Source organism: Lacrimispora sp. (genome assembly GCF_031982545.1).
Classification (GTDB): Bacteria; Bacillota; Clostridia; order Lachnospirales; family Lachnospiraceae; genus Lacrimispora.
The window spans coordinates 1-230686 of record NZ_DALYXB010000002.1 but is presented as its reverse complement, the minus strand read 5'-3'; the positions used below and the strand labels follow the sequence as shown (position 1 = coordinate 230686).

The following is a 230686-nucleotide window of genomic DNA, read 5'->3' as shown; positions in this document are numbered from 1 at the left end:
CAGTCCCGGAGCAGATCACAGCCGGACTTCTGGCAGATGGGGCAGATGCCATCTTTGTTGACAGCGGACTGGGTGCCCATTCCATGTTAACGGAAATTCTTGGAGTGAAAGACGGAAAACTGACAAAAATCGGAGGTGACAACGACAGTACTCTGATGAAGGCATATCCTCTTACCAGCAGAGATATAAACGGAGACGGTGTGATTGAGGCAGGAGGAATGTATATACCAAACGGGTATGAAGATGCTGCTATGGCTGAGATTCCATTTATCCAGGTTTATTATGACTATAAGCTGGATGGATCGAAAACGGCTGTTGAGGAACGTTATGCAGAAGAAGGGCAGCATTTTTATATTACCATTCCTTCCGATTTATATGGTAAGATCACGGTAAAACGACTGGATCAGGGTGTACAGCTTGTAACCGTTTCAGGGGGAGAGACCGTGTTTGAAGTGAAATGGGCAAAAAAAGATGAGTCTGGTGAGCATGACACCATATTGGGTAAGACAAACGATACCGTCTATTATACTGAGTTAAAAGATGTACTGCCTATATCCAGAGACCAGTTTCACCTGGTGGTGGGGGAGGAAAATGAAAGCAATACTGGTAGTTGAGGATGAGCTTTCCATCAGAAGCTTCATCTGCCTGAATTTAAGAAGAAAGAATTATGGGGTTCTGGAAGCAGAAACCGGAGAGAAGGCTCTTGAACTGTTTGCTTCCAACCCGGTAGATGTAGTGCTGCTTGACCTCATGCTTCCAGGTATGGATGGATTTGCTGTCTGTGAGAAAATGAGAGATTTAAGTCCTCAGGCGGGCATTATTATGTTGACAGCACGTTCCCAGGAAGAGGATAAAATCAAGGGACTGATTCAGGGAGCTGATGATTATATCACTAAACCATTCAGTATGACAGAGCTGGAGGCCAGAATCATTTCTCTCCTTCGCCGTATGGATTTAAGATCCTCTGACCAGAATGGGACAAGGCTTTGTTCCGGGCCATTTGAGCTGGATTTTGAAAAGAACCGGTTATTACGAAAGGATGTTGCCGTGAAGGTGACGCCTACGGAGTTCAGCCTCATTCAATTCTTTATCAGAAACAAAAACAGGGTTTTCACCAGAAACCAGATTTTAGATCAGGTATGGGGAGAGAATTATGTGGGAGATCTAAAGGTGGTTGATGTAAACATCAGGCGGATCCGAAGAAAGATTGAAGATGACCCGGCAAGTCCGGCGTACCTGTGTACGGAATGGGGTTTTGGATATATATGGAAGGAGTGATTGATTGAAACGGAGAGTAATGGCCTATTTTATGATAATCATCCTTCTTACACTGGGACTTGTACTGGCAAGCTTTGGCATTGGAGTAAAAAAATATTTATATCAGCAGATATCAGATACCTTTGAACACTATGCCCAGGCGGTTGTTCCCGTTTGGGCTGGGCAGTCTGATTCCCGCTCGTTCCGGCTGTCGGATTACAGTGACCAGATCATTAAAAACTATACGTTTCAGGGTGCAGATTTAGAGCTGTTAAATAGGAACGGACAGATGATCCAGTCTTCAACCGGATTTTACAAAGACCGGAGTTACTGGGTAGATCCCCAGGTACCTGGCGGAAAAACTGTTTACAGGGTGGAAAAAAACGGTCAGACGAAAGAACGGATTATGGCTGTATACACGCCTTTTTTATATGAAGAACAGGTGGTGGGAATATTAAGATATACCACCTCCTTAAAGCCGGCAGACAGCACTATTTTAAGAATTTTCTCCTATGCACTGCTCACCTGTACTGCAATTGCAGCCATTACTTTTTTCGTGAGTCTTCATCTTGGAAATTCCATTGTAAAGCCGCTGGAGGATATTATCTCTTTAACAGGAAAAATGGCAGAGGGTAATTACCGGGAGAAAATTAAGAAGCAGTATCCTTATGAGGCTGGAGAGCTGGTAACCATATTAAATCATATGGGAGATGAAATTGGAAAAGCGGATCAGTTGAAAAATGATTTCATCTCTTCCATATCCCATGAGCTTCGCACTCCTCTGACAGGAATTAAGGGCTGGGTGGAAACCATGAGAGAGCCTGAGGGGCTACAGGAAGAGGAGATGGAGTTTGGTCTTAAGATTATTGAACATGAAACTGAGCGGTTGATCACCATGGTAGAAACCCTGCTTGACTTTTCCAGATACCAGTCAGACCGGGTGACTGTTTCATTTCAACCGGTTAATATAGAAAAACTGGTTTTGGAAGCAGTGTTTCAATTGCAGAAAAAAGCAGAAAAGAAGAATATACAGCTTGTGACCAGCACAGCTTTTTTAGAAGTTTACGGAGATGGCGATAAACTGAAACAGGTACTGCTGAATGTGATAGATAATAGTATTAAATTCTCAAACGAGCACAGTACCATTTTCGTGGATCAGGAAAAGGAATCGGATTGGGTTAAAATTACAATCTGTGATTCTGGAACAGGTATCAAGCCCGAAGATCTTTCCTATGTGACCAGATCCTTTTATAAAGGAGAGGATCAATCAGCTGGAGAAGGGATTGGTTTATCCATCTCACACAAAATAATGGAATTGCATGGAGGAAAGCTTGAAATAGAAAGTGAATATGGAACAGGGACGACGGTTACCATTCTCATTCCCGAAAATCATTCCGTCGACTACTCATAAAATAAGATACCGCAGACCTTTTTTTATTGGGCTGCGGTATCTTTTCAATTAATATTTATCTGTTAAATTGGGAGCTTCCATAACATCTGTCTCTTCTGTGGCATCCGGTATTTCTATTATTTCATTAACCGGTTCGCTGATTTTCTCTTTTTCAGAAACAGTATCACTCATCAGCTGAATCCAGCTGATCTCATCCTTCATTGCCTGTGCCTGTGCTGCTAACTCCTCGCTGGAAGCAGAGCTTTCTTCTGCAGTAGCTGCATTGGTCTGGACTACGGATGATACCTGGGTTAAGCCTGTGTTGATCTGTTGGATGGCATCTACCTGCTCTGCAGACGCACTGCGGATTTTTTCCATGGATTCCCCGAGGAAATCTGCTTTGTCAGCCAGACCTTTTAGTATTTCCACTGTTTCCCTGGATAAATTTTCTCCATTCTCAACAAGCGAAGAAGAGTGTGCCAGCAGGGAAGAGGTTTCTCCGGCTGCTGCCGTTACCTTTTCAGCCAGATTGCGGACTTCATCTGCAACTACAGCAAAGCCTTTTCCGGCTTCCCCGGCCCTTGCTGCTTCGATGGCTGCATTCAGTGCCAGAATGTTGGTCTGAAATGCAATGTCTTCAATCACTTTGGTGATATTTGTGATTTTTTTTGAAGCATCCCCGATCTCACTCATGGCCTGATTTAAATTCTGTATGTAAGAATTACCTTTTGTAAGCTCTATTCCTGTCTGTTTTACATACTCATTTACGGTTGAGACAGTAACAACATTTTCCTCGGAATGATGGGCTACACTGGAAATGGAAGCATTTAGTTCCTCAACAGTAGCTGCCTGCTGTGTCGTACCGGAAGCTAAAAGCTGGGCTCCGGAGGAGATCTGATCTGCTCCGCTTGAGATCTGATTAATGGAGCTTCTGAAATTACCGAAAATGGTATTTAAATTGGTGATAATTCCATTTATCGATGTTTTAAGCAGAATAAAATCTGCTTTGTATTCCGATTCAATGGTTAACGTACAGTTTCCTTTTTCTACACCGTCTAAAACAGTAGTGGCATCATTGATGATGGATCGGAGTGAAAAAACGGTATATTTTAAGGATTTGGAAAGAGTGCCGATCTCATCCTCGCTTACATACTCCGGAACTTCAGAGTGAAGATCTCCCTGAGAGAGGAGTTCCAGTCTGTCCACCATTTTAATGATGGGGTTAACGATAGGAGAGGCAATCCTTACTGCACTGATCAAAGCGATTATTAGAAATACAGCTACGAAAAGTACCATAACAATAATTGAGAGATAGAAACCTTCCATAAGCTCAGAGGTTTTCGCTGAAACGCCCAATGACCAGCCATCTGTATTAGGGATGGGGGCATAGCCAACAGTAAGGTGATTTCCTTTATATTGAATGGACTCAATACTGGATTTACCCGCTGTCATGTTCTGCACCATTTTCCCAGCCTGTGAAACGGATGAATCTGTTTTGGCAGCTTCGATGTAATTTAACTGCTGGTTCACATTCTCCTGATCCTTATGAGCCACGACGGTTCCTGTTTTATCTACGATAAATCCGTAGCCTGATTTACCAAGGGAAATGTCATTGATCATTTTACTGAAAGAATCACAGGAAAGTCTTGCAAATACGATGCCTTTGCTTCCATCGCCATTCACAGGCGCTGAGAGAATCATAATCATCGTATTGGTTGTCTTGCTTAAAAGGGGAGAGGAGATATAGGTTTCTCCGTTTGTGGATTTTTGAAAATATTCCCTGTCTTTGACATCGGTTCCGTCGGAGGTAATCCCCTGGGTGTTACAGACGACTATGGAATCGAATCCGTATTCCTTCGCCAGCTGGGTCAGGTTCTTCTGAAGCTGTTCCGATGAACCGGATGAGTTCCCAATTCTGTTATCTTTTGAGATTGATTCGATTTTAGTCTTATAGATAAGAATGGCATTCTCTACGGAGTGGCTGTATGCGTTGGTGTTTTCCTGGATTCTGAGCTGCATGTTATTTCTTGCATCCCGATAGATAATAATGGAATTGACGGTGCCGAAAAGTAATGTGATGACTGTTGACAATGCTGCGATACTGATTTGAAGCTTGCGTTTGATTGATTTTTTACTCATGATTTTACCCATCTGCTTTTTGGTGTCTTGGCTGGGCATTTGTTTTTCCTGCGACATTTTTTTCTCCTGGTTTGGTTTTATTCTTTTTGCTATTCTGCTAAAATTTCCTGTTATGTAATCAGAGCAATTATAAATCAACGGTATCGGGCTGTCAATTGTACAGGAGAAGAAAATAAAGATTAAACATTATGTAGGATTTTCCATGGGTTCATACCCGATTATTGTGAATAATGATCTGATTTCAGACAGAAAAACAGGAACTGGGACTGAATTTCAGTATCCTCAATTCCTGTTTTATTTGGATATGATTATTTTTTTAGTTCCTGCATCTTCATGGCACGAACCTTTAACGGAAGACCGAAAAGAGTGATGAAGCCTTCCGCGTCATGATGATCATAGAGATCACCAGTCGTGAAGGATGCAAGAGATTCGCTGTATAAGGAGTAAGGGGAAGAGGTTCCTGCTTTGATGATGTTGCCCTTATAAAGTTTGAACTTCACTTCTCCGGTTACATATTCCTGTGTGGAAGTAACAAATGCCTGAACTGCTTCACGAAGCGGTGTGAACCATTTACCTTCATATACAATCTGTGCAAATTTATTACCCATGTCTTTTTTTACTTCCATGGTAGCACGGTCTAATACCAGCTCTTCCAGCTGCTGATGTGCTTCTAAGAGAATAGTACCGCCTGGTGTTTCATAAACGCCTCTGGATTTCATGCCTACTACCCGGTTCTCCACGATATCCACAATGCCGATACCGTGCTTACCGCCAAGCTCATTTAACGTTGTGATAATATCGGAAACCTTCATGGCTTCTCCGTTTACGCTGACAGGAATGCCTTTTTCAAAGGTCATGGTTACGTATTCTCCTTCATCAGGAGCCTTTTCAGGAGAAACGCCAAGCACCAGAAGATGATCGTAATTTGGCTCATTTGCCGGATCTTCCAGCTCTAAGCCCTCATGGCTGATGTGCCATAAATTGCGGTCACGGCTGTAGCTGTTGTTTGCTGAGAACGGAAGGTCGATTCCGTGCTGTTTGCAGTATTCAATCTCATCTTCACGGGACTGCATGGTCCATACATCAGTCATACGCCAAGGCGCGATAATTTTTAAATCAGGAGCAAGGGCTTTGATACCAAGTTCGAAACGGATCTGGTCGTTGCCCTTACCGGTTGCTCCGTGGCAGATGGCAGTAGCGCCTTCCTTCCTTGCGATCTCAACCAGTCTTTTTGCAATGGCAGGACGTGCCATGGAAGTACCCAGAAGATACTTATTCTCATAAACGGCATTGGCCTGTACACATGGGATAATGTAGTTGTCGCAGAAGTCATCTACCAGATCTTCTATATATAATTTGGAAGCGCCGGATAATTTGGCTCTCTCCTCAAGACCATCAAGTTCATTGCCCTGTCCGCAGTCGATGCAGCAGCAAACTACATCATAATCAAAATTTTCCTTTAACCATGGAATAATGGCAGTGGTGTCAAGTCCGCCGGAATAGGCTAAAATTACTTTCTCTTTCATATATGATTCCTCCTCTATGGTTTTTGTGTATTTTCTTTTTGAACTTACATAAATATACAACAAAACTGGTGGAAATGCAAGGGTAAAATGAAAAATATAAAAACATCTTGCATAATATACAAAAGCGATGTATAATTATGAAAATCCTGGAGGGAATGATAAAACGCTCATGAATGGAGAGCGCAGGGCCGATACAAAATAGAGAATGCAAAGGAGCGATGACGATGATTAAAGCAGGAATTATAGGATCAACCGGATATGCAGGTGGTGAGCTGGCAAGACTTTTACTCCAGAGAGATGACGTGGAGATTAAGTGGTACGGATCGAAAAGCTATGTGGACCAGAAATACGCTTCCATTTATCAGAATATGTTTGAAATCGTCAGCGATTCCTGCATGGATGATAAGATAGAAGCACTGGCAGAGAAGGTGGACGTGATTTTCACAGCTACACCCCAGGGTTTTCTGGCATCTGCTTTAAATGACCGTATTTTATCACAGACTAAAGTCATTGATTTAAGTGCGGATTTCCGGATTCAGGATGTGAATATCTATGAAGAGTGGTATCAGATCCAGCATCAATCTCCTCAATATATAAAGGAAGCGGTATACGGACTTCCGGAAATCAACCGGGAAAAGATTAAAAATGCAAGGCTGATAGCCAATCCGGGCTGTTACCCCACCTGTTCGGAGCTTTCCATTTATCCTCTGGTAAAAGAAGGCCTGATTGATCCTGATACAATTATTATCGATGCAAAATCAGGAACGTCCGGAGCAGGAAGAGGAGCAAAGCTTGACAATCTTTACTGTGAAGTAAATGAGAACATCAAAGCTTACGGAGTCGGTGTACACAGACACACGCCTGAGATTGAAGAGCAGCTTTCCTACGGAGCAGGAAAACCGGTAACCATCAGTTTCACACCTCACCTGGTTCCCATGAACAGAGGTATTCTCATAACTGCCTATGCATCATTAACCAGCAAGGTTTCCTATGAAGAAGTAAAGTCCGTTTATGATAAATATTATGAAAAAGAATTTTTTGTCCGGGTTCTGGAAAAAGATGTGACACCTCAGACAAAATGGGTGGAAGGAAGCAATTTTGTTGATGTGAATTTCAAGATCGATCCAAGAACCAACCGCATTGTGATGATGGGAGCCATGGATAATCTGGTTAAGGGAGCCGCCGGGCAGGCAGTCCAGAACATGAATCTTTTATTCGGACTGGAGGAAAATAAAGGACTGAAGCTGATCCCCATGTTTCCGTAGATGTTTAAAAGAAAGAGTAATGATAAAGGAAGACATAATGATAATACGATCAATGATAATAGAAGATTATGACCAGGTGTTTGCACTTTGGTCCGGGATTAAGGGATTTGGTATCCGGGCTGTTGATGATTCAAAGGAAGGAATCGGACGGTTTCTCCTGAGAAATCCGGATTTAAGCGTGATTGCAGAAGACAAAGGGATCGTGATCGGTTCTATCTTAAGCGGTCATGACGGACGCAGAGGTACGTTATACCATGTGTGTGTGGCAGAGGAATACAGAAAGCATGGAGTTGGTCAGGCGATGGTTTTAGAAGCCGTCAGCAGACTGAGAAAAGAGGGAATTAATAAAGTCAATCTGATTGCTTTTCGTAACAACCTTTTGGGAAATAATTTCTGGCGGAAAGAAAAATTCACATTCCGAGATGATTTAAATTACTATGATTTGACCATCAGTGAGAAAAACCGCACTGATTTTGTAAGCTGACAGCATACCATAACCGATGACAGGGAGGAACTATATTTATGAAGCAGATAAGCGGAGGAGTAACAGCAGCAAAGGGATTTAAAGCTGCATCAACGGCAGCAGGCATTAAATATAAAAATAACAGAAAAGATATGGCGATGATTTACAGTGAGGTCCCCTGCAAAGCAGCTGGCACCTTTACAACGAACATCGTAAAAGCAGCTCCTGTCAAATGGGATAAGGAAATCGTGACCAGTTCTCCCTTTGCGCAGGCTGTTGTAGTGAATGCAGGAATCGCCAATGCATGTACTGGTGAAGAAGGATTCTCCTATTGCAGTCAGACGGCAAAGGCCGCTTCCCAGTGCCTTTCAATCCCGGAAGATTCCGTTCTGGTGGCTTCTACCGGTGTCATTGGAATGCAGCTTCCAATTGACCGTATCACAGCGGGAGTAAAAGCAATGTCTGTGATTCTGGACGGCAGTGAAGAGAGCGGAACCGCTGCAGCACAGGCGATTATGACGACCGATACCGTGAAAAAGGAAGTAGCCGTTCAGTTTGAGGCAGGCGGAGCTACCATCACCATCGGAGGTATGTGCAAGGGCTCCGGAATGATTCATCCGGACATGTGCACCATGTTAAGCTTTGTTACTACAGATGCTGCAATCTCAAAAGAGCTGCTGACAGAAGCATTAAAGGAAGATATCAAGGATACGTACAATATGATATCCGTTGACGGAGATACTTCCACCAACGATACCGTTCTTCTTCTGGCGAATGGTATGGCTGGAAATAAAGAAATTACGGAAAAAAATGAAGATTATCAGTTATTCATAAAAGCACTGAATTTCATCAATGAGACTCTGGCAAAGAAGATGGCTGGGGATGGGGAAGGCTGTACTGCATTATTTGAGGTGAAAATAATCGGCGCAGAGACAAAGGCGCAGGCTGTGACATTGTCAAAATCAGTGATCACTTCCAGTCTGACAAAAGCAGCCATATTCGGTCACGATGCCAACTGGGGACGCATTCTTTGCGCCATGGGATACTCAGGAGCCACCTTTGACCCGGAAAAAGTGGATCTGTATTTTGAAAGCGCAGCAGGAAAACTTCAGATCATTGAAAACGGCGTGGCACTTCCCTACAGTGAGGAAGAGGCGACTAAGATACTATCGGAGCCGGAAGTGACTGCGATTGCTGACATCAAGATGGGAAAAGCTTCTGCAACAGCCTGGGGATGTGATCTGACTTTTGACTATGTGAAAATCAACGCAGATTACCGCTCTTAACGATTGAAAGGCAGAACATGAGAAGGCAGATCAGAAGAAGGAGAGGAAACAGGAAATGATACTGGATCAGAGCATTATGCAAAAGGCTGAAGTGTTAATTGAGGCACTTCCTTATATACAGAGGTTTAACCGTAAAACGATTGTGGTAAAATACGGCGGAAGTGCCATGGTAGACGAAGAGCTGAAAAAACAGGTAATTCAGGATGTGGTACTTTTAAAGCTGGTAGGGTTCAAGCCCATTATCGTCCACGGCGGCGGAAAAGAGATCAGCAGATGGGTGGAGAAAACCGGTATGGAGCCACATTTTGTCAATGGTTTACGGGTAACGGATGAAGCCACTATGGAGATTGCGGAGATGGTATTAAACCGGGTGAACAAAAGTCTGGTCCAGCTTGTCAATGAGCTTGGAATCAAGGCTGTGGGAATCAGCGGAAAAGACGGCATGATGTTAAAATGCCAGAAGCGCTATTCAGACGGAGAAGACATCGGTTTTGTAGGTGACATCACGGAGGTAGATACCCAGATCATCAACGATCTTCTGGAAAAGGACTTTCTTCCCATTATCTGTCCCGTAGGTTTTGATGAGGACTTTAAGACCTATAACATCAACGCAGACGATGCAGCCTGTGCCATTGCAACAGCCATGGAGGCAGAGAAACTGGCTTTTTTGACTGATGTGGAGGGCGTTTACCGGGACTTTCAGGATAAGGATTCTCTGATTTCTGAAATGTCCATCGAAGAGGCCCAGAAGTTCGTAAGCGGAGGAACTCTTGGAGGCGGAATGCTCCCCAAACTTCAAAACTGCATCGATGCCATGAACCACGGGGTGTCCAGAGTACATATCATGGACGGAAGAATTCCCCACTGTCTGCTGCTTGAGATTTTCACCAACAAAGGAATCGGAACTGCAATCGTAAGCCCGGGAGAGGAGCGTTTTTACCATGCTGAATAAACAGGAATATATCGATAAGGCGGAATCAGAGATTTATAAGACCTATAACCGTTTTCCAGTTGTCTTTGACCATGGGGACGGAGTACGGCTTTATGATACAGACGGAAATGAGTACCTGGATTTCTATGCCGGAATTGCAGTAAATGGTCTGGGTTATAATGATGCGGAATTTAATGAGGCGGTAAAGGCTCAGGTAGATAAACTGCTTCACATTTCCAATCTCTATTATAATGTACCGTCTATAGAGGCGGCAGAACTGATTTTAAGGGCATCCCAGATGGATAAAGTGTTTTTCACCAACAGCGGAACGGAAGCCATTGAAGGAGCTTTAAAAATTGCCAGAAGATATGCTTATAATAAGGACGGCGGTCATGACCATGAAATCATTGCCATGAATCATTCTTTTCACGGAAGAAGCCTTGGGGCACTTTCTGTAACTGGAAATGATCATTATCAGGAGCCATTTAAACCCTTAATTCCCGGAATCAAGTTTGCTGATTTTAATAATCTGGAGAGTATAAAGGCTCTGGTGAATGAGAAAACCTGTGCTATTATCATGGAAACCGTTCAGGGAGAAGGCGGAATTTACCCTGCAACTCAGGAATTTTTGTCCGGTGTAAGAGAGCTTTGCGATAAAAATGACATTCTGTTAATCCTTGATGAAATTCAATGCGGAATGGGGCGCACAGGCTCTATGTTTGCATGGCAGCAGTACGGCGTGAAACCCGATGTGATGACGGTTGCAAAGGCGTTGGGCAACGGAGTTCCAATCGGCGCATTCCTGGCAGCAGGAAAAGCGGCTACGGCTATGGTGCCTGGCGATCACGGAACTACTTACGGCGGAAATCCGTTTGTGACAGCTGCAGCACGCAAAGTTCTGGAACTGTTTGAGAAGCGGGAAATTGTGAATCATGTAAAGGAAATTGGGGATTACCTGACCAAAAAGCTGGAAGAACTGAAAGATAAGTATGAGATTATTACAGCAAGAAGAGGGCTGGGCCTCATTCAGGGGTTGGAATTTACGGTTCCGGTCTCATCTATTATCAGTCAGGCGTTGATCGAGCAGAAATTGGTTATAATCAGTGCAGGTACCAATATAATACGGTTCGTCCCCCCTCTGGTGATTGAAAAAGAGCATGTAGACGAGATGGTGGAAAAACTGTCGGCAGTGTTGGATCAGCAAAAATAAAAATGCGGAGTGTCCGGTTGTAAAAATCGGATGCTCTTTTGGCTTTATATGAAAGTACTCCTTCCGTAAATTGCTTAATGAAACATGACACCGAAAAGTGGGCATTTTCAAGATGGTAAATTTTAATATTTGAGGCGGTCAACCCCGTCTCTTTTTGTTATAAAAATCAGCCAGATTGGAAAGAGGCTAAAGAACAGGGAACCCTGTTGATTCCTGTTCGATTTTTACGATAAAGAAATCATTTTTGGAACAGCAGTTTTCTATCTTTTCCGTTATAATGAAGCTACCACGTGGAAAAAAAGAAAGGAGGCAGACGAAAATGGAAGCCGATGACAGAATATCCATGGTTGCAGTTTTCATTGATGACCACATAAAAGAGGAGCTGACCATCCCCCAGCTATCTGCCTGGGCGGGTTATTCCCCCGGCTATTTTACCAGATGTTTCAAAAGAATATTTGGAGTTTCGCCCATGGAATATGTAAAGCAGAGGAAGCTTCTGACGGCTGCGAAGGAGATTGCAAAAGGGAGGCGGATTCTTGATGCAGCTCTGGACTATGGCTGGGAAACCCACAGCGGATTTACTAAATCTTTCACCTCTGTGTTTGGATACTCGCCTGTTTTACTGCGGGCCTTCTATGTTCGTGATGCCTCTGTGAAAGGAGACAGACAATTAATGGAAGCATATATAAAAACAACACAGGTATACAAACAGCCGGAGGAATTATGGCAGATTCTGTGCCTCACATTAAAAGAAAATAAAATAGAGTATGACGAAGAGAAATTAAAAAGGATTTACCAACTGGCAAAGACATTACATGAAGGAGAGAAGAGAAGATCCGGGGAGGAATATATCACCCATCCGCTAAATGTGGCAATCATCCTGGCAGACATGGGAACCGATGAAAACACTGTCTGTGCAGGACTGCTCCATGATGTGTGGCGGGGAGATTATAAGGAGAAAATCCTTCAGGAGGCTGGTCCTGCAATAGGTGAGATTCTTTTATCCTACGAAGAATTTGAGCGAACTCATGAAAGTGCGGATGACAGGGGAGCTTTGGTAGCACTTTCGGACCGTCTTCATAACATGAGAACAATCGAATTTGTGGATCCGGCAACATGGAAAAGAAGGGCAGAAGATACGTTACGGTTATTTTCTCCGATTGCTTCAAAATGTGCTGATTTCAGACTTCGCTCTGAGCTTGATGAACTTTCTATAAAATTTCTTTAAGGTTGACAGAACGGATCCGTGCTGATAGAATCTTTAAATTAAAAAGAGTGTATATTAATTCAATGAAAATGCATAGGACAGATGCTTTTTGACGAGAGGAGAAATAAGATGAAAATTGGTGCGATTACAGTGGGACAGAGTCCAAGAACAGATGTTACAGCCGATATTATGGGTATTTTTGAGGGGAGAGCAGAACTTTGCGAGAAAGGAGGGTTAGACGGGCTGACAAAAGAAGAAATTCAAAGATTTAAACCGGAGGAAGGCGATTACGTGCTGGTATCCCGATTAAACGACGGCTCCTCTGTAACGTTTGCAGAACGTTTTATTCTTCCCCGGCTTCAGACTGCAATCCACGAACTGGAGGCGGAGGGAGCAGAACTGATCATGATGTTTTGCACGGGTAAGTTTCCGGATACACTGAAATCCTCCGTTCCCCTGATTTATCCCTGTGATATTCTGGACAGAATGGTCCCTCTGTTTTCACCCAATTCATCCATTATAGTAGTAACCCCATCCCCTAAGCAGTTACAACAGAGTCTGGACAAATGGTCACAGATTGTAGCGGATGTAAATGTTTTCTCTGCTTCCCCTTATGGAGAATGGGAGGAAATTACAAAAGCGGCTGAGCAGATCAAGGGAGTAAATGCAGATGTGATCGTACTGGACTGCATTGGATACAGCCAGGATATGAAAAAGGTGTTTGCGAAAGAAACGAAAAAGCCGGTAATTCTTCCCAGGACGCTGCTTGCGCGTACGATCTCAGAATTAACAGACCGGTAAATGCGCCAATCCTCTGATTCCTGTGCACATTGCTTAATTTGTGCATAAATGAATGTGCACACAGCTATTTACAAAGAAGAACCCGCCTGATAGTATATTCATAATAATTTATAAATATAAGTCAGGAGGATTCTGATTATGAGTGATATCTTATTTAGAGCAAGAGAACTTGAGTCACATGGGATTGCTATAAGACGGCAGATTCATAAGAATCCTGAGCTTGGCTTTGAACTTCCAAAGACGATAGAACTTGTGGAAAAAGAACTGATTACACTGGGGTATGAGCCGGTTCGCTGCGGAAGGGCCGGGATCACGGTAACGGCAGGAAAGCCAGGCAGGACTTTTTTACTTCGGGCAGATATGGACGCTCTTCCAATGAAAGAGGAAACCGGTCTGGCGTTTGCATCAGAGAACGATTGCATGCATGCCTGCGGACATGACATCCATACCAGCGCCCTCCTTGTGGCGGCACGGATCTTAAAAGAAAGAGAAGAAGAATTACAGGGAACCGTGAAACTGATGTTTCAGCCCTGTGAAGAAGGCGTAGCAGGTGCACTTGACATGGTGAGGGCAGGGGTGCTTGAAAATCCCCATGCAGACGCAGCCATGGCGCTTCATGTAGTACATGCAGAAGCTGGAACGGTAGGATATTCCTGGACTACGGCATGTGCTTCCAGTGATGTATTTACCATAACTGTAAAGGGAAAGGGCGGTCACGGAGCAGCCCCTCACAACTGCGTGGATCCCATCAATACAGCAGTGCATATACATATGACCCTGCAGGGAGTGAACAGCAGAGAGGTTCACCCTGATGAGATGCTGGTGCTTAGTATCTGCGAGATCCATGGAGGAACCGCTTCCAATATATTTCCTGATACAGTGGTGATGAAGGGAACGATTCGGACTATGAATCCGGAAGTAAGAAGCTTTGCCAAAGAGCGGCTGGTTCAGATCGCAAAGCAGACGGCAGCTGCATTTCGGGCAGAAGCTGCGGTTGAGTTTCTTCACGAAGGTGTTCCTCCAATGAGAAATGATACCATTCTTTTACAGGAAACGACTAAATATATTAATCGTATTTTGGGAGAAGACGCCTGTTACGAACTTCCCCGCATGACGGGCTCAGAGGATTTCTCCGTTGTGTCCCAGCTGGTTCCCTCGGTACTCTATTGGGTAGGGACCGGGTCAGAGGAAGAAGGATATCCCTATGGTGTTCATGACCCAAGAGTTACATTTAATGAGGATAGTTTACATAAAATGGCAGCTATCTATGCGGGAACCGCCATGGATTGGCTGAGAGAGCATTCTTAAGTACAAGATTTATTTTATACTGGCATAATAAACGATAGTTAAAGGCGACTATGTCCTCTTTGGCTGTCGTTTTATTAAAATATAAAGAAAAGAGGAAGAATTATGAAAAAGAGAATCTTAGCAGCAATCGCCGCCCTGGCAGCTACTGCTGTCCTAAGTGCATGCGGCTCTGAGAAACCAGCCTCGACAGTAGCAGCCACGGAGAAGGCCAGCACAGCACAAGAGACGGCAAAAGAAGAAAAAACACCTGGGGAACCGGTATCCGGAGGCGTTTTAACCATCTCCCTTTCCTCCTCCCCTAAGAACCTGGATCCCGTTAAATATACGGGAACTTACGAATCTCAGATCATTGGAACTGTCTGCGATACGCTTGTAGAGTACAATACAGAACTGACAGAAATCCAGCCTGGTCTGGCAAAATCGTGGAAGGTCAGTGATGATGGACGGGCTTATACCTTTACACTTCGGGATGATGTTTATTTCCAGCCTGGTAAATTTCAGGAAGGAAGAAAGATGACAGCAGAAGATGTGAAGTATTCTCTGGAACGTTCCCGTAAGCTTTCCGCCATGAACCGCCTGGACATGCTTGATCACTGTGAGGCAGTCAGTGATACAGAACTGGTATGTTATTTAGCAGAGCCTAATGCGGTATTCTTAACAGCACTGACGGATGCAGGAAATGTAATTGTTCCGAAAGAAGAAGTGGAAGGCTGGGGAGATGATTTCGGTACCCACCTTGTGGGAACCGGCCCATTTGCTCTGGAGTCCTTTGAACTGGACCAGCAGGCAGTATTAAAACGCAACGACAAGTACTGGGCAGCAAAACCTTATCTGGATGGAGTTACATTTAAGCCGGTCAGCGACGGAAATCAGGCAGTTAACGCTCTGAGAACCGGAGAAATCAATCTGGCCACCAGCTTAAGCGGAGAAGCAGTCAAGATTGCGAGAGAAGATCAGTCCGTGAAATTGCTTGAGACACCCGGACTTCATGTTGCATACATCTACTTCAACCAGAAGAACGGTCCCACTGCTGATATCAAAGTAAGAGAAGCAATTATCAAAGCAGTCAATGTGGACGAGCTGACTGCCGGAGTATATCAGTACAATGAGGCAAAACCAGCCAGCCTTCCCCTGCCTCCAGGTTCCTGGGGATATGACTCCAGTCTTGAGGCTGAAAAACCGGCCTATGATCCGGAAGGAGCAAAGAAGCTTTTGGCAGAAGCAGGTTATCCTGATGGCTTTGATTTAAATATCTACATCTCCAACACAGAAGCAAGAATTAAAATGGCAACTTTGTTCCAGGCATATTTAAAGCAGAATTTAAATATTAACGTGAATATCAACACCAGTGAATGGGGAGCTTTTAGTGAAATTGCATCATCTGGCAAAGCTGATGTCTTCGCAATGTCCTGGACCTGGTATCCAGATCCTTACTTCTTCTTAAATAAACTGTTCCACTCCAGTTCCATCGGTTCCCTTGGAAATGGCCAGGGATTTGAAAATAAAGAGGTAGATCAGTATTTAGATGAGGCTCTTCTTACAACAGATCAGGCAAAACGTGCAGAACTCTATAAAAAAGCCCTTGCTGTTATTGTAAAACAGTATCCGGGAATCTTTTATGCCAATGAAAATGTAAACTGGGGCGTAAGCTCCAATGTTCAGGGTCTCACACAGAGAGCAGATGGAAAAGTTAAAATCTGTACACCTGATATCAATGTATGGTTATCAAAATAAGAAGCTGGAATGAGGGATATTGCGCAGGCAATATCCCCTGTTTCAAAAACACGAGAGGAGATCTATGTTTAAAACAATATTAATCAGATGCCTTCAGATCCTTCCATCTCTCTTTGTGGTTGTCACGCTGACATTTATCCTTACCAGAATGATTCCCGGTGACCCGGCAAGAGCGGTTTTAGGACCTCAGGCATCCGTTCAGGATGTACAGAAAATGCGTGAGACCATGGGGCTTGATCAGCCTCTTGTCAGCCAGTATAAAGATTATATGATCCAGATTGCAAAGGGAGACTTCGGTGTCTCCTATTCTTACAATCAGCCGGTTCTGGGTCTGATTGCAAAAAGAATACCCAATACCCTGCTTCTGGCATTGCCGTCAATATTGATCGCACTGATTGCAGGCCTGTTAATTGGTGTGACTTCAGCAGTCCGACAGGGGACTTTAGTTGATTATCTGTTCATGATACTGGCGCTGGTGGGAGTTTCCATGCCTATTTTCTGGCTTGGTCTGATGCTGGTGCTGGTTTTCAGCGTTCATTTAGGCTGGCTGCCTGTACTGGGAATGGGAAGCATGTCATCTGGAATCGGAGATGTGATCCGCCATATGGTGCTGCCCTGCTTCTGTCTGGCAACCATCCCCACTGCAACATTTTCCAGAATCACACGTTCCAGCATTCTGGAATCCATTCATGGGGATTCCATTCGTGCTCTCAGGGCCAGGGGAATCAGGGAATCAGTTGTGATTTGGAAATATGCATTAAAAAGCGCACTTCCGCCCGTCATTACGGTTTTGGGATTGCAGCTGGCAGGCTGTTTTGCAGGCGCAATTCTTACAGAAACCATTTTCGCCTGGCCAGGCATGGGAACCCTGATTGTAGGGGCAATTGATAACAGAGACTATGCTCTCATACAGGGAGCGGTTCTGGTGATTGCATTGGCATTTGTAATTATTAACATGCTTGTGGATGTGGTGTATATGATAATCAATCCCAATGTCAGCTACGAAGGAGGTTTCTAAATGGCAAAGGTGCTTTTACTGGACCAGCAGTCTCAGGAAGAGATTCTGAGAAAAGAGAGGAAAGCAAATAATGCATGGAATAAGCTGAAACGAAATAAGACAGCCGTGCTGGGACTTGCAGCTGTTTGCTTTATGATTGCCATTGCAGTATTTGCTCCACTTATAACTGACGGAAAACCAAATGAAATTCATCCAATTGATGCTTACCTGACCTTTTTTCAAAAAGGTCATCTGTTTGGAACTGATGAATTTGGAAGAGATTTATTTACCAGAATCTGCTATGGAGCCAGAGTTTCCCTTTTGGTTGCTGCAGGAGCTACCATAGTGGGTGGCATTGCCGGTGTTCTTTTGGGGCTGATTGCCGGATATATGGGAGGAATTGTGGATGCGGTTGTGATGCGGATTATGGATGGAGTTCTGGCATTTCCCTTCATACTGCTTTCCATTGTGCTTATGACTGTACTTGGTTCCGGAATGACCAATGTCATTCTGGCCATTGGAATTGCCGAGATTCCAAGATTTGCACGAGTCGTAAGAGGCCAGGTGCTGGTGGTGAAGAGGGAAGAGTACTGCAATGCAGGAAGAGTAATCGGAATCTCTCATTTTCGCATGCTGTTCCATCATATCCTTCCCAATACCATTTCGGAAGTAATCGTCTATGCGACGTTAAATATAGCTAGTGCCATTATTTCGGAATCAGCCTTAAGCTTTCTGGGACTTGGAATCGATCTGCCTACGGCTTCCTGGGGAAGCATTCTAAGGGCAGGAAGAAATTCACTGAATACAGCGCCTCACATAGCGGCCGTATCCGGCGTGTTTATCCTCATAACGGTAATTGGCTTTAATCTTCTTGGTGACGGGATCCGGGATGTGCTGGATCCGAAAATGAAAAAGTAGGGAAACGTATGGACATTAACAGAATAAAAGAAGTGGCAACACAGGTGATTGAGGAAAAATCGGATCAGCTTTGGGAACTGGCTCTCTATCTTTGGAACAACCCGGAATATAATTTCAACGAATATGCCTCCAGCAAAGCGGTGAGTGGATTGCTTGAGACCTTTGGTTTTCAAGTAGAACGGGGAATCTGCGGACTTGATACGGCATTTTGCGGGCGTTATGACAGCGGGAAGCCAGGACCTCATATTGGATTCCTTGCTGAGTATGATGCGGTTCCTGGTATGGGGCATTCCTGCGGGCATAATCTGATGGCGGCCATGGCTGTGGGAGCAGGTGCAGGTGTAAAATCTGTCATTGACCAGCTGGGCGGAACCATAACGGTTTACGGAACTCCGGCAGAAGAGGGCGGAGGCGGAAAAGTGATTATGCTTGAGCGGGGGGCCTTTCAGGAGCTGGACGCAGCCATGATTATCCACTCTGCAAATGAGACTGTAGTCAATGATATCTCCTATTCTGTAACCGATATCATTGTCACATATCATGGAAAAAAGGCTCATGGAGCAACCTGGCCGGAGGAAGGCGTCAGCGCACTGGAGCCCTTGCTTTTACTGTTTCAGTATATAAACGGACAGAGACTGTCATGGAATGGCAGAGGTACCATTCTGGGAGTGATCACCGACGGCGGCAGGGAGCCAATTACCATACCCGAAGTCACTCAGGCGAAGTTTACAGTCAGGTCCTTTGATCAGAAATTCAAAGAAAAAATACAAAAAGAATTTATGGAAGCCGGTGAATCCATTGCACGGATGACAAGGACAACCGTTCAGTTTGAGCAGGCAGGATACACATACGAGGATATCCGCAATAATCCCGGATTGGAAGCATTGCTTTTAAAGAACTTTACGGAACTTGGAGAAGTGGTAATGCCAAGAAGGAAAGAACTGGGAATCGGGTGCACCGATGTAGGAAATATCACGCATGTAATTCCTGCACTCCAGTCATACGTAAAGGTGGTGCCTGAACTGAGGGGGCATACCAGGGAGTTTGAAGAGGCATGCAAAAGCGAAGACGGGAAGAGGGCTGTATTAACAGGGGCGAAAGCACTTGCCCTTACCGCACTGGATCTTCTGTCATCTCCTGAGGAGATGGAGAAGGTGAAGAAAAGCTTTGAAGAAAGGAGGGAATGCTGTGAGTGAAGCATTATTAACCGTAAAGGATTTAAAAACCTATTTTTATACGTCAGGCGGTGTAAGCAAGGCGGTAGACGGAGTGAGTTTTCAGATTAACCGCGGAGAGATCATGGGAATTGTGGGCGAATCAGGATCTGGCAAAAGTGTCACTTCTTCCTCAATTATCCGTCTTTTACCGGCAGGTACTGGAAAGATTGTAAGCGGCAGCATTGATTTTGATGGGACAGATGTCCTGGCTCTTAATAAGAAAGAGCTACTGTCTTTTCGGGGAAAGGATGTTTCCATGATTTTTCAGAATCCCTTGACTTCCTTATCTCCTGTTTTTAAAGTCGGACACCAGATGACAGAGCTGATCCGGACCCAGCAGAAGGTAGACCGGCAGTCCGCCTATCGGTTGGCAGAAGAGGCATTAATGAAGGTTGGCATAACAGATGCCAGGCGACGTATGGATTCCTATCCCTATGAACTGTCAGGCGGTATGTGCCAGCGGGTGATCATTGCCATGTCCATTTTAAGCAGCCCCAAAATGATTATTGCCGATGAACCAACCACTGCCCTTGATGTGACCATTCAGGCTCAGGTGTTAGACTTATTGAAAGAGATGCGAGAGACCTATCAGACAGCCATTCTTTTAATTACCCACAATCTGGGGGTTGTCTGGAAAATGTGTGACAGTGTCATGGTGATGTATGCCGGCAAGACAGTGGAATACACCACATGCAGCAATCTATATCACAACCCGCTGCATCCGTATACGTGGGGGCTTTTAGATTCCATGCCAAGGCTTGGCAGTGAATCAGAAGAAGAATTGTCCACCATTCAGGGAACGCCTCCTGATTTAAGGCTGACTGGAACCTGCTGTAATTTTTCAAACCGGTGTCCCTATGCCAGTGAAATCTGCAAAAGCGTGGTACCGGAATTAAAAGAACTGGAACCGGGACATTTTGTCGCCTGTCACAGGCAGGGTGAAGAAGGCGGTCTTATGCGGGGAGGTGTGGATCAGATATGAGTGAAAATTCAATCATTTTGCAGATAAAAAATCTGTCTAAGGATTTTGAAGTAAAGGGCAAAGGCCTGGGAGGAAAAAAATCGGTTCTCCATGCGTTAAATGACATCAGCCTGGATATCAGACAAGGAGAGGTCCTTGGGATTATCGGTGAATCGGGGTGTGGAAAGTCAACTCTTGGGAGATGCATTGTGGGACTTCATAAACCCACTGGGGGAGATGTTCTGTTTGAAGGAAAGAGCATCTTAAAATTATCTTCCAGAGAACGGTTTGAACTATGCAAAAACATTCAGATGGTTTTTCAGGATCCATACTCATCTCTGGACCCAAGACATACAGCTGCCGATTCCGTATCTGAGCCAATGATCGTCCATAAAACGGTAAAGGGCCGGCAGGAGCTGGAAAAGAGAGTGTTAGAGCTATTTCAGCAGGTAGGTCTGGACATTCAGCATATGAACCGCTATCCCCACGAGTTTTCAGGCGGACAGAGACAGCGCTTAAATGTGGCAAGGGCTATTTCCATTCAGCCTAAGGTGGTTGTCTGTGATGAGCCGGTATCGGCTCTTGATGTTTCCATTCAGGCACAGGTAATCAATTTACTAAAAGGTCTGCAAAAAAAATATCATCTTACCTACGTGTTTATTTCCCATGATTTAAGCGTGGTGAAATACGTCAGTGACCGGATTGCAATCATGTATCTGGGACAGATTGTAGAACTGTGCAATGGAGGAGATATTTATAAAAATCCGCTTCACCCCTATACGAAGGCCCTTTTATCCGCCATTCCGCCGGAAAGTCCGGATGAGAATAAGGAGCGGATTACACTGGAGGGGGAGATATCAAGCCCCATTGGAGACAGGGAAGGCTGTCCTCTCGCCGGAAGGTGTCCTGAGTGTATGGAACGCTGTAAAAAAGAAGTTCCGTCGCTTTTATCGTATGGAGAAGAGGGACATCAGGTGGCCTGCTTTTTATATGAAAGCAAAATAGCACAGGGAGGAAATTGAGATGACAAAAAAAGAGCTGGTACAGTATGTGGAGGATCACCGTGATGAACTGATTACGCTGACATCTCAACTGATTCAGATAAAAAGTGAAAATCCAATCGGCACACAGAGAGATGTGGTTGATTTTGTGGAAATATTTTTAAAAAATGCCGGTATTGAATATAAGGAGACGGGCTGTAACCCGGATTATCCCTGCGTAGTAGCAGGCTACGGAAAAGACATGGGTTTTTCCCTGATCATAAATGGCCATGTAGATGTAGTGCCTGCGGGGGATTTAAATCAGTGGGAGTTTGATCCTTTTTCCGGCGAAATAACAGACACCCAGATCCTGGGAAGAGGGACCTCAGATATGAAGGCAGGGGTAGCCGGTGTTTTATTTGCGCTTTCTCTATTTGCCCAAAAGCAGGTTCCCTTAAACGGCAATATCCGTCTTCATATCGTCTCTGATGAAGAAAGCGGAGGACAGTTTGGATCCCAGTGGCTTTGTGCCAACGGATATGGGGAACATGCCGATGCATGCCTGGTAGCCGAGCCGACTTCCATGAATACCATAGAGATCGGGCAGAAGGGCGGCCTGCTTTTAAAGATAAAGTCGTTTGGTAAATCCGCACATGGAAGCCTTGGTGATTTTAAAGGAGAAAATGCGATTTTAAAGCTTTCTAAGGTTCTTTCCCATGTTTCCCTTCTCTCTAAAATAGAAGGACATTTTTCAGAACGTCAGGAAAAGCCGCTGATGGATTCCAAGCTTCTTGCTGAACGGGAAAATCACATTCCAGGGCTTGGCAGAGTGATTGACCATGTCAGCACCAATGTAGGTCTGATTCAGGGCGGAACCAGGCACAATATGGTTCCCGACTATTGCGAAGCGACAGTTGATGTCAGGCTCCCCATCGGAGTGAACAAAGAAGAAATTGATGAAACATTAAAACAGCTTCTTGAAATCAGTGGAGTCGAAGGGGTGGAGTTTGAGCTTCAGTACAAGAGTGATGCCAATTTCACAGACCATGAGGCCCCCATTGTGCTGGCGTTTAAAGAAAATGCGGAACGGCTTCTTGGAAAAGATGTGATTCCTGCGTACCAGTGGGCTTCCAGTGATGCCAGGGATTACCGTAAGCTTGGCATCCCCACCATTCAGTTTGGTCCCTCTAATACAGTGGGGATCCACTCTTATAATGAAACGGTACAGATCGAGGATGTGGTCGCAGCAGCTAAAATCTATGTAGCAGCTATTTGTGATTTAATGGAGATTAAGTAAAGAACATGGAGGATTTATCATGCTGATGAAACAATTGATCGAGGTATATGATCTGCTTGACAGCAGCTATGCCAGCGGAAAACAGGTGGAACAATATTTAAAAGGCATCCGCAGCGACGCTGATGTTGAAGTTTATACCCTGGAGGGGCCAAAAGGAAAAACCGACATGGTAAAAGTGAGGATTCCGGGAACAAAAGGGAAAAGCAAAGGCATGAATGCCCCGACCATTGGATTGCTTGGAAGACTTGGCGGCCTGGGAGCCAGACCTGAGAGGATTGGTTTTGTATCAGACGGAGACGGAGCTTTGGTTGCGATCTCTCTTGCATCAAAAATCCTGGACATGCAAAACAAAGGTGATTACCTGGACGGTGATGTATTTATCTCCACTCACGTCTGCCCGGATGCGCCCACCAGAGAACACCATCCGGTGCCCTTTATGGATTCTCCGGTCAATATGGCACAGGTAAACCGGGAAGAGGTGACAGAAGAGCTGGATGCCATACTATCCGTGGATACTACAAAAGGAAACCGGATTATCAACACCAGAGGCTTCGCCATTTCACCAACGGTAAAGGACGGGTATATACTGAAAGTTTCAGAGAGCATTCTGGATCTGATGCAGATGACCACAGGAAAGCAGCCATTTGTATATGCTCTTTCCCAACAGGACATTACTCCCTATGGTAACGGACTTTATCATTTAAACAGCATTCTTCAGCCTGCGACTGCCACCAAAGCACCTGTAATCGGAGTTGCTATTACGACGGAAGCTCCTGTGGCAGGCTGTGCAACCGGAGCCACACATATAACAGACTGTGAAGAATCTGCCAGATTTATGCTGGAGGTAGCCAAAGCCTATGGCCGTGGAGAGTGCAGCTTCTACGATGAAACAGAATATGAACGGATTCAATATCTCTACGGCAATATGGAGCACTTCCAGACTCTGGGAACAGGAAATGAATGCGACGATGATGCTTAATGTTACATAGTTTGAATGAGCTCCCAGGCACAAATCCCAAGGTAGAGGCGGAAAATATCTTCAACTGCCGACAGCTCGCAGCAAAGCAGCTTTTTAACCAGGGATAGCCGTGAGGTCAGGGTATTTCTGTGAATAAATAATTTCTGGGCTGTATCAGTTAAATTCATGGAGCTCTCCAGAAATGTTTTAAGAGTTAAAAGGAGTTCACTTTTGTTTTCCTGGTCATAGGAAACAAGCTCCTTTACCGTATCCGTATAAATCTTACTTATTTCATAAGTACTAAGCTGCGTCAGAATATGATAGGCGTATTGTGCAGAGTACGAGTTAACTAAAGATGCTTCCGCTAATGGGGTCTGCAGATGTAATGTCTGCAGGCTTTCCTCATATGCTTTTGCAATGGATGAGCTGGATAAATGACACCGGCTGATTCCAAGTCTGAAAAAGGTGTGATAGTCGCTCAGTGCTTCCATTAGCTGAGAGACTGCCTGATTAACAAGAGACAGTGCTTTTACATTAGAAACCTGTTTTGAATACAGAAAAAATATAACAATGCGGTTATCATGATTACATAAGAAGTATTTATAATCAAGACGGATCAATTCATGATTGATCCCATTGTAAAGACTTTTAAACATTCTGTTTTCCTTATCCAGACATTCAAATGTAACGCAAATTCTTTTTAGCTGATAAGGAAAAGAATAGGAATCGCAGATCAGCTGAATCTCTTCTACCGATTTTTTCTTCTTATCTGTCAGCATATAGAAAAAAGAATCAAAATAATTTTTCTGTGAAAATGTTCTGTTTTGAACCTGCATGGAGGAAAGCTCCAAAGCAATTACGGAAAAAATCTGCTTTAAAATCACTGCGGTTGTTTCATCAATATTCGTTTTTGTATGATCAATACACAGATAATGTCTGCTATCAGGAAGCAGAAAGGTCTGAAAGTGAAGGAGTGTATTGTTAAAATAAAACGATCGGTTACCAGAGGGATTTTTCTCGGTATCCTGCTGTGATTCATTATGGAGAGGCTGGGCATGAAGTTTATTAATTTTGTTAAATTCCTCCTGCTGTCTGAGGGGAACATAATAGTATAGCGGAAAATCGGAAATAGTAGTGATCATAACAATGGAATTGGTATAACGGGATATCTCTTCCAGCATTTTCATAATTCCTTCTTTATTGAAATAGAGCTGGTGAAATTTTTCTGTTTCCCGGAGAATAAACTGCTGCAGGGAAATCTTCTGATCAATTAAGTTCTGATTGATTACGCTGATGATATTAGAGTAGACGTGGTAATATGGTACGGAGACTAGTGGAACCCCGTATTTTTCAGCCTCTTTGATCAGGGAATCCGGTATCTGATCAAAGAAGCGTTTAACTTTTATACAAAAAGCAGTGCATTCAATAGCATGAAGATCGGCAATTACCTGCTTTTGCAGCTCCACATCATTGTAGAATATATATCCGGTTGTCAGAATAATCTCATGCTTCTTAATCCATCTTACACCGTCGGGATTATCAAGAACACTGATTCCGGTAATCGGTTTTTGAAGGTCTTCCTCCTTGCCGATAAATTCAAGGTTATCAATTGGCGTTTCATTTAGAAACCATCCAAGTGTTAAGGGCGGATACGTCATTCCATGCTCCTTTCTGAAAGGATCAAATGGTTACTGTCTGTTTTTTGTTAACGACAATGATAACATTGATTCTCTTTTATTACAAGGTTATGTTGTAAAAAAATGTCGAAAAAGAGCCTTGTGTTTTTTCCTTAAGGCCGATATAATGGTAAAAAATAAAGCCGAAAAGAGAGGAACATATCAATGATAAAGGATCTTACAGTTTCCACGTTTCTGGAAGAACTGTCCTCCAAAAAGCCCACACCAGGAGGCGGAGGTGCGGCAGCACTTGGAGGCGCTCAGGGCGTGGCGCTGGGTGAGATGGTAATAAATCTGACGCTGGGAAAAAAGAAGTATGCAGATGTAGAAGAGGAGATGCAGCTTCTTCTGGTCAGACTGGAGGAAATAAGAGCCGAATTTTTAAGACTGGCGGATGAAGATGCCAGGGTATTTGCACCTCTTGCGGCAGCCTATGGCCTCCCTTCAGGATCGGAAGAGGAAAAAAGACATAAGGACGAAGTTTTAGAAACTCATCTATTTGCAGCCAGTCTGGTTCCCAAAGCTGTGATGGAGCAGGCTGTGGAGGCAATTAAAATTATGGATATTCTGGCACACAAGGGCAGCCGGCTGGCTGTCAGTGATGTGGGCGTGGGTGTTTCCTTTTTACGGACAGCACTTTTAGGTGCAAAGATGAATGTTTCCATTAATACTAAATTTATGAAACAGAGAGAAACCGCGAAACAGCTGGATCAGGAAGCCAGTGTGCTTGCTGAAACAGGCAGGAAGATATCTGATGAGATCTATGCAAATGTGGAAGCTGGGTTAAAGTAAAGAAAAAGGAGTTTCGGTATCGTGATAACATTAAAAGGAGCAGCGGTGTCTGCGAAAATTAAAGAAGAGGTAACTGAGCTTTTACGTGAACGTGCGGGAGCAGTACCAAAACTGGCGATTGTAAGGGTAGGAGAACGGCCCGATGATATGTCATATGAGCGTGGAGCATTAAAGAAAATGGAAAACTTTGGTTTGCGGGCAGAAAGCTTTTCGTTTCCGGCGGATATATCAAATGAAGATTTTCAGGGGGAATTTAAAACCATTAACGAAAATCCGGACATAGACGGGATCCTCCTTCTTCGGCCATTGCCAAAGCATATCAATGAACGGGATATCGAGCACATGATTAACCCTGAGAAGGATCTGGATGGAATTTCACCTGAGAATATAGCACGGGTTTTTGCAGGTGAAAATGATGGTTTTGCGCCCTGCACTGCGGAAGCGGTCATTGAGGTGTTAAAAGCCAATGACATTTCCCTGTCAGGAAAGCGGGTATCTGTTGTTGGAAGAAGTATGGTAGTAGGCCGTCCCCTTTCCATGCTTTTATTAAAGGAGAATGCAACGGTTACTATTTGTCACACACGTACACAGGAACTTGAGAAGACCTGTCAGAAAGCAGAAATCTTAATAGCCGCTGCCGGACAGGCAAAGATGATAAATTCCTCTTATGTTGGTGCAGATGCGGTTGTGATTGACGTAGGAATTAATGTGGATCAGGATGGAAATCTTTGCGGAGATGTGGATTTTGAATCGTTAAACGGTGTTGCCGCCATGGCGACTCCCGTACCAGGCGGCGTGGGAGCAGTAACAACTGCAGTTCTGGCAAAGCATTTGGTGCTGGCAGCAAGAAAACACAGAGGCAGCAGGTAAACTATCAGGCAGTTATTGAAATACGTCAGGAACCAGTCCGTGCCGGGCTGGTTCCTGACGTATTTTTTATAAATCAGTTCTATTTCTTTGTAAGGTCCGAATGATGAATTTCCTCCGAGAATTCCGTTAATAAGCGGCGGCGTGCTGCTGTTTCCTCCTGTACTCCCTTTGGAGTTGAGGCCTTCCGCCTTGCCGAAGCACGTACAAACGGATAGCAGGCTGAGAAAAACGTAACGAGAGCAAGACCAGCGATAAAACCAAGGGTCTGTCCTTTTATAAATGGCATGCTGAACATGGCGATCACAAGACCTGCCAGAGTGAATAAGGAACTGTATGGGAAACCGCACAATCTGCAGTTTCCTTCCGGTTTTCCGTTCTTTTTCCGGAAACGGATATGAGTTGCCATAAGCATAATATAAGTGAAAAGAAGAGCAAAGCCTCCGGAGCTGATTAAGAATAAATAAACTTCAGGAAAAATCAGTCCGATATAAAGAAACAGCAGCATGGAGCAACCGGAAAAAAGGATGCCGCGGTAAGGAACATCGGTTCTGTCTCTTAGAATACCGGGTCCCAGACCATCCTCTACCAGAGAGCGGAGCATTCTTCCGATTCCAAACATGGCAGCTACCATTGTTGATAAAATGGCGCTGATTAAGATAATTGTCATGGCTGTACCCGCCCAGGACATCTTAAAACTGTTTAATGCCGTGACCATGGGACTTACTTCCTCACTTAAAGATGAGGTGGGAACCAGAAGCAGAAGGACGGATATACAGAGAATATAAAGTGTAACCAGCCATCCTACAGTCATATGAATTGCCCGAGGAACGTTTTTTTCTTTGTCCTTTGTTTCACTGGCTGCAAGTCCTATAATTTCAAAGCCTGCGTAGGTGAACAGGACTATCAGCATGCTGCCTGCCAGGCTTTTGATTCCTCCGGGCAGAAATGGTTCCGACCTTAACACCTGGAAGCCCAGTGGTGTATAACCAGGAATAAGTCCGAACACAAATAGAACACCAAAAAGAATAAACCCCAGAATGGCAACCACCTTCACTCCTGCCAGAAGGCTTTCCAGACTGCTGAGCTGGCTGGCCCCCAGAAGATTAATAAGGGTAACACCAAGAATCAGAATTGTTCCGAGAACAGGTATGGATACAGTGGGAAACCAGGTTCGAAACAGCAGGGAAACTGCGGTTGCCTCACTTGACATAGAGATTACCATACCGGTCCAGTAAACCCAGCCCACCACAAATCCGGCACCCTTGCTTAAATATTCTGCCGCAAATGTCCGGAAGGAACTGGAGGAAGGGTTGGAAACCGTCATTTCTGAAAGGGCAAACAAGATAAAATAAACCATGACTCCGCATATCAGGTAAGATAGTATAATCCCGGGTCCAGCGGCCTTAATGGCAACGGAAGACCCGAGGAAAAAGGAACCGCCGATTACAGTTCCTAATGCCATCATTGTTAAGTGGCCTGCAGTCAGACCATGTTCTTTCTGTTTCATAGGACTCCTCGCTTTTAGCTTTTTGTTTTATTATTTCTTTTATTGCAAAAGTTATTCGAAATAAAAAAACACAAAGCCTGCATAGATTCCTCCGTTCCTTTTTCCTGGCACTCTTTTTTTGCTGCCAGGTATCGATCCAGCTGCTTTTTTAAATTTTCCATTTCATGATCGTTAGCATGAATCATAGCCAGCCTGCAGCAATCCACTTCTATCAGCATACGCAGGGAATATATTACTAAGAATATTTCCATTCCCATAGCAAATGGAGAACGGATTTTCAGCCGCTGGCAGTATGCCCCGTATTTTGAGAAAAATCTGATTCAGCTGGTTCAGCCTGATATTGGAAACTGCGGAGGAATAACGGAGGTGAAAAAGATCTGTGATCTGGCATATATTTATGATGTAGCCGTCCAGGTACATGTGGCAGGCAGTCCCATTGCTACCAACGCAGCTCTCCACATGGAAGCAGCCATTCCCAATTTTACCATACATGAGCATCATGTCTGCAACCGGATGGATACCTCAAAAGGATTGACCAAATACAATCTTCAGCCGGTAAATGGTAGTTTTTCACTGCCCGAACTGCCGGGTCTTGGTAATGAATTTTTGGAATCAGCCATCAGCAGTGCACGTATGTTCCAATCATTTGAATAGAAACGAAAAGAGGTAAACTGTACCCTGATAGTAAGACACAGAAAAAGAGGCTGTGTTTAACTATTGGGGTACTTTTTGTTATATAATACTGTAAAAAGATTATGGAGGTTTTTATGGGAGGTAAGCGAATAACTCCAGCTCATCGTAACAAAGATTTTTCAAAAGAAGAAATTGAGATATTATCCCGAAATCCCAACGTTAAAAGTGTTACAGCTAAACAAATTAATTATACTGATGAATTTAAAATGCGTTTTTTAGAACAGTATCAGACTGGAAAAATGCCGTTAGATATTTTCATAGAGGCTGGTTTCGATCAAAAACTTATTGGTCAAGGGCGAATTGATAAGGCGGCAGGTCGATGGAAAAGAAAAGCTCTTCGTCCGGGTGGAGTTTATGATCAAAAGAAAGGACACTCGGGGAAAAAGCTCTCGGGTAACAAAGAGTTATCTTTGGATGAAGAAATCCAATACCTAAAACAGCAGAATGCCTACTTACGCCAAGAAAACTCATTCCTGCGGGAAATACAACGTTTAGAGAGGCAGGTGATGCCCAAGAAAAAATAAAATCTGTTATGAAATATCAGATTATTCATAATACTTTGACAAAAAGCAATTGTAAGCTTACTGTAAGCCAACTATGTATATTGGCAGGTGTTTCACGTTCTGGTTATTATGCCTGGATAAAAAATCTGGACAGGCGGCTATTTAAGGAGGAGCAGGACAAAAAGGATTTTGAATTAATATTACAGGCTTATACTTTCAAAAATAGATATAAAGGTGCACGTGGAATAAAAATGGTCTTATTCAGACAGTATGGAATACAGATGAATTTAAAGAAAATACGCCGTTTAATGAAAAAGTATCATTTATCATGTCCGATAAGAAGAGCAAATCCTTATCGAAAAATTGGGAAAGCCATAAAAAGCCATACTGTTAAAAATCTTTTGGAAAGAAACTTTGATCAGGGAATTCCAGGAAAGGTGCTGCTGACAGATATTACTTATATTTATTATGCATTAGGGAAGTGTGTCTATCTTTCTACAATTAAAGATGGCTGCACTCGTCAGATTTCTGCCTATCATTTAAGTCAGGAAATGACAACGGATTTAGTAACAGATACCATTCATATTCTTAAAAATAACCAGCTATATCAGATAAAGAAAGATGCATTATTCCATTCTGATCAAGGTTCACAATATACAAGCGATGCAGTAAGAAATCTCCTAAAGGATGAAAATATAACGCAATCTATGTCGAGACGAGGTAATTGTTGGGATAATGCTCCACAGGAATCATTCTATGGCCATATGAAAGATGAACTCCATTTAGAGCATTGTCAGACTTTCTGGGATTTAAAAGATCAGATTGATGAGTATATGGAATATTACAATAATTATCGCTATCAATGGGAACTCAAGCAAATGTCACCTGATGAGTATTATACCTATTTATTAACAGGGCTTATGCCATACTAAAAGGCGCTGATCACCAAAAAAGAATCAACGCCTTCTTTTATTATGTCCTTGACAAAGGGTACAGTTTACCTTACTTATTTTTTCCTTGCTCTGATTAAATACTGGTAAGTGGTAAATGCGTCCATACCGCTGGAACTGATGGAGCACAGCTGTTCAATGAGCTTTTGCTGCTCCGGAGTAATATAGATCCGGGTCACACCAATATCTTCAATCTGGTAACCAGTCTGGGAAAACATTCGTACAATCTCATTCTTGGTGAAGAAACGAAGATGGGTTTTATCCAGAATCCCGCTGTCTTCATAAGTCCAGTATCCGTTTAGCAGATTGCTGACAATTGAGATATGCATGATGTTTGGGATACTTGCAAGTATGGCGCCCCCCGGTTTTAAATACCGTTTCATATTCTCCAGCACAGCGGCAGGCTGATGAAGGTGCTCTAATACATCTCCAAAAATAATATAGTCAAAATATCCATCCTCATAATCCAGTGTTTCCTCCACATTTCCCTGGGTTACGGGAAAGATAAGGGAAGAAATATTCCAGGAACCTTCATCCAGTTCAATTCCATGAAGGGTTGATTTGGGGTATTTATTTTTTATGGCAAGCAGGGAGGCACCGCAGGCACAGCCCACATCTAATACATTTATGGGCGTATCAGCAGGATCTTTAATTAATGCCAGAATATCAGGACGTGGGAATAGGGAATAATTAAGCCGTACGTTCCATTTTTCATAGAAATGGTTGTAATCATACCAGCGGGCCTGATTGCTCTGCTCTAAACCAAAGGTATAAACATATCCATGATGACATAAATAGGTGATCTTTTTTAATTTAAGAAGCTGAAAAGAAAAATCTTTTTGTGATACTTCCTGGGTAAGATAATTTATATCAAACCCCTCCGTTTTATCAAATACATCTCTGCGTATAAGAACGGTGCAGCAGGAAGGGATCAGAACCGGATCCATTTGCTCGTCACCAGGAAGGTTATGCTCATCGGCATAAACGCTGGCCCGGTCAATGGGAGTTATAAAATCAGTCAGTCCAGAAACAACTCCATTGGTAACCCCATTGACTGCACCAATGGATTCATCCTTATAAAGAGACATACGCAGCTGGAACAGTGCATGGGGAAGCAAAACGGATCCTTTGCCAAGGGCTAATAAATCCTCTTGTTTTTCTGTTTGTTCACAGGCTTTATTAAATGCTGCCCCAGGTGTCATTCCCTTTACAGAAACGAGTTTAATATCCTCTTGCTCTTTCAGCCATTTAGTAACCTCCATAGATACTTCTTCATCTGAAACGATTATGGTTTTAACGTCTTCCCTGCTTAAGACACATGTTTGAATGATGGCTTTCATCATATTTAAATCAGGGACAGAGGGGATTATGAGAGCGGCTTTTGGCAACTCATTAAAATGTAACTCTTCCCAGTCTTTTATTACTTGTGTCAGCCGTTTCGTATCCTCTTCACTGTTACACAAGAACAGGCTGTGAGCGTAGCAGAGATAGGCTCGTTTCAGATTGCCATTTTGTTGATAATAATTTCCCATTTCTTCATAAGTTTTATAATTCCGGCTATTTTTTGCGGCCTCTAGGTGTAGATCCTGAATATTCATGAAGACTCCTTTCAAGAAATCCTGACTTGATCATATTAGCGCTCTATTATCAGTATATTCCGCTGGTACATGCCGGTGTGATGAATCCATATGGTGTTGCCTATTTATTATAAATAGTGTGAAAGAAAAACTAAAATTCCGATAACTTGTTAAGGAAAGCTTAAGTATTGTTGAATTGAAACAAAGTATATTGTTTGTTATAATAAATAAGACTGTATTTTATAAACAGTTTAAAATATTACACCAAAGAAGGGGGAAAGAATATGACGAATATGAGTTTATTTTCCACAATTATTGCAGTTATTCTGATAGCAGGCATCCTGGGGATCCTGATGTCCGGGTATGTAAAGGCTCCGCCAGATATGGCATTTATTATTTCCGGATTAAGAAGAAAGACGGTGATTGGAAAAGCCAGTATCAAGATTCCGTTTCTTGAGCGGCTGGACCGGTTGAGTTTAAAATTAATACCCATTGATGTTAAGACATCCAATGCGGTTCCTACCGCGGATTATATTAATATTCAGGTAGACGCTGCTGTCAATGTAAAAATCAGCAGTGATCCAAGCAGGCTTTCTTTAGCAGCACAGAACTTTTTAAATCAGGATACGGAATACATAGGCCGGATTGCGAGAGAGGTTTTAGAAGGAAACATGCGTGAGATTGTTGGACGCATGAGACTGGAAGAGATGGTCAGCGACCGTATAAAATTTGCGGAGCTGGTAAAGGAGAATGCCATGCCGGACCTTGCGGCTATGGGACTTGATATAGTCAGCTTTAATGTACAGAATTTCTCTGATGCCAATGGTGTCATTGATGACCTTGGTATTGACAATATCTCACAGATCAAGAAAAAGGCAGCCATTGCAAAAGCAGAAGCGGATAAAGAAATTGCCATTGCAAAAGCCGCCGCAGATAAGCAGGCCAATGATGCGAGAATTAATTCGGAGCGTGAAATTGCGATCAAAAATAATGAGCTTGATCTTCAGAAGTCTGACTTAAAGAAACATGCAGATGTTAAGAAAGCAGAGGCCGATGCGGCATACCAGATTCAGCAGGAAGAGCAGCGTAAAACCATTGAGGTCACATCTGCAGATGCAGATATTGCCAAGCAGGAAAAAGAAGTTCTGATTAAGCAGAAGGAAGCCGAGGTTATGGAAAAGGCTCTTGATGCAGAAATCAGAAAGAAGGCGGAAGCAGACAAATTCGCCAGACAGCAGAAGGCAGAAGCCGAGCTTTATGAGCGTCAGAAAAACGCGGAAGCGAAGCGGTTTGAAAAGGTTCAGGAGGCAGAAGCACAGAAGGCAAGTGCAGAAGCTGAGCGTTACTCAAAAGAGCAGGAAGCCCAGGGAATTCGTATGGTGGGTGAAGCGGAAGCGGAAGCCATCAAGGCAAAGGGACTTGCAGAAGCAGAAGCCATGGAAAAGAAAGCCCAGGCTTACCAGCAGTATAACAATGCGGCTGTAGCTGAGATGATCATTAAGGTATTACCGGAAGTAGCAGGAAAGATTGCAGAGCCCCTTTCCCAGATTGATAAGATCACCATCATCGGAGGCGGTGAAGGCGGCAGCCTTGATTCCGTATCCGGCAATGTTCCGGCTGTTATGGCAAAGCTGTTTGAATCCATGAAGGAAACCACGGGCATTGATTTGGGCGAGATTGTAAAAGCAGGAACCTATGATGCCAAGGTAAACCGGAATATTAATATTACCGGAGTGCCGGAGATTACCATTAAGCCGGAAGAGAAGACGGTGGTGCAGAAGACAGTTGAAGTAATAGATACAGAACCTATTATATAATGTAAATTGTGGTATCGGAGATAAGATCTCTGGTACCGCTTTTTTTTGCCCTCTTTACTCCTTTTGTGTCCAATATATTAAACAATACGACATAATTCTACCAAAAGTTACATGAATCGTGTTATTTATTACATTAAGCACGTTTTTGTTATTTTTTGTAGTATAGTATATTAAGCCTGTGATTACGCCATACAGGAAAATAAGCTATCTTACTTAAGAAAAAGGAGTGACTTAGAAAATGATTATTTGGGGATATGGAAAAGTTACAAGAGATAGAATTGGTGGAGTATTCAAAAAAAGATGTGAACATTGTAATGTGGATTTAGTATGGGAGTTGTGTAAAAGAACAACTTGGTTTACTATATTTTTCATACCAATTATTCCTTACCAAGTAGTATATTGTATTGAATGTCCTATTTGTGGCAGTTACATGGAAATTACAAAAGAAAGGTTTCTTATGATTAATGAGGAAATTACGAGAAAAAAGGAAAGCGGTTACGTTACGTATGATACGTATGATACGTATTATGCAAAATAAGGTGAGTTAGTTCACTTTACGTTGACAAGAGAATATGATAGTGATATATTTGTAACATAAAGTTATAAATATATCACTATTGGAGGTCTATCATGAAAGTCAACAAACTAGGTTTCTTATCTATTCTCGCGTTGCTGGGCTTTATGGGTTTTACTGTCAGTGCACCGTTTTTTGGCTTCTTCGGTTTTGCCCAATACGTACGATACTTTTTTGTAACACCAGATGAGATGTTCCAGCAAAATGTCACAAAAGCGGCTAGTTTTGGTTTCTTTTCTGGTGCAGGGGCTACCAGCCTTGCCATTGCCTTACACTTACTGTTTCCAGCCATTCTGCCTGTCAATATAGCGCTGGTCTCATGCTATGTTGTTTCAATGGTATGTTTTACAATCAGTCTGGTAGTACTGGAAATAAATGAACAGCGGGAGATGGAAACATGGCATTAGTTACTAAAATGAGAGAATACAGAGCAAAGCTGAATTTAACCCAGGATGAACTTGCTGCACTGGTTGGAGTGAGGCGGGAGACAATAATTAATCTGGAAAAAGGCAGGTATAATCCGTCACTAAAACTAGCCATGGATATAGCCAAAGTATTTTCTGCCACTGTGGAGGAACTATTTATCTTCCATGAAGAAGAATAAGTATGTATGAAACAGAATCTAAAAAGGATACTCACAGCGGATGAGCGTCCTTTTTTAGTTCAATCAATGAGATTTCTTATCAATTTCCATTTATGAAGCAAAACCGTATTTATTTAACAGTTTCTTTATACTCAAAAAATCCAGTCTCATCATTTATCCCGTATTAATAATCCGCATATATTTGCGTATAGTTGTTAAAAAAACGTAAAAGAATGTCGAAAAATAGTTAAAATTCTGCATGTTAAATATTTAACTTGTTCAAAAGAGAAAGTTTTCATATTCTTCTGGAATGGTTTTCCATATTTTGCTTTTATACGTTAAATCTGTACAAATTGTACACAAAACAAAACATTGACATCCCTTTTTCGTGTGATATAATGAGCACGAATTGATCAATTATGTAATTTGACATCTTAGGTTTCGACATTTTAAATAAATAAAAAATAATTTTTACGGGATTATTGACAGAAATTATAAAAAGTAAGGTGATGAATGTATGGGTGCGATTACGGTATTGGTATTATTTCCTCTTTTGGCAGCGCTCGCTGTGCTTTTGGTGAAAGAGGACGAAGTTAGAAACAAAATTGTCCGGGTGAGTGCAGGCATAACAGCTGCTTTAACGCTGATTGTAGTCTGCTTGTTTTTCCATAAAGGAATCGCTTATTCCTACCGCTGGGAAACTGTAATCGATTTAGTTATGGCAGTGGTGGAAGTGGTACTAGCCGCTTATATTATTACAATTGGTATCCGTTATAAAAATTATGCTATTTCAGTTCTTTCCTTTCTGCAGACTGCAGCCATACTCTGTTTTGAACTGACCGCAAAGAGGCAGATTGAAGTGGAGCATGCGATTGTCTTTGATAAACTTACTGCAATCATGGTAGTAATCGTGGGAGTGGTAGGCAGCCTGATCTGTATTTATGCTGTGGGTTATATGAAAACATATCATATACACCATACTGAATATGAGGATCGTAAGGGTTTCTTCTTTGCAGTTTTATTTCTATTCCTTTCCGCAATGTTTGGTATTGTACTGAGTAATCAGCTTACCTGGATGTATTTTTGCTGGGAGCTGACTACATTCTGCTCCTATTTACTGATCGGGTACACAAAAACGAAAGAGGCAAGAAACAATTCGTTTCGTGCACTTTTCATTAACCTCTTAGGAGGAGCAGCATTTGCTGCCGGCATCATTATTATCGGCATGGACAGACATACGCTGGAACTATCTGTATTTACAGCACAAAAGCCAGATGCATACCTTATGATTCCCGTATTTCTGCTGTCTCTGGCAGCACTTACCAAATCGGCACAGCTGCCGTTTTCTTCCTGGCTGCTTGGCGCCATGGTTGCACCTACCCCTACATCGGCTCTGCTCCATTCGGCTACCATGGTTAAGGCAGGCGTGTATTTAATTATCAGACTGGCTCCGCTTCTTGGTGCTTCGCCAGTGGGTAAAACTGTCACACTTGTAGGAGGAGTCACATTTTTGGCATGCTCTTTTATGGCGATTTCCCAAAGCGATGCCAAGAAGATTCTGGCCTATTCCACACTGGCAAACCTGGGACTTATCGTTATCTGTGCCAGCGTTGGAACGGAAGAATCCATCTGGGCAGCAATCCTTTTAATTATCTTTCATGCAGTGTCAAAGTCCCTGCTCTTTATATCTGTTGGTTCTGCGGAACATCAGATTGGAAACAGGAATGTGGAAAACATGGATCTCCTTCTTGGGATTTCAAGAAAACTGGCTCTGTGTATGATGATTGGTATTGCAGGTATGTTCCTTGCTCCCTTTGGCATGCTGATTTCTAAATGGGTGGCGATGAAAGCATTTATTGACTCCAATAATATTCTAATAGTCATTATCCTGGCTTATGGCAGCGCAGCGACTCTGTTTTACTGGACCAAATGGATGGGTAAGCTGGTGTCAAAAGTTAATATGAGGCAGCAAAGTGAAAACGAATTTCACTTAGATGAGGAGATTCCCATTACAATCCTTGCCTGTTTGGTGGTAGTATCCTGCTTCACTTTTCCAATCGTATCCAAATATGCCCTGATTCCTTATCTAAACGAAGTTTTTATACGTCAGGCTTTGATGCCCATCGGAGAGGGCGATATCAAGCTGATGCTTTACATGTTAAGTATGCTTATCATTCTGCCAATCAGCTTTATACCGGTCTATAAAAATGATAAACGAAGAAGAGTTCCCATTTATATGGCAGGAGAAAATACGGGAGACAATGAGACCTTTTACGGGGCCTGCGGTGCTAAGCGGCAGGTGGAACTTCATAACTGGTATATGGACAGCTATTTTGGAACGAAGAGGTTATCCTTCTTTAGTGACATTTTATCTTTTGTCATTCTCATTTGGGGAGTGATACTGCTGATCGGAGGGATTGCATCATGATGAGCGTTCTAAGAATTATCGGAATAATAATTCTCGCACCTGTGGTGGGCGGACTGCTGACCGGTATCGACCGCGTTATCACTGCCCGCATGCAGGGCAGGCAGGGTCCCCCTGTTTTACAGCCATTTTACGATGTGCTGAAGCTGATGCAGAAGGAATCCATTGAAGTCAATTCCATGCACCGTTTTTTCGTGTATGTATCAATGGTATTTGCTGTATTTACCACAGTCATCATGCTTTCAGGCGGCGACATTTTATTGGCAATCTTTGCACTGACACTTGGATCCGTATTCTTTGTTCTGGGAGGATATGCGTCAAATTCTCCATATAATACCATCGGATCGGAACGGGAGCTTTTACAGATTATGGCTTATGAGCCGATGGTGCTTCTTACCTGCATTGGTCTTTATTATGCGGAAAAAAGCTTTTTTATCAAAGATATTGTCATGACTGACAAGCCATCCATTCTTTATCTGCCCGGAGTTTTCATCGGACTGGTCTTTGTCCTGACATTTAAACTGAGAAAATCACCCTTTGATTTAAGCATGTCCCATCATGGACATCAGGAGATCGTTAAGGGTATTACCACCGAGTATTCCGGAAAGGATCTGGCTGTGATTGAGGTAACCCACTGGTATGAGGTGATCATATCGTTATCTCTTGTTTATGTATTTTTTGCCACCTCTGCACCCGTCAGCCGATTGGTTGCGGCAATTGTGTGTCTCGGCGTGTATCTGTTTGAGATAATTGTGGATAACTGTGCAGCGAGGCTGAAATGGCAGCATGCACTTAATTCTGCGTGGATTGTTACGGGAGTAATGGGTACGGTGAATCTGGTGATCCTTTCATTTTTTATGAAATGAAATCCCGGGAAAATTGAGGAGAGTGCGTATGAACTTGAATGTGGTTAAGAAATCACCCTGGATTCTGCATTATGACGGAACAAGCTGCAATGGCTGCGATATCGAAGTACTGGCGTGTCTGACACCATTATATGACGTGGAACGTTTCGGGATTATCAATACCGGGAATCCCAAGCATGCGGATATCTTACTTATCACCGGCAGCGTCAATGAACAGAATATTCCGGTTGTAAAGCAGCTTTATGAACAAATGCCGGAACCAAAAGCAGTGGTTGCCGTTGGAATCTGTGCAACCTCCGGCGGCATTTTTGCAGAATGCTATAATGTAGCAGGTGGAGTTGATAAGGTGATTCCAGTAGATGTTTATGTGCCAGGATGTGCGGCGCGTCCGGAATCAATTATTGATGGCGTAGTAAAAGCCCTTGATATTCTGGCTGAGAAGAAAAAAGCGATGCCGAAAAAGCGGATTGGAGAAAAATGAAAGAACAGATATTAAAAGAAATCTCTCCCAATGATCTGCTGGCGGAGATTATGAAAATAAAAAATGATGGTTACCGACTGGTAGCCATTACCTGCACCAATAAAAATGGAATGGAATTAACCTATTCCTTTGATAAGGATTATGAATTGCTGAATATCCGGCTGACCACAGATACAGAAACTGAACTGCCAAGTATCAGCATTCTTTATCCCTATTCGTTTCTCTATGAGAATGAGATAAAGGAATTGTTCGGAGTAAAAATAACAGGCATTATGCCGGATTTCAATGATAATCTTTATAAGATTCCGGTGAAGACACCATTTGGCGTGAACGAATAGCTGGCTGTGGCAGCCTGCATCAGTATGGAGGTTATTTATGGGAAATAGGACAATTATTCCGTTTGGTCCGCAGCACCCGGTTCTTCCGGAGCCGATCCATCTGGATCTGGTGCTGGAGGATGAAACGGTTGTAGAAGCAATTCCTAGAATTGGATACATTCACAGAGGCTTGGAAAAGCTGGTGGAAAAAAGAGATTATCAGCAGTATTGCTACGTGGCAGAACGAATCTGCGGAATCTGCTCGTTTATGCATGGAATGGGATATTGTATGTCCATTGAGCGTATTATGGATGTGGAGGTACCGGAGCGGGGTGAGTTTTTACGCACAATCTGGGCAGAGCTGTCAAGGCTTCACAGCCATCTGCTCTGGCTTGGACTTCTGGCTGATGCCTTTGGATTTGAAAGTCTGTTTATGCAGTCATGGAAGTTAAGGGAACAGGTTCTGGATATTTTTGAAGAGACTACGGGAGGACGTGTCATTTTTTCCGTATGCGATATCGGAGGAGTAAGAAAAGACATCAGTTCCGAGACTTTAATCAAGATTAAAACAGTTTTAACGGAGATGGAAAAGGAATTAAAAGAGACAAGCAGTGTCTTTATCAATGATACCACAGTGAAGTTGCGCACCAAAGGTGTGGGAGTTCTGACAAAACAGATGGCATTTGATTTAGGTGCAGTAGGTCCTATGGCAAGAGCAAGCGGAATCGAAATGGATATGAGAACACAGGGATACAGTGCATATGGCAAGCTGGATTTTAAACCCATTACCAATGATGGCGGGGACTGTTATGCCAGAACCAGGGTAAGAATTAAGGAAATGTTCCAGTCAATCGATTTAATCAGACAGTGTATTGATCTAATCCCTGGCGGTGATATCAATGTGAAAGTAAAAGGAACTCCAAACGGAGAACAGTTTATACGGCTGGAGCAGCCCCGCGGTGAAGTTGTTTATTATACAAAAGCAAACGGAACCAAGTTTTTAGACAGGGTAAGAGTGCGGACTCCTACCTTTGCCAATTTGCCTGCATTGCTTGAAACTCTAAAGAACTGCTCGCTGGCAGACGTACCCATATTGATTCTTACCATAGATCCCTGTATCAGCTGTACCGAGCGGTAACGTTAAAGTTGTACAGCCAAACAAGTAACAGGATAACATGTAAATGCTGTCATAGGCAGCAGAATCGAGGGTATTATGTCTGTATTTAAGATGTCAAAGACACTGTTAAAGAATATATTTCATGGTCCCTATACCGTGCCATACCCGGTAAAGAAGAAAGAAACCTACGAACGGACCAGAGGAAAAATTGGAATTTCCATTGATGACTGTATCTTCTGCGGGATGTGTGAACGAAGATGTCCTACCGGAGCGATTCAGACAGATAAGGCAAAGACGTCATGGAGCATTGAACGGCTGAAATGTATCCAGTGCGGTTACTGCAGTGAGGTCTGCCCGAAAAAATGTCTTACCATGGAAAATCAGTACACAGCTCCATCATATGGGAACGTAAGGGATGAATACGTAAAATGCACGAATATCCAATCACCAGGCGAATCATAGAAATCGCCGGAGAATATGCAAAGGACAATGGTGCATTTAAAGTAAAGGTGATCAATCTGGTTGTGGGAGATTACTGCGGTTATGTGGCCAGCTCCATTGAGCTGTATTTTGAGCTGATTGCGGAGGGAACTCCATGTGAGCACGCAAAGCTTCATATTGAGAGAGTGGTTCCAAAACTGCGGTGCACAGGCTGCGGTCAGCTGTTTGTCAGAAAGCCCTTTACGTTTGAATGCCCCCTTTGTAAGGGAGAAGGAACCCCCACTGAAATAGGACAGGAATTTTATATTAAATCCATTGAAGTACAGGATTTAAATGAGCCGTAAAGAGGCTTGTTTTACGAAAGGCAGGAAGGTTGTCATGTCAGAAAATAAAGAAATTGAAATTATGCAGTCTGTCTATGATAAAAATGACCAGGTTGCAGCTAAGATCCGGGATTCCCTGACAGAAAGCGGTATTTTTGCCGTCAATGTGATGGGAGCGCCGGGAGCGGGAAAAACCACCTCTCTGATTCAGCTGATCAAACGTCTGGAAGAAGTAACTGCTTATGTAATTGAGGGGGACATTGAGGCGGATTTTGATACAAAAACCTTACAATCCCTTGGTGTAAAAGCGATTCAGATCAACACCGGCGGAGCCTGCCATCTGGATTCTCCGCTGATCGGACAGGCGGTAGAGGATCTTCACATCAGTGATGGAGTACTGTTTATTGAAAATATCGGAAATCTGGTTTGTCCCGCCGAATTTATGATTGGTGAGCATGCAAAAATGCTGATATCAACTGTAACAGAGGGAAGCGATAAGCCTTATAAATATCCCCTGGCATTTGAAAAGGCAGATATAATTCTGTTAAACAAATGTGACCTTTTGCCCTATGTAGACTTTGATGAAGACTTTTTCATGAAGGGAGTACGGGCATTAAATAAAACAGCTCCGGTGATCAGGGTCTCAGGAAAGACCGGAGAAGGCTATGAAAAGGCAGCAGAATGGATAATGGAAAAAATAAAGAAACAGCAGTAAAAATTAAAGTCTGCGGTATTGTACAGGGGGTTGGATTCCGACCCCTTGTTTATCGTGCAGCCAGGGAACTGGGGCTGAAAGGCTGGGTACGAAACGTTGGCGGTGATGTGGAAATTATGGCACAGGCATCAAAAACAGCATTGAACCAGTTCTTATCTGACTTAAAAGAAAATAAAGATCAAAGATATGAGATTTTAAATATGGAGATGGAAGAGCTGCCAGTCTCTGATTTTGATAATTTTGCTATTATACCAAGCGGTGAAGCAAAAGAAGTTTCCATGATACCTGCAGATTTGCCGGTCTGCCCCGAATGCTTAAAAGAACTTGCTGATCCATCGGACAGAAGATATGGCAATCCATTTATCAGCTGTATGGCGTGCGGTCCCAGATACACCATAATAGAAGAAATGCCCTATGACAGAGACAACACTGTCATGAAGGATTTCCCCATGTGCAGTGCCTGTAATAAGGAATACACCTCTCCCGAAAGCAGACGGTTTCATGCGCAGACAATTTCCTGTAATGACTGCGGACCCTATCTTTTATACCAGGATAACAGGCAGCGGGAGGCGAAAGAACTTACCGACCGGGAGGCCTTAAAAAAAGCCATAAAGGTTCTGGGAGATGGCGGAATCGTGGCAGTAAAGGGAATCGGTGGGTATCACCTGGTGTGTTCGCCTTTTCTCGAGTCGTCAGTAGCCCGTCTGCGCCAATGGAAAGGACGGGAAGAAAAGCCTTTTGCCGTTAGGTTTCATTCTGTTTCAGAAATAAAGAGGTACTGTAATGTTACAAAAGAAGAGGAAATACTGCTTACATCCAAAGCAAGACCCATCGTACTGTTACCCATGCAGGAAGACCTCATGGCTCCCTCCACCAATAAGAAAAGCCTGTACTGCGGCGCGTTTCTGCCCTATACCCCCCTTCAGCATCTGCTGACGGAAGAACTTGGCCCTCTTATTATGACAAGCGCCAATGTGTCAGGACAGCCAATTATTCATGAAGATGATTGTATGTGTTCTCTTTCGGATCCATACCTTGATGGAGTATTGTATCATAAAAGGAGAATTGTAAGATCCGTAGATGATTCTGTAGCTAAGATCGTGGCAGGCAGTCCTCAGCTTATCAGAAGGAGCCGGGGATATGTTCCCTATCCGGTTTTTCTGCAAAAAGAAAAAGCCGGGGAAGCCGAGGTTTTTGCTGCGGGAGGAGATTTGAAAGCGGCTTTTTGTCTCAGTCGCGGAGCAAAAGCAATTGTATCCCAGTATTTCGGTGATTTGGAAGAATGCAGTGTTATGGAGGAATATAAAAGATCCTGTAAAGATTTAACACGCCTGTTAAACATCAACCCAAAGCTGGCAGTTTGTGACCTGCATCCCAATTATTACTCTTCCCGTTTTACCCAAAGCCTGATGCTCCCTATGATAAAAGTTCAGCATCATCATGCCCATATTGCATCTGTTATGGCGGAGCATGGATTGGAAGGCCCAGTCATAGGCGTGGCATTTGACGGAACCGGCTATGGAACTGATGGGAGCATATGGGGAGGAGAATTCTTAATCTGCGAAGGAACGGAATTTGTGCGGGCTGCTCATTTGAGCCCGTTCCCGATTCTTGGAGGTGATCAGTCCATGCGGGATGGGAAAAAGACTGCAGTCTGTTATCTCCATCATGCAGGTCTTGACAGTTCTTTTCCGGATGAAAGAAAGCAGCTGATAACGGCTGCACTGGATCAAAAAATCAATACGATTTTGACTTCCAGTATGGGCAGGCTCTTCGATGCAGCGGCCTCAGTCCTCCAGATTGCCCACGAGAACAGGTATGAGGGAGAATGCGCCATACTGCTTGAGCGGGAGGCTGAAATTGCCAGTAGAGAACATATAAAACCTCTGTCCCTGCCATTTCTGATAACAAAAGAGGATGGTGTTTTAAAACTGGACCCCAGACCATTTTTTGAAGCAGCAGTAAACTGCAAAGACAGAACGAAAACTGGTGCGCTGGCTCTGGGCTTTCACCATGCAGCAGCAGAAGGAATTGCACAAATCTGTGAAATGCTGAGAAGCTGTTACCATACCAGTGAGGTGGCACTGAGCGGAGGCGTATTCCAGAACACGGTACTTACACAACTGACGATTACTCTTTTAAAGGAAAGAGGCTTTCGCGTCTACGTAAACCGCCTTGTTCCTCCGGGAGACGGCGGACTGAGTCTTGGACAGATCTACTTAGGCAGAGAACATTGGAAGGAAGGCAAAATGTAACCGGAAGAAAGGAGAAAATCTCATGTGCGTTGCAATACCAGGAAAAGTCATAGAGATACGGGGAGATTATGCAAGAGTAAATGTAATGGATAATATCACCGATGTGAATATAAAGCTTGTGGATGCTGGAATCGGAGATTATGTTCTGATTCACGCGGGCTGTGCCATAGAAGTAATAAGCGGGGAAATGGCCGAGGATATCTTAAGCCTTTTTTCAGAACTTCAGGAGGACAGGTATGAAGATCCAGGAAGTGATAGATGAACTGAAATCTTATAATGGGAAACCGGTAAAGATCATGGAGGTGTGCGGAACCCATACTTCCAGCATTTTTAAAAACGGAATCAGAAGTATGATTTCTCCTAAAATTAAACTGATTTCCGGCCCTGGCTGCCCGGTTTGTGTCACCTCAGCTGCTTATATCGACCGTCTGACAGAATTCTCCTTAAAGGAGGATCACTGTGTTCTGACCTTTGGCGATATGATGAAAGTGAAAGGAAGCAGCATGTCCTTAACAGAAGCAAAGGCAGCAGGAGGAAAAGTAAAAATTCTCTATTCTCCATTAATGGCTTTAACAGAGGCCAGGGAGCATAAAAGTATCCAGTATCTGTTTGCAGCTGTGGGTTTTGAGACGACTGCCCCTATCTATGCTCTTATGATTGAGGAAATGCAGCAAAAAAACATTACCAATCTGAAACTTTTAACTTCTGTAAAAACAATTGTACCTGCCCTTTCTTATATCTGTGAGAGAGAAAAATATATCGATGCATTCTTAAGCCCTGGCCATGTCAGCGTAATTACGGGGGCCGACAGCTACCGGGAACTGGCAGAAAAATACCAGAAGCCATTTGTAATTGCAGGCTTTGAAGGAGAGCATATTCTGGCAGCTGTCTATGAAATCATAAGGCAGTTAAAAACAGGTCGATATGAAGTGAAAAATATGTACGCCACTGCGGTAAAGGAAAAAGGCAATGAAAAAGCCCGTGCCCTGCTTTCGGAGTATTTTGAACAGGGAGATGATTTCTGGCGGGGGATCGGTATCATTGAAAATTCCGCTTTAAGGCTGAAGAAGAAATATGAGATGTTTGACGGGGGCAGCCGTATTGAGGGCATTAATGAGGAAATGCCCAAAGGGTGCAAATGTACAGACGTAATTCTGGGGCGTAAGAATCCGGCAGAATGTCCGCTGTTTAAGACGGTCTGCACGCCGCTTTATGCAATTGGTCCCTGTATGGTGTCATCAGAAGGAGCCTGCGGGATCTGGTATCAGAATTCATAACAGATCCATTCATAATAACAGACGAAAGGTCAGGACAGAGGCTATGAAAATTGATATGTCTTACGGCAGCGGTGGTAAGCAGACCGGTGATCTGATTAATCAGGTTTTTTTAAAGCATTTCAATAATAAAACGTTAAACAGACTGGAAGATGCGGCAGTGGTGTCTGTTAAGGGGAAAATTGCCTATACAACAGATTCCTTTGTTGTTACCCCTCTGTTTTTTAGAGGAGGAAATATTGGCAAGCTGGCAGTGTGCGGGACTGTTAACGATTTATCCATGATGGGAGCAGTTCCAAAGTATCTCACTGCAGGTTTTATTATAGAAGAAGGGACTGAGCTGGAAACCATAGAGGAAATCGCCCGCACCATGGCTATGACTGCAAAAGAAGCAGGAGTCCGTATTGTAGCAGGCGATACCAAGGTAGTGGATGGCAATGGCGGAGTTTTTATTAACACATCGGGAATCGGGGAAGTGAGGAAAGGTGGCATCAGTATCTCTCACTGTAAACCAGGTGATGCCATTATTCTATCCGGAAACTTAGGAGAGCATCATGCGGCGATTCTTTCCCACCGCATGGGAATAGAAAATCAGATTGCCAGTGATTGTGCACCCCTTAATTCCATAGTCCAGAACTTATTGGACAGCCAGATCAGGGTTCACTGCATGCGGGATGTGACCAGAGGCGGTCTTGCCACTGTATTAAATGAAGCAGCAGAACAGTCTTCATGCAGTGTGGAGATCTGGGAGGAGGCTCTTCCCGTTAGTCCTGAGGTGAAAGGCTTCTGCGGAATACTGGGGCTGGATCCTCTCTATATGGCCAATGAGGGAAAGATGATAGCAGTTGTCCCTGGAAATCAGGCCGAAAAGGCGTTAAAAGCAGTGCAGACCAGTAAATATGGAACAAATGCCAGAATAATTGGAACAATTCTTGAGGGAAATGGTGTCAGAATGAAAACCAGGCTTAATGGACTTCGAACCATTGATCTTTTATATGGAGAAGGTCTTCCAAGAATCTGTTAGTGTAAGTAAAGAGGTCAGCTTATAAAGCGGGCTTCTTTTTTTGTCAGAATAAATTTATTGACGTAGTAACAACTTGTTTGATATAATGAAGTTGTTTCTTTTGGAGCAAAAGGAGAATAAATATATGGAAAAAGAAAAAAAACGTCAAATATCACTACAGCGGGCAGATGAACTGAAGGGGAGGATTGAAGATTTTCTTGAGGCAAGGAAATCAATTTCGACTGGTATCAGCAAAGAAGATGTGCTGAAGGAACGGAAAAACAGAATACTTCATATTTATTCGGCAACGGAAGAGGACTGGAATGATTACAAATGGCAGTTGAAAAACAGAATCACAGATGTGGAGAGCTTAAGCCGGATTCTTCCTGTCAGCGAAAAAGAGAAGCAGCTGATACAGGAAGTGGGGGAAAAGTTTCGGTGGGCAGTTTCCCCGTATTACCTAAGTCTTGCAGATCCGGACGACAGCTTTGATCCCATACGTCTGATGAGTGTCCCAAACTATAAGGAGCTGGAAGACAGCTGTACGGATTTAGATCCTATGGCAGAAGAGTATACCAATCCAGCCGGATGTATTACCAGACGGTATCCGGACCGCCTGATTATCAATGTAACCAATGAATGTGCCATGTACTGCAGGCACTGCCAGAGACGTCGCAACATTGGGGAACAGGATGTCCACAATTCCCGTGACAAGATTTTAGAATCCATTCTTTACATCAGAGAGAATGAGGAAATCAGGGATGTTCTTATCACAGGGGGAGATGCGCTCACTCTGTCAGATCAGCAGCTGGAATGGATTATCAGCCAGTTAAAGGAGATTCCTCATGTGGATTACATCAGGCTTGGCAGCAGAATTCCCGTAACTATGCCACAGAGAATCACCAAAGAGCTTTGCGATATGTTAAAGAAATACCACCCCATCTATCTAAACACTCATTTTAATCACCCCATGGAGATTACGGAAGAATCAAAAGCAGCCTGTGAAAGGCTTGCAGATGCAGGAATCGTTCTGGGAAATCAGGCAGTTTTATTAAATGGGATTAACAATGACAAATTTGTAATGCGTGTGCTCAATCATGAATTGTTAAAGTGCAGGGTACGGCCATATTATATTTTTCATGCAAAGCACGTTCAGGGAACCACCCATTTCAACACATCCATTGAAGATGGCATTGAGATTATGGAATATTTAAGAGGATACACCTCCGGTATGGCAATTCCCACATTTATTGTCAATGCGCCAAAGGGGCAGGGCAAAACTCCCATATTCCCCAATTACATTATTTCCAGAGGTCCGGGTTATGTAAAATTCAGAACCTGGGAAGGCAACGTAGTCAAATATGAGGATCATGAGACAAAAGACATTCATGAGCTTCTCTGATTCATAGAAAACCGCTGTTCCAGATGCGATGTTTGATTCGCAAATGGAACAGCGGTTTTTATCCATTATTTTTGCATAATATGAATGGCAAAGCCTCCAAACTCACCGTCTAAATAGACATTTTTCAGTGTTCCATCTTCAAAATATGCGGCAGTATCCATATTAAAGGAAAAACCTTTCTCTTTCAGTTCCAGAACGGCGGAGGTTAAATCCGGTGTACGCATGGCAATGTGACCGTTTGAACCCAGGAAAGGAGCTTTCATGCATTCAAAATAAGGACCTCCAAACTCAGATTTTTGTCCGTGGCGAGGCTCTAAGTTAAACATCATACTCAGCAGCTGCGCCAGTTTTTCTGCTTCTTCCGCATTTGGGGTGTTGATACCAATATGTTCCAGTTCATATTTATTATTCATAACTGTACCTCTTTCTGATTTAAGTAATTTAGCATTTTACATTGGGAACAATAGCAGAGCTCCGGCAGTTAAAGCAAGCAGTCGGATAAAGTACATCGGAATCGTGTATTTCCAAAACTCTGTCAGTTTATATTTACCAATTCCCATTACCATAGCTGGCATCCCATCAATTGGTAAGAAATGGCCATTCCAGCCTGAAATTACAATTGCAGCAGCGGCAGCTGTGGGATTCAGCCCGAGACTCATACAGGTAGCAATCGCCATAGGCGCAAAAACATACACAGTACCGATTGTGGATCCTGTAAGGGTTGCAAGTACACTTGTTAACATACAGAATACAAAAATAAGAATGAAAGGATTGATATTTGTTCCAAGCATATTGGCTACCGTTTCTCCAACTAAAGCAGTTAATCCGGTACCGCCAAGAGCATCAGCAACACCAATAACGCCAGCTGACATCAAAATAATTGGAGCTCCAATATTATTACGAATTTCATCAAAATTCAGAACACCGATTACTAAAACCAGACCTGCAGATAAACCAGGAATCATATATCCGGCATCGCCTACTTTACTTTGAAGAATCATACCAATAACAGCTGCAATAAAGGCCGCATAGGTTGCATTTTCTTTCCATTTAGGTAAATCGTAAACGATGTCTTTGGATTTATCTGTGCCGGTTTCTGTATCTTCCACATTTTTGTTGGGCAATATTTTATAACCAATTAAAGCCCATGCCACATAAGCCAGGGAAAGGATCAGATTCACAATAGAGAATTTTGCTAAGGAAACGCTGGTAATACCGGATTTGGCAGCTGCTAATACAGCGATAACAATGCCATATTGTAATGTCACATTAACCGGGATCAGTGGGTGGTTAGCTGCGAAACCAGCAGCAGCGATCACCTTGCCACGTGGTAATTTGTCAGAGTACTGTATCGTAGATAAAATACCTAAGGTAAGAACATAGAATGCAGTGGAACCTGTTCCAAAGATACTGCTGGCCAGCATGACGATAATAAATAACATGATATATGCCTTGTATCCACCTTTGTTAGCCATATTCATAATTGTTTTTCTGAAAGCACCAATCAGGCTTGTTTTTTGAAGAGCCGCCACGATTGCCATGAAAGAGGCAAGCATAATAATGGTAGCATTAGAAAAACCGCCGAAAGCAGTCTTGATATCGGTTATGCCAAAAAGAACCATAAGAAGACAGGCAAGTATTGGAGGTGCACCGAATGGAAGTTTGTCTGTCATGATCAAAACAATCATGAGAATTGTGATAGCAAGAGCAATAATCATTGGGATAGTCATTTGTTTGGACTCCTCTCTTATATAAAGCTATATTAATTGGCAGTAGGGTACAATTTATCAATTTCAGGATTCTTTTCTGGCATGAACCATAAGGATGGCGTAATCAATTGCATTGATCAGACTCAGCTCACTGGAGCGTCCGCTGCCAGCAAGATCGATGCCGGTGCCATGGTCTACACTGGCACGAATAATAGGCAGTCCGAGAGTTACGTTAACACCTTCCACCGCTTCCCAGTGCTTTTCTTCACGGTTATAAACAAAACCTTTAACCTTTAGGGGAATATGACCCTGATCATGGTACATGGCAACAACAATATCGTACCAGCCGCCCAGTGCTTTAGAAAATATGGTATCGGGAGGGGTGGGCTTCTTTTCCGGGATAATAATTCCTTCAGCGATTGCTGCATCAATGGCAGGCTGAATTTCTTCTACTTCCTCCCAGCCAAACATGCCGTTTTCACCACAGTGGGGATTTAACCCTGCTACCCCGATTTTAGGTTCTTTTATGCCCAGGGCTTTGCAGCCTTCATTGGCAATGCGAATGCAATCCAGAACACGGTCCTTTTTAACACGATCACAAGCTTCCCGCAACGACACATGAGTAGAAACATGGACCACTCGCAGGTCGCCGTGAGCCAGCATCATGGTGTACTTTGGTGTATTCGTATAATCAGCATAAATCTCTGTATGACCGGAATAATGATGACCTGCCATGTTTATGGCTTCTTTACTCAGGGCGTTGGTAACGGTAGCGTCAATCTGGTGTTCCATAGCCAACTGAATCACTTTTACTACATATTGGAAGGCTGCCTCACCACCCAGTGCACAGGCACCTACGCCAAAGGGTTTTGGTTCATCCAGTCCGGAGGTATCCGGAATTGCATCTGCAGGAATCAGCTTTAAATCCATCAGATCAATGGTGCCATAGGTGTATTTGCCTTCAGCGGGAGAAGAGATAACATTCAGTTTCAAACGAATGCCATGAACTTTTTCAGCCACCTTTAAAGCGTAACTTATGGAAGTTTCATCCCCTACTATCAAAGGCTTACAGCGCTCATAGAGTTTTTCATCTGCCAATGCCCGGACCGTAATCTCCGGGCCATTTCCAAAGGGATCACCCATGGAAATTCCAATAATAGGTCTTATTTGATTATTCATATCAGCACATCCCTCTGTCGGCATTTTCCTTTAAAACCTGTTTTAGTGCGTCAATTCCTTCCTCGCATAGATAATTAAAAGGACGGCGGCAGTCGCCTACCGGATAACCAAGCAGAGAAACAGCCTTTTTAACGACAGTGTTCGGGTTGCCATATTTAAATACAGCACGGAATGAGGCAATGGAGTCCTGAGCAGCCTTGGCTTCATCCAGTTTACCGGCCTGAAACAGTTCAAAAATAGATGCAAGAACATGTGGATATACGTTGGCACATCCGGCAATACCGCCGGCACCGCCTGCTTCAAGGCAGGGAAGGATAAGGGAATCGTTTCCGGATAATACACGGAAATCTTTATCTAAATCCTTTGTAAGGTTAATATAGGCAAGTAAGTTATCCCAGTCACCGCTGGAATCTTTGGCACCCATAATAAGGTCTACATCTTTCGCCAGCTTTGCAACGGTCTCAGGAAGCAGTTTATTGCCTGTACGTGCCGGGATGTTGTACAGCACGATTGGAATATCTACATGTTTCGCAATTTCCACGTAATGATCGTAGAGCTCTTTTTGGGAAGCAAGAGCAAAGCTGGGTGTGATAATGGACAGCACATCAGCGCCAAGTTCCTGAGCTTTCCGGCTGACACGAATGGTATCAGACGTGGAGATGCAGCCTGTACCTGCATATACCGGAACACGATGTTTTACCTGATCGATGGCAGCCTCAAGCACTTCGATTTTTTCTTTTTCGTTTAAGATATAACCTTCTCCGTTGGTTCCAAATGGGAATATACCGTGAACACCGCCCTCCAGCATTCGTTCAATCTGGTTACGCAGCTCCTCCAGATTAAGGGATTCATCGGCATTCATAGGGGTTAGAATTGGTGGGATAATGCCTTTTAATTCGACGTTCTTCATGATAATAATCTCCTCTGATTAAATAATTTTCTTATACAGTGACCTGGCATCAGCAGGTGTAACTTCCCGCATATTGTTTACCAGAAGGCGTGTTACCTGCATACCGGCTTCTACCAGTCCGTCTAAGTCTTCGGCGGGTACTCCAAACTCTTTTAAGCTGGTGGGGATTTCTAAGTCTTTTACGATTTTCTCCATCCACGCAAGCAGATAAGCACTTTTTTCTTCCGCTGTCTGGCAGTTTTCCTGGGTGTGGACACACCGGTCATAAACAGCAGCGAATTTTTCACGGCATACCGGTTCATTGAATCCCATGACAGGAGCCAGTAACATTGCGTTGGAAACGCCATGTGGGATGTGGTATTTGCCGCCAAGTGGATAGCTTAGTGCGTGTACGGCAGTCGTGCCGGAGGCAGTGATAGCCAGTCCGCCGTAATATGCAGCAATCTGCATCCTGTTTTTTGCTTCCATTGCCTCGGAGTTGTTACATGCATCCATGATGTTGTTAAGAATCAGATCCAGGCCCTCAAGTGCGTACAAATCGCTGAATGGATTTGCTTTATTGCTGGTAAAGCACTCAATGCAGTGGGCCAGAGCATCCACACCTGTAGCTGCTGCAATCTTGCGGGGCACGTTCTTAATCATTCTGGCATCCAGTATCACATAGTCAGCAATCATGTTCTCATTGACAATTCCCACCTTTAATTCCTTTTCCGGAACGGCAACAATGGCGTTGGGGGTAACCTCTGCTCCAGTACCTGCAGTGGTGGGAATCAGAATAATGGGAACGCACTTTTGTGCACGGCCCGGATTGTCTAACAGTTCCTTCACGCCGTACTCGTCGGTGACAAGGATACTTGCCAGTTTGGCTGCGTCCATGACGCTGCCACCGCCGCATGCTACGATCATATCCGCTTTGCTGGCTTTAAACTGATCTACCAGCTTTTGAACCGCGGTATAAGTCGGTTCCGGAGGGAGTTCATCAAGGACATAGTAATCGGCTCCTGCAGCTTTTACCGCATCCTCAGGCAGGGAAAACAGGCCGGATTCCTCGATCCCCTTATCTGTAAACATGGCAACCAGATTCACCTTTTGGTTTTTTAAGATGGTGGTGATGCTTTCCATGGCGTTTTCTCCGCCATATACGGCGTGTGGCATTTTAATGTTATAGGTTTTCAGCATTTTCAAATCCTCTCTGTGTTATTAATGGCTCTGGGCAGCAGTTGGGTTATAGAGACCAATCCGCTCTCTCTTTTGTCCCAGAACATCCTCCTCGGTAAATCGAAGGTATTTCACTCCGGCACGGGTGTGGGAGGCATAGGCCAGATGGAGCGCCCCATCAGCTGACTGCATCAGATAGGGATATTCGTACTGCCGGTTATTGGTTTTGTTTTCTTCCCCCATGTAGCCTTCGCCCCGTTCCATATAGCGGATGAAGGGGAAAGTCAGACCACCATCCTCCGTCAGTGCAACTGCTACCGGGCAGCGAAGACCTGGCCATGCGGCCTTACCAGGCTGGGGATCGGGTGTACAGGTGGGGTTGTAGGCAATGGCGATGCGTCCGCTTTGCAGTTTCACGGCACTGATGCTGGAGTTGTTATTTGGAAGAGGAGTGGGAGCCGGCTCGCTCCAGGTCTCGCCCCAGTCAAAGGACTCACTGCGGTGAATGCGGTAAGCTTCACGGTTACGCATAAAAGCAACCAGATGTCCGTTTTCCAGCTCTATGACATTGGCATGAACATGACCGTTGCTCTTAGGCATCATCACCATGCGCCACGTCTTTCCTTCGTCATCTGAGATGCGGAAAGCGGTGGGATCTCCTGACAGCCCGTCTTTAGAATCTGTACACAGCCAGTTTGCAAAGATCCATCGTCCAGATGAAAGTATCTGAATCGGCTGGCGGCAAAAGGTTCCTTCTTCGGGGAACACTGTTTCATAGGGTCCCCATGTTCTGCCCCCATCGGTACTCTTCTGGCAGCGTACTACGGCTGTATACTGCATGTTGTCTTTGCCTTCCTGGCGATCCATCTGGGCGGTGTACATTGCCCATACAGCATGATCAGGGCCATAGAATAAGGAGGGGTTCTGCTCACTGCGGTCAGGGTCACCGGAGATATCCACAGGCGGAAGCCATGCAGATCCGTCTTTAGGAAGAAGTGAGCAGATAATATGGATGTCGGCGCTGCCTTCGTAGGTGCCTGCAAACCAGCAGCACAGCAGATCGCCATCTGGCAGTTGAAGCAATGCCGGAGCATGGGCGGTAGGGTATCCACCGGTAGGAAGGAGCGCTTCCAGAATTCCCATATCGTCATTTTGATAAATAGTGCCATCCCAGGTCAGGCCAGGTAATTTGGCGTATTGCATGTTGTTATCCTCCTGATTTGTATTTTTTAGGCAATTATTTCTTTGCCAGATACACAGATTTTGATGTTTTCAACGTCTTAGTAGAATATCCCCCCAATTATTTATTAACTGTAATTTGTCAAAAATCGGTTTGACAGATCCATAAAAAGTGTTTCTCTGCCAAAACCACCGGATTTTGATATGATATTGAGTCTGTTTCCCTTGTAAAGAACTTCTGAGAGCACAATACCCTGTTCAACCTCACAGACCGGTGAAATAACGTTTATACCAGTCTGTTTTACAAATTGGTATAGAAGATCTCCGCCCATGAGGAAAACAGTAGCTTTTACTCCTCGGTCAATCAGACTTTCGATCAGCTGTGCCATTACAGTGACTACATTTTCTCTGATCTGTGAAAGTCCTATCCCTTTTTCTTTTGCATATGCGTAGGTCTTACCAGGCTCATCCGGTCCGTTGGCATTTAAAATAACCACAGGTGATTCTTCACAGGATTGAAACACCTGATTTACCAGGCTGCGGGCTGCCTCTCCATTTGCAAAAGAAAGATTGAGTTTTTCTTCCGGAGTCAGATAATAATGTGATGCCCCGTTTCTTAAAGCATAGCTGCATTGAGCCAGAGATACCGGATGAATACTGCCGCAGGCAATGAGTAAATGAGGAGATATCTCCGGTGCCTGAAGTTTGTTTCCGCAAAGCCCTGTCAGCCCGGGAAGCAGCGCTGCAAATCCTGCACAGCCAGCCAGGAGATGTATTTCACCTTTCTCTTTCAGCTTCCGTGCAATCCGCTCCAGATCGTCTACTGACTGTGAATCATGAATCAGGATTCCCTCATACTGGCTCCAGTCCTGTCCGGGATCTTCTATAATAGAAGAAGTTATATCTGTCTGGGACCGGATAATCTTTGTAATGTCAGAGTATAAAACAGGTTCAAAGGGATCTTTTCCAAAAACGCTTTTATTAATGGGAACATTGTCTGCGTAGTGGATTCCCTTTCTGGTTGTGCGGGCCATCTGGGGATACGCGGGAATAAAATGGATCCGCTTCTGTCCGCTGGCCTTTAGTACAGCAGAAAGCTCTGCTCCGATATTTCCACGAAGAACGGAATCCGTTTTCTTATAAATATAAGGAATTCCAGCTTTTTTTGCTTGCTCTGTTATGGAAAACACAGCTTCATAGGCGTCTTTCTGGTTTAAGTGACGGGTTTCGGCATCAACCACCAGGACATCAGTTTCCGGGCCAAAATCTGACGTATTAAACTTAAAATCTAAGGTAACATACGCAGTTGCACCACTTGCTGATAACTGGACACTGGTATCCAGTGCGCCCGTAAAATCATCTGATATTATTAATAATTTAATCATGTAATTACCTTTTCCATCTGCTTTTATCAGGTTTTTATAAACGCCTTTGTATCATAAAAACATGATACCATACGGGAATAGGTTCACCAACCAATTAAATCACGATTTTAGTTCACTTATGAAACACATCATAGAAACACACCATAGGTTTTTGTATAATATACACAAAATATTTTTATTGCTTTCAAAGAAAAGTGAAATATGGTATAATAAACTACGAACCAAATGTTCCAAATATGAACAATTTGGAGCGACAACATGGACATGCCATTCATATTATTTACGGGAGAAGAACTATGCGAAAAGAATACTTAATGGAATCAACAGATGTTTTAAGCCAGTTGGAGACATCGCTTCAGGGACTTTCGGACGCTTCAGTGGAAGAGAGAAGGTCAAAGTATGGGATGAACAAACTAAAGGAAGGGAAAAAGCCAAGCCTGATTGAAAAATTTTTAAAAGAACTTGCTAACTTTATGACAATTGTACTGATCGTTGCAGCGGTTATTTCAGGGGTAACTTCGATTTATGCAGGGGAAAGCATGATTGATACCCTTATCATTATTTCTGTTGTTATAATCAACGCCGTTCTCGGTGTTTATCAGCAATCGAAAGCAGAATCTGCAATCGAATCCTTACAGGAGATGGCAGCGGCCACATCAAAGGTAATCCGAAATGACAGGCTTCTTATCGTCCGGTCCGAGGAACTGGTTCCTGGTGACATCATTCTTTTGGAAGCAGGGGACTCTGTACCTGCAGATTCCAGAATTCTGGAATCTGCCAGCTTAAAGGTGGAGGAAGCAGCACTGACCGGAGAATCAGTATCCGTATCTAAAATTATGGAAGCCGTTTCAGGCGAATCAGGAGAGGTTGCACTGGCAGACAGAAAGAACATGGTTTATACCGGATCTACCATTGTTTATGGAAGAGGTAAGGCTGTAGTATGTTATACTGGCATGGAGACTGAAATCGGGCATATTGCCGATGCACTCAACACAGCCAAAGAGGAAGAAACTCCGCTGCAGATTAAATTAGACCAGCTTTCCAAAGTACTGTCCATTATGGTTCTTGGAATCTGCGCTCTTATGTTCGCCATAGATTTATTGAGAATTGGCATATCTGGAGGCGGAATTCATTTAGAGCAGATTATTGATACCTTTATGATTGCGGTTTCTCTGGCAGTAGCCGCTATTCCGGAAGGTCTGGCAGCCGTTGTTACTATTCTGCTTTCCATTGGTGTGACAAAGATGTCAAAGAAACATGCCATTATCAGAAGACTGACAGCAGTGGAAACGCTGGGCTGCACCCAGATTATCTGTTCAGATAAGACAGGAACCTTAACACAAAATAAAATGACGGTTGTGGAGCATTCTGCTTCTGATGAAACGCTTCTGATGACTGCCATGTCGCTGTGCTGTGATGCACAGCTGGATCCAGACAGTTCACAGGCAGTGGGAGAACCTACAGAATGTGCTCTGGTCAACGATGCATTTAAAAACGGTTTGTCAAAGCCCGAGTTAGCCAGGAGATATGTAAGAATTGGGGAAGCACCCTTTGATTCGGTCAGAAAAATGATGTCAACGGTTCATAAAAAAGCAGATGGCACTGTTATACAGTTTACAAAAGGAGCTCCTGATGAGATTTTAAAGCGATGCACCAAAGTTTATACAAGCAATGGCGTTGCAGAAATGACGGATGAAATCCGTGAAGCCATTTTGATAGCAAATAAAAGCATGGCAGATAAGGCACTCAGGGTTTTGTGTGGTTCCATGAGAGAGTGGGACAGCGCCCCTGCTGCTATGGAACCGGATATTCTGGAAAAAGAACTGGTGTATTTAGGATTGTCCGGAATGATTGATCCGGTACGCCCGGAAGTAAAAGCAGCCATTACAGAGTGCCAGGAAGCAGGTATCCGGCCGATTATGATCACTGGAGACCATAAGGATACCGCAGTCGCCATTGCAAAGGAGCTTGGAATTCTTGAAAATGAAAGCATGGCGATTACAGGTGCTGAACTTCAGAAGATCTCCGATGCAGAACTGGAAAAGACCATACATAATTATTCTGTTTACGCAAGAGTACAGCCCGAACATAAAGTACGTATTGTTAAGACCTGGAAGAAGCTCTCCAAAGTAACAGCCATGACAGGAGACGGAGTGAACGATGCGCCTTCTATTAAAGAGGCGGATATCGGTGTGGGAATGGGAATTACCGGAACAGATGTGACTAAGGATGTTGCAGATATGGTACTTGCTGATGACAATTTTGCAACCATCGTTGCTGCAGTGGCAGAGGGACGCCGTATTTACGACAATATTCGTAAGGCGATCCAGTTTTTGCTTTCTTCAAATCTTGCAGAGGTAATTGCCGTATTTGTCGCCAGCCTTTTAGGATTTACTATTTTAAAACCGGTACATTTGCTGTGGATTAACCTGATTACAGACTGTTTCCCTGCTATTGGTCTTGGTATGGAAGCAGAAGAAGGCGATATTATGAAGCGCGATCCAAGAAGCCCAAAAGATGGTGTGTTTTCTGATGGAATAGGAGCCGAAACAGCATTTCAGGGCATGGTAATTGCCATCCTTACTCTGGCGGCGTACTTTATCGGACATTATATGGAAAGCGGAGTATGGGAAATTGCGGAGAGTTCCGATGGTATGACAATGGCATTTTTAGCGCTCTCCCTGCTTGAGATGTTTCATTCTTTTAATATGCGTTCCAGAAAGGATTCCATCTTTCATTTAAAATCGCGGAATAACTTTTTAACCGCATCATTAGCAGTATCCTTCGTTCTGACAACTGCGGTCATTTATGTTCCGTTTTTACGGGAAGCGTTTTCCTTTGAGCATATTTCACTGGTGGAATATCTCGTGGCAGTATTGATTTCCGTTTCCATCATTCCAATAGTTGAGATTATGAAGCTGTTAACACATAAAAAGAAATAAGTGATATAACGAAAAATAACGGGAGCGATCAGAAGCTGGTATTCAGCTCCGCTCTGGCAAATAAAATAGTAGTCCACATAGGATATATCTCTATGCTGGACTACTATCTATTTTAACCGTTTACCGCCTGGCGTTTCATCTGGGTAATGGCTTCGATGACCGGTGGCAGATATAATATTACGATAGTTACAACCATTTCAGGGATAATATAGGTAGCGTTATATCCAAAGGTATATAAAAGCGGGTTCATGCCTTCCGGCGCATAGGAAGCAAAGAATATGTAACCGGAAATAACATGGCATAAATATCTGCCTAAAACACCTGTGATATATCCTGGAATCAGTCCGTATTTTCTGTTATGAAACAATCCGGAAAGGCCCAGGCAGCCAAATGCTATCGGATAGTCCAGGAGAACCTGAACGGGAGCATAAATATATGGCCCCATAATAAACTGAAGAATTCCGTATGCCACTCCTGTCATGATTCCGGCTTTAACGCCGTAGATATAGCCGATCAGACAGATAAACAGCATGGAAAACAATGTGATGGAACCTCCGAACGGAAGTGAGGCAAATTTGATGAAAGAAGCCACCATAGCCAGTGCCATCGCGCCTGCGCAGGTTACCATCTGCCGGGTTTTCAGCTGTCTGGTCGGAAGTGTTTTGCCAGTAAGCAGATGAATTCCCAGTAAAATTATAAAAAGTGCTGCAATCACCAGTCCATAACCGGCTGGCTTTAAAAGGTATTCTCCGGATTCCTGAGAATAGGTTAGAAAAAATGACATAAAAAAACCTCCTTCGTATGCACAGGAGGGGACTACTACTATTGCTTCCTTCCGCCGGCATTGTCCGGTTCAAGTAGTAAGGGTCAGGTAAATACCATTCTCAGCCTAAGGCTCCCCCAGCGTGTCATAATTTTTTCATTTCGGTGTGAGTATAACTGAAATAAAAGGGAATGTCAAGTTATTTAAGCCTGTAAAATAAGTATAAAAAAGTAAATTAAGCACAACCTAGTAAAGCAGTGCATCATTGCATTTTTTCAATTAAAAAATACAGATGCGGAGGTTGTATCTATGACAGGTTTTATCATTGCCCTGATATCAGGAGCGCTAATGAGCATACAGGGAGTATTAAATACGGGAGTGTCCAAACAGACCAGCATGTGGGTATCCGCAGGCTGGGTTCAGCTGACAGCATTTTTAACCTGCCTTATTTTATGGTATTTTTCAGGGAGGGACGATATTTCAACCCTTCTTTCGGTTCACCCCAAATACATGCTGATCGGAGGCATTATCGGCGCATTTATTACTTATACAGTTGTAAAAAGTATGGGGACGTTAGGACCTGCAAAAGCTGCTCTGGTGATAGTAGTATCCCAGATCGTGGTGGCTTATGCAGTGGAGGTATTTGGATTATTTGGCGTAGAAAAAGTTGGATTTGAGTGGAAAAAACTAATTGGAGCAGTTGTAGCCATCATAGGCATTATAATCTTTAACTAATTTGGAAATAGTGCTTGTATTTACTTATTTCTTTAGGTAGAATAGGTACAAGGGCTGAGGATGGGATCCTTTTTTGCAAAATTTTGTAAAGGGAGGATTCCATGAACTATCATAGGATTAAGATCGCAGCCATAGCTTTCTGCGTAATCATATGCAGTATTTGCTATGGCTTAAACAGAAATCATAAATACCGGGAAGAAGTGTTTGTTTCCATTCAGGAGACACCTGCATCGTCACAAGAGGAATCTTTAGCCGGGGATTTAAAAGAAACATCAAAAGAACCGTTACGTATTTGCTATGTACATATATGCGGAGAGGTGGCTTCTCCAGGCGTCTATGAGCTGGAGGAGGGAAGCCGTATCTTTCACGCTGTCGCAGTAGCCGGAGGTTTTACGGAGAATGCAGCAGCTGATTCGCTAAACATGGCGGAACCGGTCAAAGACGGGATGAAGATTCAGGTGCCGGACAAGGAAGAAGCCAAAGCGCTTTCGGATCAGGCATTATCTTCCGGAACCGGTTCATCAGAAGGCAGACGTAAAGTGAATCTTAACACGGCTGATAAGGGTCAGCTCATGACCTTACGAGGAGTGGGAGAGGCGAAGGCAGATGACATCATTCGTTACCGGGAGAGTCACGGTGGATTTCAGAAGATTGAAGACATTATGAAGATATCAGGAATTAAGGAGGCAGCCTTTCAGAAGATAAAAGACGATATCACGGTTTAAATAGAAGACAGAGGTGCAAAATGGCAAGTGTTTTAGTAGTAGATGACGAAAAACTGATTGTAAAGGGAATGAGATTCAGTCTGGAGCAGGATGGTATGGAAGTGGACTGTGCCTACGATGGTGAGGAAGCCATTAATCTGGCAAAACAGAAGGAATACGATGTAGTGCTTTTGGATGTCATGCTTCCAAAGTTTGATGGATATGAGGTTTGTCAGGCGATCCGGGAGTTTTCCGAGATGCCCATCATTATGCTGACAGCCAAGGGCAACGATATGGATAAGATTCTGGGGCTTGAGTATGGAGCTGATGATTACATTACGAAGCCCTTTAACATTCTGGAAGTAAAAGCAAGAATTAAGGCAATTATGCGTAGAAATGCCAAGAAGGGGAGACGGGATCATAAGGAAGACAGCCATCTGGTGACAGCCGGGGATTTAAAACTGGACCGGGATGCCAGAAGGGTCTTTATTGCAGAGAAGGAGATCAATTTAACAGCAAAGGAATTCGATCTTCTGGAGCTCTTAACCTGCAACCCCAGCAAAGTTTACAGCAGAGAACAGCTGCTTACCTATGTTTGGGGAAACAAGGCGATGGACACAGGTGATGTCCGTACTGTAGATGTTCATGTAAGGCGTCTGAGGGAGAAAATTGAGCCCAGCCCCAGTGATCCCAAATATGTGCATACGAAATGGGGCGTAGGATATTATTTCCGCGTTTAGTGAAAAAAAGGAGGATTTCTGCCGGGAGACCGGCGAGATCCGCCTTTTCTTAAATTAAGGAGTGCCGAAACGATGAAGAAAAGCCCGCAGGGGGAACGATGGAGAAGGCTTGACAATACGGCAAAGATTTTTCCTGTCATAGCCGATGAGAATTTAAGCAATGTGTTCCGGATCAGTGCCCAGTTAAAAAGTGAAGTGGTACCTGGAACCTTACAGAGAGCGTTAGAGGAAGTTCTGCCACAGTTTGAAGGATTTTCCGTGAAACTAAGGAGAGGCTTTTTCTGGTATTATTTTGAACACAACAGCCGGATGCCGGTCATTGAACGGGAGACAACTTATCCCTGTAAGTATATTGACCCACACAGCAACCAGCTTTTTTTATTCCGGGTCACTTATTTTGGCAGCCGGATCAATCTGGAAGTATTTCATGCTGTCACAGATGGACTGGGTGCTGTTAATTTTTTAAAGGCACTGGTTTACCGCTATCTGGATCTGGTAAAGGATTCCAGAACCGGTCACAAGGCACCCCAGAAGATTTCTTCCGATGTTTCCATGAATGTGGAGGACAGTTACGTCCGTAACTATAGAAAGATCCGGAAACAGAAATACAGTTCTGCAAAAGCCTATCATATTACCGGGGAACTGCTTTCTTTGGATGAGGAGAATATTCTTCACGGTTATATTGGTTTAAAAGAGATGAAGGCTGTTAGCAAGGGCTATGGCGTCAGTATTACCCGTTTTTTAACTGCTGCACTGATCTGGTCTATTTATCAGGAGTATTTAAAAAAGAAGCCGTCTGAACAATCCATTGGAATCAGCATTCCCATCAATCTTAGGAATTTTTTCGGTTCTGAGACTATGGCGAATTTTTTTGCCGTGACTTTAGTGGAATTTCTTTCTTCCGGAGAGAATCATACGTTTGAGGAGATACTACATGTGGTCTGTACCCAGATGGATGAAAAGATTACAAAAGAGAAGATGGAGGAGACCATTTCCTATAATGTTTCCAGTGAGAAGAAGTGGTATCTGCGCATTACTCCTCTTGTAATAAAATGGCTTGCTTTAAATCTGATATTCTGGAGGAACAATGGGGCATATACCATGACATTGTCAAACATCGGTCCCATTGAGATGGATGAAGAATATGCAAAAGAGATTGAACGCTTTACCATGTTGATCGGAGTTTCACGCAGACAGCCTATGAAATGCGGGGTATGTTCCTACGCAGATGAAGTAAACGTTACCTTCAGTTCTGTTTTTCAGGATACAAGGCTTGCGGACACGTTTTTTGGTTTTCTAAGGAAAGAAGGGATTCCGGTTGAACTGGAAAGTAATGGGGTGCCGGATCACAGAGATGATAAGGGGCAGTATCCCCAGATCCGGTATGACAAGGAACGGATGAAAAAGATTGCCAATATTTTTTACGGGATCATGATTTTTGCCGGGGTGATACTTGGAATCATTAACCTCGCGACCTATTCTGGCTCCATATGGTCAGTAATCGCAATTGCCTTAATGGCCTATTCTGTCATGACAGTCCGGTATTCCTTTATGCGCCATTCCAATCTGGCGGGAAAAGTAGTCATGCAGACCATAGCGGCAGAAATCGTATGGGTTTCCATTGATCATGTGACAGGGTACAGCGGCTGGTCTGTGAACTATGGGATACCAAGTACCATATTATTTGCTGACCTGGCGGTAGTGTTTTTAATTCTTGTTAACCGAATGAACTGGCAAAGCTATTTCATGTATCAGATTGCAGTTACTGTTTTCAGCTTTATTCCGTTGATTTTATGGGCGGCAGGGTTGATTACCAGACCGCTTCTGTCCATTGTGACAGTGGCAGTGACCGTGATAATTCTTGCAGTCACCATCGTTTTGGGAGACCGGAGAGTAAAGAATGAGCTGATCAGACGATTTCATATATAGAACGTGCTGTCTGGAAAGGAGGTAGACATATGAGAAGAAAAAAAGTGAGTGTGATGGGAAATCTGGTGAGGGATATGATGCAGAATGTAATGGAAACTTCGTTTAAGCAGCCAATCCAGAGCGGCGAACTGAGAAAGAATCCGGTAGAGCCGGCCTGGGTATGTCCGGCTGGATATGAATATGAAATTATAGAAAAATGTGATTTAAAGATGGAATATTTAAGACCTGTTGGAGTTGTTACAGGGCGTGTGATTCTTCAGCTTCACGGTGGCGGTTATATCGGTCCAATGAAGAATATTTACCGGAGGTTTGCAGTCCGGTATTCCAAAATCAGCTATGGAGGAGATGTGCTGACTCCGGATTACCGGGTAGCTCCGGAAGATCCCTATCCGGCTGCTTTGCAGGATGCCGTTTCGGCTTACCAGTGGCTTTTGCAGGAGAAGGGGTATGCCCCTGAAAATATTGTAATAGCAGGAGATTCAGCTGGCGGAGGTTTAGGTCTTGCATTGGGTCTTTATTTAAAGGACAATCACCTGCCTCTTCCGGGAGGTTTTCTCACCATGTCTGCCTGGACGGATTTAACAAACAGTGGGGAAAGCTATCAGGCTAATTATGAGCTGGATCCCCTTTTTGGCAATTCCACCCATAACATGCTTTACGATTCTACGTATATTGGAGGGGCGGATCCCATGGAACCCTATATCTCGCCGCTGTTCGGAGACTTTAGCGGATTTCCGCCCGTACTGATGCAGGTAGGAAATTACGAGATACTGTTAAGCGACACCCTGATGGTGGGTCAGAAGTTAAAAAAAGCTGGGGTGAAATGCCGGATATCCGTCTTTGAAGGAATGTTTCATGTATTCCAGATGGGGCTGGATCTAATCCCTGAGAGCCGGGAAGCCTGGGAGGAAGCGGAAGAATTCTTACGGGTTGTTTATCATATTAATGTAAAACCGGAAGGAAAAGTTGTCCGGAAAGTGAAGACAGGGCAAAAGCGGTCTGCGAGAGATATCACTGACTTTTTAATTGCCATGATGAAGAAAGAACTGAATGGATAGAGGAGATACGAATGAAAATCACATTGGTGACTGTGGGGAAGATTAAAGAAAAATTTTATACTGACGCCATAGCCGAATACAGCAAAAGACTGAGCCGATACTGCAAGCTGGAGATGATCCAGGTGGCTGATGAGAAGACACCTGATCATGCCAGTGAGACGGTGGAACGGCAGATTAAGGAGAAGGAAGGGGAGAGAATCCTTCTTTCTATAAAGGAAGGTGCTTATGTGATCGCTCTGGCCATTGACGGAGATACCCCGGATTCGGTGAAGCTGTCTGAAAAAATAGCGGCTCTTGGAGTCGGCGGAGTAAGCCAGATTGTATTTATTATCGGCGGTTCCCTTGGGCTGGCTGACGCTGTGTTAAAGCGGGCTGATTACAAACTGAGCTTTTCTAATATGACGTTTCCTCATCAGTTAATGCGGGTGATTTTGCTGGAACAGATTTATCGGAGCTATCGGATTATAAATGGAGAGCCGTATCACAAATGATGTTTTATAATTAAAAGTGGAGGAGAAAGTTTTGGATGATTTAATTCAGGAGATCTTAGGTAAGTATCATATAAATGAACCATGTGTCAAATTGGCCACCCATGGTATCGCCAATGATATATATGCAACACCGAATTTTATTCTAAGAATTCCTACAAATCATCCAGAAGCCGCTTCTGACGCCTTAACGGAATCCGTAGCAGCTCCATTGGCTAAGTCTAATGGTATAAAAACACCGGAGTTAATTTATTTTGATAATTCTTATACAATGGTGAATAAAACATATTCTATTTGGGAACGGATCCAAGGTTTAACACTAGGCGAAATAGATCATTATTTGCATTATTATAATACATGGAGGGAAATAGGATTTGAACTTGGAAAATTACATGTAACTGTTAAAAGCTGTAATGATCCAAACTGTTGGCTTGGCAGCCCTGACAGGGACTATACAAAAGACATGCTAATTCAGGGTTTGCTTAATTATGAAAGAGAATCGTCCTATTTATTAGAATTAATAAAAAACAAATTTACTGATGAAACTTTTTCCTATAAAAAAAGTTTTGTACATGGAGATACAAATGAGTTCAATTTTTTATGTACAAAAAATGATAAATTATTATCTGTTATTGATTGGGGTGATTCGGGTTGGGGTGATCCGGCTATCGATTTTTATATGATACCAATAGAAATTCTACAACACGTGTTAGATGGATATAATGAAATAGCAGGAGCAAATATTAACAATGGTTTTATAGATCGAATTATCCTGGATAAAGTTTGGACAGGAATTGAAGAAGGACAAAATTTACGTATCCTGGAAAAGAATATAATGGAATTAGAAAGCAGGCTCTTTTCTTACATAAGCCGTTAGCGATGCAGGAAATACATCTATGACAAAGCTGTACTGATTTGTACTAGTTACTAAGAATCTGTACAGCTTTTTTCGTATTCATTTAAGTTTGGCCTAACCTGAAATATTCTAAATTTTATCATTGTAATAAGTTTAAAAATACTGAATATAATTCACACAAACAGTTGTCAAATCCTGTCGTTTTTTGTATAATATACATAGATAATACTGTTAAATTTTAAACAAAATATAGGGGGATCTGCATGAATTTGCCGCAGTTATATTATTTCATAAAACTAGCAGAATTACAGCATTATACGAAAGCCGCAAAAGAACTTTACATCGCTCAGCCCTCGTTAAGTGACTCGATCGCTTCATTGGAAAGTGAGCTTGGAATATCCTTGTTTCAGAAAAAAGGACGCAATGTAACACTGACAAAATACGGGGAAGAATTTTATATTCATGTATCCCAGGCGCTAAACGAGCTGGAACGGGGGATAGCCACCATGAAGATGCATTCTGGTCAGCTGGGAGGTACCATTGATGTAGGCTGTATCCCCACTTTATTAGGCGATTTTCTTCCAACAGCAATTCAAAATTACATGAAAAAGAATCCTCAGGCAAAATTTAATATCTTCCAGGGGATGTCTATTGAGGTCGCTCATGGGGTAGCAGCTGGAAAATATGACTTAGGTTTTTGCTCCATGGTGGAAGAGGAGCCGGATCTATTATTTGTTCCCATTATGGCGCAGGAGCTGGTTTTGATTGTTAACGACGCCCATCCCCTTGCAGGAAGAAAAGAATTATGTTTAGGCGAATTAAAAAATTATAATCTCACTACATATCGTGATAGCATACCCATAGGAAAAGTAGTCCGAACTCTTTTGCAGCAGCATGAGGTGGAGGCAACATTTTCTTATGATGATGAAATTTCCATCGGAGGTGTGATATCAGAGACAAATCTGGCAGCTATCGTTGCCCGCACTCCCTTTTTAAAACAATTTGATAACCTGGTAATGATTCCTCTGTCAGATGTACCAAAGGATACCCGCCTGATTTATATGACATTCAGCAGGAAGAATTTCGTTTCCTCCTCTGTGGAAGCGTTTGCAGATTTCGTTGTGGCGCACGAGATGAATCTGCCGTAATCGTACAGACGGGATGGAGCAGAATATGAGATTAATATATGGAACTGGAAATCCAGCTAAATTATCAGCAATGCAGAAACGGTTGTCGGGATTTGATTTAGAGATAGTCGGGTTAAAAGCTTTAGGCATAGAGATTCCGGAAGTACCGGAAACAGGTTCATCACCATTAGAGAACGCTTATCTAAAAGCGACTGCATATTATAAATTACTTATGGAACCTGTCTTTTCCTGTGATTCAGGACTATACTTTGATCAGGTACCAGAGGAAGTCCAGCCTGGAGTACATGTAAGAAACAGGAATGGAAGAACTTTGACAGATGATGAGATGCTAGAATATTACAGCGGACTGGCAAAAGAGTATGGAGATTTAACAGCCCGCTACCGAAATGCCATCTGTCTCATTGTGGATGATCAGCATATTTATCAGGCGATGGAAGAGAGTATGGCCAGTGAACCATTTCTTATGAAATCGAAACCTCATAACATGAGAAAGAAGGGGTTTCCATTAGATAGTCTGTCTGTTGATATAAAAACTGGTAAGTACTATTATGATCTGGATAAAGATGAACTTGATACAGTTGCAGTAGAAGATGGATTTCTTCAGTTTTTTCAGACGTTTTTAAACACTTATAAAAAGGATTAAACAGAAACAGCGGTATGCTGCCACAAGCGCATCCCGCTGTTTTTATATCATAGACGATTGGCTCAAAAAAGGTTATACAATACCTGCAGTTGCCATAAGTGCAATTACCAGTCCTGCAACAAAAGCCGGGATCATGGTACCTAAAATAATATGTTTATAGCTTTCCTTTAAGCTGCATCCGCAGATGGACATGGTAAGGATTGCAACGGAGGAGTTGGGCAGTTTATTTAAGATCAGGGCAGATTCTGTTACAATGCGGTGAAGAGCAGCAACATTGACTCCCATATCAACAAATGCTTTCCCAAAGCTCTCCATGAAAATGGTTTCACCTGAAATTGCAGAACCGGTCAGTCCGGTCAGCACCGTTGTGCCGAAAAATGCTTTCAGATATGCGGGCATATTCATGGCAAGCACTGCCTGCTGCAGCTGCTGGAATGCAGGAGAAGCGCCTAAAACTTTGGAAAGACCCATAACTGCAGCAACCGTAAGCATGGAGTTTAAGCCGGAGCTGCTTCCGGTTTTAATGGAAGTTTTCATGTTCTTAATCCGTTTTAACTGGGTACAGATAATTAACAGGATACCAATGACCAGAGAAAACATAATGCTTGGAGAAGTTCCCCAGCTGGAGGTTGCAACTACACAGCCTAAAACAAGAACAAAAGGAAGAACGGACATGAAGATTCCGGGAAGTTCCTCTTCCGAAACGGCTGTCTGCTGTGTCTTATACATGGCAAGAAGCTGTTCCGGTGTGTTATTTTTCAGACTCTGCTTTTGTGCATAATTAAAATACAGGAAGTAAGAAACAGCAAGGATCGCGGTAAATACAAAGGAAAGAAGAGGCGCTGATCCAAGGGAGGTATTTAAATATTTACTTGGCAGTACATTGCAGATATCTAAGGAATAGGCAAAACCATTGGCAGAAGCACCGCCGCCCAAAAGAAGGAAAGGAAGCACCCGCCGGTCCATTTTATTTTCATATAAAAGGTTATCGGCAATGGGGTAAAGGACAAATACCATAATATAACCGTTGATACCAAGCAGAGTGATGAAAAATGTACAGATCAGGATGACCAGACCTACCATTTTCGTTCCCAGCTTCTTTGTCAGTGTCTGGGCGATCTTTGTTGCCAGACCTGTTTCTAAAACAAGCTGGCCAAAGACCCCGCCAAGCCCCAGAATTAAAAACCAGGAGGCTACAAAGCCGCCGGCACCGCCGGAAAATGTGGTCAGAAACCCTTCCTTAAGATCCAGCCCGCTTGTGACCAGAATAATGGCTGCCGTGATCACCGTCGCTGTTATCATATCGATGCCCTTGATAATCATTACAACTAAAAGTGCAATGGCAATAATAAGACCAATTGTAGCTAACATAATGTTCCCTCCAATATTTATATAGTCTGTCAGTCATGAAAACTCTTCATTAAGCTTTCTCATTTGCACCGGACTGCCACTGCGCCGTCATTTTATCAAGCGGAATCGCAGTCAGCCCTGTTTCCCTGGAATAGGAATAGATTACAAATCCACGTTTACAGCGGAAGACGCATTCCAGGCATGGGTCTTCATCGCAATAGGCAAAGGCATCGGTGTCTGCCAGGGAAAAAACAAGAGGAGGACGCTTTGTCTTAGGTAAATATTTTAAGTACCCCCCGGTAAACGTTTTTAAATACATCCACTCCGGCATATATTCCGGCTTTAATGCTTCCCAGAATACTTCCACGGCGTTGTCATTGTAGCCGCCGGTGATTCGATAGCTTAAGTGAATCTTATCGTTTACCAGGCCTGATGATTCCGGTATTAAATGGACCGCTTTTGAACCACAGCATAAAATTTCCGTTTCACCAGAGGGAGGGACAGCAATGGCGGGAAACAGTCCGCCGCATGTTTCGCATCGGTAAAAGGATACCTCCGGACACTGGTTAGCCGGAGGTTTTCTTGTGTCACGGCATCTTCTTGGTCCGAATGTTTGTTGAGTCATAGCCTGTCACCCCTTCATCCGTTTTAACAGCTCTTCCCGCAGCAGATATTTTTTAACTTTTCCGCTTCCTGTGTGGGGAATTCGTTTAATTATTTCCAGACGTTCCGGCCAGAAGCGTTTGGATATGCGGTGCTCTTTTAAATAGTCTGTTACATCTGTCAGAGAGAGAGTTTCAAACCCTTTTGCAACAACCACAAAAGCACAGATCCGTTCCCCCAGGCGTTCGTCAGGCATACCAATGACGGTATGGTCCAGAATTCCGGGACAGCCTTCTAAATTATCATTGATTTCATTGGAATTTAAATTTTCCCCGCCACGGACGATCATATCTTTCTTTCTTCCGATAATCCGTATGTTTCCATCTTCATCCATAACGCAGAGATCTCCGCTGTGAAACCAGCCGTCATCGTCAAGGACTTCATCGGTAATTCCCCGGTTTTTTAAATATCCCACAAATACATTGGGACCTCTTGACAATTCTTCTCCTGCAGTTCCAAATGGAACATCTGCTCCGTTTTCATCCACCACACGGATTTCAACTCCTTCCAGCGGTTTTCCAGAAGCAGTTCCATTAAGCCTTAATGCGTCACAGGGTCTGACAAAAACATGGGGAACACTCTCTGTAGAACCATACACCTCACATAGAAGTATCCCATAATCCCAGGCTTTTTGGACCATATAGCCCGGAACAGGTGCGCCGCCGCATAAATAGAATTTAAGAGAGGGGATTGCACCTCCGCTGGTCTCTAAATCCCTTAAAATATCATAGATAAAAGGAGTGGCGCCCATGGAATAAGTACAGGCCTCCCGGTTCATTAAATCAATGGCTTCCCGGCAGCAGTATTTCTGCTGTAAAACCACCTTCGCACCTGTGAGCATGGGAGCGATAATCCCATGGTGAAAGCCGGTTGCATGATTGAGAGGGGCAGGCATAAACATAATATCGTCCATTGATATCCCCAGCTCCCGGTTAAAGGTTTCCTCACTGTAACGGATGTTATCATGAGTCAGAATCACACCTTTTGAGCCGCAGGTAGTGCCAGAGGTTCCAAGAATGGCGGCAATATCCTGTCCAGTCTGCCGGGCACATTCCCAGGTGCTTAATGGCCTGTAATCATGGAGAATATTCTTCCAGGAATAACAGCTGCTTTTTATCTCCCTGGTCTGATCCAGCAAAACCACTGCACGAAGGCTGTTAATATGAGGAAGTGCTGATTGAATCATTTCCTCATAATCGGTCTTGTGAAACCAGGTGGGAGCAAAATAAGCTTTGGACTGGGTTAGATTTAAGCAGCGGACCAGTTCTTTTTCCTCGTATGACATGGCAATCGGGTGGGCAGCGGCACCCACCTTAAAGCAGGCAATGGTAATTACTGCGAATTCGCTCCAGATCGGAATCTGATAGGAAACCACATCACCGGGGCCGATTCCCTGGGAACGGAGAAAGGCCGCCACTTTGGAAGCGGCCTCATCCATCTGCCTGTAAGTATATCGGCATCCTCTGTCATCTACTACATATTCCCGGTCCGGATATTTTCTGACTGACTCATGAAAGCAGTCAGCTAGTGTCCGGTCCGCCCAGAAGCCTTTTTTCAAATACTGAAGTTTTAAATCAGGATTTATTTTTATTTCTTCAAGCATAACCCTTCTCCTTGGAAATGAAGAGCAGAGGTATGATAAGGTTATCCCTGCTGCCTCGCCTTCAGCTCTTTGACAAGAGCAGGAACCACTTCAAATAAATCGCCAACAATGCAATAGTCCGCAACCTCGAAAATAGGAGCGGTTTCATCCTTGTTAATGGCAATGATGGTTCCTGACTCACTCATTCCGGCTACATGCTGCACTGCTCCTGAAATTCCGCAGGCAAAATATATTTTAGGGGAAACGGTAGCGCCCGTCTGTCCGACCTGCTTGCTCTGAGGCATCCAGCCTGCATCAACAGCAGCGCGGGAACAGCCTACGGTACCGCAAAGTACATCAGCCAATTCCTTTAATACAGAAAAGTTCTCGGCAGACTTCATACCCCGGCCGCCGGAAACGATAATTTCAGCCTCATCAAGCCGAATGTCATTGTCTTCACAGGCTTTGATAAAGTCGATTACCTTAGTTCGGATCTCCTGGGCCGGAGTGGAGATTTCTTCCCGGATTACAACCGGTTTATTGTCCGGATTCTTTTCAGTTTTTTTAAATGCTCCCGGTCTGCAGGTACCCATCTGAGGTCTGGTTTCACTGCAAAGAATCTGAGCATATAAATTACCTCCGAAAGCAGGACGTTCCCAGACAACATTGCCGGTTTCCTCGTCAACGCTGAGGGCGGTACAGTCTGCAGTCAGACCGGTGCGCAGGCTTACCGCGATCTTGGATCCTAAGTCTCTGCCGTTTACTGTTGCACCAACTAAGATCGTATTGGGCTGATACTTTTCACATAGTTTTAAAAACACATTTCCATAGGCATCGGCAGAGTAATCTTCGTATTCCGCTCCCTCAACCACATAAATTTTATCCGCACCATATTCTCCGGCGGCCTTTACAGCCTCTTTGGTATCATTTCCGATTACTACTGCACAAAGATCCTGTTTTAATCCTTCTGCCAGTTTTCTGCCCTGGCCTAAAAGTTCCAGTCCCACGCTTTTTGGCTGGTCTTTAAAACATTCAACAAATACCCAAACATCCTTCCATGCTTCAAAACTCATTTTCTTCGGCCTCCTTTTACAGTATTTTCCCGTCGGCCAGCTTGCCGATCAGTGCGTTAGCAATTTCACCGGGAGTAGTTCCCTCTATGGTCACGCCGCAGGCGGTCCGTTTTGGTGTGAAAGTAGCTTTTACCTTGGTGGGAGAGCCTTTAAGTCCCATTTTTGACACATCCGCATCTGGTAAATCAGCCAGGGTAATTTCTGGTATCTCTGCTTTTAAAGAGGCGATTTTTCTCTTTATGGTAGCATATCTGGGTTTGTTGCTTTCCTTTGTTGCAGTACAAAGAATGGGGAAGCGGGCCTCGATTACTTCGATTCCTTCCTCCACCTGACGTCTGGCAATTACCTTATCACCATCTGCCTCTAAATCCAGAATATAAGTAAGCCTTGCAGCGCCAAGGTGCTCTGCAATACTGGGGGCGGTCTGCCCCGTATCCCCGTCTATCGCCTGTTTTCCGCCCAGAATCACATCGAAGTCACCAAGCTTTTTAATGGCCTGTGACAGGATATAGCTGGTGGCATAGGTATCAGAACCGCCAAATGCACGGTCTGTCACCAGATAAGCCTCATCAGCTCCCATGGAAAGAGCTTCTCTTAATACAGCCTTTGCCTGAGGAGGCCCCATGGAGATCACAGTCACTTTTCCGCCGTAGCGGTCCTTTAAGGTAAGACCTGTTTCTAAGGCATTTTTGTCAAATGGATTCATGATGCTTGGTACACCTGTACGGATCAGGGTGTTTTTTACCGGATCGATTTTAATCTCTGTTGTATCCGGAACCTGCTTGATGCAAACAACGATATTCATCCTGTTATGTCCTCCTATCTGTATTCCTTATCCAGCACATTCGCAATGGTCATACGCTGGATCTGGTTGGCGCCTTCAAAAATCTGGAACACTTTGCAGTCTCTCATCAGCTTTTCTACGGGATATTCTTTGCTGTATCCGTATCCGCCGAAGATCTGTACTGCATTGGAGGTAACCTCCTGTGCACAGTCGGAGACAAAGGTTTTGCAGATGGAGCCTTCCTTCTGAACCATGATTCCCTGGTCCATCATGCGCATGGTGTTATTAACCAGACACCGGGATGCTTCCACCTTGATTGCCATATCTGCAAGCAGTGCCTGAACCATCTGGAACTTGATGATGGGAGTCCCGAACTGTTTGCGTTCTTTTGCATATTTTACGGATTCATCAAGGGCTCTCTGCATAATTCCCACTGCCAGGGTTGCCACAAATGCTCGGGATAAGTTCAGTGCATTTAGAGCCAGCTTAAAGCCGGAGCCTTCCGGTCCAACCATGGCGGAAGCTTTTACCCGCACATTTTCAAAAATTAAGTCAGTGGTATTGGAAAGACGAAGTCCCATCTTATTCTCATGAGCGCCAATGGTAACGCCTGGTGCATCCGCATCAATAATAAAGGCGGAAATTCCCTTGTGTCCGGCAGCCGGGCTGGTTTTGAAAAATCCTACAAATACATCAGAGAGAGCTCCGTTTGTAATAAAGGTTTTTGTTCCGTTTAAGATGTATTCATCCCCATCTAAGACTGCGGTGGAACGCATGGCGGCCGGATCAGAGCCTGCATTGGGCTCGGTTAAGGCAAATCCTGCAAATGATCCTGGTCTGATTTTGTCAGCAAAATACTGTCCCTGCTCCTTGGTTCCTGCGAGAATTACATTTCTTAAGGCAACAAAGGTGGTTACAAAGGTGATGGCATAGCCTGCATCTACTTTTGCCAGCTCTTCAAATATCATGGCAGTGGTTTCATAGCTTAAGCCGGTTCCGCCGTATTCCTCGGGAATTTCCAGCATGTGAAGTCCCATATCAAAACCCCACTTAAAGAGTTCTCTCGGACATTCACCCTTCTCATCTGCTTCTTTTACGTAAGGCTTGATTTCGTTTTCAGCCATCTCTCTTACGAGAGCAAGAAGCTCTTTTTGTTCTTCGGTGTATAGTAAACTCATGTCATCTCACCTTTCCATTCTATCGTGGTTATTTTTTCAGCTTTGTTTCCCCAGTGGCTGCGCCGGAGGCAAGAATCTCACCGATTTCACCCTGGCTGTATCCCAGATGATTCAGGATCTCAACTGTATGAGCACCCTGGGAGCCGCCGATCTGATACTCCGGTTCTCCAACAGAACCAAAGTTTACCGGGTTTGTAGGAAGGTACCGTTCACCGGAAGGGTAGGGGATTTTTGCAATAATGTGATTGGCCCAGACCTGTTCATCCTCGTACATATCAAGAGGTTCATAGGCAGCTTCGCAGGCTAAGTCGTTGGTCTTAAACATGCTCATTAATTCTTTTCTTGTGAGTTTGCCAATGGCGTCATCAAGAACATCAATGACCTCATGGTTTAAATGACCTGCATTTACGTCTGCACATCTCATGTAACGGGAGTTTCCGACCATATCCGGTCTTCCTAACAGTGTCATGATCTTTTCATAGTCGCGGTCATACTCCGGACAGCAGATTACCACCCATTTCTGGTCACTGGTGCGGTATACGTTATTAAATGGATTGGGAACTTCCTTCCTGCTTTTTGGATACTGATTGCCGTACTGGGCAGAAATCACTCCTGTGCTCAGTGCGTAAACTGCAGCATGATGGAGGGAGACTGTGATCTTATCGCCCTTTCCTGACTTTTCCCGTGCATAAAGAGCAGCGCAGATCCCGGAAGCAAGACTTAGGGAAACCTGAAAGTCCCCAAAGCCGTTGGTTGGGATCATGGGGGCATCGCCTTTATTTACAGTAGTTCCGAACACACCGCCTCTTGCCATGAAGCAGGTAACGTCAAATCCGGCAGAATCTTTTTCCGGGCCATTCTCCCCATAGCCTAAGACCTGGGCAAAAACCAGCTTTGGGAAACGTTTGCTTAATGTTTCATAGTCAAGACCCAGTTTTGTTAAGGACTTTGTTCTGGTGTTGGTGACAAAGACATCGGCTTCTCCAATCAGTTTGTATGCGATTTCCAGGCCCTTCTCCGATTTCAAATCCAGGGTAATAAAGCGTTTGTTCATGTTGGCAACATCAAATGCCAGGTTTTCATCATCTTCGTAGGGCATATTAAATACTGCGCCCTGTGTTCTTGCAGGATCACCCTTGGCGGACTCGATTTTAATGCAGTCGGCCCCCCATTCTCCGAGAACGCGGACTGTGGTAGGGGCTGCAAGATATGTGGTTAAATCTACTACTTTTACTCCCTCTAAAGGTTTCATACGGATCCTCCTCCTTTACAAAAACCTGGGGTCATCAGGCCCATACGGAACCGGATGACCCCAAGGTGAATTCCTGTTAGATGATGTATTCCATTTTTGCGCCATGCTTAATGGTATTTTTAGAAATGGTGATGCGCTGAACCGTAGGAGCGCCTTCTTCCAGCCACATTGCGCGGCAGTCACGGTAGAGACGTTCTACAGGACCGTATTTGCAGTCTTCAAAGTATCCCACTCCGCCAAAGATCTCTAACATTTCATCACTGACTTTTCTTGTGGTATCAATGCTGTACAGCTTGCACATTGCTGCTTTCTCTTCAATGTACTCGCCGGTAGGATTCTCTTCATAAGATTTAGCGAAATCGTAAACCATGCAGCGCAGTGCATGAACCATCATGGACATATCAGCAATTTTGCACCGGATTGCCTGACGGGTTCCGATTGGTTTTCCAAATGTGACACGGTCATTTGCATACTGTAAGGAAAGTTCCAGCATTCTCTGAGCCATACCTAAGTTACTTGCTGCAATATGAGCACGGGATACAGATAAGGAATGCATGGCAATTTCAAGGCCCTGGCCTTCTTTTCCTAATAAATACTTCTTGTCGATTTTGCAGTCTGTAAATTTCAGTTCCCCGTGTCCTGCTCCGCGGCAGCCCATCATATGAGGCATGTTGATTACTTCAAATCCTGGAGCATCCATTGGAACAAAGAACGCGGAAAGTCTGTCGTCTTTTTTTGATTCAGGATTAGTAACTGCAATTACATAAGCAAATTCACAGCAGTCGGTATGGGAGATTAATGTTTTTTCTCCGTTTAATACGTAGGAATCGCCTTCTTTTACTGCCATGGTATGTAAATCGGCTCCGGTACCGCCAGTTGCTTCTGTGAGAGCGAAGCAGGTGAATACTGATTTATCCTGGAACTTGTTCATGTATTCATCTTTCAGTTCCTTGCTGCCGTAATCATCAATGATTCTCCAGTTTAAATCCATTGCATAGTGTAGATGCATTCTCATTCCGCCTGGTCCTCTGGAGAATTCTTCCTGTACCTGTAAGATCTCAAGCTCGGACAGACCGTAGCCGCCATATTCTACTGGCAGAGCGCAGCGGTATAAATCATTTTTGATTGAAAGATCGTAGAATTCTTTTGGAAATTTATTAGTAACCTCGACTTCCTTCTGGATCTCTTCTAACGGTCCTTCCGCCAGCTCTCGGATTTGCATTAAATAGGACTTGAATTCTTCTTTGGATAATTTACTCATAGTTCCTTCCTCCTGGTTTTAAATAATTATTTTTTTAACAATCTTACTGTTTTTATTATAAGCGTTGTATCTGTAAAAATCCAATCGGCTCTATTCGGCCTTTTTTCAATCATTGATAGCCAGTGCCTATGTATGGATTTTGAACTTTGTTTTTTTATGATTGTCCAGACGGAAGCTGTGTGGCATAATAAAAGCAATAAGATTAAAAAGGAGTATGGAAGGATGAAAGACAAGCTGCTTGCGCCGATTCTTTCAGGGGAAGAGGAACTGATCCTCATAGAAGAAGGGGAATTAAATAGAAAAATAGAGAGGGAAGAAGAAATCCGGGATGCGATAATCCGAAACGTACGTATGAGCGGGAAGGATATTTCCCGTATGCAGTTTTCCACTTCGATTTTCGAAAACTGCCTGTTTCAGGACTGTTCTTTTGAAAAAGGGGAATTTACCGATGTTATTTTCCGTTCCTGTGATTTTTCCAACTGCGGTCTGGAAGACTGTTATTTTAACCGGACAGAATTCATTTCTTCCAAAGGAGTGGGTGCCAGGTTTTGTGGCAGTACCATACTACATACCAGAATAACAGACTGTAATTTCCGCTATGCCAATTTTGACAGTTCCAAGATGGAACACATGTACCTTACTGACGCCCAGTTAGAGGGAGGATTTCTTACCCAGTGCCGCATGAAGGATCTGCTGTGGAATCAGGTTAACTTAGATAATGCCAGCTTTTTTAAGACTATGTTGAAAGGGATGGATTTTACCACCTGTACCATACACGGTCTTGTGCTGTCCGATGAGTGCAGGGAATTGAAAGGTGCAGTGGTGGATTTATATCAGGCAGCAGAGCTGGCAAAGTACTTAGGGGTGGTTGTAAAAAGCTAAGGAGTGATCATTTTTAATTCTATATTAAGTATAAGGTACTATTTTTTATGATTCTGTGGTAAAATACTGGAGATACAGCGGGTGAATGAGTGATGAAAAGGAGGCGGGTTATTTATGATGGAACCCTCAAAGACTGCATAGCACAGGTTATGCAGTGAAACGATAAGTAATTGTATAGCCTTTGCTAATCCGGACAGAAAATTGTTTAGGAGGCAGCGATGCGCTATCAGAGAGCCAATGAAATTCTGCCAGAAGAGCTGGTGGAACTGATTCAGAATTATATTGACGGGGAGTATGTTTACATCCCAAGAAAACAGGAAAATAAAAGAAACTGGGGAGAGGGAACGGGAGCCAGAGAAGAACGGAAACGGCGGGATCGTTCCATCTATAAAGATTATGAATCCGGATTTTGTGTAAGGATTCTGGCGGAGCGTTATTATCTGTCAGAAAAGAGCATTCAAAGGATCGTACTCCAGGAAAAGAAGATGAATACAGGTGGTGTGTCATAGAAGATGATACACTGCCTTTTTTTTATTTATAATCGAAAGTGAGGTGGGAAGGCAGCACGGTTCATAGTAGAGTTATCCGTAAATATGATAAGATGGAGGAAGATATGAATCGTGATTTACGGAAACTGTGGCTGATTATACCGGACCAGCTGCCCTCTGTGATAAGAAGGTGTCCCAAATGCAAAGAAAAGACAGAGTTTCAAAACAGTGGAAAATTCAGGGTAAATGCCAATGGAAGACTGCTTGATGTGTGGTTGATTTACCGCTGCAGTCATTGTGACACCTCATGGAATATGACCATTATTGAGCGGGCAAACCCGGAGAATATAGATAAAGAGGAATATAAAGGCTTTTTAAGCAACAGCCCCCAGCTGGCTGCCAGTTATGGCAGTAACAGAGAACTGTTTATAAAAAACAAAGCGGAAATCATGGAAATAAAAACAGGATATCATATTCTTGAAACACCCACAATCACGCCTATAAATAAAGAATCCTGTCTGGAAATACAGATAAAAAATCCGTCGGCACTAAAACTCAGAGCAGATGTTATGTTAGCAGGTGCGCTTGAAGTCTCAAGAAGCCAGATTAAAAAGTGGTTTGATGCCGGGCTTGTAATAGCAGGACAGGAGACTCTTCTGCCAGGAGCAAGAGTCTTTGACGGAATGCTGATACAGATAAAAAAGGAGGAAGTCATCAGGCAGGAATTGCTTGACGTTTGAATCATGCTGATTTATTCTTATAATGTAATAAAGTATAAGAACAAGGGTGATGAAAAATATGATAAAAACAGTTGCATCCGTAGGTTTGCCTGTAGGAGAAAGCTGGAGCATATATAAAAACCGATTAGAACCTGATACATTAACCGGTAAAGAAAAGCGGATCAGCATTGTCACCGGCGTTCATGGGGACGAGCTGGAAGGCCAGTTTGTATGTTATGAGATTAACCGTATTATCAGAGAAAATAAGGATCATTTAAAAGGAATTGTTGATATATATCCGGCCCTTAACCCACTGGGAATCGATTCCATTACCAGAGGTCTGCCCGGGTATGACATTGATATGAACCGGATTTTTCCAGGTGATGAGGAGGGAGCTGTATCGGAACATATTGCTTCTGAGATTATGGCAGACATCTCCGGTTCTGATTTCTGTGTGGATATACATGCCAGCAATATCTTTTTAAGAGAGATTCCCCAGATCCGTATGAGCGAAGCCTATGCAGACAAGCTGATAGGCTTCGCAAAGCTGATGAATGTGGATCTGGTCTGGATTTATGAAAATGCCGTAGTGCTGGATTCCACCCTGTCCCATGGTTTAAACAGCATTGGAGTTCCTACCTTTGTAGTTGAGATGGGAGTGGGAATGCGGATTACTAAAACTTATGGAAAGCAGCTGACAGAAGGAATACTCTGCCTGATGAAGGAACTGGGAATATGGACTGGAGAAACCGTAATTCCCAAAGAACCCATGATTTCCTATAATCGGAAGCTTGGACTTTTGCATGCGGAAAGTCCGGGAATATTTATGCCCCTGGTGGAGCATCTTGGTACAGTGAGAGAAAACCAGCCCATAGGGCAGATCTTAAATCCTTTAACCGGAACGATTCTGGAGGAAGTGGTTTCTCCCATAGACGGTCTGGTATTTACCCTCAGGGAATATCCGGTAGTATCGGCAGGATCTTTGCTGGCGCGGGTGTTAGGAGGGGAGCAGGCATGAGAAAAGAAACCATTTTTACACTGAAGAATCTTTACAGGGACGATATGAATCTGTATGGCTATCATTTTGGCAAAGGGGAAAAGTCGGCCTGTATCGTAGGCGCCTGCAGAGGCAACGAGGTACAGCAGCTTTATATCTGTTCCCAGTTAATCAGACAGCTGAAGGAGTTAGAAGAGCGGGGAGCCATCATTAAAGGCAATGAGATTATGGTGATTCCCACAGTGAATACAGCCTCATTAAACGTTGGCAAACGGTTCTGGCCTACTGATGATTCGGACATTAACCGCATGTATCCGGGAGACGGTAGCGGTGAAACGACGAAACGGATTGCAGCGGGCATCTTCGATGCAGTGAAAGAATACAGCTATGGAATTCAGTTTACCAGTTTTTATATACCCGGTAATTTCGTACCACATGTGCGTATGATGGATACCGGATTTCAAAACCCCAGTCTTGCAAATCTCTTTGGGCTTCCCTATGTGGTGGTCCGGGATGCCAAGCCATTTGATAAGGCAACACTGAATTATAACTGGCAGTTAAAGAATACCAGTGCATTCTCTATCTATACCAGCGGAACGGATCAGATTGATGAACCCTCTGCCCGTATGGCAGTGGCTTCTGTGCTGCGGTTTTTGACCCGTATGGGAATGGTGCGTTACACCAGTCACAGCGGCTATATTGCAACCGTTCTTCATGAAAGCGATTTGACCAGTGTCAGGACAGACTGTGCCGGCATTTACCGCCCCCACGTAAATCCAGGCGAGGAAGTAAGCAGGGGGGAGATTCTGGCAGATATTCTGGATCCTTATGAAGGTGAGATTATAAGCCAGATTCTTGCGCCTACGGAAGGAATCGTATTCTTTTCCCATTCCCAGCCATTCGTTACCGAGGGGGGTATTATTTTTAAAATCATACGGCGGCTTCATGAGTAATGTGCCGTTAAGAATGGAAAGGAGAGCGGACATGCAGGTTGCTGCTCTGGAGCGTATGCTCATTAATTCAATCATGGAAGTACAGATGAAACTGGGATATGAAAAGGAAGTGATCCGGTTTTATTATCCTGAAAAAGCATTGTTAAATATCCTGAAAGCAGGAGATTCGGATGATGAAATAAAAACAGCACTGAAAGAATTCAAAGATTATGCAAAAGACCGGCTGGGAGAAATAAAAATTACCAGGAATCAGGATCGGTTCTGCTTTCTCATTCCCCCGGAAGGCGCCCAATATGTCTGGGAGCAGGAAGAAGAGAACGGATTTTTAAGAGAATTTATTGAGACTATCGAAAAGCCTGGTGTACAGCTGGAAGATATTAAAAACGTATTTTCCAAATATTCAGACGGCAGATATATCTGTGAGAGCTGTGATGGGGAAGAATGTGATTTTATTTTGTATTTCGAAGATCCCGCCATGGATTCTTACCGTTATTTCATTAAATTCCATGATAATCATGGGACATACCACAGATTTCTGTCAGAAGACGTGAAAGATATGGGACTTTAAAATTCACAGGAGGAGAAACCATGCATAAGAAAACATTAATTGCAGTCTTATTTACAGGGGTCTTAATTGCAGGATCAGTCAGCTTTCCGGCAAAGGCTGACACTGTTTCAGCAAGCGAACCCATACCGCTGATAGAGCCTCTTATCATAAATACTGTAAATGGACCGGGTGCCAGAATAAACGGACCCTCTGCACCAAACCAGTCAGCGGCAGGAGATCAGGTGGTGTCCTTTGCAAGACAATTTTTAGGGAACCCTTACCGGTATGGAGGGACAAGCCTGACAGAGGGTGCGGACTGTTCCGGTTTTGTACAGAGTGTGTATAAAAATTTCGGAATCAATCTGCCAAGAACCTCCCAGGATCAGGCGGCTGCAGGAGTAGATGCAGGCGGTATTGAAAAAGCCAGACCGGGAGATCTTGTTTCATACATAGGCCATATCGGGATTTATATAGGTAATGGCCAGCTGATTCATGCCAGCGGTCCAGAGGATGGGATTAAGATATCGAATGTGGATTTTCAGCCCATTCAGTCGGTGAGAAGAATTTTAAACCAGTAGAATAAAAGCCGTAGGAATTGATTACATGTCCTGCGGCCTTTTTGTATGCTTCTATTAAAATTTTATTGTATCATCAATTTTTATTATTTGCCCCGTAAAGGAGGTATCTTCATTGATTACAGCCATTTCCAGAGAAGCATTTTCCAATTCCATTCTTTTGTTTCGTATTTCTGGATCAGAATAAACCTCCGCCGCCATCTTTTTGCCAGATGCCTGATAAAACTGGTCCTCTACGGATTTGGAAAGGTCCTTTAATTGATCGATTGCGTTGCTTAAAGCGGCTCTTATTGTATCCGGATCACCAGACAGATCTTTCAGACCCAGGGACTTTGCGGAGATATCTTTCAACCCGTTGCCCATTACCTTTGATGCCAGTCCGTTGGAATATTTATCATAGGTGTCTGTCCAGCTGCTATAAAACGAAGTAACCGTTTCAATCTCTTTTGAATAATCAGTTTTTATGCTTTCTTTGTATTGATTTACCAGTTCAGCGGCTCTATTTTGTGATATAACAGAGAGTTCTGTCTGGGAAGAATCTCCGTTTGCAATTTTTCCATATTCATCAATCTTAGAAAGGGTAGTATTCAAACGCTCTAGTTGATATTCTAATTCATTTCTAATGGAATTTAATCCGTCCCGCTGCTGGGTCAGAGAACTTTCAGCCCACTCTGCTTCCGTCCGGCTTCCACTGAAAGGAGAATTTTTGTAGTCAATTAATTTATCTGGATTTTTGTTTTCCGTCTTTTGTGATTTTATGGCATCCAGGCTTAGTTCAACCAGGTCAAAGTTGGGCTTTTTTTGCTTGTAGTTTGTGTTTATGCTATTAATTACACTTTTAAACTGTACGTTTTGGGCCTGAAACCTGGTTCTGAAATCTGTCATATGGTTGTTGCTTCGAATCATCATATTATTCCCCCCCTAGGTATAAACTATGCTATTTGTACTATCGGCTGTTTAAGAGAAAAAATAATACGATTAATAATAATCCGCCCAATGATTCTATAGAGCGGAAAGCAGATACATGGTAAAGGTTCCGGCAGCCAGAAGTACACCATCGGAAGAAGTAACCTCCACTCTGTTTACCACAGAACGGTTTCCTTTATGAATGGCGTTTGCTTCCACAAAGATCTGGCCGGAGCTGATTCCTTTTAAAAAATCAATATTTCCATGCTGTGTGACATTGGCGTACTCGTAAGCATAGGCGGCCATACCCGATGTAATGTCACAAAGGGTAAAGATAAAGCCTCCATGGAGATTTCCATATAAATTTAAGGCACCTTCTGTAATTTCTAATGTAATTTTTGAGTGACCCGGCCATACCTCTAAAAGTTCGGCTTTCTCCACACCGCTTAAGGGGAGGATGTGACGCCGGATTCCTTCCATAATTTCTTCACGCATTTGGTCTTCCTCCTTCTTTATAGAAAAGAATTTTCGTACTTTCTGCAATATATCATACTTTTTTACCGGCGTACAAGCGGTAAATATATATAAGGTCAAAAACTATTGATCCACGATTATACATAGGAGGGATCGATTGGATGTTATTTCGTACATGTTTTATAATATGACTATATTGTTAAAAAAACGACATAGTTCGACTTTCACGGGGAGAGGGGTACTGGGTCGTCATAAAGGAGGATGGTATTATGAGCACCGGAATTGCAGGTAACAGAAATCAAACCAGTGCAGTAGACTGGAAAACTGTAATCGTATTTGTTTCCATTGCATTTAGTTCCCAGTGCGGGGGCGGATTTGCCGCCGGTTCTACACCCTGGTCCTATTTTTTTATGAATACGGGATTTTACGGGATGCTGCCTAAAGTAACACAGCCTTATTTCTGCCTGTTCATGCCCCTTGTGGTAGCGGCAATCAACTGTTTTATTATCTATTTTTTTATGAAGTTTGCAATGGATTTTAAAACCTTTGACTATGGTGATTTTTTAAAGAAATATGGTTCCCGTTTTCTGGGAGGCAGGTTTGCAAAACCAATGCAGGTTGTATACGAGTTTAACTTTAACTGGCTTTTAATCGTATGCATGGCTCTTGCCTATTCTTCTTCCGGATCAGCACTAGCAGAGCTTTCCGGAATGCCTTATCTGATTACCACCTTTGCAGTTGGCATTATCATGTTTTTACTTTGCATGAAAGGAGCAGGTCTTGTAAGGAAAAATGCGGTTTTCATGAGTACAGTGATCTTTGTTACTTTACTGGCAATTCACGTTCCCAATCTTATTTACAATATCAGCTGCGGCAGGCTGACAAGAGAACTGGGAGTGATGGGAGAATCCTTAAATCAGGGAATTGCATCAGGGGCAGGAAGCTTTTTAAGCTACCTTCTGACTGCTTTATGCTGGGCCTACATATTTTCCGGTCAGAATCTTGGCGGTTTTGGAGCCTATGTAAATCACGCGCAGCTGTTTAAAAATAAAAGTACGTTGCGCTGGTCCGTGGTTCTGTCTGTTATTTTAAACTGGATTTTCCTTGAAATCACCGTGGTCAATTTAGCCGCCAATTATTCTGAGGTATTAGAAGGCTGGAAAGCGGGAAAAGCGGTGTACACCATTTTGGTGGTGCAAAACGGATTCGGAGGAGAGCGGGTGAAAGCGGTTTTACTGACCCTCATTACCATTTCTATCTTTTTTGCTACCATTTCCACAGCAATTAACTATGCTCAGGGCTTTAATGACCGTGTAATTAACTGGTATCAGAAGAAAACAGGTGAGAATGCCCAGGCAGCAGAAGCCAAAAGAAACAAAAGAGGAGCTTTGCTCACTTTGTTCTATATTATTATTACCTGGGGGGTCTCACAGGTAGGGCTTACCAGCCTTGTTTCCAAAGGACTTACGCTGGTATCCTATATTAATTTATTTACACTCATCCTTCCCACCGTCATAAATGCAGTAATTGGCTGGCGGGATGGCGATTACTATAAAGAATAAATAAGAAGGGGCAATATGATGGAAAAAGAAAACAAAAGAGCATTGAAACAAAAGAACTCAGCGGGCAGAAGAATTATGGAAAAATTGGAAAACAAGTCAATAAAAAAGAGGCTTCTTTATGGAATCATCGGTATGGCAGTTTCCATATCAGCCATCTACGGATTAATTAACGGCATGATGTTTTACCGGGATGCCAAGAATAATATTGAGCTTCGTCTGACGGAATGTGCCACTGCCTACAGCCAGTCTGTGGAGAATTCCATTGATCTTTACAGGGCCAGAATTGAATTTATTGCACAGAATCAGGAGATTACAGATCCAGCCTTAAGTAACGATCAAAGAACCCAGTTACTGGCTGAGATTGCAAAAGACAATGGATTTGCAACACTTTCCATTGCCGGTGCGGACGGAAAAACCAGCGATGGAGGGGATGCCAGCCAACGGGAGTATTTTAAACAGTCCATTGCGGGAAATACATACATATCCTCAACCATTGTAAGCAAAGTAACCGGAAAAACCGTATTAATTGTATCCGCAAAGGTAAAAAGTGATCATTATAATGGAATTGTCATAGCAACACTGGATTCTGATACCTTCAGCACGATGATTGATGGTGTGGAGGTTGGCAAGTCTGGCTACGGATTTATTATTGATAAAGAAGGAAAGATTATCGCCCACAAAAACAGAGACCGGGTAAACGATCAGACAAACTATATTGAGATGGCAAAAACAGATAAAAACTATCAGGGGACATCTGATGAAATGAAGGACATGATAGCGGGTAAAACAGGAATACAGACGGTCAATTTCAAAGGGGTGAATATGACCACTGGGTATACTCCCATAAAGGGAACAGACGGCTGGTCAATCGGCGTGGTTACAAAGGAATCGGAGATGATGTCAAGCTTTCGAACCTCCCTTTTCACTACTATCATGATCACTCTGTTTATGATCATTCTGTCATTTGTAATAGCATTCAGGATTGCAAAACCAATTGTTGAACCTATTTTAAATCTGGTTAACCGGATTCGTCTTTTAGAAGAGGGAGATCTTCATTCTCCTGTTCCCCAGATTAATACGGGAAACGAACTGGAGACCCTTTCCAAATCATTTACCGGTACAATTGCTACCTTAAACAGTTATATCAATGAAATTTCTGTCATACTTACCAGTCTGGAAAAAGGAGACTGTACCGTCAGTGTAAACCAGGATTACAAAGGTGATTTCGTTCAGATCAAGGATTCCTTAAGGGGAATTGTTTTAAATCTGAATTCGGTTTTAGGAAACATCCGTGTATCCTCCGATCAGGTAGCGGAAGGTTCCAAGCAGATCTCCAGTGCTTCCCAGTCTCTAGCAACAGGGGCAACCGAACAGGCTGCTACTGTGGAAGAGTTAAATGCAGCCATCTCCAATGTTTCCAGTCAGGCAGAGGAAAATGCAAAACGGGTAGAGAATGCCACCAGATTTGTAAAGGAAGCTGTGACAGGAGTCAGGGATGGCAATCAATGTATGGATCAGCTGGACCGCTCCATGAAAGAAATCGGTGCAGCTTCCGAAAAGATTAAAAACATTACAAAGGTAATAGAGGATATTGCATTTCAGACCAATATTCTGGCTCTAAACGCTGCCGTGGAATCGGCCCGTGCTGGAGAAGCCGGAAAGGGATTTGCAGTGGTGGCTGATGAAGTACGTAATTTAGCAGCAAAATCTGCAGAGGCGGCCAAGCAGACCGCAGATTTAATCGGTTATTCCGTGGCTACCATTTCAGAAGGAGGAAAACTGGCTGACCAGTCTGCGGGAATTCTAAAAACAGTGGAAGAAAAAGCAGGTCTGGTTGATGACATTATTCATGAGATTGCCATGGCTTCAGAAGCACAGGTTCAGGCAATGGAAGAGATTAACCAGGGACTGTCCCAGGTATCCACAGTGGTACAAAATAATGCGGCTACAGCCGAGGAAAGCTCAGCTTCCAGTGAGGAACTGGATTCCCTGGCTCAGGCACTGAAACAGGAAGTGGAGACTTTTAAACTGAGAGGCAGCATGTAAAAATAACAGAGTTCATAGGAAGTCCGTTTTTTACGTCAGAATTATGACGCAAAGAACGGACTTTTTTTAAGTCATAATTTGTCCCACTTTTCATATATTGAGGTAAGAGGAGGGATGAGAGTGGAGAGAAAAGACGAGCTGATCAATCTGTTTTCTAAAAACGTAAGAGAAATCTTAAACAAGGTAGCCTTAAACTTCGACGAAGTCCAGGAAATAAGGCTCCGCGTGGCTGCCCCTCTTATGCTGGTGTACAGAAACGAAGAGTATTATTTAACCGGATCAGGAAATATCAGCAAAAAACTGGAAGAAGCCTATCACATTACAAAAAACGAATTGAAGGAAACCATGGAGTATATGAGCAACTACTCCCTGTATGCGTTTGAAGAGGAGTTAAAGCAGGGCTTCCTTACTGTACAAGGGGGGCACAGAATCGGGATTGCAGGCAAGACAATCCTTGATGAGTCCGGGATAAAAACCATGAAATACATATCTTTTATTAATATCCGCCTTTCCCATCAGGTAAAGGGCTGTGCTTCTCCCATACTGCCTTTTGTCTATAAAAATCAAAGAGAGGTCTGCCATACCCTGATCATTTCCCCGCCCAGATGCGGAAAAACCACACTGCTTCGGGATTTAATCCGGCAGATATCAGATGGATCCAGAGAGTTTGAAGGTATGAACGTGGGAGTAGTAGATGAGCGGTCTGAGATCGGAGCCTGTTACCAGGGAGCGCCACAAAATGATCTGGGAATCCGCACTGATATTTTAGACTGCTGTCCAAAGGCAAAGGGGATGATGATGTTAATCCGTACCATGTCTCCCAGAGTGATTGCAGTTGATGAGGTGGGAAGCAGGGAAGACTTAGATGCCATCGAATACGTAATGAACTGCGGATGCAAACTCATCGCAACGGTACACGGCAGCTCTATAGAAGATTTAAGACAGAAACCGGTGCTGAGAACACTTTTGGAGGAACGAATTTTTGAACGGTATATTGTCTTAAACAACTTAGGCAGAATCGGAAACATTGATCAGATCTTTGATTCCAGAGGAACCCAATTAGATAAGGCAAATATATTTGGGACAGGGGTTCGGCCGGACAGGCAGGAGAGCAGGGCTTATGGGTAATACATGGTTGAGACTGGCAGGGGCAGCCCTTGTAATTGTATCCTGTTCCGGTCTTGGTTTTTATATGGCTTCCCAGTGGAGTGAGCATTTAAAAACAGTGGAACATTTAAGAAAAATGATTTTCCTATTAAAAGGGGAAATCGTCTATGCCAATTCTCCCCTGGCAGAAGCCTTTGAACGGACAGGCAGGAAAGCAGGAGGGCAGATGGGAGATTTGTTTTTAAAGGTGTCAGAACGATTGATGGGGCAAAGAGGGGAAAGTTTTTACGGCATCTGGCAGGAAGAAATTGACGGTCTTTCAAAAGAGGTGTGTCTATCCAGTGAGGATAAGCAGAATTTAAAGGGGCTTGGGGAACATCTGGGTTATTTAGATACCGGAATGCAGGAGAGGACAATCCTTCTTTATCTGGAACAGCTGGATCTGTCAATTGATTATCTAAGAAATCATAAACAGGAAAAGAGCCGGCTTTATACAAGCCTTGGCATCATGGGAGGTTTATTCCTGACCATTGTAATGTATTAAGGAGGATAGCATGGGAGTCAATTTGATATTTAAAATTGCAGCAGTGGGAATTCTGGTTTCCGTCATCTGCCAGGTATTAAAACACAGCGGACGGGAAGAACAGGCATTCTTAACAAGCCTGGCAGGGCTCATTCTTGTGCTGTTCTGGCTGGTACCTTACATTTATCAGCTGTTTGAATCCATTAAAAATCTGTTTGCATTGTAGGTGAAAATATGACGGTTGTTTCCATAGCTGTTGTGGGGATTGTGGCAGTGCTTCTGGCAGTTTCCCTAAAAGGAATGAAGGGGGAATACGGAACCTTTCTGGTCCTTGCAGCAGGGTTTTTTATCTTTTTTTATGGGGTAGGGAAGCTTAGCACAATTCTTGATACCATGAAAGAAATCCAGTCCTACATAAAAATCAACAGCGTCTATCTGTCCACCCTGGTAAAGATGATAGGAATTACCTACATTGCAGAGTTTGCATCAGGAATCTGTAAAGATGCAGGCTACGGTGCAGTGGGAACGCAGATTGAGATATTTGGAAAACTTTCCGTGCTGGCAGTCAGTATGCCAATTCTTCTGGCACTGATTGAAACTCTTCAGGTATTTTTATCATGACAGGAGGAAGGAACATGAAAAGAAGGTTTTTATTTCTTCTGTGTCTTCTGTGTTTTCTTTTTCCCTGCAGTATTTCCTGGGGAGCGGAGGCTCCGGCAAAAGAGCAGGAAACAGAGGTCACCCAGGGGCTTGATCTGGATCAGTATGATCTGACTGACATTCAGAAATTTCTGGATCAGAGAAATGATAATCAGGGGCTTAATCTTTCCTTTCAGGATTTAATGAAAAGTCTTATGGATGGGAAGTTAAATGATGTACTCAGCCAGACTGGAAAAGCGCTTAAAAAGATGCTGATGGGCGAAATCGAAAGCAGCGGGCATATGATGGGCCAGATTCTTGTACTTGGCATTATCGGGGCTGTCTTTTCTAATTTTTCCAGTGTATTTACAGGAAGTCAGATCTCCGAAACAGGTTTTTTTGTTACTTATTTATTACTGTTCACCTATCTGGCAGCCAGCTTTTTTACCAGCATTTCCATTGTAAGCGGTGTGGTTAACCAGATACTGGGATTTATGAGAGTGCTGATGCCTGCGTATTTTCTGGCAGCGGCATTTGCGGGAAGCAGTGCCACCGCAGTGGCATCTTATGAGTTTACCCTGGTCATCTTATCCGCTTCCCAGTGGCTATTAGGAACGGTTCTGTTATCACTGATCCGTGTATACGCTCTTCTGGTTATGGCAGGTCATATTGCAAAAGAAGACATGCTGTCAAAGCTGACTGAACTGTTAGAGCAGGTGGTTTCCTGGAGCTTAAAGACTTTAATCGGACTGGTACTGGGATTCCAGATGATCCAGTCCATGGTGCTTCCTTATGTGGATTCCTTAAAGACGGGAGCACTTCAGAAGCTGGTGGGCGCGATTCCAGGGATTGGACAGGGGGTCAGCTCTGTGGCCCAGATGGTGTTAGGCTCCGGTGTACTGATTAAGAATACCATTGGAGCAGCCGGTATTCTGATTCTCATTATTCTTACCATCGTTCCTATTTTAAAGCTTGTTATCTTAATGTTATTTTATCAATGTGTGGCAGCCCTTTTGCAGCCAGTCTGTGATAAACGTATTATATCCTGCATTTCCGATATGGCAAAGGGGCATAAAATGCTTTTGTCCGTCGCTATATCCTGCATGATTTTATTTATCGTTACCATAGCACTTGTGTGTGCTTCTACCAATGTAACCTATTATTCAGGGTGAGTGGCATGGATCAATTATATGAATGGATCAGAAATATCACTTATTATCTGATCTTTATCACTGTGGTAGAAAATCTTCTGCCGAATAAAAAGTATGAAAAATACGTCAAATTCTTTGCCGGTATGGTGCTTATTCTACTTGTATTAAAGCCCGTTACAGGCGGATTAAGACTGGATGATAAACTGGCCTATTCATTTGAAGCAATAAGCCTTAAAAAGGAAGCAGGCGAGTTAACCGGGAAAGTTTCAAAAATGGAGGAATCAAGACTGAAACGAATGATTTCCGGTTACGAAAAAGCAGTTGGAACGGATTTGGAGACCATGGCGCAGACAGCAGGTTTTTCCTGCAAAGAAACCAGTGCGGAAATTAACAGTGATCAGTCCAGTGACCGGTTTGGTCATGTGGTAAAGGTTTCTCTTGTTCTCACCTCTGGAAAAGAGGAAATGCAGGCAGAAGAAGCAGCTTCTGTTGGCAGTAAAATCGATCCTGTTAAGAAGGTTGAGGAAATAAAAAATATTAAAATAACTGGGAAAGAATCGGATCAAAGTGCTGAAATAAAGCCGGAAGATGGAAAAAAAGAAGAGCAGAAAGAAAATTCCAGTCTATCTGGTCTTAGAAGGAGGATTGCGGAATATTATGGATTGGAGGAACAGGATATTGAAATTCAAATGGAAGATGGGTAAGGATAAATTGTTAATCCTGCTGGCGGTTGGAATGATGATCCTGATCCTTACATTTCCTTCTGGTCCCGGAATTGCAAAGAAAGTGGAAAAGACTGCGCAGAAAGAAAATAATAAGCAATCCACTTTACAGCAGGGAATTGTAACACAGCCTGCAGACGGAGATGCTGCCGCTTCCGTTTCCGCTGACCGCACTTATGAAGAAGAACTGGAAGCCAGGGTGAAAAAAATATTAAAAACCGTGGATGGAGTCGGTCAGGTTGATGTGCTCATTGTAGTAAAATCTTCAGGGGAAAAGGTACTGAGAGTGGATAAAGATAACTCAAATTCCTCCACCGAAGAAAATGACACATCAGGAGGGTCGAGAAAGATTACAAGCGCAGAATTAAAAGAGAGTACCATTCTTACCGGCCAGGGAGAAAATACGGCTCCCATTGTGGAGAAAGAAATACGTCCTGAAATAGAAGGAATTATTATCAGTGCCCAGGGCGGAGGCAGTCCTACGGTAAAAGCTGAAATTTCCAGTGCCATGGAAGCATTATTTAACCTGCCCCCACATAAAATAAAAGTATTAAAGAGGGTGGAATAAAAAGGAGTGTCAGGTATGAAAAGTTGGAAAACAAGCAATGAACCCAATGTCCCGAAAACCCCAAAGAAAATGGATATGAAGAAACTGTTTCGAAGAAACCAGATTATCATTACAACTCTGGCAGTCATGATTGCTGCCGCCGGATATTTAAATTATGCCGGAAAGCAGGATGCAGCCTCCGGAACCGATGTGTATGAAGCAGGAGTGACTGACATTTCCGAAGAAGACATTTTAGCAGAGAACCAGGCATTAAATGGCAGTGATTCCAGCAAGGATATCGCCAGTCTGGATCAGGATGCCGCAGATATTGACAAACTGGCAGCAGCCGATTCTGCGGGCAGCGCAGATAAGACAGCGGCCGGAAGTACCCAGGTAGCAGCTGGGGACGAAACAGCTCAAAGTCTTGCAGCAGGTGAGACCCAGGCAGCAGCCAGCCTTGCAGAAGGTGAAACACAGGCAGCTGATACCGGTCTTGATAATCCTGGTGAGGCTGTTTTAACCAGCGGTATGAACGTAGCAGATTACATATCAAGCGTGCAGTTAAACAGAGAACAGGTAAGGGCCAGAAATAAAGAAACTCTGATGAATTTAATCAACAATCCAAACATTGAAGAGACTGCCAAACAGCAGGCCATTCAGCAGATGATTGATATGACAGCCATTGCCGAGAAGGAGAATGCAGCAGAAACCCTTCTTCTTGCAAAAGGATTTGCAGATCCTGTTGTCAGCATTTCAAATGGAAAAGTTGATGTTGTCATCAACGCCGCCAGCATTACAGATCCCCAGCGCGCCCAGATTGAAGATATTGTAAAGAGAAAAACCGAAGTGGGAGCAGAGAGCATTGTTATTACTCTCATGAAACTGGAAGAGTAAAAAGCCTTTGCAAACAGTTGACAATTTTGCTATAATGATTTCAGAACCCAGAAATACTAAACAGGAGGGAATCGAAGTGGCAGAATTGGAAAACAGAAATACTCATAAAGTATATGAAAAAGATAAAATCGGCGAAGTTCAGATCGCAGATGATGTAGTCGCGATCATCGCAGGTCTTGCTGCGACGGAAGTAGATGGTGTGGATTCCATGGCAGGCAACATCACCAACGAACTGGTGGCGAAGCTGGGCATGAAAAACTTATCCAAAGGTGTCAAAGTGGAACTGACAGAGGAACATGTTTCCGTAGATTTGTCCTTAAACATAAAATATGGTTACAGTATCCCAACCGTCAGTGAAAAAGTTCAGGAAAAGGTGCAGAATGCCATTGAGAACATGACTGGTCTTTCCGTTCTCGATGTGAACATCCGGATAGCCGGTGTTGCACTGGATGAGAACAAATAAATTTATAATATACAGCGGGAATAACCGGTCAGACGGTTCATTCCCGCTGTTTTTTTTACCGAAAAGATGAAATTATCCTTGTAATGATATAGGACAGGATTTATAATGGACGATATTGTGAATCGAAAGATTCTTAAGGACAGGTGTTTTTTAATATGATGAATCGTAGAAACGGGGGGCACTATCCACCGGGTTTGCTGATCCTGGCAAGTCTTGTAATATCTGTGATTATCGGAATCTGCGTTTTAAACTTCTATTATTTTCATGAAGTGGAACAGAGTCTGTTTCAGCAGACGCACAGGGATTTAAAGCAGAAGAATGATAAAGCACTGAATTATATAGAATCCATGATACAGACTAAATTCGAATGGCTGGAATTGTTTGCATTTTACTGTGATCTGCCGGAAGGCTCAGGCAACGAACAGTGGTGGCAGCAGGTTCAGGATTACGAAAAAGAAGATTCCCGGTTTGGTGTTGCAGATACGTCAGGTACTCTTTATTATGGTAATCGTGAAACCCAGGACATTTCTTCCCGTGACTATTATAAAAAAGCGTTAGACGGTGAAAAGAATATATCCGGATTGTTGAAAGAAAGCTTTAAGGGCCAGGACAGTATCATTTTAACCGTCCCCATTATCAGAGACGGCGTTGTAAAAGGTGCGGCATGTCTTGAGTTGTCTTCCGATAAGCTGAAGCAGTATTTAAGCGATACGGATTTAAGCCGCTACGGTGCCAATATGATATTTCAAAAAGATGGAGAGATTTTGATTTCCTGTACGGCGTGTGAAAATCAGATTTCTCTGTTTGAGATGCTTAAAACAAGGGAATTTGGACCGGGTCAGACATTTCCGGAGATGGAAGCCGGAATCAGCCAGGGGCTGTCCGGTTATATTACTTATTATGAAAATGATTACCGCCGCCTTCTTTATTACCAGCCCATGGGGATCAATGACTGGTATATGGCTACCTTTGTGGAGACGGAAGGATATGAGAATACGTTTCATAAGATCAAATCCCTTTCTGCAAAATTTATAGCAGGATCAACCTTCCTTTTGTTTTGCGGAGTGATCCTGATCCTTTTAATTGTTCACACCAGAAAAAAAGAAGAAAAGAGACTGCAGAAGGATTATTTAACAGGAGTTTATACCAGAGAAACAGCCAGAAAACTGGTGGAGCATGGATTAAAAACCGGCGGAAAAAACCGCTTTTATGCATGTATGTTCCTTGACATCGATGATTTTAAGAAAATAAACGACACCTTTGGTCACCATAAAGGGGATCTGGTTCTCGTTCAGGCGGGACAGATATTAAGTGCCTGCACCAGACAGGAGGATGTAATTGTCCGGTTCGGAGGAGATGAATTCTGTATCTGGCTTTATGGAATGAGAGGAAGGAAACAACCCGAAGCCATTGCACAGCGTATTATTAATGCGTTTCATGTTTCCGGAAAGGTTCATGCAAGTATTGGAATCACTTTGATTGGAGAGAATGAATCTGAATACGATGCCATCTTAAAACGGGCAGATCAGGCATTATACGAGGCAAAGGGAAAAGGAAAAAACCAGTATGCTGTTACCAATTAACATTCCATACTGGCACGCAAAAGTTTCTATTGTATAAAAAACCCTGTTAAGGTATAATAATTCCAAACGTCCAGTTAAATCACCAATAGGAGGACCATGGTAAATGACCAGAAGTAAAATGCGTGAACACTGCTTTAAGATGCTTTTCTGCGCTGATTTTCACCCCGCAGAGGAGAAGCTTTGGCAGATTAATCAATATTTTGAGGAACCAAAAGAGGATGATCTCAATACGGAAGGTGTGGAAGAGATTGTTCATGATGTGGATATGAGTGAAGAGAATTCTGCTTTCTTAAAAGAAAAGACAGAAGCAATTATGAATAAAATTCCGGAACTGGATGAAAAAATCAATGAAGTAGCGGAAGGCTGGAAGACAAAACGTATGGGAAGAGCGGAATTAACCATTCTCCGCCTTGCTCTTTATGAAATCTTATTTGATGAAGAGGTGCCGGAAAAGGTAGCCATCAACGAAGCGGTAGAACTGGGTAAAAAATACGGCGGAAACGAAGCTCCGGCTTTCATTAACGGAGTTCTTGCAAAGCTGGTGTAAGTATGGCAGGTGTCTATTCCGTAACCCAGATCAATGGTTATATTAAAAACATGTTTGCCCAGGATTTTGCACTGAACCGGATTTCGATCAAAGGGGAAGTGTCCAACTGCAAATATCATACTTCCGGTCATATCTATTTTACCTTAAAAGACAAAGCCTCTTCTATTTCGGCAGTGATGTTTGCCGGATCCAGAAAAGGTCTTTCCTTTCATCTGGAAGATGGACAGCAGATTGTTGCAAAGGGAAGCGTTGAGGTTTATGAAAGAGACGGAAGATATCAGCTTTACGCCCAGGAAATTACGAAAGAGGGAATGGGAGATTTATTCGAACGTTTTTTAAAGCTTCGTAATGAACTGGAAGAAATGGGGATGTTTTCCCCTGAATACAAGAAAGAAATTCCAGGATATGCAAGGCGTGTGGGTGTGGTAACTGCCTCCACAGGCGCTGCCATCCGGGATATTATGAATATATCCGCCAGGCGGAACCCCTTTGTGCAGCTCTATCTTTACCCCGCTCTTGTGCAGGGAAGCGGTGCTGCAGAAAGTATCGTAAAAGGAATTGAGACCTTAGACCAGATGGGACTTGATGTTCTCATTGTGGGAAGAGGAGGCGGCTCCATTGAAGACTTATGGGCTTTTAATGAAGAAGCGGTTGCCAGAGCAATATTTAACTGCTCTGTACCTGTAATTTCTGCAGTCGGTCATGAAACCGATGTGACCATCGCGGATTATGTTGCAGACATGCGTGCACCCACCCCTTCGGCAGCTGCTGAGCTGGCAGTATTTGATTATAAACAGTTGAAAGAACAGACAGAGAGCATCCGGTATACATTGAAAACCATGATGGAGCGAAAGCTGGAGCGGTATCGTTTCTCTGTGAACCAATATGGATTAAAGTTAAAGTACTTTGATCCAAAGCGAAGTATTCGTGAACAGCGCCAGCGTCTTCATGATCAGGAAGAGAAGCTGAAAAGCCTGCTTTTAAAGCAGATTGAGGCAGAGCGCAGACAACTTGACGAATCCGCTGTTAAGATGAGTCAGCTGATTGAGAAGCAGACTTTAAGAGACAGGCACAGGCTGGAACTTCTTGCCGGACGCCTTCATGCCTGTTCCCCGCTGGCAAAAATAGGCGGCGGCTACGGTTTTATCACTGATTCGGGGAATCACAGGATTGATTCTGTCATGCAGGTAAAGGCCGGAGATGCTCTTCGTCTTAAATTGCGGGATGGAAATATCCAGGCTCTGGTATCAGGAGTGGAGCCGATAACAGTGTCAGAGGCAGAAAAATAAGGAGAAACAGGCTTATGGCAGTAAAAAAAGAAAGAACCATTGAAGAGACCTTAAAGGACTTAGAGGAGCTGATCAAAAAGCTGGAAAGCGGAGAGAGCTCCTTAGAGGAATCCTTTGAATACTACGAGACAGGTATGAAACTAGTTAAGTCCTGCAATGATAAAATAGATAAAGTGGAAAAAAAGATAATTGTGCTGGAGGAAAACGGTGAAGAACATGAACTTTGAGGATGAGTTGCTGAAACGGACCAAAGATGTGTGGGAGATTGTGGAAAGTTTCCTTCCGGCTGTAGAGGGACATCAAAGCACTGTTCTTGAGGCAATGGATTACAGTATGCGGGCAGGCGGAAAGCGGCTGCGTCCTATGCTGATGAGGGAGACATACTGCCTTTTTGGAGGTATGGGAAAAGAGATAGAACCATTTATGGCAGCCATAGAGATGATTCATACCTCTTCTCTGATTCACGATGATCTTCCCTGTATGGATAATGATACCCTTCGCAGAGGACTTCCCACTGCCTGGGTGAAATTTGGATATGATATGGCGGTGCTGGCAGGTGACGGTCTTTTAATTTATTCCATGGAGACGGCAGCGAAGGCACTTGACTTTTCGGACAGGCCGGACCGGGTCGCAAGGGCTATGGGCATTCTGGCCCAAAAGACAGGTATATTCGGGATGATAGGCGGCCAGACGGTAGACGTGGAACTGGCTGGAAAGCCGATTCCAGGCGACAAGCTTGACTTTATCTACCGGTTAAAGACCGGAGCGCTTTTAGAGGCGTCCATGATGATCGGAGCGCTCCTTGGCGGTGCCAGTGAAGACGAGTTAAAGGCAGTGGAAGAGATGGCTTCAAAAATCGGACTTGCTTTTCAGATTCAGGATGATATCCTTGATGTGACAAGCAATGCCGAAGTATTGGGAAAACCCGTATTCAGCGATGAAAAAAATAATAAAACCACCTATGTAACATTGGAGGGAATGGAACAGGCGAAGATGGCTGTGGAGAGTATTTCCGCAGAAGCAGTTGCCTGCCTTCAAAAACTGCCGGGAGAGAACCGCTTTCTGGAAGAACTGATCCGGATGCTGGTTAACCGGGAAAAATAAAGGATTAAAAAATTATGATGCTGGAACTGATTAACGGACCTGACGATATAAAGAAATTTTCCAAACAGGAGCTGACCATATTAAGTCAGGAAATCCGTGATTTTTTAATAGAAAAGATAAGTACCACAGGCGGTCATCTGGCCTCCAATTTAGGAGTTGTGGAGCTGACCATGGCAATTTATCTTGCTTTTGATCTGCCAATGGACAAGATTGTCTGGGATGTAGGGCATCAGTCCTATACCCATAAGATCTTAAGCGGAAGAAGGATGGAATTTGATGAACTGCGCCAGTACGGCGGCATGAGCGGTTTTCCAAAGAGAAAGGAAAGCCCCTGTGATGCCTTTGATACCGGGCACAGTTCTACTTCTATTTCTGCCGGACTGGGACTTGCCCAGGCAAGAGATGTGCTGGGGGAAGGTCATTTTGTAGTTTCAGTCATCGGTGATGGTTCCCTGACGGGAGGCATGGCATATGAAGCACTTAATAATGCAGCCCAGATGAAGAAAAATTTCGTTATTATTCTTAATGACAATAATATGTCTATTTCTGAAAATGTAGGCGGTATGTCCACCTATCTAAACAGCATTCGGACCGGGAATGGATATCTGGATTTAAAGAAACATGTTACTGATATGCTTTCAAGGATTCCGGTTATTGGTGATACACTGATAGACAGAATCAGTCGTACAAAAAATGGGATTAAGCAGCTGCTCATACCGGGAATGCTGTTTGAAAATATGGGAATTACCTATCTGGGACCGGTAGATGGTCATAATTTGAAAGCTTTAACAAGAGCGCTGAGAGAGGCGAAAAAGCTGGATCATGCCGTATTGGTTCATGTTATCACAAAAAAAGGAAAGGGATATGCTCCTGCAGAAAACAATCCATCCAAGTTCCATGCAGTGGACCCTTTTGATATCCTAACTGGAAAGTCTAAAAAAGAAAAAAAAGTATTTAGCTATACAGATGTGTTTTCTAAAACAATCTGCCGTCTGGCAAAAGAGGATAAGAAGATTGTAGCGGTAACTGCTGCGATGCCGGATGGAACCGGATTGAAACGGTTCTCAAATCTGTATCCGGACCGCTTTTTTGATGTGGGGATTGCAGAAGAGCATGCAGTGACTTCGGCAGCAGGAATGGCAGCAGGCGGTCTGAAACCGGTAGTGGCTGTTTATTCCTCTTTTTTGCAGAGAGGGTTTGATCAGGTACTTCATGACGTGTGTATTCAGAATCTACCTGTTGTATTTGCAGTTGACCGGGCAGGACTGGTAGGCAGCGATGGAGAGACCCATCAGGGGATTTTTGATCTGTCCTTTTTAAGTGCCATACCCAATATGAGCATTTTTGCACCGAAGAATGACTGGGAGCTGGCAAACGGACTGGAGTTTGCGTTTTCCCTTGACAGTCCCATCGCGGTACGCTATCCCAGAGGGGAAGCCTATCAGGGGCTGGAAGATTTTAAAGCACCGATTGAATACGGCAAAGGTGAAATCATTTATGAAGAAACGGACATTGCCCTTCTGGCGGTAGGCAGCATGGTAAGTACAGGAGAGCATGTAAGGCAGAAATTGAAAGCGGAAGGCTGGAACTGTACTCTTGCTAACGGGCGCTTTATTAAGCCTTTTGATAAAAAACTCATTGATCACCTGGCGAAAAATCACTGGCTGATTGTGACCATGGAGGAGAATGTACTCCAGGGCGGGTATGGAAGCCTGATCAATGGTTATATACATGAACACTATCCAAAAGTAAAGGTACTAAACATTGCCCTGCCGGATGCATATGTCGAGCACGGCAACGTTTCTCTGCTTCGAAAAGGACTTGGTATTGACAGCGATTCCATAATCTGGCGCATGAAAAAGGAATATCTGGATATGGAGCGGCAGAACAGGGAATGGAAGGATAAGATGAAGTAAAATGAAAGAACGATTGGATGTGCTATTAGTAAAACAGGGACATGCAGAGTCCAGAGAAAAGGCGAAAGCCATCATCATGTCCGGAATCGTATTCGTGAACGGTGATAAAGAGGACAAAGCAGGTTCCACATTTGAAGAAACTGCACTCATTGAGGTAAGAGGCAGCACTTTAAAATATGTGAGCCGGGGCGGATTAAAGCTTGAAAAAGCCATGACCCATTTTGACGTTACGCTGGAGGGGAAGGTCTGCATGGATGTAGGCTCTTCTACCGGAGGATTTACGGACTGCATGCTTCAAAACGGCGGGGTTAAAGTCTATGCGGTTGACGTAGGGCACGGGCAGCTTGCGTGGAAGCTTCGCAACGATGAACGGGTGGTCTGCATGGAAAAGACCAATATCCGTTATGTAACGCCGGAGGATATAAAGGACAGGATTGAATTTTCTTCTATTGATGTATCGTTTATATCACTTACTAAAGTTCTTTTACCGGTTAAAAATCTTTTGTCAGAAGACGGAGAGATTGTCTGTCTGATTAAGCCTCAGTTTGAAGCAGGCCGTGAAAAGGTGGGCAAAAAAGGCGTGGTAAGAGAAAAATCTGTTCATCTGGAAGTAATCCAGTCAGTGATCTCTTATGGAATCAGCATTGGATTTGAAATTCTGCACCTGGAGTTTTCTCCTATTAAGGGTCCGGAAGGGAATATAGAATATCTGCTTCATTTAAAAAATCATCCCGCTGGGGAGAGCTTTCCTGATTACAGCGTTAATCCGGAAAAAGTGGTGGAAGAAGCTCACAAAGACTTAAGCGAAGGCAAATAAGGAGTCTGAAATGAAACATTTTTACGTAATCCTGAATCCGGATAAAAAAGGAGCCCGTGAAACCGCGGAGCAGATCCGGGAATTTCTTACTGCCAGGGGGGCAGTCTGCCTGATTGGCAGAGGAGAAAAGGTAGATTGGCAGGCAGGAAAGCATTACACGGACTCAGCCATGGTGCCAAAGGAAACGGAATGCGTGATTACTCTGGGGGGAGACGGAACATTAATTCAGGCAGCCAGAGATTTATCCGGACGCAATTTACCCATTCTTGGAATCAACAGAGGGACTCTGGGGTATTTAACCCAGGTTTCCAGAACAGAAGACATTGAATCGGCGCTGTCAGCCCTGTTTTACGATGACTATAAGCTGGAAGAGCGTATGATGTTAAGCGGAAGTGCATTCAGGGACGGAAAAGAGATTTACCGGGATATCGCTCTAAATGAAATCGTCATAACACGGGGCGAATACTTAAAGATGCTTCATTTTAAAGTATATGTAAACGGGGAATTCTTAACGGAGTACAGAGCAGACGGACTGATAGCAGCTACGCCCACAGGCTCTACTGCCTATAATTTATCGGCAGGCGGACCAATTATTGTACCCGATTCCAAGATGCTTGTGCTCACACCCATCTGTTCCCATGCCCTCAATGCCAGAAGCATTGTGCTTTCTGCAGAAGACAAAATCAGGATTGAAATCGTAGGACAGGAAGGGATCAGCCAGGCTGCAGTATTTGACGGAGATTCAGCAGTCAGTCTTTTACCTGGGGACTGGATCGATATGGAGCGTGCCCAGATCAAGACTATATTAGTCAAATTAAAAAATTTATCATTTTTAGATAATCTTCGAAACAAGATGGCGGGTATATAAGGAGGTGACACGATGAAACTGGAAAGACATAGCAAAATAGTAGAACTGATTGGGAAGTATGAAATTGAAACCCAGGAAGAACTGGCAGATTACTTAAATCAGGCTGGTTTTGCAGTAACACAGGCGACTGTTTCCAGAGATATCAGGGAGTTAAAGCTGACAAAGGTGCAGTCAGAATCAGGGAAACAGCGTTATATGGTACTTCAGAATCAGGGATCATTCAGCGATAAATACATCCGGATATTAAGAGATGGTTATTTATCCATGGATATGGCACAGAATATACTGGTAATCAAGACTGTATCCGGTATGGCCATGGCAGTAGCAGCAGCGTTAGATGCCCTTCATTTCAGTGAAATGGTAGGCTGTATCGCAGGAGACGATACCATCATGTGTGCCATCAGAACGGTAGATGACACCATACTCATGATGGACAAACTGAAAAAACTCATTACGGGATAAAGGAGGCAAGCAATGCTTTCAGAATTACACGTAAAGAACTTAGCATTAATTGAAAAAGCTGATGTGGAGTTTAAAGAGGGACTGAATGTCTTAACCGGTGAGACAGGTGCCGGAAAATCCATAATTATCGGCTCGGTAACCATTGCCTTAGGAGGCAAGGTGCCAAAGGATATGATCAGAAACGGGGCAGAATATGCCTACATAGAGCTGATCTTTACCGTCAGCGATGAAAGAAAGATCCATCTGCTAAAAGAAATGGATGTATTTCCTGACCAGGACGGCATTGTTATAATTTCTAAAAAAATCATGCCGTCTAAAAGTCTCAGCAAAATTAATGATGAAACGGTAACTGCAGGGAAACTGCGGGATATTACCGGCCTTCTCATCGATATTCATGGACAGCATGAACATCAGTCTTTACTCTACAAGTCAGTACATCTGGAGATCCTGGATCGTTACCAGGAGAAAAAGTCCCATGAGCTAAAAATGAATATTGCAGAGACCTACAGAGAATATGTCCGGTTAAAGGAACGGCTTGCGTCATTTCAGCTTGATGAGGATACCAGACTTCGGGAGATGGATTTTATCCGCTATGAGATAGAAGAGATTGAGAATGCCGGGTTAAGAGAGGGAGAAGAGGAAGAACTATCCTCAAAGTACCGTCTGTTTGTGCATGGAAAAAAGATTATGGAAAGTCTGTCTATGGCTTATGATGCAGTGAATTCCGATGTGACAGGGCGGGCATTAAAAGAGGTGGAATCAGCGGCTGTCTATGATGAACGCCTGCTTACCATCAGAGACCAGCTTTTTGATGTGGATTCCATTTTAAGCGACATCAATCATGAAATCACCTCTTATCTGGAGGATTTGTCTTTTGATGAAGAGGACTACCAGAAAATGGAAGAACGTCTTGACTTAATTCACAATCTGGAAGCAAAGTATGGAAAAGGTGTTGACGTCATTTTCAAAAATCTGGAAGAAAAGAAAATCAGGCTGGGTGAATTGGAAGATTATGACCGTTTAAAGCAGCAGACAGAAAAACAGATTCATCTGACTGAGGATAAATTAGAAGGTTTATGCGGACAATTATCCTGTATGAGGAAAGAAACTGCAAAAGAACTGACGGTAAAAATCAAAGAAGGCTTACATGATTTAAATTTTATTGATGTTAATTTTGATATGGAATTTGGCAGACTGGATCACTATACGGCAAACGGTTTTGATGAAGCGGAATTTATGATTTCCGCCAATCCCGGGGAGGCCTTAAAGCCTTTAAAATCCGTGGCTTCCGGCGGTGAGATGTCAAGAATCATGCTGGCAATTAAAACAGTTCTGGCTGATTCTGACGATATTCCAACCCTGATTTTTGATGAAATTGATACCGGTATCAGCGGAAGAACCGCACAGAAGGTTTCAGAAAAGCTTTCTTATATAGCAGCCAATCATCAGGTAATCTGTATTACCCATCTGCCCCAGATTGCAGCCATGGCAGATGCTCATTTTGAAATTAAAAAATCGGCAGAGGCTGGAAAAACCACCACAGGAATCCAGGCACTGCAGGATGAGGAAATTGTGGAAGAACTTGCAAGGCTGCTTGGCGGAGCAGAGATTACGGATGCGGTAAAAGGTAATGCCAGAGAGATGAAGCGTCTTGCGGCCGAAAAAAAGTTAAAAAAGTCATAACTGGTCCAAACACCAGAATTAAATGAATTCAACTAAAATATGACAGAGTGTTTTTAACGAATTCTCACATACTATGAGAGGAGTCAAAAAATTGTCTCCTTTATTCTTCTAAGGAGGTATGTGAGATGGCAAAAAAGAAATTTCATAAACTAATTGTAAGGGCGTTCTGGATCAGCCTGATCTTTTGTATCGGATTCACCTGGTTCTATATGAAACGGGTCATTCCGGACAAATTGAACATCGTTGCAGCAGAAGAAGAACAGTTTCATTTCTCCATGCCTTTTGATGTGACGCTGCATTCCGACAGCGAGGAAGTGGTACTGAACAACGGTTCCAATATTCCTTCTGATCAAATTCACTTACAGGTGAATCAGCCGTTTTCCGTGTATTCCAAGAATCTGGGAAGCTATAAGCTGGGATTGAAGCTGTTCGGCTGGATACAGTTAAAAGATATTCAGGTAAATGTAGTTGATACCAAATACGCTGTTCCTTGCGGTACTCCAGTTGGAATTTATTTAAAATCAAATGGAGTCATGGTAATCGGTACAGGAGACGTAACGAAAAAAGATGGAATGGTTGTAGAGCCTGCATTTGGAGTTTTACAATCAGGGGATTATCTGGAATCAATTAATGGCACCCCACTTAGTGACAAGGAAACACTGATGAATGAGCTGAATAAAATAGGCGCATCGGAAGCTGTTTTAAAGGTCAGAAGAGGCGATGATAACATTGATATTAAGATGAATCCCATAGAAACAGAGGACGGATCCTATAAACTGGGAGTCTGGGTTCGTGATGACACTCAGGGAATAGGAACCATGACCTATGTGGATATGAACGGACAATTTGGTGCACTGGGCCACGGAATCAGTGACAGTGATACCGGGAATGTAGTCCAGATCACAGACGGTTCTCTCTATGAAACAGCAATACTGGGAATCGAAAAAGGAACCTTTGGAAAACCGGGTGTTATGAGCGGAATCATCTATTATGGTCCGGGATCCAACTTGGGAACGATTAAAGAAAATACAGAAGAAGGTATTTTCGGTACAGTAAATGACCGCTTTAAGCAAGGGATATCCCAGGATGCCGTGCCCATCGGTTATCGGCAGGACGTGAAGAAGGGGAAAGCCTATATACGAAGTGATGTTTCTGGAAAAGTGCGTGATTATGAAATAGAAATCCAGCGGGTTGATTATTCCACCACTCATAAAAGCAAGGGAATGGTAATTAAAGTCACAGACCCCGATCTTCTGGCATTGACCGGTGGAATTGTTCAGGGTATGTCAGGTAGTCCTATCTTACAGGATGGAAAGCTGATAGGAGCTGTTACCCATGTTTTTATCCAGGACTCAACAAGAGGCTACGGTATCTTTATCGAAAATATGATCAATCATTAACAATATTTGCCATGAAAAAAAAGGACAGAATCGTAAGCAGTCTTACGGTGCCGTCCTTTTCATTTTCTATTTTTTATTTAAAGGTAATAAATCCATAACTGTGCAGGATATGAAAGTATTTGGATAGACGTTCGTATAGTGGAGATGCTTCCTCTCCGAACTGTTCCTTTACTGAGGCAGAAAGGCTAAGAATATCCCGGCTGCCATCGATGAGACACCATACAAAGCTTCCCATTGGATCCAGATGAATGTGGCTGACTCTGGGTTTATGAAAAAATCTCTGGGTAAGCCGGTGAAAGACGCCTTTGTTTTCCACGTCCAGTGTTACCAGACCGCTTTCTTCAACAGACCAGTGAATATGTTCTGTCCGAATGGGAATCCGGTCTAAATAGTTTTCGCTTTTTTTATCCGTCTGACTCATTTCTTCACTTTCTTCCAGATTGTAAATTTAAGCAGGCTCAGGATCACAAGCCCAAATAAAATCAGACTTCCAAAATCCAGAACAAAAGAAGGAAGATTTAGTTTTGAGGACAGATCCAGAGCCTTGTCCAAACCAAATACTGCTAAAAGCGCAAGCAGGATACCTACCAGGCCTTCCCCTGCAATCATTCCGGAACAGTAAAGCATTCCGTCACTGATTAACTGATCTTTTTCTTTCTTGTCATCTTTTTTCATTCTGTCAAAGTATAAGCGTACCAGTCCGCCTACCATAATGCATGCATTTAACTGGACAGGAAGATACACGCCAATGGCGAAAGGAAGAACGGGAATTCCCAGGATTTCCACAGCTGCGGCTAAGAAGACTCCCATAAATACCAGCGCCCATGGAAGATTGTTATCCATAACACCTTCAATAATCATCTTCATCAGCATGGCCTGAGGTGCACCCAGCTGTTCAGAACCAAAGCCCCATGCTGCATTCAACAGGTATAAAACCCCACCAATGGCAAAGGCAGCAGCAATCACACCGATCAGCTCACCGATCTGCTGCTTTTTCGGAGTAGCTCCAAGCAGGTAACCTGTTTTTAAGTCCTGGGATGTATCACCAGCAATTGCAGCAACAATGCAGATGATGGAACCGATGGCAATTGCGCCTTTCATTCCATGAATTCCGCTATCTCCGGTGGCTTTTAATGTGATGGTGGCAATGAGGAGTGTTGCAATAGCCATACCCGATACCGGGTTATTGCTGCTTCCTACCAGACCTACCATTCTGGAAGATACCGTGGCAAAGAAAAATCCAAAAATTACAACAAGGATGGCTCCTACCAGACTCACCGGAATGACCGGAACCAGCCAGACAATGATGGTAAGAATGGCAATACCTCCAAGAATTGTCTGAAAGCTTAAATCCTGTTCGGTACGAAGTCCGCTGCCTGCATTGTTCTGCCCCAGTCCCTGAATGGCATCGCGGAATGTGCGAATAATTAATGGAAGAGATTTTACAAGGCTGATAATACCGCCTGCTGCAAGGGCTCCTGCACCAATGTAACGGATGTAAGTCCCCCAGATGCCGCCAGCTCCTTTGGCAGCAAACAGTTCCCCAATGGGGACAGAACCCGGATACAGGGTTAAATCGGCTCCAAATAGAACAATTGCAGGGATAAATACCAGCCAGCTGATAACTCCTCCCGCAAACATATAGGAAGATATCCTTGGCCCGCAGATATATCCCACGCTCATAACTGCCGGATAAATCTGTGTTCCAATCTCACCTGCATAACCCTTCACCCGGAAGGATACTTCCCCTGGAACCAGTTTGATACCATCAATAATAAATTTAAAGAAAGCGGCAAAGCCCATTCCGGCAAATACCGTAGAGGCATTGGCACCACCCTCTTCACCCGCTAAAAGAACCTCTGCACACGCGGTTCCTTCCGGATATGGAAGAATCCCATGTTCCTTTACGATCAATGCATTTCGAAGCGGAACCATGAAAAGGACACCGAGGATACCGCCAATGAGAGAGATCAGTGTGATTTCCAGAATACCAGGTGTTTCCATTTTCCCTTCTGCAGCCCATAAAAAAAGAGCAGGCAGTGTAAAGATAGCTCCTGCAGCCAGAGATTCTCCTGCAGAACCAACTGTTTGAACGATGTTGCTTTCCAGTATGGAATTTTTCTTCATCATGACTCTGATCACACCCATGGAAATGACTGCGGCAGGAATTGATGCGGAGATGGTCATACCAACACGGAGACCCAGATAGGCATTTGCAGCACCGAAGACAACAGCCAGAATGATACCCAGAACAATAGAGGTAACAGTTAATTCCGGTGTGACCTTTTCAGCCGGTATGTACGGTCTGAATTCGTTTTGTTCTTTCATTTGTATTTCCCCCTAAAATTTTTATACAGTACCAATTATATCCATTTATTTAAGAAGGGGCAAGTGTTATTGTACTTTTTTAATAATAAAAAAAAATAAAATAATAATTTTATCAGCATAATGCTTAAATTATCATTGATAAAAATATATCTAATCTCTGTGAAAAGCTTTTCATCCCATTTCTTATGTGTTAGTATAAGAGATAGTAGCATTGTTTTTGACGTTTTTTTGACGACAAGTAGTTTCATTTTTCAACACCGGTAAAAAAAAGGGGGAAACGCGGATTCATACCGGGCAAGACCTTTTCTTCATTCGACAGTGGGACAGTTTGGACAGAATCCCATATTCGATAAAATAAACGTTTTTCCTGTCGAATAATGCGATAGAATCACGTTGCGGCATAAGCTGAGGCAAGATTATAATGGCTATACACTAGTTTTCATTTATTTTGAAGAATCAGGAGGAGAGTATCAATATGTCAGAAATCAGTATTGCTATTGCAGATGATAACCTGCAGACCTTAAATCTGCTGAATGATATACTGGAAGGAGAGGAGGACTTTCATGTAGTGGGAAGAGCGGATAACGGCGAAGACGCTTATAACATGATCCTCAAAACAAATCCGGATGTTGTCTTATTGGATGTGATTATGCCGAGAATGGACGGAATTACAGTAATGGAGCGGGTAAGAGGAAACGGTGCTGTGACAAAGATTCCCTCATTTATTATGGTAACTGCCGCAGGAAGTGAGAATATTACCGAAGATGCTTTCCGAATGGGGGCGAATTATTACATAATGAAGCCGTTTAACAAGGAAGTTATCGTCGATAAGGTGCGAAGAGTAGGGCAGAGAAAGACGAAAGTGCCCAGTCTTCAGGGTATGAAAAAGGTGAAACCTTATGTCAATAAGACAGAATACATGGAGCAGAATTTAGAAAACGATGTAACACAGATGCTTCATGAAATCGGAATTCCGGCGCATATTAAGGGTTATCAGTATTTAAGGGATGCCATTGTGATATCGGTACAGGATCAGGAGATGCTTACCTCTGTGACTAAGATTCTTTATCCTTCCATTGCAAAGAAACATCAGACGACACCCAGCCGTGTGGAGCGTGCCATCCGCCATGCCATTGAAGTGGCCTGGAGCCGGGGAAAGATGGATACCATCAACGAGCTGTTTGGATATACCGTGAGTACCGGAAAAGGAAAACCAACCAATTCCGAGTTTATTGCACTCATTGCTGATAAAATAAGGCTTGATTACAAAAAACTTTCATAAAACTTAAGGGAAAGATACTTCCTTATTTTCTGAAAATGCAGTATACTATAGCATAACAGACAATGCCCGGAAGGGATAAGGATAAGGGAGGTTTTTGGATGAAAAAGATTTTGTTCGTTGCATCGGAGGCAGTACCTTTTGTTAAAACGGGTGGTCTTGCAGATGTAGTGGGATCCCTTCCCAAGTGCTTTGATCAGGAGTATTATGATGTGAGAGTAATGATTCCCAAATATCTCTGTATCAAAGAAGAATTGAGAAACCAGATGACTTATGTGGATCATTTCTATATGGATTATCTGGGACAAAGCAGGTACGTTGGGATTCTTCAGTGTGTCTGGGACGGAATCACCTTCTATTTCATTGATAATGAAGGCTATTACCAGGGGCCAAAGCCATACGGAGACTGGTATCAGGATTTAGAAAAGTTCTGCTTTTTTTCAAGAGCCGCCTTATCTTCTCTTCCGGTAATCGGATTTCAGCCGGATGTGATTCATTGCCATGACTGGCAGACCGGTTTAGTACCTGTTCTGTTAAAGGACCGTTTTCGTGAAGGAGATTTCTTCCAAAACATGAAGTCGGTAATTACCATTCACAATTTAAAATTCCAGGGCGTGTGGGATGTAAAGACGATACAGGCACTGACCTGTCTGCCTGATTATTATTTTACACCTGATAAACTGGAGGCCTACAAGGATGGAAATTTATTAAAGGGCGGCATTGTCTATGCAGATGCCATCACGACAGTCAGCGAGACCTATGCTAAGGAGATTAAGATGCCTTTCTATGGGGAAGGTCTTGACGGTCTGATGCGGGCCAGAGAAGGCAGTTTAAGAGGAATTGTAAACGGAATTGATTATGACGAGTTTGATCCCGAGACGGATTCGTATATTGTAGAAAACTATAATCTGCGTAATTTCCGCAAGGAAAAAGAAAAAAATAAAGCTGCGCTTCAAATGGAACTTTCTTTGGCGCAGGATGAAAGTAAGTTTATGATTGGAATCGTTTCCAGACTGACTGACCAGAAGGGACTTGATTTAGTCCAGTGTGTTATGGATGAGTTATGTCAGGACAATATCCAGCTGGTTATTCTTGGTACCGGAGAAGAGCGGTATGAAAATATGTTCCGCCATTATGCATGGAAGTATCCGGATAAGGTTTCTGCCAATATTTATTATTCGGAAGCAATGTCTCATAAGATTTATGCTGCCTGTGATGCATTCCTGATGCCGTCTTTGTTTGAACCCTGTGGTTTAAGCCAGCTGATGGCACTCAGATACGGCACTGTACCTGTTGTCCGGGAAACCGGAGGTTTAAAAGACACGGTAGAACCCTATAATGAGTATGAGAGTAAAGGAACGGGATTTTCCTTTTCCAACTATAATGCTCATGAGATGCTTGGTGCCGTCCGCTATGCACAGCGCATTTATTATGATAAGAGACGTGAGTGGAACAAAATTATCGACCGGGCTATGTCGAAGGATTATTCCTGGAAAACTTCAGCCATGAAGTATCAGGAATTATATGACTGGCTGACTGGCTGTTAAGCCGGTTCACACTATGAAGAAGGAAGCGACAGAATAACCATGAAAAACATGTATTTAACCCCAGAGGAAGAGCAGGAAGCGATAAAGTGGGCAGAAGATGCCTCCTGGGTGGAACGGGAAGATTATAATATGGATTTGGAATACCTTGCCTGTGTAAAGGATATTTTAGACCACAAGGTATTCCAGTCCATGGATCACTATATGCAGCATGGAGATACTACCTGCAAAGCTCATTGCATTAAGGTGTCCTATTTAAGCTACTGCATATGCAGAAAATTAGGTTGGGAATATAAAGAAGCAGCCAGAGCAGGTCTGCTTCATGATTTCTTTCTATATGACTGGCATACTCACGCCAGAGAGACCGGGGAACGTTTCCACGGTTTTACTCATCCGAGGGCTGCTTTAAAGAATGCAGTGGAGCATTTTGATTTAACTGAGAATGAGAAGGACATGATCCTGCGGCATATGTGGCCTCTTACACCGGTTCCGCCCAAGACGAAAGGCGGAATGGTAATAATTTATGCAGATAAATTATGTGGTCTGGTAGAAACTACTGCAAGGATTAAGCGTTGGATATTGTACGGTTTTGGCAGGAAGAGCGCGGCATAAGATGGAGGAAACCATGGAATTTTGGGAAGTGATTCTAAAGAATCAGGTCTTGGTGACTGCTGTTACCGGCTGGCTGGTGGCGCAGGTGTTAAAAACACTGATTGACCTGGCTCTTAATAAAAGTTTTAATCCGGAGAGACTTGTGGGATCCGGCGGTATGCCAAGTTCCCACTCCTCTACGGTTTGTGCATTGACGACCGCCGCCAGTTACCGTTATGGCGTCGGTTCTTTTGAGTTTGCAATCAGCTTCGTACTCTCCATGATTGTGATGTATGATGCTATGGGAGTACGAAGAGAAACGGGAAAGCAGGCAAAACTGCTAAACAGCATTCTCTTAGAAAATCCCCTGAAGCTGAGCGGCGAGATTTTACAGGAAAAATTAAAGGAATATGTGGGACATAGTCCTCTGCAGGTTGGAGCAGGAGCCATACTTGGTATTTTACTTGCAGTTTTTATAGCGCAATATTATTAATAAAAAAGAAAAATTTTGGGGAATCGTAAGAAAATAACCCTTGATTTCTTTAGATATCCATATTATACTTTAACAAGTTAAAAAATTGTTAATTTTGGAGGCAAATTGGATATGTCAATTTATCATAGGATAAACTGTTTTTTCCTATTCAGCTTTCTGGGTTATCTTCTTGAATGCGCTGTACTTAGCTATGAAAACAAAAGACCGGTTTTTAATCGTGGATTTGGGCACGGACCGTTCTGCATCATATATGGATTTGGATCTGTTGGGGCCACAGTGCTTCTCAGCCCTTTCATTGACAGTCCGGTGCGCCTGTATTTCGCCTCTATGGTGATGGCAACTTTCATGGAGCTTGTAACGGCTTATATGATGATTAAGCTGTTTGGATCATTCTGGTGGGATTATAGCAGGAAGTCATTTAACTACAAAGGAATCATCTGTCTGGAGAGCAGTATTGCCTGGGGATTTTTGGGAATCTTTTATTTCCGCTTCCTCAGTGGATTTGTGAATCAGGCGGCAGGTATGATTCCATATGATTTTCAACGTATTACTGGTGTATTTTTGTTGGTTTTCTATGCAACCGATTTTGTATATACCATGAGGATGCAGCTGAAAGCAGACTGTGAGGAAGAGGAGTCGTCCTTAGTGGGACGTCTGAAAGTATATTAAAGAATGGCGGGATTCGTAACGGGTCCCGCCTGTTTGCAATTTCATGAGTCAGGAATTATAATAGAAGAGAGAGGGCACCAATGATAAGAGATTATAAGATTGTGCTTGCTTCGGCATCACCAAGAAGAAGAGAACTTTTAAACCAGATCAGTCTGAATCCTGTGATAGAACCAAGTACGGTTATTGAAGTGATTACGACCAGGGTTCCTGAAGATGCGGTGATGGAGCTGTCTTTGCAAAAAGCAGAAGATGTGGCTAGACATCAGCAGCCTGGTACAATTGTAATCGGAGCAGATACTGTAGTGGCGGCAGAAGGCAGGATTCTTGGAAAACCGGTGAGCCATCAGGAAGCATATGAGATGATTGAATCCTTTCAGGGAAAAACCCATCAGGTCTTTACCGGTGTGACTTTGATTTACTGTGGAAAGAATGGAACGACAGTCCGCAGTTTTGCAGAACGGACCGATGTTCATGTATATCCTATGACTCCGGAAGAGATACGATTATATGCAGAAGATGAGGAGCCTATGGATAAGGCCGGTGCTTATGGAATCCAGGGACGGTTTGCTGCTTTTATCAAAGGGATTGACGGAGATTACAGTAATGTAGTAGGATTGCCTGTGGGACGAGTCTATCAGGAATTAAAGAAGATCTGTGAGCAGGAGGAAAAAGCATGATAAAACTGATTGCATCGGATATTGACGGAACACTGGTGCCAGACGGAGGATATGAAGTTCCGGCTGAGCTTCATGAGATAATATTGAAATTACGGGCAAAGGGCATTCAGTTTGCAGCGGCAAGCGGAAGGCAGTGGGTCAGTATTGAATCCATCTTTGATCCGGTGAAAGAAAAAATATTCTATCTTTCTGATAACGGTGCTTACATAGGCTGTCACGGCAGAAATCTGTTTCTGAATCCAATTGAACGTAAAACTGCCATGGATATGGTGGAAGATGTGAGGAAGACAGAAGGACTTGAGGTTATGCTCAGCGGTCCTGATGTGGTGTATTTAGAGACGAAAGACAGAGATTTTATTGACTGGATGGTTAACAGCTATAAATTTCGAGTGGAAATGGTTGAGGATTTAACAAAAGTTGAGTCTGAATTTATTAAAGTCAGTGTCTACCGGAAAACAGATGTAGAAAGCCATACCAGACAGTTAAGAGAAAAATACAGGGACCGGTTAAAGATTACCATTGCCGGAGATATGTGGATGGACTGTATGAGGCCAGGGACCAACAAAGGTGAGGCGGTAAAGCTTCTTCAGGAGAGTCTGTCCATCACACCAGAAGAGACCATGGCATTTGGCGATCAGCTAAATGATATTGAGATGTTAAATCAGGCATACTACAGCTTTGCTGTTGGCAATGCCAGAAAAGAAGTAAAAGAGGCAGCACGGTTCCAGACCGATACCAATTTGAATCAGGGTGTATTAAAAATATTGAAGCTGCTTTTATAAGAAAGAGGGGTGCGTATGAAGAATCTGCGCAGATACTGGGGAAGACTCCTTATAATTGCGGCGGCAGTATCCGCCATGCTTTCCGGCTGCAAGACGGAGATCCCCCTTGTATCGGAAATCAAGGAAACAAAGCTATATACTCTTCCCCAGTCCATGATTATACTGGCGACTGAGAGGAATAAATATCAACAGCTTTACACCAGCCAGATCTGGGGGGTGGAGCTTCCCGGCGGACAAACATTTGAAACCTATCTCATGGATCAGGTAAGGGAATTTCTTCAGGAGATGAAGATGATGAATCTTCTTGCTGAAAGTAAGGGAGTGACTCTGACCAGCGGGGAGAAGGAAGAGATGCGCAAGGCTTCGGAGGAATATTATAATTCGCTGACTCCTGACGATATTGCTTATATGGGAGTGAGTCAGTCAGATGTAAGATTTATGTATGAGGAGTATTATCTGTCCAATAAAGTTGTTGTGGAGCTGACCAGGGATATGAATCTGGAGATCAGTGACAGTGAGGCCAAGGTAATTGATGTGGAAGAGATCGTGATGACTGACAAAGCTGCGGCAGAAGAAGTCCTTTTAAAGATAAAGGAGCAGGGAGCTGATTTTTCTGCTATTGCCAGAGAATACTCGGAAAATGGAGTAGTTGAACGTAAGATGGGAAGAGGGGAACACCCAGGAGCTTTGGAAGATGCAGCCTTTGGTCTGGCTGAAGGTGAAATCAGCCAGGTGACGGAGAGTCAGGGTAAATACTATATTATTCGATGCGTCAGTGATTACGATGAAGCAGCGACCCAGGAACGAAAGACTGGCTTATATACCAGCCGGAAAAAAGAAGCATTTGACCAGATTTATGCCCAGTTTAAACAGGACAATCCCGTTACATTTGGCAATCATATCTGGAAGGATCTTACATTTTCTAAAGATGATAAAACAACAACCACCAGCTTTTTTGAAATTTATAAAAAATATTTTACTGATTGACCCATAAGGAAGGAAGAGTAGAATACCAATGAAGCAGGAAGAAATTCGAAGTGGTAAAAAACGCAGCCGCAGGCGAAGGGGAAGACGCGAACCGGAACCGTTTATAAAAGTTATCATATTTTTATGTTTCTTTCTGCTTTTGGTTGTACTGACTGCAGGAGGGATGTTTGGGTACCGGTATATTCAGGGGATTAAAACTTCTCCTGAAACCCTGGAATCCAGCAGAGAGGTATTACCGGAAACCATGGGGCAGCTGCCGCAAGAATAAGGGATTGGCTGAATGGCTATGATGAGCAGACTGAGGGGATTTATCTGCCATTCCCTCAGTGATTAAGAAAAGAATAAAATGCTATTGCAAGATTGTAAAAATAATGATATATTATGATTAGGTTGAAGACAACTGAATAAATCATTATGATGACGTGTTACTGGTAATGCAGGCAAGATCGGATTAGACGAATGGTTATAAGACGGATGGGGTATTTTGTCTTATGAAGAGTTCGTTTAATTGGGTCTTTTTATTTTGTCATTCCGGCCGGATGAGGAGATAAGAAAATACTTGAAAGGGGTTTTGTATATGAATTATAATCAAATAGCCAAAGATATCTTGACGAATGTTGGCGGTTCTGGAAACGTAAAAGGACTGACCCATTGTTTTACAAGATTGAGATTTCAATTAAAGGATTCAAAAAAAGCAAACAAAGAAACCATCGAGCATCTGGAAGGAGTAATCTCTGTTGTAGAAAGCGGAGGACAGTTTCAGGTAGTGCTGGGAACCAAAGTAAACCAGGTTTATGATGCCATCATACCTATGATATCCATAGATGAAACAACAGAAATCAGCGAAGAGAAGGTGTCCATCTGGAATCGGATTCTGATTGCAGTTTCTGCTATGTTTACCCCTATGGTTCCGGCGATTGCAGCTTCCGGACTTTTAAAGGGCTTCCTTACCATTGCAAAGATTATGGCAGCGAAACAAGGTGTGGATATTACGGTAAATCAGACATACACACTGATTATGGCTGGTACGGATGCCTTATTCTATTTCATGCCTGTTATTTTAGCTTATACCAGTGCCAAGGTGTTTAAGGCAAATGAATTTATTGCCATGGCTCTTGGCGGTACCATGTGTTACCCGTCAGTCGTCGCACTGATGACTGGGAAAGATGTAGTAAGCATGTTTGGCGTTACCATTACCAAAGCAAGCTATGCTTCCTCTGTTATTCCGATTATCATTGGAGTTTTCATTCTTTCCTATGTGCAGAAATTTTTAGAAAAAGTAATTCCAGAAGTCTTAAAAATCATTCTGGTTCCTGGTTTATCACTTTTAGTTATGCTTCCGGCAACCTTTATGGTATTTGGTCCCATTGGTATCTACATCGGTAATGCGATTACCTTTGTTTACACTGGTATGATGAATTTAAGTCCGGCCATTTGTGGTGCCTTTATCGGCGGTATGTGGTGCGTGTTTGTTATTTTTGGAGCGCATAGAGCACTTCTTCCAATTGGTATTAATGACGTCGCTCAGTTCGGACACCAGAATCTTTTGGCTTTTGCAGGCGCTGCCAACTTTTCACAGGGTGGAGCGGCCCTGGGTGTTATGTTAAAAACAAAAAATAAAGATTTAAAAACAGTAGCGGCTTCAGCAGCAATCTCTGCTTCCGTTTGCGGTATTACGGAACCTGCTATCTACGGATGTAACCTTCGTTTAAAGAGACCGATGATCTACGCCATCATTTGCGGTGCCATTGGCGGAGCGATCATGGGTGTTGGCGGTGTATATGGCGATTCCTTTGCAAACAACGGAATTCTTACCTTTGCAACGTATGCGGCATTTGGTATGAAACCATTTGTGTACTATCTGGTTGGTGTAGGCGTTTCTTTCTTTGGTGCCATGATACTTACTTACCTGTTTGGTTTTGATGAAATGGGAGATAAGAAAAAGAAAACAGAAGCAACCGCAGTTGACCAGACTGCAGAAACAAATACAACTGCAGAAAAAAAGAATCATGAATTAGATCCATCAGAAGCTGATTTATTCCTATATTCACCCATTGAAGGGGAAGCCGTTTCCATGACAAAAGTCAATGACGAAGTATTTTCCTCTATGGCATTAGGAAACGGAATTGCTATTATCCCCGAAAAAGGAGAAGTAGTAGCTCCTGAAGACTGTACCGTAACATTAATCTATCCGACTCTTCATGCACTGGGCCTTATGCTGGATAACGGAGTGGAGATGATCATTCATGTTGGAATTAATACGGTTCAGTTAGAAGGAAAGCATTTTAAGAAGTTTGTAGAAGAAGGCAGTCATATTAAAAAAGGAACTAAAATTCTGTCCTTTGATATTGATGCATTAAAAAAAGAAGGCTACGATACCATTGTTCCGATTATCGTCAGCAATACTCCTGCATTTCAGCAGGTTTCCGGAATTGCAGGAAAAGGGGCTACTCTTGAGAAGTCTGTTATTGCCATCAAAAAAAATCAGTAAAGGAGTTTTGAAATGAACCTATTGAAAACCAAGTTTCCTGATCATTTTTTATGGGGAGCATCCTCATCTGCATTTCAGATAGAAGGTGGCTGGGATGAAGGCGGAAAAGGACCTACAGTTGCAGATATAAACTCCTTTAAGCGTTCTCATTTACAGGCTGACAGTAAAGTTGCCAGCGACTTCTTCCATCACTGGAAAGAGGATATCGCTCTGATGAAAGAGATGGGACTTAATATTTACCGTTTTTCCATTGCCTGGGCAAGAATCATACCAGATGGGGATGGGGAAATTAATCAGGCAGGAATTGATTTTTATAATGATGTCATTCACTGCCTGCTGGACAATGACATTCAGCCTTTTATAACCTTATATCACTTTGATCTTCCCTATGCACTGGTTGAAAAATACAATGGCTGGGAATCCAGAGAATGTGTAAAAGCATTTGAGCGCTATGCCAGGGTCTGCTTTGAAGCCTTTGGTGACAGAGTGACCTATTGGCAGGTTCATAACGAACAAAACCTCATGGTCCGTGTAGATGAACGAGTGAATATTACCGCAAAAGACAGCTGGGAGGCAGACCGTCAGAGAGCGCAGATGGATTATCACATGTTCCTGGCTCATGCACTGGCAGTGAAAGCGTGCCATTCTATCATTCCAAAAGGCAAGATTGGTCCGGCAGTTTCTTCCACCTGTACCTATCCGGAAAGCAACCGTCCAGAAGATGTATGGGCAGCCCGGTTAAATGACTGGTTTAAGACGGATTACTGTCTGGACATGCATTACTACGGCTGTTATCCGGGATACTACATGCGTTACCTGGAGGAGAGAAATATCGTTCCCATTATGATGCCAGAGGATGAGGAAATACTAAAGGGTGCAAAGATGGACTTTATTGCCCTGAATTATTACCGAACCCTTTGCGTCCGGTATCTGCCGGCGGATGATGCTCATCCGGTGGGAGAAAGAGCGTTTCCCATCAATCAGGTTGATTTTGATCAGTATGGATATTTCCATCATCTGAAAAATGAACATCTTGCTTCCAGCGAATACGGAGCACAGATTGACCCGCTGGGCCTTCGAACCGTATTAAATAATTATTATCAGAAATATCATCTTCCTCTTATCGTTACAGAAAATGGACTGGGCACCGCGGATACACTGACAGAAGACGGAAAAGTCCATGACGATTATCGAATTGATTACTTAAGGGCTCATATTCTGGCTTGCAGCCAGGCGATGGAAGACGGAGTTGAGATGCTGGGGTACTCCCCATGGACCTTTATGGACCTGCTCAGCTCCCACGAAGGATTTAAGAAGCGTTATGGTTTTATTTATGTCAATCGTGACGATCATGACTTAAAAGATATGAGCCGGATTAAAAAAGACAGTTTTTACTGGTATCGACGGGTTATCGAAACGAACGGGGAAGAACTCTAAATAACAGAAATGGGGTTTGGTTATGAGGGTTGTTAAGGTAATGAATAATTCTCTGCTGCTGGCGCTTGACGACAGCGGCAGGGAGGTGATTCTGATGGGGAAGGGAATCGGTTTTAATAAATCCATCGGACATCATTTGAAAAGTGAAGACATTGAGAAAGTGTTTGTCTTAAAAGACCGGTCCATATCCAAGAATATTATCCGTCTCGCATCTGAAATTGACAGTACTTATTTTGAACTGGCAAAGCAGGTGATAGACTATGCCATTGAAGCTTATGGGATGGTCCTGATGGAGCACATTTATCTGGGACTTACAGATCATCTTTCTTTTGCTGTAAAAAGATATCAAGAGGGGATTTTAATACAGAATTTTTATACACAGACATTGAAGCGTTTTAATCCCAATGAATTTCAGGTGGGATTATATGCCCTGCAGCTTGTGAGGGAGCAGCTGCAAGTGGAATTGCCCCAGGATGAGGCCGGAAATATTGCCTTTCATTTTATCAATGCACAAACAAATAACTCTTATAGTTCAGACAACCGGACCATATTTGAAACCGTTCAGGGAATCCTGGATATCGTTAAATATAACTTCTCCATTCTCTACAATGAAGAGGGGATCGGTTATACCCGTTTCATTACTCATTTGCGGTTTTTCGCACAGCGGCTTGTAAACGGCAGTCAGGATTTATATGAATATGAAGATTCTTTTTATACCCATGTAATTGAAAGCTGTAAAAGAGAATATGACTGTGTCAGAAAAATCGGGATTTTTATTCAGGAAAAATTTGATTCCAGATTATCCAGGCAGGAGGAAATGTATTTAACAGTCCATATTCATCGGATATTAGAGGAATACTCCCATCAAAATAAGAAATAGAGGCACAAATTGAATGAACTAATTTTTACGCGCAAACAGGAAATCCGTTTTCTTGCAATGGTTTCCCTGTTCTGGTTTGCGCAGTACATATACATTCCATATCAGACGACCTATCTGACTCTGTTAGGAGTGGGCAGCGCATTTACCGGAATGGTGCTGGGGGCTTATGGACTTACCCAGCTGGTATTTCGTTTTCCGATCGGGCTATGTGCGGATTCCATCGGAAAGCATAAGTGCTTCATCCAGGCAGGAACTCTTTTTTCCGGCCTCGCATCATTGTTCCGGATATTCTGGGGGAATGGGATGGGCTTTTTAGCAGCAAATCTTTTTTCCGGAATTGCTTCCGCCATGTGGATTTCATTTATGGTGTTTTACACCAATCATTTTTCACAAAAAGACCAGCAGGCAGCTACCAGCAGAATCGTGATGTTTAATAATTTTGGTATGCTCATCGGCTTTTTAGCAAGTACCATGGGGTACAGCAGGATCGGAATGACGGGAATCTGTATTCTCAGTGTCGTAGGCGGACTGCTTGCCTTTATTCTCTCGCTTCAAATCAAGGAACCATGCACAAAAACTGGAAAAACAGATGCAAAGGAACTTATTTCCGTATGTAAAATGAAACGGCTGTGGCTATTCTCCATTTTGGCTTTAATTCAGCAGGGCATACAGCTTACGACTGCCATGTCGTTTACAAATCAGGTTCTGAAGGATCTGGGGGCCGCCAATGGATTGGTTGGATTATCCTCAATTATTTATATGGTTTCGGCAGTAGGATTTGCAGCTTTTGCTTCTGCCGGTTACTGCTGTAAGAGAGGTCCCAGATTTTGGATCCCAGCCGTCTTTGTAATTATATCAGTCTATTGTGTGATGGTACCCTCGGCGAAAAATGCTGCAGAGCTTTTAATTCTGCAGATACTTCCCGGAATGTCGACCGGAATTTTGTTTTCCTATCTGACTTCAGAGGCAATGTGTGGAATCGAAGCGAAAAAACGTTCCACTGCCATGGGCCTTTTTCAGGCAGTTTATGCCATAGGCATGACTACGTTTCCCATCTTTACCGGGAACATTGCCTCTGCGTTCAGCATCCAGCATGGTTATCTGGTGCTGGCAGGAATTTCGATGATAGGAACTGGGGTATCTGTTGTTTATTATAGGAATAGAACCGGATGCAAAAAGATCAGATAATTGGATGTAATAAGAATACGCCTTGATACGGAATTTAATCCGGTCAAGACGTATTTTTTTAGAACTTATTTAAGCTTTGAAAAATGCTTCTGCAAGTCTAACCAGTGCTTCCTGATCCTTAACACCCATAAGCTCTCTGGCAGAATGCATGGCCAGCATGGGAACACCCACATCCACTGTGCGCATGGTCAGCAAAGCAGAAGAAATGCTTCCCAGAGTAGATCCGCCTTTTACATCGGAACGGTTTGAAAACTTCTTATAAGGGATATCTAAGGCGCGGCAGATGCCCTCAATCACACCTGTGCTGGTGGCATCGGTTGCATAGGCCTGGCTTGCCGCCAGTTTGATGGCTACTCCGTCTCCCATCATGATCTGGTTCTTGATATCACATTTCTCTCCGTGGTTTGGATGAATGGCATGAGCCACATCCATGGAAAGAAGAAATCCACTTAACAAAGCATTTAAAAAGTCGGTTCTGGTATAACCCAGGGAGGCGTAGATCTTTTCCAGAATATGTTCAGTCAGTGCAGAAGCTGCCCCCTGTTTTGTGTGGCTTCCGATCTCTTCGTTGTCATACAGGGCAATGGCATGGATTCCGCTTTCGTGTGTATCGGAAAGAATGCCGCTTAAGCATGCAGAAACAGAGGTAATATTGTCAAGTCTGGGAGCGGAATAAAATTCGTTCTGCAGACCAAGAGTGGTTCCGGACTCATAATTATAGATGTAGATTTCATAATCCAGAATGTCTTCTTTCTTTACCCCTGCTTCTTTTGCAAGCGCATCAATAAAAAAGCTTTCTTTGTTTAATTGATCCGTAATCCGGGCAATTAAAGGAAGCATGTCCACCTGTGCATTTATGGCAAATCCTTCATTGGCATTGCGGTTCATATGGATGGCAAGATTGGGTATGGTAAGTACCGGGCGGGAGAAATCCACAAAGATAGTCCTGGGATTCATAAGCGTGTCACCTGTTACACTGACTTTTCCTGCCATGGATAAAGGCCGGTCAAACCAGGTACCTAAGAGAGGGCCGCCATAGACCTCAACATTCAGCTTTCCGTATTCCAGAGCAGTTACTTCCGGAGATGGCTTTACCTTCAGACAGGGCCAGTCTGTATGAGAAGCGGCCAGCTTCAGCTGGGGGACAGCTGTCAGCTCACTGCCGACGGTAAATGCGATTAAGGTGGAGTCAAATGCGTTAATGTAGTAGGAGCCTCCCTGCTTTAATTCCCAGGATTCTGCCAAAGGCAATTCCTTAAATTCACCTGCTAAGAGCTGTTTTGCTGCAGCCTGAATGCAGTGGTATGGAGAAACCGATGCAGCAATCAGTTCTTCCAGCTGTTTCATATGATTCATATCATTATCCTCTTTTCTGATTTTCAATTGGTTTTCTGACTGAAACCGTTGAATCTATTATAGCATAGAAGAGGTTAGTTTGGAATACCGACAGAGCGTGTGAAATCCTGCGTTGACATTGGAAGAGCTTCCGTTGTATAGTTAACGGAGAAAATACGGACGGGGAGAATGAAACCATGATTGCGTTGAATATAGAAGAGATGAAACCTTTTACGACAAAGTTGTTTGTAGGAGAAGTTTTTGACCATTTTCTTGTAAAAGAGGCTACCATCACTACCTTTAATACCTTTACCATTGACGGAGCCATACGGTCTGCCTATTATACTGCAGAGGAGAAGGAGACCCTGAATTTAGGAGAGCTGTCCACCTGGGCCATGATGAAACCCTTTTGTTTTTCACTGATCAAGGGCAAACGGCTGCCTGGAAGTTTTAAGATTGTAATGCAGATGCCCAAAGAGGATACGGAGCGTTTTCTTTCTGAACGAAAGATTCCTTTCACTTCCAATGAGGTCAAAGGACTGTATATCAATATCAGATATGAGGAAGAGCGCCTGATCTGTGTGACAGGCACCTCAGTATCTGTTTTTACTCTGGACAAGACGTTAGATCAGGAATGGGACCAGGCATTTAAGGAATTTTTAAAGGAAAACCAGATTATTTATCTGGAAGAATAACATTATCAGCACTCAAACGGTTTGAGTGCTGATTTTCTATTGACAATTCCATTACTGCGTATTAAAATACTCTTTGCAGGTATAAATTGTAAAAATTCCATGATGGTCATGGAACAAAAATAGAATAAGAGAGTAAGGAGTGTTCTGATATGGCAAAAACAGGAAGTTTGACAATCAACAGCGAAAACATTTTCCCGATTATTAAAAAATGGTTGTACTCAGACCATGATATTTTCTACCGTGAATTGGTATCCAATGGAAGCGATGCCATCACAAAGCTGAAAAAGCTTGATGTTATGGGAGAGTGGCAGAAGCCGGATGATCTGGAGTTTAAGATTGAAGTAATCACAGATTCCAATGAAAAGACAATTACCTTTAAAGATAACGGTATTGGTATGACCATGGAAGAAGTGGATGAGTATATCAATCAGATCGCATTTTCCGGAGCAAAGGATTTCCTTGAAAAATATAAGGACAAGACCAACGAAGATCAGATTATCGGACATTTCGGACTTGGTTTTTACTCCGCTTTTATGGTTGCAGATAAAGTAACCATCGATACAAAGTCCTACAAAGAAGGTGCAGCGCCCGTTCACTGGGAGTCTGACGGCGGTACAGAGTATGAGATGGAAGAAGGGGATAGAGAAGAATCTGGTACTACCATTAAGCTTTATCTCAATGAAGACTGCCTGGAGTTCTGTAACGAATACAGAGCAAGAGAAGTTCTGGAAAAATATTGTTCCTTTATGCCAGTTGCAATCTATTTATCCAATGTATCAGCGGAACCCCAGTTTGAGACGATTGAAAAGGAAGAACTGACTGAGAAGGATACTGTGGTTGAGACCATTGTGGAGGAAGCCCAAACAGAAGAAATAGAAAAAGAAAACGGCGAAAAAGAAATAGTGGAAGTTTCTCCGGCCAGAGAAAAATATAAGATTAATAAGCGCCCGGTGGCAGTCAATGATACCAACCCTCTGTGGAATAAACATCCAAATGACTGTTCCGAAGAGGATTACAAGGGCTTTTACCGCAAGGTATTCCATGATTATAAGGAGCCATTATTCTGGATTCATTTAAACATGGATTATCCGTTTAACTTAAAGGGAATTCTCTATTTCCCAAAACTGAACTTAAACTACGACAGCCTGGATGGAACCATTAAGCTGTACAACAGCCAGGTGTTTATCGCAGATAATATTAAAGAGGTAATTCCGGAATTCTTAATGCTTTTAAAGGGTGTTATCGACTGTCCGGATCTTCCTCTGAATGTATCCAGAAGTGCGCTGCAAAATGATGGCTTTGTTAAGAAGATCTCAGATTATATTACAAAGAAGGTTGCAGATAAGCTGACTGGAATGTTTAAGACAGATCGTGAGAATTATGATAAATACTGGGCAGATATTAATCCATTTATCAAATTTGGCTGCTTAAAAGATGAGAAGTTTGCAGAAAAGATCAATGATTCCATTCTCTTTAAGAATCTGGAAGGCAAATATTTAACACTGGCAGAGTGTCTGGAAGAGAATAAGGAAAAACATGAGAACCGCGTATTCTATATTACCAATGAGAAAGAACAGAGCCAGTATATCAACCTCTTTAAAGAAGCAGGACTTGATGCGGTTTATTTAACAGAGAATATCGATAACCCGTTTGTGGGATATTTAGAGCAGAAGAATGAAGACGTGAAGTTCTTATGCATTAACTCCGATTTATCTGATATTTTTAAAGAAGAAGTGACAGAAGAGGACAAAGAAGCCATGAAGGGTGATGTGGAAGCTCTGACTGAATTGTTCCGTAAGGTTTTAAATAAAGAGAATTTAGAGGTTAAGGTTGAGAAATTAAAGAATGATAACGTTTCTTCCATGATTACTGTTTCTGAAGAATCAAGACGTATGCAGGAAATGATGAAGATGTACACCATGCCTGGTATGGATGCTTCCATGTTTGGAGCAGGCGGCGAAACACTGGTTCTTAACTATAACAACAAGCTGGTTCAGTATGTATTAGGACATAAAGATGGTGCCCATACCAACGCTATTTGTGAGCAGCTTTACGATCTGGCAGCGTTAAGCCACGGATCTCTCACACCGGAGCGTATGACAGGCTTTATTGCAAGAAGTAATGAGCTGATGTTAGTAATGGCAGGAGAATAAGGATTTTTTAATACAGCAGATAAAATGGATGTCATAAACAGAAGGCCTTTCAAAGGGAGGTGGCTGTTTTTGACATCCATTTTTTTCATATATATTCTATTGACAGACCAACTTTGTTTCTCTATAATATATAGTAATGAATACTACATGATAAGTTTCGTGCCAGGAGGAAGAATATAGATATGAGCTATAAAATCATTGGGGACAGTTGTACGGACCTGACGCCGGATCTGAAGAAAGATCCCCACTTTCAGATCATTCCGTTAATTTTACAGGTCGGTAATACACAGATAATTGATGACGAGACGTTTGATCAGAAGAGTTTTATTGAGCTGGTAAAAAGCAGCAGTGAATCTCCTAAGACAGCATGTCCGTCTCCTGAATTATATAAAGAGGCTTATGAGTGTGAAGAGGACCAGGTCTTTGTTATCACTCTTTCCGAGCATTTAAGCGGAAGCTATAACAGTGCAGTTCTGGGTAAGAAGCTGTTCGAAGAGGAACATGGAAAAGACAGCAAGAAGATTGCCGTATTCGGATCCGATTCTGCTTCCTGTGGACAGCTTAATATTGCTGTTTACATTCAGTCTCTCTGCCAGGCATCTTTTCCTTTTGAAGAGATTGAAGATAAGGTGAGAGCCTATATAAAGAGCATGAGAACCTATTTTGTATTGGAAAGTCTTGATACATTAAGAAAGAACGGACGTCTTACCGGTCTGCAGGCATTCTTTGCAACTGCTCTTAATATTAAGCCTGTTATGGGTGCGGAGTCAGGAGTGATTGTTAAGCTGGATCAGGCAAGGGGAATTAACAAAGCATTGACCCGTATGGCTGATATTGCCATGAAGGATGCCGGAGATACCAGGAACAAGGTACTGGCAATCGCTCATTGCAATAATTCGGAGCGGGCGGAGTTTGTAAAGCAGGAGATGTTGAAAAGAGGCATATTTAAGGATATCATGATTACAGAAACAGCAGGTGTAGCGACAGTATATGCCAATGACGGCGGAATTATTATGACCTTGTAAGTCTGGCGTGACAACGTCTATATACAGGATTAAAGCCGGTTTTGCAGAGAATAGGATGCGTGTATCCTTTCCGCAAAACCGGCTTTTTTTCTTTGGGTTTGTTTAAATTATGCTGAATCTCACTGATTTGACAAAAACATGGAACCAGTGTAAGATGTAAAAATGGGAATTAATCCCAGAAAATAGATAAGGGATCTGTTATGTATCATCCACAAAAAACTGTGGAAAAGTGAGTTGTTCAGTCGTATATGGGGAAAAAAGATCAATAATTGTGGAAAAAGTTATGAACCAGCGAAAAGTATGTGGAAATTATTAACAATCTGGAGGAGTAAATGAAGAGGACCAATGGAACCATGAAGTTTCTGATTATCCTTCCCGTATTGCTGTTCGTCGTGCTGGCGGGGTGGATTGGAGGAACAGAATGGAAGCAGAGACAGGGAACAAAAGAAACAGTCAGTAAAGCAGCAGGAGATACGAATACTGTTACCCAGCAGGATACCAAGAGTGCACGGGAAGAAAGCAGCAGTCAGGAAGCCCGGACTGTGACGGAAGAAACCAAAGAATCCAGTACAAATCAGGAGAAGAATCCAGTGGTACATCTCCTTTTTGCAGGAGATATATTACTTTCTACTCATGTTACGACAGCATATGATAAAAATGGCGGTATTAATGGAGTGCTTGATGAGGGGATGCGGGGGGAAATCAGTAAGGCAGATATTTTTATGGCCAATCAGGAATTTCCATTCAGCAACCGGGGATCAGCAGCACCGGACAAGCAGTTCACATTCCGGTTAAATCCGGACCGGGTTTCCATGATGAATGAAATCGGTGTGGATATCGTAACAATCGCCAACAATCATACACTGGACTACGGAACGGATGCGCTTTTAGATACCTGCACGGCGTTAGATGGAGCAGGAATCCGCTATGTGGGCGCAGGCCCAGATATGAACCGTGCAAAACAGCTTGAGACCATAGCGGTAAATGGGAAAACCTTCGGATTTCTTGCCGCATCAAGAGTTTATCCCGATCCCAACTGGGTGGCCAACAGCAAAAAGCCAGGTATGGTAAGTGGATACGATCCAACCATACTTCTTGAGGAAATCCGTAATGCCAGAAGCATCTGTGACTATGTGGTGGTCTATGTTCACTGGGGAGTGGAGCGGGAAGAAAAGCCGAAAGAATATCAGCGGCAGCTGGGACAGCAGCTGATTGATGCAGGTGCAGATCTGGTTGTGGGCAGCCATCCCCATGTTCTTCAGGGTATGGAATATTACAAGGGAAAGCCAATCTGCTACAGTCTGGGCAATTTTATCTTTGGCAGCAGCATTCCAAAGACTGCCCTTATGAGGGCAGATGTAAATTTTGAGGACAATACCACCACTCTTTCTCTTGTTCCGGGAACCTCAGGTGCAGGATTTACGAAAACGCTGACAAAACCGGAAGAGGTAAAAGGATTTTATCAGTATTTTCAAAATCTGTCTTTTGGAATTACCATCGATGACAATGGTGTCATTCACAATAACGGCAATTGATTCAGACGAGGTATCTGTCACCCTGGCAGATGCCTCGTTCTTTTAAACGCTTTGTCAGGGTATTCAGTACCAGACGTTTGTTGCCGCTCCACAAAGGGGCGAGAAGAAGTTCTTTGGGACCATCTCCGCTCAGCCGGTGTATGACCACAGATGGAGGCAGGATGGAAAGGCAGTCAATGACAAGATCCGTATATTCTAAAAGAGAATACACCGGTACAGTTCCCTTCCTGTAAAGATCCGCCAGGTCAGTTCCTTCCAGTATGTGAAGAAGCTGCAGTTTGATACCGTCGATACCGTGATCACCTGAATGCCCCAGATAGCGGATGGTCTCAAAAATCATATCTTTCGATTCTCCGGGAAGTCCTAAGATGACATGGGCGATCACCTTGATTCCAGCTTCTTTTAAATTCTGCCATGCATGACAAAAGTCCGATAGCGGATACCCTCTCCGAATGAACTCTGCTGTGGATTCATGAATCGTCTGAAGCCCCAGTTCCACCCACACCGGTTTTATGCGGTTTAATTCCTTTAACAAAAGAATAACGTCAGGAGGAAGGCAGTCAGGTCTTGTGGCAATGGATAAAACAACTACATCAGGCTGGGAAATAGCCTGTGTAAAGAGTTCACGCAAATAGGAAACTGACGCGTAAGTGTTGGTGTAGGATTGAAAATAGGCAATATAGAGGCCGGTTTCCCCGTTCATTTTAAGAGACACCCGCTTCTTGGCAGAGTGAATCTGTTCCGCCACAGAAGCGTGAAGCCCTTTGGCTTCTGCAAATTCACCGGAACCGCCTCCGCTGCAGAAAATACAGCCTCCTGTTCCCAGTAAGCCATCCCGGTTGGGGCAGGTCATACCGCCATCCAGTGCAAGCTTATAGACTTTCTGCCCATACTGCATTTTCAGTTCATAATCTAAAGCGTGGTAAGGCTTGTCATTCCAGAACATGGTGACCTCCTGTTTTTTGATTGTTTCATTATAGAAGAGAGATTGAGGGAAGTCAAATTATTTTATAGCTTTTCGTAAAATATTATATTGTGAAAACTTTGGCACTTATGTTATACTCGAGATAATGGCGTTTGTATGCCAATGAATGGGGAAAAGGAGATTTTTCAGCATGAAAACAGAGGAAACAATCCGTTTTTTAGAATCCGAAAAGGCAGGAAAATTAATGACTGCTTTGTATGGCGAAAAAGCGGCAGGAGAGAATATTTTAAGATATCAGAACCTGGTAAAGGACTTTAAAAATCATTTTCCGGAAGAAGATATTCTTTTATTTACATCACCTGGGCGTACAGAGATCAGCGGGAATCATACCGATCATAATCACGGCAAGGTTCTGGCAGGAAGCATCAACTTAGACTGTGTGGGTGTGGCAGCGAAAAATAACAGCAACCTTATTAATATTGTCAGTGTGACTTACAACCAGAGCTTTACCATTGATCTTAATGATCTGGCACCAAGTGATAAAAAAGCCGGTACCATTGATTTAGTAAAGGGTCTGTTAAAGGGTTTTTTAGAAAAAGGCTATGAGATCGGTGGTTTTAATGCCTATATAACCAGCAATGTAATCAGTGCGGCAGGTGTCAGTTCTTCCGCTTCTTTTGAGATGCTTCTTTGTTCGATTCTGAACACATTTTTTAATGACGGCCGTATGGATACAGTGGCTTATGCACATATCGGAAGATATGCGGAAAACGTCTATTGGGACAAGGCTTCCGGTCTTCTTGACCAGATGGCATGTGCGGTTGGAGGCCTGATTACCATTGATTTTAAGGATCCTTTAAAGCCTGCAGTGAAGCAGATTGATTTTGATTTTGCTTCCCAGAACCACAGCCTGATTATTGTCAATACAGGAAAGGGACATGCGGATTTAAGTGCCGATTATTCGTCCGTACCGGCTGAGATGAAGAAGGTTGCAGAGTTTTTTGGAAAAGAAGTCTGTGCAGATATAACGGAAGAAGATGTGATTGGTCAGTTAAGTGCGGTTCGGGAGTTTGCAGGAGACCGTTCTGTACTCCGGGCTCTTCATTTCTTTGAAGAAAATAAGCGTGTGGATGCAGAAGTGACTGCTTTAAAAGAAGGAAGATTTGACGAGTTCCTTTTCAATATTACTGCTTCCGGTAATTCCTCCTGGAAATGGCTTCAGAACTGCTTTACCAATACCAGTTTCCAGGAACAGGGAATTACGGTGGCTCTTGCTCTTACGGAATTGTTTATCGCTGGTAAAAAGCAGGGGGCATGCCGGATTCACGGAGGCGGATTTGCAGGGGTCATTATGGCTGTTCTTCCCAATGAAATCACAGAGGAATACATCTCCTATATGGAAACGGCAATGGGAGAAGGCAATGCTTACCGTATGAGCATCAGACCTTATGGTTCCATCTGTTTTAATGCTGTTGCAGAGCAATAATAATTGTAAATCCTGCCATAATAGAGTACAATAGAAGCAAGAAAACCTTCATATATCATGTAAGGGAAAAGGAGGCAGGCATTATGAAAGAAAAAAGTAATCTGATCATCACCATAGGAAGACAGTACGGAAGCGGTGGACGTATTGTGGGAAAAGCTCTTGCAGAGGAACTGGGGATTCATTTTTATGATGAGGAGATTCTGACGATCACATCGGAGCAAAGTGCGGTTGGAGAAGTTTTTTTCCGCCTTGCAGATGAAAAAGCCGGCAATAATCTGTTATATCGGATTGTCAGCGGATTAAAACCGCAGCTTGGCAAGCCCTCCACAGATGCGGACATTGTAAAACCGGAGAATCTATTCCGTTTCCAGTCACAGGTCATTAAGGAACTGGCGAAAGAGGAATCCTGTATTATCGCCGGAAGATGCGCGGATTATATTTTAAGCCGTGAGGAAGAGAATGTTCCCGGGCTTGTGAAGATCTTTGTCTATGCAGATACACCTACACTGATCCAGAGAACCATGGAAGTTGATAAGATTGATGAGAAGGAAGCCGCCAAGCGGGTGAAGAAGGTTAACAGGGAACGGAAAGAATATTACCGCTACTATACCGGTGAAAACTGGGAAGACTGGAACAATTATGATCTCATCATTAACACAAGCCGGATTGATCTGGAACAAACAGCCAGGCTGATTAAAGATTATATAAAATTAAGAGGAATTGAAGCCTGAAACATATTGTAAATCCTTTGATGCAGAGATATAATGAATATTAGAAGTGAGAAAAGCCGGTTGGAATAGTTTCCACTGGCTTTTTTCAGAAAACGTGTTTTCAGAACGGAGATCACTTATATGAACTACGGAAAAGACTCCAGGATTACGTCTGTGATCGTGAGCATGTTCAGTGTTCTTATTTTGTTGGTCCTTGCTTTTATTTTCTTATCCAGTCAGCAGAAAAAGCTGAATCAGGAATTCAATCAGTTGATTTATTCAAGTCTTACTTCCTTTACAGACACACAAAACGATCAGATTTTAAAGATAGCCGATGATGCAAGAACGATAAAATACGGCATGGAAAGTATGATAGAGGCGGCCAGTCTGTCTCCGGAAGATCAATGGATGAATCATTACCTGACAAAAATGGAAGGGGAAAATCCGGATTATCAACTGGAATATGTCTCATGCAGCAATTGGAAAGAAATAATATCCGGAGAAGGAAAACGAAGGATTTTTGAACAGGTTATAAACAATAAAACAGATGTACTGGATATTTTGTGTCCCATGGAAAATGGAAACGGATGCATATTTTTAGTAGCGGAGCCTCTTACGGCCAATGGTACAGTGGCAGGAGTTTTATTTTTTACCTTTAAAACGGAGAAGTTTGGAGAAATTGCAAAAGATCATATGCCCTTTAAAAAGATCCAATCGCAGATCATAAAATCGGATGGCAGCATTCTTTATTCCAATAGTGATCAGTTAATACGCGGCAGCAATCTGTTTTCCTCGATCAATACCAACGAAGCACAAAGCCAGAGTGCCAAATTTATTAAAACCCAGATAGAACAAGAAGATTCGTTCACTACCTCTTTTCCAATGAACGGGAAAAACTATTATATTTCGGCAATGAAGGTAGGGATCAATGACTGGAGACTGATTAACTATGTCCGTTCTCCGGATATTATGCTGCAGTCAGAATATGTATTTGGTATGTTTTTTGGTACGGCAATTTTGCTGATTCTGCTGACAATTGCCGGATGCAGCTGGATATTCCTTTTATTTTACAGACAGAATCAGAAGCTTCAGCTGGAGTCCGAGCGTTATTCGGTTCTATCCCAATTTACCGATACGCTGCTTTACGAGTATGATTATGAAACAGATACCATTGAATTTACATCCAATGCCAGACGAAAACTGTTCCTGGAAAAGTTAAAGGCAAGAGGGGTTTTAAGACTGAACCGGGGGGAATATTTAATGCACCCGGAGGATTGGCAGAAGGGGGAACGTCTTCGCTGGGCGCTGTTAGGAAGCAAGCCGGATGAGGTAAGGTATTGCAGAATCCGGTTAAAAGGGCAGTCAGGAGAATACCGGTGGTTTAGCTGTCAGTATAAGATACTTCCCGGACAGGCCGGCTGCAAATCCCGAATGGTTGGGAAGCTGGAGGATATTACCGATCAGCTGGGAAGAGAAGAGATGCTTTTAAACCGCGCAAGAAAAGACCCCTTAACGGGAGTATATAATCGTTCGGGAGAGCAGATTATTGATGGCAAGCTTTCCCTGTTGTGCAGCGGCATCTTTTTCATGATAGATCTGGATAATTTTAAGGAGATCAATGATTCCTGCGGGCATGCGGCAGGGGACCACGTTTTAACCAGAGTAGCGGAATCACTGGAAAAGCTGGTGGGAAAAGACGGAATCGTGGCGAGAGTGGGCGGAGACGAGTTTGTAGTCTTTATTACGGAGAACTGGGAAGACTCCCAGATCACTGATATGGCAGAGTCCATTCTTGATCTCATGGATCATACAGAAGAGGGATATTATACTGTCCTCCGGGTTACTGCCAGCATCGGAATTGCAATTGCACCAAAGGATGGAAGCAGCTATGAAGAATTATATAATGCTGCAGACAAGGCGATGTACTACATAAAACAAAACAGCAAAAGAGGTTACGCTTTTTATAAAGGAGAAGGAAAAGAGCATCTATAAAACCGGAACCAGCTGGCCAGTGTTTTGGACTGTCTGATTCCGGTTTTTATTCTTATTTAATCGGGAGACCCGTTTCCTTTCTTGCAGAACTGGTTTTTACCACAGCAGATATCTGCCCTGCTCTGATCGGTACAATGTCCAAGCAGACCTCTCTTCTGGGAACAGTTTTTCCCGCAGCAGTATCTGGATTCGGGGCATAAAGTATAATTCCCTCCCTGAATAATCAGCTTTTTCCCATTCACAAGAGCATCTGCAAGCTTGCTTCTGGCGCTGTCATAGATTGCCTGTACAGTCGTTCTCGCCACACTCATCTGTTGGGAGCATTCATTCTGGGTAAGCTTCAGATGATCAATTAAGCGGATCACTTCGTATTCATCCACTGACATCTCTATGGTCATAAGTTTTTCTTTATTGCAGGGGGCAAATTCCATTGTTTCTGGCATTTCACATACACGTCGCTGTTTTACGGGTCTGGCCATCTTATCTGTCACCTCATTTCAAATAAGGTTAGTATATCTGTAGTTGAATGAAATGTCAATCATACAGCTGAGGAAGGAGCACTTTAAATCAAAAACGGAATCAGAAAATAATTCTCCGATTCCGCATTTTTATTAGATAAATAAGTTTACATTGGATTCTTCTGCGTCTCCCAGATAGGCACCAACGCCACCCAGTTCTACACCGTCAATCAGTTCTTCCGGACGAATTCCCATTACATCCATACTCATGGTACAGGCAACGATACGAACGCCTGCTTTCATGGCTTTCTTTATCAGGGTTTCCAGGGAATCTACATTTTTGTCGCTCATGATTTTTTTCATCATGGCAGTTCCCATTCCGCCCATATTCATCTTAGACAGCTTCAGTTTTTTGCTTCCCCGGGGGAGCATAACTCCGAACATGGACTCTACCAGAGTTTTTTTAACCGGTTGTTTTTCTTCTTTTCTTAAGGCATTCAGTCCCCAGAATGTGAAGAACATCGTAACCGGTCTTCCCATGGCAGCGGCACCGTTGGCGATGATAAAGCTGGCAAGAACTTTATCCAAGTCTCCGGAAAATACAATCAGTGTTTTTCCTTCAACAGCTTCCTTTTGCGGGGCAGAAGGGGATGGGGAGCTTTTTTTTACCAGTGCTACATAATCATTATCCCGCCGTTCATTGGATAAAAGGGTGTGGCCTGTTCTGCGGCACCATGCTCCGATATCTCTGGCAAAACCCGGATCAGAAGCGGAGACTTCCATTACTGCACCTTCCTTCATGTCTTTCATGGTTTCAAAAACCTTCATGATGGGACCGGGGCACTGCATACCGCTGCAATCCAAACGCATGGCTGCTGTGGGAATGTCCTTTGTATCCATCTGCCCGTTATCTGAAAATGAGACCGGCGTGGTAATCTTTGGCGTGGTGTCATATTGGTAATGGGTGGACTGATAAAATCTTACTCCGCCCGGATAGATCTTTACATGAGCAAATCCGTTCTGCATCAGAATACGTGCTGCATTATAGGCACGGACTCCAATGGCACAGAAGGTAATGATTTCTTTGGAGGGATCCAGTTCTTTTAACCGGTCTCTCAGCTGTCCAAGAGGAATATGCTTTGCCTGAGGCAGTGCAAAAGCCATCAGTTCTGCATCCTCCCTGACATCCAGCAGCTGTGCGCCTGTATTTTTATCCGGTGAATCCCAGGAAGCAAAGGAAACTCTTCCTTCCAAAAGGTTTTCTGCGGTAAATCCCGCCATATTAACCGGGTCCTTGGCAGAAGAAAATGGAGGTGCATAAGCCAATTCCAGATATTTTAAATCTTCAATTGTGGCTCCGAGACGTATGGAAACGGCAAGTGTATCGATCCGCTTATCTACGCCATCCATACCCACAATCTGGGCACCGTAAATGGTTTTCCCATCCATGGAGAATAAAAGCTTCAATGTGAGGGGAACTGCCCCGGGGTAATAACCTGCATGAGAATTCTGGGTAATAATGATACTTTCATAATCAGTTCCCTTTTTCAAACCTCGTTTTATCAGAGCTTTTTCATTGGCACCAGTTGAAGCAGCAGTTAAATCAAAAACTTTTGCAACAGAAGTTCCCTGGGTTTTTTTATAAGTTTCTTTTCCGCCAGCTATGTTATTGGCAGCAATACGTCCCTGCTTATTGGCAGGACCTGCAAGCGGCACCATGGCAGCATCTCCGAAGGTGAAATCACTGACTTCGATCACATCACCCACAGCATAAATATCAGGATCTGAGGTTTTTAAGGTATCATCAACAATGATTCCGCCCCGCTCATTGACAGCCAGACTGCAGGATTTGGCAAGTTCGCTGTTTGGACGTACACCAATAGAAAGAATCACCAGTTCTGCTTTTAGGATCTTACCGCTTTTTAAGGTGATAGACACAGAGTCATTTTCATCAGCAAAGGATGAAACTCCGTCTCCAAGATAAAGGGAAACCTGGTTCTGGACGATGTTTTCATGAAGCAGCTGAGCCATCTCAAAGTCAATGGGTGCCAGTACCTGATCCTGCATTTCGATGAGAGACACGCTAAGACCGGCATGACGAAGGTTTTCAGCCATCTCAAGTCCGATAAAGCCTCCGCCGATAACCGCAGCAGTTTTAATCCCTTTTTCTTTAATCAGACCGCGGATGCGGTCGGTATCCGGAACTGTCCAAAGAGTCTGAATGCGGGAAGATTCGATTCCTTTAATAGGCGGGCGGACTGGAGAGGAACCCGTGGAAATGACCAGAGTATCGTAGGATTCCTCATAGGATTCCCCTGTTTCCAGTTTCCGGACCGTTATTTTTTTATTTTCCCTGTCTATGGATGTTACTTCATTTTTTACTCTGACATCAATCTCGTATTTCTTTCTCATGGCTTCCGGCGTCTGTAAAAGCAGAGCATCTCTGGATTTGATCACGTCGCCAACGTGGTAAGGAAGACCACAGTTTGCATAGGAAATATACTCACCCCGTTCCAGAATGAGAATCTGAGCATCTTCATCCAGTCTTCTGAGTCTGGCGGCACAGCTGGCTCCGCCTGCGACTCCGCCGATTATAACAGTTTTCTTCATGGTGCGCCTCCTGATCTATGAAAAGTTTCATTAAAATAAGCTTGTTATGTTTTTGACACTCTCAGTATAGGACGTCAGAAGAAAAATGTCTGTGACAGAGTCACATAAAATAATATCGGTTCATCAGGCTGTCATCTACAGGCTGGCTGCAAAATCCCGAACCTGCTCCAGCTTTTCCGATTTAAGCATGCTTCCTTTTTCAACCATGCCGGATATGGAGATCACACCTTTATTTTCCCATTTTAAATAAGAGCAAATGGAATTTAACTGGGTTTTGGCTGCATCGTATACTCCGTCAGAGCCGGAATTTAGAAGCATGGCTATGGATTTGATATGAAATCCTTTTTTTGCAAATGCGTACATTCGGTCAATGAAGCACTTAGTCTGTGCGGATACATCAAACCAGTACACAGGTGAGGCCAGTACCAGCATGTCTGCCTGACTTAAATCTGTTAAAATGCTGTTCATATCATCATTCTGAATACATACTCCGTCATGAGTAAAGCAATAGGTACATGCCAGACATGGTTCTACCTTTAAAGTACTTAACTCTTTGACAGTAACTTCATGGCCAGCCTCTCTTGCTGATTTTGCAAAAGCAGACGCCATAATCTCTGTATTGCCGTTTTTTCTTGGACTTCCAGTGACTACTAATATGTTCAAACTAACCTACCTCCGATTTTATTATGAATGAAGAACCCAGGAAAATAAGTATTTCATTTCAGAAGAAGTTTTTATTTCAGGAACAGGCAGCTTTTTAAATTCACCTGGAAGCTTCTTCTCTGCAGCAGCCAGACCAAAATGGCAGGCAGCAATTCCCACATCAACTCTCTGGATATCAACAGTGTTATTCCCTTCCTTTAATGTCTTAGCCTCGTAGAAATGATACGCATCCTGGCTTTTTACAATTCTCCAGGGCTGTTTATTCACAGCGGAGGGGGCCAGTCTTGTCATATCCAGGGCAAAAGCAAAATCTCCCGCATCGGATTTTGCCAGAGGAGAGGAGAAGTCATCCTTGAAGAAGAGCTGGTTCCAGTCTTTTCGCTGGTCAGATTTGACAGCCCACTTCATGATTGACTCCATAGACCTTTTTTTACCAGTAGGATATCCAAGGGGGCTGATAACCGGAAACAGATCGCCCTTTTTTAAGTCCATGGCATGTGAGAAGGCGCTTTTATCAAAGGTGCCTCCCAGCCAGCACGTACCATATCCAAGTGCTACGGCGTAGAGAACTAAATGCTCCAGAGAATATCCCAGTGCCTCCAGTGCCAGATCACAATCCGGTACCGAGGCGCCAATAAAGTTCCTGGCACCTTTAATAACTCCGTAGGTGCCAAGTTTTTCTCCTTTCAATGCGTCACTGCTTTCCAGAATACGGAAGCTTACGTCCACAGAGAATGGATTGTTTAAAGTCTTAATAAAATCATAGAACAGCTCTGTTTCCTTTGGTGAGAGAGAGCGAGGGTCATAGGATCTGATACTGCTGCGCTCCCTGATTGTTTTTTCCACGGGAAAAACAGGTTTCATAGGATTTTGTCCTTTCTTTTATATAAGAGTTTTATAAAAATTACTGTCTCCTGGTTTTTCAACCATTTCCTTCATTGCGCCAATGGCATCTTTAAAATGTTCAGATGCTCCGTGAGCAGCCAGACTTGCCTGATCTTCCCATTCCTCAAGCATGGTTAAAATATGGGGATCTTTCACGTCCTGAACCAGCTCATAACGGATACAGCCGGCATCCGTTTCTCTGGTCTGCTTTACCAGCTGCGTGGCGACTTCAATAAATTCATTAATTTTATCTTCTTTAATATAATTTTTTGCAACGACCTTAATCATTTTATTTTATTCTCCTTTGTTTATGCCCATTTTTCATAATGTACGCGTTCTGCTTTATACCGTTCTGTAAATTCATTTTTCTGTCCATCGGGATAACCTATGGCAATCAGTCCAAAGGGTTTGATATGATCCGGAAGCTGAAAGAAACTGCGTACCTGGTCAGTCACTACATCAGAAGTGGCCACACCCAGCCAAACGGCTCCCAGTCCTAAGTGAACAGCTTCCAACAGCATATTCTGGGAAGCTGCACCCAAATCCTCTTCCCAGCCCTTTGGAACCTTAAATTCATTTTCATTTCCCATAAGAGCAATGGTTACAGCTGAGCCTGCCACTGGTTTGGCGTAGGGAGATACATCAGCCAGTTTTTTTAAATTCTCTTTGTCCTCTACCACAATAAATTCCCATGGCTGCTGGTTGGCGGCTGACGGTGCCTGCATGGCTGCCCGCAGAATTTTGTCAATCTTCTCCGGCTCTACGGCTTCAGTGGTAAATTTACGGATACTCCGTCTGTTAAAAATCTCCTGCATAAAAAATCCTCCTTAATTGTTTTCAAGTTTACCCAGCAGTTTTTTGCTGAGAGTCAGAAACTGGGCTGTCTCTTCTTCTGTCAGAATCCCCTGATATTGTTCATGAAGAAAATTCCAGGATTCCATAATGTGTTTCTGAAGTGCAAGACCCTGGGGCGTAGTGCTTAAAATTACGGACTTTCCCTCACATCGTTTGGAAACAAGACTTTTGTGTTCCAGCTTTTCAATCAGCCGGGTGATGGTGGAAGGCGTTAAATGCAGCGTTTCCCCCAGCTCCTTCTGAAGTATCTCTTCTTTCTGATTAACCAGATAGAGCAAAAGAGCGTGACTGGGAGAGAGTCCGGTTTTTGAAAAAGCTTCCTCTGCAATTTTGCCAAAAACTCTGGAAAGCTTTACGGTGGTAAAAAACAGGCAGCCGTTAAGAGAACAGGCCTGTTCCTCTGTTGTGTTATTTTTGTTCAAAACATCACCTCTCTTGTTTGTACATACAAATGATATCACTCTGAAAAACTACTGTCAACAAAAAAAATGTAATTTACCCAAATTAATTTATTGCAATTAAATGTTATAAAACTATTGACAGGAAAGCAGAAGTATTTTATAATGAAAATAACTTAAAAAATAAGCTTTTATCATAGATACAAGGAGGTATTACAATGTCTGTTTATGATTTTACTGTAAAAACTATGTCCGGAGAGGATAAAAAGTTATCTGATTACAAAGGAAAGGTACTTCTCGTTGTGAACACAGCAACAGCCTGCGGATTTACTCCTCATTATACCGATCTTCAGGCAATTTATTCAGAGTACAAGGACAGCGGTCTGGAAATTCTTGATTTCCCATGCAATCAGTTTGGCAATCAGGCACCTGGAGATGATGATGAGATTCATACGTTCTGTACCGGTCGCTTTGGTGTAACATTTCCACAGTTTTCAAAGATTGATGTAAATGGTGAGAATGCGATTCCACTGTATCAGTATCTGGTGAAGGAAAAAGGGTTTGATGGCTTTGATCCAGAACACAAGCTGACCAGTGTGCTGGAAGAAATGTTTGAGAAGGCAAATCCCAATTATAAGAATGAGCCGGATATTAAGTGGAATTTCACAAAGTTTCTTGTTGACAGAGATGGGAATGTAGTGAGAAGATTTGAACCAACTGCTGACATGAAGCTGGTGGAAGAAAGCATAAAAGAATTGCTGTAATAAAATACAGGACAGCAGGAGAACGGAGAAACGTGATGAATTATGACCGATTAAAAATAGAGAACCAGCTTTGCTTTCCGCTTTATGCCTCTGCCCGGGAGATTGTCAGGCTTTATAAGCCGTTTCTCGATGAGATTGACTTAACCTACACCCAGTATATTGCCATGATGGTATTGTGGGACAGGAAGAAAGTCACTGTAAAGCAATTGGGTGAGATCCTTTATCTGGACAGCGGTACGCTGACTCCCCTGCTAAAGAAGATGGAAGCCGGAGGCCTTTTGACCCGTAACAGGGACAAGGAAGACGAGCGCAGTGTCATTGTAGAACTGACTGAGAAGGGGGAACAATTAAAAGAGCAGGCGGTAACCATACCTGAACGAATTTCTAAGTGTGTCCCTCTTAACCAGGAAGAAGCAAAAGAACTTTACCATCTTTTATATAAGATACTTGGTAATACAATCAAACATCTGGAATAAAAAAGACTCAGGAAGGCCGTGAAGCCATTCCTGAGTTTTTTTTTACTTAGTTGTTGTGTGACAGCTTGAATCTTCCAACTTCCTGTTTTAAGGTATGCGCCTGTGCAGCGAGCTCTTCACTGGAGGCAGAACTTTCTTCTGCTGTAGCTGCGTTGCTTTGAATTACAGCAGATACCTGATTGATACCCTGATTGATTTCTTCCATGGAAGCCACCTGGACCGATGACGTGGATTCCACTTCTCTGATGGATACTTCTGCAAGTCTTGCCTTTTCCCCTACTTCAAGGAGTATATCAGAGGCTTCTTTTGCCAGTTTCTCACCTTCCGAGACGCTGATTGCGGAATTCTCAATTAAAGCAGCAGTCTGCTTCGCAGCTTCCGCAGATTTGGCAGCCAGGTTTCTTACTTCATCAGCAACAACAGCGAAGCCTTTTCCGGCACTGCCAGCGCGAGCTGATTCCACGGCTGCATTCAGTGCCAGTATGTTGGTCTGGAATGCAATGTCCTCAATAACCTTGGTGATGCTGGAGATTTTTTCTGATGAAGTGCTGATTTCTTTCATAGATGAATTCAGTCTGTTCATATGTTCATTGCTCTTTTTAACACCTGAGTCAGCTGCGGCCACATATCCGGCTGCAATCTGCATATTTTCTGAATTCTGCTGTGCCTGTTTTGCCACTGTGGCAATGGATGCAGTCAGCTCTTCTATGGCTGCAGCCTGTTCTGTGGTTCCGGAAGCAAGTGACTGGGAAGCAGAGGACACCTGTCCAGCGCCGTTGTTAACCTGATCAGCTGCGTCGTGGACGATAAGAAGTGCCTGATTTAAATCTCGTTCAATTTTCTGAAGAGCCAGCCCTAAAACATCGGCTTCCGAGCGAAGGGGAATGACGCTTGTGAAATCACCATTGCTGATAGCAGTGGCGGATCGGGCCTGATCCTTAATTCCTTCCAGCATTTTAGAAAATGCATCGGCCAGCTGACCGGTTTCATCCTTGGAATCAAGATCGGCTAAGTCAACATCAACATAACCAAGAGAGATCAGCCCCGCTGCTTTTACCACCTGTTTAATTGGCCTGCTGATCATTGTGGAAATTCTAATTCCCAGTAAGACAGCTGCTGAAACACCGCAGATGATTAAGAGAATTAAAACCACTGCGGCAATGAGCGCAACAAGCTCATTTAAGTCACTAAGCTCCTTTGTTTCACTCATACGATAATCGATGATGGCATCGAAGTTATCATATACTTTCTGTATGCTGACCTGCTGATCGGTCATGGCTTTCTCTGCATCCTCTTTTTTCCCGGCTTTTGCAAATTCAATGGATTTTGTCATGGCAGGATCATAGGAGCCGGAGAAGAGAGAAACTGCCTCATCAAATAAGGTCATGGACTGAGAGCCTTGGGGAATGGAAGCTTTATAAGCTGCAGAGTGGTTTAAAAACTGTTCCTTTTCCTGAGCGTACGATTTTTCCAGTTCTCCAATCCGTTCTTTATTGCCGGCATTGCTTATAATATCCTTGGAATCGGTTCTGATCTGATACAGACTTTCGATTGTGTGGAACATATCGTCAAGAGGGGCTGTCTTTGAACGATACATATATGTATCCTTGCTGTTTATAAACAGCATACTGGCAAGTCCTACAATGCCTACCAGCAATGTGATGAGAGCCACTGAAAGAAATCCTGTCAGCAGCTTTTTAGAAATGGGGTAGTCTTTGAAATTTTTCATTTGTAATATCTCCTTTTTTTGGCACGAATTTGTATAGGGTCAAAACAGAGGAATAACGGTAAATCTTAATAAATTGTATCAGTATTATATCTGATCATAAGAAAAAACACAATCAGATTCATGAAAACAGACGCCCTGCCGGCGGCTTGCCCGGAGTGGCGTCTGTGTTTTTCCTGTCACCCTATAAATGGGAACAGCGGCAGGAATTTCCAATTGCCTGAGGATAGGTGAAGATCTTGCAGGGGTCGTATTCTTTTCTTACCTTTTTTAATCTGCAGACATGGCTGCCATAATATTCTTCCAGATAGCAGGGAAGTCCTTCATATGGGAAATTCACATAAGAGCCTGTTGTGACAGAAGACAGGTAACCAGACTGTCGTGCCACCCACAGGGCATTTTCCTCTTTGCTGTTTTCAAAAACCGTATTAAGCCAGACAATGTATCTGGCATCTCTATAATAAAAAGCAGTGGAATCTGTTGGCACTTCGGAAACCCTGCCGCCCAGTGCGTAGAGAGAAAGTGCGGTGTAAATGGACCCTGTGGGGCGTTTGTTAATAAGCCCTGCCAGTTTCAGACATTCACATTCGGTCAGCTCTCTTTTTACGAAACCGCTTGCGGATAAAAAGGCTTCAAAAGGAGGATAAAAGCTTCCGATTATAGTAACTGCTTCTAAAAATGTCACGTATTTTAAACGGTACTTCACCCCGCCAAGTTCCAGAAGGGGGGCGATGCTTCCAAGAGCAGCCTCCGGTGGTCCATAGAAAAAGCCTCTGGATAGAATGGAGAGACCTTCTTCCTGTGAATTAAAAATTCTTCCAACCAGTGTAATTCGCGGATCAGCGTGTTCCAGCCATTCCTGCCAGGCAAGAAGAAAGTAAGCCTGCTTTTCCTGGTCGGCAACAGGATACATGATTTCAACCAGAGTAATTTTATCAATCTTTTTGGGAAGCCGGAAGGTCATGGAGACAATAATTCCGTAATTGCCGCCACCACCGCCCCTGCACGCCCAATACAGATCCGGATTTTCTTCTGAACTGGCAGTGATGAAGCTGCCTTCTGAATTGACCATGGTAAAATTCAAAAGGCTGTCACATCCTAGTCCCAGATAGCGGCAGGAGAGTCCCCAGCCACCCCCCATGACAAAACCACTGACTCCAACTGAGGGGCAGGTACCGCCAGGAAATGGGTATCCTCTGGAAGATACAAATTCGTAAAGCTGTCTGTTATTTACACCGCCCTCTATGGTAAGAGTGCGGTTTTCCTCATCAATAGAAATCTGATTCATTTCACTAAGATCAATATCAAGAACATCATTGCCTGTAGAATATCCTTCATAATTGTGGCCTCCGCTTCGAATGCGAAGACAGATATCCCGTTTTCTGGCCCATAACAACGCATTGCTGACTTCGGAACTATTCCGGCAGTAAACAATGGCCAGAGGAAACCGGTTGACAGCCCGGTTATAGACTTGTCTGGCCTCATGATAGAAAGGATCATCTGGAGTTACCACACGGCCGGTCAGACCGTCAAAACTGCAGGTGCTCATACTGATTGCCTCCTTTCCTACTACCATGGTATTAAGGAAGGAGGCAATTGGTGCCGGAGAGAAGCTTTTACAGCTTCATGATCTTTTTCTTATCTAAATTGGTCAGGCCCTCTGGTGTATGGGTAGATAAATAGACCGTTGGATTCTGACTGATAAAGGAACGAACCTTTGTGAGAGTTTCTCTTGCAGCTTCAAGATCTTCAAAAACCACAGACAGGCGGTTTTCGATCAGGGCAGCATCGGTATAAGTAATATCCCCGTGTATGAGATAAAACAATCCGTCATTTTCTGCAATCACAATGCTGTTGCCTTTTGTATGTCCAGGTGCAGGAAGAAAATAAACTCCGTCAGTGATTTTTTCACTTGCTTCAAAGTTATGGTAAGCGCCATCCTGAAACTCAACAGGGACAATATTGTCTCCGCTTAACTTTAAAGCTTCTGCCTCTGCTTTGGAAAGGTAGATTTTTGCGTTAGGAAAGCTTCTAAGCTCGCCGGAATGATCCGGATGCTTGTGAGTCAGGAGAATCCGTGTCACATCCTCTGGCTTGTAGCCCAAATGGGAAAGAGCGGTTACATAATCATGAATCCGTTTCCCCTGATAGATTTTCTGCCCTTCTTTTGCAGGGGTGTCGGGAACCTCCTTTGGGACGCCGGTATCAATTAAAATGACTTCGCTCCCTGTATCAATGAGATAATTCTGAAGACTGGATTCATAGGTCCTGCTTTCATCGAAAATCGGTTCGCTGACTCCGCCTCCCAGTGCAAATGGTTGTGTCATAAAACCGCCCTCATATAATTTAACCGCTTTAATTTCCATTTGAATACTTCCTTTCCTGCCTGTCTGGCTCTTTATTTAATCCGCATTTGTTATAAAAGTGCGAGTATATCTTTTTCCAATTTCTCCGGTTTATCGGTGGGAGCGTAGCGCTTCGTTACAGATCCATTTTTATCAACCAGGAATTTTGTAAAATTCCACTTAATATTAGAGCCCAGAATTCCCGACTGCTGTGACTTTAAATAAGAATATAACGGGGATTCTGAGGTACCATTGACTTCAATCTTTGCAAACTGGGGAAAGGATACCTCATAGTTCATCGTACAAAACTGGTGAATCTCTTCCTCTGTTCCCGGAGCCTGGTGACCAAACTGGTTGCATGGAAAATCGAGAATTTCAAAGCCCTGATTTCTGTATTTGCGATAAAGTGCCTCTAAGCCTTCATATTGAGGCGTAAATCCACATCCTGTAGCCGTGTTAACAATCAGCAGTGTTTTTCCTTTGTACTGGGACAGAGTAACAGGGTTGCCTTTTCTGTCTGTAACTGTGATATCATATAAATTCATATCTGCCACCTCGCATTTGATTTATTTGTTTTACTAAATTAGATTGTACACAATTAAATTTGAAATGTCAATAGTTTTTCATAAAAATAAAAAGACGCATATCTGACCATGGGATGAAAAAGGCACGGTCGTATGCGTCTGTCTTTATTTTTGTTTAAAAAACCTGATTCAGGCTTAAAAATATAGTAACAATAAATGGATCAAACTGTGTTCCGGAACAGCGGCCGATTTCCTCCATCGCAGTCTGGCAATCCAACGCTTTCCGGTATGAGCGGTTATTGGTCATGGCGTCATAGGCATCAGCGACTGCAAGGATCCGGCAGAGAAGAGGAATATCGCTTCCTTTTAAACCTCTTGGGTAACCCGTTCCATCCCATCGTTCGTGATGAGAGAGAATGTATTCTGATACAGTGGAAAGCTCAGGAGTGTTCTGGGCAATGCGGTAGCCGATTTCCGGATGGCGCATCATTTCTTTCCATTCGTCGTCATTTAAAGGTCCTGGTTTGTTTAAGGTTTCGATATTGATACCTACCTTGCCAATATCGTGTAGGATTGCCAGAAGAGACAATTCGTTTTTATCCTCAGAAGACAGATTCAGCTTTTCTGCAATTGCCATACAGTAGGTTTCTAATCTTACAGCATGCTCCTCGGTTTCCATGCTCTTTTCATAAAGCGTGGCAAGAAGTGTGGTAATTATGCTGTTGCGGTAGCTCTTTCCTTCTAAAAGCTTCTTATGATACATTTTTTCTTCTGCTTTTTGCAGGGACTGGCTTAATGAACAGGATATGTCTTCTTTCACATCAAATCCAAGAGCCACACTTACCTCCAGCGGGAGCCTGCTGCTTTTTCGGAAGGCTTCTTCCAGACGCCCGATTATATCCTGCGCCTTTTTGTGATCCGTATGAGGAAGAAGAACCAGGAATTCATCTCCGCCCCAACGGGCAGCAATGCCCATGTTTTTAAGGGTATATTGAAGGGTTTTGGCAACCTCTTTTAATAACTGATCTCCGGTTCTGTGTCCAAATACATCATTAATAACTTTTAGCCCATTCACATCCCCCATGATAACTGCAATTGGAAGCTGGGAAGTCTGATCCATACGTTCTAATTCTTCTTCCATATATCTGCGGTTAAATATCTGGGTCAGCGGGTCATGATAGCTTAAATAAAGGATTCGTTCCTGCTGCCGTTTCTCCTGACTGACGTCCCGAAATACCATGACAACACCGTAAACATGCCCGTTCTCATCACGTATGGGTGCGGCACTGTCCGCAATGGGAATTAAATCCCCGCTTTTATTTAACAGAACGGTATGGTTTGCAAGCCCCACAATCATGCCAGTTTCCAGTACTGCACTAATGGGATTTGGTACAATCTTTCCGGTTGTTTCATTGCGCAAATCAAAGATATCCATAAAGAATTTAGAACATGCGTCCTTACTGTTCCAACCGGTAATTTCCTCGGCTGCCTGATTTAAGTAAGTCACTTTTCCGTCTAAATCCGTTGTCACGACCCCATCCCCAATGGAATTTAAGGTAACGCTTAACATCTCTTTTTCCCGGTAGAGATCGTCTCTAAACTGTTCCCTGTCTGATACATCAAAAATAATGGAATAGAGTCTTGTCTCATCTCCATAAGTGACAGGGCTGGAATACACATCCACCATTTTAATCTCACCGTTTTTCAGGCGGTGGGGAAACAGAAAATACTGCCGCTCCCTGTTAAATGCCTGGATCCGCATCTGTTTGGCAGCCTGGTCCGATATTGCATTAATTTCATCAATACTCATACGAAGCATCTCTTCCTTACTATAGCCATAAAAACCGCAGGCCTGAGGGTTGGCATCCAGTATTTTTCCCGTTGAGGCATCGATAATCAGCATAACAGCAGAATGCTCCGTAAACATGGAATTGTAATTTTCTAAAAGTTGTTCCCGTTCCTGTTTCAGCCGCTTAAGCTCGGTAATATCAAGGCGTGAGCCAATGATATAGGAGATCTGCCCATCCTCCATAACAGGAGTAAGGCGTACAAGCCAGTCCCTGGTTCCCCCGGGAAAATCGACGGTTTCTTCATATGTCAGATTCTCCCCGGAAGCGATGCACCGTTCATAGCCTTCTCTTAAAGCAGCGCCCACCTTTTCGCCCAGTACTTCCACCGGGGTTTTGCCAAGGAGCGGCATATTAATCCCCGTCAGCTGCTGGTGTACCGCATTATTCTTTATATAACGGAATTCACCGCCCTGGTATGTGACGAGAAATAATCCGTCCTGGGTGCTGTTAAAAAAGATATCAATATCGCGTACCAGTTTTTCATTTGTTTTCTTTACCCTGTGAAGCTCGCTGACCAATTCAGTTACTTCATCAAAAATTGTAATCAGCGTGTTGGGATCTGGATAGCTTACAGTAATCTTATAAAAATGATTTCCTGCCTCCATAATGGAGGTTTGATTCCATTGATCCGGATTTTTGTAAAATTCAAGCCAGGCTGGTAGGTCAGATAAAGAAGGAAGAATCATCGACATGCTTTTTAACAGGACATCATCTTTTTTTAAACCCAGATAGCGGAAAAATGTATCATTCGCCTCGGTAAGAATATAATCCCTTGTTTGTGAATCCTCATTGAAAATAATGGTATGGCGGGCATAGCCCAACGGCAGCTGCATGAAAGCCTGATCGAAAGGTTCTTTTGTCATAATGGGACCCCCTTTGCCTTGTTGAAAATATTGTCAGATTTGGTAAATATTTGTAATAAAATAATATCAGATGTTTGTTGCAATTGCAATGAAAAGGAATTGAAACAATGTGCATGTACAATATTATATTGCCAATTGTAAGAGTGTGTGAAAATCGTGGGGATAGCAAAGGGGTAATTATGATGATAAATTTTAAAAAATTATATTTTTATTAGGTTGACAGGTACTTTTCCGGTTTTTTCATCATAAAATAAGACAAATTGTTTAATTGAAAGGCAGTATTATGATGACTTCTTGTCCCGAAGGATTGTTTTCCTATACAATTCAATCCGGCGATACACTTTGGCTGATATCCAGACGTCACTACACTACCGTTGAAGCGATTATGGCAGCAAATCCTGGTATTAATCCTGGCAATCTTCAGGTTGGTCAGATGATCTGTATTCCATCAGGAAACAGAACCTCCCAGCCACAGACCCAGCCAACCCAACCGGCTCAGCCGACTCAGTCGACTCAACCGGCTCAGCCGACCCAGCCAACTCAGTCGATCCAGCCAGCCCAGCCAGCTCAGCCGACCCAGCCAGCTCAGCCGACCCAGCCAGCCCAGTCAACTCAGTCGACTCAGCCAACCCAACCGGCCCAGCCGCGCATGCAGCCGACTCAGCCTTCTCAGCCCCAGACCGCACCTGGCAACACCTCTCAAATGTCGACAACCCCATTAAGAAGTGAGGCCGTTTCTGGAAATACAACCCGCTGCCCGGTAGGTTTACGTGCCTATACCATTCAGAAAGGGGATACCCTTTGGCTTCTTGCCAAGAAATATTGTACCAATGTTGAAGCCATTATGGCATTAAATCCAGGTATCAAACCAGGTAATTTAATGATTGGCCAGGTAATCTGGATTCCTGCAGGATATAAGTTTCGGAATCTTCCGCCATGGGCGCAGTCCATGGACAATACCATGCAGCAAAGGACTGAAACTGAGTATCCCATATGTCCCCAGGGGACCCGTTCCTATACCATTGAAGCGGGTGATACACTCTGGCTTTTGTCCCAGCGTTACAATACCACAGTAGAAGCAATTATGGCTGCAAATCCGGGAGTAAATCCCACCAATCTGTTTGTAGGGCAGGTTATCTGCATTCCTAGAAACCGTCCGCAGCCCAGTCCCCAGCCCAATCCCCAGCCCAGTCCCGAACCACAGCTTCCTACGTACATGTGGGTCAGCAAAGCTGAGCAGAATTTAGGCAATTACTTAAGGTTTTTGTGGCTTCAACAGGTATATTGGCTTAGAATGGCAAATCAGAGTGAACTGTGGAATCTATCAGATGCGGAGTATGTAATGAATCGTCTGATGGAAAACCCGCAAGATTTCCAAATGGCCCTTAAAACATTTTATGGGGATGAAAATGCCAAAAAATTTGCAGATCTCCTGACGAATTATCTCACCATGGTCACTAATTATGTAATGGCAATAAGGGATGGTAACGCTCAGGCAGCGGCAGATGCAGAGAATCAGATTAACAACAATGCTGTTCAGATGATTTCTTTCCTGACCTCCATTAATCCAAACTGGGCGGCAGCAGACTTACAGAGAATGTTTAGCGAATACATGAATCTGACAAAGGAAGAGATTGACGCCACAATGTCCCAGAATTTTGAAGAGAGTATCAACATTTTTGCAGATATAGAGCGTGGTGCACTGGAGATGGCCGATATGATGACCAAGGGAATTGTAAATCAGTTTCCCCAGTATTTCAGATAAAAAAGGAAAGGCAGTCCGGTGTATTAAATCCGGGCTGTCTTTTTACTCTACGAAACGTCGATTGAAAAAAATTATTTAGTCAGTTACAATAATAAAAATAAGCACATACTAAGGACTGGATTATTATACACAGAAAGGAGGGATACTCATGCCTGACAGTACTATAGGAAACTTAATTCGAATGCTTCGCAGTGAGCATGGTATGACGCAGAAACAGCTTGCAGATCAGATGCATATCAGTGATAAAACAGTATCTAAATGGGAGAGAGGCAAAGGGCTTCCAGACATCTCACTCATTTCAGAACTATCCAGACTTTTTGGAGTTGATATACAAAATTTATTGAATGGGGATTTAACACCCAATGACATAACAGGAGGAAATATGAAGCAGATAAAATACTATGTCTGTCCAACCTGCAAAAGCATCAGCTTTTCTACTGGAGATCCGGAGATTTCCTGCTGCAAAAGAAAGCTTACTGCACTGGAACCGAAAAAAGCAGAGGAAGGAGAAAAGCTATCCGTATCTGTGATTGAAGATGACTGGTTTATCACCAGCACCCATCCTATGAATAAAGAGTACTACATTTCCTTTCTGGCCTTTGCATCGGGAGACCGCATCTCGGTAATCAAGCAGTATCCGGAATGGGATTTTAATGTTCGTATGCCAAGAAGAGGACATGGAATGCTGATCTGGTACAGCACGAAGCATGGCCTGCTTTATCAGCTTTTATAAAAAAACATCGCTTCGAAAGAAACGATGTTTTTTATTTAAACTCTTACGTTTTCAGCATATACGAAGCGGCCATACAGGAAATTCCCGGAATCAAAAATAAAAAACCGGAAAAGAAAAAACAGGCAAAGATTACATCTGGAACAAGAAGCAGTCTGTTTTTAAGCTGGCAGTATTCGTAGAACATTAAAATGGAAAAAAGAAGCAGAAACAATAACCCTAAAATAAACAAAAGGTTTTTAGCAAATTTTCTCATGTTGCTCCCCCAATAACGACTCTGTCTGTATCAGTTATTTAAATATAGCGGCAGTTCCATAAGCAAGAACTTCAGCCGCCCCCTGCATGACGGAGGAGGAGGCGTAACGAATATTGACAATGGCTTCTGCATTCATAGCTTCACCTTCCTGTACCATACGTTTGGTCGCAAGCTCTCTTGCCTCATCCATCATTTCCGTATACGCCTTTAATTCTCCGCCAACTAAAGTCTTAAGCCCCTGAGAAATATCTTTCCCCAAATTTTTTGACTGTATTGTGCTGCCTTTTACCATACCTAAAAGTGTCAGTTCTTTTCCTGGAATATAATCCGTAGTAACTAAAAGCATTTAAATCACGCTCCTTTCTCTATAGAAAACAGTTTTAACATAAAGATTGAAAAATATGTATTCTTGTTTTGTTGTTTGAGGTCCTGTCATTGCCACGTACTATGGCATGACGCGGTGTTCTTCAGCCGGCTTTTGCATGAGCTTGCATTCAGCATAAGCGGGGCAGTACCTGGTTTTTGTATCAATTCCACACCGGGAAGAGCTATACCTGGGTGCAATGGTAAAAAAATATTTGACAATTGGTATATTTATGGATTAAATTTAAAAAGATATTTATATATCTATTAAAAGAGTAAATAGGGGGAAAGATGAGAAAGAAAATGAGAGGAAAAGTGTTAACATTACTGATAGTGTCCATTCTATCTGACTGTTTGATTGGATGTAGTAATGTATCTGTATTAAAAAATCAAGACAATGGTACTACGATTAATACTGTTGAAGAACCAGATAGTTCTCCAACTACAGATGAAGAAGTAAAAGAAGATGATAATACGAATCCAACCAATCCAACCGAACTATTTGTAGGCAGAATGGCTTTGGATAGTGAAACAGAAAAATTTTTCTATGGAACCTGGAGGGTTGAAAAGCTTTTGGGATTTGCGAATTCATATAATGATGCTTCTGAATATCCAACAGGGCAAAAAATTATTGATGATGAAATTGTAATTAATAAAGACTGGTTTTCCTCAGATGGGCTAAAAAACTATAGTGATTATCAATATAAACTTAAAAACCCACTCTATGAAATTACTATGATATGCTATAACAAAGACGATTTTTATAGAAATTTTAAAATGGATCTGCCAGGTATCAATATGAATGATGTAATAAAAGAAATACAAGTATCTGACTCTTCTACGGGATTCGGCATACCTGTAGGTTTTTTTGTTGTTAATAATGAGAGTCTTATTTTGGTATTAGAGGCATCATGCTTTGAACTAAAAAGGGTCACTGATTAAATAAATCGAGATTTTATAATAAATATTGTGTTGATTTCAAAAAAAAGAGATCATTTTAAGGTGATCTCTTTTTTTGAAATCATGTAATTTGTTTTTCTGGATATTGGATTAAATTATAATGTATAAACCGGATATTTGTGAGTATACGTCATGTCCTTACAGAATAAAGTTGCTTCTGCATTTCTTCTTGTCTTTAAATTTTTGTCATATGAAAATGCTTTACTGACTACTTTTGAACAAGTATCCTTTTCCGTTGAGGTAAGTTTGCCGTAATTTGAAAATATTTGTGGAGTTTTGAGCAAAGTCTTTACATCGTTGGAAATAAGAAATGCATCACCACAATTAAATCTTGCTGAAACGAGTGCATCAAATTGAGATTGTGAAAATGCAGCTCCTTTAGGGAGCGTTAAAGCATTTACGGCGTCTACCGCAGATGAAGTATCAGAAGTGAAAAATTTATCTGCTTTATCTTGAGTAATCGGTGAAGTATAACCTAAACTTAAATCTTTTGACAGAGCATCAGCTTCTTTCTGTGTTAAAAGAGAATCATTTGGATCACCAGTTGTATTTTTTTTGTATGTTTTTTTCGTAGTTATCAAATGTCCCCATCCAACTGTTGGATACCCTTTGGGATCTCCATAAAATTTCAGGCAAAAGCCCTCTGAATCTTTAATTATTTTTGCGCCATCTGTGCCTAAAGATAAACTTGACATAATAAGCCCTCCTTTGATTAATTCATTTATTTTTTTCGTTTTGAATGCATTCGTTATATAAAAATTAAAATCTCTTAAATATGTAAACATTAAAAAATATTTTTTAGATTTCGCCGAAAAAAAACTTTGCTTTGTTGCTTGACTCTCATATTGTGGTATACTCTATACTAAATGTGAGCTCAAAAAAAACATAGATGTGAGGAGAAAAGCATGCTGAAAATAGGAGATTTTTCTAAACTGTCAAGAATCAGTATTCGAATGCTCCGCCATTACGACGAGATCGGACTGATGACACCATGGAGCACCGACCATTTTACCGGATACCGCTATTACAGCGAGGACCAGCTCTTAAAAGCGGTCAGGATTAATTCCTTAAAAGATATGGGATTCAGCCTTGCCGCAATTGGGGAGATATTGAATAACTATGATGATCCAAAAGAGCTGGCAAAGTATTTAGAGGTCCGGAAAGTAGAAGTACAGGAAGAAATGAAAGAAAGCGGACAACGGCTTAAACTCCTTGATTCAGCCATACAAAGGCTGAGAAAGGATGATATGGCAATAAATTATAGCGTAGCATTAAAAACCATGCCCCAAAGGTATGTGGCCAGTGTAAGAGATATGATTCCAGCTTATAATCAGGAGGGACTGCTGTGGAAGAGGCTTGGAGAAGAGACCCATGACATAAACTTGCAGATGTCCGATCCCGCTTACTCTCTGGCGGTATTTCATGACCGTGATTTTAGAGATGGTGATGTGGATGTAGAGATTCAGATTTCTGTAAAAAGCACTTATGAAAATACGGAACACGTGGTATTTAAAACAGTACCTAAGGTGGAAATAGCATCAGCGGTATACAAAGGAAGCTACGATCAGATAACTGATGTGAATCTGGAAGTGGCAAACTGGGTTAGAGACAATGAATTTGAATTTAGCGGTCCCATGTTTTGCATTTATCATATCAGTCCTGCTCAGACCCAAAATCCGGAGGAATTGGTAACAGAAGTTTGTTATCCGGTTAAAAAAATATAAATATTATAAAAAGCGGCTGCCTGCTTGTAACAGACAGCCGCTTTTGTTATAATAAACAGGAATGAAACAAAAACACGGTTCCTGAGATGATTGGAAAGGAAAGGTCGGAAATATGCTGTTTAATAGGAAATTAACAGAGATATACAGTACACAGGATCTTGAAAAGCTATATCATGTAAAAAATATGCTGAGAGAAAATAATATCTATTATATGACGGAAACCACCAATAACAACTTGCGCTTATCCATGAATAACTTAAATGGAAGGAATCCAATCTTAGGAAGGATCGGGAACGTAAAAGATTTTTACAGACTTTTTGTATATAAGAAAGATCAGGAAAAGGCGGCCTACATCCTTTCCCGATTAAAATAAATGATAAAACAGCCAATGGCTAACATAAGCCGCTGGCTGTTATTAATTTTACATAAGGACTGCTTCAAACAATAGCAGGGCAATGAGAAAAACAAGATTGAGAACGGTAAAGATACCTAAAAAAGACAAAGTTTTTTTTGGATGGGCAGCAGCAAACAGTTTATAGGAAATAACACTTGCCATCGAGGCGATCAGAGTGCCCATACCTCCTACATTCACTCCGGTGAGCAGACTGGGAGCATTATCTGTAAAACCGGACAGCATAACGGCTGCCGGAACATTGCTGATAAACTGGCTTAATATAGCAGCCGTTACCATGGTATCTTTTCTGATTAAACCTGAAACGGTCTGAAAAACCCAGTCAATCCGTGCTAAGTTTCCCACAAATATAAAAATTGCGGCAAACGTAAGGAGAAGGAAATAATCAACCTGATAAAGCGTGCGTCTGTCAAGAATTGCTGTAGCAGCCAGAATGATCAGGGCAGCAGCCTGATAAGGAATCAGCCGCAATACCGCAGCTACAGCCAGTAGGAACATGGCGCCATAGGCTATGACCTGTTTTTTTCGTATAATCGGAACTGTGGTTGTTTCCTGGCTGATGGGATACCGTGGAATAAAAAAGCACACCAGCAAAAGCAGCATCCCTCCAAATAAAACAAAAGGGAAAGTCACTTTTAGAAAAGAAGGCAGACCAAACTCATACCGGGTAAACAGATAAAGATTCTGGGGATTCCCGATAGGCGTAAAGCTGGAACCAATGTTTGCGGCAATTGTCTGCAAGACCACAACGAGGGCAGTATGGCGTTCCTGACCGCACAGGGAGAGTACCGACAAGGTGATAGGAACCAGAGCGATTAAAGCGACGTCATTTGTCATAAACATGGATGCAAAGAAACTGGTAAAAACAAGGAGAAAAATCAGCGGTTTTAAATTTTTCATACCGGATGACAGCTTTATCGAGACAGCATTTAATAATCCTTCCCGCTCGATCCCTTTCAGTGAGGTCATGAGGCAGAACAGGCAGAGCAGGGTCTTAAAATCTATATAATTTAGATAGGCCAAATCCGGGGGGATAAAAAAGACAGAAATCAAAGCAAGAATAGATGCTGCCGTCAGAACAGGTTCTTTCTGAATAAATAAAATGGGTTGTTTCATAAGTTATCTCCAGTAGTAGAATGGGTAGTAATAATACTTCCGTGCTATTATATATCATAAATCCCACTACTTCAATCCTTGTTTTGCACGGTTTATATTTACTCATTCATACTCACATGGTTTTAAGGCATAGCAGCAGATCGTTTTTTGTCTCTCCCTCAATAAAGGATACTCAAAACCAAGGCTGTCTGTAAAGAAGACCGCGTCATTCCCATCAGGAATAATACGGTCTTTTTCAATATTACAGCCCCATAGCTTTTCTTTTTTTCATGATGTGGCTTTCAATTTTTTCCGCCACTTCCACAGGATCATCTCCCAGAGCCACCTTTCCGCCTGTTAAACTTTCCACATCCTCTGTGAGCAGTTTCACAAGCTTGGGTGCACCGGTGATAAAGGGAGTCGGTGACAGATGGGTGAAGGCACCGTATGCGACGGCAAATATACCGTCTATGGTAGCTTTCTGTTCCATCCATTCTGGTGCGGTGACAGCAATGGGAAGATCGGAGATATCTGCATCCAGATAGTCAGCCAGAGCTGTTACCAGCATGGAGATTCTTCCCGTATCCGTACAGGTTCCGAAGCTTAATACCGGTGGGATTTTCAGAGCACTGCAGACTGCTTTTAAACCATCTCCTGCCTGGTTAATGGCATCCAGATTACACATACCGGCCACCTCTAAACCATGATTCCCGCAGCCGCCGGCGACAACCAGAATGTCTCTTTTAATCAGCTGCTTTGCCAGGTTTACAGTATTCCAGTCCTGTGGACCGTTTCTTAAGGTTGAGCAGTTTGCCAGCGCTACGATTCCTTTGAGCTGTCCTTTTGTAATGACATCTACAAGATTCTGTAAATCATTACCAATTGCATTCAGTACGGCTTCCGTTGAGAAGCCGGCAATTGCTTTCTGAACATGCCGGGGGACCATGGGTTTTATTTTACCATGTCTTTTTTTGAAGTTCTCAATTGCGATATGAATGCATTTATCCGCCATTTCTTCCGCTTTTTGAGGATAGTAAGGCATCTCATGCTCAGTTCCGGGGACGCCGATGATGGTGCTGACACTGACAAGGGCAACCTGGTATTTTTCCGCATATTGATCAATAGCAGGCGGAGAGCAGTTTTCCTCCATGACAAAAGCATCCACGGTACCGGTAGCCAGAAAGGGTTCAATTGCCAGCCAGTTTCCCATCAGTCCTACAAAAACATCATCCATTTCAAATCTCTGGAGCAATTCCTGTCCCGTTTCAATGGATCCTACGATATGGATTCCTTTCGCACCGCACTGTTTTGCCAGATCCTGAAATTCCTTTGTTTTCGCTTTCATAAGGGCAGCAACACCGATCCAGGGCTGATGGCCGTTAAATGCAATGTTTACATAATCTGGGTCCATAATCCCCATATCCACATCAACCTCGTGAGGCTTAGGAGTTCCAAATAAAATGTCCTGTGTCATTTCAAGACCGATCTGGGCAGTATAGATGGTGGATAACCCCAGCCTCAGTGCCTTTTTTGCAAGAGAGACATAGTCTCCATCCACATTGGTCAGGCAGCTTGCAATACTGTTTTGCACTTCATGTTCAATTCCAGAAGGATAAATGTTTAGATCATGCCATATTTTTTTTCGTTTTTTGGGAGCAAATGCCTCCACCATGATGCTGTGCTGATCCGGGTTTACTTTCATTTCCCGGTCTAACAAGTCAGCAAGACAGGTTGCCATCTCATTGATGGACTGACTGGTGTCAATTCCTGTTTTTTCGCACATCCATTTTAGTTTTTCCGTATCAGTGATCTGAAAGGTTGTATTCCCCTTTCCTGTTTCTTTCAGTGTCCGAAATGCTTCATAGGCGTGGTGGGCATAAGTAGCTGCTCCCATGATATTTCGCATAAGGAGATTTCTCATTGCCATGGCGTCGGGCCCAATTCCGCAGGCGCCCTTTTCAGGACCTTTCTGTTCGTTAATCCGGCAGGGACCGTTGGTGCACAGCTGGCAGCTCAGACCCTGGAGACAAAACTTGCACCGTATCTTTTCCTGCTCATCATATCTTGAAAATACGCTGGACAAACCATCATCTCTGATTCGTACCAGCATTTCTTCAACAGAATCGTGATAACTGACACGATCCTTCGGTTTTTCTAAAACTGCTTCTGACATAGTGACCTCCATTCTTTTAATCAAAGGTAGTATGTCAGATTTCAGAAAAATCAATTCAGTGTTTTCCATTCTTTCTTTAAAACAGCATACTGATAGGTGTTTTCATAAAGCGGTGTTCCGTCGGGATTGTTTACAAATGAAATAAATTCAAGAAATAAACCTTCCCGCCTCATTCCAAGGCGTTCACAAAGTTTCTGGGAGGGGAGATTATCATCTTCTGCGTAGGCATAGATTCTTCTTGCATCATTTTCAAAAAGATTGTTAATAACGGCCTGGGCCGCTTCTTTTGCATAACCTTTTCTTCCGTAGTTCAGATTGAAATTCCAACCAATGCTGTATGTGTCCGGATGTTCTTTCATTGTAAATATTTCTCCAATTATAAAATCCGTATCACGCAGACATACGGCGTAGCAGTTTCCATGACCATCCCCATTCTGTTTTACTTTTACTTTTTTTACGGCTTCTTCGTAAGAGTTTACTTTTTCGCTGTAAAAGCAATGTACGGGTGGTGCGGCAAGATATTCGTATAAACCAGCCGCGTCCTTTTCATCAAAGTTTCGGATAATCAGTCTGTCTGTTTCTATATGCATTTCGTTTGTCCTCCGTTATATATATTCAGTCAGAAAAAAATGGGACAAGATCTTTATAGATCTTATCCCACTTAAATAATCATGATGATTATAAGTCCTCTGACAAGTAAACTTACATGAAAAGTTTATCATAGAAAATATAAAAAGTCTTGTATTTTCTATTTTACATCTCTTTATCATATTTCGTTCGATAGTAAATTCCATACCCGTGTACAAACAGGTAAACAAAAACCAGAAGCAAAACAGTTGTAATATCAATTCTCATTAAAGCAAAAGAAACCATCAGAGCACCAAATACAAAGGTCATCATATCATATGCTTTTGCTTTTGCACGATTGGAGATTGCCATATTACGCTCATCATTTTTTTCTATCTCAAGTCTCTTTTTAAGATCAGGATCGTTTTCGGTTGCCTTACCTGAGAGAATATTTCCCATACCATGACCAAAAATCCCACAGCCAAAGCCAACAAATATATAAGGTAAAGTCAGCAGGATTCCCTTGGGATCAGGCAATGTTTTAACCAAATACAGACCAGCTGCCAGCAAAATAATTCCGATTGAAGCAAGGATGTAATCTGTTTTTGCTTTATTCACTTTGTTTCCTCCTCATAAATAAATATTTCTTCAATAGTCATGCTAAAATAACGTGCAATTTTAAACGCTAATATAATCGAAGGATTATAGCGTCCATTTTCAAGTGATCCGATAGTCTGCCTTGAAACTTCAAGAGCAGCAGCTAAGTCGTCCTGTTTGATGCCACGCAGTTTTCGTATTTTCTCTAAGCGGTTTTTCAAAACCTTCATCCTTTCATATGGAAAGTCTGCTTTCCGTTGACTTATATTATCACTTATGAAAAAGAATGTCAAGTGAACTTTCCATAGAAGATGAATGACAGGATTGTCTTTTTCATCGGCTGGTCAGAGTGTTTATGTTTTGATATAATAAAACAATTAGGAGACTAACAATAATTACTCCTATGTTATGGTTTCGCTGATAATATCATTAGCAGGCTTTGTAATATATGAACGAATGCGGTATAATACATTATTACAGTAAAATCGGAAAGGGATGCATAAACAATGATATCAACAATTTCTTTATCGATCATAGCATAAGCTTTTGCGCGTAAAATAATTGAAAGCCAGGAGAATTATTATGAGTTTTAATTTGATTGATATGAATAATTGGGTGCGTAAGGATTATTACAATCATTATATGCACAAGGTGTGCTGCACCTATAGCGTAACCTCTAATATTGAAATAAGTGGTCTTAGAACAGCATTAAAAAGCATGAACAAAAAGATATATCCAGCTCAGATATATATGCTTACTACTGTTGTTAATCAGTATCAGGAGTTTCGTATAAATATTGATTCTGACAGGAATTTAGGTTTTTGGGATGAACTTAATCCAAGCTACACCATATTCAATAAAGAAAAAGAACTGTTTTCCAGCATATGGACGATTCACAGCCATTCTTTTATACAGTTTTATGAAAACTGCATATCTGATATTGGCTGTTATTCAAGTGCTGAAAGTCTGATGCCGAAACCCGATCAACCACTCAATACGTTCAACATATCATGTTTGCCTTGGACGAGTTTTACCGGATTTAATTTAAATCTATACACAGATGGAAGTTATCTGCCCCCCATATTTACTATTGGAAAGTTTATCGAGCAGGATAATAAGGTTCTGATGCCATTATCAGTCCAGGTACATCACTCCGTATGTGACGGGTTTCATGTGGGAAGATTTATCAATGAATTGCAGGAATTAGCAGATAACTATAACGATTGGCTTTATAAGTAATGCTACACCAGCAGCGATGGTAAAGAAGAAGGGGTAAACTGTACCTACTGTTAGAGTACAGTTTACCCCTTTCTACTATAATCTGACCAAACCAGCACATCTCTTAGTCTGCATCAAAAGTTATTCCATTTCCTTCAGATCTCTTAACAATTATGGTTCCAGCCAAGAGAGAAAGAACTTCTGCAATACCAACTGTAAACCATACAAGCGTACCGTTGGAAACCATAGAAATACCCCACACGCAGGCTGGTATGAACACAAATCCCCGGAGTATATTAAGCAGTACAGACTCCTTTGTTCTCTTTGTGGAATAAAGATAGGCAGCAATTAAGGTATTGAGTGCTGCAAACAGGAATAACCAACCGTATTTTGGCATTATTGCAACTGCCATTTTGGTTGCGGCAGCATCTGCACCAAACAAGTGGCAGATGCTTGCCCCAATGAAAAAGGTGACAAGATATACCAGCCCACTTCCTGAAAAACTGAGAATTCGGCCCACCTTGAAATAATATTTCATGTTCTGTGCATTCTGCTCGCCATAACTCTGTCCAAACAGAGGCTGCATACCCTCTGCAACCCCGAGTATTACGGCAAAGGTGAAGGAAGCAACATAACTGATTACAGAATAGGCATTGATACCGTCATTGCCGATATACTTTAATACTACTGCATTCATACAAACCATCATAATTGGAGTGGTCAACTGGGAAAGCATTTCCGGCAGGCCACGGGTCATCACCTTTTTTAGTAATGACCAATCCATCTTAAATCTGGAAATTTTCAGTTCTCCACGCTTAAAAATAAAGTGTCCTCCGATAATGACAAAAGACAGGGTCTGAGAAATACCCGTTGCAATGGCAGCCCCAGCGATTCCTCCCTGAAGGGGGAAGACAAAGACCCAGTCCAGAACAATGTTGCAGACAGTACTGGTTATGGTAGCGGCCATAACTAAAACTGGGGCGTTATCATTTCGGCCGAAGCCCTGTAAAAGCATAGACAAAGCTGACGGAATGGTAAAAAGGCTGTACCAGAAAATGTATTTCACCACCATGTTGTGATATACTCCTTTGGCACCCAGAGCTATTGCAAGAGGATTTGTAAAAATAGTACCCACAATTGTGAATATAACAGCAGCTAAGATGGTCAGGCACAGGGAATGCATAAATACTTGATTTGCTCCATAAATATCCTTACGCCCAATGCGGATGGCAGTGATGGTTACACCGCCGATGGTAGTCATCATATAGAACGCGGTGATAATCATAACAAAGGGCAGTGCCATATTGACAGCGCCCAAAGCATCTGTTCCAACGCCTCGACCTACAAAAATACCATCAATGATGGTAAAGAGAAAAATAGCGCATTGGCTGAAAACAGTGGGAACTACGAATTTAAGAACATTTTTAAATTGGTTTGAATTCATAATCAGGGTTTCTCCTTTAGTTATCTTTCATAATGTAAAATAAAAAGCCGACAACAGCAATTTCTTGCGTTATCGGCTCTGCGTCTTAGCGTCTGGCTCTTTGATAATTGAAATTTTAAATTTATTGACATCTATAAGTGTTTCCCGCTTGCATTTAGGACAATAAAGCGGAAAATTTTTAAATTCTGTATTTTCCTGTATCCTGAGTCTTGTTTTCTGCTGACAAACTGGACAGATAAGCCATTGCCCGACCATAACACTCACTCCTTTCCTCATAACTCGGTTAAGGTGCCCAGCACCCTGTCTCTTTCATGCCGTATATTTTCATTGTACCTTTGATAAAGAGATATATAGGTTTCTCTTTCCTCATCGGTAAACATTAGAAATGCTTCTTCTTCAAGATCATCAATTTTGCTGATAATACGTTCTGTAAATTGTTCCCCAGCCTCTGTTAAGAGAATCCTCTTGCGATTTCTCGTTCCAGGGATTGTTTCAAGCCTTACAAGACCTTCCTTTTGCAATTTGGAGACTGACGAGTTAATTGTCTGTACAGGGTAAAACCAGTTATTGCATAAATCATTTTGTGTACAGTCCCCTTCCGTGTGAGAGATTGCGTACAATATCCAAAACGCTGTGTCTGTTATCCCAAACTTACTTGCAATACCACGATAAAGATCATCACTTTCTTTATATAGGCGTTTAAGCGTATTTAGTTGTTGTTGTAAATTTTGTTTCATTAATACACCTCCTGTTTCAGTTTTTTTTAATTCTTTAAGATTGTTAAGTTTCTGATTTCGGAAACATATGAATTATAATCCGATTTCGGAAACTTGTCAAGAAAAGTTTTCAATGATATGTAGTGTACCAAGTAATGAATCTGAAAAAACATTGACATGTATTACGTTTAGTGATATATTTTTATTACGGTAAACGTAATAAAACAAATAGGAGTGGTATATATCAGAGATAATATAAAGGGTGGGGCATTGACGGAAACAACCTTCTTTGTTCTCTTGGCTGTATATAGGCCCAATCATGGTTATGGAATCATGCAGTTTATTGAAAAGGAGACGAACGGACGAGTTGTCTTAGGTGCGGGTACTTTGTATGGGGCGATTAATACCCTTGTAAAGAAAGAATGGATTGCCCCTTTTAACGATGAATCGGATAACAAGAAAAAAGAATACCTTATAACTCATATTGGGAAGCAGAAAGCAGAAGAAGAATTACAACGTATAGAGCAGGTTTTGCACCTGGCATCAACAGTTATTAAGGGGGATAGAAATAAATGAGCAAAATAGTATTTCGATATTTTTTTGATTTTCTGAATGATCAGGAAAAGTGGTTAAACCGTATGGCCAAGGATGGTTACCGGCTAAAGAAATGTGGAAAGCTAATCTATGTTTTTGATGAGTGCTCACAAAATGAATATGAATATGCGGTAGAATTTGTGGGAAATCAGTCTTATTCCAAAGCAAAAGACTATCGGAGGTATCTTGAAAGTATGGGATTTCATACTTTTACAAAAAACATCTACCTTAATTTTTCCTATGGAAAAGTGTCGTGGAGGCCATATGCAAAAGGGATAGGGCAGATTGCTACTTCACCCGGCGGGCTCAATAAGGAACTTTTGATTTTAGAGAAAAAACGAGATGGGGAGCCATTTGAATTGCATACAGATATACACGATAAACTAAGCATCTATAAGACAGTCAGACGAGCATGCGTTTGGGCAGTTCTTATGATCGCCTTGTTGAGTGTTATGACATTCATACCCGATGTAGTGTCGGTTTCTTTGCCTATGGCATGGTTCCTTAGAATTGCTTTATTAATCTTTTTCAGTCTGTTTTTTATCCCAACGGTAAAATATTCGTCATTAGTGAAGTACCTGAAGGAAGAAAGTAAAATTTTTGAATGATTGATGGATCGGAACCATACAAAGGCATAAAAACCCCCGCGTAAACCATTGACTTACGCGGGGGTTTTGTTAGCGGAAGCGGTGGGATTCGAACCCACGTGCCCTTGCGGACAACCGCATTTCGAGTGCGGCTCGTTATGACCACTTCGATACGCTTCCATTTGAAAACACAACGACACAATTATACACGATAATTCAAAATTTGGGTAGTCTTTTCCTTAAAAAAAATACACTTTTCCCGTATAACCCTTCACTCAGTGGAAATAATAGGATTAAATAGATAAAATGCACATGATTGTAACTGAAAAACCAAAATATTTAGTAAAAATCATGAATGAAGCGGTAGAAGAAAGATGGTGTCTGAAGTGAGAAAGATCAAGCATACATTTTCCACGGTAGAGGAGCTGGTGGCTTTTGTGGTAAAGGCGGAACGGTGCAATTTTGAAATAAAAGTATTTTCCAACCATCTGGTGATTGACGGAAAATCACTGATGGGAGTTATGATTATCGGAATTGGAATACAGGTGGAGATCGTATGTTATAATGAAGCATTTTGCCCAGAACAGTTATTGGATTATGTAGCGTGAACAGAATAAAGCATAATAAAAAGAAGCCGGTCTTTCTCCTCACCAGGGCAGGGAAAGAGACCGGTTTATTTTTATGTTATCCCGGATTTTTCCTTGCAATCAGCAATTTCAGGAGCTATAATTTTAAATTGTATGTTAATAAACAAATAAAAAACGATTTACAGGAGGAAGATTGATGCAGTCCGAAGGTCATACGGCACAAAAGACAATTAACCGTTACCGCAGTTTTCGTTATGAATTGATACTCGAAGGAATTTTAACAGGAGCCATAGCCGGTTCCGTAGTTGTTTTTTTTCGATATCTGCTCAGCCATGGGGATGAACTGCTTAAATGGGTACTGAATACGGTGAAGGGGAAACCGCTTTTAATTGGGATCTGGTTTCTGGTTCTTACTGTGGGTGCTTTATTTGTAGCATTCTTGTTAAAGTGGGAGTCTTTCATCTCCGGAAGCGGAATTCCCCAGGTAGAAGGGGAAATGATTGGTGAGCTGGATCCCTGTTGGTGGAAAACCCTTGTTGCAAAGCTTGCGGGCGGGCTGGTATCTCTTGGCTTTGGTCTTTCTCTTGGACGAGAGGGCCCAAGTATTCAGCTTGGGGCCATGACAGCAAAAGGTATTTCCCGAATTTCAAAAAGATCTAAAACAGAAGAGAAGCTTTTAATCACTTGCGGAGCCAGTGCCGGTCTTTCGGCCGCATTTAATGCACCCATTGCGGGAGTTTTATTCTCCCTGGAAGAGATACATAAACATTTTTCTCCGGAAATTCTCTTATCTACCATGGCATCCTCTATCACTGCGGATTTCGTATCCCAGAATGTATTTGGTTTAAAACCGGTATTTGATCTTCAGATCACCAAAATGATTCCTCTTAACTGCTACGGATATGTGATCGCATTTGGCGTGATTATCGGAGCAATGGGTGTGGTATATAATACAACACTTTCTAAGACCCAGGATCTGTATCAGAAAATTCCAAATCAATTTGTAAGGTTAATGATACCGTTTTTATTAGCGGGAGTGTTCGGACTGTATTATCCGGCGGTACTGGGCGGAGGTCATTCCCTGGTAGAGGTACTGACCTCAGGAGAGATGATGCTTGGTGCGTTGTGTGTTTTACTGATCTTGAAATTTGCCTTTTCACTTTTAAGTTTTGGGTCAGGTGCACCGGGTGGAATCTTTCTGCCGCTCCTGGTACTTGGTGCAGTAATCGGAAGTATTTATTGCAGTGCAGTTGGAATCATGACAGATTCCCTTCAGGGTCTTTTGGGAAATTTCATTATACTTGGTATGGCAGGGTATTTCTCCGCCATTGTGAGAGCACCCATTACCGGTATCATTCTAATCAGTGAAATGACTGGAAGCTTTACCCATTTGCTTTCTCTTTCCCTTGTGTCCCTGATCGCTTATATAATCCCTGATATGGTACGCTGCGCGCCTGTTTACGACCAGCTGCTTCACCGGCTTTTACGAAAATTAAATCCGGATAGAGAAACTTCTCTCACTGGGGAAAAGGTGCTGGTGGAAGGAATGATTTTTCATGGCAGTGAAGCAGAAGGAAAAAAAGTCTCCGAAATCCAGTGGCCCCGTACCTGCCTTCTCATTTCTCTATTGCGGGGAGAAGCGGAGTTTGTACCCAGAGGGGAAACAAAGTTTCTGGCAGGAGATAAAATGGTGATTCTCTGTGATGAGTCAGCGCAGGGAAAGCTTCATGAAGTCCTGTTAAATGTGTGTGAAACTGTCAAAATGGAATCGGTAATCCGATCACATTCCTGACATTTTGGTTGACTTTTTCTTTGGAAAAGACGTAAACTGGTAGAAAAGGCAGTCAGGAGTTTGGGCCATGAATAATCAGACAAAAGATAGAATGGATGAACTGGAACGCCGGCGCAGGTCAAGAGAACGCCGGTATAAGCAAAAGAAAAAGAAGAAAAAAAGAGCATTCTTATACATATTCCTGCGGTTTGTCATATGGACCGGATTATTAGCCTGCATTCTATGGGGATTAATTTCTCTTTTCGGAAGAAACTATGTGGATATCAGGTCTGTTACCATGCCAGATTACGTCAAGCAGGACTTCCTGGAATTCAATCCTTATTCAAGACCGGGGACTAAGATGAAACGGATTAACGGAATTGTGATTCACTATGTTGCCAACCCTGGTACAACTGCCAAGCAGAACCGGGATTATTTTGCCAGCTTAAAGGATCAGACAGGGGAGAAAATGATCTCTGCAAGCAGTCACTTTATTATCGGCCTGGAAGGGGAGATTCTTCAGGAAATCCCCATCTACGAGGTGGCCTATGCAACCTCAAAGGAGAAAAATAAAGATACGGTTTCCATAGAGTGCTGTCATCCCGATGAAACCGGTAAATTTAATGACCAGACTTATGCTTCTTTAGTGAAATTTACGGCTCTTTTGTGCAAAGAACTGGGATTGACGGAAAAGGATGTAATCCGGCATTATGATGCCACCGGCAAGGATTGTCCCAGATATTTTGTGGCCCATGAAGATGCATGGAAGCAGTTCTTACAGGATGTAAAAACAGAGAGAAAGGGTATCAAAGAGGAGTAAAACTACAGGCAATGGGGGATTGCAATGTACCGATTATTGATTGTTGACGATGAAGCCATTATCAGACAGGGACTTGGTATGCTGCCCTGGAAGGAAAATGAGATTGAGGTTGTGGGGATTTTAAAAGACGGCATTGAGGCGGAAGAGCGGATCGACAGTCAGGAGATCGATATTTTACTTACTGACATCCGGATGCCCGGGTTATCCGGAATCGAGCTGGCAAAACGTACCCTGCAGAATTATCCGGATGCAAAAGTCATTCTTTTAACGGGATACGGTGAATTCGAATACGCAAGGGAAGCCATTTCACTTGGGGTATCTGACTATATCTTAAAGCCATCCACACCAGACGAAATCATGGCATGTGTGAAGAATGCATGTGAGAAATTTAATCAGGAAAAAAAGACGAAAATAAAGCTGGAGGAGCTGGAATCAAAAATTCAGGGATATTCTGCTCTTGTGAAGCCTTCAGAAGAGATTCTGGAAGCAGAAGAAGAGCGAATCGGGAAAATCATAAAATATATCTATGAAAATTATGACAGAGAGTTAAGCTTATCCGTTCTTTCCGAAGAATTTCACTTTACCACTGTTTATATGAGCCATTATATAAAAAAAGAAACAGGATATACATTTCTTGAGATTCTCACTTCCGTAAGGATGTATTATGCCGCAAAATATCTTACAGAAACCAAGCTGAAAAACGGAGAGATCTGCAGTAAAATCGGTATCTCAGACGAACGGTATTTCGGACAGATATTCAAGAAGAACTACGGCATGACACCGTATGAATACCGAAAATCAGGAAGCCATGCAGTCAATCCCTTTCAGAAATTTACGGAGACAGCCCAGTTATGAAACGATGGTATCGCAGACAAAATTTCCACAGCAAGCTGATGTTTCTTTTTCTTACTCTGATTCTCGTTCCTGTCATTTTTCTCTCGTTTATGGAGTTTTCCTATGCAAGAAGAATTCTGGCGGATAAAACCAATGATTACTTAAAGAATCTTGCATCAGTCACACTTTCAAAAATTGAAAGCACAGTGACTGCTATTGAAAATGTTGCTTTTTATATCAATGGAAATGATACCATACAAAGTTCTTTAAAGTCAGAGCAGGAGCTGGCAGACGACAGACTGGCTTATTACCGTCTCCACAGCAATATCCGGGAAATCCTTTCTTCCTATGCCCTGCTGCGGCAGGAGATTAACGCAATCAGCATCCGGTCTGACTCAGACAGAGAGTATACCTATACGAAAATACGCAGTGGGACTCCCCTGGATATCAGGGAATATATCCGGGTTGAAAATCAGTACTGGGAAGTAAAAAACGGCCATATTGTGCTGATGAAAAAGCTGTACGGATTTCCTTCTAAAAAGTCCCTTGGATATGTTGCCCTGGATGTAAATGAGAAAAGTTTATATGATATTATTTCTGATATCGATCTGTCCCAGGAAGGCAGTGTTTTTCTCGTCAATGAGGAAGGGCGCATTCTGGCAGCCAGTTCCAAGGAGCTTTCTGGAGAAGTGTTGAAAGAACCTTATATTAACTGCTTTGGGAAGAAGGAAGCATTCTACCGGGATGTAAAAATCGGAGATCAGAATTACAGCATTTACAACAGTGCCCCCATCTCAAATGGCTGGCACATGATGCTTGCCATACCAAGAGATTATTACCTGCGGGATGTGACAAAACTAAAGAACATCGTTATACTGGTCACCGTCATAACGGCTTGTTTGGCAGCCCTCATCTCTGCCCTGGTATCCAGGAATATGACAAAACCTCTTCGGGAGCTGACAAAGGCCATGGAGAATTTCGGTCAGGGAGATTTCAATATAAACTGCGAAGTTAATTCCGAAGATGAGATCGGACGGCTGAGCCACACCTTTAATCAGATGGTAAACGATATGAACAGTCTGGTCAGTACGGTCTATGAGCAGAAGGTAATGAAACAGGAAGCCCAGATGAAATCTCTGCAGATGCAGATTAATCCTCATTTTCTCTATAATACCCTGGACACTATTAACTGGATGGCGCGAATCCGTCACGCAGATGATATCGGGGATATGGTGGCGGCCCTGGGTAATATGATGCGTTATTCTCTGGAAAAGAAGTCATTTGTCCGCATTCGGGAAGAGGTTAAGAATTTAGAGGACTATCTGGCGATTCAGAATTACCGTTACCAGGATAAGATGGAGGCAGTCATTAAAATTGATGAAAGCCTGATGGATCTTTATATCCCCCGCCTTTTAATACAGCCCATTCTGGAAAATGCCATCGTACATGGAATTGAGGAAAAGCTGGACAAAGGACATATTGTGATTGCAGCCTGGCTGGAGGGTGACGATTTGTATATCCAGGTGGGAGACGACGGTGTAGGCATGACGGAAGAAGTCATTTCCCAAATCCTGTCCGAGGATTACTCCATGAATAAGAGAGGTCATACTTCCATTGGAGTTGTCAATGTCAATCGCAGAATCCAGATGATTTACGGTCAGGATTATGGTCTTCTGATACAAAGTGTATTGGGAGCCGGAACCAGAATGACCATACACATTCCGGCTGTTTTAAATGAGCAAAATGAAATCAAGTAAAGATTAATTAAGTTCGGTGGGCATGAAAAATGCCTCCCGGACTTTTTTTAATCAAAATGATTAATTTTTTAAACATTTTCATTAAATTAGTATGTATAAAACGTAAGCATAAATTGCTATAATAAACAGAAATCAGCGCTGATGGGGAATGATAAGTAATATTGGCAACTATAAAGGTATTTTGCCGTTTTATGACGGCAGATTGGAGAGGGCTATGAAAAAAAGACAAATCGGAATGTTGTTATGTGCGGCGGCAGCGGCCATTGCTTTAGCTGGCTGCGGCAGCGGTAAAACAAAAACGGAGGACACCAAGGCAGGTCAGGAGAGCAGTAAGGAAACCGGTAAGGAAAGCAGTCAGGATGCAGCAGGCGGGGATGTGGTAATCAAGGTATTCTCCAACTTACCAGACCGTACCAGCGGCCAGGGTCTCATCGAGCAGACGCTGTTTGACCAGTACATGGAGAAGAATCCAAATGTAAAAATCCAGGTGGAAGCACTGGATGACGAAAGCTATAAAACCAAATTCAAAGCGTATGCATCAGGCTCAGATATGCCGGATTTAGTAAATGCATGGGGGCAGCCGTCATTTCTTGATGAAGTAATTGATGCCGGGCTTCTGGCAGAATTAAATCCTGCAGATTATAAGGATTATGGATTTATCCAGGGTGCTTTGGACGGATTCAGCAAGGATGGAAAATTATATGGACTTGCAAGAAATACCGACGTAATGGCATTTTATTACAACAAGTCCATGTTTGAAAAATATGGAGTAAAGGTTCCTGAGACCTATGATGATTTACTGGCAGCTGTTAATACATTCAAGGCAGCAGGCGTAATTCCTGTATCCATGGATGGTTCCGATAAATGGCCACTTTCTATCTATATCAACGCATTGTATCAGCAGTATAACGGCAGCTCCTCTTCCAAGGAAATCAGAGAAGCAGTAAAGACAGGTGATTATTCCAATGAAGCATGGACAAAATCTCTGGATCAGCTGAAAAAATCCATTGATGCAGGCATTTTTCAGACCGGATTTGAGACAACTGATTATGCCACCAGCATGAATTTATTCACCAATGGCCAGGCTGCCATGTATTATATGGGAAGCTGGGAAATGTCCATGGCAACCAATGAAAATATTCCGGAAGAGATCAGAAATAACATCGGCGTATTCAATATGCCGGCAGTAGAAGGTGGAAAAGGCACAAAGACCGATCTTACGGCATGGAATGGCGGCGGTCATGCAGTAACAGCCAACTCCAAGGTAAAAGCGGAAGCCATCAAGCTGTTAAATTATATGTATCAGCCTGAAAACTGGTCCAAACTTTGCTGGGAAAAGGGAGTATGTATGTCAGCCCAGAATTTCTCACAGTATTTAACAGGCAAAGAAACTGCACTGCAGCTGGAGTTTGTAGATAAGGTAAATCATGCAACAAGTATTTCCGGAGTAACATTTAACGATCTGGGAACCAACCAGTTTAAAACAGTCAGTGAGGATGCCTCTGTTGAATTTGCCATTGGTCAGCTTACAGCAAAGGATTTTACGGATAAACTGGCAGGTGCAATGAAGAAATAGAACTTCGGTTTTCACATAAGGGGGCTGCAGCAACAGCTCCCTTTGTCTTACAAAAAGTGAGGAAAAAATATGCATAAATTATACAGCAACAAGAAAGTCATCTTTACTTTGATGGCTCCCGGGCTCTTTGTATTTGCAGCTGCCATTCTGGCGCCCATTCTTTTAAGTGTGTATTATGGTTTTACCGACTACTCAGGAATCGGAAAAAGCAGCTTTATCGGACTTGATAACTACAAAACTCTGTTTCAGGACTCCGTATTCTGGACAGCACTTCGCAATTCCCTGTTTTTGGCTATTGGCTTCATCTGTATCCAGCATCCTCTTGCCATGCTGACCGCCATTAAGTTAGACCAGCTCCAGGGAAAGGCTGAGGGACTGTTTCGCTGTATTTTCTTTATCCCAAATGTAATTTCTGTTGCGGTCATTGCCTACCTGTGGAAATTCATCTATAATCCTAACTTCGGTCTGGTGGCAAAGGTGTTAAAGAGCTTAGGGTTTACAGGGCAGCTTAATCTCTTAGGCTCCGGCAATGCAATCTGGTCAGTTCTGGTGGTTTTAATCTGGCACGGATTTGGCTGGGGAATGCTGATTTATTATACAGGTGTAAAAAATATAGATCCCGTTATGTATGAAGCAGCCTCCATTGACGGGGCAAATGGAAGGAATATTTTCTTTTATATCACTCTGCCCTTAATGAAACCGGTCATTCAGGTGAATGTGACCATGGCGGTAATCGCAGCATTAAAACAAATGGAGACCGTATATTTACTCACGGCAGGAGGTCCCGGCAATGAGACCCAGTTTATGGCAAGTTACTTATACAAACAGGCGTTTCAGTCCTATAAATACGGTTATGGTAATTCCATCAGTGTAATGTTTATTGTGATCTGTCTGATATCCACTGTTGCACTTAACCGCATATTTGCAGAAAGAGGGGAATAGGCATATGGATAAATCAGCGATAGCAACAATCAGAAATAATTCGGGAAGAGTGCTGACTATTACGGTTATGACGATCATAGCCGGAATCCAGATGTTTCCGTTAATCTGGCTGATTGATTTTTCTCTTTGCAACAGCAATGAACTGTTTACAAATGGGATTCTGGTATGGCCGAAAAAAATTCAGTGGGTGAATTATGTTCTCGCTTTTACAAACGGAAATTTTCTCCACTATTTGAAAAACAGCCTGTTAATCAATACACTGGCAGTGGTACTGGTGCTGGTAATCTCCATTATGGCGGCATTTGCCTGCAGCAGAATGGAGTGGAAATTAAAGCACGCAGCCTCCATTTTAATGGTTATGGGTATGATGATTCCGGTTCATGCAACCCTGCTTCCCAATTACGTAATTTATGACAAGCTGGGGATTACAGATACCATATGGGCATTGCTCATTCCATACGTGGCATTTTCCCTGCCCCAGGGCTTTTTCCTCACGACCAGTTTCATGAGTTCCATTCCCAAGGAGCTGGAAGAGGCTGCTTTAATCGACGGATGTGGAATTTACCGCATCCTGACCATCATTATTTTTCCACTTATGAAATCCTCAATCGTTACAGTTTCAATTATGACCTATTTAAATAACTGGAATGAATTCATGCTGGCAATTACCTATTTAAGCAGTAAGAAATGGAAGACCCTTCCCTTTGCTATTCTGGAATTTACAGGGCAGTATTCTTCCAATTACGCAGTTCAGTTTGCGGTAATGGCTTTGTCAGCAGCACCGGCATTAATTATTTATATTATTTTAAATAAGCACATTACAAAAGGGGTAGCACTTGGAGCGGTTAAAGGATAAGAGAAGGAGGTATGGCGTTGAATATACATCAGTATCTGACATTTGGAGATACAATGCTTTTGCAGGAAGAAATGGATGGGGAATTTCTTCCTGATGATGGAACGGAAAATGAGGTGATTAATCTTTATCCTCACATGGGTTATCAGACCTTGGAAGGATTTGGAGGCGCGTTTACCGATGCAGCAGGATCTGTATTTGCAAAAATGAGCAAAGAGCAGCAGGATGAACTGATCCGGAAGTATTTTTCACCGGAGCAGATGAATTACCAAATGGTCCGGATTCCTGTGGACAGCTGTGATTTTTCCACTCATATGTACGCAGCAGATGATATGGAAGAAGATGAGGGTTTTGAACATTTCAGTTTTCAGGATGTAGAGCAGTACATTCTGCCTCTTTTGGACCGGGCAGAGGCATACTGCAAACGAAAACTGCCGATTATGCTTTCCCCGTGGTCTCCTCCCGCCTATATGAAAACCAATTTAAACCGGAAAGAAGGCGGAGCCCTGAGAAAAAAGTATCACAGCCGGTGGGCCAGATATTTATGCCGTTATATGAAAGAATATACGGACAGAGGCTATCACATTCAGAGGCTTTCCATACAAAATGAACCCAAAGCAGTACAGCCATGGGATTCCTGTGTTTACTCTGCCGGCGAGGAACGAGATTTTATCAGAGATTTCCTGGTGCCGGAGATGGAGAAAAACAATTTAAGCCATATAGAATTGTTTATATGGGATCACAATAAAGAACGGGCATTTGAACGAGCCTGTGAAGTGATGAGTGACAAGACGGAAGAACTGGTTGCAGGCGTGGCGTTTCACTGGTACAGCGGAGATCATTTTGATGCCCTGTCACTGATTCATGAGAAATACCCGGATAAAAAGCTGATCTTATCCGAAAGCTGTCTGGAGTTCTCTAAATTTGGAAAAGAAGATCAGTCCGTTAATGCCGGGAGGCTGGCCCATGATATGATTGGCAATTTAAATCACGGTATGAGCGGATTTTACGACTGGAATGTCCTGCTTGACGAAAAAGGAGGACCGAATCATACCGGAAATTACTGTGACGCACCATTCCTTTATTATGAAGAGACAAAAAAACTGGAAGAGAGGTTCGTACTCCGGTATTACTGGCATTTTACCCATTTTATTCAGCCAGGTGCAGTGAGAATTGCAGCTACCTGTTATACGTCTTTCCTTGATGTAACGGCCTGGAAAAATCCGGATCATTCCATTGCAGTGATCATTCTGAACAGAAGCGGCAGTGATCTGCCCTATGTGCTTCGAATATCCGGAAAGCTGGTAAAATATACGGCAAAGGCCTCCTCTATTATAACAGCAGTAATAAAAGAATAGAAGAATCGGATTAACGTTCCGATTCTTCTTTAAATAATGTCCGTTCGATTATCATAACCGCATCAGCGATGCAGTCGTTGCAGGGGCGAAGAACTTTGCCGGTTTCAACCCCTTTTAAATCTTTACATACAACACTTCCATTCTGTTCTTTAAAGCTTTGAAGACATGCTTTGGAGGCTTCGTAAGAAGTTCTTTTGGAGTCTGGTTTATCAAGCTGAGCCGTACTGTTTTTTAAACCCGACAAAACGGCAGCAGCACCGATGGCTCCGCATGTCCCCTCCATTCCTCCCATTCCAAGCCCCATGCCTTCCGTGAAACGGAACATGGTTGCTTCATCCACACCGGTTTTATCACAGAATACGCAGGAAACAGCCTGTGCACAATTATAACCCTCTGCGTGTTTTTCCAGAGCCTTCTTTGCTCTGTCGGTCATTGGTTCTGTCATGTGTCATTCCTCCTGATGAATGATTAAATTAATGTTACTCCTGGTCAGACAGTCTGCCGGGATGAATAAAGATGAAATTTCCCAAATATAAAGTGAAAAATAAATCCACCCAGGCAGGTAACTGCCAGATAGAGAGCATTTCCGATGGAAATTCCATATTTTATGGCGATCTCATGAAACACAATCTGTGCAGATGGATAATAAGGTGAGATATAAAACATATCCGCCTGCCCCAAAGGCTTTGCTGTCCGGTTAATGACCGATGCTACAATACAACAGACAAAGAATAATGGCAGTGTCCGGACAAATCCTCTCGAGGTTGTATCAGAACAGCGGGAAAAGGCAATTACCAGGCCGATATAAATCAGCAGCAGGTGCCAGATCAGTCCGTGAATAGTCAGTACCCAGTACGGATGAAATAATCCTGACGGTTCAGCCAGTGCCATAATTCCGCCAAGGAGATTAAAATCCTGCATAAAAGTATAGAGTATCGTCTTATTTCCCGCAGAAGGTACAAATGGCAGCACCAGACAGAAATACATAGGCAGGCTGCACAACTGAAATGGAAAATACCACCAGTTGTAAGTCTGGTCATTCACCACATAATATAAGAATAACTGTTTATAGCATTCCGAGGCTGCAAGTATAATGCCGCAGAGAAATAAAAGTCCGGGTAACTGGTTGTTCTTTATTTTTCTTGTGGTGTAATAGGACAGAAAAACTACGAAAATGAGCCCTGCAGAGACAAAAAAAAGGTGAAAAAACGAGTAGGGGGCAGGCGGTGTCATAGGCCATGCCGTTTTTATAAGGATATCCTTCATATCGGTTCCCTTTCTTCCCTGATTATCAATCAGGTATATTATAATGGATGGCAAAAAAACATGCAAGGCAATTGAACAATCTTCCTCCTAAGTACTTGATTAATTCCGAAAATGCTATATAATGTATAACTGATACTTATTTTATAATTATGCAGATTTGTGTATAAGAGGAGGAATCATTATGAAGAAAAATAAAATTGCAGTTGCAGTAGCATTATGTATGGCAGCAGTATTAACCGCATGTGGCGGAACAGCAAAAACAGAGACAACAAAAGCAGCAGGAGCTGAGACAACAAAAGCAGGAGCTGAGACAACAAAAGCAGCAGGAGAAACTACAAAAGCAGGAGCAGAAAGTTCAGCAGCAGGCGGTAAGCTTGTTATGGTAACCAATGCAGAGTTCCCTCCTTACGAATATCATGATAACAATGATATCGTAGGTATTGATGCAGATATCGCTAAAGCCATTGCTGATAAGATGGGAATGGAACTGGAGATTCAGGATATGGCATTTGATTCCCTGATCCCTGCTGTTCAGTCCGGCAAAGCAGATTTTACCGCAGCTGGTATGACTGTAAATGAAGATCGTAAAAAGAATGTGGACTTTACTGATACCTATGCACAGGCAGCTCAGGTTATTATTGTAAAAGATGGCAGTGAGATTAAGGCACCGGCTGATTTAGACGGCAAGAAGATCGGCGTTCAGACCGGAACAACCGGAGATATTTATGCAGGAGACATTAAGGATGGCAATATTCAGCGTTTCAACAAGGGAATGGAAGCTGTTATGGCTCTTACCCAGGGAAAAGTTGATGCCGTAGTCATTGACCGTGAACCAGCAAAAGTATTTGTAAAAGAAAATGCAGGCTTAAAGATTCTTGATGAAGCATTTACAGAAGAAGAATATGCAATTGCTGTTAAAAAAGGAAATACAGAACTGTTAGAGAAGATGAATGCTGCAATCAAGGAATTAAAAGATTCCGGCGAACTTCAGAAGATTGTGGATAAATACATCACAGCAAAATAAGAATAAAGGAAGAGTGCCATGTGGGAAAAGCTAAGAGATGATTTCTATCAGAATTTTATCGTAGACAACCGTTGGAAATACATTGCCGACGGATTGCAGAATACGTTAAAAATCACGTTTTTTGCAGTCTTAATCGGAATATTGCTGGGATTTTTAGTTGCAGTGATCCGGTCTACTTATGAAAATACACATAAGCTGAAGGTACTGAACTGGATCTGCGGGCTTTATCTTACAGTAATCCGCGGAACACCGGTAGTAGTTCAGCTCATGATCATGTATTTTGTGATCTTTTCCTTTCATGATCCGGGACAGGTATTTACTGCGGTAGTCGCATTCGGAATCAACTCCGGTGCCTACGTGGCTGAAATCTTCCGAAGTGGTATCAGCAGCATTGAAAAGGGGCAGTTTGAAGCAGGAAGGAGTCTGGGCTTTAACTATGCCCAGACCATGTGGTTTATTATCATGCCCCAGGCGTTTAAAAATGTAGTCCCGACTCTGGCCAATGAGTTTATCGTGCTGTTAAAGGAAACCTCAGTAGCAGGTTACATAGGACTGCAGGATTTAACGAAAGGCGGAGATATTATTAAGAGCCGCACCTATTCTGCATTCATGCCTCTGATCGCAGTGGCAGTCATATATCTGGTTATGGTTATGATGTTTTCACAGCTGGTAAAGGTACTGGAGAGGAGGCTGCAGAGAAGTGAGCACTAATAATATGGAAAAACCTCTGATTCAGGTACAGAATCTTGGGAAAAAATTTGGCGATATGGAAGTGTTAAAAGACATTTCCGTTGATATTTACAAAGGTGATGTGGTGTGTGTGATCGGACCCTCCGGTTCGGGAAAAAGTACATTCCTGCGTTGCCTAAACAGACTGGAAGAGCCCAGCGGCGGTCATATTCTATTTGAAGGCGCCGATATCGTGGATAAGAAAACCGATATTGACAAGCACCGTCAGAAGATGGGAATGGTATTCCAGCAGTTTAACTTATTCCCTCATATGACAATTTTAAAGAACTTAACGATTGCACCGGTTAAGCTGCAGGGAAAAAGCGAGAAAGAAGCGAAAGAACAGGCTTTAAAGCTTCTTCATAAGGTAGGTCTGGCAGACCGTGCGGATGCCTATCCCAACCAGCTCTCCGGCGGTCAAAAGCAGAGAATTGCCATTGTACGTGCCTTGTGTATGAATCCGGATGTGATGCTGTTTGATGAACCCACTTCTGCACTTGATCCGGAAATGGTAGGAGAAGTGTTAACCGTTATGCGGGAACTGGCGGAAGAAAAGATGACCATGGTAGTTGTTACCCATGAGATGGGATTTGCCAGAGAGGTGGCGACCAGGGTTATGTTTATGGACGGCGGTTACTTCCTGGAAGAGAACGAACCTGGAGAATTTTTTGCTAATCCAAAGAATGACAGGCTGAAACTATTCTTAAGCAAAGTACTTTAGTGGTATTATAGTTTCAAAACTTAAAAAAACATCTTGAAATGTCACTGATTTGTTACTGAATCAGTGACATTTTTGTTTAACGATTCTGTTTATCGAAAATATTCTGCAGTATAAAAATTTACATCTATTATTTTCCAAAAACATGTGATATACTACAAAAAAATGTCGAATTTGTTGTTTTTGTGTTGAATTATCAGAGACCACTAGGCTAAGATTTAGTCAGGATTGCTGATTTTTTTTGATTAAACTATTTTTGAAAGGGGTTGAGCGCTAAGATCATTTATGAGATATAAATAAAGACATTGCGGCCACACAACAAAAGGGAGGAATTATGCTGTAAATCTTTTAAGTCGATCCTATCACGTTTCAGCGCAGGGAAGCCAGTGAGAAGGACCAGACATAATACTCCATATCTCTGTAAAAAAATTAGGGAGAGTACGTATGATGAGGAGAATAGTAAGCATATTTTTAATAATATGCATGGTCGTTGGTCTGACGCCGATATCGGTAGTGGCAGAGGAAGGGAATCCTGGCCAGACATCGGAAAGTTTTACCACACAAAGTGAGAATTATGAATCAGCAACACCTTCTGAGGCAGAAGAAGAGCCAGAGACGGAAGAACCGCAGGAAACGCAGGAAACACAGGAAGCAACCACAGAACCGGAAGAGCTTGCAGAACCGGAAGCAATTACAGAACCAGCTGCAATGCCTTTTGAGTTTGAAGAGGCAACGCCGGCTCAGGCACTGATGGCAGGTGTGGATCCTGAAATTGAGTATCTGGCGCCAGAAACATATGCATTTAATGCTGCAGATGAAGGTTATAGTTTTATTGCGCCACTTCAGGTACGCATTAATAATATTGGGGAAGCTTCCACTGGCACTCTGGATGTTGTATTAACCGGAAATAACAAAAATGACTATAGTGTTACCAAAACGTCACTTCCCAGCATTGGTACGGGTCAATCGGATTATTTTAATGTAGCTCCCAGAACAGGGCTGATCACTGGTACATATACGGCTACAGTGACAGTATTAGAAGGTACTACCAAACTTGGGAGTACGGAATTAAGTTTTACGGTTACACCTGCGGGAGCAAAATACCCGGTAGATATAAAAACTTATATTGATAATGCTGCCTCCAATATGGAAGGAACAGTGGAGTTAAGAAACCTCAAAACAACTATTGAGGTGGAAAATACCGGAACCGGTGTCTATAAAACAACTGCCCCAAACGGCAGCTACAGTGTTTATGTTAACGGTATGGATACCAACCGGATTCTTGCTGTAAGCAATGGAAGCAGTCCAATGGAAATTGATTATTATTCAGTCAATTTTTCATCATCTGATACCGGAACAGCCACGGGAAGCAAGATTAGTGCGACTGCCGGAGGAATCAGCATTTCCAGTGGGTCGAAGGTAATAAAAGGAACCCCTGTTACCATTACAGCATCAGGAATTGGTGCAGCAAGCTATACTTACATGTGGAGCGGAAGCGGAATAACCAGTGGTCAGACTACAGAATCAATCAATACGACTTACCTTTCCAATACCATAAGCGCATTATGCGAGGTAACCGGAGTTGGAGTGATGCCAACAGATCCTGATTATAAAATTGGTGAGAACAGTTATATGTGGACCGGCTCAGATCAGACCATTGTACTGTCAGGAACCAATGAAACACTTAGTATTTTAAAACCTCCGACAGCTGTTATCAGAATTGATGTCCGTTCTGAGGATTTGTCCACAGTGACAATTGATGGAAATGATATTTCCTGCGATAAGACTTATATAGAAGTTTATAATGATATTACGCTGAATCTGATAGGCCTTACGATTACTGCGCCTGATAAAGCGGGAGTGGAAAGCTCTGCAATGGTTCTTAATAAAACTGATGACGAAACGGATCAGATGAATATTAATGTCAGTGGAACCTGTAATTTAACCGGTTCCAGCTGGGGAAGTGGTATTCGCTCCATACACGACCAGGATTTGTCCATAACTGGTAGTGGTACATTAAATGTAACCGGCGGCAGCACTACCGACAGCAATCTTACCGCAGGTCAGGGAATTGATATGGAAGGTTATACCTATGCCAGTAATTCCGGTGCCAAGCTTACCATTGACGGAGGCGTAACGGTTAATGCAACAGGAGGAGTTGGTGAGAATCATAACGGAGGAACCGGCATCAGAGTTGGCTGGGGAACGATACGGATTGGAAAATCGTTGGTTACAGCAACGGGAGGAGATTCAACCGCAGCCAGTAACTGGACTCCTGGGCATGGTATTCAGGTTTCCTACCCTGCCAATAATCATTCTAAGGGCGGAAATATTCTTATTGAGGATGGCACAGTAACCGCAACCGGAGGTGATTCGGAAAACACCCCTGCCGGAAGAGGAATTGATGCAATGAGCCAATTGGACATCACCGGAGGAACTGTAACTGCAGAAGGCGGCTACAGCAAAAAAGCTCTGGGTGGATATGGAATTTATGCTTATGAGCAGAATGTAAATATATCTGGGGGAACTGTAACAGCAATGGGCGGTGACAGTCAGGATTCCAATGCCGGAACAGCAATTGCTACCAATTACAAAGATGTGAATATTACTGGAGGAACCGTAAACGCCATTGCAGGTAACGGTAAAACAAACAGTTCTCTTGGATTGTACAGCTATTCGGGTAACATAAACATCTCCCAGGCTTCAGTAACCGCCATAGGCGGCAATGGTCAGATCAACGGTTCCCACGCCGTTTATACACATACCGGACTAATAAACATTGGTGATGGAGCTGATGTTACTGCCATGGGTGGTAACGGAACTACCGGAGTCGGTGGTGTTGGACTGCGTGCTTACGGAAGCAGTGAAGTATCAAATGCTGACCGGGGAACTGTCAGCATTTCAAAAGATGCAGGAGATATCTATATTCGCGGCGGCCGGGGGGCATCCGCAACCCGGGATTCTGTAATGGGAAGAAACATATACATTTCTACCGGAAATATTGATCTCATTTCAATGGAAGCCGGGGCTTCCCGTACAATTATGAATGCAGAGGGCGGTGATAACGTATACCGTATGAAAGCGGTAGTCAGTCCTGCAGCTGAGACTGTTATTTCCTCAGAAGTAAACGGAACACCTGGTAGATACACTTACAGAGCTGTAACAAAGGACGATGGTGCAGCATCTCTGTGGCTTCCAGCAGGTTCACAGACGGTATCATCATCTGGTTATGTAAGTAAAACTGCAGATATACCAGGAAATGACAGTTCCGTAAAAGAAGTGACCCTCGCAAAGACATCTAATGTAACTGTACCAGGAGCACCGCAAAATGTTACAGCAGTTGCCGGCGATCGTAGTGCGGTTGTAAGCTTTAGTCCGCCAGCAAATAACGGTGGAAGCTCCATTCTTTCCTACATTGTAACTGTAAGTCCGGGAAGCATGGTATTTAGCGGAATTTCCAGCCCGATCACAGTAACCGGACTGACAAATGGGATTTCTTATACTTTTACGGTCTCTGCTGTGAATACTGCAGGAACAGGACCAGCGTCCGTCCCATCTGCTCCGGTAACACCAAAAGCAGTTGTGGAAGGCACTTATAAAGTTTCTGGAAAAGTAGTTGAGGAAAACGGCAATCCCGTACCAGGTGCGTTCCTTGTACTAAAAAAAGGAAACCGTCAGGTAGGAATCACTTCAACGGACGAAACCGGTAATTTTACAATCAACGGTATACCAAACGGTACCTATAATCTGCAGGTAACGAAAGATGGTAAAGTTGTGACAGTTCTGGTTGTGGTTGACAATGAAGATTGCGTACTAAGTGATTCAATCAGAATGCCGTCAGGTACGATCAACAGCATTGTCGAAGTAAAGGCCGGAGCTCCTGATATTGTAGTGGGTAATTTAGAGGAACAATTTACCCAGGAAGATAAGGATTTTGCACAGATTTCCGGCAACAAGATGGAAATCAAACTGGTGGCAGATCTAAAACAAAAAGAAGAAATTAAAGATGATGCAGATAAGATCTTAAATATGGCCGGTGGAAGTACCATAGGCCTCTACCTGGATCTGTCCGCATTTAAAACACGGACAGAAAACAACATACCAGGTACACCCGAGAGGCTGGGAAATCTCCCGGAGATTATTGAAATTGTATTTCCAATGCCTGAAAATCTGAGAGGAAAATCAGGGATAAAAGTACACAGGGTTCATAATGGAATCCCACAGACCCTTCAAAACGGCAGTCCGGATGAAAACGGGGAATATTTTGTAGCAGCAACAGATACAATTACCATTTATACAAAGAGCTTTTCAACCTATGCAATCAGTTACACTGAGAGCGGCACAGGAGGAAACGCAGGAAGTGACAGCAGTTCAGAAACATCAAAAGCAGTCTGCAGCAGATGGCCAGGCCAGCCGGTTATGGGAAGGGAAGATATTCCGGTCACCCATACAGAGAATGGAGAAGCTTATGCAGCAATTACAGAAAAAGCTGTTTTAGATGCTGCAACCAGAGCTTGGGAAGAAGCAAAAGCAAAAGGAAAGACAGCAAACGGCATCGGTATTTCTCTGACTGTAAAAGATTTAGGAGATCAGAAGGTTGTTGGATTTGTTATCCCACAGTACATATTAAAGATCCTGACTGAGAAATATATCAGACAGTTTGAGTTAAAGAGCGGTATGATAGCCTTAAATCTGGATTTGGAGGCACTGAGAAATCTTCGTGTCCAGAGTACGGGAGACGTTACCATTACCATGGCTCCCGAGACCAGACGTTCCGGCAATGCCCAGACAATCATTATGAACAGACCAGTATACCGCGTAACAGCCGGATATAACAAAGATGGCAATCATATGGAGATTAAATCAATTGGAAATGGAAGTGCCATCTACTCAATTCCATACACTCCGGACAAAGAAGAATCAGGATATCTTTACGCAGTATCGGTTGACGAACAGGGAAATGCAGCCCGTATTACAAACTCTGCATATGACGTTAATACAAAGAGTATCATCTTTTCCTCCAATCAGTTCCAGGCAGGCGGAGTGGGTTATACCCAGGGCAATCGTTTCACTGACATCTCCACTCACTGGGCAAAAGAAGCAATGGATTATGCTGACGGACGGGGGCTGATTACCGGTACCTCTGACACCGCATTTTCACCGGATGATAACATTACCCGGGGAATGCTTGCCACAGCGCTTGGCAGGCTGGCAAATGTCGATCCAGGGCTTTATCAGGCCAACAGTTTTACAGATGTAAGTTCTGACAGCAATGCAGCTTCTTACGCAGACTGGGCGAATAAAAAAGGTATTATAAAGGCTTCTGTAAACAGCCGGTTTTTACCGGATCAGCCTGTAACAAGAGAAGAAATGGCTCTTATTTTACAAAATTATACGAAAGCGGTCATGAGTTGCCCGTTATCCATTACCAGAGATGCAATTAACTATGATGATAACGCAAGTATTGACAGTGTATACAAAAAAGCGGTTACTTCCATGCAGCAGGCAGGCGTGATAATGGGCGAAAAGAATAATAACTTTAATCCAAAAAACAACGTCACCCGGGCTCAGGCCAGCATGATGCTTTATCGTCTGGCAAAGCTCACCATAGATCCTTCCAGTGCACAGAACTGGGCACGCAATGATGGCGGCCAGTATCTCTACTATAAGGATGGAAAAGCATTTACCGGATGGCTGGATGCAAATGGTAAGAAATATTATTTCTATGCCGATGGTATCCTTGCGACAGGCACTAGAATTGACGGACATGATGTTGATGAGAATGGGGTTATGAAACCAGAATAACAGATAAGAAAATAGTTATGAAAATCCCTCTGATTATGAAAAAATCGCTTTTTCTTCTGCGTTTTTCCAATCAGGGGGATATTTTATTACAAAAGTTTTGCCATATAATATTCATCAACTGCTATGCCATCTACAATCATGGAACGCTCTTTCTTCCCTTCGATGAAAAATCCCATTTTCTCATACAAATGGCGTGCCTGTTCATTCTCGGTCATGACGGTCAGTTCCAGTCTGGTAATGCCTTTTTCTCTTGCCCACTGTTCCATTTTCTGAAAGAGCATTGCTCCGTATCCGTTACCTCTGTAGTCCTTTAAAATACCAATAACCAGATAGGCACTGTGGCGAATCCTTCTTGGCTCTCCCCTTAAAGCAGAAATAAAACCGACTAATTCCCCTTCGTTTTCCAGCAATAGAAAAAGGGATCCGTTTCGCTCCCACTGCTCAATTCTATGCTTCATATCATCAGCTGTAGCAGTCCGTTCTCCAGGTTCATACATCATGAAACTGGTTTCTGTATCCAGCTGTTTTAACATTTTTACCAGGAGATCAGAGTCTTCCGGTGTGACTGTTCTTATGTGCATCAGCATTTCCTCCTATTAAAAAGTATTTCTCTTATTATACCTGGCATCTGAAAAAATGCAATCGGAGTTTTAACACTCCATTGCCCTGCGTTTGGGGTTGTGGTAGAATAGGAACGTGGTTTTGATTACGAGGTTTAGAGAAGAAAGCTGGAAAAAACATGTATTGTATGAGTGTGAGCCACAAAAAGGCTCCGGTAAATATCAGAGAAAAGTTAGCCTTCAGTACAAAAGAAAAGGCTGAATTAATAAACAGACTGATGAATAAGGACTCCATAACAGGGGTGGTTGTGCTTTGCACCTGCAACCGCAGTGAAATTTATGTTTCGGGATCAAAGTATGCCATTGGGGAACTCCAGCGGGAGGCTGCCGATTTAAAGGGAGTGCGTCTGGGGGAATTAATTAAATATTTAAATGTCTATACTGAAGAGAGTGCGATCCGGCATTTATTTAAGGTTGCCTGTGGTTTCGATTCCATGGTTTTAGGGGAAGATGAGATTCTGGGACAGGTTCGGGAGGCTTATCAGTATTCCAGAGAATCAGGGGCTGCGGATTATGAGCTGAATGTGTTGTTTCAGAAAGCGATGGCTGCAGCAAAGCGGATTAAAACAGATACCAGACTATCCAGAACCCCTCTTTCCATCGCAACTCTTGTGGCAAATGAAGTATTTCATTTTAACAATGAGGGAGAGTATAAAGATGTTATGGTCATCGGAATGACAGGGAAAATGGGGGGAACCATAACCAAGAATCTGCTGAGTAAGCCCGGTATCCGTGTGACAGGAACGGTCAGAACCCACTCCTTGGACCTGCTGCTGAAAGTGGACAGCGACCGGATCAGGGAAGTGGATTACAAAGAACGCTACCAATATATGAATGATATGGATGTGGTGATCAGTGCAACTTTAGGACCTCACTATACCATAACCAGAGAAGAACTGGAAAAATGTGCGAATTCGGAGAAAAAGAGGCTTTTTATTGATGTAGCCGTACCCGTTGATATGGACCCTGAGATCAGGGAATATCCTGGACTTACATTATATGATATTGACTATTTTGAAACACTATCAAAGAACAACACCCAGATTAAGCTGAAAGAACTGGACTGTGCCAGAGAGATTATGGAAGAAGAACTGGACGGGGCATTAAAGGAAATTTTGTTTCATCCTTATATTTCCCAAATGGATGAATTAAAAGAAGCGTTGTCCGGTAAGAGGCTGGACACCCTTTTATATCGCATTCGGGATCATGTTACCAGTGAGGACTTAAAGGTTGTGCTTCGCACTTTAGATGGGTTAAAGGACTGGATGAGAGAGGAGTGACAATGGCTTATTTTCCGTTTTTTGTAGAGCTTGAAGGGAAAACGTGCCTCATTGCAGGCGGTGGAATGGTGGCTTACAGAAAAGCACTTGTGTTAAAGGACTTTGGGCCTGAAATTACGGTGGTTGGTTTAGAGATGATTCCTGAGATGGAACAGCTTGCCGCCGGATGTGACAAGACCATGACTCTCATCAGGCGGGGCTTTGAAGATAAGGATATTGGAAAGGCTGATTTTGTGATTGCAGCAACATCAGACGAAGAACTGAACAGGCACATATCTGTCATCTGCCGACAGCAGAAGATTCCGGTGAATGTGGTGGATGTACAGGAAGAATGCAGTTTTATATTTCCCGCACTGATTAAAGAAGAGGATATTGTTGTGGGAATATCCACAGGAGGCAGTTCTCCCACCATTGCCCAGTATTTAAAAAAACGGTTTAAAGAAGCGATTCCCAAGGGATTTGGCATGCTGGCTGGCCAGCTTGGTACCTACCGGGAACTGGTAAAGGAAAGGGTCCCTTCCCTTCCGGTTCGGACTGAGATCTTTAAAATCATGGTAAAAGAAGGAATCAGGCAGGGCGGAGTATTTACCAGAGAACAGGCCATAGAGCTGATAGAAAGGAAACTTGGGGAACATGAAGATTGATACAATACGAATTGGAACCAGAAAAAGTGCACTTGCTGTCGCACAGACCCAGCTGGTCGCCGATGCTTTAATAAAGGTTACTCCCGGACTTACCGTGCAGCTGACGAAAAGGCAGACAGAAGGAGACCGGATTCTCAATAAGCCGCTTTTGGAGTTTGGCGGAAAAGGAGTGTTTGTAACAGAGTTTGAAGATGCGCTTTTACGGGGAGAGATTGATTTGGCTGTCCATAGTGCAAAGGATCTTCCAATGGATTTAAAAGAAGGTCTTGGAATTGTGGCAGTCCCGGCGCGTGAGGATCCAAGAGATGTACTCATAACCTTAAAAGGCAGTGACTTAAATAAAAGGGAAGAGATTGTGATTGGTACTTCCAGCTTAAGAAGAAGGATACAGATCGAAGAGATCGGAAGTACCTTATGGAAAGAAATTCCGGTCCGGTGCGAGAATTTAAGAGGGAATGTGCAGACACGTTTAAAACGGCTGGCTGATGGGGACTTTGATGGAATCATCCTTGCAGCAGCAGGGTTAAACCGCCTGAATATTCAGTCAGATCCAGCCTTTGATTATCATTACTTCGACTGTGAGACCATGATTCCCGCCGGAGGACAGGGAATTCTGGCGGTAGAAGGAAGAATTGGAATGGAAAACTGGCCGGAGATATGGCCAATTGAAAATAAAGAAGCAAGGCTATGCCTGACACTGGAGCGAAAGATATTAAAGCTGTTAAATGCAGGATGCCATGAGCCGGTGGGAATCTACTCCCGTATTGAGGAAGGACAGTTTGAGGTCTTTGGTATCAGAAGCAGAGACAGTCAGATAAAAAGAATCCATCTTAAGGGTAAAACAGAGGAACTGGACAGCCTGGCGGAAGAAGCCGCAAAGAGACTTTAATTGAAAATGGAGAATGTCATGAAGAAAAATGGAGTGGTATACTTAGTCGGTGCGGGGCCGGGCGATCCCGGTCTCATCACCCAAAAAGGATGGAAGCGGCTTGGCAGCTGCGATGCACTGGTTTATGACTCCCTTGCTTCGGATTATTTCCTCGATGAGGTACCGGACCATTGCAGAAAGATCTATGTAGGAAAGCGGGCAGGAGCCCATTCCATGAAGCAGGAAGAGATTAACCGGCTCTTAGTGGAGTTAGCAGAGGAAGGTTTAAATGTGGTTCGTTTAAAAGGAGGAGATCCCTTTGTATTTGGACGGGGAGGAGAAGAGATTCTGACACTTTCGCAGGCAGGAATCCCCTTTGAAGTAGTACCTGGTGTGACCTCTGCGGTGGCAGCGCTTTCCATGGCAGGAATTCCTGTGACTCACAGGGCGGTGAGCCGCAGCTTTCATGTAATGACAGGACATACTCTCTCTGAGAATGGAACACTTCCGCCTGATTTTGATTCCTTTGCCAAACTCTCTGGAACACTGGTTTTTTTAATGGGACTTTCCAATCTTTCCCTGATTGTCAATGGTCTGATTAAAAATGGAAAGCCGGAAGATACACCGGCAGCTGTGATAGAAAACGGAACCCTTCCGGAGCAGAGAATAATCCGTGGAACTTTAAACGATATTGAGAGCAGAGCAAAACAGGCGGAGATTAAAAGTCCTGCCATCATTGTGGCAGGGGATGTGGCCGCCCTGGATTTTTCTTCTACCCTGAATCTGCCCCTGAAGGGCTGCAGGATTGGTATTACCGGAACCGAATCCTTTACCGGCAGACTTCGCCAGGAGCTTGCAGAGCTTGGAGGAATGACAGACAGTGTATTGACTTTATCCATAGACTCCTATCGTTTAGGGGAAGCCATGAATGAAGCATATCAAAGGCTAAAAACCTACTCCTGGCTCATATTTACCAGCGCCAATGCAGTAAGAGAATTTTTCACCGGGCTTTTCGAAGGCGGTTATGATTTGCGCTCACTTGGAGCCATAAGATTTGCAGTGGTGGGGAAAGGTACGGAAAATGAACTGGTTAAGTTTGGCTTTCATGCCGATTATATTCCTGACCGCTATCAGGTAACAGATCTTGCAAATGGATTAAAAAACCTGCTGTCAAAAGAAGACCGGCTGCTCATACCCAGGTCATCAGGCGGGTCGCTGGAACTGAACCGGGTTCTTGACGAAGCTGGGATCTGTTACGATGATATTGTTTTATATGATGTGGCGTTGAAAAAAAGGGAACAAGATGGACTGGAGAACGTATTGCCTCCGCTTCATTATCTGACTTTTGCCAGTGCTTCCGGCGTAGATGCATTTTTTCAGGGGGAAAGAGAGAAAATCCTCGGTTTGCTTTCCTGTTTGAAGGTAGTCTGCATCGGTGATATCACAGCAAGGGCACTTTCCCGGTATGGAAGAGAAGCTGATTTAATTGCACCGGTTTACAGCGTATCAGGGCTGGCAGAAATCATTTGCCAGGACTGGTGTAAAGAAAAGGAGTAAATTATAATGAACACAGAAGAGTCAAAGAAACTGTTTGAAGAATCCGGAAACTATTTCCCAGGCGGAGTTAACAGCCCAGTAAGAGCGTTTGGCTCTGTGGGGGGAGTTCCCGTTTTTATAAAAAAAGCGGAAGGATCCCGTATTTATGATGAGGATGGGAATGAATACATTGATTATGTGAACTCCTGGGGACCCTGTATTCTGGGACATGCATATCAGCCAGTGGTAGAAGCGGTAAGAGAGGCATGCCTTTCCGGCTTATCCTATGGCGCGCCTACGAGAAGAGAGCTGGAACTTGGAAAACTGATTACAGAATGTATTCCCTCCATGGAAATGATGCGAATGGTCAGCTCCGGAACGGAAGCTGTCATGAGTGCCATCCGCGCAGCAAGAGGGTTCACAGGAAGAGACAAAATCATTAAATTTAAGGGCTGCTATCATGGACATTCTGATGGTCTTTTAGTAAAGGCGGGTTCCGGAGCTCTGACAGGCAGCGCACCGGACAGTGCCGGTGTGCCTGAATCCTATACGAGACACACGCTGTTAGCCGGTTACAATCAGGAAGGTACAGTGGAAGAACTGTTTCGCCAGTATCCCGGAGAGATTGCAGCGATTGTGGTAGAACCTGTGGCAGCCAATATGGGATTGGTGGCTCCAAACCTAAGTTTCCTTGAATTTTTAAGAGACATTACAACCAGATATGGAGCTTTGCTGATCTTTGATGAGGTAATCACAGGCTTTCGCATGGCGCTTGGAGGTGCTCAGGAATATTATAAGGTGAAACCGGATCTGACCACTCTTGGTAAGATTGCGGGAGGCGGCATGCCCATGGGCGTTTACGGCGGACGCAGGGAAATCATGGAAGTTGTATCGCCTCTTGGGAAAGTTTATCAGGCCGGAACATTATCCGGGAACCCCATTGCAACTGCGGCCGGAATTGCAACAATAAAAGCCCTGATGGACAGGACGGATATCTATTCCTCCCTGGAGAAAAAAGCGGATACCCTGGTGCAGACTTTAAAGGAGGTTCTCCCAGGCGCACAGGTGAACCAGGCAGGTTCCTTATTCAGTGTATTTTTTGCTGAGCACCCAGTGGTGGATTATGAGTCAGCTTTAAAATCGGATACCCGGATGTATGCAAAGTATTTTCACTATCTCCTTGAACATGGTATCTACACAGCTCCTTCCCAGTTTGAGATTCTGTTTTTGTCAGCAGCTCATACCCAGGAAGATATCGAAGAGACGAAAAGAATTATGAAAGAAGCGGCGGCAAATTTATAAAGAGAAATGCTTGGAGGATGTTGCAGAAATTTATCTGTACCATCCTCTTTTTTTATTGTTATAAAAGAAGAAGTATAAATTCTAAAAGAACCATAAATTGTATTAACATTTACTCGAATCTATTGATAAATGTTTTGATTTGGTATATTTTATTGGTAGAGGAGGCGAAATATATGGACTATTTAGTTGTGTATACAAGTAAAACCGGAAATACTCAGAAGGTAGCCATGAAGATATTCGAAGCGCTTCCGGGTAAATCGAAGGATATTGTTAATCTGGAGGAATACCATGGAGAAGAAGCAGATACGTATTTTGTAGGATTCTGGAACAACAGGGGAATTTGTACAACAGAAGTAATTGATTTCCTCTCCGACCTCCATGGCAAACAGATCGCTTTGTTTGGTACCTGCGGAATATTTGAAAATAAAGAATATTTAAAGCAGGTGGAAAATCAGGTTTCTGTTTTTCTGCCGGAAGATAATGAATACCTTGGCTGCTATTTATGCGGAGGTAAGATGGGACCAAAAGTACTGGAGAAATGCAGGCAGAAGCAGGCTCAGCTTAATACTCCCCAGATCAGGGAGATGATTTTAGCCTATGAAGATGCCATGCTCCACCCCAATAAAGAAGATTTAGATCAGGCAGGTGTATTTACGGAATCGGTGTTAAACCGGATTCAAAGGAAAAAGGAGGAGCGAGATGGGATTAAAAGATGATGGGGGTTCTGGAAAGAACCATAAAAAGCCATTTATTTATTATTACATGATTGTATTGGTCCTGATGATTATATTCAATGCCATGGCGGTACCGTGGCTTCAGTCAAAGGCAGTGACGGAGGTTCCCTACAGTACCTTTTTAGAGATGGTGGATCAGGGCAAGATTCAGGCAGTTGCCAAAACGGAAACGGAGATTCAGTTTAAATCTGATACAGGAAAGAAGGACTGGGAAGGAAAACCGGTCTACGCTGTTTACAAGACAGGTATCTGGCCGGATGAGACTTTGACAGAACGGCTGATTTCCCATAATGTTGAGTTTGAAAAAACTATTGTTCAGCAGATGTCGCCGTTGATTTCCATTCTCTTAACCTGGATTGTTCCCATTCTGATTTTTGTATTTCTGGGTAATTTTTTATCCGGTCAGATGCAGAAGAAGATGGGTGGAAATACCATGTCATTTGGTAAGTCCAATCCGAAGATTTATGCAGAATCTGAAACTGGAAAGAATTTCACGGATGTAGCGGGACAGGAAGAAGCCAAGGACGCGTTAAAGGAGATTGTAGATTTTCTTCATAATCCAGGTAAATATGCTTCCATCGGAGCTTCACTTCCAAAAGGAGCCCTGCTTGTGGGACCTCCCGGTACTGGTAAGACCCTTCTTGCCAAAGCGGTGGCAGGGGAAGCCCATGTTCCGTTTTTCTCCATATCCGGTTCTGAGTTTGTGGAGATGTTCGTAGGTATGGGTGCTGCGAAAGTCAGGGATTTATTTAAACAGGCCAATGAAAAGGCTCCCTGTATCGTATTTATTGATGAGATTGATACCATTGGAAAGAAGCGTGACGGCGGTGGATTCTCTGGCAACGATGAGAGAGAACAGACCTTAAATCAGCTTTTGGCTGAAATGGATGGATTTGACGGTAAAAAAGGAGTTGTGATTCTGGCAGCTACCAACCGCCCGGATTCCTTAGATAAAGCACTGTTACGTCCAGGCCGTTTTGACCGCCGGATCCCGGTAGAATTACCGGATTTAAATGGTCGTGAAGCCATTTTAAAGGTACATGGAAAAAATGTAAAGCTGTCTGATGATGTGGATTTTCACGCAATTGCTCTTGCAACCTCAGGCGCGAGCGGAGCGGAACTGGCCAATATGATTAATGAAGCTGCATTAAGAGCCGTGCGCATGGGAAGAAAAACTGTGACTCAGATCGATTTAGAAGAAAGTGTGGAAGTGGTGATTGCCGGATATCAGAAGAAGGATGCCTCCGTCAATGTGGAAGAGAAGAAGATCATAGCTTACCACGAAGTAGGGCATGCCCTGGTTGCTGCGTCCCAGACCCACTCTGCACCTGTTCATAAGATTACTATTATTCCCAGAACTTCAGGAGCTCTTGGATATACCATGCAGGTGGATGAAGAAGAACGCCATCTGCTGACAAAGGAAGCAGCGCTTAATAAAATTGCCACATTTACCGGAGGAAGGGCAGCAGAGGAACTGATTTTCCAGACAGTTACAAGCGGTGCGTCCAACGATATTGAACAGGCAACAAGAATAGCCAGGGCGATGGTTACCCGTTATGGTATGACCGATGAATTTGATATGGTAGCACTTGAGACAGTAACCAACCAATATCTGGGCGGTGACACATCTCTTGCCTGTTCTCCGGATACTGCAAAGAGGATTGATGAAGCAGTGATTGGAATTGTACGGCAGCAGCACCAGAAGGCTTATGAGATACTAAAAAGCAATCTGAACAAGCTTCATGAAATAGCTGAATATCTGTTGGAACGAGAAACCATTTCCGGAGAGGAGTTTATGGAGATATTTAAAAGAGAAGCTGTAAAAAGCTTATGAATTAATGATTGATCTGATAGAACAGAAACAGAGGGAGTGCTGCAGTTTTGCAACACTCCCTGATTTTTTAATATGAAAACAACCTGTAATCAGGGCCTGATTAGAGAATACATTTTCATGTCAATAATCTGCCCGTTTTTAACAGCATTGCTTCTAAGCACGCCTTCACATATAAATCCGTTTTTTTCAAGAATTTGGCAGGAGGCAGTATTGTAGGCAAAGGGCTCTGCAAAAATCCGTATTATATCGGTATGTTCAAAAATGTATTTACAGGTTTGCTTAATCGCGCTGGTTCCAACTCCTCGTCCCCAAAAACTCTCTGCAATATAATAGCCCAGTTCCGCAGTTTGACTGTGGATATTATCTTTGCGGTACACCCCGATACTTCCAATTGGATTATCTTCAACTGTGATTGCAAAGACATAGGTTTTAGTTTCATCAGCCTGGAGCGTTGCATGAATGAAATCCTCAGCATCTTTTTCCGTGTATGGAAATGGCAAATCTCTTAGATTATCAAGAATTTTTTTGTTATTCAAAACTGCTGCGAGGGCTGCTGAATCCTCTGTTTTCCACTTGCGAATACTACATTCCATACCATTTCCCTCCTATTACTATGATTAATAAACTTCATATATAGAATACCATCTAACGTACTAACAATCAATAGCCTCTCCAAGCGGTCAACAGAGGGTATCCTGATATAATCTATTAAGTCATATCATTTCGAAGTGCATCAATAATATTCTCTTTTTTAATCCTCCCAATGGCGTATAACATAGTAATGAACACGATAAAGAGTACACTAAACGCGCTGATTATCATACTGCTTATAGGAAATATAAATTTAAAATTCTCCGTCCGTTCTGCGATTACAAATCCTTTGTAAATCAGCCAGGATAGGATTCCGGCTATTGGAAGTCCCAGTAAAAGTGCCCGCATACCATAAAAGATGCACTCAAATACCATCATTTTATTAAAAGCCCTCTCTGACATTCCGATTGAGCGCAGCATGGCCAGTTCCCGCCTGCGCAGTCTGATATTTGTGGAAATGGTGTTGAACACATTGGCGATCGCTATCAGTGAAATCATAATGACAAAAACATAGGTGAATACATCCGTAACAAATGTAAGGCTGTGAAATTGCTCAAGTATTTCATATGCATTGTATAAATGGTATTGGGACGTAATTCCCTCACTTTGTATAATTGATTCCATTTCAGCCGCTGACTGGGTAGGATTTTTCGACTGAAAGTTCATGCCTACGGTTACAGGACGATCTGTAATTTTGAATTTTTCTTTGAGTGAATAGGGTGCTATCACCATAAAAACACTGAGATCATTTTGAGACTGAGATGATTGTTTCGGTGGCGGATCAATGGGGTAAGTATCAACAAATGTAGTGTCTATATCCATATTCTGTTCTGCCAGTGGGGTACCCTCTATTCTGGGAGCGACAGGAAGGATTATGGAACGGTTTGCAAACAGATTAAACACTTCATCCGGTTGGTTTGTTCTGATATTCCGTTGTTTTGCAATGGCGATCATTTTCCCGTCTGGTCCGGTATATTCTTCTTCGGATAAACCTGATTGGTGAATAAAGTCCAGATATTCGCTGTCAGTAATAAACTGAAGATCCAATGGAATATGAACCATTTCATCCGGATTTGTATAGCCTTTAAATTGACGGTACTGATCCGAAAGATCACCAGCTCTGATGGTGCATGAATAAGGGCTGATTACCTGGTATGTGCTTTCATAAACCCCGTCTGCAGCCTTTAGTTTGTTGTAAAAAGGGAGCATTTCACTGTCGTTCATGTCCTGAACGTCAAACAGAATGTCATAATCAACATTTACCACAAGCTGCTGTATAAGACGTTTAAGCGTTGATCCAAAGGCATTACCTGATACGAATAGTACGACGCTTAGAACGAGAGAAAGCACAATGCTGCGATAGCGTTTTTTGTTCCTCTTAAAATTCTTCAGAGCCAGAGTACCCTCCAATCCGTAAATGCGACGGGATAGTTTTGATATTTTTAAATCTTTTGAATGGATTTTCACCTCGTTGGTCTGAAGGATATTTTCCATTACAGAAGTGCCTGCCGCTTTTCTGGCTGGAATATAGGCTGAAATCAGGATGGTCACCAAACTGACAGCAGCGGAGACAGCAATTGAAGCAGCAGATACCCACAAGGTTAAAGGTACGGTGATGTAAAGAATATTTTTAAATTTCTCTGCAACAGTGGGAAGGATCAAACCAATACTGCCAATTCCAGCCAGAATACCAATGGGAATACCAATAGCACCGATGCAAAGTCCTTCAAACAGAACCGAATTTCGAAGCTGTTTTCCAGTCGCCCCTACCGACGCGAAAATCCCAAACTGACGCGTACGTTCATTCAGGGAAATGTTAAACGAGTTATAGATAAGAAGAACCGATCCAGTCATTATAATAGCCACCAGAATTCCTCCGACTGTATATAGAAGTGTGTTGATCAGCCGGTTTTCCGATATGCCCATGAAACGCAGAATATAATCATTCAATAAGTAATCCTGTTTTCCAGCTTTGTCGCTTACATAGGCTTCCACCTGGCGTGGGTTTTTCAGTGTAACAAACAGGCTGTATCTGTCTGTGCTCAATTTTTCGTCCGCTTTCGTAATCAGGGTGTATCCCGGAGCGGAATGCTCTTCAAACCCCGGACGTTGGCAGATTCCCACAACCTGATAGGTTTTCTTTGACTTTGTCACCAGGGATTCTCCCGCAGTTCCTGAATGATAGGGGGTGTGTTGACTGAGATTCCTGCTTCCATCCACACGGTCTCCGATTTCAAGCGAAACTGTATCCCCAACTCGGAACCGGACACCTCCTTTTTCTGCAACGTGTGCCGGGACGAGAACCTCCCCGCTGTTTTCGGGAAGCCTGCCGGAGATCAGGTTTATGGGTAACATTTGAAATGCTTCGTCACTAAATCCTGCAATAAAAACATAGGGCTTTTCCGGGCTCTTTGCTCCTTTCAGTACAGCGTAACCGATATTTTCAACTGCTGCAATGCCGGTAATTTCTTTATCGTCAGCCCGTTCCTCAATGAAAGAAGAATCTACATCCGAAAATTCAACGTGCCAGTTTCCGTATTTTACAATGGAACCTCTTATGAGAAAATGGAGCAGAGAAGTGCCAAAGGCGGCGACTCCCGTAATCATGGCAGTGGATAAAACAACTCCGATAATCGTAACAATCGTTCTGGTGCGGTTCTTTTTCATGCTTTGCAGAGTGGCTTTATTTAATATATTCATGGCTGCACCACCCTTTGATCCCGTGTTACCTTGCCATCAGATATCCCGATAATTCGGTCTGCCTGCAATGCAATATTTTCGTCATGTGTGACAAGTATCAATGTCTGCCCATACTTTTTATTGCTTTCTTTCAGCAGTTTTATGATTTCATGCCCATTGCGGCTGTCCAGGCTGCCGGTGGGTTCGTCGGCAAGCATGACAGCCGGGGCATTCATCAGGGCGCGTCCGATGGAAACCCGCTGCTGCTGCCCGCCGGACAGCTGATTGGGCAAATGGTTTTTGCGATCCCATAGTCCAAGCATATGAAGAAGGTCATCGAGCCGCTCCTCATTGACAGGACGTTTGTCCATCAGGACAGGCAGTGTAATGTTCTCCACCACATTGAGAGTAGGAATCAGGTTATGAAACTGATAAATCAGTCCTACCTGTCGCCTGCGGAAAATAGCCAGTTTTTCATTGTTCTGGGCGTATACATCCTGTCCATCTAAATATATCTTACCGCTTGTGGGTACATCCACCCCCCCTATGATATGAAGCAATGTGGATTTACCGGAACCGGAGGAGCCGATAATAGCTGTAAATCCCCCTTTTTCAATTGTAAGAGAAACATGGTCCAGTGCGGTAACCTGACTGTCACCTTTCCCGTAGACCTTGCAGAGATTTTCGATTTTTAAGAACTCCATTCTGTGAGTCTCCTTTCCTATGGCTTACCCATAGAATAGAACTTTCTGCTTACACCCCAGTGACTTTTTGGTGAGAGATTCGTCACTTTGGAAAACGTATGATGAAAACAGCGCCTCCCTGGGGATGGTTTTTAGCGGTAACGGTTCCTCCGTGTCCGGTTATAATCATCTGGCAGAGAGAAAGACCGATCCCGTATCCGCCGGCGTTCTGGTTTTTTCCCTGATAAAACCGATCGAAAATGCAAGGTAAATCTTCTTCTTTAAAGCCGTTCCCGCTGTCATGGATTACAATATCGGTAAAGAGCGGAGTGTCTGTACCGTTAATCTCAAGTTTCCCTGTTTCGCCAGTACTTTCTAAACAATTCTTTAAGATGTTTTGCAGCGCTTGCAAAAGCCAGTTAAAATCCCCATAGATGATGAGCCCTCCTGTTGCATTGATTTGCAAATCAATCTGATGCAGTTCCATCTGAATGAGAAAAGGGTGTACTGAAGCATGGATTAAAGAGTTTACGTCGATAGGATCATGGTGAAATACTATGATACCTGCATCCAAACGGGATAATTTTAACAGGGTGGTAATGAGCCAGTCCATCCGTACAAGCAATTCTTCCATTTCACGAAGCAGCAGCTTTCTCTGATCTTCCTCCGGGTTATTTTCAAGCAGTGACAGAATGAGATTTATGGATGTAAGAGGGGTTTTCAGCTGGTGGGCAATATCTGCCAGTGAATCTGCAAGATGTTTCTTTTCTTTTTTTAATGCCTCATTCTGCTCCCGGATGCGCAGCGTCATTTTACCTATTTCACTGTGCAGTATGGAAAGCTCCCCTTCGTCCAATTCTCCAATATAGAGATGATCCGCATTATGAAGGAGCAGGTCGATCTCATTGGAAATGCGGGCAATATTTTTGTATCTGGTTTTTGTAAATGCAAAAAATACAGTACCAAAGGCAGCAGAAGAAGAGGCTGCAAGAACTCCTGCCCCAGTACTGATCACAAATCCCAGAATCACTGTGATGCCCGCCATGACAGAGAACAATATGGCAAACTGCCGAAACTCCTTATTCCGAAGCATTGCCGCCCCCCAATCGATATCCTGTCCCACGGACAGTGGTAATAATCTGTGGGTTAGCCGGATCGTCCCCGATCTTCAGCCGCAATCGTTTGATGTATACAGTCAGTGTATTGTCATTGACATACTCCCCCGCAGCGTCCCACAATTCGTCTAACAGCATACCCCTTGTAATGATATTTTTTGGATTGTTTAAAAACACCAGCAGCAGACGGTATTCCAAAGCAGACAGAAAAATTTCCATGCCGTTTTTTCTTACAATACCACTGGCCGTATCCACATGGAGTCCTCCAATCTCAAACTCAGATCCGGTACGCCCGCTTTTACGCAGGGCAGTTCTGATCCGTGCGATTAATTCACGGGGGCGAAACGGTTTTGTGATATAGTCATCTGCACCGATATTGAGCCCCGTAACCACACTGGCCTCATCCTGGCAGGCTGTCAGAAAGATTACGGGTATATGAAGGGTTTCCCTGATTTGTGTACATACAATAAATCCATTTCCATCAGGCAGTGAAATATCAATGAGCGCCAGATCAGATTTATTCTGTGAAAGTGCGGCAAGAGCCTCACCCTGGGTAGAAGCATGGTTGACTGTAAATCCTTCCGAACTCAGCAAAAGGATTAGGTTTTTAGCGATTGCCTTATCGTCTTCCACTAAAAATATACGCGGCATTCGTCTATCCTCCGATTTTTTATTTTAACACTATTACGCCCTATTATATTTCTTTTGACTGGCAGTTACAAGCCGAAGTATAATTTATAAATAAAAAAATGAACCGATCCGGGTCATTATGACTCTAAGTATATAGATGCATCTAAAAAGGAAAGGAAACAGGTTATGAACGAAGAAAAGAAGGCTTTGGTGGAACTCATGCTTGGCGGAAGCGAAGCTGCATTTGACGAGTTATACCGTTCCTCTTCCAAAAAGCTGTACCGTATGGCGTATTTTATCACTGGAAACCGGTCTGACAGTGAGGACATCCTGCAGGAGACCTTTGTAAAATGCTTTCTTTACAGAGACAAATTACGAGAACCGGAGCGATTTGAATCCTGGCTCTATCAGATTCTGGTGAGAACTGCCTGGCGGGTGGAAAAAAGGAAGAAAAGCAGGTCCGAACTCTCGTTTGAAGGGATTCTGGACCAGGAGGAAGATCACGTAAGAGCGGATTGGATTGAGGAAGATGAAAGGGGGAAAGGCCCCCTGGTAACGGTTTTAGAGGCTGAAACAGCTGGGCAGATCCGTGAAGCCCTTAGAAAACTTGATGTCAAATACCGTACCGTGATTCTGTTATATTATTACAATGAGCTAAGTACAAAAGAAATTGCCAGGGTGACAGGAACCATGGAGGGCACAGTGAAATCACGACTGTTCAAGGCAAGAAAGCTCTTGAAGGGAATTCTGGAAACGGAAGACATCCTGGAAGGGGAACAGGAAAGGGGGATTTGTCATGGCTAGAACCTCAGAAGAACAGTTAAAACGTTTTATCAATACAGAACTGGATTCCATAACTCCGGATATGGACGAAGAACGGCGGCTATTGGAAATCCATAAAAAATTAAATAAAAGGAGTAATTTTATGAATTTTCGAAAAAATAAATTTGCAGTGGCATTGACAGCAATCATGATCATCACGTTATTAGGAACAGTTACAGCAGTAGCGGCGGGGAAAATCACAGGTTTTATCAGTACAAGTGACGAAAAAGCACATTCCTCTGCGGAATTACGTGAATTGTCAAAAACCCAGATGCATGCCTCCCCCAAAATCCCAGACAATTTCTCAAATGGTATGACATTTGTGAACGGTTACATTGCACAGGTAAAGGGAGTTGACGACGATAACAATCAGGTTATCACCTATTCAGAAGCATACGCAAATTATGGCAGCAATCAGCAGGTGACCCTTACCAGCAACGTGCATCAGGACTTGGTTTCTGAAGACTCGGGTCTGCCGGGCCAGAATGAAGTCTATCAGGATATTACACTCAATGCCAGGGAAGAACAGTATTTATTCCTGCCTGAGGGGATAGAACCTACTGAAGAAGATAAGAAACTGGAAGAAGAAGGAAAACTGACGATCAGCTATGGATCCGGTCAGGAAGAACGCAAGCTGTTTCGATCCGTAAGCTGGTCAGAGAATGGGATCGATTATCTGATATTCACATTTGCGGATAAAGAACTGAATTCTTTGACCTCCATGGCAAAGGAAGTCATAGATATGAAATAATTATTTTTTCTTTAGAACCTCCGCATACATCCAGCCATTGTATTTAAACAAAGACTGATCCTTCAGGATAGACATCTGTTTTCGCCAGTCTCTGGGAGTCTCTCCCATGATGGCAAGAAAATGCCGGTTAAAACTGGAGATGGAGTGAAACCCCACCCGCTCAGAAATGGTTAAAACGGATTCCTCTGTCATGCGGAGTAAATCCGAAGCTTTTCTGATGCGGGTGGTATTTAAATATTCTAAGGGCCGATTTCCCATAATCGAAGAGAACAGCCTTCTAAAATGAGCAGGGCTTAAGCTGCATAAGTCAGCAAGCTGCTCCATGGGAAAGTCTTCCATATAATGATACCGGATAAAATCCAGAGCCGGAGCAATGACCAGCGCATTTTCAGGCGTCTGGTCTTTTTTCTTATGGTTTAAGGATGCAGCTCTCATAAGATTGGTTGCCAGTGCCAGAAACAGCCCACGGACTGCAACCTCAAAACCCGGTTCCTGTTTTTTCATCTCTTCTATTATTTCAGTGACAATGGAATATATAACCGGATAGTTTGTTTTCCCCATAATCAGGTTTAAATGATGATCCAGAAAGGAGAAGAGTTCCACATTATGAAGATCTGCACCAGAAAAAAATGGATGGAGCAGTTCGCCCATATCCACGAATAAATAAGACCATTTACTATTGGTTCCGGGCGCGCTGAATGTGGTGTGCGGGATGTCACAGGATATGGCAGTGATGTCTCCTGCGTAAAAGGAATAAGTGGTATCTTCAAATTTAATCGTTCCGCTGTCCGTCTCACACAGCCCGATCTCCAGGCAATTATGAATATGAAGCCGTCCTGAGGGTACATCAGAGATGCGCCAATGATCCCCAGTCAGAAGAAGCACAGGAAAATGAGCCGGTAAATCATAATCCCTGAATTCAATAACAGTCTTTTTCTTTTTGGACATTTATTCCTGATACCTCCTTCTTTTACTCCTATAATTATACATGATATCTAATTCTTATTTCAATCAATAATCTTTAAATAATTACCCGATATAATAAAAAATAAGACCTTAACCCAATAAAGTATAAAAGAATTCCCGGAAAATAGTGAAATAAGGCCATGACTCTTTTTGACCCGTACTAATAAATGATTGAAAATGCATAGTTTATAGATTGATTTGATTGGAAACAAAATTGTGCATTTTTTATAATGTAGTTATAGAAAATTACGGAGATGGGGGGATATTATGGTGAAATCTGAAATAGAGGCGGGCTTCCGTTTCAATAAGCAGAAAAAAAAGAATCGGTATCTTCGGTATTTGCAGCGGGACTGGCAGCTGTATGTGCTCATGGTTCTGCCAATGCTTTTTATACTGGTCTTTAAATTCCTGCCATACAGCGGTCTGTCCATTGCATTTAAGGATTATAAGGTGGCAAAGGGGTATGCCGGAAGTTCCTGGGTGGGATTTTCCATCTTTCATAAGGTTTTTGGCAAACGGGATTTTGGTCAGGCATTGACCAACACTTTGTTATTAAATATCCTGGATCTGGTATTTGGTTTTCCCATGCCAATTATTTTGGCACTTATCCTCAATGAAATCAAAAACAGATACTTTAAAAGTATTATGCAGACACTTTTGTATTTACCTCATTTTTTGTCCTGGGTCATTATTGGAGGAATCGGTTATTCCATGTTCTCCGTCAGCAGCGGTGTGGTAAATGTTCTGATCAAGAATGCCGGTCATAGTCCGGTTCCGTTTCTTCAGGAGAATACCTGGTGGCTGATCAGCTATGTGCTCATTGGTGTGTGGCAGTCCATGGGCTGGGGAACCATTATTTATCTGGCCGCCATCACCGGTGTGAATTCTGAGCTTTATGAAGCGGCAAGAGTGGATGGTGCCGGAAGGTTAAAACAGTGTATTCACGTAACACTTCCCTGCATACGAAGCACCATTGTAACGCTGCTGATTATGAATCTCGGAAAGCTGATGGGAGGCTCCTTTGAGCGGGTATTTGCCCTGGCCAATGCCAAGGCGACACAATATACCACCACGATTCCGGTTTTGGTGTATCGGTGGGGAATTGAAAGCGGAAAATTCAGCGAAGCAACTGCACTGGGGCTTTTTCAGTCCGTAATTGGTCTGGCCCTTGTGGTAGCGGCTGATTTAATAGCCAAACGCCTGGGTGAAGATGGTCTGATATAAGGAGGGGGAAAGATGAATCAATATCAATATAAAAAGCCCTGGGCATGGACCAGGACCAGAAAAAAGGATTTAGTCGTTGATGTGTTTTTCCATATTCTGCTCATTGCAATTTCCATGACATGTATGCTTCCGTTCATCCATATATTTGCAAAATCCGTCAGCAGAGAAGCATATGTAATTGCGAATAAGATCTTTCTGGTGCCAAAAGGAATCAACTTTGATGCTTACAGAAAAGTTTTACAGGATACATCGATTGTAAGATCTTTATATGTCTCCGTAATCGTAACGGTTTCTTTCACTGCGATTGGGACATTTCTTACCATAAGCGCTGCCTACGCCTTAAGCAGGGTTCAGCTAAAGGGCAGAAAAATCATGACATTTTTAATTATGTTCACCATGTATTTTACAGCCGGGACCATACCGGATTATTTACTGATGAACGATCTGCATATGCTGGATACCTGGTGGTGCATGATTTTACCTTTGTCTTTTGCAGCCTATAATTTCCTCATTATGAAAAATAACTTTAAGGCCTCCATACCAGACAGCCTGATCGAGTCAGCCTTAATAGACGGCGCCAGCCATTTTAAAATCTTAAGCTATATTGTGGTGCCGCTCTCCAAACCCATTATAGCGACAATTTCTTTGTTTTACGCGGTAGGACGGTGGAATGCTTATTCCGATGCATTGTTTTATATCAAGCAAAGGGTGGATTTACGTCCGCTGCAGTTAAAACTTTACTATCTGGTGGTTGCTGCCAGTGAATCCTTTAAAGCAGAAGGAGGACTAACGACAGGTCAGATCACCAATCCGGAGGTCTTAAAGGCTTCCTGTATTATTTTTGCAACATTGCCTATTATCTGTATCTACCCCTTTATACAGAAATATTTTGTACAGGGAACCATGATAGGTGCAGTAAAAGGCTGATGATAATGGTAAGAAAGAAAAGGAGGATATTCATGAGGAAAAGGATGAGTTTAAAAAGGGCAGCGGCATGGGGGACTATTTTTGCAATGACAGCAGGGCTGATGTCTGGATGCAGCGCCAAAAAGGAGGCGTCCGTCACTACCCAGGAGACGAAGAAAGAAGAAACCAGTCAGACGGCGGAAACTGAGACAAAAACGGAGGGAAAAAGTTACGCAGATTATTCCAAGGGCTTTCCTGAAAAAGTTACCATCAAGATCCCGGTGTATGACAGGGGGTTCGAAGGCTGGGATCCCGCAAATAATTATTACACCAACTGGATTCAAAAGGAATTTGGCGATAAATACAACGTGACAGTTCAGTATGTGGCAATCAACAGGCAGAAGGAGATTGCAGATTACATGCAGATGATCGCTGCCGGCAATGCCCCTGATATCATTTTCCATTATGATATGCCCCAGGCAGTAAACTACAATTCCGAGGGAGCCATGCAGGAACTGGACCTTGATGAAATAAAATATTATGCACCCGACTATTATAAGAATGCAGAGAAAATAATCAATCAATACGGAAAGCTGGATGGGAAAAATACATTCTTCTTTGCACAGAGAAATCCAATTTATTATAACTGGGTGACTCTGATCCGGCAGGACTGGCTGGATAAAGTGGGAAAACAGAAACCTGCCACAAGAGAGGAACTTCAAGAAACAGCCAAAGCGTGGAAGGAAGCCGGGCTTGGCAAGCTGGGAGCCCAGATCGTGAATAAGAGCTATACCTACGAGTATCCATTTATCAGCTCTTCCCCGGATAAAAAGGAATTGAATCTTTATCTTGATCTTAATGTTGCACCTCTTACCTGGAGTGCGACGAAAGCTTACTTAAAAACCATGAATCAGGAATTTAATGATGGAATTCTTGATCCTGAGTTTTACTTAAATGCGGATGATGCCGCATGGAAAGCAGACTTTGTTGCTGGAAATGCAGGAACCTATTCCTTCTATATTTCTGCAAACACGGATGTGATAAACAGTTTAAAGGCAAACGATCCAGGGGCTGAAGTTTCCGTTTTAGATCCTACCGCCCTGTCACCCAAAGACAGCCATCCGTATTATTATAAATATCCTCCATATGGAATGGTAATGGGAATCAACTCTAAAACTGATGAAAAGCAAAGAGCAGCAGTCTGGATGTTTTTAAACTGGATGTCCCAGCCTGAAAATCTCTTCTATTTACAAAATGGTGTTGAGGGCGCCAATTATACATTGGATTCCGACAAAATTGCAGTGCCTGTCAAGGATTTCAAGGGAGAATCCAAGCTGTCCAACAATAACAACAAGGATTACTGGTGTCTTGTTACAGAAATGACTGACTACGGCGACGATGGGAAAAATCTAAAAGCAAATACCAGGATGTTAGCTCCGGCTGGATATGAAGACCTGGTGAAACAATCCTATGATTATGCCAAAGAAGTGGAACAATATGGGCTGATCAGTCCGATTTTCACCAAGAGTGTCGCATCAACAGGTGAATATGCGGCAGACTTAACTGCCATGTGGCAGGAATTTTATGTAGATATGATTACTTGCAAACCGGAGGAACTGGATGCAAAGTATGAAGCGTATTGTAAAGAATATTTAGATAACGGATATCAGGAAATTCTGGATGAAAAACAGAAACTGATTGATTCCGGTGATTTTATTGCTCAATAAGAACATGGGGCTGTTGCGGATCTGGCAGCAGCCCTTTCTTAAAAAGAGAGCCATCGATCATGTACGGGTAAAAGGAGTTATTATGACACAATATGTTTTTTATCAGACAGAGGACAGGAAAACCACTGGAGTTCAAGTAGAACCATCCCGGTATTATGAATCCGGCGGTGGGTTTGGCTTTTCTTATTTACGCAGACTGCCCGAACTTAATACCGGATTTATTCCTGGTCCGGAGGTTTTAAAGAAAATTGAAGTAAAACAGGATCAGAATGGCTGCTATGTTGATTCCAAAGCAGCATTTTTTCCATTATCGTTCCAGGCAGATGTAAAGCAACTGGGAAATTATCTCATGACGATTACCCTTTATGCTGAGGAAGAGGAAAAAGAGGTACTCTTGTTTGTGGGCAGGAGGCAGCTGGTCTGGCGGGGCAGCTTAAAAGCCCAGGAAGAATGGAGCCAATCCTTTCCTGTTACCATTACGGATTTTATACCAAGAGGAGAAACCGGGCGGTTTCGGGATGGGGCTGTAAAAGTGACCGTAATCAGCCGGTCAGTCCGTTTAAAAAAGCTGGACATAAAAAAATGGAAGGGGAGGACGATCTATCTGGCGGGAGATTCTACTGTGACCGATCAGACTGCCGATTATCCTTACAATCCCGCAGAGAGTTATGGGGGCTGGGGTCAGATGCTCCCTGCATTTCTAAACGGCGCTTGTGCGGTTTCTAATCATGCCCACTCCGGTCTGACTACAGAAAGCTTCCGGACAGAGGGGCATTATAAGATTCTGATGGAGTATATCCGTGAAGGAGATATCTGCCTGTTTCAGTTTGGTCATAATGACCAGAAACTTGAACATCTGGGTGCAGCAGGGGGCTACCGCAATAATCTGCTCCGGTATATGGGAGAAATCCGAAAAAAGGGAGTCATTCCCGTATTCATCACACCCCTTGCCAGAAACAGCTGGCTGGAAAATGGAAAAATTTACGACGATCGATTAAAAGAATATGGGGAAGAAGTTATGCAGCTTTCAAAAAATATGGCAGTACCTGTGGTGGACCTCCATGAAATGAGTATGGAATTTATAAAAGAACATGGTCTTCACCAGTCTGAGCCATGGTTTTATCCCTCGGATTATACTCATACCAATGATTACGGTGCGTGGAAAATGGCTGGTTTTGTATGGAAGGGATTGATCAAATCGGGTGTGATATCATCGGACGGAAAGAAGATTCCTGTATGGGAACCCCCAAAAGGGGATGTCCGGTTATCAATAAATAAAGGAGAACATTTATGAGTGAGACAGAAAAAGGAAGTTTTACCCTTCCCGGAGAATCCGGCTATGAAGAATTAACCCTGCAGCTTGCAAAACGCTGGGGCGCAGATATGATACGTGACAGTGATGGAACGGTACTTTCTGACGAACTGATTAACGCAGGATATGGAATTTATTCTACAATCTGCCTGATTCGGGATCACAACCAATGGGCAGACGCTCATCCCCAGCAGCTTCAGCAGACTTTTTTAATCACAGAGCCCAGATCAGCAACCGTTGAAAACCTGGAGATTTCTTTGCTGGAAGATTTTTACAAGGAACAGTTTCGTATCAATGAAAGCCTTGAATCCATAAAATACTGGCAGGTATATGACCGAACGTCTAACATAGAGTTAAGCAGGGATTTCTGGAGCTATGATCCCCTGACCAAGACAGTAACAATCAGGAATGTTGTGCCTTATCATCAATACACCGTGAATTTTCTGGCGTATCGCATATGGGAAGAGATCTCCATGTATAATCATGTGACCAATCACTGGGAGAAAGAACACCTGATGCCTCTGGACCCAAGGCATGAAGAAACAAGAAACTATTTAAACAACTGGCTTAAAATATGGTGTGAAGAGCATCCTGCCACAACTGTGGTGCGTTTTACCTCTCTCTTTTACAACTTTGTCTGGATGTGGGGAAGCAGTGAGAGAAAACGAAATCTGTTCAGTGACTGGGGTTCCTATGATTTTACAGTAAGCCCGGCAGCACTAAAAGAATTTGAAGAGGAATATGGTTATGGTCTGGTTTCCGAGGATTTTATTAATCAGGGAAAATTTCATGTAACCCATATGCCGCCTGGAAGACGTCAGCTTGATTATATGGAATTTATTAACCACTTTGTGGTGGATTATGGAAAGCAGCTGGTAGAGCTGGTTCACAGCTATGGAAAGCAGGCCTGCGTCTTTTATGATGACAGCTGGATTGGTTTGGAGCCCTATCACAGCAGGTTTCAAGAGTTTGGTTTTGACGGGCTTATCAAATGTGTATTTTCCGGCTATGAGGCAAGACTTTGTGCGGGCGTACCGGTTAAAACCCACGAGCTAAGGCTTCACCCCTATCTGTTTCCTGTGGGGTTAAACGGAACGCCTACATTTGCTCCTGGAGGCAATCCCACAAAGGATGCCCTTGAATACTGGAACAGAGTCAGACGTGCACTCCTGCGACAGAAGATTGACCGGATCGGTCTTGGCGGATATCTTCATCTGACTGCGGATTATCCGGATTTTTGCAGCTGTATAGAGAAAATAGCAGATGAATTCCGTACCTTTAAGGGATTGCATGAAGCAGGAGAAGTGTATACACTTCCCATAAAAACAGCTGTTGTCCATGCCTGGGGGAAATTAAGGTCGTGGACTTTATCGGGACATTTTCACGAAACCTATATGCATGATCTTATTCACATAAACGAAGCCTTATCCGGCCTTCCATTGCAGGTTGAGTTTATAAGCTTTGAAGACATTAAAAATGGGGCATTAAATCATGTTGATGTTCTTATCAATGCAGGGGCGTATGGCACTGCCTGGAGTGGAGGGGATGCCTGGAAGGATGATGAGATCGTGGATGAAACAGCACGGTTTGTTCATAATGGAGGTGTATTTCTGGGAGTGAATGAACCCTCTGCGGCAGACGGATATCAGACTTTTTTCCGCATGTCACAGGTACTTGGAATTGATCAGGATACAGGTGCCAGAGTATGCCATGGGCGCATGGAATATAAAATAGAAACTATTCCCGGACTGATTCCAGAGGGAGCCCGGATAAATGGGAAAAAAGGCTTGTACTTAACGGATCAGGGAACCTCTGTCCTGGCAGAGGAAAATAATGTCCCGTCCATTACCTGTCATCCATTTGGAATGGGAGCCGGAATCTATTTAAGCAGCTTTTCATTTAACAATATCAATACAAGAATGCTGTTAAATCTCATCCTTTACAGCAAAAACAGGAATCTGGATCAGAACTATCTGACGGACAATCCAGAGACGGAATGTGCCTGGTATCCGGATTGCCGGACACTTGTAATAGTCAATAACAGTGAGTTCCCCCAGACTGCATCTGTTAAAACGGAGTATTCCGTGGTAAAATCTGTACTCGCTCCTTATGAAACCATAATAAAAGTGATGTGATCAATTGGAACAAAAGTTCAAAAATAATTGGTTAATTGTTATGAAAAATAACAAAAAAACATTACAATTATTGTATAAATATGGTATAATCTGGTTGACATACAGACATGCTGCGGAAGGGGGATTACGCAATGATGTGGAAACGATTAGGAAAGGGGAAAAAAATACGGTTAGGAAACGGAGGTAGATTTACACATCTTTCAACAAGAATTGCATTTATGGCTGGAATCATGCTGGTGGTGGTATTTGGTATGTTAATCGGGTTCACCTCCCGAATGACAAAGCGTGCGATGCAGCAGTCAGCATTTGGGGAACTAAAAACCCTGGCATCAGAAAACGGGAAAGATATCCAGCAGATCTTTGATACGGCAAACCAGGTATCCAACCGGATCACCTATTATCTGGAAAACTCATCGGAAAACAGAAGGCTGATGCTGAGTCTTAGAATCAAGGCAGGGAATACGGCAGAACCGTTTTATAAAAGCCGCATATCTGACAAGGTAACGCTGGATACCAATGGTATGAGAATTGAAGATTACATGATTTCAACCATTCGGTCTTCTGTGATGTATTCTGAGGATATTAAAGGAATCAGCATTTTGTTTGAGCAGTACGGTTTGAGCTCGGCTGCCAGAAGCTACGGAATCTATTCCAGCCAGGATGGAACTGTTACAAGCTGTGGTAATTATGAAGATTACTCATCAAAAGACTATTATCAGAAAGTGCTGGAGACGGGAGAGCGGGTCATTACAGAGCCTTATGAGTCAAATGGTGAGATGATTATTACCATGGCAGTGCCGGTAAGTGTCAATGACAGGACTCTTTGTGTGGTTTCTGTCGATGTGGGACTGGACCGGTTCAGCCAGGTAAAAACAGCCGCTTCCTATCCCAGTATGTTTACCTTTATTCTGAATGAAGCCGGAACCATCATATCTGAGAGTACGGGAAAAGAACTTGCCGGAACCAATGTATCTGATTTTGTCAGCACCCAGTCCTGCAAGGAAGGGATAAAAGCAGGAGTTTCATCAGGTGAAGCGTTTCATGTAATTGATGGGGATCGTAAGGGACAGGTATATTATTTTTTTGAGCCAATCCAGTTAAACGGATCCATCTGGTATTCTGTTACAGCGGTTAATGCCGGTGATATGAACCGGGAGGCGGAGCGTATGGCTACCCTGATGACAGTCATATCTGTGGCAGCCATGATCATAATTTTGTTTATGATTACTGCAGTTATAAAGAAACAGTTAAAGCCCTTACATAAATTATCTGCAGCAGCGGAACAGATTGCAGAGGGAGATTTAAGCGGATTTTCCGGAGTGGAATCAAGAGATGAGATCGGTCAGACCGCGAAGTCCTTTGAGCGGATGTCATCGAATTTAAAAATAATTATCGACCGGATTTCCCTGGCTCTTCATGAGATTTCGGACAATCATCTGGATCTGGATGTGGATATGGGGCTGTCCGGAGATTTCTTCAAACTGGAGGAAGCAGTAAAAAAAATCACGTTAAACTTAAATGCAGTTATGTATGAAGTGAATCAGTCAGCCGGTCAGGTAGCTGCAAGTTCGGGTCAGGTAGCAGAGGGGTCCAAGGTTTTGGCAGATGGAGCAGATGCCCAGGAAAAAACCATTGAGCTGCTGTCAGGATCCGTAAATCATGTGTCTGGAAATATTAAGAAGCTGGCCGAAAAAGCTGGAGATGTTTCCATGCAGGTTCAGCAGACCGGGACCGAAGTGGTAAACTGTGATATGTCCATGCAGAACTTATCAAAAGCCATGGATGAAATACGTGTTTCTTCCGGAGAAATTGAAAAGATTATTAAAGTTATTGAAGACATTGCTTTCCAGACTAATATTCTGGCATTGAATGCAGCCATCGAAGCTGCCAGAGCGGGAGAATTTGGCAAAGGCTTTGCAGTGGTTGCAGGTGAAGTAAGAAACTTAGCTGCCAAGAGTTCAGAGGCGGCAAAGAATACAACAGACTTAATACAGAGTTCCATATCGGCTGTTGAGAATGGGAACAGTCTTTTGAATGAAACTGCCAACTCTCTGATGAAAGTGTTAGAGGATTCGGCTATGGCAGTGGAAGCAGTGGACTCCATTTCTGCAGCCGCAGGGAAAGAAGCCAAAGCAGTAGAAGAGATAACAAAAGAACTGGACCGGATATCTTTAGCAGTCCGCAACAATTCAGCCACAGCAGAGGAAAGTGCTGTTTCCAGCCAGGAACTTTCCAGACAGGCTCAGTTATTGCGTGAATTGGTGGAACGATTCCGATTAAGAACGGAATAAAGGGAAAACGCAGAGGGATAATTAACATTCAACTCTGCGTTTCCCCTTTTTTTCGACAGAAAACAGCAAATATTGTATTAATCTAATCAAAAATATATTCTGCTTTTATATAAAATATTATATATATAAACTAAATAATTATACACAATATGAAAATTAACAATTAAATTATAAAATATATAAAAGTATATTGACAAATGGCGAAATGCAGGCTATAATTATGACATAACAAAGGGAAACCGAAGTTACAAAGAAGAGGAAATCTAATGAAAGGAGGTACAGTCCACCAGAAAGAGCAGATCCGTTTCATTTGAAAGAATGAAACAAAAAGCCCCCCACAATCTACCGATGTGAAAGATCAGTGGAGACGAATCGATTGAATGTAGCGCTGCATGATTCGTAGTAAAACAAAAGATGGATCCATTAAGAAACTGGTTGTAGCAACGGAGAGCGTAAAAAATTTATATAGAGCATGTTTAACATATACATAATTTGTAAGTAAACATGAGATGGAAAAGAGGTATTGATTCCAATGGACGAGATAATATAGAAAGGGATATCGATGATAAATCAACAATCGGTATCCCTTTCTATCTGTTTAATCGCTTATAATCCCTTCTAAATCAAATGGCGGTGTATATTCTTCCCTTGCACTGCTTTTTTCCTGCATAAATCCCTGTACCAGATCCAGTTCAATGGCTTTGTTAAGGACCTTATTATATTCATAAGAGGTGATTCTGCGGTTGATTTCCGGATACTGAACACTCTTGTAGAATGGAGTGTACTGGCTCAACAGGCTGATATAATACATTCCTTTTTCCAATTCATCCTTTATCCAGGTAAGCAGAGCCATAGAATCATCTTTCGCTCCCGGAAGAACCATGTGGCGTATGATTACACCTGCTTCCATCAGTTCACCGGTTGGGTCAAACCGGGGAGGCCCAGTCTGACTGATCATCTGTTTAATGGCTTTTGAGGCTTTCTCAAAATAATCGGCTGCATTGCTATAACGGGCAGAGAGGGCGCTGCTTTGATATTTTAAATCAGGAAGCCATATATCCACATATCCATCCAGTGCTTTAATCACTTCCACTGATTCATACCCGCCGCAGTTGTAGACGACCGGAATGGAAAGTTTTGATTTAACAAGATCCAGGGCTTTCAACACAGACGGAAGGTACTGTGTGGCAGTTACCAGATTGATGTTGTGGGCACCCTCATCCTGAAGTCCTAAAAATATCCTGGAAAGCTGTTCTACTGTCAGCTCTCTTCCAAAATGTTCCTGGCTGATGGAGTAATTCTGACAAAAGCAGCAGCGCAGGGTGCAGCCCGAAAAAAAGATGGTTCCGCTTCCCCGGCTTCCGCTGATACAGGGTTCTTCCCAGTGATGGAGGGCAGCGCGGGCAGCCATGACAGTATCTGTGCAGCCGCAGTATCCACCGCTTCGCCGGCGGTTAATGTTGCAGTTTCTGGGACACAGACTGCATGAATCATACATAGAGTCAAAGTTCATATGATAAGCTCCTGTTGTTGACAAATTAATAGCGGTACTTTAATATAATAAAAAATATGCCGGAAAAAGGCAATCAAAAACGACAGGAAATACATTATGAAGAATCAGTACAAAAAAATGGAAGCATTGAAATATGCCTTCCCCAAAACATTGCCCGTAATGGCGGGGTATCTGGTATTAGGCGCAGCCTTTGGAATATTAATGAGAGTAAATGGCTTTGGCATTTTCTGGGCACTCCTATGGAGCGTATTTGTATATGCCGGGAGTCTGCAGTATCTTGGAATTACATTTTTTACGGCAGTGGTAAATCCCTGGTACGCTTTATTCATGTCTGTGATGTTGAATGCCAGACATCTGTTTTATGGGCTGTCCATGGTAGATCGGTTAAAAGATGCCGGCAGGTTCAGGCCCTATCTCATATTTTCCATGACAGATGAAACCTTTTCAGTTCTTTGCAGTGAACAGGTGCCAGACCATCTTTCCAGACACTGGGTTTATTTTTTTATTGCTGCACTGGACCAGCTGTACTGGGTTTTTGGAACGCTTGCGGGCGCCATAGCAGGAACTATGATCCGGTTTGACACTGCTGGCATGGATTTTGCCCTGACTGCCCTGTTCACGGTGATTTTTATCGATCAGTGGAAATCCCGTAAGGATCATGGGCCGGCATGCATCGGAGTTATTTCTTCTGTTTTGTGCGTTATGCTTTTTGGAAAGGATGTTTTTATTGTACCTGCCATGGTGGTGATTATTTCTGTCATTACCATTGGTTATTGGAAGAGTAAAGATAAGGAGGAACGAAATTGAACCATAATGTTATCAGTTATGCACTAATTACGCTGGCTATGATTCTGGCTACGGTGCTTACCCGGTTTCTGCCTTTTCTTTTTTTCCCTGCAGGAAAGAAAACACCAAAATATGTGATTTACCTGGGCAATACACTTCCCTATGCTACCATAGGTTTATTAGTGGTTTACTGCTTAAGAGGAGTTTCTTTTACGGCTCATCCTTATGGCCTTCCTGAGGTAATTTCCGTCGCAGTCATAGCTGTACTGCATATATGGAAGAGAAATTCTCTTTTGAGTATTGGCGGTGGCACGGCTCTTTATATGGTATTGATTCAAACTTTTTTTAAATAGCCAGGGAGCATGGAGGCTGAAAAAAGATATCTGATTCCTTTTCTTTGTGAAAAATGGAGTAAGATATCTTTTTTTGTTAAGATAATAGACTCCTGTCTATTAAAAGATCAATAAAATCCCATTGTCAATTTATGGATACGTTGACAAATAGTTACAAAATATCGTATAATGAAAAAAACCATTTATGAAATGTCATGGTTCACATTTACCAAAGATGAGACAAGGAGCATAAGACTATGAAAACACCGGGGGATAAGAAGTGGAATCGGAAGACCCAAAAGGCAAAAGGAATGGGGTTGGGTAAGAAAAAGAATGGCGGAGCATCAATCAAGGCAAAATTATCTGCGAAATCATTGAAGATGAAGATGCTGATGTTTATTATTGCAATTATTCTTGGTCTTTCTGTAACCAACATGATTGTCAGTATTTCGGTAAGTTTTGGTGGTATTACAGATGTTGTAAAGAGTGATCTGGAAGCAACAGGAAAGCTGGTAAATAATCTGATTGTTCAGAATTTAGACCAGATGAAGGTCAGTATTGAAGCCAGTGCTCAGGGAGGAAGCTTAAAGTCTATTAACTCCAGAGTGGTTACAGAGTACTTAAGTAACCAGTGTACTCTTTATGGTTATAAAGATCTGGAAGTAATCAGTAAGGAAGGCGTAGTAACCCGCAGTGCCAGCGGGGAGCACATCGGAGACAGCTTCGCAGGTATGGATTACATAACAAAAGCATTAAACGGACAGACCACGATTTCAACGACGGAATACGACAGCAATAATGCGCTTGTAATCCGGGTGGCTACCCCTTATGATTTTGGAATTCTTGTTGGTACCTATGACGGAAGTGTGTTAAGCAATCTGATTAAAGACTTTAAAATTGGTAAAACAGGAAATGCATTTCTTTTAGACAGTACCGGAACTTTAATCGGCGGTAATAATGCGGACCTTGTTCAGGAACGAAGCAACATGATTGAAAAAGCGAAAACTGATTCTTCCTACGCGTCCATTGGTAAGATGTTTCAGAAGATCACTTCCGGCGGTACCGCAATCGGAACATATGAATATATGGGTGTAAGCAGATTCTGCTACTACAGCCCTATAAGCGGCAGTGATGGCTGGTCACTTGGAGTTGTGGCACCGATTCATGAAACCACTACCTCAATTTATAATGTAGTGTTAGGTATGGGAATTCTTCTGGTTTTATCAATTGTTGCAGGCTGTTTCCTGGCTTTCTGGTTTGCAGGTTCCATTGCAAGTCCGATATCAGCAATTGCAGACAGAATGAAGCTTTTATCCAATGGAGATTTAACCAGCGATGTTCCAGTTATAAAACGGAAAGACGAGATCGGGCAGCTTGCTGAGGAAATCGGCAATTATGTTACCAGTGTCAGAGTATATAACAATACCATTGCAGCATCCATGGACAAGATTGCATCCGGTGATTTCTGCCGTTCCCAGGACATGAACTTTAATGGTGATTATGTTGTGATTCAGGAAGCCATAATGAAGGCGGAAGATATGCTTTCTAAAACCATGGAAACCATCAATATGTCTGCAGATGAGGTTGCAAAGGGCAGTGCCCAGGTATCTCAGGGTGCCCAGAATTTAAGTCAGGGTGCAGTGGAACAGGCTGCTTCCGTAGAGGAGTTATCTTCTTCCGTTAATGAGATATCAAACAGCCTTTTAAATACGGCTAAGACAGTGGAAGGTATTAATAGCCAGGCCGGACAGGTTGGTAAGGCCATGGAAGACGGCAACGCACAGATGCAGGTGATGATGCAGTCCATGGAACAGATCACCAAGAAATCCAAGGAGATTGAAAAGGTCAATAAGCTGATTGAAGATATCGCTTTCCAGACTAACATTCTTGCACTGAACGCAGCTGTTGAGGCGGCAAGAGCAGGTGAAGCAGGAAAAGGGTTTGCTGTGGTAGCTGATGAAGTACGTAATCTGGCAGGTAAAAGTGCCAATGCTGCAAAAGACACTTCAAGTCTGGTAGCAGATACCATTACAGCAGTTGAAAAGGGAACAGGAGTTGCTTCTTCAACTGGAGAGACATTAAACGGCATTCTGATGGAGACAAGAAATATGGTAACAGCCATCGAAAAGTCTGCCAACGAACTGCAGGAGCAGAGTGATAAAGTAACTCAGGTAACGGTTGGAATTGAACAGATTTCTTCTGTTGTACAGAGTAACTCCGCCACAGCAGAACAAAGTGCTGCAGCCAGTGAGGAGCTTTCCGGCCAGGCAGAGAATTTACGGGAGTTAATGAGTAAGTTCCGTCTTCACTAATGAATAACAGGAAATAATTCCATAAAAACCGCAAAGGTACGTTATGTCTAAACTACGTATCTTTGCGGTTTCGTTTTGGCTGACAGCTGTTAGAAAATCGGCAGGTGCACAAACCGTCCAGATCTGCTATAATGGTAAAAGCGGAAAACTTTTAGAGGTATTTTGACAGTGTGAAGGGGGAAATTCGGTGAAAGTGGGACGGTGGGGATCAAAAAAGCTGCATGAGAAGTGGCTTTCTTTTACGTTAAAGCAGAAGATTAAGACAATCGCAGCCATGGTTATTCTGATCGTGGCACTTTCCATTATATTTAATATTGTAATACTTGACTTTGCGCTAAATGGATTCAATCAGATTCTTGAAGATAATTCCAGGTGCCATGATTATCAGGCGGCTATGGAGGAGGAAACAAGGGCGTTTAAAGATTATGTTAAGGACCGTTCAGACGAGAGCAGAGTATTATTTGAAACAGCCTGTGCCCGGACAGAACGCAGTGTTTCAGAACTGCCTTTTGATTATGACCGGGTGGGGGCGGAGCGATATTCCGTAACCTGGTCCATCCGGAATGGTTATGAAAATTACAGTAAGTGGAGAGATTTGTTCCTTTTGGGGAAGGATGAAAACGGCTTTTCCATCACCCAGTATATTAATGAGCTGTACCGGATCTATCGAATGCAGGATTATCTTTCAGACTACGGCAAACGTCTGGTACAGAGTACACTTAGAGAAGGCTCCGATGCCTATCATACGAAAGTACCGATTTTATACCGGTTTCCGGTCATAATTTTAGTACTTGCAGTGTTAAGCATCAGTGGAACCTTCTATGTAAGCCGCATGATGCACCGTGATATGGTGGTTCCTGTGGTGCGTCTGGCGTGTATTTCCAGAAAAATCGCGGCAAATGATTTCAGCAATGAGGATGTGGAAATTGAGAATCAGGATGAAATTGGAGAACTGGTCCGTGCTTTTAATAAGATGAAACACTCCACCAACCAGTATATTACCACATTAAAAGAGAAAAATGAAATGGCAGATCTTCTTCACAAGGAAGAGATTGAGAAAATGGAGATCGAAAAAAGACTGGATGCAACCAAACTTGAGCTGTTAAAAAATCAGATTAATCCCCATTTTCTGTTTAATACCTTAAACATGATTTCCTGTATGGCAAAGCTGGAGGATGCAGGGACAACGGAGCGTATGATTGAATGCCTGGGTAATTTATTCCGGTATAACTTAAAAACACCGGAATCGGAGGTGCTCTTAAAAAAAGAGCTTCAGGTAGTGAGTGACTATATGTATTTACAGCAGATGCGGTTTGGCACCAGGCTCCATTATGATATCCAGTGTCTGGTGGACAGCAGCCGGATCATGATTCCCACCTTTACGCTTCAGCCTCTTGTTGAGAATGCAGTGGTACACGGCATTTCAAAAAAGGAAGAGGGAGGAAATATAAGAATCCGGATCTGGGAAAGAAATCAGAAAATTATGATTTCCGTTGCAGATACCGGGGTGGGAATGAGTGAGGAGAGTTTAGGAGAATTAAGAGAAGCCCTGGCCAATCATTCCACCGCAAGAGTAGGAATCGGAGCCGGTAACATTTACCAGAGAATTCATCGTATGTACGATGGAGGCGATTTTCAGATATACAGCAGACAGGGACATGGAACGGCAGTCCTGCTTACCATACCAGTCAGACTGTGACAGAGGGAGTTTATATGTATCGGGTACTGATTGCAGATGATGAATTAATAGAGAGAAAGGTGCTTTATAAAACCCTGACAAGAGAGCTGGGAGACCAGTGTACAATCTGGCAGGCGGCAAATGGAAGAGAGGCACTGGAATTATTTGATGAGCATGACATCCAGATTGCGGTGCTGGATATTGAAATGCCGGGGATCAATGGCATTGAGGCGGCACAAGAGATGCGGCGGCGCAAAAGTTCGTGCAGTATTATTTTTCTGACCGCATTTGATGATTTTTCTTACGCCAAGAAGGCCATTGGAATCCGGGTTCTTGACTATTTATTAAAGCCCTGCAAGGAAGAGGAATTAATTGGTGTGCTGGATGAAGCCATGCGTCTGGCTGACAAGGCTCTGCTGGAAGAGAAGGGGGAGGAAGTGCAGACATTAATGGAGCCTGTATTCAAACCCTCTTCTGAATTGAACACAGGTGACGGCCAGATAAGGCTTCATAAAGTAGCAGAGGCGATACGGCAATACATGGAGGAAAACTATGTCCGGGACTTATCGATGCAGGATGTGGCAAGGGTGATGAATTATTCAGAAGCATATTTTTGTAAACTGTTTAAACAGTGTTTTGATAAAAACTTTACAACATATCTCACGGAATGCAGAGTGGAAGCTGCAAAAAAACTTTTGACAGAGCCGATGGTCAATGTAAAGGAGATCGGAGAAGCTGTAGGATATAATGATTCCAATTACTTTGCAAAGGTATTTAAGAGGGTTACCGGTATCAGCCCAACAGAATACCGTATGAGCACATTCAACAGAAAATAGGGGCGAATATTGTTGAATATATAAAATTTTAACCGTTTCCTTGCGAAAAGCTGCCGGATATAATAAAATATGTTAATAGGATGTTAAGAAGAGACAGAATTCTATTATGACAGCGTTAAGGAAGGACGGGGTTTATGAGAAGGGAACTACCAGGTGTATTGCTGGGTGTTGTTATGGCAGTAGTTCTTTCTGGCTGCATAGGACCGGAACAGCCAGTTACGAATGGGGATTTAGATATGAATCAGGGTACATCAGCAGTGGATGCACCAGGAAAAGGAATGTGGGAAACCCCTGAATATGTATTTACTTATGCGGAAAACCAGGCAGAAGACTATCCGACAACTCAGGGAGCATATAAATTTGCAGAACTGATCAGCCAGAAAACCAATGGAAGGATTTTAATCAATGTCCAGGCAGGCGGGGTATTGGGAGATGAAAAGTCAGTATGTGAGCAGCTGCAGTTTGGTGGCATTGACTTTATGAGAATGTCCTTGTCTCCACTGGCAGAGTTTGTTCCAAAGCTGAACGTACTGCAGCTTCCGTATCTTTACCGGGATGCAGACCACATGTGGCAGGTGCTTGACGGAGCCATTGGAAAGGATTTCATGAATTCCTTTGAAGGTTCCAATCTGGTACCTTTATCCTGGTATGATGCCGGTGCCAGAAATTTTTATAATTCCGTCCATCCCATCAGGAAGCTGGAAGATATGAAAGGGCTTAAAATCCGTGTTCAGGAGTCAGAGATGATGATTGGGATGGTGGAAGCCCTGGGAGCAAGTCCTGCACCGATGTCTTATGCGGAGGTTTATTCCGCCCTGCAGACCGGGGTAATTAACGGTGCGGAAAACAACTGGCCTTCCTATGAATCCACCAGCCACTATGAAGTGGCAAAGTATTACACCATTGACGAACATAACCGTGTACCAGAACTTCAGCTTTGTTCACAGCCTACCTGGGACAAACTTTCCATGGAGGATCAGGAGATAATCAAAGAGTGTGCATTGGAGTCAGCAGAGTATGAAAGAAGGCTGTGGTCGGAACGTGAAAAAAAATCGGAGGAAAAGGTTCGCCAGGCAGGGTGTCAGATTATAGAGCTTTCGCCGGGCGAGAAGCAGAAATTTCAGGATGCAGTAAAGCCCATGTATGAGAAGTACTGCAGTGATTATATGGATATTGTGGATGCAATTATTGATACTGGAAAATAAGAATGACCCAGCCGGATGTCTTTTGGATATCCGGCTGGGCATTTCCTTTTGGGAATCACTGCTTCTTATCTTTCACCTTTGCTTTGGGAAGATAGGGGTAGAGATCCTGGTATGCTTCCCGTTCTTCGTCTGAGGCCGGTTCTGCCGGGATCAGTCCGGTTAAATCTGTGGTGGAACAGGCCTGAATGTCAATATCATAGTTGTTTTTTGCAGTGACCCGGTCCGCCTTCCCGGCAGAGTCTTTATTTTTATCTGATTTCATATCAAGTCTCCTTTCCTTGTGATTGTTAATCCCTTTTTAGTGTGAGAAAATCTACTGTAAATATTCATGGTTTCGTAAAGTCTCCTTTGGCGTTATAATATTGACCAAACGTTATTGAATAAGGGCGATTTGTCCGTAAATAGATTTACAGGGGGATAGTTTATGAAAATTGCCTTATTAATTGATCAAAGGCTTAAAATGATCGTCGAAGGAACGGAGTATAATATGATTTTATTATATCCCGAAATACAGGAGAACTCTAAAAAGCTTTTAAAATATGCTGCTTTTTTTAATGGAAAACCTTATGTTTTCAACATGAAGGAGATTTTGTATCTGGAATCCTATTATCGGAAGACAAGTATTGTGGTAAAAAACGAAAAAATGCGGATTAAGGCAAGGCTGAATGAAGAGGAAGGAAAACTTCCCAAAGACTGGTTCACCCGCATCAGCCGCCATGATATCGTCAATATGCAGCATATTAAGACTGTAAAAGGAGATGAGGTTGAAATGGCCAATGGAGATGTTTTGTATATCACTCATAGCAGAATAAAAGAATTTGGAAAGAATTACAGAGCTTTTTTAAAATTAAATAATAGATTGATTTAAAACGGAAAACGCCATGATAATGACAAAAAGTGCACACCCCATTGTCAGAAGCATAGTCGGGTGCTATTGTTAATGCAATGCAAATACTTCCAAGATCGGCAGTTCCTATCTAATTCGATTCTGTTATCGTAATCCAATTGCAGACAGCGAAACTTCAGCCGATTTCGCTGTCTGTTTTTCTTTGTCTTATGTGACTGGGATATCTTTCGAGAATTCTTCTAAAATGCAGAACCGTCTGTAGATCCGTCTAAAAATCAGGACTGATAGGAAAAGAAACACAGTTCCGGCTGCGAACAAAATCCGGCTTATGATAAAAGCTCTGGGCTGGATTAGGAAAGGGGATCCCATTGCATTTATTTCCTCCTCACTATATCCAGCATCTAATAAGTATCTATGAAAATATGGAATCAGTTTCTGCTTCATAGGGATGATCTCGCCGTCGATAAATATTTCCATTCGGGGTTTTTGACCGCCCTTTAAGAATGCATAAGTTTCATCTGTCAGTCTGTCAAAAGATAAATTCTGGTTGTGGTCTGTTTTAAGCCCCAGATAACCGTCGTAAAAAGGAATGATATAATAGTTTCCGGAGTTCTTTTTTGGAACGATGATTCCTTCGCTGTTTTTTTCGTAAGTGGTATCGGAGGCGAAATAGTCCAGTGCATAAACGACATTACCCTCAACATGACTCCCGATTTTGATTTCTCTTCCATTCAAAAGATCTTCAAACGTGACGGGAGGGAGAAATGAAGTAATAAAGCCAGAGAAAGAGAGCAGGATGAGAATCATGCCTGCTGTAAATAGTATTAAAATACTGCCATTAATAGACTGCATTATCTTATTCATTGGTTAATAAACCCCTTCTCCATAAGTTTATACAATGTCATGGTAACAAAAGTGATAATAAATGTCAAGAAATATAAATATATGAAACCAAAAAAATAAATAACCGTTTTTATGAAACGTTTAATATTTCTATATTGACAATTAATTAAAAATCTGAGTTAATAAATAAAAAGATCTCTGGAGGAAATAATGGCGACAATTAAAGAGCTGGCAAAATGCTGCGGCGTATCAGTGGCTACAGTTTCCAATATTTTGAATAATAAACCTGGTGCCAGTGATAAAACCAGGAAGCTGGTTTTGGAAATGGCAGAGCAGCTAAATTATACGCCCAATATTGTGGCAAAAAATTTAAAGATGCAGAAAACCAGAAGCATCGGTGTAATTGCGGAAGATATGACGATATTCAGCATACCGGATATTATTGACGGAATCACGGATTATTGTCAGAAGCAGGAATACCAGATTCTGCTAACCAATCTCAGACTGTTTAAAAAATATAATGATACTTACTATAACAAAGACGATTATTATGAGCTGGTCAGGCAGGAAATTAAAAAACTAATGGAAAAGCAGGTAGAGGGAATTATCTACGTGGCAGCTCATGAGCGTGTGATTCATTGCATACCGGATAACCTGCCCATCCCGGCAGTCATGGCATACGGGTATTCCAAAAGCAGGAAGATCCCTTCAGTCGTGGTAGATGATGTCAGTGGAGCGGCTGCTATTGTAACGCATCTTCTGGATCAGGGACACAAAAAGGTGGGGGTCATAACCGGAAAGCAGGACAGCCTTCATGCCCAGGCCAGGCTGGTGGGATATCAGCAGGTTTTATTCCAGAATAAAATTCTTTACGATCCAGGTCTTGTGGCAGAGGGGGACTGGACAAGAGAGTCCGGATACCGCTGCGCGGCTGAACTTCTTGAAAAAGGAGTTTCTGCCATATTTGCGATGAATGATCTGATGGCAGGCGGGGTTTACGACAGAGTGGAGGAATTAAAACAGACCATAGGCAATGAGATATCCGTTGCCGGATTTGATGACAGAGAACTTTCAGGCTACTACCACCCGCCCCTGACAACGGTCAGTCTGCCGCTCCATGATATTGGATATAAAGCCAGCGAGTGGATGATAGAACTGTTAAATGGAGGAGAGCTGGAACATACAGAGGAAAATGTATGCGCGGTGGAATGTATGCTTCTGATACGGAAGTCAGTGAAGAATATCAATTAGAATTTAAGTATTTATTAGAACGTTTATCTGTTGTTAACACAGCCAGACGTTCTTTTTTTGCGTTGGAAAGAAAATTCGACAGGATTAAACAAGAAATTATATAAAATTACATAGTTAAACGATTTAAATTCATGTAAAAATTATGCAAAAATACTTTACATTACCCTTTTCATGTGTTAGTATGCAATCATATATATGAATTTTAATGGAAATCAAGCATCGTGAGCAGAGATAAACACTGAAAAAACCGGATTATTAAAAAAATATGTGAAACGTTTAATAAGCCGGCAGTACCTCCCTGGGGGGAGTTTTTTAGAATCATGCAGATGGCAGAATCTGTGTTGATAAGAAAGAATTAAAAAGGAGGATTCATTCATGAAAAAAAGAGTATTGGGGGCTCTTGCATGTGCAGCCATGGCAGTGATTCTGGCAGCAGGCTGCAGTACTAAGGGCAGTTCGGGTGAAGCAGGAAGCAAAGGAGCTTCTGCTGGAAAAAAGTCAATGGAGGTAGCAGGCAGCGATGTTACCACCATAAATGTATGGACATTTATTGAATTGCATCAGGACTTTTACGTTAACATGGCTGAAAAATGGAATGAGGCACATCCAGATAAAAAGGTGAAGCTGGTATTAAGCAATATGCCATACGATGACATGCATAATAAGCTGTCTCTTGCATTAGAATCGGGAGAAGGGGCACCTGATGTTGTGGACATTGAGCTTGGTAAGTTTCCGGCCTTCATGGTTGGCAATATCGGATTAATGGAACTGAATGATGTGATCGATCCTTACCGCGATAATATTGTAAAATCCCGTCTTGGAATCTATTCCAAAGATGGAAAGGAATATGGTCTTCCCACCCATGTAGGTACTACGGTGGCATTTTACAATGAAAAGCTGTTGAAAGACGCAGGTATTAATTATCAGGACATCAAAACCTGGGATCAGTTTAAAGAGGCTGGGGTGAAATATCACGAAGCCACTGGAAAGTATTTCTCCTGTGTGGAGACATCGGCTTCCTGGATGGTGAACCTGATGCTAGCTCAAAAAGGCGGAGATTACGTTGATGAAAAAGGAAATTTAAACTTAAACAGCAAGGAACTGACAGAAGTTTTGGAATACATAAAAGGAATGCAGGAAACAGGAGCTTTTGCAACTGTTCCGGGAGGACAGCCGGATAATGAAGAGGCTTATCCTTCTTACAATACAGGAGAGTATGCCGTGCAGATCATGCCGTTTTGGCAGACATCCAGATTTGTAAACTACATGAAAGATTTAAAGAAGCAGGTTGCCATCTCAACCGTGCCTGTCTGGAATCAGAATGATAAAGAGGTAGCAACCATCGGCGGAGGCGGTACAGGAACCGCAATTATAAAATCAGGCAAGAATGCAAAACTGGCTGCGGAAGTTATGGCTTATATCAAGCTTTCCGAGGATTCCAACCGTGAAGTATGGAATGTGCTTGGATTTGATCCTGTTAATACGGCAGTGTGGACGGATAAGACCCTGACCCAGAATCCCGATAACCAGTTCATTCAGTTTTTTACCAATTACCCCTTTGATACTCTTTTAAAGACAAAGGACAGCATCGGACTTTTAAGAGCGTATACCGATGAGAAATATCCTTCTATCAACAACGAATTGTGTACTGTAACGTTAAACAGTATTTTTGAGGATGGGAAAGATGTAAAAGAAGTCCTTGATTCTTCCCAGGAAACCTTAAAAAATGAATTTAAAAAATAAGATCAGGAACGCCGCAGGGAGTGATACCCCTGCGGCTGCTGTGTAGAAATCATTACTGGAAGGAGGACAAAATGAAGAAATTCTTCTATTCGAAAAAAATAGCTCCTTATGTATTCATCTGCCCTTTTGTGATAACCGTGCTGTTGTTCTGGTTAGTCCCTGTCTGCAACGGGGTACTTTTAAGTTTTCAGGATGTATTGAAAAATAAATGGGTAGGCTTTGATAATTATTCCAGACTTTTAACGGATAAAATATTTAGAAAAGCTTTATGGAACAGTTTTAAATACATGACCGGAACACTGATTTTACTGATCCCATTTCCCCTGCTGTTTGCAACCATGTTAAACAGCAGATGGATTAAAAAGACGGAGTTTTTTAAGTCCGTGTATTTTATTCCGGCTCTTACCTCCGTTGTAGTTGCAGGTACCATATTTCGGCTGATGTTTGGAGAATCTGCGACCTCTCTGTTTAATCAGGTTCTGGGAATGCTGGGAGTAAGTCCGGTTAAATGGTTAAAAGGGGCAGGCACAAGCTTTTTTGCCCTTCTCCTCCTGGCTTGCTGGAGATGGACCGGCGTAAATATTTTATATTTTCTGGCAGGCTTACAGAGTATCCCCACGGATTTATATGAAGCAGCTTCCATAGACGGTGCGTCCGGCTGGCAGCAGTTTATTAAAATCTCAGTTCCCCTTGTAAAGCCCACTACCGTCTATGTACTGACCATCAGCATCTATGCCGGTCTTTCCATGTTCTTAGAGAGCAATATGCTGTTTAAAGGAAACAATTCTCCCAATAACATCGGGCTTACAATCGTGGGATATTTATACAGGCAGGGAGTGGAAAAGCGGGCGCTGGGTTATGCATGCGCAGTTGGTCTTATTTTACTTCTTGTAGTTATGATTGTGAACTTGATTCAGTTGAAGGTGACTGGAACGTTTGAAGAGGGGAGGGACTGATATGAACAGAAGCATGAAAAAAAGTGGGGTAACCATTGTCTTTTATTTCATCTTTGCCCTTCTTGCTGTGGGGATTTTTCTTCCCATCTGGGTTCTTTTTATCGCCAGCTTTAAACCAGGAAGCGATCTTCTCCAATATGGTCTGAATCTGGATCTGAACGTTTCCAGAATGAATCTGGATAATTATATTCTTCTGTTTTCAGGACAGCATGATTACTGGAGATGGTTTTTCAACAGTATTACTCTGACTGTGATCACAGTAGTGGGCACTTTGCTGATCAGCTCTTTTGTGGGATATGGTTTTGCTGCCTATGATTTTAAAGGAAAAAAGTTTCTGTTTATTCTGGTGCTCCTTATTTTATCCATTCCTCTGGAAGTTGTTATGCTGCCTCTTTATAAACAGATTTCCTCATGGAAGCTGATGGACAGCTATACAGCGATTGTTCTGCCGTTCCTGGCCCATGCATCAACCATCTTTTTTTTCCGCCAGTATCTGCTCAGCATTCCAAGGTCATTAATGGAAGCCGGAAGAATTGACGGTGCTACGGAATATGGCATCTTTTACCGGCTTATTGTTCCGCTTATGAAACCGGCATTCTCTGCTATGGCAATCTTAAATGGAATGAATGCATGGAACAATTATCTATGGCCTCTGCTGGTAATCCGGTCTTCGGATAAATATCCATTGACGTTAGGCTTAAACACACTGATTAATCCTTATGGAGATAATTACAGTCTTTTAATCGTGGGTTCCGTTTTTTCTGTCATTCCTATTTTTCTGCTTTTTGTTGCATTTCAAAAGTACTTTATCGAAGGAATGATGGCAGGTGCAGTAAAAGGCTGACGATATATTATGGCAAATATGCCAGGTGCGATTCATTTTGAGCTTAGTGAAATTTAGACAGGGTGAAAGCTTTCAAGTTATAAAATTCAAATCCTCAGGACAGAGATGTTCAGGGGATTTTTTGCTGTTACCGGGTAAGGTGGCATGGAAAAACTTTTTTTGCTGCCATGCCTCAAATAGTATAGAACGGATCATAAAATTGAAGAAAAAGGGCATATAAAGAAAAATGTTCTTATCTATGCCACGCAAGTTAATAACGGTGAGGCAAGGATAAAGAGCCGATTGCTGATATGCCCTAAACAGGAATAGAGAAGGTTGGAAAATCGGAGATATGTGGCAGAGGGATGAAAAAAAGTTATTTATGCCTCATTATATTTAAAATAGTAATGATTAGGTGGTGGTCAAATTTACTTCTTCAAATCATATAGAAAACGTTTTCCTCGTTTTAACTTGATGTACACATCTGGAGACGTTATAATAGAAATGTTACAAAAGATAAAAGGATTAAGTCCTGTTGCATACAGAAATGGAGGGAACTATGGCTGGAATAGAATTGACAGGCAGACGTTTGAACCAATACATAGAAAATTACGTAGTATTTGATTTAGAAACAACGGGAGTGGATACACAGGAAGACTCCATTATAGAGATCTCTGCAGTGAAAGTGAAGAATCATGTGATAACGGATCAGTTTAGCAGGTTAATTAATCCGGGGACTCATATACCTGCAGGGGCAACAAAAATTAATGGAATAACGGATGAGATGGTAAAGGAAGCGCCTGGGCTTACTGAGGTTCTGCCGGAATTTCTTTCTTTTATAGAGGGAGAAATTTTAATCGGGCATAATATTCAGTCCTTTGATCTGCTTTTTTTATATCGGGTATCGGAAGAACTTCTGGGAATATCGTTACCCAATGATTATATTGATACCTTATATATGGCAAAGGAGCGCCTTCCCCAGTTGTATCGCCACCGGCTTACAGACATTTCCGAACATTTTAATATACCCACGGAAGGGGCACACCGGGCTCTTTCAGACTGCATGATGAATCAGCAGTGCTATGAGCAGATGGGAAAGCTTTCCGGGACAGGGGAAGAATTCATATGTCCCCAGTGCGGCGGCTTATTAAAGAAAAGAAACGGCAAATTTGGTGTATTTTATGGCTGCTCCAATTATCCACAGTGCCGTTTTACAAGAAATGGATGAATTACGCTTACTGTGTGATGCAAAGAAGACAGCCTGCATAGACTGTTGTACCAGAAAAAGGAGGGAGCGGTTTGGAGGATAAAAAATTATATAATAAGGTCATGTTCATTGCACTTTGTTTAATTGTTGTATTGCTTTGTGCCGGAGTTTACAGTTACATAACAGGCAGTAATGGTACGGATGTTCCCAGAGGGAAAGCACAGGTTGTAACAACGGAAGCGACAGTTCCTTCCCAACTCCTTCTCTGACAGAAAGGGAAAACATGGAATTTAATATTGAGCGGGCATCTGGCGAAGATGCTGAAATGATGGCGGATATCATTGAAAAGGTATGGGATGACATCGATAACAAGCACTGGTTTGTCGCTGATGACAGTGAATATACAACCCGAATCCTGAAAGAAGGAAACGGCCTGGGATATAAAGCGGTGGAAAAAGATTCCGGCGCAGTTGCAGGGGTTTTTATTGTTGCGCTGCCTGGAATGAAAGAAGAAAATTTAGGCAGAGATATTGGGCTGGCGCAGGAGGAGCTTAAAAAGGTAGCACATATGGAATCGGTGGCAATCCTTCCCTCCTACAGAGGAAACGGGCTTCAGTACTCTATGATGCAGCGGGGAGAAGAAGATCTTAAAAAAATGGGATACAAATATCTGATGTGTACCGTTCACCCTGATAATAACTATAGCAGAAATAATGTAATAAGGCAGGGATATGAAGTAGTTCTCACCAAAGAGAAATACGGTGGATATATTCGGGATATACTGTTAAAAAAGCTGTTTTAAGCGCATTTAGGTACAGCAGAGGAAAGGTGAGAAGGATGGACATAAAAGAAATGCTTAACCTGGTAAAAAACGGTGAGATGGGGGTAGATGAGGCACAGAAGATCTTAAAGGATCTTCCATATGAAGATTTGGGATATGCCAAACTGGATCATCACCGGGCTCTCCGCTCAGGATTTGGGGAAACAGTGTTCTGTCAGGGGAAGCCAGATGAATATCTGGTACAGATCTACAAAAAATTCTTTGAGCGGGACGGAGAGGTCTTGGGAACCAGAGCCACGAAAGAACAGTTTGAGTTAGTGAAAGAGGCAGTTCCTGAAGTTACCTACGATCCTATTTCAAGAATTCTCAAGGTAGAACGGAAGAATAAAGAAAGAACCGGCTGTATTGCGGTCTGCACGGGTGGAACTGCGGATATACCGGTTGCGGAGGAAGCAGCCCAGACAGCGGAATACTTCGGTTCTTACGTGGACCGGATTTATGATGTGGGTGTGGCGGGAATACACCGCCTGTTGTCCAACCGGGAACGGATTGGACGAGCCAACTGCATCGTGGCAGCGGCCGGAATGGAAGGCGCTTTGGGAACTGTCATAGCAGGGATAGCAGAATGCCCGGTAATAGCGGTACCCACATCTGTGGGGTATGGGGCCAGCTTTCATGGTTTATCAGCACTTTTAACCATGCTCAATTCCTGCGCAAATGGCATTTCTGTAGTAAATATTGACAATGGGTATGGGGCAGGATACATTGCGACACAGATCAATCGACTGGCGGTAAAATAAAATGAAAAAAATATTATATTTGGAATGTAATTCGGGAATCAGTGGTGATATGACGGTGGGAGCTCTCCTGGATCTGGGCGCGGACAAAGAAGTACTGGAAAAAGCGCTGGACAGCCTTAATTTAACCGGTTACCACCTTCATTTTGGAAGAACTAAAAAGTGTGGACTTGATGCGTATGATTTTGATGTTCATCTGGAGACGGAGCATGAGCATAACCATGAACACGATCACAGCCATGAGCATAGTCACGAACACGATCACAGCCATGAGCATAGTCACGAACACGATCATGAGCATAGTCATGAACACAATCATGAGCATAGCCATGAACACGATCACAGTCATGAACATGATCATAGTGATGAACACGATCATAGTCATGAACATGACCACAGTCATGAGAATCATCAACCTCATGAACATAGGAACATAGGTGATATATATAAAATTATAGACCGTCTGGCAGCCCATGAACGGATAAAAGCTATGGCAAGACGGATGTTTGATATTGTAGCGGAGGCAGAGGCCAAAGCCCATGGAATTCCATTGGAAGAGGTACATTTTCATGAGGTTGGAGCGATTGATTCCATTATTGACATTATCAGTGTTGCTGTCTGTGTGGATAATCTGGGAGTAGATGAAATCGTTGTATCACCATTGGCAGAGGGATTTGGAAGCGTACGCTGCCAGCATGGGGTGATTCCGGTCCCTGTACCAGCCACAGCGAATATCGCATCGGCATATCGTTTAAAACTGCGTCTGACCGATAATGAGGGAGAGATGGTTACCCCTACTGGTGCGGCGATTGCGGCGGCTTTAAAAACAGAAGACAGACTGCCGTCGTCCTGTCAGATTCTTAAGACCGGAATGGGGGCAGGGAAAAAGGAATTTAAGCAGGCCAATGTTCTTCGCGCCATGATTCTTTCTGAGGAGGAAAATCCGGCGGGAGACGAGATGTGGGTTTTGGAGTCCAATATTGACGACTGCAGCGGTGAGGCACTTGGGCTTGCTATGGAGTCTCTGCTTGACGCAGGCGCGGCTGATGTCTGGTATACACCAATCTTCATGAAAAAGAACCGGCCCGCCTATACGCTTTCTGTCATCTGTAAAAAAAACCAGATCGAATCCATGGAAGAGATCCTGTTTATTCAGACGACAACCATTGGAATAAGAAGATACCCTGTTAACAGAACGGTTCTGCCTCGTGAAAAGAGAACAGTGATGACACAGTGGGGAGAAGCAGAGATTAAAGTGTGTAAATATAAAGACAGGGAATTTTATTATCCGGAATATGAGAGTGTAAAAGCCCTGTGCCGAAAGAGCGGACTGGATTACCAGACTATTTACCGGAATCTGCAAAGGGAGGATTAAAATCATATGGATGAAAACTTATTAAGTCTCAGGATAAAACTGGAAGAGGCAATGGGGGAGTACGCCAAAGAAGACATCTGTCTTGCTTTTTCCGGTGGAGTTGATTCCAGTCTCCTATTGAAAGTTGCGGCAAAAGCGGTGGAAAAGACGGGAAAAAAGGTGTATGCTGTTACATTTGACAGCAGGCTCCATCCATCCTGCGATCTTGAAATTGCTTCCAATGTGGCAAAAGAGCTGGGAGGAATTCATGAAATAATTACCGTAGATGAGCTGGAGCAGGAGGAGATTCGCTTCAATCCAGTAGACAGATGTTATTTATGCAAGAAAAAGTTGTTTTTAAGTCTGAAGGAATTTGCAGGGGAAAGAAATATTACGGTTATTATGGATGGAACCAATGAAGATGATATGCATGTGTATCGTCCTGGTATCAGAGCTTTAAAAGAACTGGGAATCATCAGCCTTCTGGCAGAACTTCATATCACCAAGTTACAGGTAAAGGCATTAGCAGCGGGATATGGAATCTCTGTGGCGCAGAGACCATCTGCTCCCTGTATGGCAACCAGACTGCCGTATAATACGGAAATAGATTATGATATATTAGGAAAAATCGGTGAGGGAGAGGAATTTCTCCGATCTCGTTTTAAGGGAAACGTACGGCTGCGGCTGCATAAGGATATTGTGCGGATTGAAGTGGATCAGGATTCTTTTGACAGTGTTTTAAATGACAGGGATGCTGTGATCTCTTACTTAAAAGAACTTGGCTTTGCCTATATTACTTTGGATTTGGAAGGGTTTCGCTCTGGAAGCATGGATGTGGGGATTCAATAATTTTAAATTATTTACAGGGGGAATAGTATGCATAAGTTAGGTATTTCAATTTACCCGGAACACAGCACGAAAAGTGAAATAGAAAGCTACATGAAACTGGCTTCAGGGTATGGTTTTAATAGAATTTTCACCTGTTTGCTGTCAGTTAGAAAATCAAAAGAAGAGTTGATAAAAGAGTTTGCTGAATTTATGGAACTTGCACACCAATATGGGTTTGAAGTTGCCGTTGATACAAATCCGGCGGTATTTGAATATCTGGGAGCGACTCCCTTTGAAATAAAACCATTTGCTGATTTAGGAGTTGATATTATTCGATTGGATGGACATTTCGGAGATTTGGAAGATATTGCAATTACCAGGAATCCCTATATGATACCCATTGAGTTTAATGGATCATCCAATATGGATCTGGATTTATTGGTGGAGCGGGGCGCTGATCGTTGGAATATTGTTACGTGTCATAATTTTTATCCGCAACGATATTCAGGGCTTGGCTGGAAACGTTTTATTAATTTGACTGAAAAGTATAAAAAAAGCGGATTCAGGACTGCGGCTTTTGTTTCGAGCCTGAATAAGAGCGCCTTTGGGCCATGGCCGGTAAAAGCAGGGCTGCCTACCTGTGAAATTCACCGCAATCTCCCTATAGATCTGCAAGTGAGGCATTTGTTAGCCACCAATATAATTGATGATATAATTATAGGTAATTGCTTTGCAACAGAAGAAGAGTTAAAGATTATGTCTGAAGTGGATTGTAGTAAGATTACGTTTCATATTGAGACAATGAAAGACTGTACAAAATCTGAAAGAGAGCTTATATTTGAATACAGACATCTGTCAAGAGGAGATGCATCTGATTATATGATACGGTCGTCCTGGCCCAGAGAAACGTATAGGAATAAAAGTATCCCTTACAGAGAAGCGGAAGGGGATTTCTTTCACAAAGGAGATGTGGTTGCGGTAAACGATAATCTGACACATTACAGAGGAGAACTGCAAATTGTGCTTCAGGATATGCCAAATGATGGAGAAAGAAATCTGATAGGGAAAATACCGCGGGAAGAATGGATTCTGTTGGAATGTCTTCTGCCTGAATATGAATTTGGATTCATACATCACTGATCATTGCAAGAGTGAGGGATTTTCGGATCTTTCACTCTTGCAGTTGTTTATGAATAAGATGACTCCATTTCTTTGATTTTTCGTAAAGCAGATTAATGATGGGAACAGGAAGACCATGTTTTTCGGAATCTGTCTTTTTTTATTGTAATGTTAAGAGGCAAAAAAGTTAAACATTGCCTTATACTGACAATGGAAGCCAATAGCATGTGGCTAATGGAAGATTTGGGTTGGTTGGAATAACGGACGAATTATAGCCAACTGTCAGGCTCGTAGGATTAGTTGCAGATACCCAAGGTGCCGTAAAGGATGGATTCGCAAACGTATTCCCAGAGCTATAAATGTCCGTACTTCCAATATAGCTGGAGTCAATACCGATTAATCCCTTTCCAGCAGTGTTTTGAACGCTGTTACCCTGTGCTTGAATAAATCTAAATATATCAAGCTTGGCATTAAATAATAGCACAGGAACATTCCCTTCACTTATTGTTGTATTATTAATTATAAATAACTGGAAATCAGATCCGGTAAACTCTTCAATATCAAGCAAATGCCGTAAAGTAAAAGGTGCTGATGACTGCGTGTTACCTTCTACAAGCAGACTTCCCTGTAGTGTTCCAGAATTGACTGCAACATTTGTAATTGCTATAAAATAGCATCTGCTATTTCCTGAATCAGAAACGAAAGTATTATTTTGTATAATGCTTTCTCCTGATGTTGAGTAAATTGCAATATAGCGATAACTGTTATTTAGTGCGGCTAGCGGTGCATACGTAAAACTACAATTTGTTATTTGAAACTGAGTGACTTTAAGGCCAACACCAAATTCGCAGACAGAGATTTCGCAATTATCAATATAAATTCCAGTAGCTGCCGCATCGTTTACAACTATTACAGTTTCAGTACTTAGGGAAGAGGGGTAATTTTGTATCACTTTTAAATCTTTTATGACAACATAGGGTGCCGTGATATTAATCATATTATCTGTACCCGCAGTCGAAACAAGCTTTTGTATTGTAGTAAGTGTTGGTCCTTGGCCTTCTATTGTTATTGATTTATTTACATTGACAACGGTTGTAATTGTATACGTTGCATCTACAAGGGATAGACTGTCTCCATCCACTGTGGTGGCTGCGTCTATTGCTGTTTGAATCGTATTATAGGGTGCTGGTTCTCCGACCCCGACATTATGATTGTTGCCCGTTACGGCAGGAACAGTCCTCACGAGTGGTGGAATTGGTTCAGTAATTTTATAATAGTAATTCCCATTTGTTAAATCAATATAAAAATTTCCAGTATCTCCTGTTGCACATGTTGGCGCCCCGCTTCCTGTCAAGACAGTCATACCAGTAGGTCCAGTATCGCCAGTAGGTCCAGTATCGCCAGTAGGTCCAGTATCGCCAGTAGG

219 protein-coding genes, 1 tRNA gene and 1 riboswitch (1 of these 221 cut by a window edge) are annotated in these 230686 nt (G+C 42.9%); of the genes, 155 read left to right on the top strand and 65 right to left on the bottom strand.

Annotated features, from left to right (window positions below; genetic code table 11):
* The 3 genes in view from ABS301_RS04595 to ABS301_RS04585 are tightly spaced (at most 4 nt apart) and all read left to right on the top strand, a layout consistent with a single transcriptional unit that may run on beyond the window.
* Positions 1-614, top strand: the end of a protein-coding gene (locus ABS301_RS04595) for an FG-GAP repeat domain-containing protein (protein ID WP_349671091.1). Its footprint begins 673 nt before the window's first position; 614 of the gene's 1287 nt are visible here — the last part of the coding sequence; its start codon lies off the left edge, out of view; it ends in the stop codon at positions 612-614.
* Positions 592-1278, top strand: a complete 687-nt coding sequence (locus ABS301_RS04590; RefSeq protein ID WP_349671090.1) for a response regulator transcription factor — start codon at positions 592-594, stop codon at positions 1276-1278. The genes ABS301_RS04595 and ABS301_RS04590 overlap by 23 nt, the downstream gene beginning before the upstream one ends.
* A gap of 4 nt (positions 1279-1282) precedes the next feature.
* Entirely contained in the window at positions 1283-2668 is a 1386-nt protein-coding gene (locus ABS301_RS04585) for a sensor histidine kinase (RefSeq protein WP_349671089.1), read from the top strand.
* Positions 2669-2716: 48 nt separating this feature from the next.
* Here ABS301_RS04585 and ABS301_RS04580 read toward each other — a convergent pair whose 3' ends face one another.
* The gene (locus tag ABS301_RS04580; protein ID WP_349671088.1) at positions 2717-4843 is read right to left on the bottom strand and encodes a methyl-accepting chemotaxis protein; all 2127 of its coding nucleotides are present in this window, start codon (positions 4841-4843) and stop codon (positions 2717-2719) included.
* A 251-nt stretch (positions 4844-5094) separates the two neighbouring features.
* Positions 5095-6312: an argininosuccinate synthase gene (locus tag ABS301_RS04575; protein ID WP_349671087.1), complete on the bottom strand. Its 1218-nt coding sequence runs from the start codon at positions 6310-6312 to the stop codon at positions 5095-5097.
* A gap of 224 nt (positions 6313-6536) precedes the next feature.
* Here ABS301_RS04575 and argC point away from each other — a divergent pair, with 224 nt between their 5' ends.
* The 16 genes from argC to ABS301_RS04495 all read left to right on the top strand — a co-directional run bounded on the left by argC (position 6537) and on the right by ABS301_RS04495 (position 23866).
* Positions 6537-7577 carry an N-acetyl-gamma-glutamyl-phosphate reductase gene (gene argC / locus ABS301_RS04570; protein WP_349671086.1) on the top strand — a complete coding sequence of 347 codons (1041 nt, stop codon included), beginning with the start codon at positions 6537-6539 and terminating at the stop codon, positions 7575-7577.
* Between the two features lie 37 nt (positions 7578-7614).
* Positions 7615-8061, top strand: a complete 447-nt coding sequence (locus ABS301_RS04565; protein ID WP_349671085.1) for a GNAT family N-acetyltransferase — start codon at positions 7615-7617, stop codon at positions 8059-8061.
* A gap of 38 nt (positions 8062-8099) precedes the next feature.
* Positions 8100-9326 (top strand): bifunctional glutamate N-acetyltransferase/amino-acid acetyltransferase ArgJ, encoded by a 1227-nt coding sequence (gene argJ, locus ABS301_RS04560; RefSeq protein WP_349671084.1) that lies wholly within the window; start codon positions 8100-8102, stop codon positions 9324-9326.
* A gap of 55 nt (positions 9327-9381) precedes the next feature.
* The gene (argB, locus tag ABS301_RS04555) at positions 9382-10278 is read left to right on the top strand and encodes an acetylglutamate kinase (protein ID WP_502877938.1); all 897 of its coding nucleotides are present in this window, start codon (positions 9382-9384) and stop codon (positions 10276-10278) included.
* Positions 10271-11467 carry an aspartate aminotransferase family protein gene (locus tag ABS301_RS04550; protein ID WP_502877947.1) on the top strand — a complete coding sequence of 399 codons (1197 nt, stop codon included), beginning with the start codon at positions 10271-10273 and terminating at the stop codon, positions 11465-11467. Before argB ends, ABS301_RS04550 begins: the two co-directional genes overlap by 8 nt.
* Positions 11468-11786: 319 nt before the next feature.
* Positions 11787-12695: an HD domain-containing protein gene (locus ABS301_RS04545; protein WP_349671082.1), complete on the top strand. Its 909-nt coding sequence runs from the start codon at positions 11787-11789 to the stop codon at positions 12693-12695.
* A gap of 108 nt (positions 12696-12803) precedes the next feature.
* Positions 12804-13475 (top strand): AroM family protein, encoded by a 672-nt coding sequence (locus ABS301_RS04540; protein ID WP_349671081.1) that lies wholly within the window; start codon positions 12804-12806, stop codon positions 13473-13475.
* Positions 13476-13613: 138 nt separating this feature from the next.
* Complete coding sequence (locus tag ABS301_RS04535) at positions 13614-14783, top strand: M20 metallopeptidase family protein (protein WP_349671080.1); 1170 nt, start codon at positions 13614-13616, stop codon at positions 14781-14783.
* A gap of 102 nt (positions 14784-14885) precedes the next feature.
* Entirely contained in the window at positions 14886-16517 is a 1632-nt protein-coding gene (locus ABS301_RS04530; protein WP_349671079.1) for an ABC transporter substrate-binding protein, read from the top strand.
* A 64-nt stretch (positions 16518-16581) separates the two neighbouring features.
* On the top strand, positions 16582-17535 hold the full coding sequence (locus ABS301_RS04525; protein WP_349671078.1) for an ABC transporter permease: 954 nt from the start codon (positions 16582-16584) through the stop codon (positions 17533-17535).
* Entirely contained in the window at positions 17536-18432 is an 897-nt protein-coding gene (locus ABS301_RS04520) for an ABC transporter permease (protein WP_349671077.1), read from the top strand. It abuts the gene before it with no gap.
* 8 nt (positions 18433-18440) lie between these two features.
* The gene (locus ABS301_RS04515; protein ID WP_349671076.1) at positions 18441-19628 is read left to right on the top strand and encodes a M20 family metallopeptidase; all 1188 of its coding nucleotides are present in this window, start codon (positions 18441-18443) and stop codon (positions 19626-19628) included.
* The gene (locus ABS301_RS04510) at positions 19621-20631 is read left to right on the top strand and encodes an ABC transporter ATP-binding protein (protein ID WP_349671075.1); all 1011 of its coding nucleotides are present in this window, start codon (positions 19621-19623) and stop codon (positions 20629-20631) included. Before ABS301_RS04515 ends, ABS301_RS04510 begins: the two co-directional genes overlap by 8 nt.
* Positions 20628-21632 carry an ABC transporter ATP-binding protein gene (locus ABS301_RS04505; RefSeq protein WP_349671074.1) on the top strand — a complete coding sequence of 335 codons (1005 nt, stop codon included), beginning with the start codon at positions 20628-20630 and terminating at the stop codon, positions 21630-21632. Before ABS301_RS04510 ends, ABS301_RS04505 begins: the two co-directional genes overlap by 4 nt.
* Before the next feature lies 1 nt (position 21633).
* The gene (locus tag ABS301_RS04500) at positions 21634-22887 is read left to right on the top strand and encodes a M20 family metallopeptidase (RefSeq protein WP_349671073.1); all 1254 of its coding nucleotides are present in this window, start codon (positions 21634-21636) and stop codon (positions 22885-22887) included.
* 19 nt (positions 22888-22906) lie between these two features.
* A complete protein-coding gene (locus ABS301_RS04495) occupies positions 22907-23866 on the top strand; it encodes a DUF1177 domain-containing protein (protein WP_349671072.1) in 960 nt (319 codons plus the stop codon).
* A 2-nt stretch (positions 23867-23868) separates the two neighbouring features.
* On the opposite strand, the gene ABS301_RS04490 is transcribed toward ABS301_RS04495, so the two are convergent.
* A complete protein-coding gene (locus ABS301_RS04490; RefSeq protein ID WP_349671071.1) occupies positions 23869-25503 on the bottom strand; it encodes a PucR family transcriptional regulator in 1635 nt (544 codons plus the stop codon).
* Between the two features lie 183 nt (positions 25504-25686).
* Here ABS301_RS04490 and ABS301_RS04485 point away from each other — a divergent pair, with 183 nt between their 5' ends.
* Entirely contained in the window at positions 25687-26313 is a 627-nt protein-coding gene (locus ABS301_RS04485; protein WP_349671070.1) for a cyclodeaminase/cyclohydrolase family protein, read from the top strand.
* Between the two features lie 21 nt (positions 26314-26334).
* A complete protein-coding gene (locus ABS301_RS04480) occupies positions 26335-27183 on the top strand; it encodes a bifunctional 5,10-methylenetetrahydrofolate dehydrogenase/5,10-methenyltetrahydrofolate cyclohydrolase (protein WP_349671069.1) in 849 nt (282 codons plus the stop codon).
* Between the two features lie 79 nt (positions 27184-27262).
* On the opposite strand, the gene ABS301_RS04475 is transcribed toward ABS301_RS04480, so the two are convergent.
* Positions 27263-28690, bottom strand: a complete 1428-nt coding sequence (locus tag ABS301_RS04475) for an amino acid permease (RefSeq protein ID WP_349671068.1) — start codon at positions 28688-28690, stop codon at positions 27263-27265.
* 14 nt (positions 28691-28704) lie between these two features.
* A complete protein-coding gene (locus ABS301_RS25780) occupies positions 28705-28941 on the bottom strand; it encodes an FCD domain-containing protein (protein ID WP_502877937.1) in 237 nt (78 codons plus the stop codon).
* Between ABS301_RS25780 and ABS301_RS04470 the strand changes: the two genes are divergently transcribed.
* Entirely contained in the window at positions 28871-29344 is a 474-nt protein-coding gene (locus ABS301_RS04470; RefSeq protein ID WP_349671343.1) for an enolase C-terminal domain-like protein, read from the top strand. The two genes, ABS301_RS25780 and ABS301_RS04470, sit on opposite strands and share 71 nt — an antisense overlap.
* A gap of 113 nt (positions 29345-29457) precedes the next feature.
* A protein-coding gene (locus ABS301_RS04465; RefSeq protein WP_502877936.1) for an IS3 family transposase occupies positions 29458-30818 on the top strand; the annotation gives its coding sequence in 2 pieces (ribosomal slippage) (positions 29458-29883 and positions 29886-30818; 1359 coding nt in all).
* Positions 30819-30892: 74 nt separating this feature from the next.
* On the opposite strand, the gene ABS301_RS04460 is transcribed toward ABS301_RS04465, so the two are convergent.
* Positions 30893-32434: a methyltransferase domain-containing protein gene (locus ABS301_RS04460; RefSeq protein ID WP_349671067.1), complete on the bottom strand. Its 1542-nt coding sequence runs from the start codon at positions 32432-32434 to the stop codon at positions 30893-30895.
* A gap of 272 nt (positions 32435-32706) precedes the next feature.
* On the opposite strand from ABS301_RS04460, the gene ABS301_RS04455 reads away from it, so the two are divergent.
* The 17 genes from ABS301_RS04455 (at position 32707) to eam (ending at position 48006) form a co-directional block, all read left to right on the top strand.
* Entirely contained in the window at positions 32707-34230 is a 1524-nt protein-coding gene (locus ABS301_RS04455) for a flotillin family protein (protein ID WP_502877946.1), read from the top strand.
* 238 nt (positions 34231-34468) lie between these two features.
* The gene (locus ABS301_RS04450; protein WP_349671065.1) at positions 34469-34768 is read left to right on the top strand and encodes a zinc-ribbon domain-containing protein; all 300 of its coding nucleotides are present in this window, start codon (positions 34469-34471) and stop codon (positions 34766-34768) included.
* Between the two features lie 92 nt (positions 34769-34860).
* Complete coding sequence (locus tag ABS301_RS04445) at positions 34861-35211, top strand: DUF3796 domain-containing protein (RefSeq protein WP_349671064.1); 351 nt, start codon at positions 34861-34863, stop codon at positions 35209-35211.
* Positions 35202-35408: a helix-turn-helix transcriptional regulator gene (locus ABS301_RS04440; protein WP_104434940.1), complete on the top strand. Its 207-nt coding sequence runs from the start codon at positions 35202-35204 to the stop codon at positions 35406-35408. Before ABS301_RS04445 ends, ABS301_RS04440 begins: the two co-directional genes overlap by 10 nt.
* Positions 35409-35904: 496 nt before the next feature.
* On the top strand, positions 35905-37815 hold the full coding sequence (locus ABS301_RS04435; RefSeq protein ID WP_349671063.1) for a proton-conducting transporter transmembrane domain-containing protein: 1911 nt from the start codon (positions 35905-35907) through the stop codon (positions 37813-37815).
* Entirely contained in the window at positions 37812-38678 is an 867-nt protein-coding gene (locus ABS301_RS04430) for a respiratory chain complex I subunit 1 family protein (protein ID WP_277406248.1), read from the top strand. The genes ABS301_RS04435 and ABS301_RS04430 overlap by 4 nt, the downstream gene beginning before the upstream one ends.
* Positions 38679-38706: 28 nt before the next feature.
* Positions 38707-39159: an NADH-quinone oxidoreductase subunit B family protein gene (locus ABS301_RS04425; RefSeq protein ID WP_330590467.1), complete on the top strand. Its 453-nt coding sequence runs from the start codon at positions 38707-38709 to the stop codon at positions 39157-39159.
* On the top strand, positions 39156-39497 hold the full coding sequence (locus ABS301_RS04420) for an NADH-quinone oxidoreductase subunit C (RefSeq protein WP_349671062.1): 342 nt from the start codon (positions 39156-39158) through the stop codon (positions 39495-39497). The genes ABS301_RS04425 and ABS301_RS04420 overlap by 4 nt, the downstream gene beginning before the upstream one ends.
* A 37-nt stretch (positions 39498-39534) precedes the next feature.
* On the top strand, positions 39535-40614 hold the full coding sequence (locus ABS301_RS04415) for a hydrogenase large subunit (protein WP_349671061.1): 1080 nt from the start codon (positions 39535-39537) through the stop codon (positions 40612-40614).
* A gap of 75 nt (positions 40615-40689) precedes the next feature.
* Positions 40690-41055, top strand: coding sequence for a 4Fe-4S binding protein (locus ABS301_RS04410; RefSeq protein ID WP_104434950.1), 366 nt, complete (start codon positions 40690-40692; stop codon positions 41053-41055).
* The gene (locus ABS301_RS04405) at positions 41022-41378 is read left to right on the top strand and encodes a hydrogenase maturation nickel metallochaperone HypA/HybF (protein ID WP_349671060.1); all 357 of its coding nucleotides are present in this window, start codon (positions 41022-41024) and stop codon (positions 41376-41378) included. The genes ABS301_RS04410 and ABS301_RS04405 overlap by 34 nt, the downstream gene beginning before the upstream one ends.
* A gap of 34 nt (positions 41379-41412) precedes the next feature.
* Positions 41413-42072 carry a hydrogenase nickel incorporation protein HypB gene (hypB, locus tag ABS301_RS04400; RefSeq protein WP_349671059.1) on the top strand — a complete coding sequence of 220 codons (660 nt, stop codon included), beginning with the start codon at positions 41413-41415 and terminating at the stop codon, positions 42070-42072.
* A complete protein-coding gene (gene hypF / locus ABS301_RS04395) occupies positions 42039-44327 on the top strand; it encodes a carbamoyltransferase HypF (RefSeq protein ID WP_349671058.1) in 2289 nt (762 codons plus the stop codon). The genes hypB and hypF overlap by 34 nt, the downstream gene beginning before the upstream one ends.
* 22 nt (positions 44328-44349) lie before the next feature.
* Positions 44350-44589: a HypC/HybG/HupF family hydrogenase formation chaperone gene (locus ABS301_RS04390; RefSeq protein WP_349671057.1), complete on the top strand. Its 240-nt coding sequence runs from the start codon at positions 44350-44352 to the stop codon at positions 44587-44589.
* Complete coding sequence (gene hypD / locus ABS301_RS04385) at positions 44564-45604, top strand: hydrogenase formation protein HypD (RefSeq protein WP_349671056.1); 1041 nt, start codon at positions 44564-44566, stop codon at positions 45602-45604. Before ABS301_RS04390 ends, hypD begins: the two co-directional genes overlap by 26 nt.
* A gap of 43 nt (positions 45605-45647) precedes the next feature.
* Positions 45648-46625, top strand: coding sequence for a hydrogenase expression/formation protein HypE (gene hypE, locus ABS301_RS04380; RefSeq protein ID WP_349671055.1), 978 nt, complete (start codon positions 45648-45650; stop codon positions 46623-46625).
* A 124-nt stretch (positions 46626-46749) separates the two neighbouring features.
* The gene (gene eam / locus ABS301_RS04375; RefSeq protein WP_349671054.1) at positions 46750-48006 is read left to right on the top strand and encodes a glutamate 2,3-aminomutase; all 1257 of its coding nucleotides are present in this window, start codon (positions 46750-46752) and stop codon (positions 48004-48006) included.
* 65 nt (positions 48007-48071) lie between these two features.
* Here the strand turns inward: eam and ABS301_RS04370 are convergent, their stop codons facing one another.
* The 7 genes from ABS301_RS04370 to ABS301_RS04340 form a co-directional block, all read right to left on the bottom strand.
* Positions 48072-48419 (bottom strand): VOC family protein, encoded by a 348-nt coding sequence (locus ABS301_RS04370; RefSeq protein WP_349671053.1) that lies wholly within the window; start codon positions 48417-48419, stop codon positions 48072-48074.
* Between the two features lie 36 nt (positions 48420-48455).
* On the bottom strand, positions 48456-49736 hold the full coding sequence (locus ABS301_RS04365; RefSeq protein ID WP_349671052.1) for an SLC13 family permease: 1281 nt from the start codon (positions 49734-49736) through the stop codon (positions 48456-48458).
* 63 nt (positions 49737-49799) lie between these two features.
* Complete coding sequence (locus ABS301_RS04360; protein ID WP_349671051.1) at positions 49800-50894, bottom strand: PdxA family dehydrogenase; 1095 nt, start codon at positions 50892-50894, stop codon at positions 49800-49802.
* 1 nt (position 50895) lies between these two features.
* Entirely contained in the window at positions 50896-51804 is a 909-nt protein-coding gene (dapA, locus tag ABS301_RS04355; protein ID WP_349671050.1) for a 4-hydroxy-tetrahydrodipicolinate synthase, read from the bottom strand.
* 18 nt (positions 51805-51822) lie between these two features.
* Positions 51823-52983 carry an iron-containing alcohol dehydrogenase gene (locus ABS301_RS04350; protein ID WP_349671049.1) on the bottom strand — a complete coding sequence of 387 codons (1161 nt, stop codon included), beginning with the start codon at positions 52981-52983 and terminating at the stop codon, positions 51823-51825.
* Positions 52984-53004: 21 nt separating this feature from the next.
* A complete protein-coding gene (locus tag ABS301_RS04345; RefSeq protein WP_349671048.1) occupies positions 53005-54165 on the bottom strand; it encodes a sialidase family protein in 1161 nt (386 codons plus the stop codon).
* Positions 54166-54269: 104 nt separating this feature from the next.
* On the bottom strand, positions 54270-55526 hold the full coding sequence (locus ABS301_RS04340; RefSeq protein ID WP_349671047.1) for a four-carbon acid sugar kinase family protein: 1257 nt from the start codon (positions 55524-55526) through the stop codon (positions 54270-54272).
* A gap of 296 nt (positions 55527-55822) precedes the next feature.
* Here ABS301_RS04340 and ABS301_RS04335 point away from each other — a divergent pair, with 296 nt between their 5' ends.
* On the top strand, positions 55823-58468 hold the full coding sequence (locus tag ABS301_RS04335; protein WP_349671046.1) for a cation-translocating P-type ATPase: 2646 nt from the start codon (positions 55823-55825) through the stop codon (positions 58466-58468).
* A 112-nt stretch (positions 58469-58580) separates the two neighbouring features.
* Here the strand turns inward: ABS301_RS04335 and thiT are convergent, their stop codons facing one another.
* Entirely contained in the window at positions 58581-59252 is a 672-nt protein-coding gene (gene thiT / locus ABS301_RS04330) for an energy-coupled thiamine transporter ThiT (protein ID WP_349671045.1), read from the bottom strand.
* 29 nt (positions 59253-59281) lie between these two features.
* Positions 59282-59380: riboswitch (TPP riboswitch) on the bottom strand.
* Positions 59381-59540: 160 nt separating this feature from the next.
* On the opposite strand from thiT, the gene ABS301_RS04325 reads away from it, so the two are divergent.
* The 9 genes from ABS301_RS04325 (at position 59541) to ABS301_RS04285 (ending at position 67532) form a co-directional block, all read left to right on the top strand.
* Positions 59541-59966 carry a DMT family transporter gene (locus ABS301_RS04325; RefSeq protein ID WP_349671044.1) on the top strand — a complete coding sequence of 142 codons (426 nt, stop codon included), beginning with the start codon at positions 59541-59543 and terminating at the stop codon, positions 59964-59966.
* 101 nt (positions 59967-60067) lie between these two features.
* The gene (locus ABS301_RS04320; RefSeq protein ID WP_349671043.1) at positions 60068-60691 is read left to right on the top strand and encodes a helix-hairpin-helix domain-containing protein; all 624 of its coding nucleotides are present in this window, start codon (positions 60068-60070) and stop codon (positions 60689-60691) included.
* Between the two features lie 20 nt (positions 60692-60711).
* A complete protein-coding gene (locus ABS301_RS04315; RefSeq protein WP_104434990.1) occupies positions 60712-61410 on the top strand; it encodes a response regulator transcription factor in 699 nt (232 codons plus the stop codon).
* Positions 61411-61482: 72 nt separating this feature from the next.
* A complete protein-coding gene (locus ABS301_RS04310) occupies positions 61483-63339 on the top strand; it encodes a DUF6320 domain-containing protein (protein ID WP_349671042.1) in 1857 nt (618 codons plus the stop codon).
* A 29-nt stretch (positions 63340-63368) separates the two neighbouring features.
* A complete protein-coding gene (locus ABS301_RS04305; protein WP_349671041.1) occupies positions 63369-64397 on the top strand; it encodes an alpha/beta hydrolase in 1029 nt (342 codons plus the stop codon).
* 11 nt (positions 64398-64408) lie between these two features.
* Positions 64409-64888, top strand: coding sequence for a 23S rRNA (pseudouridine(1915)-N(3))-methyltransferase RlmH (gene rlmH / locus ABS301_RS04300; RefSeq protein ID WP_349671040.1), 480 nt, complete (start codon positions 64409-64411; stop codon positions 64886-64888).
* 31 nt (positions 64889-64919) lie between these two features.
* A complete protein-coding gene (locus ABS301_RS04295; RefSeq protein ID WP_349671039.1) occupies positions 64920-65762 on the top strand; it encodes an aminoglycoside phosphotransferase family protein in 843 nt (280 codons plus the stop codon).
* Positions 65763-66004: 242 nt separating this feature from the next.
* A complete protein-coding gene (locus ABS301_RS04290; RefSeq protein ID WP_349671038.1) occupies positions 66005-66889 on the top strand; it encodes a LysR family transcriptional regulator in 885 nt (294 codons plus the stop codon).
* A gap of 25 nt (positions 66890-66914) precedes the next feature.
* Positions 66915-67532, top strand: coding sequence for a non-canonical purine NTP pyrophosphatase (locus tag ABS301_RS04285; protein ID WP_349671037.1), 618 nt, complete (start codon positions 66915-66917; stop codon positions 67530-67532).
* 72 nt (positions 67533-67604) lie between these two features.
* Here ABS301_RS04285 and ABS301_RS04280 read toward each other — a convergent pair whose 3' ends face one another.
* From ABS301_RS04280 to ABS301_RS04245, 8 genes are all read right to left on the bottom strand, one after another.
* Entirely contained in the window at positions 67605-68903 is a 1299-nt protein-coding gene (locus ABS301_RS04280) for a GntP family permease (RefSeq protein WP_349671036.1), read from the bottom strand.
* Positions 68904-68952: 49 nt separating this feature from the next.
* Positions 68953-69507 carry a hypothetical protein gene (locus ABS301_RS04275; protein WP_349671035.1) on the bottom strand — a complete coding sequence of 185 codons (555 nt, stop codon included), beginning with the start codon at positions 69505-69507 and terminating at the stop codon, positions 68953-68955.
* A 6-nt stretch (positions 69508-69513) separates the two neighbouring features.
* Complete coding sequence (gene fadK / locus ABS301_RS04270; protein ID WP_349671034.1) at positions 69514-71148, bottom strand: medium-chain fatty-acid--CoA ligase; 1635 nt, start codon at positions 71146-71148, stop codon at positions 69514-69516.
* A 41-nt stretch (positions 71149-71189) separates the two neighbouring features.
* Complete coding sequence (locus tag ABS301_RS04265; RefSeq protein WP_349671033.1) at positions 71190-72200, bottom strand: electron transfer flavoprotein subunit alpha/FixB family protein; 1011 nt, start codon at positions 72198-72200, stop codon at positions 71190-71192.
* Between the two features lie 16 nt (positions 72201-72216).
* Positions 72217-73005 (bottom strand): electron transfer flavoprotein subunit beta/FixA family protein, encoded by a 789-nt coding sequence (locus ABS301_RS04260; RefSeq protein WP_277406266.1) that lies wholly within the window; start codon positions 73003-73005, stop codon positions 72217-72219.
* 14 nt (positions 73006-73019) lie between these two features.
* Complete coding sequence (locus ABS301_RS04255) at positions 73020-74162, bottom strand: acyl-CoA dehydrogenase family protein (protein WP_349671032.1); 1143 nt, start codon at positions 74160-74162, stop codon at positions 73020-73022.
* Between the two features lie 28 nt (positions 74163-74190).
* A complete protein-coding gene (locus tag ABS301_RS04250; RefSeq protein ID WP_349671031.1) occupies positions 74191-75414 on the bottom strand; it encodes a CaiB/BaiF CoA transferase family protein in 1224 nt (407 codons plus the stop codon).
* A gap of 76 nt (positions 75415-75490) precedes the next feature.
* Positions 75491-76675, bottom strand: a complete 1185-nt coding sequence (locus ABS301_RS04245; protein WP_349671030.1) for an acyl-CoA dehydrogenase family protein — start codon at positions 76673-76675, stop codon at positions 75491-75493.
* Between the two features lie 222 nt (positions 76676-76897).
* Here ABS301_RS04245 and ABS301_RS04240 point away from each other — a divergent pair, with 222 nt between their 5' ends.
* The 7 genes from ABS301_RS04240 (at position 76898) to ABS301_RS04210 (ending at position 81839) form a co-directional block, all read left to right on the top strand.
* Positions 76898-77557 (top strand): pentapeptide repeat-containing protein, encoded by a 660-nt coding sequence (locus ABS301_RS04240; protein ID WP_349671029.1) that lies wholly within the window; start codon positions 76898-76900, stop codon positions 77555-77557.
* A gap of 218 nt (positions 77558-77775) precedes the next feature.
* Entirely contained in the window at positions 77776-78066 is a 291-nt protein-coding gene (locus ABS301_RS04235) for a CD3324 family protein (RefSeq protein ID WP_349671028.1), read from the top strand.
* Between the two features lie 104 nt (positions 78067-78170).
* Positions 78171-78785 carry a DUF1062 domain-containing protein gene (locus tag ABS301_RS04230; RefSeq protein ID WP_349671027.1) on the top strand — a complete coding sequence of 205 codons (615 nt, stop codon included), beginning with the start codon at positions 78171-78173 and terminating at the stop codon, positions 78783-78785.
* Positions 78786-78843: 58 nt separating this feature from the next.
* Positions 78844-79782 (top strand): M14 family metallopeptidase, encoded by a 939-nt coding sequence (locus ABS301_RS04225; protein WP_349671026.1) that lies wholly within the window; start codon positions 78844-78846, stop codon positions 79780-79782.
* Complete coding sequence (locus ABS301_RS04220) at positions 79779-80714, top strand: M14 family metallopeptidase (RefSeq protein WP_349671025.1); 936 nt, start codon at positions 79779-79781, stop codon at positions 80712-80714. The genes ABS301_RS04225 and ABS301_RS04220 overlap by 4 nt, the downstream gene beginning before the upstream one ends.
* A gap of 31 nt (positions 80715-80745) precedes the next feature.
* Complete coding sequence (locus tag ABS301_RS04215) at positions 80746-81282, top strand: DUF3877 family protein (protein WP_349671024.1); 537 nt, start codon at positions 80746-80748, stop codon at positions 81280-81282.
* Between the two features lie 20 nt (positions 81283-81302).
* Positions 81303-81839 carry a C40 family peptidase gene (locus tag ABS301_RS04210; RefSeq protein WP_349671023.1) on the top strand — a complete coding sequence of 179 codons (537 nt, stop codon included), beginning with the start codon at positions 81303-81305 and terminating at the stop codon, positions 81837-81839.
* Positions 81840-81893: 54 nt separating this feature from the next.
* Here ABS301_RS04210 and ABS301_RS04205 read toward each other — a convergent pair whose 3' ends face one another.
* Positions 81894-82745 carry a hypothetical protein gene (locus tag ABS301_RS04205; protein WP_349671022.1) on the bottom strand — a complete coding sequence of 284 codons (852 nt, stop codon included), beginning with the start codon at positions 82743-82745 and terminating at the stop codon, positions 81894-81896.
* 93 nt (positions 82746-82838) lie between these two features.
* Positions 82839-83237 carry a PaaI family thioesterase gene (locus tag ABS301_RS04200; protein WP_349671021.1) on the bottom strand — a complete coding sequence of 133 codons (399 nt, stop codon included), beginning with the start codon at positions 83235-83237 and terminating at the stop codon, positions 82839-82841.
* A gap of 248 nt (positions 83238-83485) precedes the next feature.
* Between ABS301_RS04200 and ABS301_RS04195 the strand changes: the two genes are divergently transcribed.
* The 22 genes from ABS301_RS04195 to spoIVB all read left to right on the top strand — a co-directional run bounded on the left by ABS301_RS04195 (position 83486) and on the right by spoIVB (position 104539).
* Positions 83486-84778 carry a hypothetical protein gene (locus tag ABS301_RS04195; protein ID WP_349671020.1) on the top strand — a complete coding sequence of 431 codons (1293 nt, stop codon included), beginning with the start codon at positions 83486-83488 and terminating at the stop codon, positions 84776-84778.
* A 15-nt stretch (positions 84779-84793) separates the two neighbouring features.
* Positions 84794-86824 (top strand): methyl-accepting chemotaxis protein, encoded by a 2031-nt coding sequence (locus ABS301_RS04190; RefSeq protein WP_349671019.1) that lies wholly within the window; start codon positions 84794-84796, stop codon positions 86822-86824.
* 120 nt (positions 86825-86944) lie between these two features.
* Entirely contained in the window at positions 86945-87952 is a 1008-nt protein-coding gene (spoIIIAA, locus tag ABS301_RS04185; protein WP_502877935.1) for a stage III sporulation protein AA, read from the top strand.
* On the top strand, positions 87945-88475 hold the full coding sequence (locus ABS301_RS04180; RefSeq protein ID WP_349671017.1) for a stage III sporulation protein AB: 531 nt from the start codon (positions 87945-87947) through the stop codon (positions 88473-88475). The genes spoIIIAA and ABS301_RS04180 overlap by 8 nt, the downstream gene beginning before the upstream one ends.
* A gap of 10 nt (positions 88476-88485) precedes the next feature.
* On the top strand, positions 88486-88680 hold the full coding sequence (spoIIIAC, locus tag ABS301_RS04175; RefSeq protein WP_013273849.1) for a stage III sporulation protein AC: 195 nt from the start codon (positions 88486-88488) through the stop codon (positions 88678-88680).
* An 8-nt stretch (positions 88681-88688) separates the two neighbouring features.
* On the top strand, positions 88689-89075 hold the full coding sequence (gene spoIIIAD / locus ABS301_RS04170; RefSeq protein ID WP_170820156.1) for a stage III sporulation protein AD: 387 nt from the start codon (positions 88689-88691) through the stop codon (positions 89073-89075).
* A 14-nt stretch (positions 89076-89089) separates the two neighbouring features.
* Positions 89090-90265 carry a stage III sporulation protein AE gene (locus tag ABS301_RS04165; RefSeq protein ID WP_349671016.1) on the top strand — a complete coding sequence of 392 codons (1176 nt, stop codon included), beginning with the start codon at positions 89090-89092 and terminating at the stop codon, positions 90263-90265.
* A gap of 5 nt (positions 90266-90270) precedes the next feature.
* Positions 90271-90948 carry a stage III sporulation protein AF gene (locus ABS301_RS04160; protein ID WP_349671015.1) on the top strand — a complete coding sequence of 226 codons (678 nt, stop codon included), beginning with the start codon at positions 90271-90273 and terminating at the stop codon, positions 90946-90948.
* Positions 90902-91534 carry a SpoIIIAG-related protein gene (locus tag ABS301_RS04155; protein ID WP_170820153.1) on the top strand — a complete coding sequence of 211 codons (633 nt, stop codon included), beginning with the start codon at positions 90902-90904 and terminating at the stop codon, positions 91532-91534. The genes ABS301_RS04160 and ABS301_RS04155 overlap by 47 nt, the downstream gene beginning before the upstream one ends.
* Positions 91535-91549: 15 nt before the next feature.
* A complete protein-coding gene (locus ABS301_RS04150; RefSeq protein WP_349671014.1) occupies positions 91550-92407 on the top strand; it encodes a SpoIIIAH-like family protein in 858 nt (285 codons plus the stop codon).
* Positions 92408-92483: 76 nt separating this feature from the next.
* On the top strand, positions 92484-92870 hold the full coding sequence (locus ABS301_RS04145) for an Asp23/Gls24 family envelope stress response protein (RefSeq protein WP_330590462.1): 387 nt from the start codon (positions 92484-92486) through the stop codon (positions 92868-92870).
* A 155-nt stretch (positions 92871-93025) separates the two neighbouring features.
* Positions 93026-94453 carry a sensor domain-containing diguanylate cyclase gene (locus ABS301_RS04140; RefSeq protein ID WP_349671013.1) on the top strand — a complete coding sequence of 476 codons (1428 nt, stop codon included), beginning with the start codon at positions 93026-93028 and terminating at the stop codon, positions 94451-94453.
* A gap of 103 nt (positions 94454-94556) precedes the next feature.
* Positions 94557-95000, top strand: coding sequence for a transcription antitermination factor NusB (gene nusB, locus ABS301_RS04135; protein WP_349667744.1), 444 nt, complete (start codon positions 94557-94559; stop codon positions 94998-95000).
* A 2-nt stretch (positions 95001-95002) separates the two neighbouring features.
* Entirely contained in the window at positions 95003-96289 is a 1287-nt protein-coding gene (xseA, locus tag ABS301_RS04130; RefSeq protein ID WP_349671012.1) for an exodeoxyribonuclease VII large subunit, read from the top strand.
* Between the two features lie 14 nt (positions 96290-96303).
* Positions 96304-96516, top strand: a complete 213-nt coding sequence (gene xseB, locus ABS301_RS04125; protein ID WP_104435056.1) for an exodeoxyribonuclease VII small subunit — start codon at positions 96304-96306, stop codon at positions 96514-96516.
* On the top strand, positions 96506-97393 hold the full coding sequence (locus tag ABS301_RS04120) for a polyprenyl synthetase family protein (protein ID WP_349671342.1): 888 nt from the start codon (positions 96506-96508) through the stop codon (positions 97391-97393). Before xseB ends, ABS301_RS04120 begins: the two co-directional genes overlap by 11 nt.
* A gap of 14 nt (positions 97394-97407) precedes the next feature.
* On the top strand, positions 97408-99309 hold the full coding sequence (dxs, locus tag ABS301_RS04115) for a 1-deoxy-D-xylulose-5-phosphate synthase (protein WP_349671011.1): 1902 nt from the start codon (positions 97408-97410) through the stop codon (positions 99307-99309).
* A gap of 1 nt (position 99310) precedes the next feature.
* Positions 99311-100126 carry a TlyA family RNA methyltransferase gene (locus ABS301_RS04110; RefSeq protein WP_349671010.1) on the top strand — a complete coding sequence of 272 codons (816 nt, stop codon included), beginning with the start codon at positions 99311-99313 and terminating at the stop codon, positions 100124-100126.
* A 10-nt stretch (positions 100127-100136) separates the two neighbouring features.
* Complete coding sequence (locus tag ABS301_RS04105) at positions 100137-100994, top strand: NAD(+)/NADH kinase (protein WP_349671009.1); 858 nt, start codon at positions 100137-100139, stop codon at positions 100992-100994.
* 12 nt (positions 100995-101006) lie between these two features.
* Positions 101007-101456, top strand: coding sequence for an arginine repressor (argR, locus tag ABS301_RS04100; RefSeq protein ID WP_104435066.1), 450 nt, complete (start codon positions 101007-101009; stop codon positions 101454-101456).
* Between the two features lie 12 nt (positions 101457-101468).
* Complete coding sequence (gene recN, locus ABS301_RS04095; protein ID WP_349671008.1) at positions 101469-103139, top strand: DNA repair protein RecN; 1671 nt, start codon at positions 101469-101471, stop codon at positions 103137-103139.
* Positions 103140-103264: 125 nt separating this feature from the next.
* Positions 103265-104539 (top strand): SpoIVB peptidase, encoded by a 1275-nt coding sequence (gene spoIVB, locus ABS301_RS04090; RefSeq protein WP_349671007.1) that lies wholly within the window; start codon positions 103265-103267, stop codon positions 104537-104539.
* A gap of 73 nt (positions 104540-104612) precedes the next feature.
* Here the strand turns inward: spoIVB and ABS301_RS04085 are convergent, their stop codons facing one another.
* Positions 104613-104960: a PqqD family protein gene (locus ABS301_RS04085; protein WP_349671006.1), complete on the bottom strand. Its 348-nt coding sequence runs from the start codon at positions 104958-104960 to the stop codon at positions 104613-104615.
* Complete coding sequence (locus ABS301_RS04080; protein WP_349671005.1) at positions 104957-106867, bottom strand: OPT family oligopeptide transporter; 1911 nt, start codon at positions 106865-106867, stop codon at positions 104957-104959. The genes ABS301_RS04085 and ABS301_RS04080 overlap by 4 nt, the downstream gene beginning before the upstream one ends.
* Before the next feature lie 475 nt (positions 106868-107342).
* On the opposite strand from ABS301_RS04080, the gene spo0A reads away from it, so the two are divergent.
* The 13 genes from spo0A (at position 107343) to ABS301_RS04015 (ending at position 119885) form a co-directional block, all read left to right on the top strand.
* Positions 107343-108149, top strand: a complete 807-nt coding sequence (gene spo0A, locus ABS301_RS04075; RefSeq protein ID WP_314461473.1) for a sporulation transcription factor Spo0A — start codon at positions 107343-107345, stop codon at positions 108147-108149.
* 98 nt (positions 108150-108247) lie between these two features.
* The gene (glgA, locus tag ABS301_RS04070; RefSeq protein ID WP_349671004.1) at positions 108248-109693 is read left to right on the top strand and encodes a glycogen synthase GlgA; all 1446 of its coding nucleotides are present in this window, start codon (positions 108248-108250) and stop codon (positions 109691-109693) included.
* Between the two features lie 39 nt (positions 109694-109732).
* A complete protein-coding gene (locus tag ABS301_RS04065; RefSeq protein WP_502877934.1) occupies positions 109733-110302 on the top strand; it encodes an HD domain-containing protein in 570 nt (189 codons plus the stop codon).
* A gap of 13 nt (positions 110303-110315) precedes the next feature.
* Positions 110316-110774: a divergent PAP2 family protein gene (locus ABS301_RS04060; RefSeq protein WP_502877933.1), complete on the top strand. Its 459-nt coding sequence runs from the start codon at positions 110316-110318 to the stop codon at positions 110772-110774.
* A gap of 111 nt (positions 110775-110885) precedes the next feature.
* Positions 110886-111443 (top strand): putative ABC transporter permease, encoded by a 558-nt coding sequence (locus ABS301_RS04055; protein WP_349671003.1) that lies wholly within the window; start codon positions 110886-110888, stop codon positions 111441-111443.
* A gap of 80 nt (positions 111444-111523) precedes the next feature.
* Complete coding sequence (locus ABS301_RS04050; RefSeq protein WP_349671002.1) at positions 111524-112120, top strand: Maf family protein; 597 nt, start codon at positions 111524-111526, stop codon at positions 112118-112120.
* Entirely contained in the window at positions 112117-112902 is a 786-nt protein-coding gene (locus ABS301_RS04045) for an HAD family hydrolase (RefSeq protein ID WP_349671001.1), read from the top strand. The genes ABS301_RS04050 and ABS301_RS04045 overlap by 4 nt, the downstream gene beginning before the upstream one ends.
* Before the next feature lie 15 nt (positions 112903-112917).
* Entirely contained in the window at positions 112918-113889 is a 972-nt protein-coding gene (locus ABS301_RS04040; RefSeq protein ID WP_349671000.1) for a peptidylprolyl isomerase, read from the top strand.
* Positions 113890-113917: 28 nt separating this feature from the next.
* Positions 113918-114157 (top strand): hypothetical protein, encoded by a 240-nt coding sequence (locus ABS301_RS04035; RefSeq protein ID WP_349670999.1) that lies wholly within the window; start codon positions 113918-113920, stop codon positions 114155-114157.
* 309 nt (positions 114158-114466) lie between these two features.
* Positions 114467-116380, top strand: a complete 1914-nt coding sequence (locus ABS301_RS04030) for a beta-glucoside-specific PTS transporter subunit IIABC (RefSeq protein ID WP_349670998.1) — start codon at positions 114467-114469, stop codon at positions 116378-116380.
* Positions 116381-116392: 12 nt separating this feature from the next.
* Positions 116393-117817 (top strand): glycoside hydrolase family 1 protein, encoded by a 1425-nt coding sequence (locus tag ABS301_RS04025; protein WP_349670997.1) that lies wholly within the window; start codon positions 116393-116395, stop codon positions 117815-117817.
* A gap of 22 nt (positions 117818-117839) precedes the next feature.
* Entirely contained in the window at positions 117840-118697 is an 858-nt protein-coding gene (locus tag ABS301_RS04020) for a PRD domain-containing protein (RefSeq protein ID WP_349670996.1), read from the top strand.
* 9 nt (positions 118698-118706) lie between these two features.
* Positions 118707-119885, top strand: coding sequence for an MFS transporter (locus tag ABS301_RS04015; RefSeq protein ID WP_349670995.1), 1179 nt, complete (start codon positions 118707-118709; stop codon positions 119883-119885).
* Between the two features lie 69 nt (positions 119886-119954).
* Here the strand turns inward: ABS301_RS04015 and ABS301_RS04010 are convergent, their stop codons facing one another.
* Positions 119955-121241 (bottom strand): M18 family aminopeptidase, encoded by a 1287-nt coding sequence (locus ABS301_RS04010; protein ID WP_349670994.1) that lies wholly within the window; start codon positions 121239-121241, stop codon positions 119955-119957.
* 176 nt (positions 121242-121417) lie between these two features.
* Between ABS301_RS04010 and ABS301_RS04005 the strand changes: the two genes are divergently transcribed.
* The 4 genes from ABS301_RS04005 (at position 121418) to ABS301_RS03990 (ending at position 126628) form a co-directional block, all read left to right on the top strand.
* The gene (locus ABS301_RS04005) at positions 121418-121915 is read left to right on the top strand and encodes a DUF5721 family protein (RefSeq protein ID WP_349670993.1); all 498 of its coding nucleotides are present in this window, start codon (positions 121418-121420) and stop codon (positions 121913-121915) included.
* Between the two features lie 149 nt (positions 121916-122064).
* Positions 122065-124068 (top strand): molecular chaperone HtpG, encoded by a 2004-nt coding sequence (gene htpG / locus ABS301_RS04000; protein ID WP_349670992.1) that lies wholly within the window; start codon positions 122065-122067, stop codon positions 124066-124068.
* Between the two features lie 182 nt (positions 124069-124250).
* Positions 124251-125093: a DegV family protein gene (locus tag ABS301_RS03995; RefSeq protein ID WP_349670991.1), complete on the top strand. Its 843-nt coding sequence runs from the start codon at positions 124251-124253 to the stop codon at positions 125091-125093.
* A gap of 332 nt (positions 125094-125425) precedes the next feature.
* Positions 125426-126628 (top strand): CapA family protein, encoded by a 1203-nt coding sequence (locus ABS301_RS03990; RefSeq protein ID WP_349670990.1) that lies wholly within the window; start codon positions 125426-125428, stop codon positions 126626-126628.
* Between the two features lies 1 nt (position 126629).
* Here ABS301_RS03990 and mnmL read toward each other — a convergent pair whose 3' ends face one another.
* Positions 126630-127574, bottom strand: a complete 945-nt coding sequence (gene mnmL, locus ABS301_RS03985) for a tRNA modification radical SAM protein MnmL/YtqA (RefSeq protein WP_349670989.1) — start codon at positions 127572-127574, stop codon at positions 126630-126632.
* Between the two features lie 169 nt (positions 127575-127743).
* On the opposite strand from mnmL, the gene ABS301_RS03980 reads away from it, so the two are divergent.
* The 3 genes from ABS301_RS03980 to ABS301_RS03970 all read left to right on the top strand — a co-directional run bounded on the left by ABS301_RS03980 (position 127744) and on the right by ABS301_RS03970 (position 131741).
* Positions 127744-129039, top strand: a complete 1296-nt coding sequence (locus tag ABS301_RS03980; RefSeq protein WP_349670988.1) for a galactokinase — start codon at positions 127744-127746, stop codon at positions 129037-129039.
* Positions 129040-129122: 83 nt separating this feature from the next.
* A complete protein-coding gene (locus tag ABS301_RS03975) occupies positions 129123-129770 on the top strand; it encodes a cytidylate kinase-like family protein (protein ID WP_349670987.1) in 648 nt (215 codons plus the stop codon).
* 120 nt (positions 129771-129890) lie between these two features.
* Positions 129891-131741: a sensor domain-containing diguanylate cyclase gene (locus tag ABS301_RS03970; protein ID WP_349670986.1), complete on the top strand. Its 1851-nt coding sequence runs from the start codon at positions 129891-129893 to the stop codon at positions 131739-131741.
* A gap of 56 nt (positions 131742-131797) precedes the next feature.
* Here the strand turns inward: ABS301_RS03970 and ABS301_RS03965 are convergent, their stop codons facing one another.
* The 7 genes from ABS301_RS03965 to ABS301_RS03935 form a co-directional block, all read right to left on the bottom strand.
* Positions 131798-132220, bottom strand: coding sequence for a DUF134 domain-containing protein (locus tag ABS301_RS03965; RefSeq protein ID WP_349670985.1), 423 nt, complete (start codon positions 132218-132220; stop codon positions 131798-131800).
* Between the two features lie 132 nt (positions 132221-132352).
* Complete coding sequence (locus ABS301_RS03960; RefSeq protein ID WP_349670984.1) at positions 132353-134809, bottom strand: DsrE/DsrF/DrsH-like family protein; 2457 nt, start codon at positions 134807-134809, stop codon at positions 132353-132355.
* 135 nt (positions 134810-134944) lie between these two features.
* Entirely contained in the window at positions 134945-135472 is a 528-nt protein-coding gene (locus ABS301_RS03955) for a flavodoxin family protein (RefSeq protein ID WP_349670983.1), read from the bottom strand.
* Between the two features lie 21 nt (positions 135473-135493).
* Entirely contained in the window at positions 135494-136336 is an 843-nt protein-coding gene (locus ABS301_RS03950) for a nitroreductase family protein (RefSeq protein WP_349670982.1), read from the bottom strand.
* 18 nt (positions 136337-136354) lie between these two features.
* A complete protein-coding gene (locus ABS301_RS03945) occupies positions 136355-136645 on the bottom strand; it encodes a putative quinol monooxygenase (protein ID WP_349670981.1) in 291 nt (96 codons plus the stop codon).
* A 20-nt stretch (positions 136646-136665) separates the two neighbouring features.
* Positions 136666-137172 carry a nitroreductase family protein gene (locus tag ABS301_RS03940; protein WP_349670980.1) on the bottom strand — a complete coding sequence of 169 codons (507 nt, stop codon included), beginning with the start codon at positions 137170-137172 and terminating at the stop codon, positions 136666-136668.
* 12 nt (positions 137173-137184) lie between these two features.
* Complete coding sequence (locus ABS301_RS03935) at positions 137185-137634, bottom strand: MarR family winged helix-turn-helix transcriptional regulator (protein ID WP_349670979.1); 450 nt, start codon at positions 137632-137634, stop codon at positions 137185-137187.
* Positions 137635-137828: 194 nt separating this feature from the next.
* On the opposite strand from ABS301_RS03935, the gene ABS301_RS03930 reads away from it, so the two are divergent.
* Both ABS301_RS03930 and ABS301_RS03925 read left to right on the top strand, forming a co-directional pair.
* The gene (locus ABS301_RS03930; protein ID WP_349670978.1) at positions 137829-138374 is read left to right on the top strand and encodes a glutathione peroxidase; all 546 of its coding nucleotides are present in this window, start codon (positions 137829-137831) and stop codon (positions 138372-138374) included.
* Positions 138375-138409: 35 nt separating this feature from the next.
* Complete coding sequence (locus ABS301_RS03925; protein WP_277406316.1) at positions 138410-138850, top strand: MarR family winged helix-turn-helix transcriptional regulator; 441 nt, start codon at positions 138410-138412, stop codon at positions 138848-138850.
* Between the two features lie 46 nt (positions 138851-138896).
* On the opposite strand, the gene ABS301_RS03920 is transcribed toward ABS301_RS03925, so the two are convergent.
* From ABS301_RS03920 to ABS301_RS03900, 5 genes are all read right to left on the bottom strand, one after another.
* Positions 138897-140579: a methyl-accepting chemotaxis protein gene (locus tag ABS301_RS03920; protein WP_349670977.1), complete on the bottom strand. Its 1683-nt coding sequence runs from the start codon at positions 140577-140579 to the stop codon at positions 138897-138899.
* A gap of 181 nt (positions 140580-140760) precedes the next feature.
* Positions 140761-142125, bottom strand: coding sequence for an FAD-binding oxidoreductase (locus ABS301_RS03915; RefSeq protein WP_349670976.1), 1365 nt, complete (start codon positions 142123-142125; stop codon positions 140761-140763).
* Between the two features lie 67 nt (positions 142126-142192).
* Positions 142193-142942 carry an MBL fold metallo-hydrolase gene (locus ABS301_RS03910; RefSeq protein WP_349670975.1) on the bottom strand — a complete coding sequence of 250 codons (750 nt, stop codon included), beginning with the start codon at positions 142940-142942 and terminating at the stop codon, positions 142193-142195.
* Positions 142943-142992: 50 nt separating this feature from the next.
* Positions 142993-143466, bottom strand: a complete 474-nt coding sequence (locus ABS301_RS03905) for a glutathione peroxidase (protein ID WP_349670974.1) — start codon at positions 143464-143466, stop codon at positions 142993-142995.
* Positions 143467-143620: 154 nt separating this feature from the next.
* On the bottom strand, positions 143621-146158 hold the full coding sequence (locus tag ABS301_RS03900; RefSeq protein ID WP_349670973.1) for a PAS domain S-box protein: 2538 nt from the start codon (positions 146156-146158) through the stop codon (positions 143621-143623).
* A gap of 283 nt (positions 146159-146441) precedes the next feature.
* Between ABS301_RS03900 and ABS301_RS03895 the strand changes: the two genes are divergently transcribed.
* Both ABS301_RS03895 and ABS301_RS03890 read left to right on the top strand, forming a co-directional pair.
* Positions 146442-147923 carry a LysM peptidoglycan-binding domain-containing protein gene (locus tag ABS301_RS03895; RefSeq protein WP_349670972.1) on the top strand — a complete coding sequence of 494 codons (1482 nt, stop codon included), beginning with the start codon at positions 146442-146444 and terminating at the stop codon, positions 147921-147923.
* A 148-nt stretch (positions 147924-148071) separates the two neighbouring features.
* A complete protein-coding gene (locus ABS301_RS03890; protein ID WP_349670971.1) occupies positions 148072-148656 on the top strand; it encodes a helix-turn-helix domain-containing protein in 585 nt (194 codons plus the stop codon).
* A 43-nt stretch (positions 148657-148699) separates the two neighbouring features.
* Here ABS301_RS03890 and ABS301_RS03885 read toward each other — a convergent pair whose 3' ends face one another.
* Positions 148700-148909, bottom strand: coding sequence for a hypothetical protein (locus tag ABS301_RS03885; RefSeq protein ID WP_349670970.1), 210 nt, complete (start codon positions 148907-148909; stop codon positions 148700-148702).
* Positions 148910-148943: 34 nt separating this feature from the next.
* Positions 148944-149255 carry a YbjQ family protein gene (locus ABS301_RS03880; protein WP_349670969.1) on the bottom strand — a complete coding sequence of 104 codons (312 nt, stop codon included), beginning with the start codon at positions 149253-149255 and terminating at the stop codon, positions 148944-148946.
* Between the two features lie 308 nt (positions 149256-149563).
* Here ABS301_RS03880 and ABS301_RS03875 point away from each other — a divergent pair, with 308 nt between their 5' ends.
* Positions 149564-150214 (top strand): hypothetical protein, encoded by a 651-nt coding sequence (locus tag ABS301_RS03875; RefSeq protein WP_349670968.1) that lies wholly within the window; start codon positions 149564-149566, stop codon positions 150212-150214.
* A 113-nt stretch (positions 150215-150327) separates the two neighbouring features.
* On the opposite strand, the gene ABS301_RS03870 is transcribed toward ABS301_RS03875, so the two are convergent.
* The gene (locus tag ABS301_RS03870; RefSeq protein ID WP_349670967.1) at positions 150328-150927 is read right to left on the bottom strand and encodes a lysozyme; all 600 of its coding nucleotides are present in this window, start codon (positions 150925-150927) and stop codon (positions 150328-150330) included.
* 210 nt (positions 150928-151137) lie between these two features.
* Between ABS301_RS03870 and ABS301_RS03865 the strand changes: the two genes are divergently transcribed.
* On the top strand, positions 151138-151956 hold the full coding sequence (locus ABS301_RS03865; protein WP_349670966.1) for a MerR family transcriptional regulator: 819 nt from the start codon (positions 151138-151140) through the stop codon (positions 151954-151956).
* A 112-nt stretch (positions 151957-152068) separates the two neighbouring features.
* Entirely contained in the window at positions 152069-152329 is a 261-nt protein-coding gene (locus ABS301_RS03860; RefSeq protein WP_349670965.1) for a hypothetical protein, read from the top strand.
* Positions 152330-152377: 48 nt separating this feature from the next.
* Here ABS301_RS03860 and ABS301_RS03855 read toward each other — a convergent pair whose 3' ends face one another.
* From ABS301_RS03855 to ABS301_RS03835, 5 genes are all read right to left on the bottom strand, one after another.
* Positions 152378-153484 (bottom strand): SLC13 family permease, encoded by a 1107-nt coding sequence (locus ABS301_RS03855; RefSeq protein ID WP_349670964.1) that lies wholly within the window; start codon positions 153482-153484, stop codon positions 152378-152380.
* A gap of 241 nt (positions 153485-153725) precedes the next feature.
* Entirely contained in the window at positions 153726-155636 is a 1911-nt protein-coding gene (gene cooS, locus ABS301_RS03850) for an anaerobic carbon-monoxide dehydrogenase catalytic subunit (protein ID WP_349670963.1), read from the bottom strand.
* Positions 155637-155686: 50 nt separating this feature from the next.
* The gene (locus ABS301_RS03845; protein ID WP_349670962.1) at positions 155687-156226 is read right to left on the bottom strand and encodes a GNAT family N-acetyltransferase; all 540 of its coding nucleotides are present in this window, start codon (positions 156224-156226) and stop codon (positions 155687-155689) included.
* 163 nt (positions 156227-156389) lie between these two features.
* Positions 156390-156821, bottom strand: a complete 432-nt coding sequence (locus tag ABS301_RS03840; protein ID WP_349670961.1) for a DUF6442 family protein — start codon at positions 156819-156821, stop codon at positions 156390-156392.
* Positions 156818-157021 (bottom strand): helix-turn-helix transcriptional regulator, encoded by a 204-nt coding sequence (locus ABS301_RS03835; protein ID WP_349670960.1) that lies wholly within the window; start codon positions 157019-157021, stop codon positions 156818-156820. The genes ABS301_RS03840 and ABS301_RS03835 overlap by 4 nt, the downstream gene beginning before the upstream one ends.
* 361 nt (positions 157022-157382) lie before the next feature.
* Here ABS301_RS03835 and catA point away from each other — a divergent pair, with 361 nt between their 5' ends.
* Complete coding sequence (catA, locus tag ABS301_RS03830; protein WP_349670959.1) at positions 157383-158039, top strand: type A chloramphenicol O-acetyltransferase; 657 nt, start codon at positions 157383-157385, stop codon at positions 158037-158039.
* A gap of 103 nt (positions 158040-158142) precedes the next feature.
* Here the strand turns inward: catA and ABS301_RS03825 are convergent, their stop codons facing one another.
* From ABS301_RS03825 to ABS301_RS03815, 3 genes are all read right to left on the bottom strand, one after another.
* Positions 158143-159462 (bottom strand): MATE family efflux transporter, encoded by a 1320-nt coding sequence (locus ABS301_RS03825; protein ID WP_349670958.1) that lies wholly within the window; start codon positions 159460-159462, stop codon positions 158143-158145.
* A 69-nt stretch (positions 159463-159531) separates the two neighbouring features.
* On the bottom strand, positions 159532-159717 hold the full coding sequence (locus ABS301_RS03820; RefSeq protein ID WP_502877932.1) for a cysteine-rich KTR domain-containing protein: 186 nt from the start codon (positions 159715-159717) through the stop codon (positions 159532-159534).
* A gap of 17 nt (positions 159718-159734) precedes the next feature.
* Entirely contained in the window at positions 159735-160199 is a 465-nt protein-coding gene (locus ABS301_RS03815) for a MarR family winged helix-turn-helix transcriptional regulator (protein ID WP_349670957.1), read from the bottom strand.
* Positions 160200-160448: 249 nt separating this feature from the next.
* Between ABS301_RS03815 and ABS301_RS03810 the strand changes: the two genes are divergently transcribed.
* Entirely contained in the window at positions 160449-160754 is a 306-nt protein-coding gene (locus tag ABS301_RS03810; protein WP_502877931.1) for a PadR family transcriptional regulator, read from the top strand.
* Positions 160751-161380: a DUF2812 domain-containing protein gene (locus tag ABS301_RS03805; RefSeq protein WP_349670956.1), complete on the top strand. Its 630-nt coding sequence runs from the start codon at positions 160751-160753 to the stop codon at positions 161378-161380. The genes ABS301_RS03810 and ABS301_RS03805 overlap by 4 nt, the downstream gene beginning before the upstream one ends.
* Before the next feature lie 73 nt (positions 161381-161453).
* Here the strand turns inward: ABS301_RS03805 and ABS301_RS03800 are convergent.
* Positions 161454-161539: transfer RNA gene (locus ABS301_RS03800), tRNA-Ser, on the bottom strand.
* A 206-nt stretch (positions 161540-161745) separates the two neighbouring features.
* Here ABS301_RS03800 and ABS301_RS03795 point away from each other — a divergent pair.
* The 9 genes from ABS301_RS03795 to ABS301_RS03755 all read left to right on the top strand — a co-directional run bounded on the left by ABS301_RS03795 (position 161746) and on the right by ABS301_RS03755 (position 171857).
* Entirely contained in the window at positions 161746-161967 is a 222-nt protein-coding gene (locus ABS301_RS03795; protein ID WP_349670955.1) for an HPr family phosphocarrier protein, read from the top strand.
* A gap of 175 nt (positions 161968-162142) precedes the next feature.
* On the top strand, positions 162143-163738 hold the full coding sequence (locus ABS301_RS03790; RefSeq protein ID WP_349670954.1) for a ClC family H(+)/Cl(-) exchange transporter: 1596 nt from the start codon (positions 162143-162145) through the stop codon (positions 163736-163738).
* 67 nt (positions 163739-163805) lie between these two features.
* Positions 163806-164537, top strand: a complete 732-nt coding sequence (locus tag ABS301_RS03785; protein WP_349670953.1) for a peptidoglycan recognition protein family protein — start codon at positions 163806-163808, stop codon at positions 164535-164537.
* A gap of 24 nt (positions 164538-164561) precedes the next feature.
* Positions 164562-165392, top strand: coding sequence for a response regulator transcription factor (locus ABS301_RS03780; protein ID WP_349670952.1), 831 nt, complete (start codon positions 164562-164564; stop codon positions 165390-165392).
* Positions 165389-167128, top strand: a complete 1740-nt coding sequence (locus tag ABS301_RS03775) for a cache domain-containing sensor histidine kinase (protein ID WP_349670951.1) — start codon at positions 165389-165391, stop codon at positions 167126-167128. Before ABS301_RS03780 ends, ABS301_RS03775 begins: the two co-directional genes overlap by 4 nt.
* Positions 167129-167342: 214 nt before the next feature.
* Positions 167343-168704 carry an ABC transporter substrate-binding protein gene (locus ABS301_RS03770; protein ID WP_349670950.1) on the top strand — a complete coding sequence of 454 codons (1362 nt, stop codon included), beginning with the start codon at positions 167343-167345 and terminating at the stop codon, positions 168702-168704.
* 69 nt (positions 168705-168773) lie between these two features.
* Positions 168774-169646 (top strand): carbohydrate ABC transporter permease, encoded by an 873-nt coding sequence (locus tag ABS301_RS03765; RefSeq protein WP_349670949.1) that lies wholly within the window; start codon positions 168774-168776, stop codon positions 169644-169646.
* Between the two features lie 67 nt (positions 169647-169713).
* Positions 169714-170502, top strand: coding sequence for a carbohydrate ABC transporter permease (locus ABS301_RS03760; RefSeq protein ID WP_502877945.1), 789 nt, complete (start codon positions 169714-169716; stop codon positions 170500-170502).
* 17 nt (positions 170503-170519) lie between these two features.
* Entirely contained in the window at positions 170520-171857 is a 1338-nt protein-coding gene (locus tag ABS301_RS03755; RefSeq protein ID WP_349670947.1) for a glycoside hydrolase family 30 protein, read from the top strand.
* Positions 171858-171867: 10 nt separating this feature from the next.
* Here ABS301_RS03755 and ABS301_RS03750 read toward each other — a convergent pair whose 3' ends face one another.
* The gene (locus ABS301_RS03750; RefSeq protein ID WP_349670946.1) at positions 171868-172302 is read right to left on the bottom strand and encodes a C-GCAxxG-C-C family protein; all 435 of its coding nucleotides are present in this window, start codon (positions 172300-172302) and stop codon (positions 171868-171870) included.
* A gap of 44 nt (positions 172303-172346) precedes the next feature.
* Positions 172347-173123 (bottom strand): TMEM164 family acyltransferase, encoded by a 777-nt coding sequence (locus ABS301_RS03745; RefSeq protein ID WP_349670945.1) that lies wholly within the window; start codon positions 173121-173123, stop codon positions 172347-172349.
* 181 nt (positions 173124-173304) lie between these two features.
* Here ABS301_RS03745 and ABS301_RS03740 point away from each other — a divergent pair, with 181 nt between their 5' ends.
* From ABS301_RS03740 to ABS301_RS03725, 4 genes are all read left to right on the top strand, one after another.
* Positions 173305-174147: a basic amino acid ABC transporter substrate-binding protein gene (locus ABS301_RS03740; protein ID WP_104435225.1), complete on the top strand. Its 843-nt coding sequence runs from the start codon at positions 173305-173307 to the stop codon at positions 174145-174147.
* An 18-nt stretch (positions 174148-174165) separates the two neighbouring features.
* Complete coding sequence (locus ABS301_RS03735; protein ID WP_349670944.1) at positions 174166-174858, top strand: amino acid ABC transporter permease; 693 nt, start codon at positions 174166-174168, stop codon at positions 174856-174858.
* Positions 174859-174862: 4 nt separating this feature from the next.
* The gene (locus ABS301_RS03730; protein ID WP_104435646.1) at positions 174863-175597 is read left to right on the top strand and encodes an amino acid ABC transporter ATP-binding protein; all 735 of its coding nucleotides are present in this window, start codon (positions 174863-174865) and stop codon (positions 175595-175597) included.
* A 441-nt stretch (positions 175598-176038) separates the two neighbouring features.
* Complete coding sequence (locus tag ABS301_RS03725) at positions 176039-181399, top strand: S-layer homology domain-containing protein (protein WP_349670943.1); 5361 nt, start codon at positions 176039-176041, stop codon at positions 181397-181399.
* 86 nt (positions 181400-181485) lie between these two features.
* Here the strand turns inward: ABS301_RS03725 and ABS301_RS03720 are convergent, their stop codons facing one another.
* On the bottom strand, positions 181486-181980 hold the full coding sequence (locus ABS301_RS03720) for a GNAT family N-acetyltransferase (protein ID WP_349670942.1): 495 nt from the start codon (positions 181978-181980) through the stop codon (positions 181486-181488).
* Positions 181981-182138: 158 nt separating this feature from the next.
* Between ABS301_RS03720 and hemA the strand changes: the two genes are divergently transcribed.
* The 7 genes from hemA to ftsH all read left to right on the top strand — a co-directional run bounded on the left by hemA (position 182139) and on the right by ftsH (position 190217).
* A complete protein-coding gene (gene hemA / locus ABS301_RS03715; protein WP_349670941.1) occupies positions 182139-183299 on the top strand; it encodes a glutamyl-tRNA reductase in 1161 nt (386 codons plus the stop codon).
* A gap of 2 nt (positions 183300-183301) precedes the next feature.
* Entirely contained in the window at positions 183302-183943 is a 642-nt protein-coding gene (locus ABS301_RS03710; RefSeq protein ID WP_349670940.1) for a precorrin-2 dehydrogenase/sirohydrochlorin ferrochelatase family protein, read from the top strand.
* Positions 183933-184832 (top strand): hydroxymethylbilane synthase, encoded by a 900-nt coding sequence (hemC, locus tag ABS301_RS03705; RefSeq protein ID WP_349670939.1) that lies wholly within the window; start codon positions 183933-183935, stop codon positions 184830-184832. Before ABS301_RS03710 ends, hemC begins: the two co-directional genes overlap by 11 nt.
* A gap of 18 nt (positions 184833-184850) precedes the next feature.
* Positions 184851-186368, top strand: a complete 1518-nt coding sequence (gene cobA / locus ABS301_RS03700; protein WP_349670938.1) for a uroporphyrinogen-III C-methyltransferase — start codon at positions 184851-184853, stop codon at positions 186366-186368.
* A gap of 6 nt (positions 186369-186374) precedes the next feature.
* Positions 186375-187649: a glutamate-1-semialdehyde 2,1-aminomutase gene (gene hemL, locus ABS301_RS03695; protein WP_349670937.1), complete on the top strand. Its 1275-nt coding sequence runs from the start codon at positions 186375-186377 to the stop codon at positions 187647-187649.
* A gap of 173 nt (positions 187650-187822) precedes the next feature.
* A complete protein-coding gene (locus ABS301_RS03690) occupies positions 187823-188365 on the top strand; it encodes a flavodoxin family protein (RefSeq protein ID WP_349670936.1) in 543 nt (180 codons plus the stop codon).
* Positions 188349-190217, top strand: a complete 1869-nt coding sequence (ftsH, locus tag ABS301_RS03685) for an ATP-dependent zinc metalloprotease FtsH (RefSeq protein ID WP_349670935.1) — start codon at positions 188349-188351, stop codon at positions 190215-190217. The genes ABS301_RS03690 and ftsH overlap by 17 nt, the downstream gene beginning before the upstream one ends.
* An 89-nt stretch (positions 190218-190306) precedes the next feature.
* Here the strand turns inward: ftsH and ABS301_RS03680 are convergent, their stop codons facing one another.
* The 5 genes from ABS301_RS03680 to ABS301_RS03660 all read right to left on the bottom strand — a co-directional run bounded on the left by ABS301_RS03680 (position 190307) and on the right by ABS301_RS03660 (position 195936).
* Positions 190307-190810 carry a GNAT family N-acetyltransferase gene (locus tag ABS301_RS03680; RefSeq protein WP_349670934.1) on the bottom strand — a complete coding sequence of 168 codons (504 nt, stop codon included), beginning with the start codon at positions 190808-190810 and terminating at the stop codon, positions 190307-190309.
* Between the two features lie 115 nt (positions 190811-190925).
* Complete coding sequence (locus ABS301_RS03675) at positions 190926-193508, bottom strand: ABC transporter permease (RefSeq protein WP_349670933.1); 2583 nt, start codon at positions 193506-193508, stop codon at positions 190926-190928.
* On the bottom strand, positions 193505-194191 hold the full coding sequence (locus tag ABS301_RS03670; RefSeq protein ID WP_349670932.1) for an ABC transporter ATP-binding protein: 687 nt from the start codon (positions 194189-194191) through the stop codon (positions 193505-193507). The genes ABS301_RS03675 and ABS301_RS03670 overlap by 4 nt, the downstream gene beginning before the upstream one ends.
* Before the next feature lie 82 nt (positions 194192-194273).
* Positions 194274-195263, bottom strand: coding sequence for a sensor histidine kinase (locus tag ABS301_RS03665; protein WP_349670931.1), 990 nt, complete (start codon positions 195261-195263; stop codon positions 194274-194276).
* Positions 195250-195936, bottom strand: coding sequence for a response regulator (locus ABS301_RS03660; protein WP_349670930.1), 687 nt, complete (start codon positions 195934-195936; stop codon positions 195250-195252). Before ABS301_RS03660 ends, ABS301_RS03665 begins: the two co-directional genes overlap by 14 nt.
* A 165-nt stretch (positions 195937-196101) precedes the next feature.
* Between ABS301_RS03660 and ABS301_RS03655 the strand changes: the two genes are divergently transcribed.
* Entirely contained in the window at positions 196102-196719 is a 618-nt protein-coding gene (locus tag ABS301_RS03655) for an RNA polymerase sigma factor (protein ID WP_349670929.1), read from the top strand.
* Positions 196712-197488 (top strand): hypothetical protein, encoded by a 777-nt coding sequence (locus tag ABS301_RS03650; protein WP_349670928.1) that lies wholly within the window; start codon positions 196712-196714, stop codon positions 197486-197488. Before ABS301_RS03655 ends, ABS301_RS03650 begins: the two co-directional genes overlap by 8 nt.
* Here ABS301_RS03650 and ABS301_RS03645 read toward each other — a convergent pair whose 3' ends face one another.
* Complete coding sequence (locus ABS301_RS03645) at positions 197489-198436, bottom strand: helix-turn-helix domain-containing protein (protein WP_349670927.1); 948 nt, start codon at positions 198434-198436, stop codon at positions 197489-197491. It abuts the gene before it with no gap.
* 285 nt (positions 198437-198721) lie between these two features.
* Here ABS301_RS03645 and ABS301_RS03640 point away from each other — a divergent pair, with 285 nt between their 5' ends.
* From ABS301_RS03640 to ABS301_RS03615, 6 genes are all read left to right on the top strand, one after another.
* A complete protein-coding gene (locus ABS301_RS03640) occupies positions 198722-199678 on the top strand; it encodes an ABC transporter permease (protein ID WP_349670926.1) in 957 nt (318 codons plus the stop codon).
* A 12-nt stretch (positions 199679-199690) separates the two neighbouring features.
* Positions 199691-200605 carry a carbohydrate ABC transporter permease gene (locus ABS301_RS03635; RefSeq protein ID WP_349670925.1) on the top strand — a complete coding sequence of 305 codons (915 nt, stop codon included), beginning with the start codon at positions 199691-199693 and terminating at the stop codon, positions 200603-200605.
* Positions 200606-200637: 32 nt separating this feature from the next.
* Positions 200638-202311, top strand: coding sequence for an extracellular solute-binding protein (locus ABS301_RS03630; protein ID WP_349670924.1), 1674 nt, complete (start codon positions 200638-200640; stop codon positions 202309-202311).
* Positions 202312-202393: 82 nt separating this feature from the next.
* Positions 202394-203605 (top strand): rhamnogalacturonan acetylesterase, encoded by a 1212-nt coding sequence (locus ABS301_RS03625; protein ID WP_349670923.1) that lies wholly within the window; start codon positions 202394-202396, stop codon positions 203603-203605.
* Positions 203602-205758, top strand: a complete 2157-nt coding sequence (gene gnpA / locus ABS301_RS03620; RefSeq protein ID WP_349670922.1) for a 1,3-beta-galactosyl-N-acetylhexosamine phosphorylase — start codon at positions 203602-203604, stop codon at positions 205756-205758. The genes ABS301_RS03625 and gnpA overlap by 4 nt, the downstream gene beginning before the upstream one ends.
* Positions 205759-205889: 131 nt before the next feature.
* Positions 205890-208049, top strand: a complete 2160-nt coding sequence (locus tag ABS301_RS03615) for a methyl-accepting chemotaxis protein (RefSeq protein ID WP_349670921.1) — start codon at positions 205890-205892, stop codon at positions 208047-208049.
* Positions 208050-208647: 598 nt separating this feature from the next.
* On the opposite strand, the gene ABS301_RS03610 is transcribed toward ABS301_RS03615, so the two are convergent.
* Positions 208648-209562, bottom strand: coding sequence for a radical SAM protein (locus tag ABS301_RS03610; RefSeq protein WP_349670920.1), 915 nt, complete (start codon positions 209560-209562; stop codon positions 208648-208650).
* A 96-nt stretch (positions 209563-209658) separates the two neighbouring features.
* On the opposite strand from ABS301_RS03610, the gene ABS301_RS03605 reads away from it, so the two are divergent.
* The 6 genes from ABS301_RS03605 to ABS301_RS03580 all read left to right on the top strand — a co-directional run bounded on the left by ABS301_RS03605 (position 209659) and on the right by ABS301_RS03580 (position 216711).
* Positions 209659-210369 (top strand): AzlC family ABC transporter permease, encoded by a 711-nt coding sequence (locus tag ABS301_RS03605; protein WP_349670919.1) that lies wholly within the window; start codon positions 209659-209661, stop codon positions 210367-210369.
* A complete protein-coding gene (locus ABS301_RS03600) occupies positions 210366-210701 on the top strand; it encodes a branched-chain amino acid transporter permease (protein WP_349670918.1) in 336 nt (111 codons plus the stop codon). Before ABS301_RS03605 ends, ABS301_RS03600 begins: the two co-directional genes overlap by 4 nt.
* Positions 210702-210937: 236 nt before the next feature.
* Positions 210938-212992: a methyl-accepting chemotaxis protein gene (locus tag ABS301_RS03595; protein WP_349670917.1), complete on the top strand. Its 2055-nt coding sequence runs from the start codon at positions 210938-210940 to the stop codon at positions 212990-212992.
* Between the two features lie 187 nt (positions 212993-213179).
* The gene (locus tag ABS301_RS03590) at positions 213180-214691 is read left to right on the top strand and encodes a sensor histidine kinase (RefSeq protein ID WP_349670916.1); all 1512 of its coding nucleotides are present in this window, start codon (positions 213180-213182) and stop codon (positions 214689-214691) included.
* 14 nt (positions 214692-214705) lie between these two features.
* Complete coding sequence (locus tag ABS301_RS03585; RefSeq protein ID WP_349670915.1) at positions 214706-215506, top strand: response regulator transcription factor; 801 nt, start codon at positions 214706-214708, stop codon at positions 215504-215506.
* Positions 215507-215742: 236 nt separating this feature from the next.
* Positions 215743-216711 carry a TRAP transporter substrate-binding protein gene (locus tag ABS301_RS03580; protein WP_349671337.1) on the top strand — a complete coding sequence of 323 codons (969 nt, stop codon included), beginning with the start codon at positions 215743-215745 and terminating at the stop codon, positions 216709-216711.
* 55 nt (positions 216712-216766) lie between these two features.
* Here the strand turns inward: ABS301_RS03580 and ABS301_RS03575 are convergent, their stop codons facing one another.
* Complete coding sequence (locus tag ABS301_RS03575) at positions 216767-216973, bottom strand: hypothetical protein (protein WP_104435283.1); 207 nt, start codon at positions 216971-216973, stop codon at positions 216767-216769.
* 162 nt (positions 216974-217135) lie between these two features.
* Here ABS301_RS03575 and ABS301_RS03570 point away from each other — a divergent pair, with 162 nt between their 5' ends.
* Positions 217136-217579, top strand: coding sequence for a LytTR family transcriptional regulator DNA-binding domain-containing protein (locus tag ABS301_RS03570; RefSeq protein WP_349670914.1), 444 nt, complete (start codon positions 217136-217138; stop codon positions 217577-217579).
* A 186-nt stretch (positions 217580-217765) separates the two neighbouring features.
* On the opposite strand, the gene ABS301_RS03565 is transcribed toward ABS301_RS03570, so the two are convergent.
* Positions 217766-218422: a DUF6709 family protein gene (locus ABS301_RS03565; RefSeq protein WP_349670913.1), complete on the bottom strand. Its 657-nt coding sequence runs from the start codon at positions 218420-218422 to the stop codon at positions 217766-217768.
* Positions 218423-218611: 189 nt separating this feature from the next.
* On the opposite strand from ABS301_RS03565, the gene ABS301_RS03560 reads away from it, so the two are divergent.
* From ABS301_RS03560 to ABS301_RS03510, 11 genes are all read left to right on the top strand, one after another.
* A complete protein-coding gene (locus ABS301_RS03560; RefSeq protein WP_349670912.1) occupies positions 218612-219652 on the top strand; it encodes a LacI family DNA-binding transcriptional regulator in 1041 nt (346 codons plus the stop codon).
* 375 nt (positions 219653-220027) lie between these two features.
* On the top strand, positions 220028-221395 hold the full coding sequence (locus ABS301_RS03555; protein ID WP_349670911.1) for an ABC transporter substrate-binding protein: 1368 nt from the start codon (positions 220028-220030) through the stop codon (positions 221393-221395).
* 71 nt (positions 221396-221466) lie between these two features.
* The gene (locus ABS301_RS03550; protein WP_349670910.1) at positions 221467-222351 is read left to right on the top strand and encodes a carbohydrate ABC transporter permease; all 885 of its coding nucleotides are present in this window, start codon (positions 221467-221469) and stop codon (positions 222349-222351) included.
* Between the two features lies 1 nt (position 222352).
* Positions 222353-223195 (top strand): carbohydrate ABC transporter permease, encoded by an 843-nt coding sequence (locus tag ABS301_RS03545; protein ID WP_349670909.1) that lies wholly within the window; start codon positions 222353-222355, stop codon positions 223193-223195.
* A 538-nt stretch (positions 223196-223733) separates the two neighbouring features.
* Positions 223734-224402, top strand: a complete 669-nt coding sequence (locus tag ABS301_RS03540) for an exonuclease domain-containing protein (RefSeq protein WP_349670908.1) — start codon at positions 223734-223736, stop codon at positions 224400-224402.
* Positions 224403-224473: 71 nt separating this feature from the next.
* Positions 224474-224650: a hypothetical protein gene (locus ABS301_RS03535; RefSeq protein WP_349670907.1), complete on the top strand. Its 177-nt coding sequence runs from the start codon at positions 224474-224476 to the stop codon at positions 224648-224650.
* A 14-nt stretch (positions 224651-224664) separates the two neighbouring features.
* The gene (locus tag ABS301_RS03530; protein WP_349670906.1) at positions 224665-225183 is read left to right on the top strand and encodes a GNAT family N-acetyltransferase; all 519 of its coding nucleotides are present in this window, start codon (positions 224665-224667) and stop codon (positions 225181-225183) included.
* Positions 225184-225218: 35 nt separating this feature from the next.
* Complete coding sequence (gene larB, locus ABS301_RS03525) at positions 225219-225962, top strand: nickel pincer cofactor biosynthesis protein LarB (RefSeq protein ID WP_349670905.1); 744 nt, start codon at positions 225219-225221, stop codon at positions 225960-225962.
* Between the two features lies 1 nt (position 225963).
* Entirely contained in the window at positions 225964-227334 is a 1371-nt protein-coding gene (larC, locus tag ABS301_RS03520) for a nickel pincer cofactor biosynthesis protein LarC (RefSeq protein WP_349670904.1), read from the top strand.
* Between the two features lie 6 nt (positions 227335-227340).
* A complete protein-coding gene (gene larE / locus ABS301_RS03515; RefSeq protein WP_349670903.1) occupies positions 227341-228162 on the top strand; it encodes an ATP-dependent sacrificial sulfur transferase LarE in 822 nt (273 codons plus the stop codon).
* A 27-nt stretch (positions 228163-228189) separates the two neighbouring features.
* The gene (locus ABS301_RS03510) at positions 228190-229281 is read left to right on the top strand and encodes a DUF871 domain-containing protein (RefSeq protein WP_349670902.1); all 1092 of its coding nucleotides are present in this window, start codon (positions 228190-228192) and stop codon (positions 229279-229281) included.
* 178 nt (positions 229282-229459) lie between these two features.
* On the opposite strand, the gene ABS301_RS03505 is transcribed toward ABS301_RS03510, so the two are convergent.
* Positions 229460-230686 (bottom strand): right-handed parallel beta-helix repeat-containing protein (locus ABS301_RS03505; protein WP_502877930.1); only part of this gene is annotated, 1227 nt, incomplete at its 5' end.

Bases quoted from the DNA above. Each gene is read 5' to 3' on its own strand.
- ABS301_RS03910 (WP_349670975.1), bottom strand. From the start codon at position 142,942: ATGGAAATTAAAGCGGTTAAATTATATGAGGGCGGTTTTATGACACAA.
- ABS301_RS04230 (WP_349671027.1), top strand. From the start codon at position 78,171: ATGAATCGTGATTTACGGAAACTGTGGCTGATTATACCGGACCAGCTG.
- ABS301_RS04540 (WP_349671081.1), top strand. From the start codon at position 12,804: ATGAAAATTGGTGCGATTACAGTGGGACAGAGTCCAAGAACAGATGTT.
- ABS301_RS03675 (WP_349670933.1), bottom strand. From the start codon at position 193,508: ATGAATATATTAAATAAAGCCACTCTGCAAAGCATGAAAAAGAACCGC.
- ABS301_RS04060 (WP_502877933.1), top strand. From the start codon at position 110,316: ATGGAATTTTGGGAAGTGATTCTAAAGAATCAGGTCTTGGTGACTGCT.
- ABS301_RS04520 (WP_349671077.1), top strand. From the start codon at position 17,536: ATGGCAAAGGTGCTTTTACTGGACCAGCAGTCTCAGGAAGAGATTCTG.
- ABS301_RS04360 (WP_349671051.1), bottom strand. From the start codon at position 50,894: ATGAATAATCAAATAAGACCTATTATTGGAATTTCCATGGGTGATCCC.
- ABS301_RS04410 (WP_104434950.1), top strand. From the start codon at position 40,690: ATGTCTGTATTTAAGATGTCAAAGACACTGTTAAAGAATATATTTCAT.
- ABS301_RS04165 (WP_349671016.1), top strand. From the start codon at position 89,090: ATGAAAAGAAGGTTTTTATTTCTTCTGTGTCTTCTGTGTTTTCTTTTT.
- ABS301_RS03775 (WP_349670951.1), top strand. From the start codon at position 165,389: ATGAAACGATGGTATCGCAGACAAAATTTCCACAGCAAGCTGATGTTT.
- glgA (WP_349671004.1), top strand. From the start codon at position 108,248: ATGAAAAAGATTTTGTTCGTTGCATCGGAGGCAGTACCTTTTGTTAAA.
- ABS301_RS03890 (WP_349670971.1), top strand. From the start codon at position 148,072: ATGCCTGACAGTACTATAGGAAACTTAATTCGAATGCTTCGCAGTGAG.
- cooS (WP_349670963.1), bottom strand. From the start codon at position 155,636: ATGTCAGAAGCAGTTTTAGAAAAACCGAAGGATCGTGTCAGTTATCAC.
- ABS301_RS03625 (WP_349670923.1), top strand. From the start codon at position 202,394: ATGACACAATATGTTTTTTATCAGACAGAGGACAGGAAAACCACTGGA.
- ABS301_RS04390 (WP_349671057.1), top strand. From the start codon at position 44,350: ATGTGCGTTGCAATACCAGGAAAAGTCATAGAGATACGGGGAGATTAT.
- hypB (WP_349671059.1), top strand. From the start codon at position 41,413: ATGTCAGAAAATAAAGAAATTGAAATTATGCAGTCTGTCTATGATAAA.
- ABS301_RS04565 (WP_349671085.1), top strand. From the start codon at position 7,615: ATGATAATACGATCAATGATAATAGAAGATTATGACCAGGTGTTTGCA.
- ABS301_RS03660 (WP_349670930.1), bottom strand. From the start codon at position 195,936: ATGCCGCGTATATTTTTAGTGGAAGACGATAAGGCAATCGCTAAAAAC.
- ABS301_RS03630 (WP_349670924.1), top strand. From the start codon at position 200,638: ATGAGGAAAAGGATGAGTTTAAAAAGGGCAGCGGCATGGGGGACTATT.
- ABS301_RS03610 (WP_349670920.1), bottom strand. From the start codon at position 209,562: ATGAACTTTGACTCTATGTATGATTCATGCAGTCTGTGTCCCAGAAAC.
- ABS301_RS03905 (WP_349670974.1), bottom strand. From the start codon at position 143,466: ATGAATTTATATGATATCACAGTTACAGACAGAAAAGGCAACCCTGTT.
- ABS301_RS04055 (WP_349671003.1), top strand. From the start codon at position 110,886: ATGTCAATTTATCATAGGATAAACTGTTTTTTCCTATTCAGCTTTCTG.
- ABS301_RS04460 (WP_349671067.1), bottom strand. From the start codon at position 32,434: ATGAATATTCAGGATCTACACCTAGAGGCCGCAAAAAATAGCCGGAAT.
- ABS301_RS03960 (WP_349670984.1), bottom strand. From the start codon at position 134,809: ATGAAGAAAACTGTTATAATCGGCGGAGTCGCAGGCGGAGCCAGCTGT.
- ABS301_RS04420 (WP_349671062.1), top strand. From the start codon at position 39,156: ATGAAAGAACAGATATTAAAAGAAATCTCTCCCAATGATCTGCTGGCG.
- ABS301_RS04475 (WP_349671068.1), bottom strand. From the start codon at position 28,690: ATGAAACAGAAAGAACATGGTCTGACTGCAGGCCACTTAACAATGATG.
- fadK (WP_349671034.1), bottom strand. From the start codon at position 71,148: ATGCTTGAAGAAATAAAAATAAATCCTGATTTAAAACTTCAGTATTTG.
- ABS301_RS04240 (WP_349671029.1), top strand. From the start codon at position 76,898: ATGAAAGACAAGCTGCTTGCGCCGATTCTTTCAGGGGAAGAGGAACTG.
- ABS301_RS04340 (WP_349671047.1), bottom strand. From the start codon at position 55,526: ATGATTAAATTATTAATAATATCAGATGATTTTACGGGCGCACTGGAT.
- ABS301_RS03895 (WP_349670972.1), top strand. From the start codon at position 146,442: ATGATGACTTCTTGTCCCGAAGGATTGTTTTCCTATACAATTCAATCC.
- ABS301_RS04430 (WP_277406248.1), top strand. From the start codon at position 37,812: ATGATGAGCGTTCTAAGAATTATCGGAATAATAATTCTCGCACCTGTG.
- ABS301_RS04160 (WP_349671015.1), top strand. From the start codon at position 90,271: ATGGATCAATTATATGAATGGATCAGAAATATCACTTATTATCTGATC.
- ABS301_RS04280 (WP_349671036.1), bottom strand. From the start codon at position 68,903: ATGTTAGCTACAATTGGTCTTATTATTGCCATTGCACTTTTAGTTGTA.
- ABS301_RS03965 (WP_349670985.1), bottom strand. From the start codon at position 132,220: ATGGCCAGACCCGTAAAACAGCGACGTGTATGTGAAATGCCAGAAACA.
- ABS301_RS03655 (WP_349670929.1), top strand. From the start codon at position 196,102: ATGAACGAAGAAAAGAAGGCTTTGGTGGAACTCATGCTTGGCGGAAGC.
- ABS301_RS04180 (WP_349671017.1), top strand. From the start codon at position 87,945: ATGGGTAATACATGGTTGAGACTGGCAGGGGCAGCCCTTGTAATTGTA.
- ABS301_RS04140 (WP_349671013.1), top strand. From the start codon at position 93,026: ATGATGAATCGTAGAAACGGGGGGCACTATCCACCGGGTTTGCTGATC.
- ABS301_RS03975 (WP_349670987.1), top strand. From the start codon at position 129,123: ATGAAAGAAAAAAGTAATCTGATCATCACCATAGGAAGACAGTACGGA.
- ABS301_RS03580 (WP_349671337.1), top strand. From the start codon at position 215,743: ATGAATCAGGGTACATCAGCAGTGGATGCACCAGGAAAAGGAATGTGG.
- ABS301_RS03875 (WP_349670968.1), top strand. From the start codon at position 149,564: ATGAGAAAGAAAATGAGAGGAAAAGTGTTAACATTACTGATAGTGTCC.
- xseA (WP_349671012.1), top strand. From the start codon at position 95,003: ATGGCAGGTGTCTATTCCGTAACCCAGATCAATGGTTATATTAAAAAC.
- ABS301_RS03925 (WP_277406316.1), top strand. From the start codon at position 138,410: ATGAATTATGACCGATTAAAAATAGAGAACCAGCTTTGCTTTCCGCTT.
- ABS301_RS03885 (WP_349670970.1), bottom strand. From the start codon at position 148,909: ATGAGAAAATTTGCTAAAAACCTTTTGTTTATTTTAGGGTTATTGTTT.
- ABS301_RS04200 (WP_349671021.1), bottom strand. From the start codon at position 83,237: ATGCGTGAAGAAATTATGGAAGGAATCCGGCGTCACATCCTCCCCTTA.
- ABS301_RS04250 (WP_349671031.1), bottom strand. From the start codon at position 75,414: ATGAAACCTTTAGAGGGAGTAAAAGTAGTAGATTTAACCACATATCTT.
- ABS301_RS04320 (WP_349671043.1), top strand. From the start codon at position 60,068: ATGAACTATCATAGGATTAAGATCGCAGCCATAGCTTTCTGCGTAATC.
- ABS301_RS04500 (WP_349671073.1), top strand. From the start codon at position 21,634: ATGACAAAAAAAGAGCTGGTACAGTATGTGGAGGATCACCGTGATGAA.
- argB (WP_502877938.1), top strand. From the start codon at position 9,382: ATGATACTGGATCAGAGCATTATGCAAAAGGCTGAAGTGTTAATTGAG.
- ABS301_RS03855 (WP_349670964.1), bottom strand. From the start codon at position 153,484: ATGAAACAACCCATTTTATTTATTCAGAAAGAACCTGTTCTGACGGCA.
- ABS301_RS03680 (WP_349670934.1), bottom strand. From the start codon at position 190,810: ATGGAATGTAGTATTCGCAAGTGGAAAACAGAGGATTCAGCAGCCCTC.
- ABS301_RS03990 (WP_349670990.1), top strand. From the start codon at position 125,426: ATGAAGAGGACCAATGGAACCATGAAGTTTCTGATTATCCTTCCCGTA.
- rlmH (WP_349671040.1), top strand. From the start codon at position 64,409: ATGAAAATCACATTGGTGACTGTGGGGAAGATTAAAGAAAAATTTTAT.
- ABS301_RS04370 (WP_349671053.1), bottom strand. From the start codon at position 48,419: ATGAATAATAAATATGAACTGGAACATATTGGTATCAACACCCCAAAT.
- ABS301_RS03510 (WP_349670902.1), top strand. From the start codon at position 228,190: ATGCATAAGTTAGGTATTTCAATTTACCCGGAACACAGCACGAAAAGT.
- ABS301_RS04235 (WP_349671028.1), top strand. From the start codon at position 77,776: ATGCGCTATCAGAGAGCCAATGAAATTCTGCCAGAAGAGCTGGTGGAA.
- ABS301_RS03745 (WP_349670945.1), bottom strand. From the start codon at position 173,123: ATGAAGGATATCCTTATAAAAACGGCATGGCCTATGACACCGCCTGCC.
- ABS301_RS03720 (WP_349670942.1), bottom strand. From the start codon at position 181,980: ATGCACATAAGAACAGTCACACCGGAAGACTCTGATCTCCTGGTAAAA.
- ABS301_RS04425 (WP_330590467.1), top strand. From the start codon at position 38,707: ATGAACTTGAATGTGGTTAAGAAATCACCCTGGATTCTGCATTATGAC.
- ABS301_RS03820 (WP_502877932.1), bottom strand. From the start codon at position 159,717: ATGGTCGGGCAATGGCTTATCTGTCCAGTTTGTCAGCAGAAAACAAGA.
- ABS301_RS04025 (WP_349670997.1), top strand. From the start codon at position 116,393: ATGAACCTATTGAAAACCAAGTTTCCTGATCATTTTTTATGGGGAGCA.
- ABS301_RS04490 (WP_349671071.1), bottom strand. From the start codon at position 25,503: ATGACGTATCCGCCCTTAACACTTGGATGGTTTCTAAATGAAACGCCA.
- ABS301_RS03760 (WP_502877945.1), top strand. From the start codon at position 169,714: ATGACGATCATAGCCGGAATCCAGATGTTTCCGTTAATCTGGCTGATT.
- ABS301_RS04045 (WP_349671001.1), top strand. From the start codon at position 112,117: ATGATAAAACTGATTGCATCGGATATTGACGGAACACTGGTGCCAGAC.
- ABS301_RS03860 (WP_349670965.1), top strand. From the start codon at position 152,069: ATGCTGTTTAATAGGAAATTAACAGAGATATACAGTACACAGGATCTT.
- ABS301_RS04210 (WP_349671023.1), top strand. From the start codon at position 81,303: ATGCATAAGAAAACATTAATTGCAGTCTTATTTACAGGGGTCTTAATT.
- ABS301_RS04245 (WP_349671030.1), bottom strand. From the start codon at position 76,675: ATGAGTAAATTATCCAAAGAAGAATTCAAGTCCTATTTAATGCAAATC.
- ABS301_RS03730 (WP_104435646.1), top strand. From the start codon at position 174,863: ATGGAAAAACCTCTGATTCAGGTACAGAATCTTGGGAAAAAATTTGGC.
- ABS301_RS03735 (WP_349670944.1), top strand. From the start codon at position 174,166: ATGTGGGAAAAGCTAAGAGATGATTTCTATCAGAATTTTATCGTAGAC.
- ABS301_RS04435 (WP_349671063.1), top strand. From the start codon at position 35,905: ATGGGTGCGATTACGGTATTGGTATTATTTCCTCTTTTGGCAGCGCTC.
- ABS301_RS04040 (WP_349671000.1), top strand. From the start codon at position 112,918: ATGAAGAATCTGCGCAGATACTGGGGAAGACTCCTTATAATTGCGGCG.
- ABS301_RS04195 (WP_349671020.1), top strand. From the start codon at position 83,486: ATGAGCACCGGAATTGCAGGTAACAGAAATCAAACCAGTGCAGTAGAC.
- ABS301_RS03900 (WP_349670973.1), bottom strand. From the start codon at position 146,158: ATGACAAAAGAACCTTTCGATCAGGCTTTCATGCAGCTGCCGTTGGGC.
- ABS301_RS04005 (WP_349670993.1), top strand. From the start codon at position 121,418: ATGATTGCGTTGAATATAGAAGAGATGAAACCTTTTACGACAAAGTTG.
- ABS301_RS25780 (WP_502877937.1), bottom strand. From the start codon at position 28,941: ATGGAAATATTCTTAGTAATATATTCCCTGCGTATGCTGATAGAAGTG.
- cobA (WP_349670938.1), top strand. From the start codon at position 184,851: ATGAAGAAAAATGGAGTGGTATACTTAGTCGGTGCGGGGCCGGGCGAT.
- argJ (WP_349671084.1), top strand. From the start codon at position 8,100: ATGAAGCAGATAAGCGGAGGAGTAACAGCAGCAAAGGGATTTAAAGCT.
- ABS301_RS04450 (WP_349671065.1), top strand. From the start codon at position 34,469: ATGATTATTTGGGGATATGGAAAAGTTACAAGAGATAGAATTGGTGGA.
- ABS301_RS04505 (WP_349671074.1), top strand. From the start codon at position 20,628: ATGAGTGAAAATTCAATCATTTTGCAGATAAAAAATCTGTCTAAGGAT.
- ABS301_RS04225 (WP_349671026.1), top strand. From the start codon at position 78,844: ATGATAAAAACAGTTGCATCCGTAGGTTTGCCTGTAGGAGAAAGCTGG.
- ABS301_RS04050 (WP_349671002.1), top strand. From the start codon at position 111,524: ATGATAAGAGATTATAAGATTGTGCTTGCTTCGGCATCACCAAGAAGA.
- ABS301_RS03865 (WP_349670966.1), top strand. From the start codon at position 151,138: ATGCTGAAAATAGGAGATTTTTCTAAACTGTCAAGAATCAGTATTCGA.
- ABS301_RS03950 (WP_349670982.1), bottom strand. From the start codon at position 136,336: ATGAAACCTGTTTTTCCCGTGGAAAAAACAATCAGGGAGCGCAGCAGT.
- ABS301_RS03595 (WP_349670917.1), top strand. From the start codon at position 210,938: ATGAAAACACCGGGGGATAAGAAGTGGAATCGGAAGACCCAAAAGGCA.
- ABS301_RS04150 (WP_349671014.1), top strand. From the start codon at position 91,550: ATGAAAAGTTGGAAAACAAGCAATGAACCCAATGTCCCGAAAACCCCA.
- ABS301_RS04205 (WP_349671022.1), bottom strand. From the start codon at position 82,745: ATGATGATTCGAAGCAACAACCATATGACAGATTTCAGAACCAGGTTT.
- spoIVB (WP_349671007.1), top strand. From the start codon at position 103,265: ATGGCAAAAAAGAAATTTCATAAACTAATTGTAAGGGCGTTCTGGATC.
- ABS301_RS04275 (WP_349671035.1), bottom strand. From the start codon at position 69,507: ATGACTCAACAAACATTCGGACCAAGAAGATGCCGTGACACAAGAAAA.
- ABS301_RS03530 (WP_349670906.1), top strand. From the start codon at position 224,665: ATGGAATTTAATATTGAGCGGGCATCTGGCGAAGATGCTGAAATGATG.
- ABS301_RS03545 (WP_349670909.1), top strand. From the start codon at position 222,353: ATGAACAGAAGCATGAAAAAAAGTGGGGTAACCATTGTCTTTTATTTC.
- ABS301_RS04315 (WP_104434990.1), top strand. From the start codon at position 60,712: ATGGCAAGTGTTTTAGTAGTAGATGACGAAAAACTGATTGTAAAGGGA.
- ABS301_RS04065 (WP_502877934.1), top strand. From the start codon at position 109,733: ATGAAAAACATGTATTTAACCCCAGAGGAAGAGCAGGAAGCGATAAAG.
- ABS301_RS04020 (WP_349670996.1), top strand. From the start codon at position 117,840: ATGAGGGTTGTTAAGGTAATGAATAATTCTCTGCTGCTGGCGCTTGAC.
- ABS301_RS04415 (WP_349671061.1), top strand. From the start codon at position 39,535: ATGGGAAATAGGACAATTATTCCGTTTGGTCCGCAGCACCCGGTTCTT.
- recN (WP_349671008.1), top strand. From the start codon at position 101,469: ATGCTTTCAGAATTACACGTAAAGAACTTAGCATTAATTGAAAAAGCT.
- ABS301_RS03725 (WP_349670943.1), top strand. From the start codon at position 176,039: ATGATGAGGAGAATAGTAAGCATATTTTTAATAATATGCATGGTCGTT.
- ABS301_RS04265 (WP_349671033.1), bottom strand. From the start codon at position 72,200: ATGAGTTTTGAAGCATGGAAGGATGTTTGGGTATTTGTTGAATGTTTT.
- hemC (WP_349670939.1), top strand. From the start codon at position 183,933: ATGAAGATTGATACAATACGAATTGGAACCAGAAAAAGTGCACTTGCT.
- ABS301_RS04545 (WP_349671082.1), top strand. From the start codon at position 11,787: ATGGAAGCCGATGACAGAATATCCATGGTTGCAGTTTTCATTGATGAC.
- ABS301_RS03540 (WP_349670908.1), top strand. From the start codon at position 223,734: ATGGCTGGAATAGAATTGACAGGCAGACGTTTGAACCAATACATAGAA.
- ABS301_RS03940 (WP_349670980.1), bottom strand. From the start codon at position 137,172: ATGCAGGAGATTTTTAACAGACGGAGTATCCGTAAATTTACCACTGAA.
- ABS301_RS03770 (WP_349670950.1), top strand. From the start codon at position 167,343: ATGAAAAAAAGACAAATCGGAATGTTGTTATGTGCGGCGGCAGCGGCC.
- ABS301_RS03785 (WP_349670953.1), top strand. From the start codon at position 163,806: ATGAATAATCAGACAAAAGATAGAATGGATGAACTGGAACGCCGGCGC.
- ABS301_RS03765 (WP_349670949.1), top strand. From the start codon at position 168,774: ATGCATAAATTATACAGCAACAAGAAAGTCATCTTTACTTTGATGGCT.
- ABS301_RS04105 (WP_349671009.1), top strand. From the start codon at position 100,137: ATGAAACATTTTTACGTAATCCTGAATCCGGATAAAAAAGGAGCCCGT.
- ABS301_RS03945 (WP_349670981.1), bottom strand. From the start codon at position 136,645: ATGATTAAGGTCGTTGCAAAAAATTATATTAAAGAAGATAAAATTAAT.
- ABS301_RS04110 (WP_349671010.1), top strand. From the start codon at position 99,311: ATGAAAGAACGATTGGATGTGCTATTAGTAAAACAGGGACATGCAGAG.
- gnpA (WP_349670922.1), top strand. From the start codon at position 203,602: ATGAGTGAGACAGAAAAAGGAAGTTTTACCCTTCCCGGAGAATCCGGC.
- ABS301_RS03920 (WP_349670977.1), bottom strand. From the start codon at position 140,579: ATGAAAAATTTCAAAGACTACCCCATTTCTAAAAAGCTGCTGACAGGA.
- ABS301_RS04350 (WP_349671049.1), bottom strand. From the start codon at position 52,983: ATGCTGAAAACCTATAACATTAAAATGCCACACGCCGTATATGGCGGA.
- ABS301_RS03665 (WP_349670931.1), bottom strand. From the start codon at position 195,263: ATGCTTCGGAATAAGGAGTTTCGGCAGTTTGCCATATTGTTCTCTGTC.
- dxs (WP_349671011.1), top strand. From the start codon at position 97,408: ATGATGCTGGAACTGATTAACGGACCTGACGATATAAAGAAATTTTCC.
- ABS301_RS04030 (WP_349670998.1), top strand. From the start codon at position 114,467: ATGAATTATAATCAAATAGCCAAAGATATCTTGACGAATGTTGGCGGT.
- larE (WP_349670903.1), top strand. From the start codon at position 227,341: ATGGATGAAAACTTATTAAGTCTCAGGATAAAACTGGAAGAGGCAATG.
- ABS301_RS03740 (WP_104435225.1), top strand. From the start codon at position 173,305: ATGAAGAAAAATAAAATTGCAGTTGCAGTAGCATTATGTATGGCAGCA.
- ABS301_RS03635 (WP_349670925.1), top strand. From the start codon at position 199,691: ATGAATCAATATCAATATAAAAAGCCCTGGGCATGGACCAGGACCAGA.
- ABS301_RS03825 (WP_349670958.1), bottom strand. From the start codon at position 159,462: ATGAATTCAAACCAATTTAAAAATGTTCTTAAATTCGTAGTTCCCACT.
- ABS301_RS03650 (WP_349670928.1), top strand. From the start codon at position 196,712: ATGGCTAGAACCTCAGAAGAACAGTTAAAACGTTTTATCAATACAGAA.
- ABS301_RS04080 (WP_349671005.1), bottom strand. From the start codon at position 106,867: ATGAAAGAACAAAACGAATTCAGACCGTACATACCGGCTGAAAAGGTC.
- hemA (WP_349670941.1), top strand. From the start codon at position 182,139: ATGTATTGTATGAGTGTGAGCCACAAAAAGGCTCCGGTAAATATCAGA.
- ABS301_RS03915 (WP_349670976.1), bottom strand. From the start codon at position 142,125: ATGAGCACCTGCAGTTTTGACGGTCTGACCGGCCGTGTGGTAACTCCA.
- ABS301_RS03815 (WP_349670957.1), bottom strand. From the start codon at position 160,199: ATGAAACAAAATTTACAACAACAACTAAATACGCTTAAACGCCTATAT.
- ABS301_RS04405 (WP_349671060.1), top strand. From the start codon at position 41,022: ATGCACGAATATCCAATCACCAGGCGAATCATAGAAATCGCCGGAGAA.
- ABS301_RS04455 (WP_502877946.1), top strand. From the start codon at position 32,707: ATGAGTTTATTTTCCACAATTATTGCAGTTATTCTGATAGCAGGCATC.
- ABS301_RS03710 (WP_349670940.1), top strand. From the start codon at position 183,302: ATGGCTTATTTTCCGTTTTTTGTAGAGCTTGAAGGGAAAACGTGCCTC.
- ABS301_RS04365 (WP_349671052.1), bottom strand. From the start codon at position 49,736: ATGACTATCCCAATGATTATTGCTCTTGCTATCACAATTCTCATGATT.
- ABS301_RS04305 (WP_349671041.1), top strand. From the start codon at position 63,369: ATGAGAAGAAAAAAAGTGAGTGTGATGGGAAATCTGGTGAGGGATATG.
- ABS301_RS03750 (WP_349670946.1), bottom strand. From the start codon at position 172,302: ATGACAGAACCAATGACCGACAGAGCAAAGAAGGCTCTGGAAAAACAC.
- ABS301_RS03640 (WP_349670926.1), top strand. From the start codon at position 198,722: ATGGTGAAATCTGAAATAGAGGCGGGCTTCCGTTTCAATAAGCAGAAA.
- ABS301_RS04255 (WP_349671032.1), bottom strand. From the start codon at position 74,162: ATGAGTTTACTATACACCGAAGAACAAAAAGAGCTTCTTGCTCTCGTA.
- ABS301_RS04260 (WP_277406266.1), bottom strand. From the start codon at position 73,005: ATGAATATCGTTGTTTGCATCAAGCAGGTTCCGGATACAACAGAGATT.
- larC (WP_349670904.1), top strand. From the start codon at position 225,964: ATGAAAAAAATATTATATTTGGAATGTAATTCGGGAATCAGTGGTGAT.
- ABS301_RS04575 (WP_349671087.1), bottom strand. From the start codon at position 6,312: ATGAAAGAGAAAGTAATTTTAGCCTATTCCGGCGGACTTGACACCACT.
- ABS301_RS04035 (WP_349670999.1), top strand. From the start codon at position 113,918: ATGAAGCAGGAAGAAATTCGAAGTGGTAAAAAACGCAGCCGCAGGCGA.
- ABS301_RS04515 (WP_349671076.1), top strand. From the start codon at position 18,441: ATGGACATTAACAGAATAAAAGAAGTGGCAACACAGGTGATTGAGGAA.
- ftsH (WP_349670935.1), top strand. From the start codon at position 188,349: ATGGGATTAAAAGATGATGGGGGTTCTGGAAAGAACCATAAAAAGCCA.
- ABS301_RS04530 (WP_349671079.1), top strand. From the start codon at position 14,886: ATGAAAAAGAGAATCTTAGCAGCAATCGCCGCCCTGGCAGCTACTGCT.
- ABS301_RS04485 (WP_349671070.1), top strand. From the start codon at position 25,687: ATGATAAAGGATCTTACAGTTTCCACGTTTCTGGAAGAACTGTCCTCC.
- ABS301_RS03790 (WP_349670954.1), top strand. From the start codon at position 162,143: ATGCAGTCCGAAGGTCATACGGCACAAAAGACAATTAACCGTTACCGC.
- hypF (WP_349671058.1), top strand. From the start codon at position 42,039: ATGGATAATGGAAAAAATAAAGAAACAGCAGTAAAAATTAAAGTCTGC.
- ABS301_RS03570 (WP_349670914.1), top strand. From the start codon at position 217,136: ATGAAAATTGCCTTATTAATTGATCAAAGGCTTAAAATGATCGTCGAA.
- ABS301_RS03880 (WP_349670969.1), bottom strand. From the start codon at position 149,255: ATGCTTTTAGTTACTACGGATTATATTCCAGGAAAAGAACTGACACTT.
- ABS301_RS04155 (WP_170820153.1), top strand. From the start codon at position 90,902: ATGGATTGGAGGAACAGGATATTGAAATTCAAATGGAAGATGGGTAAG.
- eam (WP_349671054.1), top strand. From the start codon at position 46,750: ATGGAAAAAGAAAAAAAACGTCAAATATCACTACAGCGGGCAGATGAA.
- ABS301_RS03615 (WP_349670921.1), top strand. From the start codon at position 205,890: ATGATGTGGAAACGATTAGGAAAGGGGAAAAAAATACGGTTAGGAAAC.
- ABS301_RS03805 (WP_349670956.1), top strand. From the start codon at position 160,751: ATGAGCAAAATAGTATTTCGATATTTTTTTGATTTTCTGAATGATCAG.
- hypD (WP_349671056.1), top strand. From the start codon at position 44,564: ATGAAGATCCAGGAAGTGATAGATGAACTGAAATCTTATAATGGGAAA.
- ABS301_RS03780 (WP_349670952.1), top strand. From the start codon at position 164,562: ATGTACCGATTATTGATTGTTGACGATGAAGCCATTATCAGACAGGGA.
- ABS301_RS03870 (WP_349670967.1), bottom strand. From the start codon at position 150,927: ATGTCAAGTTTATCTTTAGGCACAGATGGCGCAAAAATAATTAAAGAT.
- ABS301_RS04010 (WP_349670994.1), bottom strand. From the start codon at position 121,241: ATGAATCATATGAAACAGCTGGAAGAACTGATTGCTGCATCGGTTTCT.
- spo0A (WP_314461473.1), top strand. From the start codon at position 107,343: ATGTCAGAAATCAGTATTGCTATTGCAGATGATAACCTGCAGACCTTA.
- ABS301_RS04290 (WP_349671038.1), top strand. From the start codon at position 66,005: ATGAATTTGCCGCAGTTATATTATTTCATAAAACTAGCAGAATTACAG.
- ABS301_RS03970 (WP_349670986.1), top strand. From the start codon at position 129,891: ATGAACTACGGAAAAGACTCCAGGATTACGTCTGTGATCGTGAGCATG.
- argC (WP_349671086.1), top strand. From the start codon at position 6,537: ATGATTAAAGCAGGAATTATAGGATCAACCGGATATGCAGGTGGTGAG.
- ABS301_RS04590 (WP_349671090.1), top strand. From the start codon at position 592: ATGAAAGCAATACTGGTAGTTGAGGATGAGCTTTCCATCAGAAGCTTC.
- ABS301_RS03575 (WP_104435283.1), bottom strand. From the start codon at position 216,973: ATGAAATCAGATAAAAATAAAGACTCTGCCGGGAAGGCGGACCGGGTC.
- catA (WP_349670959.1), top strand. From the start codon at position 157,383: ATGAGTTTTAATTTGATTGATATGAATAATTGGGTGCGTAAGGATTAT.
- ABS301_RS04580 (WP_349671088.1), bottom strand. From the start codon at position 4,843: ATGTCGCAGGAAAAACAAATGCCCAGCCAAGACACCAAAAAGCAGATG.
- nusB (WP_349667744.1), top strand. From the start codon at position 94,557: ATGACCAGAAGTAAAATGCGTGAACACTGCTTTAAGATGCTTTTCTGC.
- htpG (WP_349670992.1), top strand. From the start codon at position 122,065: ATGGCAAAAACAGGAAGTTTGACAATCAACAGCGAAAACATTTTCCCG.
- argR (WP_104435066.1), top strand. From the start codon at position 101,007: ATGAAACTGGAAAGACATAGCAAAATAGTAGAACTGATTGGGAAGTAT.
- ABS301_RS03645 (WP_349670927.1), bottom strand. From the start codon at position 198,436: ATGTCCAAAAAGAAAAAGACTGTTATTGAATTCAGGGATTATGATTTA.
- ABS301_RS03980 (WP_349670988.1), top strand. From the start codon at position 127,744: ATGAAAACAGAGGAAACAATCCGTTTTTTAGAATCCGAAAAGGCAGGA.
- ABS301_RS04120 (WP_349671342.1), top strand. From the start codon at position 96,506: ATGAACTTTGAGGATGAGTTGCTGAAACGGACCAAAGATGTGTGGGAG.
- ABS301_RS04220 (WP_349671025.1), top strand. From the start codon at position 79,779: ATGAGAAAAGAAACCATTTTTACACTGAAGAATCTTTACAGGGACGAT.
- ABS301_RS04310 (WP_349671042.1), top strand. From the start codon at position 61,483: ATGAAGAAAAGCCCGCAGGGGGAACGATGGAGAAGGCTTGACAATACG.
- ABS301_RS03930 (WP_349670978.1), top strand. From the start codon at position 137,829: ATGTCTGTTTATGATTTTACTGTAAAAACTATGTCCGGAGAGGATAAA.
- thiT (WP_349671045.1), bottom strand. From the start codon at position 59,252: ATGTCATTTTTTCTAACCTATTCTCAGGAATCCGGAGAATACCTTTTA.
- ABS301_RS04335 (WP_349671046.1), top strand. From the start codon at position 55,823: ATGCGAAAAGAATACTTAATGGAATCAACAGATGTTTTAAGCCAGTTG.
- ABS301_RS03550 (WP_349670910.1), top strand. From the start codon at position 221,467: ATGAAGAAATTCTTCTATTCGAAAAAAATAGCTCCTTATGTATTCATC.
- hypE (WP_349671055.1), top strand. From the start codon at position 45,648: ATGAAAATTGATATGTCTTACGGCAGCGGTGGTAAGCAGACCGGTGAT.
- xseB (WP_104435056.1), top strand. From the start codon at position 96,304: ATGGCAGTAAAAAAAGAAAGAACCATTGAAGAGACCTTAAAGGACTTA.
- ABS301_RS04085 (WP_349671006.1), bottom strand. From the start codon at position 104,960: ATGAGTCAGACGGATAAAAAAAGCGAAAACTATTTAGACCGGATTCCC.
- ABS301_RS04190 (WP_349671019.1), top strand. From the start codon at position 84,794: ATGATGGAAAAAGAAAACAAAAGAGCATTGAAACAAAAGAACTCAGCG.
- dapA (WP_349671050.1), bottom strand. From the start codon at position 51,804: ATGAAGAACGTCGAATTAAAAGGCATTATCCCACCAATTCTAACCCCT.
- ABS301_RS03555 (WP_349670911.1), top strand. From the start codon at position 220,028: ATGAAAAAAAGAGTATTGGGGGCTCTTGCATGTGCAGCCATGGCAGTG.
- mnmL (WP_349670989.1), bottom strand. From the start codon at position 127,574: ATGTTCTGGAATGACAAGCCTTACCACGCTTTAGATTATGAACTGAAA.
- larB (WP_349670905.1), top strand. From the start codon at position 225,219: ATGGACATAAAAGAAATGCTTAACCTGGTAAAAAACGGTGAGATGGGG.
- ABS301_RS04445 (WP_349671064.1), top strand. From the start codon at position 34,861: ATGAAAGTCAACAAACTAGGTTTCTTATCTATTCTCGCGTTGCTGGGC.
- ABS301_RS03585 (WP_349670915.1), top strand. From the start codon at position 214,706: ATGTATCGGGTACTGATTGCAGATGATGAATTAATAGAGAGAAAGGTG.
- ABS301_RS03605 (WP_349670919.1), top strand. From the start codon at position 209,659: ATGAAGAATCAGTACAAAAAAATGGAAGCATTGAAATATGCCTTCCCC.
- ABS301_RS04215 (WP_349671024.1), top strand. From the start codon at position 80,746: ATGCAGGTTGCTGCTCTGGAGCGTATGCTCATTAATTCAATCATGGAA.
- spoIIIAC (WP_013273849.1), top strand. From the start codon at position 88,486: ATGGGAGTCAATTTGATATTTAAAATTGCAGCAGTGGGAATTCTGGTT.
- ABS301_RS03995 (WP_349670991.1), top strand. From the start codon at position 124,251: ATGAGCTATAAAATCATTGGGGACAGTTGTACGGACCTGACGCCGGAT.
- ABS301_RS04325 (WP_349671044.1), top strand. From the start codon at position 59,541: ATGACAGGTTTTATCATTGCCCTGATATCAGGAGCGCTAATGAGCATA.
- ABS301_RS04535 (WP_349671080.1), top strand. From the start codon at position 13,614: ATGAGTGATATCTTATTTAGAGCAAGAGAACTTGAGTCACATGGGATT.
- ABS301_RS04440 (WP_104434940.1), top strand. From the start codon at position 35,202: ATGGCATTAGTTACTAAAATGAGAGAATACAGAGCAAAGCTGAATTTA.
- ABS301_RS03560 (WP_349670912.1), top strand. From the start codon at position 218,612: ATGGCGACAATTAAAGAGCTGGCAAAATGCTGCGGCGTATCAGTGGCT.
- ABS301_RS04285 (WP_349671037.1), top strand. From the start codon at position 66,915: ATGAGATTAATATATGGAACTGGAAATCCAGCTAAATTATCAGCAATG.
- ABS301_RS03565 (WP_349670913.1), bottom strand. From the start codon at position 218,422: ATGAATAAGATAATGCAGTCTATTAATGGCAGTATTTTAATACTATTT.
- ABS301_RS04345 (WP_349671048.1), bottom strand. From the start codon at position 54,165: ATGCAATACGCCAAATTACCTGGCCTGACCTGGGATGGCACTATTTAT.
- spoIIIAD (WP_170820156.1), top strand. From the start codon at position 88,689: ATGACGGTTGTTTCCATAGCTGTTGTGGGGATTGTGGCAGTGCTTCTG.
- ABS301_RS03670 (WP_349670932.1), bottom strand. From the start codon at position 194,191: ATGGAGTTCTTAAAAATCGAAAATCTCTGCAAGGTCTACGGGAAAGGT.
- ABS301_RS03690 (WP_349670936.1), top strand. From the start codon at position 187,823: ATGGACTATTTAGTTGTGTATACAAGTAAAACCGGAAATACTCAGAAG.
- ABS301_RS03845 (WP_349670962.1), bottom strand. From the start codon at position 156,226: ATGCATATAGAAACAGACAGACTGATTATCCGAAACTTTGATGAAAAG.
- ABS301_RS04495 (WP_349671072.1), top strand. From the start codon at position 22,907: ATGCTGATGAAACAATTGATCGAGGTATATGATCTGCTTGACAGCAGC.
- hemL (WP_349670937.1), top strand. From the start codon at position 186,375: ATGAACACAGAAGAGTCAAAGAAACTGTTTGAAGAATCCGGAAACTAT.
- ABS301_RS04525 (WP_349671078.1), top strand. From the start codon at position 16,582: ATGTTTAAAACAATATTAATCAGATGCCTTCAGATCCTTCCATCTCTC.